The organism is Bergeyella anatis, from assembly GCF_036016955.1.
GTDB lineage: Bacteria > Bacteroidota > Bacteroidia > Flavobacteriales > Weeksellaceae > JAYWXI01.
Map to the genome: position 1 here is coordinate 6,095 of NZ_JAYWXI010000004.1, position 209,875 is coordinate 215,969.

A 209,875-nucleotide genomic window follows, 5' to 3' on the forward strand; every position below is an offset into this window, starting at 1 on the left:
ATCGCGAAAATAATAATTCTGAAAGCAATTCACAACACTTTTGCATTAGGATGCACACACTTAACCGTTGCGAACTATCGCGAAAATAATAATTCTGAAAGCAATTCACAACACTTTTGCATTAGGATGCACACACTTAACCGTTGCGAACTATCGCGAAAATAATAATTCTGAAAGCAATTCACAACCCGCATTCAGAGTAATTTGACTTAAGCCTAGTTGCGAACTATCGCGAAAATAATAATTCTGAAAGCAACTCTCGCGCCCCACGAAAAGGATTCGGATACTCCTCAATAACGGGGAAAATTACTTAAAATCTTTCTAAGATCTCAAAAACCGCACTATATTTTCCACAATCCATTCCGTTTCATCGGGGTAATCAACCTCCACTCTTTCTTCTTGCCCAATCCATCGGGAAAGCTTTGGTTCAAACTCATCCTCCGACCAAATTACAGGCACTCCCATCGCTTCCAACGCCAAAGCATTACATTGTTGTTCGTATTGGTTTTTCATAGGGACCACCAGCAGCTTTTTCCCCAAAAAAAGGGCTTCCGAAGGCCCCTCGAATCCGCCGCCCGTCAGTACCCCCGAACAATAAGCCAACGAGCGCACAAACCGCTGATTCTCGATAGGAAAAACCTCCACATTCTCTCTTTCATACGCTTGGCTGCTATGTTTTGAAAACACCTGCCACCTAATCTTAGAAAAACGAGTAAGCATACCGAGAATAAACTCGTCCGAATAAGCCGGCAAATACACCGTATAATACCCCCAATCTTCCGGTTTCAGCTTCCGAACTTCCGAACGAATGACCGGCGTATGAATAAAATCGTCATACCGGCAAAAATGAAAAGCCCTAAACGATGACGTCGGTGCATAACAGTTCATAATCGCCCGCCCCCAACGAAATCCGCCCAATTGAGGCGTAAGTTTCGATTTAAAAGCCGACTGATGACTAAGCCCCACCGAATGCACCGCTTTTAAACGGCAACTCCAAGCGCAAACCGGCTCAAAATCATTAATCACCAAATCGTAATCCTGAACCGGAAGCCGTTTGACATCCGACCAAAATCGTGAAAAATCAAGTCTTTTCCAAGTTTCACCAAAATCAATCCCTCCATTTCGACCAAAGACAAACCCCGCGCCCACCAAACGATATTTCACCTCCTCATCCAACCCAACATCCGCCTGCGAGCCACTAACCAGCAAATCCAATTCGCCCTGCTTCTTAAGATGCGGAATAATCTCCCGCGCCCTACTGACGTGCCCGTTTCCCGTCCCTTGTATCGCATAAAGAATTTTCATCCTCGCTAAAGTAACGTTTTAATCCCTGCACTTTAGCCCCGAAAGATAAATTTAATATAAAATTAAAAAGGGAGCGAAAATAACCTTTTCGCTCCCTCTTTTATCCAAACAAAATTCAAACTATCGCCGCCCCGAAGAGCCTCCACGTCCTTGTGCCTCCCGAGCATCTCCCCGTGACCCTCCTTCTGAACTTCTGAACGTTCCTCCATTCTGCCCTCGGAATCCACCCCCGTTGGAAGCCCGCATTCCCGAATCACTCCCACGAGAAATTCCCACGGACGATTCTCTGGACGACTCCCTTATTCCACCGCCATTGGAAGAACGGGAGGCCGATTCTGCCGTTCTAAAAGTTCCGCTTCCACTACGGTCGGGATTATTGGTTCTAAACGTGTTATTGCTCTGCCCCGAAGACCGGTAAGCCGTATTTCCATCCCTTAGCACTCCCACCGAACCATTATTACGTGGCTGATTCCATCCGTAACGCGTCCCCACATTTTGGTGATAGACCTGTCGATTGATTCTGTAAACATTAATGTTTATGTTACGGTACCGAGGAAGCACATAATACGAATAATACCTCGGACGATAATAGTCTGCCCAGTAATTGGTATAATAAACCACAGGCACCACTCCACCAAAATACAAATCGTAATAAACCCGATACAGTCTCGCCCCTAAAATTCTCTCCAAAGCATAGAAACGGTCGTAGTACCAACGGTTCGGATTCGCACGGTAATACCCACTCCAAACCGAAAACGAGGTAAACTGACGGTTCAGATCCAATATCATCTCAATCTGCCAAGGACTAAGACGGTATTGCCTAAAAAAACGATTCCAATTAACCCGATCAATACTCCTGCGGTAATCCGCATACACACTTCGGTAATAATCCTCCTGATAGTAATCGGCAGGATACTCATAGTAATAATCCTCCGGAAAATAATACTCCGCCTCGTCCCGCCAACCTTCGCTCTCATACCCCCATCCCCCCGAAACGGGATAAGACTGAGCCTGCCCTAACGAAATCGCACCAAAAGCCAGTAACACTATTATCTTTCTCATCTTTTATGTTTTTTATTAAAGAATTATACAAAATCTCTTCCATTTTTTGACTTTTGGATAAAAAAAAGAGAACGAGGTTAAAAAACTTTCGTTTTCTCCTCGTTCTCATCATCCGATTTCCTCGAGATACAGAAGGTTTATCCCCTTCCAGAGTCCTTCACCCAAGAAGCTATTTTTTGATTGAAAGCCTCTTCCGACTTCAACCGTTCCAAATCCAAATGCATTCGGTAACGCCAATAGTGTGGGAAAATAGCCGGTACATTAATCCGCTCGTCGTCCACATTCTCATTTCTCAGAGTTATATCCGTAGCCAAAAATTCCTGTATCGGGAAAATAGCCAACATCGCCTCATTATACAAATGCTGCTTCATGATGATTTCCGCCAACTCCGGCTGCAAATCGCCAGGAGCCGTTCCCCACTGCCCCAACTGCCGATTGAAATAATGCTGCGTAAGCCCACGGTCTTCATTCCACCACTGGCGCAACGTGGAACTGTCATGAGACGACGCCGTAACCACATTAAGATAAGACGCCTCCTTCGGATTATACCAAAGGCTATTGTCCGCCGGCATCCGTTGGACTTTCAGAGCCGTAATAGCCAAACGATCCATCACCTGAGGAACGCAATCGGGCACCAATCCCAAGTCTTCTCCACAAATCAGCATATCCGTAGCATTGAGAATCACCGGAAGCTTCTCCATCGCACTCTGATACCAAAGCCCGTCCTGACGTCTGAAGAAATAATCCACATAAAGCTCGTCAATCGCTTGCTTCTCCCAGTCGGAAAGGTATTTGAACGATTCGGTTTTCTGCACATTAAACCTCGGATGGTAAACCCGCTCTCCATTCTCTTTTTCCTCCTCAAGGAAAAGCACATTCGCACTTAGCGCAATGAGTTTTTCCTCCGCCCAATCGTGAGGATACTCCTCAAAATAAGCCTTCAGCTTACGCTGCGTATCGTACGCTTCCTTAAAGCTATACGTACCATCGAAATGGTCATTCATAAAATGCTCCCGAATCGTATCCCGCTCATAGCCAAACAAATCCCAAAGAATTTGATCATTAATATACGGCTTGCAATAGCGATCGTAACGGAATGGTATATGCCGCGCACCAAACTCTTCCTCCCGCACCGGAACCGCCGGATAAAAATACCCCAAAATCCCCTGCGTAGCAGAGATCGGCATCCTCCAAATTCGGAAAAACCCTAAAATATGGTCGATGCGCATCGCATCAAAATAGGTTTCCAACGCTTTAAAACGATTCTTCCACCAAGTATATCCGTCCTGCTTCATCGCCTCCCAATTGTAGGTCGGGAACTCCCAATTCTGCCCCAAATCCGTAAACTGATCTGGTGGAGCCCCCGCTTGAAAATCCATTCCAAATAATTCGGGCTCCGTCCATGCCTCCACCGAGTAGCGGTAGATCCCAATTGGCAAATCCCCCTTCACCGAAATCCCCAAGCCATGCGTATAATCAATCGCATCGGTAAGCTGCAAATGCAACTGGTATTGCACCCAAGCATGAAGCATGATGTTTTTGTACTCCTTATGCTTCGGCGAATACATCGGCGAAACCTTCCCCGCTATGTATTTCTTGTGCGTCTTCCACTCTCCAAAGTTGGGCGTTTTGTATTTATCCCTCTGAACGCAAAACGCCGCATAAGGCAACAACCACGCCTCATTTTCCTTTACGAATTTTTTAAAATCCTTATCCTTTAAAATCGCTTCCTCATTGGCTTCAAAAATCGCCTTAATGTATTTCCACTTTCCGGAAATCATCCGCTCGTAATCAATCAGAGGTAAAGCATTGAGCGCCGTTTTCTCCTCATAATACGCTTCAACCAAATCCTTAGGCAAAGGATAATCCAACCCCTCCACAGACAAATACTGCGGATGAAGCGCATAAACCGAAATCGCCGCATAAGGGTAAGAGTCCGTCCAAGTGTAATTGGCCGTCGTATCATTAATCGGAAGAATCTGTATAATCCCCAAATCCGTCGCCTTGGCCCAATCCGCTAAAAGCTTAAGATCCGAAAACTCTCCAACCCCAAAACCATTCGCACTACGCAAAGAGAAAACAGGCACAGCCACCCCCGCACTACGATACAATTCGTGAGACTGATAGCGGAAATAATGATCCGCCTGAATCTGAAGCACATTCTTATCTCCATTCGGTTCTGCCCAGCGGTTTCCGCCGTATTCCAACCCAAGCACCTCCCCCGTTCTCACATCCATAATGCCGTATTTATACTGGATAGGAGCATTCCCCTCCAGTCCAACCGCCACTTCCCAAACCCCATAATCCGTCTGATTCATCGGCACAGCTCCAGAATAAGCCCAAGCCCCGAGAGCTTCGTGGTTCCCTAAAAGCACCAACCTCCAGTCGGGATGGTATAACGGAGCCTCCAACCGAAACAGATGCGTATGCTTCTTCTGCACCGCCGCTTTCTCCGGACGAAAGCCCGTAAGCTTATTTTTAAGGATTTTATTATTCAGGTAATTTTCAGGAAAATTCTTAAGATTCCAAACATCATAAACCCGGTATTCGTCATAAGAGTGAACCAAATTCAAGCCATGCAAAGCATACTCCTCGTCCAAAACATTCCCGCCTTCATCCGTCAGTTGGTACTTGTAAGAAAGCGATTTGGAAAAATAATCCACCTCCACCGTCCAATTCCCGTCCGCACCGTAAGCCATGACGTGGTATTTCGGTTCCTGGCCTTCCTCCAGCAGCACCAGCTGCAATCGCTCGCCCATCCGGGTTCGAAAGTTTACGTTAAAATATAGTTTCATAATAAAGAATCCTTTTTAGATTTTAAAGCCTGCAAGTTAGCAATTCTAAAAACAAAAGCCGATAACAAACGCTTTTTTTTTCAGATGATTTTTAGCAGTTTACCAACTGATTACCATGACCTTATAAAACAAAAACTCCGGCTCGCGCCAGAGTTTTATCCGTCAAAGAAAAGAATGCCTTTTAGTTCAAGCTATAAGTCGTCCCGTTCTTACCGTCCTTTAGCTCAATACCTTCCGCCTGCAAGCGGTCCCGAATTTCATCGGAAAGCGCCCAATTTTTAGCCTTTCTCGCTTGATTGCGAAGCTCTATAAGCACCCCGAGGGTCGCATCCAGCTTGGAATGGTTGTTTTCTTCCACAGCCTGCAACCCCAAAACATCAAACACCAATTGATCCATATGCTCTCTAAGCGCCTCCAAGTCCTCGAATGACAGCTTCCCTTTACCTTCTTTGAGCCCAAAGATATACTTAACAGCCTCGAAAAGATGCGCAATAAGAATCGGGGAGTTAAAATCGTCCGTTAATGCTTCCACACATTTTTCATGCCATGCCCCTACATCAAACCCTTCGGAAGCCGAAGACGAAGCCTCCAACTGCCCGAGTAACTTCACCGCCTCCATCAAACGCTGGAAACCTTTCTCGCTGGCCAACAAAGCCTCATTAGACAAATCCACCACACTACGATAATGCGCCTGTAAAAAGAAAAAACGCACGACCGAAGGGTGAAACGGTTTCTCAAAAAACGTATTATCGCCCGTAACCAGTTCCATCGGCAAAATCGTATTTCCCGTGGACTTGCTCATTTTCTGCCCGTTCATGGTAAGCATATTGGCATGCATCCAGTAGTTCACCGGAGCGGTTCCGTTGCAAGCCGTCCCCTGTGCAATCTCACACTCGTGGTGAGGGAACTTCAAATCCATACCGCCTCCATGAATATCAAAACGATCCCCCAAATACTTCGTACTCATAGCCGTACACTCCAAGTGCCACCCCGGAAAACCTTCCCCCCAAGGCGAAGGCCATTTCATAATATGCTCCGGCGAAGCCTTTTTCCAAAGCGCAAAATCCTGAGGGTTCTTTTTCTCATCCTGACCGTCCAAACTCCGGGTATTGGCAAAAAGCTCATCAATATTTCGTTTGCTGAGCTCCCCATAGTTCCCTCCTTTTTCATTATACGCCCGCACATCAAAATAAACCGACCCATTACTCTCATACGCATACCCCATAGCCAAAAGACGCTTGGTCAATTCCAGCTGCTCAATAATATGCCCCGTGGCCGTAGGCTCGATGTTCGGAGGCAAAAGATTGAACAACTGAAGCACATTATGAAAATCCACCGTATACTTTTGAACAATCTCCATAGGCTCCAGTTTTTCCAAACGGGACTGTTTGACAAAGCGGTCATTTTCCACCGTACCATCGTCCGTCAAATGCCCCGCATCCGTGATATTGCGCACATAGCGCACCTTATACCCCAAATACTGCAACACACGGTACACCAAATCAAACGACAAAAAGGTTCTCACATTCCCCATATGCACATTACTGTACACGGTAGGACCGCAAACGTACATTCCCACGTGGCCGTCCAACAAAGGCTTAAACACTTCTTTTTCCCCTGTCAGGGAGTTGTATATTTTCAGATTCATCCGAATGTCTAAAATTTTTGGTTGATAAAAATGTTCTCTTGTTTCCCTTTTGTTGCTCTAATCAATTTTGGCGTGGCTTCCTACGTAATGCAGAAATTCCTGCCTCGTAATAGGGTTGGTTCTAAAAATTCCGCTCAATTCCGCAGTAATGGTAGAACTTGCCGTGTCCTTTATTCCCCGACAATTCACGCAAAGGTGCTTCGCATCGATAATGCACGCCACGTCCTTCGTCCCCAAAGCCTCCTTCAGGGCATCCACAATCTGCATGGTCAAACGCTCCTGAACCTGAGGCCGTTTCGCATAATAATCCACAATCCGATTAATCTTGGAAAGCCCGATAACCTCCCCGTTAGAAATGTAAGCCACGTGCGCCCGCCCTATAATAGGCAAAAAATGATGCTCGCAAAACGAATACACCGTAATGTCCTTTTCCACCAGCATTTGGCGGTACTTGTATTTATTTGAAAACGTCGAGATCCCCGGCTTGTTTTCGGGAAGAAGTCCTCCGAAAATTTCGTTCACGTACATTTTAGCCACCCTTTTGGGCGAATCCTTCAGGGAATCGTCCGTCATGTCCAACCCCAAGGTCTCCATAATGGCTGCAAAATGCCCCTCGATAATTTTTATTTTTTCCTGAGGCGTTTTATCAAAAGCATCTCCGCGCAACGGCGTGTGATCTTTTCCGGTGAACAAATCGTCGTCATTATCAAAAGTATCCATAGAACCTATAACTAGTTTATTGCACGCAAAATTAACGATTTAAAATGGCATTATCGTTTTTTTCGCCAAGATATCCTCTGCCCTTTAAAAACGAAACGCAACCTAAAGTTGTAAAAAGCTTCAAAAAAAGTTAATTTCATAAAGAATTTTTTATATTTGCACCAGCTAAAACAATAATTAAAAATAATAAAGTTATGTCAGACATTGCATCAAGAGTTAAAGCTATCATCGCCGATAAGCTTGACGTTGAAGAAACAGAAGTAACTCCAGAAGCTAGCTTCACCAATGATTTAGGTGCTGATTCTTTGGATACCGTAGAACTTATCATGGAATTTGAAAAGGAATTCAACATCCAAATCCCTGATGACCAAGCCGAGAAAATCACTACTGTAGGTCATGCGATTGCTTATATCGAAGAAGTTGTTAACAAATAATCTATTGACGGATTAATTAATTTAATTTATGGAATTAAAAAGAGTAGTTGTAACAGGTTTTGGTGCAATAACGCCAATTGGCAATAACGCAAAAGAATACTGGGAAGGCCTGGTAAAGGGCAAGAGCGGAGCCGCTCCAATTACTCTTTTTGATGCCTCCAACTTCAAAACAAAGTTCGCCTGCGAGGTAAAGAACTTTAATCCTTTGGACCACTTCGATAAAAAGGAGTCCAAAAAAATGGATCGTAACACTTGGTTCGGTATTGTAGCGGCCCGCGAAGCCATCGCCCATGCCTCTCTTATGGAGAGCGAGGTGGATAAAAACCGCGTCGGGGTCGTTTGGGGATCGGGCATCGGAGGCCTTGAGACATTCGAAACCGAAGTTTTGGGCTGGGCGAATACCGATATTCCGAGATTCAATCCCTTCTTTATTCCGAAAATGATTGCCGACATCACCCCGGGACACATTTCCATGGAATACGGCTTTCACGGTCCTAACTACACAACGGTATCGGCTTGTGCCTCTTCGGCCAATGCCTTGATTGACGCCAAAATGCTCATCCAACTCAATAAGGCCGACGTGATTGTTTGCGGAGGTTCCGAGGCAGCCGTAACGGCTAGTGGAGTGGGTGGATTCAACGCCATGATGGCGCTTTCCACTAGAAACGACAGCCCTCAAACAGCTTCTCGCCCGTTCGACAAAGACCGTGACGGTTTTGTTTTGGGAGAAGGGGCCGGATGCATCGTTTTGGAAGAGTACGAACACGCCGTAAAAAGAGGAGCAACCATCTACGCCGAACTAAAAGGCGGAGGAATGAGTGCGGATGCCTATCACATGACAGCCCCTCATCCCGAAGGACTGGGTGCCTACCTCGTGATGAAAAACTGTTTGGAAGATGCCGGTCTTACGGCCAACGACGTGGATCACATCAATATGCACGGAACGTCGACTCCATTGGGAGACATCGCCGAATCCAGCGCCATTTCCAAGCTCTTGGGCGAACATGCCTACGACATCCAAATCAACTCCACAAAATCCATGACAGGACACCTCTTGGGTGCCGCAGGAGTGATTGAAGCCATCGCAGCGCTTAATACCATCATCCACGGTATCGTTCCGCCGACCATCAACCACTTTACCGACGACGAAAAAATCGACAACCGTCTGAACTTCACCTTCAACCACGCCGTGGAGAAGCAAGTGGACGTTGCCATGAGTAACACTTTTGGTTTCGGAGGTCATAACGCCTGCGTTTTGTTCAAGAAAATCTAATCTTTGATTGACGGAATGGAGTTGCGGAAATACTTTTCTAAATTCCTCACCAGAAAACCCCCGAAAAGAAAAATATTTTCCGAAAGGGATTTAAGGCTCGGAACAAGCATCCAAAAAATAATAGGCCAACCCGTACGCCATATTGAGCTCTATCGGGAAGCTTTTTCGTTGAAGGTTTCCTCCGAGAAAAACAACAAAAACTACGAACGTTTGGAATTTTTAGGCGATTCGATTTTAGGCTCGGTCATCGCCTTCTATCTCTATCAGACCTACCCCTCTGCAAACGAAGGGTTTCTGACCCAAATGAAATCCAAAATCGTCAACCGAAAAAACCTCAACAAAATAGGAGACGAACTCAAACTAAAAAGCCTCATTCAAAATCCCGGATCCTCATCCCTTAGTGAGAATATCAGCGGAAATTTGTTTGAAGCCCTCATAGGAGCCGTCTATTTGGACATTGGTTACGAAGCCTGCCAAAACATCATCCTCCAAAAGTTACTCACCGCAAAAGACATTAACAAGCTCGAAAATAAAATCGTAAGCTACAAAAGTTTGCTTTTGGAATGGTCTCAAAAACGCAAAGTAGCTCTCCGATACGAAACCCATGAGGAGCACCAAGGCAACAAAACCATCGTTTTTCGAAGCCATGTGATGATCGACAACCAAAAAATTGCCAATGCCGTAGACACTTCGAAAAAAAAATCAGAAGAAAAAGCCGCCCAAAGAGCCTTCTACACCCTGAACAAAAAAGAACACATCCTTGAAAAAAACAAAACTTTCTCTTGATTATGACGAAGACGAACCCCTTACCCTTGGACTGGTAAGGCTGAGTAAACCTCTCCCGGATTACGAATTTTTTTACCATCTCAACCGCCTTACCGACTACGGCTTTTCCCGGATTGAAGATTTAAAAATCGAGAAAACCTATTACCGTTACCACCATCCCTGCTTCAGCACCTACGACGAAAAACTTCAACTGAAAATTTGGTTTATTGCCAATAAAAGCTCCGAATCTTTTAAAAAACAAGAAATTACCGAGCTGTTTACCGAAGAAAATGAAACTCATTACCTCCTTCCCGAACACCGCGAAACAGACTATCTTATAAAAACGTCGGAAGGGTTTAGCGATTTTTCACTAATTTTGCAACCGAAAAGTCTTTTATTTCCCATACAAGACTTTCAACTGGACTCCTCTTCGGAGTTTTATAAAATAATTCTATACTATGAATAAGTATCTAAAAAAAACAAAAATCATAGCCACCTTAGGGCCGGCTTCTTCCGATAAAGAAACCATTACCAACCTGATTAAAGCCGGAGTGGACGTCTTCCGGATTAATTTTTCCCACGCCGATTACGATTTGGTTAAGCGCAACGTGGCCACCATCCGCGAAGTAAGCGAAGAACTGGGAACCGGAACCGGTATTCTCGGAGATTTGCAAGGCCCCAAGCTTCGCGTAGGCGTTGTAAAAGAAGGTTCTTACCTCAACCCCGGCGATATCCTGACGTTCACTAACGAAAAAATCGAAGGCGACTCCTCAAGAGTTTACATGACCTATCAGGATTTTCCAAAAGACGTTAAAGTCGGCGAACGCATCCTGATTGATGACGGAAAACTCGTTCTCCAAGTTACGGAAACCAACGAAGAAGACACCGTAAAAGCCGTGACCATCCAAGGAGGGCCACTAAGCTCCAAAAAAGGCGTCAACCTGCCAAACACCAACGTTTCGTTGCCCGCCTTAACGGAAAAAGACATCGAAGACGCCAACTTCATGCTCGACATCGGCTTGGACTGGATTGCTCTTTCCTTCGTTCGCCACGCGCAAGACATCAAGGATTTAAAAGAATTAATCAAGAACCATCCGACCAACAATAAAAAAACACCGATTATCGCTAAAATCGAAAAACCCGAAGGCGTTAAAAACATTGACGAAATCCTTCAGGAATGCGACGGCCTCATGGTAGCCCGTGGAGATTTAGGAGTGGAGGTGCCGATGGAAGAAGTGCCGGCCATCCAAAAAAACCTCGTGGAAAAAGCCCGACTTTATTCCAAACCGGTCATCATCGCCACCCAAATGATGGAAACCATGATTACCAGCCTCACGCCAACCCGCGCAGAGGTGAACGACGTAGCCAATTCCGTACTGGATGGAGCCGATGCCGTTATGCTATCCGGAGAAACCTCCGTGGGAAAATACCCGGTGGAAGTAGTGAAAAACATGTCTAAAATTGTTAAAAACATTGAGAGCACCAACTTCTACCTGAACAAAAATGCCCCTATCGAAAAAGATTTTAATTGCATCAGTGATCGTTTCATCACCAATAGAATTTGTTTGGCGGCCGTAAGAATCGCTAAAACCACCGATGTTCAGGCAATTATTACCTTAACCCATTCGGGGTATACGGCGTTTCAGATTTCGGCGCACCGTCCGAACTCTCACATCATCATCTTCAGCTCCAACCGACGCATTATCCCAATGCTAAACCTCCTTTGGGGAGTACGGGCCTACTATTACGACGGCGAGCAATCCACCGACGAAACCATTATTCAGGTAAATAAAATCGCTCAGGAATTGGGCTATATCGAATCCGATGATTTTGTACTCAACCTTAACGCCACTCCAGCAGAAGACAGCGGAAAAACCAACACGTTAAGACTGACCAAAATCTAAAGTTACAATCGTCGCCAAAACTAAAACGCCACGCTTTCTTTGAAAGCGTGGCGTTTTTTTACATTCTCCAGAAAAAGCTCCCCAATTATTAAGGCTTCTTTCTCCTCAGAAAAGCCATCAATAAAACCCTATAATGGATTTCTTTACCGTAAATTCATGCAGGGTATAAAGAGACATTTCCACCCCATATCCCGAATTTTTACGCCCGCTAAAAGGCATTCGGACATCCGAACGAAAAATTTGGTTAACCGCCACACTTCCGCTTTCCAAAGAACGAGCAAAAAACAAAGCCTTTTCTTTACTTTTCGTATAAACAGCATTACCCAGTCCGAAAGCCGTCGCATTGGCAATTTCCAACGCCTGCTCATCATTTCTTACCTTAAACACCATCCCCAAAGGCCCAAACAACTCTTCATCCGCCACAGGGTTGTCCTCATTCATCAAAAGCAAACCCGGCTCGAAAGCCTGATCCCCCACCGCCGTCAAAGGCAGTAAAATCTCCGCACCATGCCCAATCGCCTTTTCGTATTGCTGCCTCAGTTCCTGAGCCAAATCCTTCCGAGCCATCGCCCCCAAGACCGTACGCGCATCCGTCGGAATGCCAGGAGAAAAACTTTGATACGCCTTCAAAAACCGTTGCATAAACGCCTCATAAACCCCTTCGTGAACAATAAAACGTTTGGCTGCCACACACGTTTGACCGCTATTTTGAAGCCTCGCTAAAGCCGCATCCTCTGCCGCCTTATCAACCTCCGCATCGTCCAAAACAATAAAAGCATCATTACCGCCCAGTTCCAAAACGCATTTCTTCAAATGCCTTCCCGCAATCTCCGCAACCCTTCGCCCTGCCGCCTCGCTCCCCGTAAGGGAAACCGCCCGAACCAAAGAATGCCCAATCATCTCCTCTACCACTTCATGAGAAGCTTCCACATGGGTGAAAATCCCCTGAGGGAATCCCGCCGCCCTAAAACACCGCTCAATTGCCCGTCCACTCCCCAAACAAATGGAAGCATGCTTCACAACCACCGCATTCCCCGCCAATAAAGCAGGAACAGCAAACCGAAGCACCTGCCAAAACGGAAAATTCCAAGGCATAACCCCCAACACTATCCCCATAGGCTCATGCCGAATCATGGAAATTTCATAATCGGTTTCCACCCGCTCCTCCTTTAAAACGTTTTCTGCCGATGCATAATAGTCCACCAAACCAATGCATTTTTCAACCTCCGCCAAAGATTGGGAAATCGGCTTGCCCATTTCCTCGGTGATAAGTCCTCCAAATGCCGCTTTATTTTCCCTTAAAACAGCCGAAAGCCTAATCAAATACGTTTGCCTCTGCTCGAAAGAATACGCTTTCCACTTCGTAAAAGCCTCCTGTACTCCGGTTAGTAACTTATCTACCTTTCCGTTCTCGTCTTTTCCTATTTTATCGTTCATTCTTTTTTCTCCGTTAAACCATAAACCATTCATTAACCAATGCCGCCGCAAGCCTTGCCGTCCGATCCTGATCATCGTAAAGCGGATTAACCTCGGCCACATCCAGCGCTACCAACCCTTCCGATTTTAAAAGATGACGGTAAAGCATCATAAATACCGAATCCGGAAAAACACCGTTATATGCCGCCGCCGACACCCCGGGAGCCACCGCCGCATTAAACACGTCCATACAAATTGTAAGGTAAACCACATCCACCTCCTCCAAAAATTCGTTGATCCTCAGATAAAGACTAGGCAGGTTTTCAAAAAAAATTTCATCAGCCAAAATATACTTCATCCCAAACTGATCCGCCGTATCGAACAGCTTCAAGGTATTGGAATTCCGCTGAATACCCACATGAAGCGAATAAATGTCCCCCTCTTGGGCAATCTGCCAAAATCCCGTTCCCGAACTTGCGCCAACCTGCGGATCCGGCTCCCGATTATCAAAATGAGCATCCAAATTGATAACCCCTATTTTCTTCTCGGGAAATGCCTTCCGAATTCCCGAATAGTGAGCGTACGTTACCTCATGCCCGCCCCCGAGAACAAGAGACTTTCCTCCTTTTCTCAAAACTTGAGCTACCGCTTCCGCCAAACGAGTCTGACTCCGTTCCAAATCGCCGTCTTCACAAAAAACATCTCCCATATCCCTCAATCGGAAGTCCGGAGAAACAACCGGAAAATTAGCCATGCTCCGACGAATAATCGAAGGAGCCTCCTTAGCGCCAATCCGCCCTTTATTACGCCTTACGCCCTCGTCTACCGCAAACCCGTGAATCACATAATCCCCCGCAACAACCGACCCGCCTTCTTCTACACGTTGAAACAGCCTATGATACAAAGGAGTATCGCCATCCAAGCGTCCCTGCCAAACCTTATGCTCCATAATCCAAAATAATAATCTATCCTTTTTTCTTTTAACCTTTACATCCGTCCATATAAACCATCGAAGGCCAAAGCTGTCCTTGTTGATACAACACGTTTTGGAAGTTATCCGTATCATAAACCACAAAATCGGCTTTTTTGCCAGCATCCAAAATCCCTCGATCATCCAAACCCAAAGCATGCACCGCACGGTACGTCATCCCCGCCAACACCTCGGCGGTAGAGAGTTTTTCGTAAGTCGCCAAAATAGACGCTTGCGTCACCAAATTTCCCATCGGTGCCGATCCCGGGTTCCAATCCGAAGCAATAGCCAAAATACCACCAGCATCTAAAAGCTTTCGTGCCGGTGTAAAAGGCTCTCCCAAGCCCAAACTCGCTCCCGGCAAAGCCACCGCCACCGTTTCGGAAGAAGCCAAGAAAGCAATATCCTCCGCCACCGTAGCTTCCAAATGATCCGCTGAACGGGCTCCCACCTCCACTGCTATTCTGGAGCTTCCCGGCGTAAACTGATCCGCATGAACCGTCACCTCAAATCCCATCGCTTTGGCCTTCTGCAAAAAAAGAAGACTCTCCTGCGGCTGAAAAGCCGATTTTTCAATAAAAATATCCACCCGATCCGAAAGCCCTTCCGCCTTGACTTCAGGCAAAATTTCCCGCAAAACATAATCCAAATAATCCGACGGGCTCCCCTCAAAATCTTTAGGCTTCATATGAGCTGCCAAACAAGTGGAAATCAAACTCGCCTTAGTATGCTTCTTAGCCGATGCAATCACACGAAGCATCTTCAACTCCTGAACCTTGTTTAATCCATAGCCCGATTTAATTTCAATGGTAGTAATCCCCAGTCGAACCAACGAAGCAATTCGCGGAAGCAAAAGTGCCAAAAGTTCTTCTTCCGAAGCCTCACGAGTATGCTGCACCGAACTCCAAATCCCACCGCCTGCCGCCGCAATCTCCAAATACGACTTCCCCGCATTGCGCATTGCAAAATCATTAGCCCGATTTCCGCCAAAACAAATATGAGTATGGCAATCCGTATAAGCCGGCAAGGCCACCTTATCGCCTTCAATACGCTCCACGTCGGAAGCCAACCGCTCCAAATCGGAAAAAGCCCCAACACGTTCAATGCGACCGTCTTCGGCTACCAATATACCACCGTTTTCAATCACCTCCAATTGTTCGTCCTCCAATTTCCCCCTCAAAGGCAAATGCCGTAAGGGTACAATCTGTTTGAATGGTCCTATAAGTTTCATAGCCGTAAATTTAGTTTTTTTATTTTGAATATTCCCTCCCGACCACCGCAAAGCCCAAACGCTGAGAAATCCAATCCTGTTGACCAAAAAATGCTATCTTTGAAACAAAATTTCATAATGCCCGAGTTTTTGCATCCCAATAAAGAAAATTATTCCCCTGACGAACTCCTCCATGAAGAACAAATCCGCCCCCAAAGTTTCGACGACTTTGCCGGACAAAGAAAAACATTGGACAACTTGGAAGTTTTTGTCGCCGCTGCAAAAAATAGAGGAAAAGCCTTGGATCACGTTTTACTCCACGGCCCCCCGGGGCTTGGAAAAACCACTTTGGCTCACATTATCGCCAATGAATTAGGCGTAAACTGCAAAATCACCTCCGGACCCGTGTTAGACAAGCCAGGCAGCCTTGCCGGACTACTGACCAATTTGGAAGAAAACGACGTACTCTTTATCGACGAAATCCACCGACTCTCCCCTGTAGTGGAGGAATACCTCTACTCTGCCATGGAAGATTATAAAATCGACATCATGCTGGAAAACGGCCCCAACGCCCGAAGCGTCCAAATCGGCCTCAATCCCTTCACCCTGGTTGGAGCAACCACAAGAAGCGGGATGCTTACCAAACCCATGCTCGCTCGATTCGGAATCCAATCCCGATTGGAATACTATAACATCGAACTGCTTTCCACCATCATCCAACGCAGTGCCAGGGTTCTCGGTGTAAAAATATACGAAGACGCCGCCATCGAAATTGCCCGGAGAAGCCGAGGAACTCCCCGAATTGCCAACGCCCTGCTACGCAGAGTAAGAGACTTTGCCGAAATAAAAGGCAACGGCGAAATTGAAACCAACATCACCAAATTTGCCTTAAACTCTCTCAACGTCGATGAATTCGGACTCGACGAAATGGATAACAAAATACTGAAAGTCATGATTGAAAACTTCAGGGGAAGACCCGTCGGCATCTCAGCCTTAGCCACCTCCATAGGGGAAAACCCCGAAACACTGGAAGAAGTTTACGAACCCTTCCTCATCCAAGAGGGCTTTATCATCCGTACTCCTAGAGGACGGGAAGTAACCCGCAAAGCCTACCTGCATCTTAACCTAACCCCTAACCCCAATCCGGGAGAGTTATTTTAAATGAAAATCATCCCTTACAAATTTAAAATCAAAAACAATGAAACTATACCCCATCCAATGCGGAAAATTTAAACTCGACGGAGGAGCCATGTTCGGCGTCGTCCCCAAGTCCCTATGGCAAAAAACCAACCCCGCTGACGAAAACAACCTCATCGATCTGGGAATGCGGTCTCTCCTGATCGAAGACGGTAAAAAACTCATTTTGATCGACTGCGGGTTAGGCGACAAACAAGATGAAAAATTCTTCGGCCATTACGCCCTCTCCGGCGACGATTCCCTCGACAAAAACCTAAAAAAATTCGGATTTGTAAGGGAAGACATTACCGATGTCTTTCTGACCCATCTGCATTTTGATCATTGCGGAGGCGCCATCGAATGGAACGACGATAAATCCGGCTACCGCCCCGCTTTTAAAAATGCACGGTTCTGGTCCAACGAAAACCATTGGGAATGGGCCACCAACCCCAACCCGAGAGAAAAAGCTTCGTTTCTGAAAGAAAACATTCTGCCCATCAAAGAAAGCGGACAGCTGGATTTCCTCCCCCTCCCCCAAACAGGATCTTACGGCTTTGCTCCCGATCTGAAAATGGATGTGATTTTCGTAGACGGTCATACCGAAAAGCAAATGCTCCCCGTCATCAAATACCAAGACCAAACCATCGTCTTTGCCGCCGACTTAATCCCTACAGCAGGACATATCCCCTTGGTTTACGTCATGGGATACGACACCCGACCGCTTCTAACCATGGAAGAAAAAGACAAATTCCTAAAACAATGCGTCGAAAACAATTACCTGCTATTCTTTGAACACGACGCCCATCACGAACTCGCCTCCTTGAAAATGACCGAAAAAGGAGTTCGGCTGGATCAAACCTACCAATTCAATGAAGTATTCGGGTATTAATCTCAAAAAACAATCCCGTTTCCGCTCAAAATCCTATCGGCTTTGAGCGGAAATGAATTTTACCACACTCCGTATTATCCGAAACCAACCTCTTCCAATTTGAAAATTTTATTATATTTGAACCTCGGAATCAAGAACACAATGCTTCATTCCATCAAAAAAATTAGATTTTATCTCTTATGAGTCCAAACGAAGGCGGAACTGCATCGCCCGAACCCGAGCCGAAAATCATCGGCCTGACCGGCGGCATCGCTTCCGGAAAAACCACCGTTGCCCAATGGATCGAAGCCATGGGATTTCCCGTCTACTACTCGGATCAACAAGCCAAAGACCTCGTAAATAAAGACCTCGGCCTAAAACAAAAAATTAAAAACCTCTTAGGAGAAGCCGCCTACAATACCGAAGGTCTGTACGATCGCAAATACGTTAGCAGCAAAGTCTTTGAAAATAAAGCCCTCTTAGAACAGCTCAACCAACTGATTCATCCCGCCGTGAAGACAGACTTCCAAACTTGGCTGAAACAACAAAACAACCACCAAATAATCTTCAAGGAAACCGCTCTTCTATTCGAACTGGGACTGGATCGGGACTGCGACAAAACCCTTTTGGTAACCGCCGAAGACAACCTCAGAATGAAACGCGTCATGGATAGGGACGGAAAAACCTATCGGGAAGTCGAAAACATCATGAACAAACAAATGCCCGAAAAAGACAAACTAAAACGGGCCGATTTTGTGATTCACAACAATTCCACCTTGGAAAACCTCAAGCAAGAAACCCTGAATGCAATAGCAAAAATAACCGAAGAATTTCTTTAAGCCCTTCGGTTCCATCTTTTTACTTTACAACTTAAAAAGCGGCCTCTTTCGAGACCGCTTTTCGTTCTTTCTATTGGAAAAATAAAACCTTTACATCCGGTTTACCGTATCAATTCCGAGTAAACCTAATGCTCGTTTTATGGTTTTTCCCGTCAATTCGGACAACGCCAAGCGAAATCCTCTAACTTCCCGGTTTTCATGATTAAGAATCGGATTGTTCTGATAAAACGAATTATACACTTTAACCAACTCGTAAACATAATTCGCAATCTGTGCAGGGCTTAACGTCTCCGCTGCTTTAGTCACAACCTCCCGATAGTTAGACAACTCTATCATAAGCGTCTTCTCATATTCGTTCAATGCAAAACCTGCATCCACCGACCACGATGCCTCGTCCGCCTTAGTCAACAAAGACTGGATACGAGCGTAAGTATACTGGATAAAAGGTCCCGTATTTCCATTAAAATCAATACTTTCCTTAGGATTAAACAACATCTTCTTCTTAGGGTCCACTTTCAACATGAAATACTTCAACGCTCCCATGCCGACCGTTTCGTACGAACGCTCCTTTTCCTCCTCGGTGAGATTCTCCAGTTTACCCAATTCCAAAGCCTTCTCTTTCGCCGTTTCGTACATCTCCTGCATCAAGTCGTCTGCATCCACCACCGTACCTTCCCGGGATTTCATTTTTCCCTCGGGCAACTCCACCATACCGTAAGAAAGGTGATACAACTGATCCGACCAACGGTATCCTAGCTTTTTCAATACCTTAAACAGCACTTGAAAATGATAATCCTGCTCATTACCAACCGTATAAATCAGTTTTTGAATATCATTCTGTTTAAAACGCTCCACCGCCGTCCCCAAATCCTGAGTCATGTAGACCGATGTTCCGTCACCACGCAATAAAAGCTTTTGATCCAAACCTTCATCCGTAAGATCCACCCAAACCGAACCGTCTTCCTTCTTGAAAAACACGCCTTTAGCCAATCCCTCCGCAATTAAATCCTTACCCAGAAGATACGTGTTGCTCTCATACTGAACCTGATCGAAATCCACCCCCAAACGCTGATAAGTCTGCGCAAAACCGTCGTAAACCCAACCATTCATCTGAGCCCAAAGTGCTCGCGTCTGTTCCTTGCCATTTTCCCAATCCAAAAGCATCTGCTGAGCTTGCTTAATAGACGGAGCCTGCTTTTTTGCTTCTTCCGCAGAGCATCCCTCTTGAACAAGCGCCGCTATCTCCGCCTTGTAGGACTTATCAAACTCCACATAATAGTTCCCAACCAATTTATCGCCTTTAAGTCCCGTAGACTCAGGCGTTTCTCCTTTGCCCGACTGCTCCCATGCCAACATGGACTTGCAGATATGGATTCCCCTATCGTTCACAATTTGGGTTTTGATGACCCGATACCCTTCCTCTTCCAAGATTCGAGCCACCGAATACCCCAAAAGGTTATTCCGAATATGCCCCAAATGCAAAGGTTTATTCGTATTCGGCGAAGAATATTCCACCATTACCGTCTGCCCTTTTGACGCCTTCCGATCCAAAGCTTCCTGAACCGAAGCAAAGCTTCCAACAAAAAAAGCATCCTTAATCTTAAGATTAAGAAACCCTTTCACTACATTAAACCCTTCCACAAAGTCCACCGTTTCCAACAATTTCTCTCCCAAAGCCGCTCCTATGGCGTCGGGTGCCTTTTTCAACACCTTGACCAAAGGAAATGTAACCACGGTAAAATCCCCCTCAAATTCGGTCTTATTCTGCTGAACTTCCAAATCTACCCCGTCCACCTGATAAAGATCAGAAATCACTCGGGACAACTGGGCTTCAATACTATTTTTAATATTCATATCCTAACGTATAAAGTGCAAATATACGGAAATAAAAAACCGCTCCGAAGAGCGGTAAAATTTATATTCCAATGGAAATTCAAACTTGATTATTGATCCCACCACATTTTTGTCGCCATACTCTTAAAAGGTAAGGGAACGCCTGGGCCAGCAGCCAAATTAGTCCCATTCACGTTAATTTCAATCTGAGGATAAGGAAGTCTTCTAGGTACAAAATCATCCGTTCTGACCACTTTAGGCAATTGCAACACTGGATAACCAGTTCTTCTCCAATCCACCCATGATTCAAACGGAGCCTGGAACATGGTAATCCACTTCTGTTCCATCACCCTCTGAAGTGTCCCATCAAAAGCAACCGAAGGCTCAGATACATACGATGAATAAGAACCCGTCAATCCAAGCGCAGCAAAATCCTGAGCAATAGCATTTTCATAAGCAGTCTTCGCCGCCGCCGAATTCCCTTGAGCCAAATAAACCTCAGCCTTTATGAAATTAACCTCGGCCGCACTCATAAGCACAACAGGAGAATTGATGGAAGCATAAGCTGAACCTACCCTAGAATATAGATTCTGACCCGCATCATCCGTATCCCCTCCCGGTTCATTTCCGATCACTTGTCCGGCTAAGCCAGCCCCATTATTTTTAATCGGCTCAAAATAAACCGAAACCCGAGGGTCATCCAATGCTTTCATTTTATCCACTATAGTGGTTGCCACCGCAAAATCCGCCCTTCCTGATATTTTATCAAATTGATAAATCGGGTTCGCACTAGCGTTCGTATCTCCAAAACCAACTTTCGCATCATTAGCTGAAGTTTCAATCAAAAGAGGGTTTTGAGCAAGGAAATCGGACGCCGCGTTCGGTTGTCTTTTACTGAGGTGATTATACAACCTCAGCTTTAAAGAATTCGCAAAACGCTCCCACTTCAATACATTCCCTGCAAAAATAATATCATCACTCTCAGAAGGTTTGAATAATCCTTCGTCCGTCTTAATATTGGCAATCCCCTTATCGATTACCTTAATCAAATCCGTATAAATCGCTTCCTGAGTATCGTAAGTTGGCGTAATGTTTTCCCTTCCTTTCATAGCATCCGTATACGGAATGTCTCCAAACAAATCTGTAATTACACTGAAGGTATAAGCCTTCATTATTTGAGCAACTCCCACATAAACCAAATCTCCTGAAGCTGTACCTCTTTTCTCAATCTCATTAAAGTCCATAGCCGCATCGTAAAGATACTGCCAAGTACCGTCCGTAGACGCAGAAGTGATATTGTATATTGCATAAGAATAAGGCTGCCCCCTATGCCCCGCGTAGTATTGCATTATACTGGCAGGCATTCTCGTACCTTCTCCACCAAGCGCATAGCCCAAATTAACTTGAGAGCCTGTCATCAAGGTTCTTAAAGGAACGGTTTGTGGGTTGTTCGGATCCACATTAATGTTTAACTCGTCCGAACAAGATTGCACGGAAAAGCCAGTGGCTACAACTCCCAATGCAATTGCATATTTTATAATCGATGTCTTTAAATTCTTCATAATCAAAAAAATTAAAATTGTACTTTGAAGTTAAGTCCAAAACTTCTTGTTGTTGGGAAGGCAAAACGAGACACACCTTGCGCATTTCCTGTACCAAATGAACTGGATTCCGGATCAATATGAGGTATTTTGGTCCACAAGTGCAGGTTTCGTCCATAAACTCCAACCTCCATTTGTCTAATCGAAGGCATTCCGTTGAGTTTAAAACGATACCCCATCGCCAACTCTCTTAATTTCACCCAATTGTTCTTGTAAACATACATTTCGTTATTCTGAGCAAAATTATACCATCCCAAATTATGAACGTTAGCAACCGTATTTGCAGCACCGGTATTCTCATTTACCCCGTTAAATACAATCGGAGTTGTACGGTTAAGGGTTTTAGCCGATACACCGTAGAAATCCAACAACTCCTCCGTACCATTGTACAAATAACCTCCCATTCTCATATCCAAAGAGGCGCTGAGGTAAATGCCTTTATAAACAAATGAAGTGGTAACTCCTCCGGTCCAATCCGGTTCCACATAGCCCAGATTAATCCCTTCCTGATACAATGGAATACCATCGTCATCCACTAAAATTTCGCCTTTATCGTTTCTTACAAACCCACTACCGATGATTGAACCTAAACGCTCGCCTTTAACCGCATAGATTGCAGGGTTTCCGGAAAATCCTCCCATGTAAATCTTATCAACCCCTGGATAGGTTTCCAAAACTTTAGAGCGAATTCTACTAAAGTTAAAATTCAAGTCCCAACGGAAATCGGAAGTTCTAACCGGTGTCAGTCTCAATGCAGCCTCAAGCCCTTTCGATTCCGTTACACCACTGTTGACCACATAAGTCGTTGCTCCTGAAGCAGGAGAAATGTCCAAAGGCACAATCCCATCTATATTCTTGTTATAAAAATACGTCACATCCAAACCAATACGATCTCTCAAAAATCTTAATTCCGTTCCAACTTCATATTCCGTCGTAAATTCAGGCTTCAGATTGGCATTGTTGATCGTGTTTGGATAAGTATAACCCGGTAAGCTGTTTGGTCCGAAAGGAAACGTAATCCCCGAGGTGAAGCCATCCGCAAAAACACCATTCCGATAGGTATCTACAACCAAATAAGGATTCGCATCTCTGGCTGTTTGAGAAGCCCCCAATCTTATTTTACCATAACTCAACACATTTTTGTTGGTTTGGAAAGCATCTGAGAACACAAACGACAAGTTCGCTCCCGGATAGAAATAGCTTCTGTTATTTTCAGGAAGCGTCGAAGACCACTCGTTTCTAGCAACAAGGTTCAAGAACAAATAGTTATTGTAGCTAAGAGATACGTCCGCAAACACCCCAAACAAAGTCCTTCTAGAGATGTAATTAGACCCTGGATCAAAAGACTTAATATTATTGGTATTTACAATACTAGGCAATACCAAAGCACTTCCCGAAATCGTACTCAAACGGTATCTTCTCTCGTTATAATCCTGTCCGAGGTTCGCTGTCAAACTAAAGTTCTCACCCAATTGCGTGTTAATATTTGCCATGAAAGTCGACGTAATCTCATTTCTAATAATATCGCTATACAAGAGCGTCCCGTTAGGCGCACCTCCAGAGTACATATCTCTAAAAATAATTCTATTATCCGTCAAACGATCGTTACCTACCCGATAAGACAAGTTCAACCAGTCTTTAACTTTATAATTAAGATTAAGACCCAAAATGTATCGGTCACTATCGGTCGTTGCAAAATTTTTATTCACAGACCAGTAAGGGTTATCGAACGATCCTCCTCGGAAATTAATCTGAGTTCCATTAGGTCTTTGATAACCATACCCCGCCAAATCCCAGCTGACAGGAACATGGAACAATGCAAAAATCGGATTATTTCCATCCTGACCGGTGAAAGGAACATTTCCCCACGATTTATTGTAAGATACATTAACCCCTGCACTAAATTTATCTGTGAATTGGGTGTTTCCGTTAAATCTGAAATTAAATTTCTTATAATCCTGATTCGGTATAATTGAGGCTTGGTTAGAGTATCCCGCCGATACAAAATAATTAGACTTTCCGACACTTTGCTGAGCCGAAATATTATTGGTCGTTGTATACCCTGTCTTCAAATATTGTTTTCTAGGATCGTACGCACGCAAAGTGATATTCTGCGCACCAAGCCCTAATGCCGCACCAGCACCAGCACTTCTAACCGTCTGCCCTACAATCTCAGGCCCCCAAGACAAAGACGTCCCTTCCCCATACACTCCATTTACCCCTTGGGCATACTTTCTCTGATAGTCCGGTAACACCAAAGCATTATCAAACGAAACCTGTGAAGAATATTCAAAAACAGCTTTACCTCCGGAGCTTTTACCTGACTTTGTCGTAATAAGCACTACACCATTAGACCCTCTATTCCCATACAAGACCGCTCCAGAAGCTCCTTTAAGCACTGTTACACTCTCGATGTCATCAGGATTAATATCCGCTATCCTGTTAGGAGATGCTATACCCGTTACCGTATCGGCATTTCCATCGTTCGCATTACTGATAGGAATACCATCGACTACATACAGAGGTTCATTGCTGTTGGTAATCGACTTATTTCCCCCTCGGATAACCAATCTACTCGCTTGTCCAGGAGCCCCTCCTGAAGCCACAACTTGCAACCCCGCTACTTTACCACTCAAGGAGTTCACCATATTCTGAGAAGGTGTAGTCTGCAAATCATCTCCCGATACTTTTGTAGCGGAGTAACCTATCGCTCTGTCACTTTTCTTTATCCCCAAAGCGGTTACCACCACTCCTTCGATTTCTTTTGTTTTGGTTACGGTATCTCTCTTCTGTGCCTCTACCATCGCAAAGGAAGAAGTCAACACCACCGCCAAAACCGTTGTTGTTAGTTTCTTCATATCAAATCAAATTTTTCTATGAAACAAATTTATAAATTTTGTTAAATAAAGCAAGTGTTTTTATTAAAACATCTTAAAAAAATATTAATTTTGAAAAACAAACAATAACAAACCTCAAAAAGCGTTAGAATTTATGGAATTACTAAAAAAGTGGTCAGAAAATTATGTTGAAGCCGGGTGTGACGAAGTAGGAAGAGGTTGTCTTTGCGGGCCGGTAGTAGCTGCCGCCGTTGTTATTGGCGAAGATTTCAACCCCTCCGCCATTAACGATTCCAAAAAACTTAGCTTCAAATCCCGCCAAAAATTGGACGATTACATCCGAAAAAATGCCATTGATTTTGCCATTGCCGAACTCCCACCAGCTTTCATCGACGAACACAATATCCTAAACGCCAGCATACACGCCATGCATTTGGCATTAGACCAACTCCAAGTTCGCCCTGAGTTGATTCTCGTGGACGGTAACCGCTTCCACCCTTACCCCTTCACCCCCCACCAATGCATTGTAAAAGGAGATTCCAAAATACTCAGTATTGCAGCCGCCTCCATTTTAGCCAAAAACCACAGAGACCAACTCATGATCCGATTGCATGAAGAATTTCCCCAATACGGCTGGAACAAAAACATGGGCTATGCCACCAAAACCCACCAGCAGGCACTACGCGAATACGGTCCCACCATCCATCACCGCAAATCGTTTAAACTAATGTACTAAGCCCTCACCAAATGGCCTGAGACTGACATATTTCATTTTTATTTAACCGTCAGAACCAACGATATGCCGTAATTTTGCCTAGTCAAATTTTAAATTCATTACCATTATGTTCGACTGGTTGGGAGCCCTATTGCTTCCCGTGGAAAATCCTAATGTAGCCCAATCCCTCATCTCCATCATGTTTGCCATAGGCTCCGGTATCTTCTTGGGTCGCCTGAAACTCGGGAAAATCACCTTCGGCGTTTCGGCCGTGATGTTTACGGGACTATTTTTGGGGCACTTCGGCTATCGAATTGAGGACTCTATTTTAGATTTCATCCGTGATTTCGGGCTTATTTTATTCGTCTACGGCATCGGTCTTCAGGTCGGGCCGTCCTTCTTTTCCTCTTTCAGAAACGAAGGCTTAAAGTTTAACATCCTCGCCGTATCTACCGTCCTTTTGGGAGGTGCGATTACTTACATCCTATTCCGCGGTACGGGACTAAGCATCGAAAATCTGGTGGGAATCATGAGCGGATCCGTAACCAACACCCCCGGCTTAGGTGCAGCCAAAAACACCATCGAAGAACTGAAAGCCACCCTGCCCGACCGCACGTTTGACGATCCGGCCATCGGCTATGCCATCACTTACCCTTTGGGCGTATTCGGCATTATCGGAACTATCATCCTTGCCAAAATCCTGATGAAAATCGATTCCGTTAAAGAAATGAAGAAATTCAGGATGATGAAAATCAATCGGGAAGAGCCTCTCATCCATAAAAAAATGAGAGTCATAAACCCTGATTTTTTCGGCAAAACCCTTCATCAGACCATTAAGGAAATCGGACACGAAATCGTAATATCCCGCCTAAAACACAGCGGAAGCGAAGCCGTCCACTCGCCCACCCTAGACACCCACCTCAGAGATCGGGACGTGCTAATGATTGTAGGAAAAGAAAGCGACTTGGACGATTTCATTGCTAAAGTCGGACGCCCTTCCACCGATCTGTTCATCGAAAGCGATTCGGATTTGCGCAAAAAAAACATCTTCGTTACCAAACCCTCCGCCGTACACAAAAAACTCTCCGAGTTGGATCTATACAACACCTATGATCTAAAAGTTACCCGTGTTTTCCGAGCCGGAAAAGAAATGATCCCCCGACCCTCCTTAGAATTATTCTACGGAGATATCCTGAGGGTTATCGGCTCCAAAGAAGGCCTCGCCGAAGCCGAAAAAATCATCGGAAACCAAGAGAAAAAACTCATCGAACCCGATTTTCTTTCGCTTTTCGGAGGTCTATTGCTCGGTATCATCCTAGGCTCTATCCCCATTCTGATTCCGGGGCTTCCAATTCCGCTAAAGTTAGGCTTTGCCGCCGGCCCCCTAATCGTAGCACTTTTAATCTCCCGCTACGGAGGCATCTCCTTCATTCATTCTTATTTTAATACCGGCGCCATTTACTTTATGAAGGATTTTGGCATCTGCCTGTTCTTTGCCGCCGTCGGAATACACGCCGGAGAAGGATTCTACGAAAACTTCATCAAATACAACGGCTGGCTCTTCCTGCTCTACGGATGCGCCATTACCTTCATCCCCCTCATCCTAATGGTCATCGTGGGAAGCGTTTTCATGAAAATCAATTTCCTCCAGCTCGCCGGAATCATGAGCGGAAGTTACACCGACCCCGCAGCACTTTCGTTCTCAACCAATTATTTGGACAGCGACGTTCCCATCCAAAGCTACGCCCAAGTCTACCCTTTGGTTACTATTTTCAGGATATTCACGGCAAGTATTTTAATCTTACTGTTAAGCTAACCCTTCACCAAAAAGAAAAAAACGTCCCGAAATTCTCAGGACGTTTTTTTAGCTTCCACAAAAAAAGTCTTTCCTGTTTTCGGAAAGACTCTTGAAAAAGAATTATTTTTTTTCTTCGTTCGCTTCGGGAAAACGATTCAGTGTAAACTCTCTGGAAATCGCAGCTTTCTCGAATTTCAACTTACCGGAAAGCGTTTCAATCACAATACCGTCCTCCTGAATCTGAGCCACACGCCCATGCAACCCCGAGGTCGTCACCACACGGCTTCCCACCTTCAAAGACTCCTGAAATTGTTTTTCCTTTTTCTGTCTGGTCATCTGAGGACGAATCATCACAAAATACATAAAAACGAAAAACACTCCGAACATCAGCAAAGTGGGCATCATATCTCCCGTTGCTTGTAAAAATACTGTAATCATTATTCTATTGGCATTAATTTACTACATTGGCCGAAAAAGTCAATACAATCGGAGCCCTTTCCACATTGGCATAAACCTCCGCTTGTTTGTTCTGCAGGCCGTCGAAATTAGAAGAATCAAACTTCAATACAATTTTCCCTTTTGCTCCAGGCATAATCGGCTCCCGGGTAAACTCCGGCGCCGTGCATCCGCATCCGGGCTTCACTTCGGAAATTATCAAAGGATTCTCCCCCGTATTCGTCACCTCGTAAACATGCTCTACCGAAGTGCCTTTTTTAACATCCTTGAAATCCCAATGGCTTTCCGAAAGCGCCAAAGAGGTCATCGGTTTGTCCTGAGCCGCATGAACCAAATCATCCTGAGCCTCCGCATGAAGATGCGCTTCCAAAGCATTTCCCTCAACCTCCAAACGGTCTGCGGATTCGTTTTTACCACCGCAAGAGGCCAGCAAAATCGCTCCCACAGCCCCCATCAAAATTATTTTTTTCATTTTTGTTTATATTTTAGTTTATTCGGTTCGTATCCTTAGAGTATTTGTCCAATATCCCGTTGATAAACACGTTAGACTTATCGGTAGAAAACACCTTGGAAATCTCCACGTACTCATTAATAATAATACGCGATGCCGTTTGCGGAAAAAAATCAAACTCTGTAATACCAGCCACCAAAATCACCCGATCCATCAAAGAAACCCGATCCAAATCCCAATTCTGCAACCGCTCTTCCACCTTCTTCTCCGCTTCCTCCCAATAGCGCACAGATTCCCAAAGCAATTTCTTGGCAAAAAGGCGATCCTGCTCGTCCTTAATCATCTTAATCAGAGTATGGCTGGGCTCCTCCTCTTTCATAAACCCAATGGTTTTCTGCACCATCGAATTCGAAATATGAAAATCGTCCGCCCAACTGATCTCCTTTTCTTCAAGAAGGTCATGAAAATCTTCATTCTCCGCCACATAGCGCAAAAACAACTTCCCGATAAATTTTTGATCTTCCTCAAAAGAATCCTCCGCACTCGCCATATAGTCCTGATAGCGTTTCCCCGCCTTTATCCGCTGGAACGTCTTGACCAAAAGATCGTCATGCAAATCCCATTTCAACTGTTTGTAACGGGACGTGAAAGAAAGACGCTCGGCATTCTCTTCCAATTTCGTTAAAACCCGGTTGCGAACAAATTTCGGATTAGGATTCAAATCCTCCTCGGTTTTGATGAACTTCTGCTTCCCGATTTCGATTTGCTGCTCGGCCAAATCCTTCAGAGCCACCAAAAAATTAAGCTGATAAACATACAGGTTATAAATCTTCTCGATCCCTGCAAGCATATTTTTTTCCAGAACTTCATATTGTACCGGATTCTGGCGGTAAGAATAAAGCGTCTCCACCACCTTTTCACGAATTTGTCTTCTTCCTAACATTCAAAGAACTTTTGTTTCGGCAAAGATAGGGAAAAATGTCGGAAGACGGAAGCCCCCAACCCAACAAAGCCATTCGTCGCACCTTCCTCTCCGTGCAATCCAAAAATTGGTTATTTTTGCATCATCAATGAAAGCCCTAAAAACCTTAAACCCTTATTTCTGGAAACACAAGACCCTTCTGTTTTGGGGATTCTTATTTATTGTGGCCAGTAATTTTTTCAATATTTTCAAAGTTCAGTTCGTCGGCCAATCCGTGGACGAAATCGCAAGCCATCAAACTTTTGGATTTAACAAGCAAGTCCTAATTAATGTAGGCATCATCGTTGTTTCTTCACTTCTCACCGGGCTATTCACCTTCATGATGCGCCAAACCATCATCGTGGCTTCCCGACGAATCGAATACGAACTGAAAAACAAAATCTACCGCCACTATCAGGCACTTTCCCTAACCGATTACAAAACAACCTCCATCGGCGATCTGATGAACCGACTGAGCGAAGACGTGGTCGCTGTAAGAATGTATTTGGGGCCCGGCGTAATGTACGTCGCCAACCTCATTATCCTATTGACCATCACCGGTATTTACATGCTGAAAACCGATGTGGAAATGACCCTGTGGACCCTCCTTCCCCTGCCCTTACTTTCTTTTACCATCTACAAGGTCAGTTCCATCATCAATAAAAAGTCCAAAACGATGCAGAAAAGCCAGTCGGCCATATCCACCTTTGTGCAAGACAGCTTTTCGGGCATCCGAATCATAAAATTCTTCGCCAAAGAAGCCTATATCGAACACAATTACAAACAAAAGGTCGGCAACTACCAAGACAAAGCCTTAGATTTAGCCAAAACCGAAGCCTATTTCTTCACCATCATCCTTTTGGTGATCGGTCTATTGAATGTAGCCATTCTGATGATCGGCGGTCAAAAATACCTTGCCGGAGAAATTTCCGTGGGAAAAATTGCCGATTTCTTCATGTACATCAACATCCTGATTTGGCCTTTTTCCATGGTCGGATGGGTTACGTCCGTCAATCAACGTGCCGCCGCCTCCATGGCTCGAATCAATGAATTTTTGGATAAAAAATCCGACATCGTCAACCCTTGCAACGACCTCTACCCCATTACCGGAGAAATTGAATTCCAAAACGTTTCCTACACCTACCCCAACACCGGAATAAAAGCCTTAGACCAACTGAGCTTCAAAGTCGGTGCAGGCGAAACCTTAGCCATCATGGGAAAAACCGGAAGCGGAAAAACCACCATTGCCCTGCTCCTCGCCCGCTTAATCGACCCCACCGAAGGACGCATTCTTATCGACGGAAAAGACCTAAAACACCATAACCTAAGCCTCTACCGCCGCTCCTTAGGCTACATCCCGCAAGAAAGCTACTTGTTTTCCGACACCATCGAAAACAATATCGGCTTTGCCGTAGACCACCCCACTAAAGAGCAAATCGTAGAAGCCGCACAAAAAGCCGACGTTCATAAAAACATCATCGGCTTCAAAGACCAATACCAAACCCTGGTCGGCGAACGAGGCGTAATGCTTTCCGGAGGACAAAAACAGAGAATCTGCATCGCCAGAGCCCTCATTAAGCACCCTAACATCCTCATTTTTGACGACAGTCTTTCCGCTTTGGACACCGAAACGGAAGAAAACATCCTCAAAAACATCGAAAAAGACCTGAAAAAATGCACCTCCATCCTTATTACCCATCGTGAAAGCACCGCAAAAAAAGCCGACAAAATACTAAAAATCAAATAATTAAGAAAAAACACCCATTTAACCTCTATTCTTAAATCGTTAAAAATAGACTTTAAAACAAGAGTTTATCAAAATTTTATTTGTCGATTTAAAGATTTCTTTTATATTTGTTTTCAACAAGATTTCTAAAAAAAACATCGTACAATGAGTGATTACAAGGAGCGCCACGAGAATGAAATATTCACAAAGGTGCTAAAAGCAGGACGAAGAACGTATTTTTTTGACGTGCGCGAAACTAAAGCAGGGGATTATTACCTTACGATTACCGAAAGTAAAAAGAACTTCGGGGAGAATGGCGAGGCATCGTTCGAAAAGCACAAAATCTATCTCTACAAAGAAGACTTTAAGGCTTTTCAGGATATGTTCAGTGAATCAACAGAATTCATCATCAACGAAAAAGGCGAAGACGTCATTTCCGAAAAACACGACAAGGACTTCAGATCTCGTTCTTATACGATAGAGTCCGACGAAGAATTCTAAATTGATTTAGAAAATAAAAAAGCCGCAAAACTAACTGTTGCGGCTTTTTTTATTTCACCCTCCCAAAACCGTTAGAACGCATAACCGAACTTAAAACCCAAGCCCGGCATAAGCATCGCATTACCTTCCACCAAATTAAACCCTACCCCAAAACCTACATGATAAGTAAACGTAAAATGCCGATCCAAAGGCAATTGCTGACCAAACACCACATGATTCAGCAATACCCCGTCGCTTATTTCCCCATTTAGAACCAAACGATTATTAAGCCCCACAAAAGATCCCGCATTGTTAATCAAACGACGCCCTTTCTCTGCCCTGCGTTCACGACTGACGTAATAGCGCCACTGGGTTTGCAAATAAGGCGAAAAATAAGAATTCAAAGAAGTCCACCCCACTCTATAAGAATAAAGACCATCCTCAATCTGATGAATCCCTCCCACTCCAAAAGAAACTTCCAACAACCCTTTCTCCTTAGACAAAGGCACTTCGTAGGCCGCATTAGCATTCAATAACCCAGCCTCCACTTTGAACAAAGATTGCAACTTTTCCGTATTGGAAGAAAGCTCCTGCCCGTAAGCCACCAAAGGCAACAAGGATAAAATAGTTAAAATTCGTTTCATGTTTTATTGTTTTTTCTAAAGTTCCAAAAGTAAAAAAAAAACGTCCACAAAGCGAATAAATCTTGCATTTCTAAGTTTTATCGTATTTTTACGCCTCGAAAAAACAGTCGTCATGTCGCTTGAAATCATCAATCTCACCAAAACCTTCGGAGAACAAACCGCATTGGACCAAATCAATCTGAGTCTCGAAAAAAATGAAATCGTCGGACTCCTCGGCCCCAACGGCGCAGGAAAATCAACCCTGATGAAATCCATCGTCGGCGCACTGAAAATTGACCAAGGCGAAATAATCTTCAACGGAAAAAACATCGAAGAAAACCCTTTAGAATGTAAAAAAAACATGGGTTTTTTACCTGAAAACAACCCGCTCTACACAGACATGTACGTAACCGAAGCCCTCCGTTTCGTCGCCAATCTCCATCAAATAACCCCCGCCAAAATTCCTCTCTTACTGGAAACCGTAGGCCTTACTCCCGAAAGCGGAAAAAAAATCAAGCACCTCTCCAAAGGGTATAAACAAAGAGTCGGTCTTGCCCAAGCCATCCTTCACGAGCCCGACCTGCTGATTTTGGACGAACCCACCAACGGACTGGACCCCAACCAAATCGTGGAAATCCGAAACGTCATCAAAACCATAGGAAAAGAAAAAACCGTACTGCTCTCCACCCACCTCATGCAGGAAGTCGAAGCCTTATGTTCCAGGGTTATCCTCATCAACAAGGGCCGCATCATTCAAAACGCCCCCATCGAAGCGTTTAAAGGAAAATTCAAAAGTTTAGAAGAAGCCTTCCAATATTACACTTCCTAAAGCGAAAGCGCCATCATCCGATAATAATTCCAAGCCGCTACGAAAACCCCCGCTGTTTCCGTCCTAAGACGCTGGTTACCCAACTGCACCGCTCTTATGCCTTTAGTCGTAAGCATTTCGATTTCTCTCGGACTGAAATCCCCTTCGGGCCCGATGAGGAACGTCATCGCCTCCATTGCAGGAATCGCCTCCAGCCCCACCCTTTCAAACGCCGCATCACAATGTGCAACAAACGTAGACTCCGGTAACGCCGTCGCCACAAAATCCGCAAGCTTAACCATCGGATTGAGCTTCGGAAAATGAAATCGACCAGACTGCTTGGATGCCGAAACGACTTGCTTCTGAATCCGCTCCAAATTCACAGCCTTGCGCTCCGATTGTTCGGTGAGCAGAAACGTAATTTCCGAAACCCCCAACTCCGTAGCTTTTTCAACAAAAAACTCCGTTCGGTCGATATTCTTCGTCGGAGCCAAAGCCACATGAAGCCGACGAGAAAAATCCGCAAGCCCCGTCTCTACATTCAAAGGTTCCAAAGCCGCTTTTTTCCCCTCAACCCTCAAAGTTCCCGTCGCTAAATTCCCCCGCCCGTCGGTAAGCTGAATCACTTCGCCATCCTTCATGCGCAAAACCTTCAGAAGATGCTGCTGCTCCTCGGAATGAATCCGTATCTCCGGAAAAATTTCCCCGTAAAATAATTTCATGCTGTTACTTTCGACTTATTGGGTATTTTCTCGCCCCGAAAAATCGGCTTCCAAATCGTATCTCGCCGAAGCGGAGACCGATAAATCCGAAAAAATCCCCCGTTCGTATTTAAGTTGAGCCACCATAGCGATCATCGCCGCATTATCGGTAGTGTATTCAAATTTCGGTATATAGATGGACCACCCTCGTTCCTGCTGCCTCTTTTTCATCGCCTCCCTCAATGCCGAATTCGCCGAAACCCCACCGGCAATCGCCACCTCTCGAATCCCATAAGCCTCGGACGCCTTAACCAATTTATCCATAAGGGTTTCGACAATGGTATACTGCACAGAAGCACACAAATCGGCCAAGTGCTCCTCCACAAAGTTCGGGTTTTGCTTTAACTGTTTCTGAATAAAATACAGCACCGAAGTTTTAATCCCACTAAAAGAATAATCATACCCTTCCACCTTGGGACGGCTGAACGAAAAAGCATTCGGGTTGCCCTCCTTGGCCAAACGGTCGATAATCGGCCCCGCAGGGTAATCCAATGCAAAAAGTTTCCCAATCTTATCAAAGGCTTCCCCCGCCGCATCGTCGATGGTTTTACCAATGATTTCCATCTCAAAATAATCCTTGACCAAAACAATCATCGTGTGCCCGCCACTCACCGTAAGGCACAAAAAAGGAAAGCGGGGAGGCACAGGATTTGCATCCTCAATGAAATGCGCCAAAATATGCGCCTGCAGGTGATTAACCTCTATCAAGGGAACCCCCAGACTCATGGCTAAAGATTTAGCAAACGAAGTCCCCACCAATAACGACCCCAGCAAGCCAGGGCCACGGGTAAAGCCTATTGCAGAAAGATCACTTTGTTGTATATTTGCCTTCACTAAGGCCTGATGGACAACGGGAATAATGTTTTGTTGATGGGCACGGGAGGCTAACTCCGGCACTACACCGCCGTAGTCGTTATGAATAGCCTGACCCGCCGCTATATTGGAGAGAATCTTATTCCCCCGGATTACGGCTGCAGAAGTATCGTCGCAAGACGATTCAATACCCAATATTATTGTAGACTCGCTCATTAGAATGGCAAATTTAGAGAATAATAACGAAAACCAAAATAATAAATCTCTACCCGGACAGATCGGCCAATCCGTAAAAAAAGGAGTGGAAAACCTACAAGACACCCTGAAAGATGCTGCCGGACTTGCCAAAGATGCCGTAAACCACCCCGTGGAAACCGCAGAAGAATTCGTGGAGCAAGCCGCCAAAGACGTTACCAGCCTGAAATGGTGGGCCAAGATCCTACTTTATTTTTTTTGGATCAGCCTTGCACTCATTGCCACCGCCGTGCTAATCGTCAATCTGAACCCCACCAAACAATGGGCCGCCAAACAAGCCCTGGAAATCTTAAACCAAGATTTTAAAGCCAAAATGACCACCGAAAGCATCCATGTCGATTATTTCGGGGACGTTACCATCAAAGGCCTTAAAATAAAGGACGAAAGGGATTTAGATTTTATAAAAGTGAAGGAATTTCGCGCCAATTCCGATTGGTTCCGACTGGTAAGCAGTGCCTTATCCCCCTCCAGCAATTCCCTGAGTTTCAACTCCCTCGTTTTGGACAACGCCGACATTAAAATCATCACCTACAAAGGCGATAGTATTTCCAATTTCATCAAATACATCGGCAATTTCGAAAGCGATAAACCCGCCGATCCTAAACGAAACCCCTTTCAACTCAACGCCAGAGTACACCTCATCAATTCCAAAGTAAGCATCGTTAACCAAAACAAAAGCGGAGACCAAGGCCGATGGCTGCAAGCCGACCGACTCAACCTTGTCGCCCCCTCCGTAAAAATTAACGGAAGTAACGTTTCCGCCCAAGTGAACAACTTTTCCTTTCACACCAAACGATGGGGAAAATCCCATTTCGTGGAAACCTTCTCAGGCGAAATTGCACTAACCAAAGAGTTTTTAGCCCTGAAAGATCTTACATTCAATACCGATCATTCTCTTCTCCAAGGCAACTTAAAATTCCTGTTGAACCCCAAAACCAAATGGCAAGATTTCAACAACAAAGTCCGATGGGAACTCACCCTTAAGCAAGGCAGCCAAATCAGCGGCTACGACCTGAGCTATTTCATGACCCAATGGGACAACCACACGCCCCTCAATATTTCGGGAACCATGCGAGGCCCTCTAAACCGCTTTACGCTAAATAATTTTGTCATCGGAAACCGAGACGTCAGCATCGCTACTTCCGCCATGCGAATGAACCATCTCTTGGACGGCCAGTTCGTTATCGAAACCAACCATCTGAACACCGATTTCACCTATAAAGATTTAAAGGCCATGCTCCCGTCTTTCATCTCGAAGAAAATGAAAAACTTTGCCGACGATTTCGGGAGACTTCGCTATAACGGTGCCTTACACCTTACCCCAAAACAAATCACCATCCCAAAAGCTCAGTTGATTACAGGGGTTGGAAAGGCCGAAATAAAGCAATTCCGACTCTCCGACTACAGCACACCACTCCCCAAATACAAAGGCTACGTGGAGGTCGAAAACCTCAATGCCGCAACCATTACCAAAATGCCTCAGGTAGGTCTTATCTCCGGAAATTTCCAACTGGATGGGCAAAGCTTCGATCTCGAACGCATGAAAATTGAAACCCGTTCCGAAATCAAAAGCATCGAAATCCTGGGAAAAACCATCCGCAACCTCCGCCTCAACGGTCTGCTAAATGAAAAAACCTATCAAGGTCATATCGCCGTAAACGACCCTCAGGCCGTTGCCGAGTTCAACGGATTTATCAACTTCAAAACCGCCCACCTGATTGCCGATGTCTCCGCAGACATTCGCCACCTGAACCTGAATTATTTCGCCTCCAAACCGGGAAATCAAACCTTTAGTGGAAAAATCGACGGGCAAATTTCGCTTTCCAACCTCAACGACCTCTATTTGGACACTGCCCTGAACGACATCCGCTTCGCTTCGGAAGGCCGATCTTACCGTCTTCCCCAAGCGCATACCAAGGTCTACTTCGCCAACGGAAACCGAATCGTAGAAGTCCTCGCCCCACAAGCCCTTAACGGACGAATCGCCGGACAATACCAACTGGAGGATCTTTCCGGAATGCTCAGCAACGCCCTAAACAAAATTCTCATAGGCCCTTCTCCAAAAAAGATATACCGAAACCAAAATTTCAACATCGAACTGGAAGTGCACCAAGAACTGGTCAACTATTTTCTTCCCGAAATAAAAATCCCCCACGGAGCCACCGTTTCAGGAACCTACGAAGGAAGTACCAACCAGTTGGCCCTGAACCTCGACACCGCTAAACTCATCTACCTCCTCCGCAAAACAGAACAGATTACGGAAGCCGACCGCGAATTGGCCGCTAAAAACCCTCTTTATAAAATCCCCAAAGAAGGCCGCCAATCCTTGGACAGCTTAACCGCCGAAAATCTGACCCTAAAAATTAATACCGCTAACGCCGAAGAGCAAATTTTTGCCCGAATCAATCGCATGCATTATCAACAAAACATCCTGAAAGACATTGTATTGACCGGGCGAAACGAAAACAACCATACGCTTCATTTCTCCACCTCATTTCTTCACGGCTCCCCCGAAGACGAAAAAAGAAAAAATCTGAAAAGCTACGCCCTAAATTTCAACCAAACCACCAACGCCCAAGGCGACTACCTCTTCCGTTTTGCACCGACAGAAATCAATTTCAATAATGTCGCATGGAAAGTAGATACTGACGAAGCATTAAATCATTCCATCACCTATCGTAAAAAATCGGGCGATTTCATCCTTCACAACCTTCGCTTCTTCTCCGGCGAAAGCTCCCTTTTGATTTCGGAAGCAAGATTTAAATCCGGAAAAGATTTTCACGCCGAAGGGCAAATACAGCAATTCCAAATCGGCAAACTCTTGGAAATGCAGCAAGGCGGTAACAGCATGGCCCTTAGCGGCATAGCTAACGGCGCTTTTAACCTGACCATGAAAGGCAATAACCTGGAACCGTTGGTCGATTTGAAAGTAGACCAAATCACCATGAACGGAAAAGCCATGGGCGACATCACCCTAAAGGCCAAGAACAGCCCTTCACCCAATGTTTTCGACATCGAAGGTGTCGTGGCTTCCACCGGAATTCTAGGGCGAAACAACCTTCACGTGACCGGTACCGTCAATAACAACACCAGCACGCCGACTTTGGACATCAAAGCCGACATGAAGGATTTCGATCTCGCCTTCTCTCAGGAGTTCGTCAAAAGCGTCTTTGGAAACCTGAGAGGGAAAGCCAGCGGAATTCTCAGTATTTCCGGGCCCATTAACGACATCGATTACAGCGGGGATATCGATTTGAAAAATTTTGGTTTAAAACTCAATTTCATCGGCGTCGATTACACCTTTGAAGACACGACCATCGCTCTATCCAAAGGTCGGGCAATTCTCAACAACATCCGGGTGAAAGACGGAAGAGAAACCTCCAGCGGAAGTATTTCCGGGGTAATCGACTTTGAAACGCTGGCCTCCATGGCTGTCAACCTCATCATGAGGGCTGACAATCTGATGGTTTTAAACACCCAGCAAAAAGATTTCGACCTATTTTGGGGCCGCGTCTACGGGCAGGGTAACCTTTATGTTTCGGGCCCCGTGTCGGGACTCACCATTGCCACGGACTTAAACGACCCCTTCAGAGCCCTCAACAATAGTATGTTTACGTTTAATGCGGGCTCCACCTCCGGCGTCGACGAATTCAAAATGCTCCGCTTCCTAAGAGAAGACGAAGAGGGGAAAGTCACCGCCGAAAACCGAAAAAAAACAGGAGTCAATATGACCTTGGATTTTAACATCGCCGTAGACAAAGGCACCACCGTAAACGTCGCTCTTCCCGAAAATGTAGGAAGCATCAGCGTACGGGGACAAGCCAACCCTCTTCGCTTCCGGATGTTCCCGAACGGAAACATCGCCATGAACGGCAGCTACCACGTGGACAACGGCACTTTTGTTTCCCAGGCCATTCTGGAAAGAACCTTCCAAATCCAAAGCGGAAGCCTAATGCGGTGGGACGGGGACGCCATGACGCCAGAACTCGGCATCAAGGCCAACTATATGCGAGCCGTAACCAACGCCGGCCAATACTTAGGCACCACTCTGCCACCTGTGAACATTCTGCTTTCCGTGGACATCACCGGAACACTAAACGACCCCAAAATCGCATTGGGAATTGACGCCCCCGACCTCTCCAGCCAACTAAAAGAAACCCTAAACAATAAAATGATTAACGAAGACGAAAAAGTCATCCAATTCGGCTCCGTCCTCGTTCTCAACTCCTTTAATGTTCAAAATGCATCCAGCTTCGACACCAATCTTACCAATACCCTGGAAAACTCCGGCTACAATATGCTGTTTAAGCAATTGGGCTCCGTCCTTAATACCATCAGTAACGAATTTCAGGTCGATTTGAACTACCTAAAAGGAGATGTCGCCTCCAATACCGGAGATCGGGCCAACGCCAGCGTCAGCTTCTCCCTTTCCCCAAGAGTCACCGTAAAGACGGGACTTGGAGTGCCGATTTCAGGCGGAAGCCAAACCACCGACTACAACTACCTTTCCGGAGAAGGCATCATCGAATACGATTGGAGTAAGAAAAACGACAAAACCCGCCTCCTAAGAGTCTACTCCAAACCAAGCAACATCGGACTGGTCGCTGGAAACGCAGGAAACACCGCCGCCAACCAAAGCTATGGCCTAGGGGTGGTTTACGGAAAAAGCTTCAACACCATCTTCCGAAGAAAAAAGAAAAAAAAGACCTCATCCCCTTCTTCTGCGGTAATCGACTCTGCAAAAGTCGATTCCGTACGGTAATTTCCGCCGCCGCCCTTTCCGAATTCCGTTAAATAATGTTAATCCGCAATGAAGGTTTCGTAGTAATCTTTTTTTTTTATAATTTTGCGAAAAATTACAAAGATTTTTTATTAATTCTACATTTCAATAAAAAAATGAACTATCAACTTGATGAAATAGACAAAAAGATTTTGGATTTCTTAGTGGAAAACACCCGTATGCCCTTTACGGAAATCGCAAAACAAATGGATGTATCCGCCGGAACCATCCACGTCAGAGTAAAGAAAATGGAAGATGCCGGTATCATCTTAGGCTCTTCGTTAACCATTGATTACGGAAAACTGGACTACCATTTTACCGCTTTCATCGGAATCCTGCTTACCAAGTCCAACAGAACGCAGGAGGTGCTAAAAGAACTCGCAGCCATTCCGAACGTGGTCGAAGCCAGCGTTATCTCCGGGAAATACAATATTTTCTGTAAAGTGAGAGCAAGAAACACCGAAGACGCCAAACGAATCATCTATCAGATTGACGACATCCAAGACGTGATGCACACCGAAAGTATGATCAGTATGGAAGAATACCTAAGCGACAAAAACCGATTGATCAAAGCAATTTCGATCTAATATCAAACCTCTTTTTTAAAAATCTAAAGAATAAACTTATGAATCTATTCATAAGTTTATTTATTTTTACACAATGGAAAACGCTTACTTCAAAGACGAAAGCCCAAAGAAAGGCTCGGGCTTTATTGCCGCCATTATTGCCCTTATTTTATTTACCATCATGGGCATTGGCATCGACATCGACCAATACCTCCAAACCAAAGACCAAGACCTTACAATTCCGCTTTGGTATTTTTACCTTATTTTCAGTGTGGATGCCGCTCTTATTCTTGCCGTGATTTTAATTTATGTCTACCGAAAAGCCGGGGTACTCTTATTCCCAATCGCCATGGCCTTGCACTTTTTCTTTCATCTTTATTATTTAGACACCTTCCTTTACTCCGATGTAACAGGACTATTCGTCTTTGTGGGAGGACTATTGGCCATTCTTCCCAAATGGCAGTTTTTTAAATAGTCGGCTCCTTTCGGCTTAATTGTTTACGCAGCGTGTCTTATTTCCTAAGATTCGCTGTTTTTTTGAAGTCTTGATGTTTTTTAACCAAAAGGGAACAAAAATTCTCCCAATAATGACTTTTCACAGCATCCCCTCAGCTCAAAAAACAAAATATTACTTTTTAGCTCTCTCCGAAAATCGCTTTTAGATCTCATTTAAACCTTTGGGCTAAATTTTCGCCCCCGAAAGAAAGAGGCAACAAATTACTAAAATGTAAAACCAATAATGCTTAAATTTGCGGTTTAAAATTTCGACCCACGATGAGTAAAGTAAGAGTGCGTTTTGCACCAAGTCCTACAGGCCCGCTCCATTTAGGAGGCGTAAGAACGGCGTTATACGATTACCTCTTTGCCAAAAACCAAGGCGGTGATTTCATACTCAGAATCGAAGACACCGATACCGCAAGATACGTAGAGGGCGCCGAAGACTATATCATGGAAGCCCTGCAATGGTGCGGCATTATCCCCGACGAAAGTCCGGTTCACGGAGGCCCGTACGGCCCTTACCGCCAATCCGAAAGAAGAGCCATCTACGAGCGATACACCCGTCAAATTTTGGAAACGGATTATGCCTATATCGCTTTCGATACACCCGAAGAACTAGAAGCCATTCGCCAAGAATACGAAGCCAAAGGTGAGGTTTTCTCATACAATTCGCTAACCCGGCAAAGGCTAAAAAACAGCATCGCCCTGTCCGAAGACGAAGTAAAGGCTTTATTGGAAGTCCAAACGCCCTTTGTGGTGAGATTCAAAATGCCAATGGATCGCATTTTGAATTTGGAAGATCTCATTCGGGGCAATTTCTCCATCAACACCAATACACTGGATGATAAAGTCTTGGTAAAGAACGACGGAATGCCCACCTACCACTTCGCGAACATCATCGACGATCACGAAATGAAGATTTCCCACGTCATACGCGGTGAAGAATGGCTGCCTTCCATGGGACTCCACGTCCTGCTTTACGAAGCCATGGGATGGCAAGCGCCTCAATTTGCCCACCTTTCTCTGATTTTAAAACCCGAAGGCAAAGGAAAGCTCAGCAAAAGAGACGGCGATAAATTCGGATTCCCTGTGTTCCCGCTTAACTTTACCGACCCTCAAACCGGGCAGGTTTCCCAAGGCTACAAAGAAGCCGGCTATTTGCCCCAAGCCTTTATCAACTTTTTGGCTCTATTGGGCTGGACCCCTTCGGGCGAACGCGAAATTTTGAGCCTTGAAGAAATGGTAAAAGATTTCGATTTAAACAAAGTTCACAAAGCCGGAGCAAGATTCAGCAAGGAAAAAGCCGAATGGTTTAATCATGAATACCTAAAAGCTCTTCCTGACCAAGAAATCCTAACGCTGCTCAAGCCCCATCTCCCCGCTTCCCAATCGGCCTTAACCGACGAAAAAATACTTCGGATCATCGGACTGATGAAAGAACGGGCCACATTCCCTGCCGACATCTACCACCACGGAAAATTCTTCTTTGAAGCACCTTCCAACTATGATGAAAAAGCAGTAAAAAAAGCTTGGAACGAAACCACGGCCGGCATCATGTCCCAATTGGCAGAGAAATTATCCGCCAAAGAAGGCGATTTTTCTTCCGAGTCGCTGAAGGAAACCTTGCACCATTTTGCCGAAGAACACCATTTGGGCATGGGAAAAGTAATGATGCCCCTTCGTTTGGCACTTGTAGGAGAGCTCAAAGGCCCCGATGTACCAGACATTTTGGAACTGATCGGCCCAGCCGAAGCCATTACCCGAATAAAAAATGCAGTCTCCCGCATCGGATAATCCGTCATTAATTATTATATTTGGGTCTGTTATAACCGTTTTGAAAAACTATCAATGGAATATTTAGAATTCGAACTTCCCATCAAGGATCTCATGGAGCAATACCAAACCTGTTCGCTCGTGGGAGAAGAAAGCGGCGTGGACATGAAACTCGCCTGCAGCCAGATTGAGGATAAAATCATTAAAACCAAACAAGAAATATACGGGAATCTAACCCCTTGGCAAACCGTACAACTCTCTCGCCATCCGGATCGTCCCTATACGCTGGACTTCATCAACGGAATCACCGATAAAGATTCGTTCTTGGAACTTCACGGCGATCGAGCCTTCGGCGACGACCACGCCATGGTAGGAGGTTTGGCCAAAATTGACGGGCAATCCGTCATGATCATCGGTACCCAAAAAGGACGGACAACCAAAGAACGCCAACTCCGCCGCTTCGGAATGCCCAGCCCCGAAGGCTACCGAAAAGCCCTCCGGTTAATGAAACTCGCAGAAAAGTTCCGAATTCCGGTTATCACGTTTGTGGACACGCCCGGAGCTTACCCCGGATTGGAGGCCGAAGAACGCGGACAAGGAGAAGCCATCGCACGCAACATCTACGAAATGACCCAGCTAAAAACACCGATTTTCACCTATATCATCGGGGAAGGAGCCAGCGGAGGCGCTTTGGGTATCGGCGTTGGAAACAAAGTTTACATGCTTCAATACACTTGGTATTCGGTTATCGCTCCCGAGAGCTGCTCGTCCATCCTTTGGCGAAATTGGAACCACAAGGAAGATGCCGCCAATGCATTGAAATTAACCCCTAACGACATGCTGAAAAACAAACTCATCGACGGTATTGTGGAAGAGCCTTTGGGTGGCGCCCAATACGACCCTCAAGCCGCCTATTTAAACGTGAAGCAAAACATCCTTCACAACATCAGCGCGTTCAGCAAGTTTTCCGAAAAAGAACTCGTCGATCAAAGACAAGAAAAATTCATCAATATGGGCGTTTTTAAAGGCTAAGCCGCTAAAACCGCTAAACAAGAAGCGCCGCCTCCGTAAAGGAGGCGGCGCTTCTTTTCATCCCATCCAAATCAGAACACCCCGATATAATGATTCCCCGCTTTATTCACCAGTTTGGCACCTTGGGTAACCGCTCCGGTCTTTCGATTAAGAATATACAAACGGCCATCCTTTCCCGTAGGTGTTACCGCCACATAAAGCTCATCCCCCACCACAACAAAACCTTGGTACTGCCCGAAAGAAAGTGATGCTTCGTAAGGAAGCCCCTCCACTCTTGAAGCCGTCCTCGCCTTAAGATCCACCCGAGCCAAAAAGCCCTGACCATTCGCCCCCGAATGAGTATAAGCCACATAAGCAATCCCATCGCCCACATAACGCCAAGCATCCACATAAGAGCCCGTCACCCCCAATGCCGCATCCAAACTGAAAACATAGCTGTTATCATAATCATTGTTTTGATTAATCCGAAGAATATGCGCCCCGTTCGTCCCCCGCTGCGTAGCCTGGTAAATTGTCCCGTCCGTTCCTAAGAAAGCATTAAAACTCCGATAACCACTGGTATCTCCATTATCAACCGTCGAAGTAATCACCTTAGGATTTTCCAAAGACGGGTAATCGACCACCACCGATTTGCTCCCCAACCGAACAAAACCACTTTCGTTTGCTCCCGTTGCAGGGTTGGTTTTTCTCATCCACGTTCCAATAATCAGCTTGTTGCCAGCCTTGTTCAGCACCGATGCATCCAAACGAAAAATATGATGCCCTTGCTTTTCCTCCGCTTCACTCAACGGAATTTCATATTGTTTATAGCGTGTAATTTGGGGATCCACCAAATCCAACGCAAGCACCGTGGCCAAGCCTCTAGTATAAAGGTATTGATTGGACGCATCTTGCTTAACAACAGGCGTCGTTACGTTAACCGCAACCCCCGTACGGTCGTTATCGAAGAGCTTATTCCACCGAGGAGAGGTCCCCGCATATTGGGAAATATTAACCGTAGCCCCGGTTTGGGTAAAGTTGTTTTTTCCACCAACCGCATACTTCATAAACGTCCCTCCATTATCGCCCGTATAAGCAATATTAAACAAGGTTTTTCCGTCTTCAGACGATTGCAACCGCGCCGTTCTGTTTGATAAAACCCTCACACCATCGTCATAAACATTAATGGAAAAATCCGGATTTTTCGCTTCTTCCAACGAAACAGAGTACACCATCGTCCCTCCGTTTCCATCTCCGGGATTAGTTTGCATCAATGCTCCCGCCACCGTAATCGTACGCGTCTCGGCCAATACCGGCTCAACCACAGGAGAATCATTCTCGCTACTGCAGCTCGTTAAACCAGGCACTAAAGATACTGCTGCCGATAAAACCAGCAGTTTAAAAAAACGTCTTTTCATTTTTAAAAGGTTTTTAGTTAAATTTATTAATGGTATAATTCAGTTTAAGATAAAAAGCCCTTCCGGGTTTCTGTACGGCATAATTGTCAAAAGCCTGAGCATTAAGAAGATTTCTCACATCAAAACTCGCCACAAAACGGCGGCTCGGAAAAGCATAACTCACCCCAAAGTCGTGAATCAATTGATCGGGAGTAAAAGTAGACCCTCTTTGCCAAGTATTCTCAAAAGCCTTCGTGTAGGAAAAATTATAATTGAAGTGCATCTCGCCTCCTTTCGACAAAAAATCCCGCAGCCCATATTGAACATTCGCATTTGCCGTCAAAAAAGGTTCGTTGGGAATTTGACGGTTGTAATAATCCAACACCCTCCCATGTTGGTCGTATTTCAGTTTGTAAAGCGTGTTAAACCTCGAAACATTGAACAAAACAGCCAAACTTCTTTTAAAACGATACCCCAACTCCGCCTCGAAACCCTTAGACTGCGTTCGCCCCAAATTTTCCAAAGGATTGGTCTGAATCGCATCATTGATCCGGTCATTGATTCTCACCACAATCTTATCCTGCGTATCACGCAAAAAACCGCCCCCCGAAACCGAAATCGAATGCGCCCCAATACGGTAAGGCCCCCATTTGACTCCAAGATTAAAGTTTTTACTAATCTCCGGCTTCAAATGAAAATTACTCGTAAGGTTATCCCCCGCATTACCGAATATCTCGCTGTCATTGGGCAACCTCACTGCCCTCTCCGCCGATCCCAAAAGAACCACCCCATCCGCCAAAAGAAAAGACGACGCCAAACCATAACCGTAAGTCGAAAACACCCCTTCATCACGAACCAAAGTCACCCGATTGCTGCCACCTTCTGCCACCACCACAGGATCGGTCTTAACAATCCGCTGACGGTAATACTTACCGAACGCGTTGGTCTTTAACTTTTGTTTCAACGCCCGAAGCTCATAGCTTAATGCCCATATCTGTTTGGAAAGATCTCTGGGTTTAACATAAGTATTCTCCAAAACCGTCCTAAGTTCATCGTAATCATCCCGATCCAAAGCATAATACAAATGGTTAAGCGTAAGCAAGTGATTCTCCCCCAAACGCTGCCCCAGTGAAACACGAGAAGTATAGGTTTTCCTGAGATTATGTTCTACCGTAGGCCGTCCTTGCTGTGCCCCATTCGGCGTACGTATAGGACGCCCGTCCAACCCCAATGCCAACTCCCCATTCCAATTATAGTTCCAACGAACCGTATCATTAACAATCGTTTTACTATCTCCATAAACCCCATTAAACTTAACCTCCATTCCCTTGAACAAAAAATTCCGTTTATGGTAATCCACCCCCAAAGCACGAGACTGAGACTCCGTAAAGCGTCCCTTGTAAGGTCGGGTCATGAACTGGCCGTGCTGAATTTCCTTATAATCATCGGACGCATTGTAAGACAAGCTAAAAAGATCGGCCCATTTGACGCGGGTATACCCCAACTCCACTCGTCCTCCATAAGAATAATAAGCATCATTAAAACGTCTCGCCGTAGTCTGCTCCAAACGCCCGTTAGGCAAAATATTATAAACTTTATCGCCCCATATTTTATAGTCATTCTCCGATTGATTGAAAAACCCCGAAACCTTAACCGTTAAACCGCTATTTTCCCGATACAACCCAAAAAGATTAGCCTGAAACGTATGGAACGATCCATAAGAAAACGAAGCATTAAAAGTATTTATGGAATCTTCCTTCAAAACCACATTAATCACTCCACCAAGGGCGTCGTCCGACAAATGCGCCGGAATCACCCCTTTGTAAACTTCAATTCTTTCGATGAGCGAAGGAGGAAGACTATTAAGACTAAACGAAGAACCATAAGTCGAAACAGGCAGCCCATCCACCAACACCCGAACAGAATGCCCCGACATCCCGTTAAGATTATAATCCACCCGAGAGCCCAAACCGCCATTCTGCCTCAGTTTGATCCCCACCGTACGGTCCAAAAGGTCGTTGGTCTGCACATTGTATAAAGAAGCTTTTTCCGTCTCGATGACATTAACCGCGAACCCTTCTTTTTCCTTTTGGGATTTCACCGACCTTAACCGGGTTAGATTCACCGACTCAATTATTTGACCTTTCCATTCCTTCAAAACCGGATGAAACACCAAGTTCCCTTGCCCCAACGTGACCGTATACGACTGCCGTTGTTGCTGCTTACGCACGTTTAAAGTATAACGCCCGGAAGCCAAAGCCCCCAATCGGTATTTCCCATGAGAATCCGTTTTCCCTCTCAAAACTCCCCCTTCGTCATCCAATGCCGTAATCTCCGCCAAAGGAATTCCGCGACCATCCTCATCCCGAACTTCTCCCAAAATAAAAAACTGGGCTCGAACAAATACCGCACAAAACAAAAAGAGAATCCAAAGAGAAGCTTTCATGATGTTTTTGTTTTTTTTGCAAATATAATTTTTATTTAGAATAATTACAAATAATAGAAATAAAATTATTTGCCTCAAAAACTTGCAATAGCCTCGATATAAAAAAAGCACCTTAATAATAAGGTGCTTTCAATTGTATTTGTAAAGAAAATACGTCCGAATTAAGCTTCGAAGTCCGCATCAGCCTCAGCTGTTGCTTTTTCGCCTTCTTTCGATTTTTCTTTATCCGCTTTTCTCTGAGATTGTCCTTCTTTAATCGCTTCAGAAACAACGCTAAGAATCATATCCACAGACTTGGAAGCATCATCATTCCCAGGAATAACGAAATCTACCTTTCTAGGGTCAGAGTTCGTATCCACAATAGCGAATACAGGGATACCTAGCTTCTTAGCCTCCGTAACCGCAATGTGCTCTCTTAAAATATCCACTACGAATACAGCCGACGGAAGTCTAACCATGTCCGCAATAGATCCCAAGTTCTTCTCTAGGTTGGCTCTTTGACGATCCACCTGAAGTCTCTCCTTTTTGGAAAGAGTCTCGAACGTACCGTCTTTTTTCATTTTGTCGATAGCGTTCATCTTCTTAACCGCCTTACGGATTGTGACAAAGTTAGTCAACATACCGCCTGGCCATCTTTCGGTGATGTAGGGCATATTAAGTTCCTGAGCGTGTTTTGCTACCACCTCTTTCGCTTGCTTTTTCGTTGCAACGAAAAGAACTTTCTTCCCTGCAGAAGTTAATTTTTCCAAAGCGTTGCACGCTTCATCCAACTTAACCGCTGTTTTATGTAAATCGATGATGTGAATACCATTTTTCTCCATAAAAATGTATGGAGCCATATTCGGGTTCCACTTTCTGGTCATGTGACCAAAGTGTACGCCTGCCTCTAAAAGGTCTTTAACATTTGCTCTTGCCATGTCTCTTTTTTGTTTTTAGTTTACATTCCGCTCTTTCGCAATCAACTTACCTTTAGATGGGAGATAAGTTTGGGTGCTAAACTAAACGGGCATTAAGTTTGGCCAATCGGCCGGCGAATAAATCCCCAACCTCTATAAGCCGATTAATAATTTTAATCGTGATTTCTGCACACAAAGACAAAAACCACCACGACGAATTAACGTTTAGAGAACTGGAATCTCTTTCTCGCTTTCTTCTGTCCCGGTTTCTTTCTTTCCACCATTCTGGCGTCTCTGGTCAAAAGACCTGCAGGCTTAAGAATAGCTCTGAACTCTGCGTTGATTTCGCAAAGCGCTCTAGAAATCCCAAGTCTGATGGCCTCAGCCTGTCCGGTATTACCACCGCCGAAAACATTAACGGTAACATCATACTGCTCCGCCGTTTCCGTAAGAACCATTGGTTGATTTACCTTATAGACCAAAACATCCGTAGAAAAATAGTCTTTAGCCTCTTTCCCGTTAACCGTAATGTTTCCGGTACCCGGCTTAACGTAAACCCTTGCTACAGAAGTTTTTCTTCTTCCAATTTTATGAACTGTAGACATATTAATTATTTAAATTCGTTAATATTAATAGACTTTGGCTGCTGAGCTTCGTGCTTGTGCTCTGTTCCTTCGTAAAGGTACAGATTCTTAAGAATAGCGGCTCCCAATCTGTTTTTAGGAAGCATCCCTTTAACGGATTTTTCCAAAACTTTCAATGGATCCTTTTTCAAAAGCTCCTCAGCAGTCTGAGACTTCTGACCTCCAGGATACCCCGTATGCCAAATGTAAGTCTTGTCAGCCCACTTGTTCCCTGAAAGAGTAATCTTTCCTGCATTCAAAACGATAACGTTATCCCCACAATCTACGTGCGGTGTAAAGTTCGTTTTGTGCTTACCTCTCAAAATCTTAGCAACCGCGGAAGCCAATCTTCCCAATGGTTGTCCTTCGGCGTCTACCACAACCCATTCTTTATTAGCGGTAGCCTTATTAGCCGAAACGGTTTTGTAACTTAATGTATTCACACTTTTTTAGTTAACGATTAAACATAATTTTCCCTTTTACGGGTGTGCAAAGGTATAACTTTTTTTTGGATAGGAAAAATTTTCACTGAATTTTCAGTATATCTCATACATTTTCAAGACTTATCTTCGATTTTTTATTTTTTTGATCATTCTTGGCACAACTCTTGATAAGCCCTCTATACAAAACACAAATGCATTCATAAAACAAAAAAAAGCAGGCTCGTTTCACTCGAAGCCTGCTTTTTCGTTATGATTTTCCCCTCTCATTTACAGAACCCCTAACCGTTCAGCATTGAGTATAACTCCGGGCGACGCTATCGTCCGCATAGCAAAGCTGGATTTCACATTCGAAATAAATTCCATCTTTGATAAACGCTGTAAAACAAAGTGTTGATAATCCTCCATATCCTTTAGATAAACTTTTAGCAAAGCATCGTACTCTCCCGCCGTGAACACCGCTTCCTGAACCTCATGCAACCGGGAAATTTCGCGGACAAATTCTTCAAAAAGCTGCTCTTGATGTCTGACAAACCGAACCTGGATATACACCAACAAACCAAACCCCATCATCTCAGGGTTTATCCTCGCTGAATAGCCTTCAATAATCCCCGAGGACATCATTTTGCGAATTCGATCATGAACCGGGGAAACCGACAAATTTACTTTGGTCGCAATTTCCTTGATGCTTTGGGAGCTATCCTTAACCAAGGCTTGTAAAATTTTCTGATCTACTTTATCTATTTTCATTCTTTTTTCAGTTAAAAAAATATACTCTTGTTTACCCTACAAATCTACACTATTTATTTTGCGCCATCAAAATACCTTATTGCCCCTTCTATTTCCGAAGCGATTTACTCTGTCGAAAACTGGCCAGCAAATAATAGGCCACAAACACCGTCGAAAATTTAATCACCGAAGGAACTGCAATTTCAAAATCAAAAAAAGCAAACCCAAGTCCCAGCAACACCCCCACTCCAATCAAAGAAAGCCCCATCTTTTTAACCAATGGCCATTCCGGTCGATCCACAAAATAAGCCAGCGCCCAGCCCAAACCAAAAGCAAAACCATAATACCAATCCACCCCAAATCCCCTGCTGCCCAAAACATAAGCATTAAGAAAATAGCTCCCCAACGTCCCCACCAAAAGATACACAAAACTCCTAAACATTTCTTTTTCCGTTTGCAACAAAGATAAACTTTCTTCCAAAACTAAAAAAAAATTATCCCGCAACCTCCTCCCGCTTCTCAATATCCTCAAAATAACCTTTCTACCCTCCATCTCATCATCAAAAAAGCAATGCAAAACCATAAAAAGCAACTCCTTACCCCTAAAATCCCGCTAAAAAAATCAAATTAATCCAAATAAAACAAGACTATGCCATATAATTCCTTAATTTTGTTAAAAATATTTCATCCTAAAAATGAGCACAACAGAAGATAAGAAAAAAGCACTGGCTTTAGTACTGGAAAAGCTGGACAAAACCTATGGTAAAGGAACCGTAATGACTCTTGGCGATGACGCCGTGGACACATCCATCGAAGTGATCCCTTCCGGATCCTTGGGACTGGACATCGCCCTCGGTGTAGGCGGTTACCCCAAAGGACGGATCATCGAAATCTACGGCCCCGAATCCTCAGGTAAAACCACCCTTACCCTCCATGCCATTGCCGAAGCACAAAAACAAGGAGGTATCGCAGCCTTCATCGATGCGGAACACGCTTTCGACAGGCATTACGCCGCCAAACTAGGAATCAACCTGGAAGACCTCATCATCTCCCAGCCCGACAACGGAGAACAAGCTCTCGAAATTGCCGATAACCTTATCCGCTCGGGAGCCATCGACATCGTGGTGATTGACTCCGTGGCCGCACTAACCCCGAAAGCCGAAATCGAAGGTGAAATGGGCGACTCCAAAATGGGGCTCCACGCCAGACTAATGTCTCAAGCCCTAAGAAAACTTACCGCCACCATCTCCAGAACCAAATGTACCGTAATCTTCATTAACCAGCTGAGAGAAAAAATCGGGGTCATGTTCGGAAATCCGGAAACCACTACCGGTGGAAACGCTTTAAAGTTTTACGCTTCGGTAAGAGTAGACATCCGAAAGGCCAGCGCACCGATAAAACAAGGCGACGAGGCCGTAGGAAGCCGAGTGAAAGTAAAAATTGTAAAAAACAAAGTAGCTCCACCATTCAAACAAGCCGAATTCGATATCATGTACGGCGAAGGGGTTTCCAAAGTGGGCGAAATCCTGGATACAGCCGTTGACATGGGCATTGTGAAAAAAAGCGGCTCATGGTTCAGCTACGAAGACACTAAACTGGGGCAAGGAAGAGACGCCGTAAAAGACGTCCTACGCGACAACCCCGAACTCTCCGAAGAGTTAGAAAACAGAATAAAGGAAGAAATGAAAAAAGATTAAGTTCTCTTAACCTTCCAAAAAATAAAAAAGGTGCCGGCTGATCCGACACCTTTTTTATTTTCGATCCAAATTTACTTTTTACAAAGCATTTTCAAAAGAAGCCTTCCACTGCGCCACCATTTCGGTAAAGCGAACCAAAGGAAAAGTCTTATTGCGAATTTTACCCACCGTAAAAAGCCCTTTATAATCCGAAATCATCAAAATCTCTTCCGCTTTCTGACTTTCAAAAGCATTCAATTCCACCTGCTCAATCGCCGCCAGCCCTTTACGGTGAACAAAAGTGACAAAATTTTCCATCAGAGGCGAAACATAAGCTCCTTCCGATTGTTTCGGTACTTTTATCACTGCTCCCTCCAAAAATAAAAGGTTTCCAAATACAGAACGCGCAATCCGCTTGGAAGGATTAAGGAGAATCACATCGTCCAAATCATTCTCCCGAGCATAAATAGAAGCATAAATAGACACCGGACAATGCCCCCTAATTCCGCTGAGCAAATGAGTATTCACACTGATTTCCTTAATCATATCCATCTCATTATTCCCCTGAATCATCAGCACATCCTCCACTTCTTCTACCTCTGCCCAAAAGGAAACTCCCGCTTTTTGCAAAACTCTTCCGTCCGCATTACGATAAACCACCAAATGGATAAAGGCATTCTTTACCCCCTCCGCCAAAACTTTCTCCGAAAAGAGCGATTGAAAAAACTCCAACGTATAAGACAACGGAATATTCATGCGCATCTTACGCATGGAAGCCATCAGATAAAAATAGCACTCTTCAGCCATAATCAGCTGCCCCGCCCGAACATAAAACGTTACGCTTACGGCATCACCAAAAAGAAAAGCACGGTTAATCGGTTCAACCGCTTCCGATGCAAACGTATAGTTATTAGTCATATTCTTGATCCAAAAAAGTTAAAATTTGATTCTGATAAAAAAATAATGAACGAAAACTCGTTCATCAATTTTATTTTTAGAAAAAAACGCTTACGCTGCTCCCAGTTTAATCTGTAAATTCTCGATAAGATTTTCCCAGTAAAGTCTGTTTTCTTCCTCATCACCAGGATGGCAAAAATCCGTAATATTGAGCGAAAGATCCTCCGTAATCTCGTCAATGACAATCGTCATTTCAAAAAAACTCTTCGTCCCTTCGTCTTCCTCCCAACGAAAACGAACAAAACTCTCGGGTTTATAGCGTATCAGCGTGGCTTTCTCCGAAGGCCCTCCTCCCCAACTGAAATAGAAATCATCACCCTTTTCCACCACTTCATCCGCAAACCACTCTGCCAATCCCTCCGCACTTGCCAAATATTCATACAAAATCTCAGAAAGGCAATGCATAGGAAACTCATATTGCACTTTACGCTTCGCCATATAAATTTATCTTTTAATTTAATTACAACGGCGCAATATATAAATTAATTTTTTAAAACAAACACTATTTAAAGGAGTTTTTACATGTTTTTTATCACAGCTCCTCCAAGGCTTCCAAAATAATCCCGCAACCTTCCCGTATCTGTTCTTCCGTCAAGTTAAGCGGCGGCGAAATCCGCATATACTGGTTACGGTACAACTGCCAAAAGACAATAAGCCCTTTAGCCATGCATCGCCCCGCCACGGCTAACGTTTCCTCCGCAGAACTCAACTCCACAGCCAGCATCAAACCGCGTCCGTTAATGGATTTGATTTTGGGATGAACCAATAACTCCCGGAACAAACGTTCTTTTTTCTCCACCTCGTCCATAAGCCCCGAATCAAGAACCTCTCTTAGCGTCGCATACCCCGCCGCCGCAATCAAAGGATTACCGCCAAACGTAGTGATATGACCCAATTTCGGCGAATGAGCCAAGGTTTTCATAATCTCGGCCGAGCTCATAAATGCCCCTACCGGAACTCCTCCGCCCATGCCTTTCCCCATCACCAAAATATCCGGAACAATACCGTAATGCTCGAAAGCAAACAGTTTGCCCGTACGGCCAAACCCCGGCTGAATCTCATCCAAAATGAGCAATGCCCCCACGGCTTCGCAACGCGCTTTCAATTTCTTAAAATAATCGGGCGAGGGAAGCAAAAATCCCGCCGCCCCCTGAATGGTTTCGGCAATAACGCAAGCCGTGCGATTGGTTATTTTTTCCAGTTCTGCCTCGCAATCGAATTCGATAAAATCCACCATGGGCAACAAAGGCCGAAACTCCCGCTTGTGCAACTCATTGCCCGATACCGATAAAGCCCCGTGCGTATTCCCGTGGTAAGACCATTTCATGGAAATAATTTGTTCCCGCCCCGTATAACGCTTCGCCAATTTTAACGCCCCGTCAATGGCCTCCGCTCCGGAATTCACCAAATAAGTCACCTCCAACGGATCCGGGGTAGCCTCCGCCAAAAGACGACACAACGCCACCGGTTTCTCCAAAGCGTACTCCCCGTAAACCATCACATGGAGGTATTTTTCCGCCTGTTGCTTGATTGCCTCCACCACTTTAGGATGCGAATGCCCCAAAGTATTGGCCGAAACCCCCGCTACAAAATCAAGATAACGTTTTCCGTCCTTACCGTAAATATAAGCCCCCTCTGCTTTCTCCACCTCAAAACCAGAAGCAAAAGGCGTAGTCTGTGCCTGATATTTAAAAAAATCGTGTTGCATTATTTTATTTTTTTAATGAAAAAAATCTACCCCTCCTTTTCGAGTGCAAAAAGCCACTAAAACGGCAGGCACTATTTACGAACCCTAATCGGTGTTTTAGGGCGGTTTTTAGCCCGTTCCTCCTCCACTTTTTTCTGCGCCTGCTCGTAAAGTAAATTATCCGATTCGTAAACCGTTTCCTCATACTCGGGGCTATCCAAGAAAATATCCCGCCAAACCTTAGGTCGATCTTTTTCGTTCCAATTAAAATCTTTAAAAAAGCGGTTCTCTTTAGCTATCTTAGACATCGGATACACCTTAACGTCTGCACCAATATTGCACGACACCACCTGAACCCGACGATCCTCAAAAGCAGCCTCTATCGTACCGCAAGTCGAAAGCGCCACACCAACCCGCTGAAGTTCCCGCGTTTTTTCATCCTCCGATTCGGCATAAGTAATCGCCTGAGCATTCCCCAACGCCTGAGCGCTCTTAATTTCGTTATCCTCATAATAAACCGTCATCAAACGCCCCTTCACCTGATTAAACTCGTCCTTCACATTGAGCGAATCCGCCTTACTAATCGCAAAAGCATTGCCTATCACGCGAAGCGAATCTATCCCTTCATTTTCTGTATCAAAATAGGCTTCAATCCGATCACCCGTAACCTGCTTGGCCCCGCTCCAAAGAATCGGTGCCCCATCCAAGTGCAAAATACCGTCCGTTTCGTTAAAACTAATCGAATCCGCCCGAGCCTGCGCATTGGATTTATACAAACGTCCCTTGCGAAAAGCCCGAAGAAAACCCTTCTTCACGCCCAGAGAGTCCGCCTTCTGATAAGCCAAAATTTTCTGCGCCGAGAAATACAAAGAATCTTTCTCGAAAATTTTAACCGCATAAGGGCGATCCCGAAGCATCGCCGAATCTTTTTTCTCGAATATTTCGCCGTATCCGCCGATAATGTACCGTCTTTCTTTAGGATCATCCAACCTTACATGGCCCTCCGCTCGCCCAAAACCCGTCAACTGATTATAGTACATCTTATCCCCCGTCAAAATTTTTCCGTTATAATGAATCCTAGAGTTTTTATTCAAAAAAACCTCCTTGCGATTCATCTCGTAGCGTCCTTGTTCCGTATAAACATAGTTTCCGGGATTTACTTTATTGATAATCCTAGTGGCTCCGAAAAACTCTGCCGTATTAGTCCATTGGTTCTGCTTGATATTGGTTCCCTCCACCGTATACTCCGGATTGTCGATCTTCACGTTTCCCGCAAAATCAATGATCTTAGTGGAAATATCGTACGTCGCCGCATTGGTATACATCACATTATTGTCACTGGAAATCGTTCCCCCGCTGTTGAAGTAAGCCTTATTCGAGCGTCGGTCGTAATAAAGCGTCTGCGTTTTAATCGTCTGACGCGGATCCGTAAGCACCACGTTCTTCCTGGCAATCCCCCGTTCCGTATTACCGTCGTACTCCATCTCGTCTGCCGTAATCACAGACCCGTCTGCATTCTGAAGTCGGACGTGACCAATCGCTTTGATGAAGTTTTCCTCCCTATACAAAATCACCTCATCTGCTGTGAGTACCGATCCCTGATGAGAAAAACGAACATTGCCCGTAAAATGAGGGTTCCCCTCATGCTTATTCCGATCCACCCCGAAAAAATCCGAATGCACCAACTGAACCTTCTCGGAAGGAGGAGATGAAAGCGAAGGTCTTCCGAAAAAAGCATCCTTTGAAAGAGGCTCTTTCGGTTGAGTGGTGATTTGAGCTCCTGCCCATCCAACAAAACACAAAAGAATTAAAAAGGCAAAAAAGGATTTCATCAATCTTTTCTGGTTCCGTAAAAATACAAGGAATGAGAATCAATCGTCACGCCGAACGCCTCTTCTATCGACTGTTTAATCCCCTGAATCCTAGGATCACAAAATTCGATAATTTCTTCAATTTCCTTATCTCCCTCCTTTTTATAAATCACCAAGTGGTCGTGCTGCTTATCAAAATAAGATTTTTCGTAAGAGGAAGAACTAAGCGTTTTCTCTCCAAATTGATGCTTGCGGATCAGTCCCGCATCCAAGAAAATCTCAATCGTGTTGTAAATCGTAGCCTTGGAAACATGGTATTTCTTCTGCATCATTAGCAGGTAAAGATCGTCCACATTAAAGTGCTGATCCATATTGTAAATTTCTTCCAATATGGTATAGCGTTCCGGCGTATTACGGAACCCTTTATCCTGCAAATACTTTCGTAAGACTTCCTTTATGATATCGTGTGTTTTATCCTCTTTCGCGTTCATCAAAGCAATTTGGAGGCAAATTTATTAAAATAAAATGAATTAACCCCTCCGATCCAAACCAAAGAGCAAGCAAGCCCTCCACAAAATAAAAAAGCCAAAGTGAACTTTCACTTTGGCTTATTGTTTAACTCAAACCCAAACCCGAAAAATCGGAATTAGATCGAGTCTTTTGTTAATTCTTAGTAGTCTCTTTTAGAGATTGCGCTCCAAGAAGCCTCATCTACAGGAGTAACTACTACTTTTCTATCCGCTTGTCTAGCTGCGTTAGAAGCGTTAGCAGGAACGGTAGCTTCTGCGGAACCTACACCTTTAGACTTAAGTTGAGCAGGGTTTACTCCTCTTGCTTCCAAAGCCTCTACTACAGCAGCAGCTCTTCTTTGAGAAAGTTTCAAGTTGTAAGAAGCTGAACCTTTCTTATCCGTGTGACCTACTACCAAGAAACGTCCTGTTCTAGATTCTTTGATGATAGAAGCCGCTTGATCCAATTTAGAATTAGACTCTGCTCTCAACGTAGCTCTATCGAAGTCGAACAAGATGTCTTTCAACGCAGTAGTCGTTTCTGTTGCTACATCAGCGTCAGGCTTAGGACATCCGTTGTATTTTGCAAGACCTGGAACTGTAGGACAAGCATCATCTTTGTCATAGATACCGTCGCCATCAGTATCTGGCCAAGGGCATCCGTTATTTTCTACCGGTCCAGCTACTGTAGGACAAGCATCATCTTTATCATTGATACCATCGCCATCAGTATCTGGCCAAGGGCATCCGTTATTTTCTACCGGTCCAGCTTCTGTAGGACAAGCGTCATCCTTATCTGGAACACCATCACCATCCGTATCAGGACATCCTTGGAATTCAGGCAATCCTGGCTCATCTGGACAAAGATCATCCTTATCTAGGATACCATCTTTATCTCTATCTTTTTGTCCAAATCTGAACATCAATGAAGCAGACGCTTGCCAGAAGTTAGCCAATCCTGACTTATCTACAGGGGTAGATACATAGTCTCCTTGGATTCCCAAACCGAAGTTCTGAGTCAACCAGAAGTTTGTACCCAAACCTGTTGAAAGAGCAAAGTGATCTGATCTTCTCTGAGTGTATGGTTTATTTTCGCTGTACCCTAAGTAAGTGTTTCCGTTAACGTCAGTTAAAGGGAAAGACACCCCAGTGTAATCGTGTCTCAAGTAGTTAGCCCCTACTCTTACATAAGGATCAAACCAAGAATCTTCGTTAGAGAAAAGAAGACCAGCAATCTTGAACTGAAGACCAAGACCTGTCATTAGCATGAATTCTTTATCCATACCAATTCTCTTGTTATCCACATTCCCTACGGAAGTTTGCCAATCCAATACAAAACCTTTGCTAAGGTTTCTTGCTACGGTCAATTTTGAAAGAGGTGGCGTAATGGTGAAGTTATTGATATTGTACAATTGCTTACCTGTAAAGGCTGTCTCAAGGACATCACCTGCACCACCACCAGCGGCCACGTGATTTACCCCGTGAGCTCCAACTCCGATTAACCACGGATTGCTGGTTGTCTGAGCAAAAACAGTAGAGGCAACCGTAAGTGCCAATGCTGAAATTCCTAATTTTAGATTTTTCATAGAATTAAATGATTAAATAATTGATTATGCAAAATAAATATAAATTTTCCTTACAAACAAAGTTTTCAGCGAGTTTTTTCAATTTTTCTTCATCACTCGGGCGAGGTCCCGCTTGCTCTCACGCTCTTTTATCGCCTCTCTTTTATCATGCAATTTTTTACCCCTAGCCAGTGCAATAAGGAGTTTGGCCAACCCTCGATCGTTGATGTATAACTTGAGCGGAACGATCGTATGCCCCGCATCCTTTAACTTTCGTGCCAGTTTATTCAACTCGCGTTTATGGAGAAGCAGCTTCCGCTCACGCTTGGTTTTATGATTATAAAACGTCCCAAGCTTATACTCGTCAATCGACATGTTAATCACATACAACTCCCCTTCTATAAACTGACAAAAACTTTCCGTAATCGAGGCCTTTCCCGAGCGAAGAGATTTAATCTCCGTCCCCGTCAACACAATACCGGCCTCCAACTGCTCCAGCAACTCGTACTCAAAACGAGCCCGCTTGTTCTGAATATTAACGGTTTTTTCTATTTTCATTATTTCGTGTACAAATTTACGACTATTCTCCAAACGGAGATTTATAAAATTCAAGCAATAAATTCCAAAACCCCAACGCCTCCTCCCTCCAAGGAACAAAAGCCTAGACTATAAGGATAACTTTTCGTATTTTTGCCGCAAATTTACAAAAGTATATGTTAACAGTCTCTAACTTATCATTACAGTTTGGTAAAAGGGTGCTTTTCGACGAAGTCAACATCATGTTTACCAAAGGGAATTGCTACGGAATTATCGGAGCCAACGGGGCCGGAAAATCCACATTCCTAAAAATACTAACCGGCAAACAAGAACCCACCACTGGTAATGTTTCCTTGGAACCCGGGAAAAGAATGTCCGTATTGGAGCAGGACCACTTTGCCTACGACCAATACACCGTACTGGAAACCGTACTGAGAGGAAATAAAAAACTCTTCGAGATAAAAGAAGAAATGGACGCCCTATACGCTAAACCCGATTTTTCCGACGAAGACGGAATAAAAGCCGGCGAACTAGGCGTTATTTACGACGAAATGGGAGGTTGGAATGCCGAATCCGACGCTCAAACCATGCTGTCCAACGTAGGCATAAAAGAAGATATGCACTACACACTCATGTCCGAACTCGAAAACAAAGACAAAGTAAAAGTCCTTTTAGCTCAAGCGCTTTTCGGTAATCCTGACGTCTTGATTTTGGACGAGCCTACCAACGACTTGGACATCGCCACCATCTCTTGGTTGGAAGACTTCCTCGCCGACTACGAAAACACAGTGATTGTTGTATCCCACGACCGTCACTTCCTCGATGCCGTATGCACCCATATCGGAGATTTGGACTACTCCAAGCTTAACCTTTACACCGGAAACTACTCGTTCTGGTATCAAGCTTCCCAACTGGCCACCAGACAAAGAGCCCAAGCCAATAAAAAAGCCGAGGAAAAGAAAAAAGAACTTCAGGAGTTCATCGCTCGTTTCTCTTCCAACGTAGCGAAAGCCAAGCAGGCTACAGCGAGAAAGAAAATGCTCGACAAACTGAACATTGAGGACATTAAACCCACCTCCAGACGATACCCCGCTATCATTTTCGAAATGGAAAGAGAAGCCGGAGATCAAATTTTGGAAGTAAAGGATTTGGAGAAAACCAAAGACGGCGAACTGCTTTTTTCCAACGTGGATTTTAAATTGAAAAAAGGAGATAAAGTTGCCATCCTATCGCGAAACTCACTTGCCATTACCGAGTTCTTCCAAATCATCAGCGGCAATACGCCAGCAGACAAAGGCGAATTCGCCTGGGGCGTGACAACGAACCAATCCTATATGCCGCTGGACAACACCAACTTCTTCCAAGACAAAAACCTAAATCTGGTTGACTGGTTAAGACAATTCACCAAAAACGACGAGGAAAGACACGAGGAATTCATGAGAGGCTTCCTCGGAAGAATGCTTTTCTCCGGTGACGAAGCCCTTAAATCCTGTACCGTCCTTTCCGGAGGAGAAAAAATGCGTTGCATGTTCAGCCGCATGATGTTGCAAAAAGCCAACGTTCTGCTTTTGGACGAACCGACCAACCACCTGGATTTGGAGAGTATCACCACCTTGAATAACTCTTTATCCAACTTCAAAGGAAATATTCTACTGGCTTCACACGACCACGAAATGCTTCAAACCGTATGTAACCGGATCATCGAACTTACACCGAAAGGAGTTATCGACCGGGAAATGACCTACGACGAATACCTTGAAGACAAAAAGGTAAAAGAACTACAAGAGCAAATGTATTCTTAACCTTTCCTAAAATTGAAACCCAATAAAAGGCTGCTATTTTCCGCAGCCTTTTATTTTTCCCTTCTTTTTTATTGACCTGAAAAAAGCCCTTTGAGATTTTCAAAGGGCTTTTAATTTTTATTTTGTTAAAATACTATCTCGCAATATTAACGGTTCGGGTCTCGCGGATTACCGTAATTTTCACTTGCCCCGGATACGTTAATTCATTTTGAATTTTCTCCGAAATATCATAGGAAAGTTGCGCCGATTGCTCATCGTTCACTTTACTGCTTTCCACCATCACGCGGAGTTCACGTCCTGCCTGAATCGCATAAGCGCTGGAAACCCCGTCAAAGCTAAGAGCCGCCGCTTCCAAATCTTTCAACCGCTGGATATAAGACTCCAGCACCTGACGCCGAGCGCCCGGTCTTGCTCCCGAAATACCATCCGCCACCTGAATAATCGGAGAAAGAAGCGATTTCATCTCAATCTCGTCGTGGTGGGCACCGATTGCATTGACCACTTCCGGATTTTCACCGTATTTTTCAGCCCATTGCATCCCCAAAAGAGCGTGCGGAAGTTCGCTTTCCTGCTCCGGCACTTTCCCTATATCGTGCAAAAGCCCTGCACGCTTCGCCAACTTCACATTCAAACCAAGCTCCGCCGCCATCGTCGCCGCTATATTGGCCACCTCTCGGGAGTGCTGAAGCAAATTCTGCCCGTAAGAAGAACGGTACTTCATTCTTCCCACAATTTTCACCAACTCCGGATGCAATCCATGAATTCCCAAATCAATAATGGTCCGTTTACCCACCTCAATAATTTCCTCTTCGATTTGTTTACGGGTTTTTTCCACCACTTCTTCAATTCTTGCCGGATGAATCCTTCCGTCCGTAACCAAACGATGCAACGACAAACGGGCTATCTCCCGACGAACCGGATCAAAGCAAGACAACAAAATAGCCTCCGGAGTATCATCCACGATAATCTCCACGCCCGTCGCCGCTTCCAATGCACGAATATTACGCCCTTCACGCCCAATAATGCGCCCTTTGATTTCATCCGATTCGATATTAAACACCGAAACCGAGTTCTCAATCGCCTGCTCCGTCCCGATCCGCTGAATCGTCTGAATAACAATCTTACGCGCCTCGTTTTTCGCATTCATCTGAGCCTCTTCCATAATCGCCTGAACGTGAGCTTGTGCTCTTGTTTTGGCTTCGGCTTTCATCGCTTCCATTAGTTCCGCTCGGGCTTCATCCGCCGAATAATTGGAAATCTTCTCCAGTATCTCGACCTTCTGTGCAGTAATAGCATCCAGCTCCTGCTGCTTTCTATCCAATACTTCAGTCTTTTTGGAATAATCGGCAATCTGACGATCAAGATCCTTTTCCAGTTTTCCGGTTTTGCTCAACTCGTCGTTCAGTTTGCTCTCTTTGTCCTTAATCCGCTTCTCCACCTCCTGCATTTTCTTTTCACGAGCCTGAATATCATTGTCGTGCTGGGCCTTTAACTCCAAAAACTTCTCCTTCGCCTGAAGTTGTTTTTCTTTGCGGACGTTCTCCGCCTGAACCGTTGCCTTCTCTATAAGGTTATCGGCATTTTTCTTCGCATCATCAAGAATGAATTTCGCCTTGGTATTTAGTGAACTTTTGGAAAGCAACATTCCGATTATCCCACCTAACACCAAGCCAACAATGCCGATAATAATTGCAGTTGTTGTCATATATCTATTGTTTTAATTTTAATTTTCAAATCTCGTTTTGTTTACCCTTAAACACAAAAAAACCTACAATAGTTCAGCGATATAGAGTAAACTCCTAATCAACACGATTTGGACTAATTCCCATGGTTTGTAATCCGCGCAAGACGGCACGCCATTCCATCGACTTTCGTCCGGCATTTTTTTAGCGTTGAGTTTACCTGTAATGTGTTAGAACTATTGTAGGCAGCCGGTAAAAAGGAAAAGAAAATCTACTTCTCCGAATCCTCCAAAAGACGGCTCAGTGCAAGCACCCGCTCATTGGACGATTTTATATTTCTTTCGTTATTCAACTGAAAAACTTCCGCATTGGTACCGAGTTTCAGTGCGCACATCGCCAAAGCATCCTGCTTATCACGCACATCAAAACTAGCTTCGAAATCCTTAATCATCCCCTCAATCTGCTTCCCCACACGGCGCAAAGTCTCCTCCTCGGCCGCAGGAACATTCAGCGGATAAACCCGCCCCGCAATATTGATGGTGATTCGTCTTACTTCCATTAGAACCCTTTATTTTGAAGCTGGGCAATACACAAATCCACCTCCTTAATCAAACGATTGATATGGTTTTTCATCAAACGATTGTGCTCCGGATTCCCCGATATTGCCGACTGAAGTTTTATATCTCTTTGCTTTTCTTCCAATTCCTGATTTTTTTTTCGCTCCGCATCGTACCGCTTCTTCATCATCTCATAATCCTGACTCAACACCGCATAATCCCGACGCAAATTTTGGTAATCCTTCTTCAACATCCGAATACGATGTTCCAACTGCGAAAAATTTTCCTCAAGAGTTCCGAGCATTTCAGGCCTTTAAATTCTAACTATATGCAAAATTATAAAAATTTAGCATTAAAAAAAGGATTTATCCGTTTAATTTCCCTCCACAAACGGAAAAAGGGAGAAAAACCTTTTTTCTCCCCCCAATCACCATCCGGTGCTAAAAAATTTTATTCAAATTTCAATACAAACAAAAACGCCCTCGATTGAGCCGTAGCCATCGCCGCCGTCCAATAAGGAGGCGTCCCTTGGTTATCCCGAACAATCTCGTTATTGGTTACAAAAGTCCCCCTAAAAGCCGGCGTCAACTTAAAACGACTGAAATAAAACTGAATCCCCGCTTCCACACTCCATCCAAAATTATGCGTCGTAGAGCGGTAAATCCCAATGCGGTTATCATCCGTCGCCCCTTGATTGGATTGGAGATTCACCATATAATTCACCCCCGAGGCCACATAAGGCCGAGAATTATACCAACGATTCCCATGCAATTCCAGCAACAAAGGCACATCAATATAGGTGGACTTAATGGTCCTATGCTGATCCGCCTCGGTCATGACAATAGGAGTAAAAGGCTCATAAAGCGTAGTTCCAGCCGAAAAACGATCGTTAACCTGCGTATTAAACGTAAGATCCCGCTGAACAAACTGCAACCCCGGCTCCAGGCGCAAATCGAAATCATCATTAATCCTCATACGCCCGATTAATCCCGCACCAAATCCCGCACTCCCCTTCTGCTGAACGAGATTTTGCTTTCCGTTCATCCCGTAAACCGGATCCAGAACAATTTTATAATCGTAATGATGCCCCGACAAATAAAATCCATAGCTGAATTTGCGCTCGTCAAACCCCTCCAAACGGTCCATACGATCTTTCGTACGGAAAAACTGAGTCTGCGCACAAACCGAAAGACCAGCCAGCACGGCAATCATTAAAAAAAACTTAAATCCCATTCTACTCATGGTACAGGTTTATTTTGTTGCTTTATAAATTGTGGCAATCCCTAAGCTCAACTTTTTGTATTCCACGGCCTTAAAGCCCACTTCCGTTAAAATCCCCTTCATCTTTTCGCCGTAAGGAAAAGCATTAACCGAATCCGGAAGATAGCTGTATGCCCGATCATCCTTTGACACCATACGCCCGATCATCGGTAAAATATTCCGAAAATAAAACATATAAAACGGAGCCAAAATACCCTCCACCTTGGAGAATTCTAAAATGTAAACACTGCTTCCTTCTTTCACCACTCTTCGGAGTTCCGAAAGGCCTTTGGTAAGATTTTCGAAATTCCTCACTCCAAAAGCAACGGTAACCGCATCGAATTTATTGTCCTCAAAAGGAAGATTTTCCGCATCCCCCTTCTGCATCGAAATACCAGATGCCAAGCCCGCCTTCTCTATTTTCTCGATTCCGACATTGAGCATCTGCTGGGAAAGATCTAAACCAAACACCCGCGCCGAAGTCCCCCGATGCACCGCAATCGCCAAATCGCCCGTCCCTGTCGCTACGTCCAAAACCTCTTTCGGCCTATCCTTCTTAAGCCACTTTACCAACTTATCGCGCCAAAGCACGTCAATTTTCATCGACAAAGTATGGTTAAGCAAATCGTATTTCGGAGCAATATTATCGAACATATCCTCGACTTGTGCTTTCTTGCTCTCCTGCGTATTGTATGGCGTTACCTCTTTCAAAATATTAAAATTTATAATAATCGTTATAGTAATTGAGAAAATCCTGCTTTCTAAATATCTTCACCCGGGACTCTACCTTATCAATGTTTTTCACCACCCGATCATAGTCCTCGTCAATATTATAATAAAAATCGTCCGTGTAAAGACCGTTGAACTTTTTGGCTCCACCGTAATAAACCTTACCGTCGATCTCCGTCCGAGGAAGCGCCTCTATCAACGAGTCTTTTTTAACCCCGTAGCCATAGTACTGACGGTGAATGTAATAATCCGAATGCGTGATATTAACCAACCCCCGAACCTTATTGACGGTAAAACTGGAATCGTAAACCAATTTTTTATTCTCGTCGTAAACCTTAATTTCGTTCTTCCCCCGAGGAAGATCCACCTTAAGGAACTGCCCCGCCGAAAGAATCTTTTCGTCCCCGTTGTTCACACGAAAATAATACGTCTGCCCCGTGGGATTATCCACCAAATAGTAATTCGGCTTACTCAAAAACAAAAAGTAAACCCCAAAAGCCGCCGCAAAAGCCGCCATGGCAACGACAAAACCAAAAAGCGAAGGATTTTTCTTCATAAGAAATAAAAAACTCCCGCAAATTTACGCAATATATTTTGCTTTCGTGATTGGTTTCATTTTAATTCTTAAATTTGTGGTTTATTTCACGGAGAAAAACATTAGAAACAAAAGCCTTATGCCCAATACTATCATTATCGGTTCGGGAAGCTACATCCCCGAAAATGTAATCGACGGCTCTCATTTTCAAAACTCAGAGTTCTTTGACGACAACGGCCAACGAATCGACAAACCCAACGAAGAAGTCATCCAAAAGTTCATCGAAATCACCGAAATCGAAGAACGCCGCTACGTGGATGCCCACCTGAAAAATTCAGACATCGGCGCCATTGCTGCCCAGCGCGCCTTGGAAGACTCCGGCATCGATAAAGAAGCCATCGATTATATCATTAGTGCCACCAATTTCGGTGACATTGACCAAAACGGCCAACAGAGCTTTATGCCTTCGCTATCGGCCATCATCAAAAACAAATTGGGTATCGCCAATCCGAAATGCATTAACTACGACATGATTTTCGGATGCCCCGGCTGGGTGGAAGGAATGATCTTGGCCGACACCCTAATCAAATCCGGAAAAGCCAAAACCATCTTGGTGGTCGGTTCCGAAACTCTAAGCCGCGCCACCGACCCCTACGACCGAAATAAAATGATTTTTGCCGACGGAGCAGGAGCCGTGGTGGTTACCGCTTCCGATAATGCCGACTCGGGCATCCTCTCCCACAACACCCTCTGCTTTAACGGAGAAGAACTCAACTATTTAGAAAACGCCCCAACCCTTAACCCCGATGCCGATCAAAGCAAAAAATACATCCGTATGCGGGGAAGAAAAATCTACGAATTCGCATTAAAGCACGTGCCAAGCGCAATAAAAGAAACCATCGAGGCCGCAGGAATCGGCATCGAACAAGTCGATAAAATCCTGCTTCACCAAGCCAACGCCAAGATGGATCATGCCATCATTTCCAGATTATTCAAACTCTATGGCATCAGCCGCTACGATGAAGCCGTCTCTCCAATGACCATTCAACGGTTCGGAAATTCATCCGTAGCCACCGTACCCACCATGTACGACCTTATCATCAAAGGAAAAATGGAAGGCCACCACTTCCAAGACAAAGGCTATATCGTCTTCGCATCCGTAGGCGCAGGAATGAACATTAATGCCATCGTCTACAAACGACCATAACCGTCATCGAAAAATACGATGGCTTTTCCCTCCTAAAAGGCATCCCTTTTGAAAGAAAGTGTTGCCTTTTATTTTTTTAACGCTCCTTCTTTATGAAACATTATTTTTTTATTCTAATCGGCTTTATCTTTCTCCTCGAATTTTACGTTTACCAAGCCGTAAAAAATGCAACCACAACCCCCTTAATCCGTTACGCCTACATCGTTTTTAACCTCCTCGTTTATGCCACACTGATCTACAATATCTTTCTGATGGCAAGCGAAAAGGACCATTCCCGAATACAGTGGATCACCACCCTCTTTTTGGCATTCCTGCTCCCCAAACTTTTGGCCAGTATAGTCCTCTTCATCGACGATCTTCTGCGGTGGAGCCAATACGGCATCGCCAAAGCCGGCCAAGCGCCATCCGCCACCCTGCCCGAAAGAAGAAAATTCCTCAGTCTAATGGGATTAGGACTCGCCGGCACTCTCTCCCTGCTCTTTCTCGATGGGGTGGTTTTTGGAAAGTACCGTCATAAAGTAAGAAAAGTAAAACTAAAAATCAAAGGATTACCCGTAGCTTTCAAAGGCTATAAAATCATCCAAATTTCGGACGTCCACAGCGGAAGTTTTGCTCACCCCGAAAAATTAAAACACGCCATCGAAGCCATCAACCTTCAAAACCCCGACCTCGTGCTTTTCACCGGCGACATGGTCAATAACACCGCCGACGAATTCCTCCCCTTCAAATCCCTATTCGCCTCAATCCGAGCGAAAGACGGAAAATTCTCCGTACTGGGCAATCACGATTACGGCCACTACGTTTCCTGGCCCAGTAAAGCAGAAGAAAGCCTAAACCTAAGCCGCCTAATCCAATACCAAAAAGAAGCCGGCTTCCAAATGCTGAGAAACGAACACTATACCATCGAAAAAAAGGGCCAGCCCCTTCACATTTTAGGTGTAGAAAACTGGGGGATTCCTCCCTTCCCCCAATACGGAGATCTGGACAAAGCCGCCAAAGGCCTCCCCAAAAACACCGTGAAAATCCTAATGAGCCATGACCCAACCCATTTCGACGAGATCGTAAAAAACCATCCCGCCAACATCGCCTTAACACTATCCGGACACACTCATGGTATGCAGTTCGGTTTGGATTTAAAAAACGTCCGATGGTCTCCCGTCCAATACCGCTATAAAAAATGGGCCGATCTCTACGAAAGCAACGGGCGATACCTCTACGTTAACCGCGGTTTCGGTGTACTCGCCTACCCCGGAAGAGTTGGCATCTCTCCCGAAATCACCCTTTTTGAATTGGAATGAATGCTCTTTCAAAAATAAAATAAACTCAAAATCTTATTTAGTTCCCGCTTTACTCCCATTAACCGTTTAATCAAACAAAAAGCAGCCATCGTAACCGATAGCCGCTTTTTTAATTTGTCTATTCCTTTACATCCACTATTCCCGTACCAAAGGCATCGTGGAACATCTAAGCAATCCTCCCATTTTGGAAATTTCACGGTAAGGAATCTCCTCCACCGTCATACCCCACGCCTCTCTAAGATGGGCATTAAGACGAGTAAAAGCCTTATCCGAAACCACAATCTCCGGTGAAATCGAGAAAATATTCGGACACATCTCGTACATCTCCTCACGCGTTACATGGAAACAATTGTCTTCTCCAAAAATATCAACAATCAAACGATAGTCGCTCTCGTCAACAAAACCATCCTTATAAATAATACACTTGTCCTTCCCCACCGGATTAAACGTACAATCCAAGTGCAAAATCCCTTCGTAAGGCACCGTATCGTTCTTCTTCAATTCCAAATCGATGATGCGCTTCTTGGGAAAATATTCCTTCAATATTTCGATGGCGTATTCGTTAGTCCTCGCCGTTTTGAAATTACGATAATCTTCGCTAAAACAAGTCCCAATGAAAATAAAATCGTTCCAAACAATCACATCCCCTCCTTCCACATGAGCCGAATCCGGCAAATTAATAATCTTACGCCATGCCACCTTCTCAAAAATTTTGCGGTACGCATCCTGTTCGTCAGCACGATCCGGAATGACATTGGAAATAATCATCCGATCATCAATCACAAAAGCAACATCTCTGGCAAAAACCTGATTGTAATCCTCGATGACTTCCGGACGAAGAACCTCCACCCCATGCTTCAACAGAACCGATTCGAACGCCTGCATCTCCGAAGTGACATCTTGTTCCGTAGGGTAAACCCCTTTCTGTATCGTTTCATACGACTTCGCATCGTAACTCTCTTCCAAGGTCGGAACCGCACCTAAAGATTTCGGCTGCCCCAACACAACGGACTTAAGTCTTCCTGTTTCGTTTTTAATATTTAATTCCATAAAAATAAATGAGAATGAAGCAAATATAATGAAATCCCCAGTACCTGAAAAATTATCCTTCCATCATTTCGTTTTTCCTTGGCCCTTCTCTCATAAAAAAGAGCCTCTGAAAAACAGAAGCTCCTTTTTTGTTATCTTTTTTCCATCGGAACATAATCCCTTTTGGCTGCCCCTTGGTAAACCTGTCTCGGTCTTCCAATCGGATCGCCCTTCAATCGCATTTCCTTCCACTGGGAAATCCACCCCGGTAGTCTTCCCAAAGCAAACATAACCGTAAACATTTCCGTAGGAATGCCTAAAGCACGGTAAATAATTCCCGAGTAAAAATCCACGTTCGGATATAATTTTCTCTCCACAAAGTAATCGTCTTCCAAAGCCACTTTCTCCAACTGCATCGCAATATCCAAAGCCTTATCCTGAATTCCCAATTTACCCAAAATATCGTCCGCCGCCTTCTTGATGATTCGAGCACGAGGATCAAAATTCTTATAAACCCTATGTCCAAAGCCCATCAAGCGGAATCCATCCTCTTTGTCTTTCGCCTTGGCAACATATTTGGCAACATCGCCACCGTCTTTTTCAATCATTTCAAGCATCTCGATCACCGCTTGATTGGCGCCACCATGCAGCGGTCCCCAAAGTGCCGAAACCCCAGCCGAAATCGAAGCGAAAAGCCCCGTATGAGCCGAACCTACCATACGCACCGTCGAAGTCGAACAGTTTTGCTCGTGATCCGCATGAAGAATAAGCAACTTATCCAATGCGTCCACAATAACCGGATCAATTTCAAACTCGTCATTAGGCATCCTGAACATCATCCGATAGAAATTCTCCACATAATTCAGGCGGTTATCGCCATGGTTAAGCGGTAAACCTTTCGTCTTTCTGTAGGTCCAAGCCGCAAGATGCGCAAATTTCGCAATCAACATCTCAGCCGCATGATCCAAATCTTCCTTAGATCTCACATCCACCGCCTTCGGATTAAAAGCCGTTAGAGCCGACGTAAGCGAAGAAAGCACCCCCATAGGGTGAGCCGAACGAGGAAAGGCATCAATGATACGCTTCATCTCCTCCGCAACATAATTGTATTCTTTAATATTTTTCTCAAACTGCTCAAACTGGTCTTTCGTAGGCAACTCCCCATGCAAAAGCAAATACATAACCTCCGTGAAATTAGACTGCTCGGCAATCTGTTCAATAGGATACCCACGGTAGTAAAGCTCCCCCTTATCGCCATCAAGATAAGTAATCTCACTAAGAGTCGCCCCCGTGTTCTTATACCCCAAATCCAAAGTAATAAGCCCCGTCTGATCCCTGAGTTTAGAGATGTCAATCCCTCTGTCTCCAATAGTACTCTCCACGATAGGATACTCAAACGACTGACCGTCGTAACTCAATATAGCTTTGTTATCTGACATTTTCTTATAAATTTTCGCTAAAAATAAACAAAAAGGACCTAAAAATCAAGCCAAAGCCCTTTATTTATGATTATTTATATCTATTCCAATCATACACAAATCCTCTTACCCCTTCATAAGCCCCAAAACATTTCACTATCAACCCCATAGAAAAAGCCCTCCGGCCTAAACCGAAGGGCTAAAATTTATTTGTAAACGTTCCTAACGCTTCACTTTAAAGGCATCCAAACCAGGAAAAACAGCCGTATCGCCCAAAGCCTCTTCAATTCTCAACAACTGGTTGTATTTTGCCATCCGATCGGAACGAGAAGCCGAACCAGTTTTGATTTGCCCGCAATTGGTCGCCACCGCAAGATCCGCAATCGTCGCATCCTCAGTCTCCCCCGAACGGTGAGACATCACCGCCGTATAACGATTATGCTGAGCCATCTGAACAGCATTCAACGTCTCCGTAAGCGAACCAATCTGATTCACCTTAACCAAAATCGAATTAGCAATCCCTTCGTTAACCCCTTTGGAAAGTCTTTCCACATTAGTCACGAATAAATCGTCTCCTACCAACTGAACCCGGTTACCGATTTTATCCGTCAAAAGTTTCCAGCCTTCCCAATCGTTCTCCTGCATACCATCCTCAATCGAAATGATAGGGTATTTCTGTGTCAGCTCTGCCAAATAAGCCACTTGTTCCTCTCTTGTCCGGCAAGCTCCTTTATCCCCCTCAAACTTACGATAATCGTAAAGACCGTCCTTATAAAACTCCGATGAGGCACAATCCAATGCCAACATCACGTCGTCGCCAGGCTTATACCCCGCCTTTTCAATCGCTTGAAGCAAAGTATCCAAAGCATCCTCCGTACCCGCAAAAGTAGGCGCAAATCCTCCCTCATCGCCCACAGCCGTAGACAATCCACGTCCCTTAAGGATGGATTTCAAATGGTGAAAAATTTCCGTCCCCTTTCTAAGAGCATGAGAAAAAGAATCCGCCTTTACCGGCATGATCATAAATTCCTGAAAAGCAATCGGAGCATCCGAGTGAGATCCCCCATTAATCACATTCATCATTGGTACAGGAAGCGTATTGGCATTAACCCCTCCAATGTATTTATACAAAGGCATCTTCAGTTCTGCCGCCGCCGCTTTAGCTGCCGCCAAAGACACCCCGAGGATAGCATTAGCTCCCAATTTCCCCTTATTGTTGGTAGCATCCAAATCAATCATAATCTGATCGATAAAATTCTGCTCATAAACAGGAAGACCTATCAACTCCGGCGCAATAACCTCCCGCACATTTTCCACAGCCTTAAGAACGCCTTTCCCCATAAAATCCGAACCCCCGTCTCTCAATTCCACCGCCTCGTGCTCTCCAGTAGAAGCCCCCGAAGGAACCGCAGCCCTTCCCATAGCCCCACTCTCGGTAAACACATCAACCTCTACCGTAGGATTTCCACGGGAATCCAAAATTTGCCTCGCTTCAATGTAAGAAATGTAACTCATAGTATTTTTCATTTTTTTTGCTGCCGGAAAACCACTCTCCCAAACAGCGGATTAATGATTTCGTTTTTGTAATCTATGCAAAGTTAAGGAATATTTAGATGAAGTACAGATGATTTTTATCTTAAAAAAAGAAGCCGATTTAATCTTACAAATCAGCTTCTTTCTCATCTAAAACTAGTTTTGCTCTAGCAAAGTATTGGAGTTAAGCTCCCTACGCGGAATCAAAAACGTCCATTTGGAATCTCCTGCCGGAACATCAAAAATATTATTAATGACTACCGAAGAATGATTAGCCCCATTTCGGTCCAAAGGCATATTCAGCCGCTTCAGATCCAAAAACCTAAAACCTTCCCCCCACAACTCAATCCGACGACTATCAAGAATTTCGGTAATATAAGCCGCACCCACAGATGCCGTTTCCACATATTGAGGATTTCTATTCTTGGAAAACTCCGTAAAAACCACTTTAGATTCCACCTCTCGCCCAGCTCTAGCCAACGCTTCAGCCTCAATCAAGTACATCTCGGCCGCTCTCATGTACGGAACATCCATCCGACTGTCCCCCGAGCTAACCGATAAAAACTTCTGACTCGTATACGGGTATTTACTAAAGTTTCTCGCAAGACCCAAGCCAACATGCGCCCCCGTTTCATCCACTACCTGAGTTCGTACGTCGGTTTTAGGAAATTTTCGGTACAGCAGCGTGTTCATAGCCTTAGGGTTTTGACGTATATTCGTCGAATTAAAATTCCGAGACATAAACGCTCCGAAATTAGCAAAGAGAGCCGTCTGATCTTCTCTAATCTGACTTCCCCAAATCCACTCGTTATTATCCAACTTGTTAAATCCCGAAAGGTACGTTCCATTATCCATCAATGCATACCCCTGCCTTGCCAATCTCGCCTGTTCTGCCGCCACTTCATAATTCCCCAACACCATCGCCACTCTAGCCTTAAGCCCTCTCACCACATTAACATCGAAATGAGACTTATGAACCCGAGTAACCCCCGTTAGCAATTCCAAAGATTTATCCAAATCCAAATTAATCTGCTTATAAACCTCCTCTACAGACGAACGCGCCAAAGGATCATCGTTCGCCTCCAAACGTAAAGGAATCCCTTTAGCATTGGGCGTGCCATCGTACCGAGAAGCATAAAGCTGAACCAACTGAAAATGAGAAAACGCCCTGAAAGCATAAGCCTGCCCCAAAGCATTACGCTTAACCACCTCACTACCAGAAGCGTTTTGACCTCCATTAATCAAAACATTCGCATTTCTAATCAGCATATAATAAAACCGCCAAGGATAAAGCATATTAGACGAGTTCTCATTTTGCTGATCCAACCACCGCACCGTAGACACAAACCAGCCGTTCCCCGTCGTGGTAAAAACAACATCCTCCCCCAAAGCATCCAACATAATCATAATACCCGATTGCCCCGACTGCCCTTGATTCCTATTTTGCCGTGTGTACATACTTCTATGCATCCCATTAATGGAAAGCATCATATTATCCGCCGTTTCGACAATACTCTCCGAAGAGATGGTATCCGTTGGCACGGTCTCCAAATAATCTTCCCTACAAGAGGACACCGACAACAACAAAATTCCTAAAACCAAATAGCTATATATTTTTTTCATTTCTACTGTAATTTGATTGATTTAAAAACTAGTTGATAATCCAAAACTCACAATTCTCGCAGGAATAAACCGGTTAGCCGTAACTCCCGAAAAAGATTGCACCGGCTCCAAACCTTTTCTAGCCGTTTTCGACCACAAATTTTCTCCATTAGCAAAAAGCTTCAAGTTCTTCAGTCCCACGCTTCCCAATATTTCTCTCGGTAAATCATAGGATACTGTCATTTGCCTCAATGTCACAAAATCCGAACTCACCAACCATCTTGTAGACCCTTGTGCCGCACTCTGATAGTTCGATGCATCCAAACGCGGAACATCCGTTATATCGCCAGGCTTCTGCCATCTATTAAGAATATCCACATTAAGTGCCTCTCCCTGAGGATACCCCGTCATCATACTCGCATAATTGGTATCGTATGTCCTTCCACCCAATTGATATGTAAACATAGCCGAAAGAGACCATCTTTTATATTGCAAAGTCGTCGCAACACTACCAAATACCTTAGGAATTACCGATCCACTATAATCATACTTAGCCTCATTATGGTTTGTGGTAAGCTTAGCCCCGTTAATCTCCCGAATCGTTGAACTTCCTGACTGAATCGCTTCGTCCGAAGCATAAAACAACCCCATTCCATCCGAAGGATCAACCCCATACCATTGCCTCAACCAATAATCATAAATAGATACACCAACCGAATATTTCTTTGTCCCTGAAATAATCTCTTCCTGAGAAAGTTTAGTAATTCGGTTCGTTAATGTGGAAGCATTCAGATTAATGCTCCATTTAAAATTCGTACCCCGAATCACATCCGCATTAAGAGCCAACTCAACCCCACTATTCTCAAGGCCACCAACATTCTCATCTCGACTCAAATTCCCCGAAGAGTCCGGTTTAGGAACGGCAAAAATCAACCCATCTGTTCCTCGTTTATAATATTCCACACTACCGGAAATTCGGTTGTTGAAAAGTCCAAACTCCAACGCAACATCAAACTGCTTATTACTTTCCCATGTCAATGTTGGATTACCAACACTATTAAGCATTACCCCCGCATTATCCAAATTGTTATAACCTAAAGCATACAACGGCTGCCAAGCATAATAAGATATCGAAGTACTATAACTTCCATCATTTCCGACCTCTCCATACGATGCCCGAAGTTTCAACTGACTGATCGCCTTGCTGTTTTTTAAAAATTTTTCCTGATCAACCCTCCATCCTGCTCCTAAAGACCAAAAGGTAGACCATCTAACATCCTTATGAAACCTTGCTGAACCGTCTCTCCTCACCGAAGCCGACAACAAATATTTACGTGCAAAATCATAATTAAATCTCGAAAAATAAGCCTCTTTAGGCAACAAAAGATTGTAGGAGGTCAAGGAGGTAGGAGTTACGAAATTAATTAGTTCATCATTGTTATCCACCACTTGACCTCTCTTATATCCGTAGACGTATTCATACTTATAGGAAATACTTTCATGCCCAAGCAAAGCATTCACACTATGAGAGCCAAAGGATTTCGTATAGTTCAAAAGTTGGTTAAAAGTCAGCGTCTGCGACTCCGTATTGGTCCTAGAGGCCGCTCCGTCAGGTGCAGCATCGCCTACAATTCGGTTTCTATAGTTTATATTCTTATAATTTCTGGTATCGTAGCCCACATTTGTGGTAAGCGTAAGCTCAGGTAAAATTTTAAATTCCGCAAAAAAACGCGAATTTATATTGTATATTTTATCGTAATCGGTATTGAGTAAAGTCTCCTGAATGACATGCCTTCCCCCCGCTGCATTAACCCCGCGGCGATCCGCAGGATCAAACACCCGCTGACCATTGGAATCATAAATATAGTTTCCTTCCGCATCCCTCGCGTAAATATTATAAATCGGACCAATATTCCGAGTCCAATTAAAAGGGTTTACGTACGAAGAATTACTACGAGTCCCATCCACCGCCTGATTGGAGAAGGAATTAGACAACGCAACATTAGACCCCAATTTAAGCCATTTTTTCAATTGGGATTCAACATTCAACCTTGCCGTCATTCTTTGATAATCCGACTTCAAGGCGTATGCCGATTCGTTAAGATAACCTATCGAAGCATAATAACTCGTTTTATTATTAGCCCCACTATAATTTAAATCATAGCTCTGACGCATTCCGGTTTTAAAAAAAACCTTCTGCCAGTCCAAATCATCATACATTAATGCCGCATTGGGATTAAGAACGCCATCCAAAACCAACTGATCATCCGGCACGTTATAAACATTATTTTTAAGAACTTCGGAAATCAAAACCCGGCTGGCATAAGCATTGGCCTGCTGCTGAGTCATCGGGTTTGTTCCTCGATACATTGCCCCATTGCGTATCGCTTCCCAAACAATGGGATAATATTGAGCCGCGTTTAAACGATCGTATTCGGGTATTGAGCGTGAAGACACCCCAAAACTTGTATTGAAATTAAACTGATCGCTCCCTTTCCTTCCCTTTTTCGTCGTTATCAATATAACTCCGTTGGCTGCACTAGAACCATACAAAGAGGTTGACGATGCATCTTTCAATACATTGAAAGACTCAATATCATCCGGATTTATATTAGCAATGTTGCCATTATAAACTGTTCCATCCACAATAAACAGTGGAGCGTTATTGGTGTTTATCGAACTGAACCCGCGAATACGTATCGCCGGCCCACTTCCCGGTTGCCCCGACCCTGTAGAAATCTGAACCCCCGGCGTGGCCCCATCCAAAGCTTGTGAAACATTGGTCATCGCCCGCTGAGCAAAGTCTTTTGCTTTAATCTCGGCATTCGAACCCACCAATGTTTCCTTTGCTTGCTTTCCGTAAGCTACCACAATGATCTCTTCAATATCCTTCGTCTTCGTTGTGTCCACCGCCTTTCTCTGAGCTTGAGCAAAATGACAAACAGAGAACACCGAAACCAAGGACAATACACTTGTAATTTGTCTTCTCATTTTTACTAGTTTTTACAAATATAATAATTAAATACTAATTTAACAGAATTAAAAACAAATAAAACAAAAATAATCCGTTTTATATTATTTTTTTGTAACTTTAGAAGTAATTTAATCTCAAGTTATGAAAAGACTATTTTTCACTCTACTAGCCGCAGGCATTTTATCCAGCTGCGGAAAAGAAAACGGAAACAAAAGCGTTCTGAAAGCAGATTCTTTGACTCAAAGCGAAAATCCGACGCAAGTTGAGGAGCAGCAATACCGCTATGTCGCCGAAGACGGCAGCAATGCCAACGTCACATTTACGATTTCCGAGAAAGGAAACACTATCACCATCCTAAGTAACGGAAAAACCATCCGTGCTGAACAAACAAAAAGCAGCGACAAAGAAACAATCTATAAAACCCATGACATCGAAATCAAATCCCAAGGCGACAGCCTTACTATCCTGCAAGGCAATGCGGTAATCGAACTCAAGAAAGCAAGAGGACAATAAAAAACCTCAAAAAATAAAAAAAGCGCAGTTTTAACTGCGCTTTTTATTTGAAAAAAGATAGAAATTACTCTTCTGTCTTCTCTGTAGTCTCTGAAGCTTCTGTTTGAGGCTCTTCTGCTTTTACTTCTTCCTTTGCAGGCGTTGCAGCAGCTTCTGCCTTCTTGGCTCCACCTCTACGGCTTCTTCTGGTTGTCTTTTTCTCCTCTGCATTAGGATTATACAACTCATTGAAGTCCACAAGTTCGATCAAAGCCATATCAGCAGCATCTCCTGCTCTGAATCCGGTTTTGATGATTCTGGTGTACCCTCCGTTTCGATCAGCGATTTTAGGCGCTACCGTTCTGAATAGTTCCGAAACAGCCTCTTTACTTTGAAGGTAAGAGAATACCGTTCTTCTATTGTGTGTTGTATCTTCTTTTGCTTTAGTTAAAAGGGGCTCAACATAAACTCTCAAAGCCTTAGCCTTGGCAACCGTCGTGTTGATTCTTTTATGCTCAATAAGAGAACAAGCCATATTAGAAAGCATCGCCTTTCTGTGAGAGGCCGTTCTTCCTAAGTGATTGATTTTTTTACCGTGTCTCATTGTTTATTATTTATCAGCATCTAATTTATACTTTGCAACGTCAAAACCGAAGTTAAGACCTTTTGAATGCACTAATTCTTCTAATTCTGTTAAAGATTTCTTACCGAAATTTCTGAACTTCATCAAATCAGACTTACTGTAAGATACCAACTCTCCTAGGGTTTCCACTTCCGCCGCCTTCAAACAATTAAGAGCTCTTACGGAAAGATCCATATCGGCCAGTTTGGACTTCAAAAGTTGTCTCGTATGAAGCGTCTCCTCATCGTATTGTACGGAAGACTTCACCGCTTCGGTTTCCAAAGTGATGCGCTCGTCAGAGAACAACATGAAGTGGTAGATCAAAATCTTAGAAGCTTCCGTCAAAGCATTCTGAGGCGTGATCGACCCATCGGTTTCAATATCTAATACCAGTTTTTCGTAGTCTGTTTTTTGCTCTACACGATAATTTTCAACGGAATATTGGACTTTTTTGATTGGCGTGAAGATCGAGTCGATCGCAATGGTTCCCAAAGGCGCATTGTTCGACTTGTTCTGCTCGGAAGGAACATACCCTCGGCCTTTCTCTATATTGAAGGTAATCTCAAAGTTAACGTCTTTGGTCATATTACAGATCACTAGATCCGTATTTAGAACCTCAAAACCACTCATTGATTTTCCAAGATCCGCCCCAGTCACCTGAGTTTGCCCGGAAACCTTCGCTACAACCTGCTCACCAGACTGCCCCTCAGCCTTAGCCTTAAGGCGAAGTTGCTTGAGGTTTAGGATGATTTCGGTAACGTCTTCGATGACTCCCGGAATGGTAGAAAATTCGTGCTCTACTCCTTCAATCTTGATAGATGAAATAGCATATCCTTCCAGAGAAGAAAGCAACACTCTTCTCAAAGCATTACCGATGGTAAGACCAAAGCCCGGCTCTAACGGTCGGAATTCAAACTGACCTTTATAATCGTCCGAGTTTAATAGAATTACTTTATCGGGTTTTATGAATTGTAAAATTGCCATATTATTGTTGGGTTGAGCAAAAATGTGATTTAATGATTATTTGTTGTAAAGTTCGACGATCAGCTGTTCCTTAATGTCTTCAGGAATCTGAATACGCTCAGGCGCTGAAACGAAAGTCCCTTCTTTCTTCTCGTCGTTGAACTGCAACCATTCGTAAGTCGATTTAGATGCCAAAGCATCGGCAATGACGTCAAGGGATTTAGACTTTTCTCTCACAGCCACCACATCGCCCGCTTTCAACAAATACGAAGGAATGTTTACCACTTCTCCGTTAACGGTAATGTGTCGGTGAGAAACCAATTGTCTTGCCCCTGCTCTACTCTTAGCAAAGCCCAAACGGTAAACCACGTTATCCAATCGGGATTCGCAAAGTTGCAAAAGAACTTCACCAGTAACCCCTTTAGAACGAGATGCCTTATCGTAAAGATTAGCAAACTGTCTCTCCAAGATACCGTAAGTATACTTTGCTTTTTGTTTTTCTGTTAGCTGAATTGCATATTCAGAACGTTTTGCACCTCTTCTTTTGTTAGGCCCGTGCTGTCCCGGTGGTTGATTTTTTCTTCGCTCGAAGTTTTTATCATCACCATAGATAGCCGCACCGAATTTACGTGCAATCTTTGTTTTTGGTCCAATATATCTTGCCATTGTTTTAGGATTTTAGATTTTAGTTTTCTTACTTTTAAGGGTAAATGAAATCATTTAGGACTTAAAAATTTAAAAACTTAAAATTTTTCAGATTATACTCTTCTTCTTTTTGGAGGTCTACATCCGTTGTGTGGCATTGGAGTCACATCAACGATTTCACTAACTTCAATTCCTGAGTTGTGGATGGATCTGATTGCAGATTCTCTACCTGCACCAGGCCCCTTAACGAATACTTTTACTCTTCTAAGCCCCGCTTCGTGAGCAACTGCCGCACAATTCTCGGCAGCCATTTGAGCCGCGAAAGGTGTATTCTTTTTAGACCCTCTGAACCCCATTTTACCGGCAGATGACCAAGAGATAACCTCTCCGTTTTTATTGGTTAAAGAAATGATAATATTATTGAAAGACGCTTGGATATGCGCTTCTCCAATCGCCTCTACTTTTACTTTTCTTTTTTTAACTGTTTTTGTTTGTTTTGCCATAATTCTAACGATTATTTACTTGCTTTTTTCTTGTTAGCAACAGTTTTTCTTCTTCCTTTACGGGTTCTAGAATTGTTTTTCGTTCTTTGGCCTCTTAAAGGTAGTCCCAGTCTGTGACGTATTCCTCGTTGGCATCCTATGTCCATCAGACGCTTGATGTTCAATTGAACCTCAGAGCGCAATTCTCCTTCTACTTTCACATTCTCTGTGATGTAGTTTCTGATGGCAGCCAATTCATCGTCATTCCATTCGTTGACTTTCTTGTCCTCGCTGATACCGGCAGCTTTCAAAATTTCAGAAGCTGTGCTTCTTCCAATTCCGTAGATGTAAGTTAAACCGATAACGCCTCTTTTGTTTTTTGGTAAATCAATACCTGAAATTCTCGCCATAATTTAATGTTAACCTTGTCTTTGTTTAAATTTTGGGTTCTTCTTGTTGATTACGAAAAGTACACCTTTTCTGCGTACAATTTTGCAATCAGCACTTCTTTTTTTAATAGATGCTCTAACTTTCATTTGATATATGTATTTCTTTTTTTCAAACGCTAAGGGGAATCTTCCAGACTCCTCCTCCTTATGTATTCCGGTTAATACCTGAATGTGATCCGCCCCTTCGTCAAATCGTAAGGGGACATCTCCAGCCTTACCTTATCGCCAGGCAATAGCTTAATGTAGTGCATCCGCATTTTACCGGAAATATGGGCAATAAGAATATGCCCATTTTCCAGTTCTACGCGAAACATGGCGTTCGAGAGAGCCTCTACGATTACGCCATCTTGTTCAATATGTTTCTGTTTAGCCATTATACTTTATTAGTAATTTGTGGTCCTTGAAAGTTTTGACTGCATCAAACCATCGTAGTGATGATTCAACAAGTACGTGTTAATCTGCTGAACCGTATCCAAGATAACGCCCACCATAATCAACAACGACGTGCCGCCGAAAAACAGCGCAAAACGATCCGTCTGAACCAATGTTCCGTACACAAGAGCCGGAAGGACTGCAAAGATAGCTAAAAATATCGAACCCGGCAAAGTTATTTTGGAAAGTATATTATCCAGATAATCAGCCGTTTCTTTCCCTGGTCTTACCTTAGGAATCAGCCCACCGTTACGCTTAAGATCGTCGGCCATCTGATTTACCGGAATGGTAATCGCCGTATAGAAGAACGTAAAGACAATAATCAAAAACGCAAACAAAACGTTATACTGCCAGCTAAATACGTTCTTAAACCCAGCAAGGAAAGTATTGGTCTCGTCCAAATTAGTGAGCAACCCGGGAACAAACATCAGTGCCTGAGCAAAGATGATCGGCATCACCCCCGCGGCATTGAGTTTTAGTGGAATCCATTGTCTCGCCCCTTGCATCAAGTTGCGATTAACCCCACCGCGCGCCTGAGCCCTACTCACATACTGAATCGGAATTTTACGTACCGCTACCGAAAGGATAATCCCCAAAAGCACCACCAGCATCCAAAACAATACTTCTACGAGAATCATAATGGTTCCCGCTCCTCCTTTTCCGGTTTGCGTAGCCACTTCCTGTACAAAAGAAGAAGGAAGATCCGCCAAAATACCAACCATAATAAGAATGGAAATACCGTTGCCTATACCGCGATCCGTAATTTTCTCACCCAACCACATTGCAAAAACCGATCCTGCGACCAAAATAACAACGCTGGGTAACCAAAACATTACGGAACTTGGATCCACGTAGTAAGCCGATTGGAACTGGCTATACGGGATAAACATCTGCGTGATGGAAGTAAGATAAAACGGCGCCTGTACCAAACACACCACGATGGTTAACCACCGCGTGATTTGATTAAGGGTATTGCGTCCGCTTTGTCCATCCTTCTGAAGTTTTTGCAGATAAGGAATGGCCATGCCCATCAACTGAACAATAATCGATGCCGAAATATACGGCATGATCCCCAAGGCCAAAATGGATGCCCGACTAAAGGCTCCTCCCGTAAATGAAGAAAGCAAACCGAGAAGTCCTGCTCCCTGTTTGCTACCTCCTTGGTTTTGGTACTGCTCCAAAAGACTTCCCACCTCGGCGATGTTAATCGCCGGAAGGGAAATATGAGATGCGAATCTATACACCAGGATCAGACTTAAAGTATAAAGGATTTTATCCCTAAGTTCTTTAAGACTCCAAATGTTTTTAAGTGTTTGTATAAATTCTTTCATTACTTGTTAAAAAAGAGATTAAAGAGTAATTGCTTTACCTCCTGCCTTAGCGATAAGCTCCTGAGCAGACTTTGTAAATTTGTCGGCAGAAATCGATACGCCAGATTTTAGCTCGCCTCTACCAAGGATTTTTACTAAATCGTTTTTGGAAGCCAAGCCATTCGCTACCAAAACTTCCTTAGTGATCTCTCCTGTAAGGTTTTTAGTATCGATAAGGGTTTGTATGGTATCCAAGTTGATTCCTCTAAACTCTTTTCTATTAACATTATTGAAACCGAATTTCGGCAATCTTCTCTGAAGTGGCATTTGCCCTCCTTCAAAACCAATCTTGTAAGAATATCCTGATCTTGATTTCTGACCTTTATGACCTTTCGTTGAAGTACCGCCTTTTCCGCTTCCTTGCCCTCTACCAATTCTCTTAGAATTGTGAGTCGATCCGCTTGCCGGTTGTATGTTGTTTAACTTCATTTTAGTTAGATTTGGGATTGTTAAGATGAGAGAGAAGAGACTCGAAAATACAGAGAAGAAACTCCTTTGAATTTTTTAAGCCCCTTTTCTCTTTCTCTATTTTTATTTTTGAACTTCGACTAAGTGACTCACTGCAGCAACCATACCTAGGATGGCAGGCGTTGCTTCGTGCTCTACAACTTGGTGTAATTTTCTAAGACCTAAAGCTTCAAGGGTTCTCTTTTGCGTTTTAGTTCTACCAATAGCACTTCTTACTTGTTTTACTTTAATTGTTGCCATTTGTCCTGAAACTTTTTTAGTGTTTAAATACTTTGTCTAATGATACACCTCTCATTCTTGCAATCTCTTCCGGTGTTCTGATGTCCAACAACGCCTTGAAAGTTGCTTTCACAACGTTGTGCGGGTTAGAAGATCCTTTAGATTTAGTAAGAATGTCTTTGATACCGGCAGATTCCACAACGATACGAACCGTGTTACCAGCAATAACTCCGGTACCGTGGGAAGCAGGCTTCATGAAAACGTCCGCTCCTCCGTATCTTGCTGAAACTTCGTGATAAATCGTTCCTTCTTTTGTAATAGGAACTCTCACCAAGTTTTTCTTTGCATCTTCCACCGCCTTGGAAATCGCCGTAGCAACTTCCTTGGATTTACCCAAACCGTAACCGATAACGCCAGCCTCGTCTCCTACCACTACGATGGCAGAAAATCCGAAAGCACGCCCTCCTTTGGTTACTTTGGTTACTCTGTTTACAGCTACGAGACGATCTTTAAGTTCTAATCCTCCCGGTTTTACTTTTTCGATATTATCTAGTCCTAACATTATTTCCGAAATTTTATGATTAGAATTTAAGTCCGCCTTCTCTCGCACCATCCGCAAGAGCTTTCACTCTACCGTGGTATACGAATCCGTTTCTGTCGAACACTACGTTTTCAATCCCTACCGCTTTCGCTTTTTCTGCAATGGCTTTCCCTACTTCTGCAGAGATTTCAACCTTTGTTCCTTTTGCATTAAGCGCTCTGGAAGAAGCCGATGCCAATGTCTTTCCTTCTTTGTCGTCGATCAATTGTGCGTAAATTTCCTTATTACTTTTGTAAACGGATAATCTTGGCAATTCAGCAGAGCCGGAAATTTTTCCTCTTACTCTTCTTTTGATTCTTAATCTTTTTTCTAATTTATTCAGTGCCATTTTCTTACAATTTATTAAGCAGATTTACCAGCTTTACGTCTAACAATTTCTCCAACAAATCTAACCCCTTTTCCTTTGTACGGTTCAGGCTTTCTGAATGAACGGATTTTCGCCGTAACCATTCCCAAAAGTTGCTTGTCGTGAGACGATAAAGTAATAATCGGGTTTTTACCTTTTTCAGTCAATGTATCCACTTTGATCTCGCTAGGAAGTTCCAAAACGATACCGTGAGAGAATCCCAAAGCCAACTCCAGCTTTTGACCGGAATGCGAAGCTCTGTATCCTACCCCTACCAATTCGAGTTTCTTTTCGAAACCTTCGGATGTACCAACAATCATGTTGTTGATAAGCGCACGGTAAAGACCGTGAAGCGCCTTGTGTTGTTTAGAATCTGAAGGACGGTTTACGTTAAGTTCCCCTTCTTTCAGTTCTAGGGTAATTCCTCCGGTAAGTTCCTGTGTAAGCTCTCCTTTAGGACCTTTTACCGTTACTACACCGTCTTTCTCAGTGACTGTAACTCCGGCAGGAATCGTTATAATTGCTTTACCAATTCTTGACATTTTCCTTTTTTTAAAAATTAATAAACATAGCAGATTACTTCGCCGCCAACATTTTCATTTTTCGCTTGCTTACCCGTCATCACTCCCTTGGAAGTGGAGATAATAGCGATCCCTAGCCCGTTAAGAACTCTTGGAAGTTCTGAAGAACCAGCATAGTATCTCAAACCTGGACGAGAAGCTCTCTGGATAGATTTGATAGCCGGCTTTCCGGTTAGTTTATCATACTTCAAAGCGATTTTGATCGTTCCCTGAACATTGTTATCCTCAAACTTGTAGTTTGTGATGTAACCTTGGTCAAATAGAATCTTCGTAATCTCCTTTTTGATTTTCGATGCAGGAATTTCCACCACTTTATGGCCTGCGCTTTGTGCGTTCCTTACTCTTGTTAGGAAATCTGAAATTGGATCTGTTACCATTTTTCTTTTTTTGTTGTTATTGGTTAATGATAATCAGTATTTGAAAACCAACGGAAAGCGACCCGCCCCGAAAGAAAAGCCTCTTTCCGCCTCGGCCTTCAAACTTAATTATCTCGATTTAATCTAAATTGTTACCAACTTGCTTTTTTAACGCCCGGAATAAGACCTTGGTTGGCCATCTCACGGAACGTTACCCGAGAAATCCCGAAGGTTCTCATGTATCCTCTTGGTCTTCCGGTTAGCTTGCAACGGTTGTGCAATCTTACTGGGGAAGCGTTTTTAGGAAGTTTTTGCAATGCTTCGTAATCGCCAGCTTCTTTCAAAGCTTTTCTTTTCTCAGCATATTTAGCAACCAGTGCTTCTCTTTTGCGCTCACGCGCTTTCATTGATTCTTTAGCCATTTCTTAGTTCTTTTTGAATGGTAAACCGAAGTGAGTTAATAATGCTTTCGCCTCTTTATCCGTCTGAGCCGTCGTTACGAAAGTGATGTCCATCCCTTGGATTTTTTTCACTTTGTCGATTACGATCTCAGGGAAAATAATCTGCTCGGTAATACCAAGGTTATAGTTTCCTCTTCCGTCGAAACCGTCAGCTTTAATTCCGCTAAAATCTCTGATTCGAGGAAGTGCAGAAGAAGTCAAACGATCCAAGAACTCGTACATTTTGTCCGATCTTAGCGTTACTCTTGCTCCTACAGGCATCCCTTTTCTTAGCTTGAAAGCCGCCTCGTCCTTCTTAGACAAAGTCCCGACAGCTTTCTGCCCGGTAATTGCGGTAAGTTCCTCCACGGCATAGTCTACAATTTTCTTGTCTGCAGTGGCCGCACCCAAACCTTGGGATACCACAATCTTCACCAACTTAGGTACTTGCATAATGCTTTTGTACCCAAATTCTTCCATCATTGCAGGAACAATTTTCTCTTTATATAGTTGTTTTGGTCTTGCTACGTATTCCATAATTTAGATTTCTTTACCGGTTGTTTTAGCAATTCTTACTTTCTTATCACCTTCCACTTTGTAGCCAACCTTTGTCGCTTTTCCTTCGGAGTCCAAAAGAGCCACATTGGAAATATTGATGGAAGCTTCCTTCTCTACAATACCCCCTTGAGGATTAGAAGCAGAAGGCTTAACGTGTTTTTTCACGATGTTTACACCTGCCACAATCACTCTAGGGTCTTGTCCTTCTTTGCGGATAACCTGAAGAACCTCTCCTTTGCTCCCTTTATTTTTACCGGTCGTAACGATAACGTTATCTCCTCTTTTAATTTTAACTTTAGTCATTTTTTCTAAAATTTTAAAACATTAAAGTACTTCAGGGGCCAATGAAATGATCTTCATGTATTCCTTATCTCTAAGCTCTCTCGCCACAGGACCGAAAACACGGGTTCCTCTCATCTCTCCTGCCGCATTCAAAAGAACGCAAGCATTGTCATCGAAAGAAATATACGATCCGTCTTTTCTTCTAACCGCCTTCTTGGTTCTCACCACTACAGCCTTAGAAACTTGTCCTTTCTTTGCGTTTCCGGATGGTGTAGAATCCTTGATAGTCACTACGATTTTATCACCAACTGAAGCATATCTTCTTCTGGTTCCTCCCAGAACTCTGATAACCAATACCTCCTTAGCACCTGTGTTATCAGCAACTTTTAATCTTGATTCTGTTTGTAACATTACTTAGCTTTTTCAATGATTCTTACTAATCTCCATCTTTTATTCTTGCTCAAAGGTCTAGTCTCTTGGATAAGAACTGTATCACCTTCGTTGCACTCGTTGTTTTCATCATGTGCGGTGTATTTCTTCGTTTTCAATACGAATTTACCGTACATTGGATGTTTCATTCTCATCGTTTCGCTTACAACAATAGTTTTTTCCATTTTGTTGCTGGAAACCACTCCGATTCTTTCTTTTCTTAAATTTCTTTCCATTGTAAAATGAATTATTGTTGTTTAGCGGTTAATTCGGTTTGTACTCTTGCGATTGTTTTTCTCAAATCTCTGATCTGGATCGGATTTTCAATCGGACTGATCTTGTGAGCCAATTTCATCTTATTGTAATCGGCTTTCAAAGCAGCCAGTTGGTTCTGAAGATCCGCAACGCTTAAATTCTTGATGTCAGCTTTATTCATTTCTTCAAAGATTATTGAGGTTTAACAAAATCGTTAGCCACGACAAATTTAGTCACTACTGGCAATTTCTGTGCCGCAAGACGAAGCGCTTCTTTCGCTACCTCGTAAGGTACGCCTCCTACTTCGAACATAATCTTACCAGGTTTTACAACAGCCACCCAATATTCCACAGCACCTTTACCTTTACCCATCCGTACTTCGGCTGGTTTCTTGGTGATTGGCTTATCCGGGAAAATTTTAATCCAAAGCTGCCCCTCTCTTTTCATATATCGCGTTGCAGCAATACGAGCCGCCTCGATTTGTCTTGCAGTAATCCATGCGCCTTCCATAGCCTTGATTCCGAAAGTACCATACGCCAATTGGTTTCCTCTTTGCGCATTTCCTTTCATCTTCATTTTATGAACACGACGGAATTTTACTCTTTTTGGTTGTAACATAATCTTTTAGATGTTAGATGTTAGATGTTAGATGTTAGATAAATTTTCAATCAGTTCTTGTAACGGAAGTTCTAATTTCTAATTTCTCGCTTCTAACTTCTGATTAATTATTGTTATTGTTTCGTCTTGGTCTTCTGCCGGATTCTCTCTCCGATCTTCCACCAGACTTTTTCTGTTGTCCTACCAGTGGGGAAAGCTCTCTCTTTCCGTACACCTCGCCTTTCATGATCCATACCTTAACGCCCAATCTACCGTAAGTAGTGTGCGCCTCAGACCAATGATAGTCGATATCGGCTCTGAATGTAGACAATGGGATTCTTCCTTCTTTGAAAGATTCGCTTCTTGCCATTTCTGCACCGTTCAAACGTCCAGAAATCTGTACCTTAATTCCTTCTGCTCCCATTCTCATGGTTGAAGCAATAGCCATTTTAACGGCTCTTCGGTAAGAAATTCTGTTTTCGATTTGCTTCGCGATGCTGTCAGCCACCAATACGGCATCCAATTCCGGTCTTTTAATCTCAAAAATGTTGATCTGAACTTCCTTACCGGTAAGTTTTTTCAACTCTTCTTTCAATTTGTCAACCTCCTGACCTCCTTTACCGATGATCAATCCCGGTCTTGCCGTTGTAATGGTTACCGTTACCAGTTTCAAGGTTCTCTCGATGAAAATTCTTGAAACGCCTCCTTTAGATAATCTTGCCTCAAGGTATCTTCTGATTTTGTAGTCTTCCGCGATACGGTCTCCGTAATCGTTTCCGCCAAACCAGTTAGAATCCCATCCTCTGATGATTCCTAGTCTGTTACCAATTGGATTTGTCTTCTGTCCCATACCTTGAATTATTTATTATCTTTTGAGTCTAAAATTAACGTAACGTGATTGCTTCTCTTTCTGATTCTATACCCTCTACCTTGTGGAGCTGGTCTTAGTCTCTTTAATTGTCTTGCGCTATCCACGTAAATTTCTTTAACGAAAAGGTTAGCCTCTTCAATATCCGCTCCTTCGTTCTTCACTTGCCAGTTTGCGATAGCCGAAAGAAGAAGTTTTTCCAATTTGTTAGAAGCTTCTTTTTTAGAATATCTCAAGATGTAAAGAGCTTTATCTACGCTCTCCCCACGGATGATATCGGCAACGAGTCTCATTTTTCTAGGGGATGAAGGGCAATCGTTAAGACGAGCTTTTACAACATCCTTGTTTGCTATTTTTCTAGCTAATGCGCTATCTTGTTTTCTTGATCCCATGATTATCTGCTACCTTTATTTTTGTTACCACCGTGACCTCTGAAAGATCTTGTCGGAGAAAATTCGCCTAACTTATGACCCACCATGTTTTCCGTAACATATACCGGGATAAATGTCTTCCCGTTGTGTACCGCAATGGTTTGTCCTACGAAGTCCGGAGAAATCATTGACGCTCTGGACCAAGTTTTAATTACTGTCTTTTTACCAGACTCTATATTTGCCTGAACCTTCTTATCTAAATGATGAGCGATGAAAGGTCCTTTTTTAAGTGATCTTGCCATAATTATTTTCTTTTAGATACGATGTAACGGTTAGACACTTTATTTTTCTTTCTGGTTTTGTAACCTTTAGCCGGCTTACCGTTTCTTGATCTTGGGTGACCTCCTGAAGAACGTCCTTCACCACCACCCATTGGGTGATCTACTGGGTTCATTACAACCGCTCTGGTTCTTGGTCTTCTACCTAACCATCTGCTTCTACCCGCTTTACCGGATACCGTAAGTTGGTGATCGGAGTTAGATACCGAACCAATCATTGCGATACACTCGGTAAGAATCATTCTGGATTCTCCTGAAGGCAATTTTACGATGGCATACTTACCGTCTCTGGATGTCAATTGCGCTGAAGATCCTGCTGATCTTGCAAGAATAGCCCCTTGACCAGGCTTCATCTCGATACAAGAAATCACAGTACCCAACGGAATGTTTTTTAGTTTCATTGCGTTACCAATTTCTGGCTCGCAGCTCTCAGAAGAAATAACTTTCTGATCGACTTTGATACCGCTTGGCGCGATGATGTATCTTTTTTCACCATCAGCGTATTCCAATAGAGCGATGAAAGCCGTTCTGTTTGGATCGTACTCTACAGATTTTACCGTCGCCTCAACATCAAACTTGTTTCTTTTGAAGTCGATAATTCTGTATTTCTTCTTGTGTCCACCTCCGGTGTAACGCATGGTCATTTTACCAGTGTTATTACGTCCACCTGACTTTTTAATACCAACAACTAGAGATTTCTCTGGTTTGTTTGTAGTAATTTCCTCAAAATTGTTCACAATTCTGAATCTCTGTCCCGGGGTGATAGGTTTTAATTTTCTAACAGACATTACTATTATTTATAATTATATGATTAATTGCTAAATGCTTTATTAGTTTTTAAGCAGAATGCAGGAGAGGGTTTCCACATCCTGCATACCGCTTTCAAACTATAATTTACACTGAAAAGATGTCGATTACTTCGCCTTCTGCAAGCTTTACAATCGCTTTTTTCAGTTTGTTGGTTTTCCCAACCTGTAGTCCTTTTTTGGTGTACTTCGCAGATACTTTCGGCGCATAAATCATGGTATTTACGTCCGCTACCTTTACACCATAAGCTGCTTCTACTGCGTTTTTGATTTGGATTTTATTGGCTTTAGTATCCACTAAGAAGCTGTATGTCCCTCTCAAATCCGTCAGATAGTTTGCTTTTTCTGAAATGACTGGTTTAATAATAACTGACATGATTTATTTCTTTAAGTTTTCTGTGAATTTTTCTACCGCACCCTCAACAAACACAATCTCACCAGCGTTGATCAAATCGTAAGAAGAGATCTCGTTGTAAGTAAGAACTTTGGTTTTAGGCAAGTTTCTTGAAGACAGATAAACATTTTTATTTGCTTCAGGAAGAATATACAAAGACTTCTTACCTTCGAAACCTAACGCGTTGTTGATATTGATAAACTCCTTAGTTTTAGGGGTTTCAAAAGAAAACGCCTCCAATACTTTAATAGAGTTATCTCTCATTTTTTGAGAAAGAACAGATTTCTTAGCCAATCTCTTCAACGCTTTGTTAAGCTTGAATCTGTAGTTTCTTGGCTTAGGACCAAATACACGACCTCCTCCTTTGAATACCGGAGATTTAATATCACCGTAACGGGCAGATCCTGATCCTTTTTGTTTTTTCAACTTCTTAGTCGAAGCCGTAATCTCACTTCTTTCTTTGGATTTATGCGTTCCTTGTCTTTGTGCGGCAAGGTACTGCTTTACTTCTAGGTAAACCGCGTGTTGGTTAGGCTCAATCCCGAATACCGAATCGTCCAACGTTACTTTTTTCCCGGTTTCCTTTCCCTGGATGTTATATACTACTAGTTCCATCTTCTTACAATTACATATGAATTTTTAGCTCCCGGAACAGCACCTTTTACAACTAAAAGATTTTGTTCTTCATCAACTTTCAACACTTGCAGGTTCTGTACGGTAACTTGCTTACCTCCCATTCTTCCTGCCATTCTCATCCCCTTGAATACTCTCGAAGGATCAGATCCCGCACCAATAGAACCCGGCGCTCTCAATCGGTTGTGCTGCCCGTGAGTTTGCTGCATTACACCGCCGAAACCGTGTCTTTTCACAACCCCTTGGAAACCTTTACCTTTAGACGTTCCGGTTACATCCACAAATTCTCCTTCAGAGAAAAGATTAACCTTCACCTCATCTCCTACTTTCAAGTGATCGAATCCGTGATGGAATTCTACCAACTTGGCTTTAGGAGCCGAACCAGCCTTTTTGAAATGACCGGCCAACGCTTTACCAACGTTCTTCTCACTCTTGTCATCGAAACCCAACTGATAGCCCACATAGCCATCATTCTCTACGGTTCTGACCTGTAAAACCGAACATGGCCCCGCTTGAATAACTGTACATGGAATATTCTTCCCGTTCTCGTCAAACAATGAGGTCATACCGATTTTTTTACCAATAATACCTGACATTATACTAAATTATTATATCTTGTTATTTACTTGATTTTCATTTCACTTTAAAAAGCACTTCTATTTTTTGCTTTAGGCGTACTTCTCCCGTAAAATGAGTGTGCAAATTTATGTTTTTTTTCTTAACTGACAAACAGCAAGTTAAAAATATTTTGATTTTTAGACGATTTCATCCGATATTTTTCCTCGTTAGCCTTTTTTCCTCCTTTCAAAAGGCCTTTATCTAAGATTTCATCTCTCCCTTCTCCGTTCGCAACACCACAACCTCCAACCCACGAAAATCGTCATACCCAAATAAAAAAAGGACCGCCCAAAGCAGTCCTCAACAATTTAGTCCTAAGATTTTTTAGTTCTAATCAATCGTATCAAATCGGGTATACTCTGCGATTTTCGCCGGAATCTTGATCCCTTTTTCCGTCTGATTGTTTTCCAAAAGGGCCGCCATAATCCGAGGCAAAGCCATTGCCGAACCATTAAGCGTATGCGCCAACTGCGCCTTGCCTTCCGCTCCTTTGTAACGGCACTTCAAGCGATTAGCCTGAAACGTCTCAAAATTGGATACCGAACTGACCTCCAGCCACTTCTCCTGCGCCGCACTCCAAACCTCAAAATCATAAGTCATCGCCGAAGTAAAGCCCATATCTCCTCCGCACAGCCTCAATATCCTGAACGGAAATTCCAAATCGGTTAAAAGCCCTTTCACGTGCTCCACCATTTCCTCAAGCGCCGCATAGGAGTTCTCCGGTTTTTCAATGCGCACAATCTCCACTTTTTCAAACTGGTGTAAACGATTAAGCCCGCGCACGTGCGCCCCATAACTCCCCGCTTCCCGACGATAACATTGGGAAAAAGCCGTATTCTTAACCGGAAGATTTTTCTCCTCCAAAATCACATCCCGATAAATATTGGTTACCGGAACTTCCGCCGTGGGAATCAGGTAAAGGCCATCCTCCCCAATATAATACATCTGTCCTTCCTTATCCGGCAATTGCCCCGTACCATAACCCGAAGCCTCATTAACCACATGCGGAGGATTCACTTCCAAATACCCCGCTTCCACGTTTTTATCCAAGAAATACTGAACCAAAGCCCGCTGCAGCCGAGCCCCCTTTCCTAAATAAACCGGAAAACCTGCTCCGGCAATTTTCACCCCAAGTTCGAAATCAATCAAGTTGTACTGTTTGGCCAATTCCCAGTGAGGCACCGCACCTTCGCCCAAGCCCTCCACTTCATGAGATTGATAAACCACCTCATTGTCCTCTGCCGACTTTCCCGCTTTTACCAACTCGTTCGGGATATTCGGAATAAGGTACAACGTTTCCAAAAGCGTCTTCTCACTTTGCTCCAACTTTTGCTTCAAATCCTGAGAAGCCGTCTTATATTCCGCCGTGCGAGCCTTCGCCGCCTCGGCTTCCTCTTTCTTCCCCTCCTTCATTAACAATCCTATCGCTTTGGATATTTTGTTCATCTGAGCCAAAGTTTCATCCAGCTCAAATTGTATTTTTTTCCGTTCATCATCCGTTGCGATAGCCTCTTCCACCAAATGAAGTTGTTGGAAATGCCGCTTGCGGAGCCCTTCCATAACGCGCTCTTTATTCTCGCGCAGAAAATTGACCTGTAACATATTTTATCTTAAAGGGTTGTTTATAAAAATTAATAAAATGAAGGCGACAGCAAAATCGCTCGTCACCATTCTTAAGTCCTGCAAATTTAATGATTATTTTACGATTCGGATGACATTAGGCTGCCCTTCCACTTTTTCAAACACAAGCGTCCCCTTGTAAAATACCCGCTTAATCCGAAACCACTGCGACGTCCACTCGTATTCCAGCCGTAAAGCATCCTCCTCAATCTCCGTCGAAGCCGAGGTAAGATAACGCACCATTAGATTGGAAACATAAATCGACTCCCCCGCCGTACCGCCACTCTGAAGCGTTCTCGTAGCCCCGGCTACATATTCCAAATAATACCGTCCCTCCGAATCCGTTTTTTTTGACGCCGACACCGTCACCCCGTCTCGAAGCGCATCCGAATCATAAAGAACCACCGAACTATACGCCGCCGAATTCGCCGTGTTCAATAGATCCACACCCGCCGCATCCGAAACATAAAAGTGTAAAACCTGATCCATATTCGCCCCCGTCACTTGATCGCCGCGGCAACCGAAAAGCCCCAATAAACCCGTAAAAAAAATCAAATACTTCATCCTAGTTTGGAAAATTTATAAACGAAAAAAATCACCGCCATCACACCGCCCAAAGTTATGCAAATTAAAGAAATCAACGCCGCAACCAATGGTTTTTCACCCGGAAGAAAAAACAGATACCCCAAAAGCATCAACAGCAAAATCACCACCCCTATAAACAAACTAGCCGTAATATGCCCCATCGCCGACAACAAATTCCCCATCGGAATTCTCATCAAAATACAAGACGCCATCTGCCAAAACATGATTTTCAAAACCGAAACATCTTGACACCCCTCTCCAAACAAAGCCATAAGCTCCCGCGAAAACCAATACCCCGAAACCAAAAGCACTCCCGTTACCGGAACAAAAATAAAATAATACGTCTTAATAAAATGCCTTAAATATGTCTTTTGGTCCGCTCGCCTGCAAAGTTCGGGATACAACGTCTGGGTATAAACCTGAGCCAAAAAAATAAGATTCATCGGAATAAGCGTACTGATCTTATACCACCCCACAGCCTCGGCAGAAAAATAACGTCCAACAAAAAAAACATCCAACAAAAACACCCACATAAAAACGATATACGTCAAAACCGATTTAATCGAGAAATCCCAAAAAGCCTTACGAAACCCCTGCTCTAACGAAACCCATGAAGAACGAAACCGATGAAGAAACAAAACACTAAACGGATACAAACACAAGGAAACCACATACCCCCAAGCCCCATAAAAAATCGTCAGAAGCACTCCTGAAACCAAGGCTACACTATTGCTCACAATCTCTATTCTGGCGTATTTCTTATTATCCAATTCGGCGCGAACCTCTGCCTTAGCCTGCTCCAAAAGAAACAAACCAAAGAGCCGAAAAAGCATCAGAAAAACCAATCCCAAAACCGCCCATTGCCCCCAATAAAACACCAAAGCCGAAGCAATAACCACCACCGATAAAACCGCCTGATAGCCCATCCCTTGCCGCAAAGCATAATGCCGCAAATCCTGCAATGCCTCTCCGTCGGAACGTGCCCCAAACCTCAGCATTCCGTGCGAAGCTCCAAATCCGACCATGGGAATAAAAAATCCAACAAAATTCAAAGCGATGGTAAGCCTCCCAAATTCGGATTCGGAAAGAACCCAAACCAAAAAAAGCATCATCCCAAACGCCAAAATTTTAGCATAAACCGATGACACCCCAACCCACCAGCCCGACTGGCGAATAAACCCGCTAATCCCCCTCATTCTTATCCCTCAAAACGTTTTTATAAACTTCATGAAACTGCCCTCCAACCGCTTCCGGAGAAAAAACCTTTTGAGCAAATGCTCTAATCTTTTCTCTGTCGTAGCATCCTTTTTCCTCCAAAGCCTCCGCCATTGCCGCACTTAAAAGCAAAGAATCTGGCTTTTCGAGAAGCCATCCAAAGCCTTCCGGAAAAAACTCGCTAACCCCACCCACATCCGTAGAAATCACTTTGGTTCCGCAAGAAAAAGCCTCCGCAATAACACAAGGCTGATTTTCATCTTCACTAAACAAAATAAAATAATCGCACCGTCGCATCCGCTCGGCCACCTGTGCCAAGGTTTGCGCCCCAAAAACCACTATTACCTCCCCAAAACCGGATTGCCAAGCCCGCTGCCGAAGCGCAGACAAATCGTTCTCCGAACCGTCGCCGCCAATTTCCAAGCGAAAACGATACCCTTTCTTCATCAAACCAATGGCGGAGTCTAAAATCTCCATCGGTTTTTTACGCCGTATCAGATTGGAAACATGAAGAAAAGTAACCGTTGCCGAATCTGCCCTTTTCTCCGAAACAAAAAGTCCCGTATCAACCACATTGGGAATAACTTTCATTTCCCGTTTAATCCCCAGCGTCTGGAGCCCCAAAGAAAGCTCTCGGCTTACCGGCAAAACCAAAGAAGACTGATTGCCCAAATACCAAGCCATCCATCGCTTTCCCCAAGAAAGTCGAGACCGATTTTTTTTTCGTAACGCCGTCCAATGCTCGGTCACCACATAAGGAATTCCCCATCTTTTTTTCAACCATACCGCAAAAAATAACGGCGTATACAAAACATTCGCATGAACCACATCCGGCTGTTGCACAAGCCTAAACCCCAAACGATACGCCCGCATTCGTTCCAAAAAATTAAAAATCGGAAAAGCTCTCTTTTTATAATAAACCGTTACAACCCTTACCCCTTCGCGCATTCGATCTTCCACCTCAAACCGAGCTTCAAGCCCCGAATCCCCGATGGCATGAAGCACTTCAACCTCATCCAAAACCGAAGCCGCCTGCGCATGCCTATGCACAAAATTACCATTGGTCGGCTCCAAACGGTTAGGAAACCACGACGAAATAAAAAGTACCCGGTAACACATCCTTCAATCCCATTAGTGAAACACAAATATAAAAAAAACCACCATGCGGCGGTTTTCAATACTCATCCTAAGTAAAAAGTTATTCTTATTCGGCATAAATACCGGCCCAACTCTGCTTAAGCGGCAGAAGGAAATCCGACAAAAACGCCACATAGTTCGATTTAGAAAAATCGAAAACCTCGATCTCCCGAGAAAGACGCCCTTCCTTCAACGCCGTACGAAATGCCTGAAGCGTCATGGTTTTCACCTCGCCCTCTTCCACAAAGCAGGCCTTCATCCTATCGAAAAGCCCCAGCTGAAACTGCCCGTCCAACTCCCGCATCAACCCGTTGAGCGCATCAATAGAACAGCCCGACGCCGCTTCCTTTTCTTCATCAACCGCAATGACGATAAACTGATTCTTCTCCACCTTAAACGAGGAAGAAAGCGGTTTGCCATGCGCCGCCCAAGACCCTAAAAAATCGTAAAGTCTCTCGGCAATCACTTTACTTTCCTTCGCCGTAAAAGGCCTTGAAGCAGGGTAAATCAGCACCCTGTAATCGTTCATTTCTATAATTTCGGATTCTTCTATTTTCATTTTTTAAACCTAAAACGTTTAATTATTTTTCTACAAGTCCTCGGCTTCGGTAATCAATTCCACGATGTCCTTCACTTCAACCTGATGGTTTTGGTTAAAATGCTTTACCCCGTCCGTCATCATCGTATTGCAGAAAGGGCATCCCGTGGCTATGACCTCCGGAGCACTTTTGAGAGCCTCCTCCGTCCTCTCGATATTGATATCCTTCACTCCCTTTTCGGGTTCTTTAAACATCTGCGCCCCTCCGGCTCCGCAACAAAGCCCATTTTGCTTGCAGCGCTTCATTTCCACCAACTCTGCGTCCAGTTTTTTGAGAAGTTCCCGTGGTGCCTCATACTCACCGTTAGCTCGGCCGAGGTAGCAAGGATCGTGAAAAACGATTTTCTTACCTTCAAATTTTCCTCCCTCAATTTTCAATCGTCCTTCTTCCATCAACTGCTTTAAAAACTGCGTATGATGAAGCACCTCGTAAGTCCCACCCAAAGCAGGATACTCATTTTTCAACGTATTGAAACAATGCGGACAAGCCGTTACAATCGTCTTCACCCCGTAACCGTTAAGCACCTCAATATTAGTAAGCGCCATCATTTGAAAAACAAACTCGTTTCCGGCACGTTTCGCCGGATCTCCCGTACAACTCTCCTCCTGCCCCAATACGGCAAATGACACCCCCAACTCATTCAAAAGCTTACAAAAAGCACGAGTGATTTTCTTTGCACGGTCATCAAAACTGCCCGCACACCCCACCCAAAACAACACTTCCGGAGCCTTACCTTCCGCGGCATATTCTGCCATCGTTTTAATATGCATTTTCTCTTTTTTTAAATTAAACTAATACCGCGCGCCATTCTAATCGTTCGCCCAATTCAACCTGTCGGCTTGATTGTACTGCCAAGGCGCCGCATTATTTTCGATATTGGTCATCATAAGATTCCACTCCTGCGGAGCAGAAGATTCCTCCATAATCATGTAACGACGCAAATCCACAATAATCGACAGCGGATCTATAAGCACCGGACAAGCCTCCACGCAAGCATTACAAGTCGTACAAGCCCGTAGTTCCTCACGCAAAATATAATCGTCTAAAAGCTTCTTTCCATCGTCCACAAAACGACCGTTATCCGTGATATTTCGGCCAACTTCCTCCAGACGATCCCGCGTATCCATCATAATCTTTCGAGGAGAAAGCTTCTTCCCCGTAAGGTTTGCCGGACAAACCGCCGTACACCGCCCGCATTCCGTACAAGTATAGGCATTGAGAAGCTGAACCCGATTCAAATCAAAAACATCGCTCGCTCCAAATTTCTCCACCGCCTGATCCGAAGACACTGCAGGAGCCGCATAAGGGTCGGCATTAGGATCCATCATCAAGCGAATCTCCTTAGTAACGGACGTCAAATTATCCAACTGCCCCTTAGGTTGAAGCTTGGCAAACCAAGTGTTGGGAAAAGCGAGCAGAATATGCAAATGCTTGGAATAATAAAGGTAATTCATAAAAAAAAGAATTCCCACAAAGTGAAACCACCAAGCTCCCCTTTCAATAAACGAAAGCACCGAAGTCCCGAAATTAAACCAATCCATCACCGGTGCAAACAACCACTGACTAACCGGAAAATACCCATGAGAAGGAAGCTCACCCGCTTTCTGCAAAAGCAAATCCGCCGAGTTCATACTGAAAAAAGCCAGCATAAGAGCCATCTCAATCACCAAAATCCAATTGGCATCGTCTTTCGGCCATCCTAAAAGTTCCTTTCTATTAAGCCGGCGAACATGCAAAAAATTCCGTCTGATGAAGAAAACCACAACCGCAACCATCACCAACAAAGCCAAAACTTCCAAAGTCGCCGTAAATCCTTGGTAAAGATAATCCCCCATCACACGGCTCAAAACCCGATGAGTCCCAAAAATACCGTCGATGACGATTTCCAACAATTCGGTGTTTATAACCAAAAAGCCTACATAGACCAAAGCATGAAAAAAACCAGCCACCGGCCTTGCCCCCATCTTACCTTGCCCCAACGCCACCTGAGCCATCAGGGCCCAACGCTCTTTCCTGCGATCACTGCGATCAATAGCCTTTCCCAGCCGAATATTTCTGTAAATCGTCTTCAAACTTTTGGCAAACCAGCCTAAGCCCACCACAAGAAGGATGACAAAGAGAACGTTATCAATGTACTGCATACGACTCCGATTCGTTTTTTAGGGTTAGTATTATTTTCCGAAAACCGATATGTTAACGTAACGTTTAGGATTAGCTTTCATATCCTCCACCAAGGCATTAAGATTTTCGGCCGTCTTATTCAGATTGTGGTAAAGTTGCTCATCTTTGGTCAGTTTACCAAGCGAGCCCTCCCCTTTATTTATGCTGACAATAACATTATTGAGCTGATCCGCCGTCACACTGAGTTTATCAATCGTATGATTTAATTTTTGAACATCCACCTGCTCGGCCACATGACCGTATTTGTCTATTGCCTGACGGGCACTCACCGTAGCCAAATTAGCATTATCCAAAACCTTTTGCAACCTCGGATCCGCACTGGATAACAAACGATTCGTTTCGCTGGATGTTTGCTCAAAAGAGGCAACCGTTTTGTTCAGGTTAATCAAAAGTGCCTTGATTTCCGCCTGATTACGAGCATCCGTCAAAGCATTGGCATTCCCCATCAACGAATCGGCCCTTTTTAAAACATTTTTCAGTTGATCCGCCACAGGCCCTACCTGAGAAGACACCCCTTGCATCATAGATTCCTTAAATCCACCCGATAACGTATCTCCGCTTTTGGCTATTTCTCCGCCATAAGCCAAATTAACACGAAGCTGCTTGCCCGACATTAACCCCGGCTCGAAAATTTCCAACGTTGACGATTTGGAAAACCGAAACTTCTCGTCCACCAAAATCTTCAAAATAAAATGAATCTTCCCATCCCGATCCGTTACGGGAACAATCTGATCCACCTGCCCAACTTTCAACCCATTAATGGACACCGGACTACTCGCCTCCAACCCTTCAACGTTATCGTACTTGGCATAATAAACTGAATCTGTCGTAAAAAAGCTCTTCCCTCTCATAAACTGAAAAAGGAATACAAAACCTATAATCGAAACAACAGCAATAAGACCGGCTTTAATTTCTTTTGATAATTTCACTTTGCACCAATATTTTTAGATAGCAAATATATAATAATTTAATTTAACCCCGAGCGCGCCCACCCCCAAAAACAAAAGAGCGACAACCAATGGTCATCGCTCTCTTTATCGTTTCACAAACGGTTGCATTATTATTTCGCCGTCTTGTTCCAAACTTCAATTCTGAAGTCTTTAATGTCCGCATTATCCTGAAGACTCTTCAAATACTGCTGGCCGAACATTTGCGCATTCTGAGACTGCACCGCCTCGGCGATCTGTGCCGCATCACCTGGTTGCTTATTAACCGTTTCCGATTTTTTAACCAAAAGGTAAACTCCCGTCATCCCTTCAATCGGATTAGAAACCTTCCCTTTAGCAACACCAAATGCCGCTCCTGCCACTTTAGGCTCCATCGCCATGCCTACCATCGGGCTGATGAGATTAACCTGAGCGGAGGCCTTGCTCGATCCAAACGCTTTCGCCAGCTGATCCAGAGTCGAAACTTTGGACGCCTTAATTTTCTCGATGATTTTCTTAGCCGCAAGTTGGTTTTTCACCACCGGTTCCAATTGTTCGCGAAGCGATTCGGGATCGGCAAGTTCACCGTCGTATTTTCCGTTCAGAAAAGCCACCACGCGGTCTCCCGTACCTTCCACTACAAAAAGTTCGGTATCTCCCTTGGAACGTTTTTTGTCAAAAGCCCATGCGATAATCTCCGCATCTTTATCCGTCCCTATCCCTTGAAGCTGTCCGTCGAAACGCTTCACACTCTTAGGATTGGAGAATTGGTAATGGTCCTTCTTGGCAATATTTGCAAAGTCATTAAACGATTTACCCTCTGCCTGTTGAATAAAACGAGTAGCTTTTCTGTTCACTTCGTTCTCCGTAGCTTCAGAAGGTCGCAAAGCCTTAACGAGATTCGCTACTTTGTAAGTCATCGCTCCCGTTTTCTTATCTTGAATGTTAATGATATGATATCCAAACTGGGTTTCCACTACTCCAGTCGCTCCTTTAGGATTATTGGACAAGTAAGCCAAAAATTCCGGAACAAAAGGCGTTTCAGGAGTCGTCCAACCCAAACTTCCACCTTGTACTGCCGAACTGGGGTCGTTGGAAAGCTTAACAAAGTCGTTGAATTTTGAAGGGTCTGCTTTGACAATCGCCCCAATAGAATCGGCCAACTTCTTAGCTTCCTCTTTCGTTCTTGTCACACCTTCCCCCGCAGGGCTATCCTTGTAAGCGATAAGAATATGACGCGACAAAGTAGAGTCGGATGTTTTTTTAGCCAAAAGCTTAGACACCACATAGAAATTTTGTTCTTTATATGGTCCGAAAGTCTGACCGATTGAAGCCGAAGCCACCTTATCCGAAATCGAAGGCGGTAACTGCTCTGCCCTGAAATACGCCGGATTAAATGGAAGATCGGAATTCAACATCACGAACATAGAGTCGTTGGTTGTATTCTGAAAATTCTCGGCACCTCCGCTGGCTTCCGTTCCTGCACTGTAAAGTTTGGTCAACTCGGCTAAAACACGATCTTCGTCTTGCTTGCTTGGCGTCGCAGGAAAATAAACCAACCCCAAATTTCTGCTAGGTGCAGATTTAAACGTATTTGGACGTTTCTTAATATATTCTGCTAAATCTTCCGTTGTCACCTTGATGGGATTTTTCGCCAAATAAGAAGCATAATCCACCTTTACATAGTCGATATCGGCCACTTTATCCCTTTGTCCGACCAATGCTTCCACTTCCTTCTTGCTCACGGTTACTCCGGACGAAAGATTAGAAAACAACTGACGAGCCATCATTCGGTATTCAATGGATTTTTTTACTTTCAACCACTGGTTGTATTCCTGAATGTTAGATCCCTCCAAACCTTCATAATACCGTCTTATCTCCTGAAGTTTAAAATTGCCTTTTTCGTCAAAGTTCTGAGGGTTCTGTGCAAACATAGGATCGTATTGAAGTTGACTCCAAAAATAATCCTCCGAAAGATGAAGCCCCAATTTTTCAAATTGCTGCTTAATGAGTTTGGCCTGCACCATCATTTGCCACGCTTCCTCTTCCAAGCCAACCGCAGGACGCCCTTGCTGCTGAGCCTGATTCTGCAAAATAAAGAGCTGGTCATTGTACTCATCGCGTGTAATTTCTTCCCCATTCACTTTTCCCAAAATATTCGGATTCTTCCCGAAGACCTGATCCAAAGTTTCCGGATTCACCAAAAAAGCTAATAGTGCTACGGCGATAACGCCCACCATCAGCCAGGATCTCTTTCTAATTTCCCCTAAAATTGCCATTATTTTGTTATCATTATTTTATCAGTCTGCGAAAATACACATTTTAAATCGATTAGAAAAAAAAAATCCCCTTTCTTTTTTGTCCTAAGCCTTTCTAAACGAAAGAAAAGAAAACACCCTGCATTTTCTTCCACCCCTCAAAAGAGGAAAAAATGTCCGCAAAATCCGATACTAAACCAATGGCACAAGAATTGAGCCTCTTTACCCCACCATTGCAGCAGCCGCTTTTCGATTGCCGTTGCGCGCAATAGGCTATTAAAAACCATTAAAACAGCTGACAATCTGTCAGCCTCACCCGTTATGATTGAATTTGAAGATTTAGATTTTGATGAAATTTTGGAAGGCAACTTCAGTATCGTTACCGAAGAAGTCGATTTGAACTATAAAGAAAGTGACAGCCAGTCGCAAGAGACCTTTCCTCTTCTTCCTGTCAGAAACATGGTGATGTTCCCCAAAGTGGTCATTCCCATTACCGCAGGGCGAGAGCAAAGCAAAAAACTATTGGAGGAAGCCCAAGCCAAGGGCGAAATCATCGGCATCATCAGTCAGAAAAACGCAAACATCGAAACGCCCGAAGCCCAAGACCTCTACACCGTAGGGACATTGGCCAGAATCGTGAAAATCGTAAAACTGCCCGAAGGCAACATTACAGCTATCACACAAGGCTTGCAACGTTTCAAGGTTAAATCTTTCATTGGTGAAAAACCTTATTTACGGGCAGAAATCACTCCGCTAAAAGACTCTTTACCAAGAAAGAAAGAAGAGTTCGAAGCCCTAATGGAAAACATCAAGGAGCTTGCGCTTAAAATCATCCAGCTGGATCCCAACATCCCCAATGCCGCTAACTTCGCCATCCAAAACATGAAAAGCGAAGAGGACTTACTGAATTTCATCTGCACCAACGGTTCTTTTGCTTCCGAAGAAAAACAACAACTGCTGGAAGAAAAAAGCCTAATAAAAAGGGCTCAGAAACTCTATGTACTATTGGACGGAAATTTCAAGAAACTGGAACTAAGAAACCAAATCCACCAAAAAACATCAAAAGACCTCGATAAACAACAAAGGGAATACTTCCTGAACCAACAAATAAAAACCATCCAAGAAGAATTAGGTGGAGGCAGCGATTCCGACGCCGATGAACTGAGGGAAAAAGCGCGAAAACTACGCTGGTCTCCCGAAACCCAAGAACATTTCGAACGCGAGCTAAACCGTCTGCAGAGGCAACACCCGAATTCACCCGACTACAACGTCCAAAGAAACTATCTGGATTTCTTCACCGATCTGCCTTGGGAGCGGTATTCCAAAGACACTTTCGACATGGCTAAAGCCCAAAAAGTGCTGGATAAAGCTCACTTCGGCTTGGAAGACGTCAAAAAAAGGGTATTGGAACACATGGCGGTTCTGAAACTCAAAAACAACATGAAATCCCCAATTCTATGCCTTTCGGGACCTCCGGGGGTCGGAAAGACCTCTTTAGGAAAGTCTATTGCCGATGCCCTGAATCGAAAATACGTCCGCGTATCGCTAGGAGGACTTCACGATGAGTCCGAAATTCGAGGACACCGCAAAACCTACATCGGCGCCATGGCAGGACGCATTCTCCAAAGCATCAAAAAATCGGGTACAAGTAATCCCGTGGTGGTTTTGGACGAAATCGATAAATTAGGACAAGGGCATCACGGCGATCCCAGCTCTGCCCTATTGGAAGTTTTGGACCCGGAACAAAACTACAGTTTTTACGACAATTATTTGGAATTCGGATACGACCTTTCCAAAGTTATGTTTATCGCCACGGCCAACAATCTTTCTTCCATCCAATCGCCCCTGCTCGACCGTATGGAAGTGATCCAGATTGCAGGCTACACCTTGGAAGAAAAAATAGAAATCGCCAAACGTCATCTCATTAAGAAACAACAGGACGAAAACGGTCTTTCTTCCAAATCGTTTCGTTTGGGCATCCCCGAACTCAAACATATTATTGAAGCGCACACCTCCGAAAGCGGCGTAAGAACATTGGAAAAAAGAATCGCTTCCGTGGCCCGATGGGTTGCCCTTCAAACCGCCATGGAAAAAGATTACGACCCTAAAATAACCATCGAAAAACTCGATGAAATTCTCGGCGTCCCTCGTCCCAAAACCTTATCGGAATCCTCCGACGTCCCCGGTGTCGTTACCGGATTGGCTTGGACCTCGGTCGGCGGAGACATTCTCTTTATCGAAAGCCTTGTAAGCAAAGGCAAAGGCCAACTCACCATGACGGGTAACCTTGGCAATGTCATGAAAGAATCCGCTACCATCGCCTTGGAATACATCAAAGCCCGTCACGAGGAACTCGGAATTCCCTCCGAATCGGTCGAAAAAAGCAATATTCACGTGCATGTCCCCGAAGGCGCCACCCCCAAAGACGGCCCCTCTGCCGGAATCGCCATGTTAACCTCCATGGTTTCCAGCTTTAAAGAAAAAAACGTTAAACCCCATCTTGCCATGACCGGAGAAATAACCCTGAGAGGAAAAGTTCTTCCCGTAGGCGGAATAAAAGAAAAACTACTGGCCGCAAACCGCGCAGGCATAAAAGAAGTTATTCTTTGCCAAGCCAACCGAAAAGACGTCGAAGAAATAAATAAGGATTACTTGAAAAACCTAACCATCCACTACGTCCAGCACATGAAAGAAGTCCTCGCCATTGCTTTGGGAGAATAACAGAAAGCAGGCGCATGACTCTTCTCAATTCGCAAATAATTAAGACCTTCGTGTTTCACGGAGGTTTTTATTTTGCTTAACTTTGCAAATGTATTTTTTAACGTCATAAAATCCTTGACTATGTTACCAAAAATAAACCCCGAGTACACCACTGCATGGCAAAACCTCGAGGAGCATTTTGCCCAAAACGATTTTGATTTAAGAAGTCTTTTTCTACATAACCCCAACCGTTTCAACGAATTTTCCGTTAAAGGCAACGGTTATTTGTTCGATTATTCCAAGAACCTTATTGACGCAAAAACCAAACAACTCTTGATTGATTTGGCTCAAGAATGCGGACTGAAAGAGGCTATCGCAGCCATGTTCTCAGGCGAAAAAATAAACGAAACCGAAGAAAGAGCCGTGCTTCACACCGCGCTTAGAGACTTCTCGGAGAAGAAGATTTTAGTGGACGGGCAAGACATCAAACCAGGCATCCGAAAGGTTTTGGATCAGATGAAAACGTTTTCCGAAAAAGTCATTTCCGGAGAACACAAAGGCTTTAGCGGAAAAGAAATCACCGACGTTGTTAATATCGGTATCGGAGGCTCTGATCTTGGCCCCGTTATGGTGGCTTCTGCCCTAAAACACTACAAAACCAGACTCAACCTGCATTTCGTTTCCAACGTGGACGGCAACCATATTGCCGAAACCCTGAAAAAACTCAATCCGGAAACGACTCTTTTCATCGTAGCCTCCAAAACATTTACCACTCAAGAGACCATGACCAACGCCGAATCGGCCAAGGCTTGGTTTTTAAAAGCGGGAAGCGAGCAAGATGTCGCCAAACACTTTGTGGCCTTATCCACCAATGTATCCGCCGTTAAATCGTTCGGAATCGCCGAAGAAAACATCTTTGAGTTTTGGGATTGGGTCGGCGGTCGTTACTCGCTTTGGAGCGCCATAGGACTAAGCATCGTTTTGGCCGTGGGTTATGCCAATTTTGAGCAATTGCTCCTAGGTGCCCACGATACCGACAAGCATTTTCAAACTGCCGACTTCCAAGAAAACATCCCTGTATTAATGGGACTTCTAGGCATTTGGTACCGCAATTTCTGCGGCGCAGGTTCTTATGCCATCCTCCCCTATTCCCAGTATTTGGACCGCTTTGCCGCCTATCTGCAACAAGGCGACATGGAAAGTAACGGAAAATACGTTGACCGCAATGGAAATTTTGTAGAATACGAAACCGGCCCTATCATTTGGGGAGAGCCCGGAACCAACGGCCAACACGCTTTCTACCAACTCATCCATCAGGGCACCGAACTCATTCCTTCGGATTTCATCGCTTATGCCCGTTCGTGCAATGCGGTTTCCGACCATCAGCCTAAGCTTTTGGCTAACTTTTTCGCCCAAACCGAGGCTCTTGCTTTTGGAAAAACCCAAGAAGAAGCCCGTCAGGAATTGATGCAGACCGGAAAATCCGAAGAAGAAATTCAAAAACTGTTAAATTTCAAAACCTTCCAAGGCAACACTCCTACCAACTCCATATTATTCAAAGAGTTAACGCCTTTTTCCTTGGGACAACTTATCGCATTATACGAACACAAAATATTTGTCCAAGGAATTATTTGGAACATTTTCAGCTTTGACCAATTCGGTGTGGAATTAGGAAAAGTATTAGCCGGAAAAATCCTCCCCGAACTTCAAGACCAAACCCCGGTTTCGTCCCACGACAGCTCGACTAACGGATTAATCAATTACTACAAAGAAAACAAATAATAACCCCCAAACCCAAGGTAAACATGGCACAAATTCTTGACGGACTAAAGCTCTCCAACGAGATCAAACAAGAAATCAAAAACGACGTGGAAAAAATAAAGGCTTCCGGGAAACGCGTCCCCCACCTTGCCGCCATTTTGGTCGGTAACAACGGCGCAAGTAAAGCCTACGTGAATTCCAAGGTCAAAGACTGTGCAGAAGTAGGCTTCCGATCATCGCTTATTAAATTTCCGAGTACCGCCTCCGAAGCCGAACTATTGGAAAAAATAGAAGAACTCAACAACGATCCCGAGATTGACGGCTTTATCGTCCAACTTCCTCTCCCAAAACAAATGGATCAGGAAAAGGTCATCATGGCCATTAATTCCCACAAGGATGTTGACGGTTTTCACCCCGAAAATTTCGGAAGAATGGCTTTGGAAATGTCCACCTTTCTCCCGGCAACCCCTTTCGGCATTCTAACCCTTTTGGAGCGCTATAACATCGAAACCAAAGGAAAACATTGTGTCATCATCGGACGAAGCCGTATCGTAGGACGCCCCATGAGCATCCTAATGGGAAGAAAAGACTTCCCTGGCAACGCGACCGTAACTCTAACCCACAGCTACACGCCCCACATCGAAGAATTTACCAAAAGTGCCGACATCGTAATCACGGCCTTGGGCGATCCTCATTTTCTCAAGGGAGACATGATTAAGGAAGGTGCCGTGGTCATCGACGTGGGCATCACCCGAGTGGAGGACCATAGTGAAAAAGGCTACCATTTGGCCGGTGACGTCGATTTTGAAAGCTGTGCCCAAAAAGCAAGCTGGATTACTCCCGTTCCCGGCGGCGTAGGCCCCATGACCCGTGCCATGCTAATGAAAAACACCCTATTGGCTTACAAGCATACCATCTATAAAGACTAAATGACAGAAGAACAAAACTTATTACTAAAAGAAGGAAAAATGCTCCCCGTCATGGAGCATTTTTACACCCTGCAAGGCGAAGGTCACCATACGGGAAAGGCTGCCTATTTCATCCGCTTGGGCGGCTGTGATGTGGGTTGCCACTGGTGCGACGTGAAAGAAAGCTGGAACCCTGACCTTCACCCTCTCATGGACGTCGAAAACATTGCCCAAACCGCGGCAAAACACAGTAAAACCATTGTTTTGACCGGAGGAGAACCCCTCATGTGGAATTTAGACATCCTGACAGGAAAACTCAAGGATTTAGGATGCCAAATCCATATCGAAACGTCTGGAGCCTACCCCATGAGCGGTCATTTGGATTGGATTACACTCTCTCCCAAAAAAACAGGACTCCCTTTAGAGGCTATTTACGAGAAAGCCAACGAGTTAAAAGTGATTATTTTCAATAACCACGATTTTCGTTTTGCCGAAGAACAAGCCGCTAAAGTCGCTCCTGATTGTCGCCTTTACCTTCAGAGCGAATGGAGCAAACGGGAGGAAATGTATCCCAAAATCACAGATTTCATTCTGGAAAATCCCCGGTGGCAAGCCTCCGTCCAAACCCATAAATACCTCAACATCCCCTAAGTTCCGACAAAAAAATGCAGCAGTTACGGTATTCTAAACACATCAAATCCGTCTTTATCCTATTGGATTCAATCGTTTTTACTGCTGTTTTTTTGTTTTTTTATTTCAGGGATTCTTCCTCTCCGCTCATCTTGAAGCACCACGAAAAAGACCTTATCATTTTCGGGCTGCTCCTGATTTTTTGGTTTCTGCTAAGTGGAAGAACAAAACTATACGCCGTCCAACGAAACCTCACCTATACCTTGTATATGGAAAGGTTTGCCTCCCACATGATTCTCTTCGGACTTTCGCTTTTTTTACTGGCCAAAGTCCTGGACAGCGAATTTATGAAGGAAGACAAAAAAACCTTTGTTCTGAGCTTGTTTGGCTCGCTGCTCTTAGTAAAATCTTTGCTCTTTTTTTTGGTTAAATATGCCCGAAGCAAGGGGTTCAACCACCGTAATGTCATGCTTCTTCACGAGGAAGGAAGTTTGGCCGTTTTGCAAAACATCCTACGCTCAAGAAAAGACTATGGTTATAAAATTCATTCTTTCGACGGCGATTCGAAAGATCTGGAGGCTTTAAAAAAATTTTGGAACGACAAAGGCATCCATACCGTTTTTCTACCCGCTCAAAGTTCCGACAAATCATACGAGACTCAACTTCTCGAAGCCGCCGAGGCCCAACAGGTGAAAGTCATCCTGGTTCCGGAAATGGTGTCCAACGGTATTTTTTCATACGAAATTTCCCACGTGGAAACCCTGCCCGTCCTAATCCCCGCCCATTACCCTTTGGATGAATTCGGAAACCGACTATTGAAACGCATTGCCGACCTCTTTCTTTCTCTGTTTTTTTTAATCGCAATCGCTTCTTGGCTTTTCCCTCTCATCGCCATCCTAATCAAAATAAGCAGTAAGGGGCCCGTTTTTTTCATCCAGAAACGGTACGGCTACAAAAACCGGATTTTCAACTGCATCAAATTCCGAACGATGAAAATCAACACCGAATGCAGCCGACGCACCACCCTTAAAAACGACGAGCGAATCACTCCCATCGGACGATTCCTAAGGCAAACCAGTCTGGATGAAACCCCGCAATTCCTAAACGTCCTCTTTGGACAAATGGCCGTAGTCGGCCCCAGACCCCACATGTTAGCCGTTGACGAACACTATAAAAAGAAAATCCGAAAATACGCCTTGCGCAGCCGGGCCAAACCCGGAATCACAGGACTTGCCCAAGTCAACGGCCTCCGAGGCGAAAAAGCCAACATGATGCTGGAAATGAAAAAACGCATTTTGGCCGATGCTTTTTACATCAAAAACTGGAGCCTCAGCTTAGACGCCATTATTCTATTCAAAACCCTGATTCTATTGATTAAGGGCGACAAAAATGCCATATAGAAAACACGTCTTAAAATATATTTGCGTACTTTCGCACCATGATTAGAAAATTTCTGACCGCCTTAGGAGAGTACTTCCTTCTTATGGGAAAAGCCATCCGACATCCGCAAAAGAGAGCCGTCTTTTGGAAACTCCTTATGCGTGAAATTAACGACCTTGGCGTTAATTCTTTCGGGCTGGTGATTTTTACCTCCATCTTCGTGGGAGCCGTTGTGGCCATCCAAATGTATAACAACTTCAATGCGTCGTCCTTTCCGATTCCCAATAACTTCGTGGGATACGCCACCAAAGCCGTATTGATTTTAGAATTTTCTCCAACAATTATCAGCCTCATCCTTGCCGGCAAAGTAGGATCGTACATCGCTTCCAGCATCGGTTCGATGAGGGTCTCCGAACAAATTGACGCATTAGACATCATGGGGGTTAATTCGCCTAATTTTTTAATCCTTCCCAAAATATTAGCTTGCGTCGTGTTTAACCCTCTGCTTATTGCTTTAAGTATCGTCGTAGGCATCGGAGGAGGCTATTTGGCCGGCGAACTAACCGGAAACTGGACCTCCGCCGAATACATCACGGGAATCCAAATGTATATGCCTAATTTGTTCTACTACTACGCGTTTGTCAAAACCCTGGTCTTCGCCTTTATCATTGCGACCGTTCCTTCTTATTTTGGCTATAACGTGAACGGCGGCTCTTTGGAAGTCGGACGCGCCAGCACCCAGGCCGTCGTGTGGACCATGGTATTTATCATCATCTCGGAACTTATTCTTACCCAACTCATCCTCAGCTAATGATTGAAGTTAAAAACCTTACCAAACGTTTTGACCAACAAGAAGTCCTCAAAGGCCTCAGCACAACCTTTGAAACAGGAAAAGTCAATTTGATCATCGGGCAGAGTGGCTCGGGGAAAACCGTATTTTTGAAATCCCTACTCAATGTACACGAACCCACCAGCGGAAGCATTCTGTTCGACGGAAGAGATATTACCAAAATGAACCGCGAAGAAAAGCAAAGCCTGCGCTCCGAAATCGGAACCGTATTTCAGGGCAGTGCCCTTTTCGACTCTCTAACAGTGGAAGAAAACATCACCTTCCCGCTGGATATGTTCACCAACCTGACTTTTCGGGAAAAAAAACGAAGAGCCTTTGAAGTGATGGGAAGAGTGCATCTGGAAAACGCTCAAAACAAATTCCCCGCAGAAATTTCCGGAGGAATGCAAAAACGGGTGGCCATTGCCCGAGCCATCGTCAATAACCCCAAATACCTTTTCTGCGACGAACCCAATTCCGGGCTGGACCCCTACACTTCCAACGTGATCGACGACCTGATCTTGGAAATTACGAAAGAATACAACACCACCACCATCATCAATACCCACGACATGAATTCGGTAATGACCATCGGTGAAAAAATCGTATATCTGAGAAAAGGATTACTGGAATGGGAAGGAAATAAAAACAACGTAATCACGGCAGACAATAATCACCTTGTGGATTTTATTTATTCGTCAGAACTCTTCAAAGAGCTAAGAGAATATTTCCTAAAAACGAAAAAAACATCAATCGACAATATTGCTTCAACGCCCGATGAAACACTATAAATTTCTTGGCTTTATCGCTTTAGGCATCGCCATTTCGACAACCGCCCAAGTTTCCGTAGCCGTCAAAGCCAATGCCTTGCTGCCTTCGGCAGATGGCAAATGGAAAAACCTCTCCGAAACTTTGGGAACCGCCTATACCGAAAAAGGGAAAAACAATATCGGCTACAACATCGGCCTCTCGGCAAAAATTAAAATTTCCCCTTCCTTCTTTCTCATGCCGGAAGCTTATTACACCACATCCAACAGCAAATTCACGGAACCGTTAACCAACACCACGTTGGAAGCCCTAAGCAACCGAGTGGATGTACCAATACTGGTTGGCACCCCTCTAATCGGAAATTATTTGGAGATTGTTGCCGGTCCCGTAGCAAGCTACAAACTAAGTAAGGAGAACAAATACAACGATTTTAAAGAAAAAGCAAAAAGCCAATTTACCGTAGGGTATCAATTTGGCGCCCAAATCCAAGTGGATAAAGTCCTCTTCAATGCTCGTTACGAAGGGGCCTTCCAGCAAGACCAACGCGAATACATTAATACGGCCATAGCCAAACAATCCGATTACGTCATAAGGTACGATAACCGCCAAAGCCTTATCTGGATAGGTATCGGTTACCAACTTTAAACCAACAAAAAAACACCCTAAAAAGGGTGTTTTTTTTATTCCAAAGGAGGGTCGGAAGGAGGATGAAGCTGCTGACGAGCCAAATCGGCCGCTTGCTTTTCCAACGCCACTTTTTCCTTTTGAAGCTGCTTATACACTCTTCTCTTTTCCGCCTCTTTTATTGCCGCCCCCTTGCTGACATACCCCACAATACCACCAATAATCAACCCAATCCCGATGCCTGCCGTAATCCCCATCAAACTCACCGGTTCAAACAGATGGATAAAACGAAAATCCGGCATCATGTAATAAAGAAGAAAGGCTAAAGCCAGCAATATAGAGCCTATCAAAGTAAGATTTTTCATAACAGTCAAAAATTTAATAAAAAAACCTTCCCAAATTTAATAAAAAAAATTCGGAAAGGTCGGTCTGAGATTTTTAGATTAAAAACGCCGGATTAGAGCTTCCCCCCTGCCGCTTTATAGTAGTCTAAAGCCTTTGGCAAATGCTTCTCTATATCGGCTCTTCGAGATTCTGGGCTAGGATGGGTTGATAGAAACTCCGGCGGACGGCTTCCCGTACTGCTGCTCTCCATACGGTGCCAAAACGGTTGTGCCCCTCGGGGATCATACCCGGCCATCGCCATAATATAAAGCCCCATTTGATCGGCCTCCAATTCCTGATTCCGTCCATAAGCCAACAAAACCCCCTGAGCTCCTAGCGGATAAAGTTGAGAAAAAACCGTCGCCCACGTACGGTTGGAAATCGCTCCGCCAAGAATCGCCCCACCGTATTGAGCCATCATAGCTTGGGAAATTCTTTCGTTACCATGTCCCGCCAAGGCATGCGAGATTTCGTGCCCCAAAACCACAGCCAATCCGTTTTCATTTTGGGTAATTGGTAAAATCCCCGTGTACACGGCAACTTTCCCTCCCGGCATACACCAAGCGTTCGCCACATTTTCCTCCAGCAAATTAAATTCCCATTGGAAAGAAGCCAAATCATTCCCCCGCCCAATGCTCTGATAATAATTAGAAGCCGCATTCTGAAGGCGAAGCCCCACGTTCTTAACTTGGTTGGCCGCCGTCGTTCCCTTGATAACCTTGGCTTTGGATAAGGCTTCCTGATATTGCTGAACCGCCGAAGAAGCAATCTGCGCATCGCTAACCAGCTGAACCGAACGTCTACCGGTAATCGGATTAGTCGCGCAAGCCATCATGGTAACCGAAACCACACCGAGGCTTAGAAGGTTTTTAATTGTCATAGTAAATGTTAGTTTAATTGTGTCAAAGATACCAAAAACAATTTCCATTCCAACCCCATTAATTTCATTTATAAAATTTGCCCCCACAAATACAAAATCCCTACCTTCCTGCTCTAAACCTTTTACGAATCTGTCTACAAAAAAATAATAAAATTTTTAATCTTAAATTTGAGGGTTCAACCCCTCAATTTTTAATGCAATGAAAACCCTTTTGTCCTCGTTTTTATTTTGGTGTTCGTTCGTCTTTATGCTCTCCTGCAGCAGCCAAAGCTATCTGGATCCCCAAACCGTTGAGTCGCTCGTTGAAAAACAACAATTTACCTTCATGGCCAGACGAGCCCTTCCCACCAACTACGAAGCCGTAAATGCCCTCAACCATTTGCCCGGCGCTACCCCCAATCGGCTGTTGGATTTGGATTACGGCTACTCCATCGTGCTAAAAGAAAACACCCTTGAGGTTACCTTACCCTACTACGGACGACGTTTCTTCCCCGCTTCCGATCCCAACCAAAACAGTTTTCGCTTTCGCTCGGAAAAATTCACGGTGGAACGCTCAATCGGTAAAAAAGGAAAAAAAATACTCCTCATCCGCCCTCAGGACCGCCAATACGTCCAAAGAATCATCATCGAAATCCACCCCAACGGCTCGGCTTTCACCTCCATAGAGGCCTCGGACCGCCAACCCATCTCTTACGACGGCTATCTCATGGCCAATGAAGAAAACAAAAACCGCTCATCCGAATAGTTTATCGACAAAACGCTTGGCTTCCGTACTGGGATTCGCCTCCAAGCCGGAAACTTTCCGCCTCAAATTTTCCCACACCCCGCCAAATTCACTCTGAGAACGAGTGCGTTGCAAAAGATATTCCCTCACCCAATAATCAAACCTTTTCTCCGCCTGCTGCCGACGCACTTGGTCAAAACGGCCTCCAGCCACCTTGAAACGGACAAAATCCTCAATCTTACCATACACCTCTTCGAGCCCCAAGCCATAAAGCGCCGACCCCATCAAAACCGGAACCTTCCAGCCTTCCTCCTTCGAAGGGAGAAACTGAAGCGCTCGCGTCAATTCCTGCCTGATCTGAAGAGCCTTCTGCCGATGCTCTTCCTCAACTTTATTGATGAAAATCACATCCACCATCTCCATAATTCCCCGCTTAATACCTTGCAGTTCATCCCCTCCTCCCATAATTTTCAAAAACAGAAAAACATCCGAAATATCCGCCACCAAAACCTCACTCTGCCCCACCCCCACCGTTTCAATCAAGATATAATCGTACCCCGCCGCTTCGCAAACCAACATCGTCTCAAACGTCGTATTGGCAACCCCTCCCAAAAATCCCGAACTCGGCGAAGGACGTATAAAGGCATTTTCATCTTTCGCTAAAGCCTCCATCCGTGTTTTATCTCCCAAAATAGAACCCTTGCTAAGCGATGAACTGGGATCAATCGCCAAAACCGCCACCCGTTTTCCCTTAGCAATCACCAGTTTTCCGAAATGCTCAATAAACGTCGACTTCCCCGCCCCAGGAACACCCGTCACCCCTATCCGAACGGAATTCCCCGTATAAGGCATTAAGGCCTCCAACAACTCTTCCGCCTGCAAACGATGCTCCCGTTTCTTGCTTTCCACCAAAGTAATCGCCTTCCCAAGCAACCGTTTATTGCCCGAAAGAACCCCTTCAACCAACTGAGAAGTAGAAATTTTCATCCCTCCAAAAATACGAATTATAGTAAACTTATCCCCAGACCCGGCCGCTCGGAAAGCCGTATCTCCCCATCCAAAACCGCCGAACCCCGCGCATAATCGTTCGCAATAAGATTAGCCCCATCCAAATCGGCAAAATCACAAAGCGGAGCCAACGCTGCCCCCGCCGAAATCCCCACCGAAGATTCCGTCATACAACCCACCATCACTTTATACCCTTTGCTTTTAGCCGCCGAAATCAATGCCAGAGCAGGCGTTAACCCGCCGCATTTCATCAACTTAACGTTCACCGCCGCATAGTGCCCTTCCAACACGCCCAGCGAACCTTCGTCCTGAACTTCCTCATCCGCCATCCAACAAACCCTCCCGTCTCTCTTTAAAACCGAATACCCTCCCTCCGGCATAGGCTGTTCAATATAAGAAAACCCCTCAGCTCGAGTTTCCGATTGCAAATAAACGCAATCCTCCGCCGTAAAACTCGTATTAGCATCCAAAGCAATCGCCTTCCCTTCCCCAAGAAACCTAAAAACATCGTCCAAACGAGCCCCATCGCATTTGACTTTTAAGGCCGGCCAACGGGACGCCCTGATTTTCCTCAACTGCTCTTCCACAGGAGCCACGCTCACCGTATAAGAAGAATACGGCAGTTCTGTAATCGTAAATCCATTAAGCTGCGAAAAACTTCGACCCTCCAACTTCCCGTACAAATCCCAATAAGCACAATCCAAAGCCGAACGTAAAAACGGATGAAGCCCCAAAGCTACCAACCCTTGGTAAAACATTTCCGGAGAAGAAATCGACCACCGCTCCAAATGATTTTTTATTCTTTGAAGCTCTAAAATAAACCCCTTTAAATCAATACCATAATAACTAATCCCCACACACTCCCCAAAGCCCGTCTCCCCATACGCCGAAAGACGAACCAGCAACGCTTCCCGATAATCGTACCGCCCATGGGCAATAGCAAACGTTTCCTTCAAATCCAGCCGTATCTTAGTCCAATCCAAATGCATCCTGTTTTAACTATGGGTTTATTGGTTAAAAATAATCATTTTAAATCGGATACCGCAGTCCGATCCGAATTTTCGCTCTGCCGCTCCAAATAAACCGTTAAAGCCTCTTCCAATAGAAAATTAACTTTATTTAATTCTCGTTTTCGGACCAGACTGGAAATATCAGGAAAGGATAAAACGGCAAACTCCAAAAACGACCTCGCTTGATGAGGAACAATCCCCCTTTGCTGGAAATAAGACACCCCGTTTTGTTCTAAAATCCAATTAACCGTACGCTGAAGATCCTCATACGCATAAAGATTCTTCATCCTCCGAGCATCTCCATTAACCAGCTTATAAATCGCATTCAAATCAATTTTGAAAGTCAAAAGCGGTGCTATCACCCCGTTTGTTAAGGTAGGAATGGTTTCTCTCGGAGTCTCCTTAGGCCCCGGAAGACCAATCGTTTTTTTCAATTGCGTTAGGCGTTGATCGGATTTCATTTTCCCCACATCTTCCCTCAATCTTCCGGTTAACGGAAATAAGCGGACCTCTTCTATCTCTACGGGCTTTAGGAGAAGTTTAATCGATAAACCGCCCTCAAAATCCTCTTCCTTAACCGTCATCGAAAACCGATCAAAAGAAGCTTTCACAAAACGTATTTCGTCTTTTGCATTAGCCTGAATGGAAAAATGACCTTCTTCTCCCGTTATAACGCTACGATTGGTGGCCGTATTAACCACAAGAACCCCTTGAATTCCGACTCCTTCCTCCAATACCACTCTCCCCGAAAGATTTCGTTGTGAATAAATCGGAGCCCAAGCCCAAATAAAAAACAAACCAAAAAGCAAACGATAATTCACAAGAGAGATATTAAAAATAAGGCAAAGCTAATTCTTTTCTCTTGTTAAAAGGCGTTAACACCTTTTTAAAAAAACATAAAAAAAAGCAGGGCCTATTTCGGTCCTGCTTTCTCGTTGCAAATAAAAAATTTATTTTTTTCTATTTTGTTGTTGCCGCTTCAGTTGCTCCTGCTGCAAGCGCTGTTGCTCCTGTGCGCGTTCCATCATCTCTCTCATCCGTTTTTGGAAGCGGCCTTCTTTCTTCGGCTGAGCTTTATTAGCCTGAATCTGAGCATGAATTTTCTCCTCATCCAAAATCCAATATTTAATCACCAAAATGATGACGATATTAATGGCGTTAGAAACAAAATAATACCAAGACAATCCGGACGCCGAAGTATTAAGGAAAAACAAGAAGGTAATCGGGAAGATATACATCAAGACCTTCATATTAGGCATACCCGGCTGGGTAGGCTGCTGGATATTTCCTGCAGTAAGCATGGTATAGACAAGAATAGCCGCCGTACAAGCCAGAGCAAAAATACTCAAATGGTCTTGAAGAAAAGGAATGGAAAACGGTAATTTAATCAAATCGTCGTAAGCCGTAAGGTCTTTGGCAAACCAAAAACTCTCCCCTCTCAAATCAATAAAGTTAGGAAAGAAACGGAACAACGCATAGAAAATAGGAATCTGAAGCAATGCCGGTAAACATCCTGCCATTTGATTAACCCCAGCCTTTCGATACACGTTCATCATCTCCTGCTGACGCTTCATCGGATCGGCGTCTTTAAACTTTTCGTTGACTTCGTCGATTTCAGGACGGATTACCCTCATCATTGCACTGAGCTTGTGCTGCTTGAACATAATTGGTGAAAGAATAAGCTTCACAATGATGGTCATAAAGAAAATCACCCATCCGGCCGAAATTCCCCAGGAAGCAATCAGTCGGTACATCGGCATGAAAAACACCCGGTTCATCCCCCCAATGAAAGACCATCCCAAAGGAAGAATCTCGTCGAAATTTTTATCATAAGACTTCAAAAGTGGTAAATCCAAGGGTAAAAAATACCATGTGAAATCCTGATTAAGTTCGTTGCCTGCAAGCTGAACCTGACCATTAAAATCAAATTTCTTCAAATACTCTCCTTCTTCAATCATATCTTGATGGCCATGAGACTGGGCAAAACCATTTTTCGCTTCGATAAGAGAAGCAAAAAATTGTTGTTTAACCCCGATCCAGTTTAGGGTTTCGTCTCTTTCGTCCATGGACGTCCGACCATCATAATCGTAGGATTTATAGTTGTTAAAGGCATAACTAAACTCGGAATGACTTTGCTCCTGAGAACGGCCTTTTTCCAATTTTCTGACTTGGTAATCCCAAACAAACTCGGCTTTACCGTCGTTAACAATATTGGACAACCCATTGGTTTTCACATGAAAATCCAAGGTGTAATTCGGTTTTAGCGTGTAAACATACTGAATAATGGCTCCGTTAACATTGGCCGCCATCGTAACGGTATTTCCACTAACCGATGGAGCAAAAACCAAATCTCTCGTATTGAATTTCTTCCCGGTTTTATCCGTAAATTGAAACCCATAGTTAGAGTTATTTTTATTGATAAGATACAACGGCAAATCGGCCGCATCGGACTGCTGGTTGTAGGCCTTGTACTTTGCAAGCTCTACTTTGGAAAGTTGTCCTCCGAGGCTGGCAAACTCAAGCTTCAATTCGTTGCTCTGCAAGTGAACCGATTGGATGGCTGCCGCATTCACCGAAGGGTTTAGATTGGCAGCCTCGGCTGTTTTTGCCGCACCAACTTGTTCGGTTTTAGGATTTTGCGCTTGGGCAGCCGCTTCCTCTTGCACTTTCTTGCTTTGGAAATAATACATTGCCCCCATCATCAGCAAGGTAAACAGCATAAAGCTGATGAGTTGTTTTTTGTCGAGCCCGTTGTTCTGTTGCATCGTTTTCGTTTAAAATAAATAGAGTGTCGAAATATAAACCAAAGTCTTTACGACTTTCAAAATTTAGCGGCACAAAAATACTGAATTTTTATTAATTGAAAACCGCAACAAAATACCCGCCGAAAGGCGGGCACGAGAAAAAGGATTAATCTTTTATTGCGGCTTGGATAAATGCCTTGAAAAGCGGGTGCGGTGTGGCAACCGTACTCTTATATTCGGGATGGTATTGCACCCCGATGTAAAACGGATGATCCTTTAACTCTAAAGTTTCCACCAATCGGGTATCCGGATTAAATCCTGAAGGAATCAGTTTTTGGCTTTCGAAAGCGTCTTGGTATTCGCTATTGAATTCGTAACGGTGACGGTGACGCTCCGAAATATTACGGCTTCCGTAAATCTCTGCCAGTTTCGATCCCGGTTTCAAAGCGCACTTCCAAGCCCCAAGCCTCATGGTACCACCTTTATCCACCACATTTTTTTGATCGGCCATCAAAGAAATAACAGGATCCGGCGTGGAAACGTCAAATTCCATGGAATTGGCTTTTTCCAGCCCGAGAACATTGCGGGCAAACTCAATGGTAATCACCTGCATCCCCAAACAAATTCCCAAAAGAGGAACCTTGTTTTCGCGAGCATACTTCGCCGCTACAATTTTCCCTTCAATCCCCCGATCGCCAAAGCCCGGCGCGATAAGCACACCGTCCACTCCCTCCAACGAAGCCGACACACTTTCATCCGTAAGATCCCCACTATACACCCAGCGGACTTTTACCTCGGTTTCCAAATCGGCACCGGCATGAATAAACGCCTCGGCAATAGACTTATACGAATCCTGAAGAGAAACGTATTTTCCGACCAACGCGATTTCGACTTTGCGCTTGGGATTTTTATATTTTTTCAAGAAATTTTTCCAGTCTTTTAAATCGGAATTCTTTTTTATCGGAAGATCCAAAGTCTTCAGAACCACCTCGTCGAATTTTTGCTTTTGCAAATCCAAAGGCACTTGGTAAATGGTCTCGGCATCCGTGCATTCGATGACATTGTCGCTGGGCACATTACAGAACAAAGCCAACTTCGCCCTAACATCTTTAGGAATCTTGTGTTCGGAACGGCAAACCAAAACATCCGCCTGCACGCCACTCTCCATCAGATGCCTTACAGAATGTTGAGACGGTTTGGTCTTCAGCTCGCCACTGGCGGCAAGATAAGGCAGTAAAGTGAGATGAATGACCATCGAATTGTTCTCCCCAAGTTCCCATTTCAACTGGCGAACGGATTCGATGTAGGGAAGCGATTCGATATCGCCCACCGTTCCTCCGATTTCCGTAATGATGATGTCGTAATTTTGGTTAGCCAAAATCTTGATTCTCCGCTTAATTTCGTTGGTAATATGCGGGATAACCTGAACCGTTTTCCCCAAGAAATCGCCCTTGCGCTCTTTCTCGATAACGGTCTGGTAAATTCTTCCGGTAGTTACGTTATTATTTTGGGAAGTCGGCGCATCCAAAAAACGCTCGTAGTGGCCTAAATCCAAATCGGTCTCCGCTCCGTCTTCGGTTACATAACACTCGCCGTGCTCATAAGGGTTAAGCGTTCCGGGATCGATATTGATGTAGGGATCCAGTTTTTGGATGGTAACGTTCAATCCGCGGGATTTCAGCAACAACCCAAGCGACGCCGCCACGATACCTTTTCCTAAAGAAGAGGTCACACCTCCCGTTACGAAGATGTATTTGGTATTCTTTTTACTCATTAGATTTAGGTTTCGGCAAAATTAAACGAAAAATCAATGCGAGGCAACGACCTTTTGCACCTCTTGGATATTCTCCGGAAGGATTTCAAAAAAAAGGTTAGTTTTGCAAGAGTTAATTTCTATATTTTTCAGATTTCCGACCGATGGCCAAAACAAAAACCGCCTATTTCTGCCAAAATTGCGGCAGCCAATACTCTCAGTGGCACGGGCAGTGCAAAAACTGCGGAGCATGGAATACACTTGCCGAAGAAATTCTGGAGAAAACCACCAAACCTTTTTCCGGGGACAAAAAGAAAAACCACCTAATCAACATCATCGAAGTTGAAACCAGCGAAGACCCTCGAATCATCACCCCCTCCGAAGAGCTCAACCGCGTCTTGGGTGGAGGTATTGTTTTGGGCTCGGTCACACTAATTGGCGGCGAACCGGGCATCGGAAAATCCACCCTTTTATTGCAGCTGGCACTCAAGATGAAACGAAAAATCCTTTATGTTTCCGGAGAAGAAAGTGCCTCCCAAATAAAGATGCGCGCCGACCGGCTGACCGAACGCCAAAACCCCGATTGCTACCTCTTTACAGAAACCTCTGTGGAAAAAATCGTACACGAAGCCCGAAAACTAATGCCGGACTTCATCATTATCGATTCCATCCAAACCCTGCAGAGCCAACTTATCGAAAGTTCCCCGGGAACGGTCTCACAAATAAGAGAATGCTCCAACGAAATCATCAAACTAGCCAAAGAAACCAATACTCCCGTGTTTTTGGTAGGACACATCACCAAAGACGGTCAAATTGCCGGTCCGAAGGTACTGGAACACATGGTCGATGTAGTCTTGAATTTTGACGGCGACCGAAATCATCTTTTCCGCCTTTTACGAGCCAACAAAAACCGGTTCGGTTCCACCTCGGAAATCGGCATCTACGAAATGGTAGCCCAAGGCCTAAAGGAAATAAAAAACCCTTCGCAAATCCTCATCACCAAGAAAGAGGAAGAGTTGTCCGGAAACGCCGTAGCCGTTACCTTAGAAGGCAACCGCCCGATGCTTTTGGAAATCCAAGCGCTTGTCTCTACCGCCGTTTACGGTACCCCGCAACGCAGTTGTACGGGTTTCGACGCCAAACGGCTTAATATGCTGCTCGCCGTACTTGAAAAAAGAGCCGGCTTCCAATTGGGAGCCAAAGACGTGTTTCTCAATATAACGGGAGGCATCAAAACCAACGATCCCGCTTTGGACTTAGCCGTAATAGCCAGCATCCTTTCCAGCAACGAAGACGTGGCGATTTCAGACCACCTTTGCTTTGCCGCAGAAATCGGCCTTAGTGGCGAAATCCGCCCCGTACCGCAAATTGAACAAAGAATATCCGAAGCCGAAAAATTAGGGTATGAAAAAATTTTCGTCTCCAGCCTGAACAAAATTCCCCGAAAAAAATACGGCATCCGTATTGAGGAAGTCGGCAAAATTGAGGATTTTCATGAAAGACTTTTCTAAATCCGCTTCGAAATGAACTATCTGGCGCACAGCTACCTCTCGTATTCGGAAGGACAGATTGCAGGTAATTTTTTGGAAGATTTCGTCCGAAACCGCGAACGACAGGCTTACCCCCAAGAAATCTTAAAAGGCATCCGGCTGCATCGCGAAATCGACCACTTTACGGATCATCACCCGATAATCAGCGAAGCAAAAACGGTCTTTCAGCCTTTCGTAAGACTCTATGCCGGAGCCTTTGTCGACATTGCAATGGATTATTTTCTGGCCAACGACCCCAAGAGAAAAACACAAAAACAATGGGAAATCCATTCGGCAAAAGTATACGAAGCCTTGGAAAAGCACCATCGGTGGCTCCCTGAAACCTTGGCTCTTTTACTCCCTAAAATCAAAGAAGACAACTGGCTCCTGAATTACCGCTACGATTGGGGCATCGAATATTCTTTTCGGCACATAGCCCGAAAGGCCAAATATTTGGATTCTTCCGAAGAGGCTTTTTCGGCTTTCCTTCACCATAAGCCATTCCTCCAAACATGCTACGAGGCTTTTTTTCCAGAATTGGAAGCCTTTTGCCACCGTCTAAACGAAAATGAGAAATAAAACCGCTTCTCGTTGGTTTCTCCACTTAGTACCCGCCAAACTATAACAAAAAAATAGTAAATTTGTTACCCTTAAATTAACATACTATGACAGACGTTCGTCTGAAATCCATACTGGATAACGATTTCTACAAAATCACCATGCAAAATGCCGTGGTCAAACTCTTTCCGACCGCACGCGTGAAATACGAATTCATCAACCGTGGCAAGCATTTTTTCCCCGAGGGATTTGCTGAAGAACTAAGAAAAGCCGTTGACGCCATGGCCGAACTTAAGTTATCCAAAGCCGAAAAAAAATACTTGAAAGAGACTTGTCCGTATCTCGATCTCCCCTATCTCGATTTTTTGGAGGGCTACCACTACGACCCCTCCGAAGTGAAAATTGTTCAGGAAAACGATAACCTGAAAGTGTGCGTGGAAGGTCTTTGGTACCGCACCATCCTTTGGGAAGTGCCGCTTTTAGCACTCATCTCCGAGCTTCACTACTGCATGAACAAAATGGAAAGAGATTCCAACTCAACCGTCGTGCAAAATACGGTGGAGAAATCTAAAAAACTAAACGAGTTAGGCGTTACCTTTGCCGAATTCGGAACCCGACGACGCCATTCCTATAAAGTTCACCAACTCGTGATGGAAGCCCTGATGGCCGAAAAAGGACAGTTTATCGGCACTTCCAACGTTCATTTTGCAATGAAATTCGGGGTTAAGCCCATCGGCACCCATGCCCACGAATGGTTCATGTTCCATGCCGCAGAATACGGTTTCAAAATGGCCAATCAACTCGCCCTGGAACATTGGGTAGACGTCTATCGAGGTGATTTGGGCGTTGCCCTCTCGGACACCTATACCACCGAAGTGTTTTTCCGACAATTCGATAAAAAATTCGCCAAACTTTTCGACGGCGTCCGCCACGATAGCGGAGACCCCATCGACTTCGCCAAGAAAACCATCGAACATTACGAACGCTTCGGCATCAACCCCAATTTCAAATACATTATTTTCTCGGACGGGCTTAATCTCGAAAAAGTGGAGGAAATCACCCACGCCACAAGAGGCACCATCGGTATATCTTTCGGAATAGGAACCAACCTGACCAACGACGTCGGCCTAAAACCCATGAACATCGTCATGAAACTCATCGGCGTTCAGGCTCCCAACGGCGAATGGATCCCGACCGTAAAACTCTCCGACGAAAGAGGAAAATACACCGGCGAACCCAAAATGATCGAACTGGCCAAAGAAGTTCTCCGGATAAAAGACTAAAAAAAGACCGCTTCTAATAGCGGTCTTTTTATCTTTAAATCAATCAGACGGTTAGGTTCAACTCCGTTTACGAGATCGAAATGTTTTCATCGCAGGAAGATTCATCAAAACAATAGCAAAGAGAATCAAACCGATCCCAAACCATTGTACGAGAGCTACTTTCTCATTCAACAACACGTAAGCCATCATCACCGAAACAGGCAACTCCACCGAACTGACAATACTTCCCAGCCCTAACCCCACTTTAGGAAATCCCGCATTAAACAAAACAGGAGGAAGTACCGTCCCAAAAAGCGAAAGCACCAAACCGTATTTGATAAAAATAGAAAAATCAAACGCCCGAACGTCAGAACGATTCTCGGAAAAGAATCCATGAACCGCTCTTAGCTTCTCCGAATAGTAAGGCCCCAACTGACCGAAAACCAAAAACAAAGCAATCACGCTGCCCCCGCCCAACAACATCCAAAACGTTTTTGCATAAGGAGAAGCGTACGTCGCAAGCCCATTGGCCGAAAACATCGTGACGCTAAAAGACACCGCCGCCATAAATCCCCAAAAAAGACCACGCCAATCCAAAGCCACCGTCTTCCCCATTACATTGGTTGCCAAAACCGTACCCAAAAGCACAATGAATACCGCTACAACCTTACGAAATTGAGGCCAAGTACGACTTAATACCGCTTCGACAAAAACACTAATCCAAACCGATTGCATCAGAAGGACAATCGCCACCGAAACATTAATATACTGAACCGCGATATAATAAAATAAACTCGTCCCTCCCATGGAAGTCCCCGCCAAAAACAATTTGCGTTTATCCGACTTGGCCACTTCAGGAAAACTTTTCCCCGAAAATTTAGGCCAAAGCCACTGAAGCAACCCCATTCCCAAAATCCCCAACACAAACTGAGAAGTTGTTACCTCCGCCGTCGTATACCCTTCACCGTAAGCCAACTTAACAAAAGTCGCCAACATTCCGTAAAAACTGGCTCCCAAAGCCACCAGAAAAACCCCTTTCAACATATTGTTTCCCATATCTCTTATTTATAAAAACAGCCTGCAAAGATACGGCGAAAATTGACTTGAGCGAAAACTTCCTTCCAATCTGCGACAAACCAATGGAATTCCCCCTTTTCTTTCGTATTTTTGACCCCATGGAAACGCTGTCTTTGCTTATCGGCCTACTCATCGGATTCGCCTTGGGGGCTTCCGTCTTTTATTTCTATCTAAAAGCCTCTTATGTCCCCCGAGCTCAATTCGAAAACCTTATCCAAGACCACATCCGCCTGCAAAGCGACCTGAAAAACGAAACACAAAAAAACTCCGAGATCGAACAATTATTCCGCTCGGAACAAGCCGAAACCCGAGAACAAAACCGAATCTTTATGGAGCTAAAAGAACAACTCAGCAGAAGCTCCGCCGAAAACGAACTAAAAGACCAACAGCTCCGGCAGCAAAATGAAAAGCTCATCCAATGGCAAAACGAAAAACAAGAACTCTCTAACCGCCAAGCCGAATTATCGCTTCACAATCAACACCTCCAAAGTCTTCTAACCACCCAAAAAGAAGAAATTAAAAGGCTTCAAACGGAAACCAAATTGCATTTTGAAAATCTGGCAAACAAAATTTTAGAAGAAAAAACCTCAAAATTTACCGAACAAAACCAACATAATCTAAAAAATTTGCTTCACCCCTTCCAAGAAAAAATACTCGAACTAAAAAACCGAGTGGAAGAAGCCTACGACAAAGAATCCAAAGAACGGTTTTCTTTGGGCGAAAGAGTAAAAGAATTAGCCAAACTAAACCAACAAATTTCCGAAGACGCCCAAAAATTAACACTCGCTCTGAAAGGCGACGCCAAAACCCAAGGGCAATGGGGCGAAATGATTTTGGAAAATATCTTGGAAAAATCGGGACTAAGCAAAGGGCGCGAATATTTTTTGGAATACCAACTCACGGATGAAAACAACCAAGCTCTGTTCTCCGAATTCTCTGGAAAGAAAATGCGGCCCGATGCCGTTATAAAATACCCCGACGATCGAAATGTCATTATTGACGCTAAAGTATCGCTCACGGCATTTTCGGAATTAATCAATCAAAACGATCCCGAACTATACCGGAGTAAACTAAACCAACACCTGAATTCCATCAAAACCCATATCGTCCAACTTTCCCAAAAAGCCTATGACGACTACGGTAAAGCCTTGGATTTCGTTATGATGTTCATTCCCAGCGAACCCGCCTATATCGCTGCCATGCAGGCCGATCCAGACCTTTGGAATTTTGCTTACCAAAAGCGGATACTCCTTCTTAACCCTGGGAATCTCATCACCTCACTAAAGCTCTTGGCTGATCTTTGGAAAAGAGAATACCAAAACCGAAACGCCATAGAAATTGCCGAAAGAGGAGCCAAACTCTACGATAAATTCGTCGGTTTTGTAGAAACCTTAGAAAAAACAGGCAAAGCCATAACCATGGCTAAGGAAAGTTATGACACCGCTCATAAACAACTCTGCAGTGGACGGGATAATTTGGTTTCCCAAACCCAGAAAATGAAACAACTCGGACTAAAGAATAAAAAAGAACTCCCGCAGGGACTGGTAAAAAACAGCCAAGAACCTGCCCAATAAAGCCTTACTATCATGCTCATCGAAAGTCTTCAAAACGAAAAAATAAAACATCTAACCAAATTATTGAACGACAACCGTTTTAGAAAAAAAGCGGAAGTCTTCTGCGTCGAAGGAAAACAAGAAAATCAACGGGCTTTAACCTTTGGTTTTCAACCGGTAGAATATTTCATCTGCGAAGATTTATTCCAAGACACCTCCCCAGACAAAGGGCGCATCCACAAAATAACCGCTAAAGTTTACAAAAAAATAGCTTACCGTGGAAGTTCGGAAGGCATCATCGGTGTTTACCAAACCCAAAACTTAACACTAAATCGGTTTTCACCGAAAAAAGACTCCACAATCATTGTTGTGGAAGGCGCCGAAAAACCGGGAAACATCGGAGCAATTCTGAGAAGCTGCGAGGCTTTCGGCATTGACGCCCTCGTAATAGCGGACGCTAAAGCAGACCTCTACAACCCCAACGTCATCCGTTCCAGCGTCGGATGCTTATTTGGAATGAACGTTTTTCAAGCGACCAATGAAGAACTTTACGACTTTCTGAAAAACCATCAGTACCAAATTTTCACAACCCTCATGGATGACACTACAGCAACGATCGACCAAAGGGATTATACTCAAAAATCCGCTATTTTGTTCGGCACCGAACACTCCGGATTAAGTTCGTTTTGGCGAGGCAAAGGGCAAAACACCCTAATTCCCATGCAGGGAACCATTGACTCCCTCAACTTAAGTAATGCCGTAGCCATCACTTGCTACGAAACCTTAAGACAAAAACGAAAATAAAAAACCGACTGCAATGCAGTCGGTTTTTTATTTTTTACTATTGTTTTGCTCTTTGGCGGCAATTATTTAGTAGTGGCAGCAGCAGAGTCAGCAACAGCAGCAGCTTCAGTAGCAACAGCAGCAGCAGAATCAGCAGCAACAGCAGCAGAATCGTTAACTACAGTAACAGAATCAGCAACAACAGTTTCAGTAGTTTCAGTTTTTTTACAAGCTACCAAAGAGATCGCAGCTACAGCTGCAACAAAAAGTGATTTTTTCATGATAATTATAAGTATTTAAAAAAATGTTTTCTAATGATCCGCTTAAATAAAAAAGTCGCTTAACAATTCTAAAAAGAATGGTGAAGCGACCCGTTTAATTTCAAACTAATTAGTGACCAGTAGCTTCTTTAACAGCGTCTTTTGCATCTTTTGCAGCTCCTTTAGCAGCATCAGCAGCTCCTTTAGCAGCGTCAGCAGCTCCCTCAGCAGCAGTTGTAGCAGCGTTAGCAGCAGCAGCAGTTGTAGCAGCAGCAGCGTTAGCAGCAGCATCAGCAACTACAGTAGCAGCAGAATCAGCAACAACAGCAGCAGAGTCAGCAAGAGCAGCAGCTGCAGAATCAGCAGCGTTTACGTCAGTAGATTTAGTCTCTTTACAAGCTACCAAAGAGATGGCTGCAACAGCAGCTACGAACAATGATTTTTTCATAGTAATAAAATGTTTAAATTTGTTTTTTAATTTTTTGTATCAACTCAACTCTGTTCAATCATTTGAACGGGACAAAGGTATAGCAGCAAAAAGATTTGCTCATGAAAATTAGTTGTAATATCTTTGTAAAAGTATTTTACAAAAAACAGTAACTGTAAATCAACACTTTGTGTTTTTTATATTATTTTGACTGATTTAGATTTATTGCACTTCGAACAGCTAAAATCCGAGATTCAGCAGCGCTATCTCGAGAGTCATACGCCTTCCGACGAAAACATTTCGAATTGGAAAGGCATTGATATTGTCTATTTCCAAGAGGATTTAAGAAAAATCGCTAAGGGCAATATTAGTGAAAAATCATTCTACACCTACTTTAAAACCTCGCCGGTAACCAAGCTGCCAAGAATAGACATCCTAAATCTACTCTCGGTTTACGCCGGCTATATCTCTTGGTACGACTTCAAAAAACATCACCTTTTCGCTAACGAAATTTTGGAGGAAGAAAACGAAACCAGCGAAGCTATCGGCAACGAAACCAATGAAGAACAACAAGAAACAAACAACGAATCCCTAAATCAAAAAGAGGAAAAAAAATTTAATTTACAAATAAGTAATACTGAAAATCAGGAAAATAATAAAAAAACACCCTTCGAAGAACCTCTACAAACCGACATCTCAAAATCGGTTCAAAAACGCCCCGAAAAAAACTACATCTGGATTGCAGCCACCGCATTATTAGCCGTAGCACTAGGACTTTTGGGATTCCGTGATCATCTTTTTGACACCACCTACACCTATTGCTTTACGGATGCCGACCGCAACTCCCCAATCCAAAGCACACTGGAAATCAAGATCATAAAAGAAAACGAATCGCCAATATTCTATCGGGTGGCTCCAGGCGAATGCTTTTACTATCCCACCAAGGATACTGTGGTTTCCATGCAAATCACTTCGCCATTCTACGAAAAACTTGAAATCAGCCGCCATCTGAAAAATGCTCCGAAAGAAGAAACCATCCAGCTGAAGCCCGACGACTATAATATGGCCGTCTACTATTTTTCAAAAAAAGACATTAGCAACGATCCCGACGAATCCTTAAAACAAATCCGGGAAAAACGCCGCGAATTGGAAAACAGAATCAGCGACGACGCCGTCATCTACCAAGTTTTCGACAACGACATCTACGGCATCGAAACCTTAGACAAACAGAAATACATCAATCTGGTCACCATGCCGACCACTTCCCTGAAAAACCTTTCCGTCATAGAAATGATACGGGAAAAAGGGAAAATAGTCTCCATCAAATTTAAAATCAAAGACAGCAATGAAGAGTAGCTTTTTAGTCGTCCTTAGTTTTTTAGCCTTACTTACGGGAACGCTTGGATGCAAAGATAAACCACAACCCAACCTCTCGCTGGAACAGGTGAAATACAACCGCAACCAAACCACCTACCCCACCACCAAGATGGACAGCGCACAGGCCATTAACAGCATCACCAAACAAAAGGTGAGAGAAGTGTTAGAACTCTCTATTCTCTACAACGCAGGCAACAAAGACACGGAAATCGACACGGCCTTATACAACCAAATTCTGGGGTACTTCTACAAGCCCGACTCCTCCACATTAAACAACATCCTCTCCGAATTGGATTCTCTGAAAGTAAAAAACGTGAAGTTAAATCACTTCGAACTAAAAGAACGCTACTACAAAAAAGACACGCTGAATTTCGCGCTATTCAACGTGGAGTATTTAGACCGCAACAATAACAGTTTGGGACAATACGAGAGAGAGGCTCAGTACGTGATGATTCCGGCCGAGATTAAATTCAAAAAAGAGTTTAAATTCTATTTCCTCAACTTCTACAATCGGCCTTTGAACGATAGTATCCTATCCGGAATCACCAAATAATCCAAAGGAATATCACTCGCCTCTACATCGGAAATTTTTTCTTGAGGAGCGAAAAATCCCACCCCGATTTTCATCACACCAGGAGCAAGCGCAGCAAAAAAACGATCGTAGAAGCCTTTTCCGTAGCCAATCCGGTTTCCTTCAGAATCGCAATAAAGCAGTGGGGTTATTACGCAATCGTACGTCGTCTCTCCCGAATCTTCATCGGTCAGCGGTTCTACAATCCCCCAAGAATTGCTTTCTAACGGCGTCTTTGGCGTCAACTCGACCGAAAGCAATTGATTTCCTTTCATTTTGGGCACAAACACCCGGCAACCGATTTCAAAAAAATAACGAATAAAAAAAGAAGTATCCACTTCATTCAAATGAGGAATACTGAGAAATACGTGCACCTTCGCCCCACTCCGAAAAGAAAATTCGGAAGCAAAACAAGTGAAAACCGCCTCCGAGAGTAGAGAAACGCTTTCTTTAGTCAAAGCTTTTCTTTCCGAAAGGTATTTTTTCCTAAGTTCCGCTTTTTTCATCTCCTAAATCTCTTTTACGGAGATAATTTTTACCGGGCAAGCTTTCGCCGCCTTCTCGCAAGGCTCAAAAGCTTCAGGCAGAGGCGTCTTCAAGGTAAAAAAACCCTTCTTGTCGTTGGACTTGAGTAATACCGATTTTCCGTCCTTTTTGGACATTCGGAAATAGTCTGGAGCAAACTCTGCGCAGTAATTGCAGCCTATGCATTTATCTCTTTGAAGTGTAATGATAACCATCTTAATCGTTGTAAAAAAATCAAGAAACAAGAGTATTGTTTCTTGATTTTAAGGTTAGAATATGATCTGTAAGTATTAAGCCGGAACGATTTTGTACAATTTATCGCTGGGACGAACCCTGAAATCCGTCTTAAACGTTATGACTTCCGATTTAACCGCCTTATCGCTCATTCCTTTGCCGTCCACCATCATTTCGACGATCTCCATTTCCTGCGATCCCGTTGTCGGCCCCTGAATCAAGACCCGATCGCCCACATTCAAATCGTACGCCTCGATTAAAAACTCCGCAATATCGGATTTCGGATAAAAATGCCTTCCTTTTCCGATATAAAGTTTCTTCTGTGTGGCATTCGATCCTGGATTCGGCGACCATTCTCCAAGCTCCTGCCCAAGATAATAACCGCTCCAAAAACCTCGGTTGTAAACCGTCTCCAACTGCTTCATCCATGCCTCTACTTTCTCTTGACTGAAGGTTCCTTCCGCTATCGCATCGATTGCCTCCCGATAGCATTTGGTCACCGTAGCCACATATTCTGGAGCTCTTCCGCGTCCTTCGATTTTCAACACTTTCACTCCCGCATCCACAATCTGATCCAAAAAGCCTATCGTGCAAAGGTCTTTAGGCGACATCATGTACTCGTTATCCAATTCGATTTCAAAACCGGATTCCTGATCGATTACCGTATATTTTTTCCGGCAATTCTGTTTGCACGCCCCTCGGTTCGCCGAAGAGTTGTGCGAATGCAAACTAAGATAGCACTTCCCGGAAACCGCCATGCAAAGGGCTCCATGACCAAAAATCTCGACCTCTACCAGATTTCCAGAAGGACCTTTTACTTGTTCCCTTTCAATCTGCTGGCAAATTTTCTTAATCTGACTAATAGAAAGCTCCCGACTCATCACCATCGTATCGGCAAAAAGAGCGTAAAACTTAACCGTCTCAATATTAGTGATGTTAATCTGAGTGGAGATATGAACCTCCATCCCTATTTGACGGGCGTAAGCTATCACCGCCTGATCCATGGCAATCACCGCCGTAAGATCCGCCGCCTTAGCTTTATCCAACAAGGTTTTGATGATGGATAAATCATGATCGTAAATAATCGTATTGAGTGTAAGGTAGGTTCGCACCCCTTTTTCTTTACATCGTCGGGCAATTTCCGGCAGGTCGTCAATCGTGAAGTTCATGGATGCCCTCGCCCTCATGTTCAGCTGCTCCACCCCGAAATAAACGGAATCCGCCCCATTATCCAATGCCGCCTGCAAAGAGGTAAAATCCCCCGCTGGAGACATTAATTCTATTTTTCCTGATGTTGTCATTCTTCTGCTTGAAAATTTTTGCAAAGATAACTTTTTTAAAAATAGAATGACCGACCAACCCTTTTGGCCATTTCGCTTCTAAATTCCAAACCAAGATAGCCTTCAGAAGAAGCATAAAATTATTAAAATCATTAAATTCCCGTTAAATTTTAGTTAAAAACCCGACAACCATACCACTTCCTTCAATCATTTAGCATTAAATTTGTTACAGAAAAAAAGACAATCTATAAAATAAACAATAAAATGAACAATACCTTAAAAAAACTAACGCCTTACGCTCTGGTCGGTGTACTATCCGGAGCCACTGTATTCGGAGGCATAAAATTATCCGAAAGCCATAACGCCAACAATCAGGATTATTCCTATTTCGGGCAAGCCAAAGACAACGTGGCTTTTGCCGGTATGAGCGCCGCCGGATCGGACGATTTCATCAAAGCCGCCAAAACAACCGTCCCTGCGGTAGTCACCATAAAAAATTACCAGACCCGAACCGCCGGAAGAAGCAGCGACCAAGACATCTTTGAATGGTTCTTCGGAAGCCCGAGAAACCAACAGCGCCAACAGCAACAGCAACGCCCCAACAATATGCCAACCGGCATGGGCTCCGGCGTAATCATCTCTCCTGACGGCTACATCATCTCCAACAACCACGTTGTGGCAGGAGCCAGCAAATTAGAAGTCGTCCTCAGCAACAAGAAAACCTATATTGCCACCTTAGTCGGAACCGACCCCGACACCGACATCTCCCTATTGAAAATCGAAGAAAAAGGCTTGCCTTATCTTAATTTCGCCAATTCGGATTTGGTAGAAGTTGGTCAGTGGGTGCTTGCCGTCGGAAATCCTTTGGGACTCAATTCAACCGCGACAGCCGGTATCATCTCCGCCAAAGGAAGAGGAATTGGCATTCTATCCGGGCAAGGGTCGGCCAGCAACCCCATCGAAAGCTTCCTGCAAACCGACGCCGCCATCAACCAAGGAAACTCCGGAGGCGCCTTGGTAAATACCAACGGCGACCTTATCGGTATTAACTCCGCCATTGCCTCGCCTACCGGCTACTACTCCGGCTACGGCTTTGCGGTACCTTCCAACCTGGCAAGAAAAATTGTGGAGGATATCAAAAAATTCGGACTGGTTCAACGCGGCTTTTTGGGTGTGAGTTCTTTGGATCTGTCCGACAGCCAGCTCGTAGCCGAATACAACCAGCGTTATAAAGCCAATGTTAAAGCCGGCTCGGGGATGTACATCATCGAAGTCAACCAAAACAGTGGCGCCGACGATGCCGGGATGAAAAAAGGCGATATCATTACCAAAATCGATGGAAAAGACATCGGAAACTTCTCCGACCTTTCTTTAGCCATAGGAAGCAAGCGCCCCGGGGATATCGTCACCGTTACATACTCCCGTAACGGAAAAGAAAACAACGTTAATGTTACCCTAAAAGACCAAAAAGGGAACGTTACCGCAAGAACCAAAGCCGACCTAACCGTTTCCGAAAAAATAGGCGGAGATTTCGAGCCTCTGAGCGAAAACTTCAAGGTTCGCTACGGCCTCAACAGCGGAGTATTGGCCAAAAACATCGTTAACGGAGGAGAGCTGTCCAAAATCGGAATCGTAGACAACTTCATCGTTATGGAAGTCAACGGAAAACCCGTAAATTCGCAAAAGGATATCGACAAAATCCTATCGGGTTATACCGGAAACGTCCAAATAAAATTCGTAGACGAATACGGAAGAATCTACACGCAAGGCTTCAAGATGCCCAATTAAAATCAATCCAAAAATTCATCAGCTACAAACCTCCGCTTTAAAGCGGAGGTTTTTGCTATAAAATAAAATCTCCATTCACACAGTCTATACCACTAATAGATTTATTCATTTTTTTCATACTAGTTTGGCTTCATTTTTGAGTAAGTTGTTAACTTATAAATAAAATAATAAAAAAACGTACCTTTGCACCTTCAAAAAAAATAAACCCTAATCAACTAAAAAAACAAATAATTACAATCGTTATGAGCCATAAATTTCACCTTAGCCCCCTAGTCTTTCTATGTTTACTCTGTAGCAGCATTGCCGGATTCGGACAAATCAGCACCCCTCTTCCCCCTTTGGAAGACTATGATGGAGACGGTGTCCTAAACATCTACGACCTGGATAGCGATAACGACGGTATTCCTGACGCCCTCGAAAAATACAACGGTTTTCTAAACACCGAGGGCATCAGCCGTTTAACCTCAGCCTCCAAAGGGCGCTACAAACAAGAACTTCTATTTTTCGACTGGACCGGTAAACAATTAAGTAAGACCTCCCCCTCCATTTCATCTACTGCCGTTTTTAACGGCGTAACTTATACCGCCACCATATACGATTACGAAGTGATTGATAACAAAGGAAATGCTAACTTCCCTATATTCAATCCTTCAAATATTAAAGTAGAAAACATCAATACTAACTATTTAGGTATATTCAATCTATACAATTATGATACAACCAAAACCACTTTAAAGCCTGGACTACACTACAATAAACCAAGTAGTGACTCATCAGGAAAAAAAGTATCGTTTAAAATAAAAGTAACCGCCTCGGACAACAATACCGCGTTCAAAATGGTCCCTATGGACATAGAGGCTACTACAGATAATGTCGAGTACTACAAATTCACTTCAGCAAACAGCAGTCCTTTTATATTTTTGGAAGATAATGTTGTAACCGACGTTGCCACCAGAGTCGAAGGTAACAATTTTACAAAAAACAACAACAATTTCTATGTTATTAATGGAGCCGGTACCGCTACGCTGACCTACGTAAATACAGAAAAAAAGGAAGCAGTAACCTCTGACAACTTAAAAGGTAACGCTTTATTCTATGCCAGAACATCTGAAATTAGCGTCGAAACCTTGATGGGCGGAGGACAAGGTTTTTCCATCGCCGTTATACCACCGTACAGCGATGCCGACCAGGACGGCATCCCCGACTATCTCGATACCGATTCGGACGGAGACGGCTGCCCCGATGCCGTAGAGGGTTCGGACAACGTCAACCTATCCCATTTAGCCCAAAACAACATGACAGCCCCATTCAAAGCCAATAAATGGGCCATAATCACAAACTTTAACGGCGTTATTTCTTCAAACGGGGATGACATCGTATCGAAGTCAAATACAGCCATGGGTATCCCCGAAATCGTTAATCCCGCGACAAACAATACCGTTTCCAATTCCAAAGGAATAGCCGATACCGATAACGCTGTAGGACAAGCTACCAACAATGGAGCCCCTTACAATGCCGGTATCAACAGCCGCTGCTTTTGCACCCTGCTCAATAGCACCGCCTCCAATACCCCGCAGCAGACCAAGGTAGGCATCACCTCCCTAGGCCGGGCCGGCAGTACCGATACAGACAACTGGCCAATGGCAAGAAATGGAGGTCATCTTGCTATCGAGTCAAACACCAAAGGCTTCACCATTACCCGAATGACCACCAATCAAATCACCAACATAGCCAATCCCGTTATCGGTATGCTGGTGTATGACGAGACCGTGCATTGCCTTAAAGCCTACGTGGAAACCTCTCCTTCCACAAAAGAATGGAAGTGCATGAATCAAACCGGATGCCCCAACGGGGTAGAATTCACCCAAAACCTATAAAAAAACATGAAAAAAATACATTTTCTTTTAACGTTAGGATTAGGAATCTTTATCAAAGCCCAAATCGTTATCGGAGCAGGCTCCCTCAATAGTGGATCCAATGCCGACTCCGTGCTATTGGAATTCGATAATACCCAAAAAAAAGGCATCATCCTCCCTTGGGTCACTTCGGTTAACGGAACGGTACTCGCGGATAACAACGCCTCTCCCAACGGCACATTCGTCTTGGACACCAGCGACAAAAAGGTAAAGGTAAAAATAAACAACACTTGGAGCGACCTAAGCAAATATGCCGCTGCAACCAACAATATCCCCGCCAATACTAGCAACGCACAAAACAAAGAAAACAGTTCGGCCCAAGTCGTCATCGGTGCCACCTCCAGCACCAACAACAGCATTCTGACCCTTGAAAGCAAAAGCAAAGCCATGGTTCTCCCCAAATTCCGGGATGTCCAAAAAAGCATTGCTTCTCCCGCACCGGGAATGATGGCTTTCGACGACACTCCAGGGAAAGAACAACTCTGCATCTACAATGGTACCGAGTGGAGTTTTTGGACTTGGAAATAGCACTTTTTTACAGCCATAATATTCAAAAGCCATCGCTAAGCGATGGCTTTTTTCTTTCCCTCCCCTCAAAAAAAATCTAATAAAAATATTTTTATTAGATTTGTCTAACTTTTTAAATATACAAAGATAACTTTTAATGAAACAAATGTTTTTGGCATTAGGCAGTTGCTTTAGTATAAGTCTTTTTTCTCAAGAGGCAGACTCTACGAAATCTTCCAAGAATATAGAAGAAGTCGTAATGACGGGTACGCTAAAGGCAGTAAGTAGAGATAAAAGCCCTGTGCCGGTAGAAGTATTTTCCGCAAAATTTTTTGAAAAGAATCCCGCTCCCAGCATTATGGAATCGGTGGAAATGATTAACGGTGTGCGTCCGCAACTTAATTGTTCCGTTTGCAATACGGGAGATATTCACATCAATGGGTTAGAAGGACCATACACTTTAATTTTAATTGATGGAATGCCGATTGTAAGCTCTCTTTCCACAGTTTACGGACTTAATGGTATCCCAAATAGTATGATAGAACGGGTGGAAGTAGTTAAAGGTCCCGCTTCGTCCCTTTACGGTTCGGAAGCAATGGGAGGCATCATCAATATCATTACCAAAAACGCACTTACCGCACCGCGTTTAACACTTAATCTTAACTCCACTTCTTGGGGCGAACACAATACAGACATTGGCGGTAAATTTAGATTAAACGATAAGGTGTCCTCTTTATTAAGCCTTAATTATTTCAATTTTCAAAATAAAATAGATAAGAATAAGGACAACTTTACCGATGCGGCACTGCAAAACCGAATTTCAGTATTCAATAAATGGGATTTCCAAAGGAATGAAGGAAGGGTGGCGAGTTTGGCTTTAAGGTATCTCAATGAAGACCGATTTGGAGGCGTTTTGGAATGGGAGAAAAAACACCGAGGGAGCAATGAAGTGTATGGTGAAAGTGTTTACACCAAAAGATTTGAAGCGATAGGCGTTTATCAACTTCCGATAAAAGAAAAGGTGGTTACTCAATTTTCGTATAACTATCATCATCAAGATTCGTTTTATGGCGATGTGCCTTATTTAGCGAAGCAATCTACGGCGTTTGGGCAAATCTATTGGGATAAGACGTTGGGTAAATCTGATTTTTTATTGGGAGCTACCGTCAAAAATGTGTATTACGACGATAATACGCCAGGGACGCTTTCTAAAGACGGAACAACCAATCAACCTCAAAACGATTGGCTGCCAGGTATTTTTGCTCAAAACCAATGGAATATCAACGATAAAAATACTTTATTGGTAGGCTACCGATTAGATTGGTCTAAATTTCACGGAGCGATACATTCACCAAGAGTGGCGTATAAATGGAGTTTGGCTCCACAGACTAATTTGAGGGCGAGTTTCGGTACGGGGTTCCGAGTAGTTAATCTTTTTACGGAAGACCACGCTGCTCTTACGGGGTCTCGGGAAGTGGTGATTTCGGAAGCCTTGAATCCCGAACGTTCCTACAACGGAAACCTTAATCTTACGCACAAAATTTACACTTCTGGCGGTTACATCAATTTTGATATGATAGGGTTTTATTCTCATTTCACTAATAAAATCATTGGGGATTTTGATACCAATCCCAACCAAATTATTTATCAAAATTTGAAAGGCTATGCGGTGAGTAAAGGCGTTTCGCTGAATACGGAATTAAAATTAGGGTCGCCACTTACCGTTAATTTGGGAGCGTCTTATATGGAAGTGTATCAGAAATACGAAGAAGATGGGCAAACGGAAACCCTACAACAGTTATTCGCTCCCAGATGGTCGGGCACTTATGCTATCAGCTATAATTTTCCAAAGGAATGGAGCGCCGATTTTACGGGGGCTTTTTACGGACCGATGCGTTTGCCTGTGCTACCTGATGATTTCAGACCAGCCCATTCGCCTTGGTACACTTTAGCGAATATTCAGATTAGAAAACATTTTTCTAAACTCGGCATAGAGGTGTATGGAGGTGTGAAAAACTTGTTTAATTTTACACCGAAAAATCCTATTATGCGACCGTTTGACCCATTTGATACAAAAGTTTCGGAGCCGAGCAACCCGTATGGTTATACCTTTGATACCGAATATGGCTATGCTCCAATGTTGGGCATCAGAGGGTTTGTAGGATTGAGGTATAACATTAAATAAAACACAACATCAAATGCTGAAAAACATCTTACGGATTCAAATGACACTTTTTATAATGGTGTTTTTCCCCAAGGCACAACAGCTTCCTTTTGTGTCTTGGGAGGCATTTGATACTTTGAGGCTTTCTCAACCTAGAAATACTTTGGTGTTTGTTCGTACCGATTGGTGTTCGGTTTGTAAGAAACAGATTAAAGATTTAGAACAAGCCCCTTCTTTACTTCGTTTACTCTCGGAGCGTGTTTACTTCTTGGATTTGAATGCAGAAAAAGAGAAACGAAGTCTTTCGTTTTTTGGTAAAATCTACCGTTATTATGCCAGTGGAAGCACATCAGGGCTACACGAACTTGCGTATTATTTTTCGCCTCGCAGCCAAGTTTATCCTTTGTGGGTATTGTTGGATAAAGATGGGAAAATTTTAACCACCTATGAGGGCTACCTCTCTCCCATCCCCCTTAGCGAAATCGTAAACAAACACCATTAAAAAAATAAACCTCTTTTAAAAAGGGGTTTATTCATTTATATTTAAAAATTAACTAAATTTACCCCCACAAAAACACACCCATTTATGTCAACATTAAGATTTAAAGCTCTCGAAACCCTTCAGTTCAAGAACCTCAGCAAGGAAAACACCATCGATGTCCCTTCCAAACTCTCACAACTTTACTGTCAAAACGTATTTTCGGAAGAAACCATGAGGGAATTCTTAACCAAAGAAGCCTTCAACTCCATATTAGACGCCATCAAAAAAGGAAGCAAAATCCAAAGACACATTGCCGACCAAGTCGCCGTGGCCATGAAAGACTGGGCCATGAGCAAAGGCGTTACCCATTACACACACTGGTTCCAACCCTTAACCGGCGCCACCGCAGAGAAACACGATTCCTTCTTTACCCCTATCGAGGGCGGCAGAGCCATTGAACGCTTCAATGGAGGAATGCTCATCCAGCAGGAACCCGACGCCTCTTCGTTTCCTAACGGAGGCATCCGAAACACCTTCGAAGCGAGAGGATACACCGCTTGGGATCCCACCTCGCCCGCTTTCATTATTGGAACCACTTTGTGCATCCCTTCCATTTTTATTTCTTACACCGGGGAAACCCTGGACTACAAAGCTCCTTTATTAAGAGCTCTGAACGCCGTAGACGAAGCCGCCACCGAGGTCTGCAAAGCCTACTTCGATAAAAACGTAACCAAAGTGATCCCGACGTTGGGCTGGGAACAAGAATACTTTCTCGTAGACACAGCGCTTTATCAATCGCGCCCCGACTTGGTTATCACCGGCAAAACCCTTTTGGGGCACGCGCCAGCCAAAGGCCAACAGTTGGACGACCATTACTTCGGTTCCATTCCGACCCGAGCCATGAACTTTATGAAAGAGCTGGAAATCGAATGCATGAAATTAGGCATCCCCGTTACCACGCGCCACAACGAAGTAGCCCCCAACCAGTTTGAGCTCGCGCCCATGTTTGAGGAAGCCAACGTTGCTGTAGACCACAACTCCCTGCTTATGGACGTAATGGGACGGGTCGCCAACAAACACCACTTTAAAGCCTTGCTTCACGAAAAACCTTTTGCAGGCGTCAACGGAAGTGGCAAACACAACAACTGGTCCCTAAGCACCGCTACCGGAGAAAACCTTTTGAGCCCCGGAAAAAACCCTAAAAAAAATCTTCAGTTCCTGACCTTCTTTGTCAATACCCTAAAGGCCGTTCATGATTACGCTGACCTTCTGAGAGCCAGCATTGCAACCGCCAGCAACGACCACCGCCTGGGAGCAAACGAAGCTCCACCGGCCATCATTTCCGCGTTCATCGGAAGCCAACTCAGCTCGGTACTGGAAGAACTGGAAAAAGTAACCTCCGGAAAGCTTTCTCCGCAGGAAAAAACCGACCTCAAACTCAATGTAGTCGGTAAAATCCCCGAAATTCTCTTAGACAACACCGACCGAAACCGAACTTCTCCGTTCGCCTTCACCGGAAACAAATTTGAAATCCGCGCCGTGGGTTCTTCCGCCAACTGCGCCGAGCCCATGACCGTAATGAATGCCATCATGGCCAAACAATTAAAGGTCTTCAAAGCAGAAGTCGATACACTAATTGATAAAAAAGGACTGAAGAAAGACGAAGCCATCTTTAACGTTCTTCGGGAATACATCAAAGAAGCACGAAGCATCATGTTCGAAGGAGACGGCTACTCCGACGATTGGGCTAAAGAAGCCGAAAAAAGAGGACTGAAAAACCTCAAAACCACTCCGGAAGCTTTGGAAAGAGAAATGGATAAAAAATTCATCGCCCTTTACGAAGAGCTCGGCATTTATTCTCACCGCGAATTCGAAGCCCGAAATGAAATCAAGTTGGAAAAATACTCTACCGTAATCGACATTGAAGCCCGCGTTTTGGCCGACATCGCCAGAAACCACATTATTCCGGCTGCTCTGAACTACCAAAACCGCCTGATCGAAAACGTTAAAGGATTGAAAGAAATCTTCAGCGAAAAAGAATACAAAACATTAGCAAAAGAACAACTCGACCTCATCTCTTCCATTTCCAACAACGTGGCCCAAATCAAAGTAGGCGTAGACCAGCTCTTGGCTGCCCGCGAAAAAGCCAGAACAACAAAAGGAAGCCAAAAACAAGCCGAGGTTTACTGCAACAGCGTCAAGCCTTTATTTGACGGCATCCGCGAAGCTTCCGACGCTTTGGAAATGATGGTTGACGACGAACTTTGGCCAATGACCAAGTACAGAGAATTACTATTTACAAGATAATTTTTATTTTTTTTACTTCCTTAAAAGACTGTCTTCGGGCAGTCTTTTTTTTTAGATTAACACTATCAAAAAGCAACACCACCCATCAAATTAAACAAAAAACAACCCTAGAATAAAAATAATAAATTAAACTATTTCCCAATTAAATATTTTTGTTATATTAGCAACATAATAAAAACAATACCTATGAAAACAAAATTACTATCTCTTCTTACCTTCGTCGCCGTTCAGGCTTTCACCCAAGCCCAACAGTTTGACTGGGACAACCTCAGCATACCGGCCGGCACTATTGAAAATGCGCTGAAATACACCCAAACCGTCGAAGGTGTAACAGCCGTTGCCTAATCCATTCAAAAAGGCTATATGTATGCAGCAGGTGGCAATGGTTTTGGAGGATCGTCCGGAGTGGTCATTTTCACCGTGGGGCCGAATAACCATTTCATGGTTAATTTCGATAAAGCCACCGACATCAGCTCAATTTACACGGTAAACACCAACGGCATCGGTGGAGTCATCACTCTTGTCCCGATCGGAGGAGAAAATAACGAAACCCTCGTTCATGAAGAAACCGACTTCGGCCATGAGTTTACACCGAACTGGAAAGGCGTTACCGGATTTCAGCTTCTTCATTCCAACGAAGAAACATTCCCGGGGTTAGACACCATCAAGTTCACAATTTCTAACCTGAACACCCAAGAGGAAGCCGCTAAAAAGACTGTCACAGTTTACCCCAACCCCGTAAAAGACCTCATCCATATCAACGGAGTGGAAGGCTCGAATGCCAAAGCGGAACTCTACGACCTAAGTGGAAAAAAACTCTTGGAAGCAGGATTAAAAGAAGCTAATAACGAAGTTAATGTTTCTTCTCTGCCTAAGGGCAACTACCTCTTGAAAGTCGCCTCAGACAAAACGAATTTCTCCCAAAAAATCATTAAGAACTAATAACCTCAACCATATCTTCAAAGCCCTTTCGCCGATTTAATTAAGCGAAAGGGCTTTTTTGTTCAAAAAAATAATAAAATACTGATATACAATGATTTAAAATCCAAAAACCCTAACCTCCCTCTTCCGACAATTACACAATTATAGTTATTCGTTATAGGATTTATAGATTTTATCGAGTAAGATGTTAAAAAAACTTAAAAAAAATAAAACAGCAACCACCATAAAGCGGCTATTGCAGCGCATTTTCCTTTAACACAATCCTTAATTTTGTTAAAAACTGTTAAAAACAAACCCGGAGAATTCTAAAAAAACAAGTCTTTTAAGCGCTTTGCCTACTTTTGTCTAGTCAAAAAACAAAGTTAATCCTAACACGGGCAAACTAAAGACTTATGAAGAAAACAGTTTTATTCTACATTGTAGCGATACTATCCGCTTTCTCTCTGCAATCTTGTGTTACTAACTACGTCGTATCTGAACCTATAACATACAAAACCAATGCCAATTTGGCGGCAATTCCTACCAATAATCTCCGCCCGGTAAAAAATGAAATTTCTCCGTCCAAGCGAATCGACATGGCCTTGGCTTCCATAGAAAAAACCAACAAAAATATCGAAATCGAAAAAGCCATTTTGTTTGAAAAGAAAATGGACGAGCTCATGGCCGAAGCCGAATCTTATCTCGGAACTCCTTACCGCTACGGTGGAATGTCCAGAAGTGGCATCGACTGTTCGGCTTTCGTACTTTCTGTTTTTGGTGCTACTATGGGAATGAACCTCCCACGTGTTGCCGCTTCCCAAGCCCTTCAAGGCGAATCCGTATCCAAAGAGGAACTGCGAAAAGGCGATCTTGTTTTCTTCTCCAGAGGCGGAAGAATCTCCCATGTGGGTATCGTACACCATATTGACGAAGCCGGTGAAATCCAGTTCATCCATGCCTCAACCTCCAAAGGAGTAATGATTTCTCCTCTTAGCGATAAATATTGGGGGCCGAAATTCCGATTCGCTAAGCGCATCATCCAAGACGATCTTACCGATTTATCCGTACTGGCACAGAAATAAATATTAAATAATTGTTCTTTGATAATAGGACATTTTATATTTATTCACTAACTTTGTATCCGTGAAAAAAAGACTACAAATTATGATTTTATTGCTTGGGTTAGGATTTTTCCTTTTCCCAAGACAAGTCTTTTTTGCCTCTCCGACAACGGAAAACACAACCTGTTGTTCCTCCTCATCCCAAAAGAGCGAAAACTGCCACAACGATAACAACGAAAAAAAAGATTGCACAAAGCATCACCCTCAATGCAGCGACCAATGCTGTACTAATTGCTACAGTTGCGCATCCTTATCGCTTTCCATTCTAAAACCGGAATCTTTTCATTCTGATTCCATCAACTTCTCTGCTCTCAAAAGCAAACAAAGCCTTTTGCCTTGCTCCAAACCCTCTGAGAGACCATTCGACATTTGGCAACCGCCGAAAATAGGTTAATTCGTTTTTACCATTACCGTTTAATGAAGCGCCTCTTTGTCCAAACAAAGAAGCCCTCATCTCTATTGTAAAATACAACATCAAAAAACCGAATTAATGAATTACCTTATTCGAATAGGGGTGGTTTTCCTATTAACACTAGTCGCTTTCACTACTATCAAAGCCCAAAACCAAACCATTATCACCGAGACCGCCGAAGTCTCCGGTAATTGCAGCATGTGCAAAACCACTATAGAAAAAGCTGCCAAATACAAAGACGGAATTTCGGCGACATGGGACCAATCCACTAAAATCCTTACACTCATCTACCCTTCCGGAACCACTTCAAAGCAAGAAGTCCTACGCCGTATTGCCGAAGCAGGTTACGAAAACGAACTTTTCCACGCCGATCCTTCGGCCTACACCTCTCTCCCTGAATGTTGCAAATACACCCGAACAAAATCGGTCGAAAAATCTTTTTTCGTCAGAGGCAATTGCAACATGTGCAAAGCGAGAATCGAGAAAGCCGCTACCGCTGCCGGAGCTCAAAATGCCACTTGGAACGCCTCGAACCAAACACTATCGCTAATTTATAACGCCGAAAACACTTCAACCGACGTCATTCTGCGAAAAATAGCCGATGCCGGCCACGACAACGAAAGGTTCCGCGCTTCCGATGAGGCCTATCGTTCCTTAGCCGATTGCTGTCTCTATGAAAGGGACAAACAAACGCCAACCGCCTCGGATACACACCACCATGACCACGCTTCTCCTCACGATCATAGCATTGAAGAGGTCAAACTAACCAAAGCTCAAGCCGCTACCTCCATCGACGGAAAAAGTGCGGGATTGACATTTCAAATCGGACGCAAAGAACTATTAAAAGCCGCTTGCTGCAATCTTTCCGAAAGTTTTGAAACCAACGCCACCGTAGACGTTAATTTTAGCAATGCCGTAACCGGAACCAAACAATTAAAAATCTTGGGACTAGACCAAAAATACACCGCTCTAACCAAAGAACTCCTTCCCGATACGAGAGGCCTAGCCTCGGCTTATGGCCTGGGCTTCATTCCCGGACGATGGATTGGCGGCATCCAGCTAACCAAAGGAGGGAGTAGCGTAACCAACGGCTACGAAAGCATTACCGGACAAATCAACACCGAATTTCTGAAATACAAAGACCACCCCGAAACCACCCTCAACCTATTTTTGGACAACAACGCCCGTACCGAAGCCAACATCACCCACACCTCACAAATTGCAGAACGCTGGACCCAAAGCATTCTCCTTCACGGTAACGCCACCCTCGCCAAAATGGATTACAACCACGACGGCTTTTTGGATCAACCCACAGGCACACAAACCAACCTTGCCTATTTGGTAAACTACAACGATTTAGAACATTCGGGGTTAGGATTTCATTTTGGCATCAATTTTCTCCAAGATCGACGAAATGCCGGCCAAACGGACTTCAACAAACAACTCTCACCCGATCGTCAAAACGCCTACGGCGTAAACATCGACATTTCCAGAATTCAAACGTGGACTAAAATAGGTTACATCTTCCCCGACAAACCCTACCAAAGCATCGGATGGATGAATCAATACACCTTCCACCAACAAGACAGCTTCTTTGGACACCGAACTTATTTCGGTTCACAGAACACCTTTTATTCTAATTTGGTCTTCGAGAGCATCATCGGGAACACCAACCACAAATACAAAACCGGAACAAGCTTCCTTTTTGACGGATATCGGGAACTCTATCTCGCCTCTCCCTACCATCGAAAAGAATACGTCCCAGGTCTTTTCTTTGAGTACACCCTCACCGGTCGGAAGTACACTTTAGTCTCTGGTCTACGGACGGACTTCCACAATCTCGCCGGCACGCAACTTTCACCGAGGGTTAATTTCAAATACGATTTCTCCCCTCAAACCATCCTGCGCCTTTCCGCAGGCCGAGGATTCCGAACCGCCAATATTTTTGCCGAAAGTCAAGCTTTCTTCGCTTCTTCCCGTACGCTAGAATGGCTGGATTCGGGAGGTCGAATCTACGGATTAAAAGCCGAATCTGCCTGGAATTATGGAATTAGCTTACAGAAAGATTTCAAATTTCTTGGTCGAAAATCTTCTATTGTTACCGATTTTTTCAAAACCGACTTCAAAGACCAAGTGGTCATGGATCTTGATCAATCGTCTCGTAAAATCCTCTTTTACAACTTGAACGGACGCTCCTTCGCCCATAGTTTTCAAACCCAATGGGACTTTTCGCCCCTGAAAAATTTGGAATTCAGAATGGCTTACAAATACTACGACGTTCAAACCGACTATACCGGCGGAAGACGAAACGTTCCTTTCATAGCAAAGCACCGTGGTTTTGTAAATATCGCCTACTCCACGCCTAAAAATGAAAAAGGGGCGCACTGGAGCTTTGACACCACCCTGAATCTCGTTGGTTCCCAAAGGCTACCCCTCACAAAAGACAATCCTTCCGAGTTTCAGCTCTCATCCTACTCTAAACCATTCAGCACACTCAACGCACAAATTTCCAAACACCTAAACGCAAAAAGCAGACTCTATCTCGGAGGCGAGAACCTGACGTCTTATCGGCAAAATCATCCTATTATAGATGCCGCCAACCCCTTCGGTTCTTACTTTGACGGAGGCCTGATCTACGCCCCTATCATGCCTGCCATGATTTACATTGGCGCCGACGTCAACCTCTAAACAACTGAAAAGCCTTGGATAAACCAAGGCTTTTTTTAATTCACTAAAAAAGAAAGGTCAGGATAAACCCGACCAATCCATAATGATTTGATGAAAAAATTTAAGGAAACTTAACCCCCGAATAAACATTAGGATTTACCTGAGGTAAGCTTGAACCATAAGTCGCATTGATTGCTTTGATAAATTCATTCGCTATCACCGCATACCCTCTCCCCGTAAGATGAACACCATCCAAAGAGAAACTTCCTCCCGTTACAAAAGAAGCCGTGTACTTCACCCCATCAAATTGCAACCCGGAAGAAGAGGCCAACTCCGCCATTTTCGCATTAGCATCCACAAAAGCCAAACCATACGAAGAGGCCAAAGCCTTAATGGAAGCATTATAGGCCGTCGTCGCCGTTCTGATCGCTGTTATTTCGCTAGGAATCAAAATATGCTGATCCTCCAAAGGAAAGGAAATCCCGTAAGCATTAAGCGGAGCTTGAGCATATGGATAGACCGACGTACTGGGCGCCGTACCAATCACCGCACGTGTTGACAAAGGAACCAAATCCCCCGCCTTGGTCTGTCTGGCCTGACCAAAAGCTTGTCCTACCGCATAAGCCGTTTGAGCCCCGACAGCAGGCGTCAACGCCGCCGTAATTTGAGCCGAAAGATCCGTCAAAGTTTCATCCTTAATCAGTAACGGATTCGCTTCGGTTTTCGACAAAAGATTAATCCGATCGCCTTGCCCCAAAGCCGTTAAAACTTGTTTTACAGGTCCGTACAATCTAGTGTTCAACGCATCAATGGTTGCCTCGCCCACCGTTTGATTATTTTTCCCTATCGCATAAGCCGACAAAGGCGCATAAGGCACCGTAGTGAAAAAGGGAATATTCTCCACGTTAGGAATATTGGCAATAACCCCTTTGGTCGCTCCTACCGCCTTCATGCCATCCAGCACTCCCTTAATGGAAGCAGCCAAAACATTAGGATCGGTAATATCGTTCGAACCATAAGTCCTCGGATCCAAATTACCCGTTTGATCTTTTCCAACACCGCCGGAAGTGGCATAAGACAGTACGTCATTGTTCCCTATCCACAAAGAAAAGAACGTAGGCTTCGCCGCCATCGCGTCTTTCAATACACTGGTCGATGCCGAACTCGCGAAACGCACAAAATAAGGATTGGATACCCCTAAAGCAATCCCTTGTTCATTACCATAACCCTCGGCCACCAAATGAAAAGACTTCGCCCCAGGAACCCCGAGATTGTTATAACTTCCCGAAACTTTCGTAAAAGCACTAACAGGAGCCGCATTCAAAGGCGTCATGGTCTTTCCTAAAACCGCCCCCGTATTCCCGTCCAAAACGTCCGTAACCTGAAGGGTTAGTTTCCCCGGAAAAAGATAAGCTCCCGTTGCCGGATTTTTGAAATTACTAAACCCGCCCACGTTATCCGGCATCAAGGGTTGCAAAAACTCGCCACTGCCCGCCTTTGCCATTTGCGAAGCAATAATATTGGGATAAGATTCCACCTGACCGTCCAAATAAAGGGCATTATCCCGATAACCCGACGTCAAAGAATTTCCCAAAGCCACATATTTTGTAAAATCGGCACTCCCGCTGGTCACTGCAACAGCCTCCACATTCGTATCGAAATCCGTATTACAACTGTAGGTGAAAAATAGTGCAGAGGCCGCAACAGCCGATAAAATTATTTTTTTCATAGCCAAAAATGATTATTTAAGATTATAATTAAGCCCTAAACCGAAATAATAAGTTCTAGCCTTAGCCTGCCCCGCAAAATTATAGTAGGCATTATTAAACGTTCTGTATTTAGGGAACGACATCGCTGCCGCCAAGTCCACCCCAAGTCCGCCGAACTTCAACCCCAAACCGGCCGTAGCCACATGGGCATTAAACGAAGGCGTCTCCGGAATAAAATGCTCATCGCTGTATGGCGCTTCGTCATAGTACCAACCAGCCCGTCCCGCAACTTTTTCACTGAAGTGGTATTCTGTTCCTAAACGGTAAGTTCTCGTACTGTAAAAATTTTTCGGCACTACCGATACCGTCGCATCCGAAGCCTGGTTCCCCACCAAAGCATTCTCGAAGTCCAAAGTCAGATGGCTATACGCCTGCCATCCCGTATAGTTGAAATCCGCCGCCAACTTCCACTTCGGAGTTACCCAGTAAGACGCGGCAAGAGTATATTCGTCCACCAAAGGCAGCGTCGCCGTAAAACGATCCTGCCCCTGAGCATTCAGCCCCAAACGATCATAAAGCGCGCTGGAAACATTAAAGGTTGCCAAACCGTTTTTGGCTTTCATATCCACCGGACCGCGGTAAGCCACACTAACATCCAAACGTTCGTCCGGACGGAAGTAAAAGCCCAAACCGAAACCGTGCCCCACTGCTTTGCTGTCTTTAATGTTCATGGTTCCGCCCAATTGGGTTACCGCACGATCCCAGTCCACCTCGCCTTTCGCATAGATGTAACTCGCGCCCAACGATACCCATGGCGCCAATTTCACGGAAACCATCGGCTGGAAGAAAAAAGAACGCAAAGCCATCTTCTGAACCATCTCTTTTCCGGCCCACTCCTCGCCCCAATTAATGGTACTACCATAAGGCGTAGTAAAACTAAATCCTACCGAAAGGTCCTCAATCGGTTTATAGGCCACCGCCGCATAAATCGGAGTCCCCAAAGGATTGTCCGTCTCATAGGATTGCAACGTCGCCGCATTTTGATAAGTCACCGAGGAAAGCGCTCCAAAACCGCCAACCGCTACACTAAGCTTCGAAGGAATAAAAGAAATCCCTGCAGGGTTAAAAAATGCAACACTAGCATCCTCCGCATGAGCGCTGGTATGCGCCATCGCCAGCTGTCTAACCCCCTGAAGAGAAACCCTGAAACCGCCCGCATAAGCCATCATTCCGGCAAGAAGCGATGTGGTAATGATTATTTTTTTCATACTACAATAATTATTATCGAATCCAAATATAAACTTATTTTGGGTTTGAGCGTTAATATTTGCTTAATATTTTTAAACATAAACCTTTTGAACCCCCTGTTTTTAACTAAAAAAAGCCTAAAACACAAGCCTCAAATCGCTATTTTAAAGGGAAATAACCACCCTGAAACAAAAAATAATAAAACAAGTGTTTAACTTTAAACACCTCTCGCCAACGCACCCCCTTTATCTCTCCTTACAGCCCCAAAACTCCCGCCTTCGTTATTCCCGTAAAAAATTATCTGTCGCAAAAAACAAAGGAAAAACCGCTTTGAAAAAAATTATACTAAATTTGCAGGAATTAGAACTAGAATTATAAATAATAGAATATGAGTTGTGGATGCAAAACATCCGGTGACCACTCCTGCGGAACCAAGTCCTCCACAGGATGCGGGAGCGTGGATACCTGCGGCAATAGTTATAAACTGAGCGTCTTTGATTGGTTGTCGAACGTCAATACGCCAAACCATAAAACGTCATGTGATTTTGTAGAAGTAAGATTCAAAAACGACCGAAAACACTTTTATAGAAACCCTCATCACTTGCCTCTGCATATCGGAAGCATCGTCACGGTGGAATCCAGCCCGGGGCATGACGTGGGAGTGGTGAGCCTTACGGGAGAGCTCGTCAAGATACAGATGAAGAAGAAAAAAGCCTCCCAAGACCAGGCGTTGAAAATCTACCGCATTGCCAATCAAAAAGACATTGAGACCTGGCAAGAAGCCCGAAAAAAAGAAGATGCAACCAAGAAAGAGGCTAAAATCATTGCTTCCAGATTGGGATTAGAAATGAAAATTACCGACGTGGAATATCAAGGGGACGGCGCCAAAGCCACCTTCTATTATACCGCGGACAGTAGAGTCGATTTCCGACAACTCATCAAGGAATACGCCACGCTTTTCAAAACCAAAATCGACATGAAGCAGATCGGCTTCCGTCAAGAATCGGCCAAAATCGGCGGAATAGGCTCCTGCGGAAGAGAATTATGCTGCTCTTCATGGCTTACCGATTTTCGCTCGGTCAATACCAATGCCGCACGCTATCAACAACTTAGCATCAACCCCCAAAAACTGGCGGGGCAATGCGGAAAACTCAAATGCTGCCTTAACTTCGAACTCGACAGCTACATGGACGCCCTTTCGGACTTTCCGTCCCAAAACACTTCGCTTGACACGGAAAAAGGAAAGGCTTTCTGCATCAAAATCGACGTTTTCAAAAAGAAAATGTGGTTTGCTTACGCCGAGAACCCCGTGGCCTGGTACGATATAGACACCAAAGAAGTTAAAAAACAAATCGAAAACAACAAAAAAGGAATTAAAGCCCCTCTTTTGGAAGAATTGGTCACCCCGAACGAATTCGCCATGAAAACCGTGGATCTCATTCAGGAAAATAGTACGGACCGGTTCGATAAGAAAAACAAACCGAGAAACCGAAAGTCCAATTCAAAAAATCAAAGAGACCATAAAACGAAAGAACAAAATCAAACAAAAAACCAAACCAAAGAAAAACCAGCCGAAAAGCGAACAGAAAATACCGCCAAACCCAAACCTCGGAAAAATTTCAAAAAAAAACCGCCCAAAAACAATCCCAATGAATAAGATTTTGGTTTTTTTTTCGTTGATGCTCTTAGCCTCTTCCTGCACACCGGGTTCCGAGGAGGTTTACATGCATTCTTTAAATGGCCTTTGGCCCCAAAAAGCCACCCAAAAGTTTGAATTTGAAATAAAAGAAAACCAAACCCCGAAAAACATTATATTTGTCGTAAGAAACAATAACGATTATCCTTACAGCAACCTTCGGGTTTTCAGCAAAATATACCCCGAGGGACAGCCTCAAGCCAAAACCGATACCCTGAACTACCTTTTGGCTCGCCCCAATGGCGAATGGATCGGAAAAGGCTTTGGAGACACCAAAGAAATACGCTTTCAATACAAAATACAACATCGGTTTCCGAAAAACGGTCGCTACGTCATCGAAGTACAACACGCCATGCGGCGCGACACCCTTAGAGGCATCGAAGATTTCGGAATAAAAATAGAATCAGCTAAATCGCAAAATGGAGAATAAAAAACAAAACAAAAGCACTTTCCCTCTGCCTCCGAAAAAGAAAAAAGGAGGGCCTAAAAAATGGATTAAACTCATTTGGACGGGACTTATTGCCGTGGTTCTCGGAATTTCGGGATTGTTTTTTGCCGTTGCCCAAGGTTTTTTGGGAGAAATGCCCGAAGTTCGGGAGCTTGAAAACCCCGACATCTACGTCGCTTCCGAAATCATTTCTTCGGACGGGAAACTTCTCGGAAAATTTGAAAAAGAGAAAACCCATCCCGTGACCTATAGCGACCTTCCCCCTTATTTGGTTTACGCCTTGCAAGCCAAAGAGGACGAACGTTTTAAGGAACACTCGGGTATTGATTTAAAATCCGTCGCCCGGGCCGCTTATTTCCGTGGAGACCGAGGCGGGGGGTCCACCATCACCCAACAATTAGCCAAATTGCTCTTTACCAAAGAGCCCTCTTCCAACCCGATCAAAAGGGTGATTCAGAAACTCAAGGAATGGGTAGTGGCGGTCAGCTTGGAAAAACGCTACACCAAAGAGGAAATCATTACGCTTTATTTCAATAAATTCGACTTTACTTACAATGCCAACGGTATCGAAATGGCCTCCCGAATTTATTTTAATAAAAACACCAAAAATCTTACGCTTCCCGAAGCTGCCGTATTTGTAGCCATGCTGGAAGCCCCTATCGCCAACAATCCTCTGAGAAACCCCGAAAGAGCCAAACGACGCAGGGATGTGGTATTGGAACAAATGCTCCAAACCGGCTACATTGACCAAGCCACTTACCAACGTGCCGTGGATACACCGGTGGTTACCGATTATCATCCCGTTAAAAGCATTGACGAAGGGTATTCGGCCTACTATAAATTCTACCTCCGAAAAGAAATTGACAACATTCTGAAAGAACACGAAAAGAAAACAGGAAAAAAACTCAATCTTTTCAAAGACGGTCTGAAAATATACGTTACGCTAGACTCCAAAATGCAGCGTTTTGCCGAAGAAGCAATTAAGGAACACCTCACGGCCCTTCAAAAAAACTTCGATGCCGAGCAGAAAGGAAGAAAGCAAAGACCTTTCTATAATATTTCTCAAAAACAAATCGACGGAATCATGCTTCAAGCCATGAAGCGCACCGGCCGTTACAAGCAGCTTGCCGCCGCCGGCGTACCGGAAGATTCCATTATGATGGAGTTTCAAAAACCGATAAAAACCACCCGTTTTACTTGGGCCGGAGAAGAGGAAGTAGAAATGTCGCCTTACGACTCCATACGCTATCATAAACAAATTGCCCAAGCCGGACTTATGTCTATGGTTCCCGCTACGGGAGAGATAAAAGCATGGGTCGGCGGTATCAACTGGCAGCACTTCCAATACGACCACATTAAACAAGGAAAACGTCAGGTAGGCTCCACCTTCAAGCCTTTCGTGTACGCCACTGCCATCATGAATCTCGGCATGACACCTTGTTCAACGGTTTCCAATGCTACTTTTAACGAAAGAGGCTACCGCGTCCCTGGAAGCGGAGGCTCGCCCACACTCAAACATGCTTTAGCCCACTCTCTCAACCCTGTAGCCGTAAGACTAATGGACATGAGCGGTACCGACAAGGTGATCCAATTGGCTCGTGATTTGGGTGTTACCCAAGACATCCCAAGAGGTCAACTTGCCGTCGCTTTGGGTTCTTCCGACATTACCATCTACGAAATGCTCGGAGCCTACAGTACCTTTGCCAACTTCGGAAACTACATCAAACCCGAAATGATTTGGCGAATTGAAGACGCTAACGGACGGGTGATAAAAGAAGTTAAAACCGAAACCAAAGAGGTCATGAACGAAATGTACGCCTACACTATGATCGACTTGATGAAAGGCGTTGCCGATTTCGGTACCGCTTCCGGAGAACTCGGACGAAGAGGCATTGCGAAAGGAACAGAAATTGCCGCAAAAACAGGAACCACACAAAACAATTCCGACGGATGGTTTATCGGCCTTACACCGAATTTGGCCACGGGCGTTTGGGTCGGTTGGGAAGACCGAGCCACCCATTTCCGAAGTACCGGTGAAGGACAGGGTGCCAAAATGGCCTTACCGATATGGGCGATTTTCATGAAGAAAATCTATACGGACGGCACTTTGGGGGTTTCTCCTGAAGACAAATTCATCAAACCGTCGAACTGGACGGGCGACTGCGCCGATCTACAAGGTTTAGGCGGAGGCTATGGGGATGACGGCGGCCTTCAAACCATCGACCAGCTTAAAAACCCTCAACCAAGTACCCCAAACCCGAATAAAACCGGTACCTCCAATAAAAAAGAGGAAAATCTGAACGAAAGCCTCAATAAAGACACCGAGGTAGATTTCAACCAATAAAAACCCAAAGACCTTCCCTTGACCGGAAGGTCTTTTATCATTCAACATGAACCTAAGCGCCATAACCCAAACCTATCTTTCAACCTTTCCCTATGACTCTTCCCTTAATCCTATCCCACGCCAAACGCCAGGCAAACTCCTGGCTCGGGCTAACCCCGTGGGATTTCCCAATGCCGTTTTAATCGATTTCAATGAAAAACTGTCGCTAGATATAGGTTTAGGCTCCCTGCAAACCTCTCAGGAGGAGCAGTTCCTCCATGCCAGCTTCATCCCTTCCAAGCTTCAACCGTATGCCACCGCCTATGCAGGGCACCAGTTCGGACAATGGGCCGGCCAACTGGGAGATGGAAGAGCACTTTTCGCCGGTGAAATCACTAACCATCACGGCCAAACCACCGAACTCCAATGGAAAGGTGCCGGCTTAACCCCATATTCCCGCCACGCCGACGGCCGTGCCGTATTACGATCCACCGTTCGGGAGTATCTAATGAGCGAAGCAATGCATCATTTGAAAATCCCTACCACTCGTGCTTTAGCCCTGAGTCTTTCCGGTGAAGCCGTCATTCGGGACATTCTGTATTCCGGCAACCCTAAACCCGAACCCGGCGCCGTAATGATGAGAACCGCCCCCAGTTTTTTACGTTTTGGACATTTTGAACTTTTAGCCGCCCAAAGAAACCTCCCTCTGCTTTCTCAACTCGCCGACTTCACCATCCAAAATTACTTCCCCGAAATCCAATCCAAGGGAAAAGAACGCTATTTAGATTGGTTTTATTCCATCACAGAAAAAACCGCCCACCTGATCACCCAATGGCAACGGGTAGGTTTTGTTCACGGCGTAATGAACACCGATAACATGTCCATTTTAGGGCTTACCATCGACTATGGACCTTTCGCCATTATGGAAGAATACAATCCGAAATTCACCAGCAATACCACCGATCTGCCCGGTCGCCGCTACGCTTTTGGACAACAGGAAAACGCCGCCCTTTGGAATCTTTGGCAACTGGCCAACGCTCTTTTCCCCTTGATTGGCGAAGAAGATCCCATTCAGGAAGTGCTTTCGGCTTACGACGCTCTGATAACCGACAAAAAAAATCGGATGTTATGTGACAAATTCGGCTTCAATTTCCCCCGAAAAGAAGACCCTTCCTTTTTTCAAAACTGGCAAAACCTCGCACAAGAATTGCAAGCGGATCACACTCTGTTTTTCATTCTATTGGAAGAATGGAATCCCGAAAAAAATAACGCCGCCGACCATTTCGAACCCTGTTTTTACAAACCTCTTAACAAAGACGAAAAAGAACGGTTTAATGCCCTTCTCGCACTTTACTCGCTGCGAGTCCAGCACAATCAACAGGATCAAAAAGAAACCCAAAACAAAATGCAGCAAAGCAATCCCAAATTCGTTTTAAGAAACTATTTACTCCACGAATGCAGCGAGCAGTTAGCCCAAAACGACAATACCTTATTTAAAAAATTAAAAACAGCTCTCCAATCCCCCTATGAAAATCGTTTTTCGGAATTCGCCATAAAACGCCCCGACCAATACACCAATACCCCCGGTTGCACCATGCTTTCTTGCAGTTCTTAGAAAGCGGCAAAAACATGGTTCAGAATTCTCTTTTTTGCTATTTTTGCGGCAAAATTTCGAATTTTGAATTTACTAAAAAAAACAGGCCGATGCCTTAGATTAATCCTTCCGAGTACGCTTGCGGAAATTCTACTTTTCACCTCTCTCATTGCCGGTTACGGAACCTTAGCAACAACCATTGCTTTGGATTACCGAATCATTTTCGACAACCGAATCCCCTGGGATGCCTACTTTAGTTTCGACAACCGCGCCATCGTCATGAGCGGTGGGGGCTTCGAGCGGCACCCTCTTGCCAACTACTTCTTCGGATGGATAAGGGAGCTTGCCTTTTGGCTATCGGGAGGTAAAACCGATGCTACTTTCCGCCTTGTATTAGCTTGGCTAAGCACCCTAACGATAAGCCTTTCGATAGTTCAAGTGTACAAATACCTTAAAAACATCATCGGACTGCCGATGCATTTTTCCTTATTGCTAATTCTGTTTTACGCTTTTTTTTCGACCAATATTTTATTGGCTTTTACCCCAGAAACCTACACTTACACGCTTTTGGCCTTGGTTTTATTTAACCATTATGCCGCCCTCAAACTCCAAAAAGACAAACCGATTTCAACCGCTGCGCTTACTCTAGCCACCGTAACTACCGGCGGTCTTACCATTACCAATGCCGCCAAAATCTTCATTCCCTTAGCCTTTGAGAAAGGAATTTTCAAAAACGCCAAACGTTTTGCCTGGGCTACGGCGCAAACCCTCATCGCTGCGGGAACATTCCTTTTGCTCTACTTTTACCGCTTGAATTTCGACCTTCAAAGGATTTTCACCAAAACAGGAGAACAATATGAAAAATTCTCCAACCCTCAACACGTTCCTCTTTGGGATATGGCCAGCTCTTGGTTTTTTGGAGGAAACATCCTTTTCGCCTCCTTTATTACTCGGGATTATCACAACAAAAAAGGATTCGAGTACAAAGCTCTTTTCATGGACGTGTACAGCAGTGAACTGCCTTACGTCTTTGTTGCATTACTGCTTCTTATGATCCTTTGGTCGGTTGCCTCCAATCTTAAAAACAAATTGGTTTGGATTCTTTTTGTTTCTTTTATAATTGACATTCTGATCCACTGTTTCTTGAAATTCGGATTACACACAGCGTATATCTATGGAGGGCATTTCGTATTCGTGTACCCCTTGCTATTGGGATGGCTTTACCATAGGTACAAAAACAAGTCTACCCCTCTACTTTTGATCAGCATCTTATTGGTTTTTATGACGGCTTTCCTCATTACCAATAACAGTTTCAGAATGCAAGAATTCTTCTTCTTTCTGAACAAATACTATCAATAAAAAAACGACCATTTAGGTCGTTTTTTTCGTTCTATAGATAGAAAATCAGCCTTACTTTGCCTCCGTACAAAACACTCTGTACTGAATGGCAGTAGCCGATTTAAAATACTCTCTGATTCGCTTCAAATCCGAAGAAGCGCTTTCTTTACTGAAATAGCTTCCTGCTAATATTTTATAGTTCGGACGTAGCGAAGCATCCGTCTCTACCTTAATATTCGGGAAACGACGACGGAAATAAGCTTTTACCTCATTCGCCTCTTCGTTACTCTTCACCACCGCCAGTTGGATTTTAACCCCCATGATTCTCGGATTTTGACGGCAAATTTCCGCCGTGGACAAAGCCCTAGAAGGCACCGTTCGTGTCCCCCGATTAGGCGTAAGACCTCCGGTAGTGGACAAATCTGGACCCGAGTCCGACGTCGAGGACGTTCGCATACAGGCCCCTTCCACAGACTCGATTAAAGAGCTTATTTTTTTATCCATGGAAACCGTCAAAGGAGTTCCCGAAAGCGTATCCGTTTTGATAACCTGCTGTGCAAAAAAACACTGGGAACCAAAAACAAACCATGCGATTATAGACGTTTTAAACAATTGCATCAATCAATATTTTTTGCAAATTTAAGTATAAATAAAAACCGTACCAAACGCATTTATTTAGAACTATTCCAAATTATGAAAAATGAGAAATAGCACGTTTCAGGGGTTGTTAATTTCTTGTTAAAAACATTATTTTTGCGGAATTGAATGAATACTCATTTTTTTACTAACCCAAGATTTTATAAATGATTAGTTGGAGAAAGCATTACAAAAGGGGGTTACTGGCAATAGGTTTATTGCTGTCAGCCACCGCTTCAGTCCACGCTCAGGACGGAGATCCTAAGAACGGAGAAAAGCTTTTCAAAGCGAATTGCGCCGCGTGCCACGACCTTGAAAAGCAACTGGTTGGACCGGCCCTAGGAGGTATTGTCGATCGGCTCAAAACCGAACAAAACCTAGACACGGACTGGCTTCACGCCTGGATCAAAGACAACGAAGCCCTCAGAGCTTCCGGCGACAAATACGCCAATGAAGTGTTCGAAAAGTTCAATAAAACGGCAATGACCCCTTTCCCGAACTTATCGGATCAGGATATTAACGATATCTTGGCGTACACCACCAATCCGCCTGCACCAGAGCCTGCGGCAGCTTCAGAAGGAGCACAAGACCAAAACTCCCTTGCCGCATTGGAAAAAGCAAAACAAGAGAGCACCAACTCCAAAATCGTTCTTATCTCTCTCTTTGCCATCGGTGGACTTCTACTTTGGTTACTACTAAAACTCAAACAATTAGTAAAACTTCAACAAACCGACGAATTAGCAGCACTCAACGAAACTAGAGCGTACAGCTTGGCTGAAGTTTATGCCAAATACAACACTTTAGGTAAAGTTATTTTGGGGCTTTTGGCTTTGTTTGCGTTCTACGGTGTTTGGAACTGGATGATGGGTATCGGCGTCTACAAAGGGTACAAGCCTGAACAGCCAATTTATTTCTCCCACAAAATCCACGCCGGGGATAACAAAATCGATTGCCAAATGTGCCACTCTTCCGCAAAATACGGAAAGGTTTCCGAAATCCCTTCGCTGAACGTTTGTATGAACTGTCACCGTAACATTTCCGAATACAAAGGCACCTACATGGAACCTGGAAAAAACAAAGCTTTCTACGATGCAGAAATCCAAAAAATCTACGCCGCAACCGGCTGGGATCCTGCAACGCAAAGCTATACCGGAAAAACACAACCGGTGGAATGGGTAAGAATCCACAATATGCCAGACTTCGTGTATTTCAATCACGCTCAACACGTAGTGGCTGGAGAGCAAGCCATTATCAGCTCGCACAACAAGAAAAATCCTAACGATCAAATCGATGTTGTATGTAAAGCTTGCCACGGTAAGGTAGACACCATGAACGTTGTACAAATGGCCAACGATTTCACCATGGGCTGGTGTATCGAATGTCACCGAACCACGGAGGTGGATATGAACAACGGTTACAACCAAGAGTACTTCAAAAACCTTCACGACAAACTGAAAAAACAGTACCCTAAAACCGAAGGTAAAATCACCGTCGATGCAATCGGTGGTCTAGAGTGTGGTAAATGTCATTATTAATAACGAATTAAATAAGAAGTATAAATGGCTTCAAACAAAATACAATTTAGAAGTATTCACGAACTGAAAGATCCGGCACTCAACCAAAAGCTGGCTCAAAAAGAATTTCAAAATGAAATTCCCGTGGATGAATTCCTAGGTGATTCCGAAAAAATGAATAACTCCGGAACTTCTAGAAGAGATTTCCTTAAGCTTTTAGGATTCTCTACCGCGGCAGTAACTTTAGCCGCTTGTGAGGCTCCGGTAATTAAGACCATTCCTTACGTGGTAAAACCTCACGATATTATTCCTGGGGTTCCCAACTATTACGCTACAACTTTCTTCGACGGATTCGATTTTTCCAATGTTCTTGTAAAAACCAGAGAAGGAAGACCCATAAAAATCGAAGCAAACCCTGCCGCCAAAGAACTTGGAAAAACCAATGCTAGAGCGCAGGCCAGCGTTTTGTCTCTTTACGATAACGATAAGGTAAAGCAGCCTCAGTTGCAAGGAAAAGACGAGACTTTCGATAAAGTGGATGACTACATCCTAAAAGCCCTAGCAGAGGCACAAGGATCGGGCAAAAGAATTGTCGTTCTTTCTCATTCCTATGCTTCGCCAACTTTCAAAAAACTTTTTGGCGACTTTAAGGCTAAGTACCCTACCGCCGAATTGGTAACTTACGATGCTTATCCTTATGCCGCCGCACTGGATGCCGCACAAGAGGTTTTCGGACAAAGAGCTTTGCCTGTATACGACCTTTCCGGTACCGAGTTGGTGGTTTCGTTCCAAGCGGATTTCTTGGATCACTACAACGGGGCAAGTTTGGAAACGTCTTACGCAGCGGCTAAAAAACCGGGGGCTAATATGTTAAGACATATTCAGGTGGAATCCAATATGTCGTTAACCGGAGCCAATGCCGACACTCGTATCCCTTTGAAACCAAGTGCGGTTAACAAAACCTTAGTTGAAGTTTACAACCTGATTAACGGAGGATCGTCTTCCGATAAAAATGCACAAAGTATCGCTGCAGAACTTCAGGCCAAAGGAAGCAAAGCCGTAGTGTTAGCCGACGGAAGCAAGGGAGCTTACGTTTTGGCTCATCTCATCAACCAAAAACTAGGTTCTTCGGCTTTTACCGGCAAGAAAAACCTTCTAAAAGAATTCGACGGGGCACGTTACCAAGAGTTCTTGTCTTGGATGAATAGCGGGCAAGTAGGTGTTCTGATCACCAATAACATCAACCCAATTTATTCTTCCAACAAAGGCGAAGACTTCAAGAAAGCGTTGACAAAAGTCCCTCACGTGGTTGCTATCGTTGACAAGAAAAACGAGATGTATGAAGCGGCGAAAGCAGTTATTCCTGCCACCCACTGGTTGGAATCTTGGGCTGACCTTACCCCACAATCCGGCGTATACTCTCTCATGCAGCCTACGATTTCTAAAGTATTCAAGCCTAGACAGATTGAAGAATCTCTACTGGTTTGGATTAACGGAAAAAACAGCCCTGCAAACAACTACTACGATTATTTGAAAGCCAATGCCAGCAGTCTTTTGGGTGGGGTAAGCTTCAACAAAGCGCTTTACAACGGTTACAACGAAGTGGCTTCTGAAGCCGCACTAGCTTATGCTGGAGGAAATGCCACCCAAGCCATAGCAGAACTTTCCAACTTCAAAGCATCCGAATGGGAACTTAACCTCTATACCAAAACTTCCATCGGAGACGGAACGCAGGCTAACAACCCATGGTTGCAGGAACTTCCAGATCCTATCACCAGACTTTCTTGGGATAATTATCTGACCGTTTCGCCTAAAGATGCAGCCAAGTTAGGCTTAGAGAATACACTTAATGCAAGAATGCAGCTTGACGGCTCCAAAGTGAATTTGACGGTCAACGGCGTAACACTTAATGACGTGCCTGTATTCATCCAACCGGGGCAAGCCGAAGGCTCTTTCGGTTTGGCGTTGGGATACGGAAAGAAAAACTCTGGAAAAGTAGCAGAAACGGGAGTTAATGCCTACCCTCTTTTCGACGGTTCAAACCTTTGCGTGGGTGGCATAAAAATCGAAAAATCGTCAAGCAGCAAACACGAATTTGCCGGAATGCAGCTTCAAAACACCCTAATGGGACGTTATGAAATTGCAAGAGAAGTGCCTTTGGAAACTTTCCTCAATGTGAAATTCGACGACCGCACCATCGAAAACGGAAGGCCAAAAGGATGGAATATTCCTTTGGAATACCATACCCTTACCGAGTCTATGGCGGCAGGTAAAATCTCCCTTTGGGATGAATTCGACGATACAGACGGGCCTCACTTCAACCTTTCCATCGACCTTAACGCTTGTACAGGGTGCGGGGCTTGTATCATTGCTTGTCAAGCCGAAAATAACGTACCGGTAGTTGGAAAAGAAGAGGTAAGAATGTCCAGAGATATGTATTGGTTGAGAATCGACCGCTACTACTCTGCCAAAGAGAAAATAGACCAAAAAGAACAATTGGATCGTAATCTTAATGTTCCTCAAGTCTATGACATCTTGATTGAACCTGCCGAAAATCCGGATGTGATTTTCCAACCGGTAATGTGTCAGCACTGTAACCATGCACCATGCGAAACCGTTTGTCCTGTTGCAGCAACATCACACGGTAAACAAGGTCAAAACCAAATGGCTTACAACCGATGCATCGGTACCAGATATTGTGCAAACAACTGTCCTTACAAAGTAAGACGATTCAACTGGTTCACTTATAATCTTAACGACAAGTTCGACTTCAATATGAACAACGACTTGGGAAGAATGGTTCTGAATCCGGATGTTGTTGTAAGAACCAGAGGGGTAATGGAAAAATGCTCGATGTGTATCCAAATGACTCAGAACACCATCTTGGAAGCGAAAAAAGAAGGCCGCAAAGTACAAGACGGCGAATTCGCTACAGCGTGTTCCAAAGCGTGTTCAACAGGAGCAATGCAGTTTGGCGATATGAACGACAAAACGTCGGAAGTACGTAAGCTTTATACCAGCAACAGAAGATATACCCTACTGGAAGAAATCGGTACGAAGCCTAACGTATTCTATCATACCAAAGTTAGAAACAGAAAAGAAAACAAAGTTTAAATAATAATAAGGTAAAACATGTCACATTACGAAGCCCCAATTAGGGAACCTTTAATTATTGGTCACAAAACTTATCATGATATCACAGAAGATATCGCCAGACCTATCGAAGAAAGAGCCGGAAAGCTCTGGTGGATTTCATTTTGGGCGGCATTGGTACTGTTTATTTATGGATTCGGCTGCATCGCCTACACCATAGGTACTGGTATCGGCGCCTGGGGACTCAACAGAACCATCAACTGGGGTTGGGATATTACCAACTTCGTATGGTGGGTGGGGATTGGTCACGCCGGAACCCTGATTTCTGCAGTACTATTATTATTTAGACAACGTTGGAGAATGTCCGTGAACCGTTCTGCCGAAGCGATGACCATCTTTGCCGTTGTTCAGGCTGCGATTTTCCCGGTCATCCACATGGGTAGAGTTTGGGTTGGTTACTGGGTGTTTCCTATCCCTAACCAGTTTGGTTCACTTTGGACAAACTTTAACTCGCCTCTACTTTGGGACGTATTTGCGATTTCCACCTATTTCTCGGTATCAACGGTATTTTGGTTCATGGGACTTATTCCGGACTTCGCTATGATTCGAGATCGGGCAAAAACCCCTTGGACAAAAAAGATTTATACGTTCCTTGCCTTCGGTTGGGGAGGTAAGGCAAAACACTGGCAGCGTTTCGAAGAACTTTCATTGGTTCTTGCCGGTTTGGCAACCCCGCTAGTATTTTCCGTACACACCACGGTATCCTTTGACTTTGCTACATCGGTTATTAAAGGATGGCACTCCACCATCTATCCGCCGTACTTCGTTGCGGGAGCGATTTTCTCTGGATTTGCGATGGTACAAACGCTTCTTTTGGTGGCCAGAAAGGTATGTAACCTTGAGGAGTACATCACCATGTACCACATCGAAATCATGAACATCGTTATCGTAGTAACCGGAGGAATGGTAACGGTGGCCTACGCGGTAGAATATTTTATTGCATGGTATTCGGGAACACGTTTCGAGGATTTTGCCTATCTGACTCCAGGAGCGGCTACCGGTCCTTACTGGTGGGCATTTTGGGCACTAATCATCTGTAACCTTGTCGTGCCAGCTTCGTTCTGGTTCAAGAAATTGCGTACCAATATCATTTGGACATTCTTTGTAGCTCTTATCATCAACATCGGTATGTGGTTTGAGCGTTTTGACATCATCGTTATCAACCTATCTAGAGACTACCTTCCTGGTTCTTGGACGATGTTTAAACCGACAATCATTGACGTTGGGGTTTACTTGGGAACCATCGGATTCTTCTCTGTATTGTTCCTACTTTACGCAAGAACATTCCCTGTAATTGCACAGGCTGAATTGAAATCTATTTTGAAAATTTCTGGTGAAACTTATAAAGCAAAAGAAGGAGATGAGCACCACTAAAATAATTTACGGTTTATATGCCGACGATGATGATTTAATGCAAGGCGTTAAAGCATTTAGAGAAAAAGGAATTGAGATCAACGAGGTGTATACTCCTTTCCCGGTTCACGGGTTGGATAAAGCTCTTGGTCTGAAAAAAACAAGGATTTCGGATGCAGCGTTCATCTATGCTTGTTACGGAGTAACCATCGGGGCACTAATTACGTGGTACACCATGAATCACGATTGGCCGCAAAACATCGGTGGAAAGCCTGCCTTTGATTGGGCTCACAACATGCCTGCTTTTGTGGTTCCCATGTTCGAATTGATGGTATTCTGTGCTGCGCACATGATGTCCCTTACTTTCCTTGTAAGAAACAAAATGTATCCTGGTGCTCCGGCTCAAAATCCGGACCCTCGTACCACCGACGATAAATTCCTTATGGAGTTTGTAAGCCAGGATGTTGATAAAATTAAACAGCTTCTCATCGAGACCGGTGCTGAAGAAATAACCGTAAAAGATGCTTAAAATGAAAAAAAATATTTTAAAGATTACAGCCATCTTAGGTTTTGCTGGTTTAGTACTTACTTCTTGTGGAAAAGGTAATCCTCCTTTGGTTTATTTTCCAGACATGTATTTTCCAGTGGCATACGATCCGCTTCAAAAAGCAGAAGATCCTTACTCCAAGCACGACAATGAAGTGCCCGCTTTTGTTAAACAAAATGGAGCCACAGCCTTGACTCCCGTTCCGGGAACCGTACCTCAAAATCGTGACGGTATTTTCGCTGAAGGGCTTCTTCCTGCCAATATGGACGAGTATAATGCCGGCTACGAAGCTTCCAAAGCCGTAACGGTTTCGCCTCTAAATCCGGCTAATGCAGAAAAAGATTTGGCTAGAGGAAAAGTGCTTTATGAAAAGACGTGTTCGGCTTGCCACGGTACGGCAGGAGACGGACAAGGTTCCATCGTTCAAACGGGAGCTTACGTTGGTGTTCCTAAATATGCCGACAGAGCGATTACACTAGGAACAGTACACTATGTCATCGAGAACGGTAGAAACGCCATGGGCTCTTACGCCGGACAGCTTACTCCGGGAGACCGTTGGAGAGTGGCTATGTATGTTATGAACGAATTTAAAGGTGGGCCTGCAGCACCCGCTGCAGGAACAACTGCCGCAGTGACTGATTCTACCGCTACAAAATAATTTTAAAAGACAGAAAAAATGTATAGTTTTTCACCTAAATTAAGATTAACATCCATCGTACTGATTGTTGTAGGACTGATTCTCTTTGGAGCCGGCTACCTCATCAATAAAAGTTACGATAATACGGCTGTGGAACATATGATGGAGGCCGTGCACGCTTCCGGTCATACTGCGCCAACACACTCCAGCGAGCTTGTAGGTCCTCAGGATCACAACTCTCATTTGGAGCACGCCATCCACCAAGTTAAAAACCAGCCTTTGGCGGCATTGCATTTTGTAGCCGTATTTTTCTTTGCGGCATCTTGCTGCGTGCTGTTTTTCTATTCCATCCAACATGCTGCTCACGCCGGATGGTCTATTATCGTTACTCGTGTAATGGAAGCCATCGCTTATTTCATTCCTTGGGCGGGTGCATTTTGCCTTGTCATTATGGCACTTAACATTTCACATATTGGGCATCTGTTTCATTGGATGGATCCTTCACTGAAAGACCCTAATGACCCTAACTTTGATGTTATCACCCTCGAAAAGAGCAAATTCCTTAACGAATCTTTCTATTTGGTAAGAAATCTTTTCTATGTGCTTGGAGCCTCTTTCTTTGCATGGAAACTAAGAACCCAATCCAAGAAAGTCGACCAAACCAAAAATGCAAGAGACTACCAAATGTTGTACAGATGGTCTGTAGGTTACATCGTATTCTTCGGATTTGCATCTGTAGGATGGGCTTGGGATTGGTTGATGTCAATCGACCACCACTGGTACTCTACCATGTACGTATGGTATGCAATGGTAAGTGCCTTGGCCACTGCTGTAGCCTTGATTATTTTGGTGACCGTTTACTTGAAGAAAAAAGGATTTCTTCCTGAGTTTAACGACAATCACCTTCACGATTTAGGTAAATTCCTTTTTGCTACGAGTATGCTGTGGACGTACACTTGGTTCTGTCAGTTCATGCTTTACTGGTATGCCAACGTTCCTGAAGAAGTGAATTATTTCTTCGGAAGATTTGAGCACTATGCTCCAACCTTCCTCCCAATGCTTATCTTAAACTTCCTCATTCCATTGTTGGTTTTGGTAAGTTCGAGCATTAAGAGAAATTATAAAGTTGTAACGTCGGTTGCTGTAATTGTAGTGATTGGCCATATCATAGATTACTTCAACATGGTAATGCCCGGAACGGTTGGCCCTTATTGGAACAACGCAGCAGTACTATTGTTGGTATTGGGAGCTGTAATCTTCTTTGTAGGTTTGTTCATCCTTGCCGTGATGTCCAAACTGACAAAATTGAAACTGATTCCTACAGGAAACCCATTCGTTCACGAATCAAAAATCTACGAGTACCCGTTCTAAACCACGGAGTAATATAGAACCTCAAAAAGAATCCCGACATCATGTCGGGATTTTTTTTACTTTTGTGCAAAGCTTTTTTAAACATGAAACGTTTAATCTTTATCTTATTCGTCGCCCTTACAACACTTAACGCTTGTAAAAAAGACACCGTGGATGCCACTACGACCAAAACTTTTCAAAGCAGCATCAACGATATGGCCAGCAGCCTGACCACTTTGCAGCAGGTTAAATTTAACGAAGCATTATACATCCTAAAGACCTTCGGTGTGGAAGGCGGGAGTGACATCGAAAAAATCAATGCCCTCGGAAAAAAAATCAACGGAATGAAAGTGCCTCAGATTTTAAGTCTCGCCGACCAAGTCGCCTCCAAAAACGGTATCGAATGGTCCAGCACTGGCCCACCATCGCTCGGCGAAATGAATATTTTTGGGAACGAAGAAGCCAGCCAATACGATCCGAACGATGTGAAAGCCTCCTCGCTATCGCTAACAGTTATAGAAACCATGAAAGATTCCGTTCTTGGCCCCAAAGCCATTCAAGTGGTTCCTCGATTGGTGGACCAGTCCGGCAAACCGATTGATTTCTCTGGCGCCGCTCTGGAAACCGTTTTGGAAGTTCACAACAGCAACGGAAAACTGTTAACCTCCAAAAACCTGATGCAGGATAACGATTTTTCAGGATTTACCATTCGTATGGCGTCGCTCCCATCGCAAAAAATTACAGACGGAACCATTGACATTACCGTAACGGTAAAAACAACCGCTAAAAATTTCAAAATGTCTAAAATCGGCGTTCCTGTGAACCTCAAAGCCCTTCGGATGCCTGCTCCTGGAGCAGGCCAAGAGCAAGACCTTGCACTTCAAGAACCCGCCGATCCTTCTCAGCAAAATCCTAACGCCGACAATGCACTTGCCAGCCCTTCCTCTGACCCCAAAACAACGGTAACCCGTTTCTTGAATCATTTGAGCTCTCAAAACCTCAAAGCAGCTTACGAAACATCCGATAATGCAGGGTGGGGTTCCTACGATCAGTTTTCCAATCCGACCTCGGGATTTGGCGCGGTAAAAAGTATTAACGTAAAAAACATCACCACCAAATCAGCTTCCGATAAATCGGCTCAAATCGGAGCCACCTACGATGTAACGGATAAAACAGGAAAAACCACTTCCCTGCAAGTTACTTTCGGACTGAAAAACATCAAAGGAGAGTGGAAAATAACCAATTATAACATTAACCAATAAATTATGGCATCCAAAGAGCTCATCACCGCACTGGAAAACACCGTACTCAATATTCCCGATTTTCCTAAACCGGGCATCCAATTCAAGGACATTAGTCCCATTTTCCTCCAACCGAAACTCTACGAAGCCGTCATTGAAGACTTGGCGGCTTTCAGTCGGGGAAAAATCGACGTCGTCTGCGGTATTGAAAGCCGTGGCTACCTCTTTGGTATTGCCATTGCGGTCGCGTTGGGAGTGCCCTTTATTTTGATAAGAAAAAAAGGGAAACTCCCCCCTCCTTTCGTCTCCCAATCCTACGAGTTGGAATACGGCACCTCCGAAATCGAAATGAGAGAAGGTCAACTGAAAGCAGGACAAAGGGTACTAATCCACGACGATTTACTCGCCACAGGCGGAACTACCGAAGCGGCAGCCAAATTAGTCCAAAAGCAGGGCGGTATTGTCACTCAATTTAGCTTTTTGATTGGTCTTAAAGCACTTCAAGGCGAGAGCAAACTCCTGCCTTATGCCTCCGAAATCTATACAATTTTGGATTATTAACCAAAATCCATTTTACCCGATTTTGAAAATCATTCAGAAACAATTAAATTTGCATCTCATTTTTTAGACCGACTTATGACAAAAAATAAAAACCAACAAGAAATCGAAGGAAAAGAAACCGTAGAGTTTTTCAAGGATCTCGATAAAGAAGCTCTTCAGACGGAACGTTTTCTGGAGAGAAATGCAAAACTCTTATCCATTATTTTCGGTGGATTGGTTGTTTTGATCCTTTCCTATTTTGCTTATCAGCAATTCATCGTTGCTCCTAAAAATGAAGAAGCGACCAAAGGCTATTTGGCTGCCATGGCAAAGCTTCAACAAGGAGACAACACCGAAGCCCTAGGAGGAAAATCGGCTGCGAACCCCGGATTTTTAGGAACCTATGAAAATTATTCGGCTACCGACGCAGGAAAACTCTCGGCTTATAATGCCGGACTCATCCGTTTCAAAGAAGGGAAATACAAAGAAGCCTATGACCTTTTGGATCAATTCAGTTCGGATAACAAAGTGCTCATGGCTCTTAAATACGGTGCCATGGCCGACGCCCAAGCCAACCTGAACAAAGTGAATGAGGCCTTATCCCTTTTGGAGAAGGCGATTTCTGCATCCGACGATCCTTATACTTCCTATTATTTCACGCGTAAAGCCGGTATTCTGTCGCTTGCGCTAAAGAAAAATGCGGAAGCCAAAAAATACTTCACCAGCATCGACGAGAAGTACACCGAGTACGACAACGGAATGTCCGATGCTTATATCGAAATGGTAAAATATTATTAACCCATGGCTACAGTAAATCTTTCCGATTACAAGCCACTCCATATCACTAATGCCGATGACTTTACCATCGGCATTGTAGTTTCCGAGTGGAACGATTTCATTACATTCAATCTCCGCGATGCTACTTTGGCTCTATTGGAGAAAGAAGGCGTAAAAAAAGAAAACCTAACCGTCTATACCGTTCCTGGAGCCTTTGAACTAAGCTATGCCTCCATGCAACTCTGCAAGACACAGCGGTTTGATGCCGTCATTGCCATTGGCTGCGTCATACGGGGCGAAACGGCTCATTTTGATTATGTTTGCTCTGCCGTTGCGCAAGGGATAAAAGACTGCAATACCCAAACCGATACTCCTACGATTTTTTGTGTACTGACCGATGACACCAAAGAACAATCTATAGCCCGAAGCGGCGGTAACCTCGGAAACAAAGGGGTGGAAGCAGCCGTTACGGCTTTAAAAATGATTGATTTCAAAAGAGGTCTTAGCCCGCAACAAAATCATATTGGATTTTAATCCTAAACGGAAATATTTAGTACCTTTACCACAAGTAAAAAATACAACGGATGAAATGGACAGAAAACCGAAGCGATAATGTAGAAGACCGCCGTGGACGAGGAAGTGGCGGAGGGCTGGTAGGCGGAGGCCTTATCTCGCTGATTATTGCAGCCATCGTTTTTTTTCTGGGAGGCGATCCTTCGGCGGTGTTGAATTCGGGCATAAGTTCTTCTGCTCCGACCGAACAGCGTGAATTAACCTCGGAAGAGAAGCAAATCAACGAATTTATAAGAATGCTTACCTCCGAAAACGAAAGAACTTGGGCAAAGATTTTCCAGGAAAACGGGATGCAATACCGTCCTGCGAAAGTGGTTCTCTTTGAACAAATCACACAATCCGGTTGTGGGACGGCTCAGGCGGCCATGGGCCCTTTTTACTGCCCCAGCGACGAAACCGTGTACATGGATCTCAGCTTTTTTAATGAATTACAGGAACGTTTTGGGGCTCAGGTAACCGAATTTTCCGTGGCTTATGTTCTTGCCCACGAAATGGGGCACCATGTGCAAAACCTTTTGGGAACGTTGCAAAAAACCGAACAATTAAGACGAAGTGGGCAATACTCTCAAACCCAAATGAATCAAGTTTCCGTCGCCACAGAACTTCAGGCCGACTTTTATGCCGGACTTTGGGCCAGATATTCCGACGACCGGGAAAAGTTTTTAGAGCCGGGCGACATCGAATCGGCCATTAGCGCTGCCCAAGCCGTTGGTGATGACAATATTCAGAAACGGGCCCAAGGCTACGTCAATCAGGAAACCTTTACCCACGGAAGTTCTGCCCAACGGAAGGAGTGGTTCCTAAGAGGTTATCAAACGGGAGACATACGGCAAGGCAACACCTTTGACCAATTGCTTCGCTAAAAACACAAAGAATGCACAAAAAGAGAGCGAAGAAATTCACCTCTCCCTTGCTCCAAAATTTTATTAAATTTGCCTTCAAAATAAACAGTAAAAATGGCCGAACAACTTAGTTACCTTTTCTCCACCCGAACCAGCAAGGACTTAGCCGAAAAAATCGCTAAGAGCTACGGTCAGGAGATGGGAAAAATTAATTTTCAAGAATTCAGCGACGGAGAATTTGAACCCGTATTGGACCAGTCGGTACGTGGCGGAAGAGTTTTTCTCATTGGTTCTACTTTTCCCCCCGCGGACAACCTTTTGGAACTTTTGCTTATGATTGATGCCGCCAAAAGGGCCTCTGCCAAAAGCATTACCGTCGTTATTCCTTACTACGGATTGGCTCGTCAGGATCGTAAGGACAAACCTCGTGCTCCGATAGGAGCCAAATTGGCTGCCAATTTGCTTACCGCAGCAGGAGCTACCCGTATCATGACCATGGATTTGCATGCCGATCAAATTCAAGGGTTTTTCGAAATTCCGGTGGATCACCTCTACGCCTCCACTATTTTTGTCGATTACATTACCTCGCTCCAGTTGGAAAACCTAACCATTGCCTCTCCCGATATGGGCGGAGCCAAACGGGCTAAAAATTATGCCGGTCATCTTGGTGCAGAAGTTGTGATTGCCTACAAAGAAAGGAAAAAGGCCAACGTAGTGGAAGAAATGTTCCTCATTGGCGATGTTAAAGATCGTAACGTGATCCTCATTGATGATATGATTGATACTGCCGGTACTCTGTGCAAGGCCGCCGAAATTCTCCGAAATAACGGAGCCAAATCGGTTCGGGCCATGGCCACCCACCCGGTGTTATCCGGAAAAGCGTACGAAAATATCGAGAACTCTTGTTTGGAAGAGGTTATCGTAACCGATACCATCCCAGTAAAAACAGAGTTATCGTCCAAAATCAAAGTGTTGTCTTGTGCCGACCTCTTTGCCGACGTGATGAAGATGGTTCATGAACACAAATCTATCAGCAATAAATTCGTTATCTAAATAAACGCAAATTGCAAAAGTAAATCCTTCCTTCATGCGGAAGGATTTTTTATTTGACAAAATATTTCTATCTTTGCACCCTCAAAAAAATATATTTACAATGAAATCTATTACAATTCAAGGTGCAAAAAGAGAAAGCGTGGGCAAAAAGTCTACAAAAGCTTTACGTGATGCTGAGCTAGTTCCTTGTGTTGTTTATGGAGGAACCGAGCCTTTGAACTTCTCTACTGAAGAGAAATCTTTCAAGAACTTGGTGTACACTCCTGACGCACACACGGTAGAGCTTGTAATTGACGGACAAACAATTCCGGCGGTTCTACAAGACATCCAATTCCACCCTATTACGGATCGGATTCTTCACGCAGACTTCTATCAACTTTCTGAAGACAAACCTGTTATCATGGACGTTCCTGTAAGAATTACTGGACGTGCAAAAGGGGTTGTTGCCGGTGGTGTATTGCGTCAGTCATTCAGAAAATTGAGATTGAAAGCCCTTCCTGCTAACCTTCCAGATGAAATCGTAGTGGATGTAACACCACTTAGAATCGGTAATAAGGTTTATGTGGGCGACATCAAAAATGACGCTTACACATTCCTTCACCCAGACAATGCTGTAGTAGCAGCCGTGAAGATGTCTAGAAACGCGATGAAAGGAGGCGTTGTTGTTGACGACGACGAAGACGAATCTGAAGGGTAATTTCTTCCTTTATAAAATCAAAAACCTGCCTCTAGAGGCAGGTTTTGTTTATGAATCAGTATTTTTTAATTTTTTTCCAAAGGATTATTTTCCTTCTGGAGAGATTCTTTTATTCGTTGTTGCATTTCCTTCTGTCTTTGAGGATCGGGAGTAAAGGTTCTCGCTTCTCCTCCAGGCCCACCCGGCGGAGGCCCCATCGCTGAAGTTTGACTATTGAGGAAAGCCACCGGATCTTTTCTGTATTTTTCCATTTGTTTCACATAATCCTTTCTTTTTACAGTCATCGGTGCTCTTCCCATAGACTCTGGAGTATAAACGGCTTCTATTTTTCGGGTTTCTTTTAATTCGAAAATATAATCGCCTCTATCGTCTTCCACCTTTACAATAAGCCCCGGAAGACCATGAAACTTGTAAGGCCCGTCCGTAATGGGAATTTCGGTCGTAAACCACGCCACCCAGTGACGTCCGGCAAAATTCGTTTCTGCTTTTTGAACCTTATAGCGGTCGAGGGTAGACGTTTCAGGTTGAATGTTCCACGAGATCGGCCGATCCTCCTCATAAGCGTAGCGATCTCTTCCTATGCGACTTTTATAAATAATTTTAGACGCATCCAAATCCTTACTGATTTGATAATCAATTTGCGAACGGTATTGTTGCATCTGCGAACGATCGAAATTAAAATTACGGGTTTCAAACGACCGACGGAAAAGCGAATCCCTTTTCAGATCTTTCTCGCCATAGAAGTAAGACTGCCGATCTGCGACATCCAAAAAAGCATTCTCAGCAACAGGTGCAGCCGTAGAATCGGACTTCATGGAAAGCTGATACACAAAACGGGTTGCTTGTGGAAATGCCATCACCGAAAATAATCCCCATACCAATAGTATGATTTTTTTTTGCATAATGTAAATTTTAGGGTTGGATAACTCCGAGTAGGAAAAGTTAAGTTCCATCAATATTAATTATAGTTAAAAAGAAAGGACAAATTTGAATTGCATCCATTTAGTTCGTACTTTTGCAATCTAAAATCGTTCTAAATAATTCCATGATTAAAGTTAGTGATAATGCAAAAGAAAAAGCCTCGGTTCTGATGAAGGAAGACGGCTTCAATCCCGAGACAGATTACATCCGCGTCGGGGTAAAAAGCGGCGGATGCTCCGGGTTGGAATACGTGCTGAAGTTTGATAATCAAACAACTGATGCCGACCAGCTTTTCGAGGATAACGGGGTGCGTATCGTGGTGGATAAAAAATCCATCCTTTATTTGGCAGGAACCACTTTGGATTATTCGGGCGGGCTTAACGGAAAAGGATTTGTTTTCAACAATCCTAATGCGGCCAGAACCTGCGGATGCGGGGAAAGTTTTAGTCTGTAGAACCACAAGAGGCACTCCGAAAAAACACCGGTGTAGCTTCTTTTATTTCGAAAATACCTTATGAAAAAATATACTGAAGACGACCTTAGAGAAGATCTGAAAACCAAGGAATACGAAGCCGGATTTTATACCGACATCGAATATGAGGATTTTCCAACTGGGCTCAATGAAGACATTATACGGATGATCTCCGCCAAGAAAAACGAGCCGGAATGGATGACGGAATGGCGTTTGGAAGCCTATCGAATTTGGCAAAAAATGGAAGAGCCGGATTGGGCAAATATTCGTTACGAAAAACCTGATTTTCAATCGATAAAATACTACGCCGCACCGAAGAAAAAACCGGAATTGGCCAGCTTGGATGAAGTGGACCCCGAATTGCTCAAAACCTTTGAAAAACTGGGTATTAATATCGAAGAACAAAAACGGCTTGCAGGTGTAGCGGTGGACATCGTAATGGATTCTGTATCGGTTAAGACAACGTTTCAGGAAACATTGAAGGAAAAAGGGATTATTTTCTGTTCGATTTCCGAAGCCATACAAAATCACCCTGATTTGGTTCGGAAATACATCGGTAAGGTCGTGCCTCGCGGGGATAATTTTTATGCCGCGCTTAACTCGGCCGTATTTTCAGACGGATCATTCTGTTACATTCCCAAGGGCGTGAAGTGCCCGATGGAGCTTTCCACTTATTTCAGAATCAACCAAGCCGGAACAGGGCAGTTTGAACGCACCCTAGTTGTTGCCGATGAAGGCAGTTACGTTTCTTATTTGGAAGGATGCACGGCTCCAGCCAGGGACGAAAACCAACTGCATGCGGCCGTGGTGGAGCTCATCGCGATGGACGATGCCGAAATAAAGTATTCAACCGTCCAAAACTGGTTTCCGGGGGATGAAGAGGGAAAAGGAGGTGTTTACAACTTCGTAACGAAAAGGGGATTATGTGAAAATCGTGCAAAAATTTCATGGACGCAGGTGGAGACCGGCTCGGCCGTGACTTGGAAATACCCCAGCTGTATCCTGAAAGGCGATCATTCCATCGGAGAGTTTTATTCGATTGCCGTGACCAACAATCACCAATACGCCGATACGGGCACCAAGATGATTCACATCGGTAAAAACACCCGTTCGACCATCATTTCCAAAGGTATTTCTGCAGGAAAATCCAATAACTCTTACCGCGGATTGGTCAAGGTAATGCCTTCGGCCAAGGGAGCCCGAAATTTCTCTCAATGCGATTCGCTTTTGATGGGGAACGAATGCGGCGCTCATACTTTCCCTTACATCGAAATCAAAGATCCTTCCGCCCAATTGGAGCACGAAGCCACGACTTCCAAAATCGGGGAAGATCAGATTTTTTATTGTAACCAAAGAGGCATCGATACCGAGAAAGCCATTGCACTCATCGTCAACGGCTTCAGCAAGGAAGTTCTCAATAAACTGCCGATGGAATTTGCCATTGAAGCTCAAAAACTTTTGGAAATTTCCTTGGAAGGTTCAGTGGGTTAAACCGCAAACAAAAACGACTGACTATCACAAAAAAATCACATTTACTTCTCCCTCAATAAAAGGAGAAACAGCCATAAAAAACAGTAAAAATGCTAAAAATAAATAACTTACACGCCAAAATAGAGGATGGGGCAACGATTTTGAAGGGAATCAATCTTGAAATCAATCCCGGCGAAGTTCATGCCATCATGGGACCTAACGGTGCCGGAAAATCTACGCTTTCTTCCGTGATCGCAGGACGGGAAGATTACGAGGTAACCGACGGTGAAATTCTCTTCGAAGGCGAAAACATCGTGGAAGACGCGCCCGAAGAAAGAGCTCACAAGGGAATTTTTCTTTCGTTTCAGTATCCCGTGGAAATTCCCGGGGTTACGGTAACCAACTTTATCAAAGCAGCTATTAACGAAACCCGCAAAGCCAAAGGGTTGGATGAACTTCCGGCGAAAGAAATGCTGGCCTTGGTCCGTGAAAATGCAGAAAAATTGGAAATCAAAAAAGATTTCTTGGGACGCTCCCTCAATGAAGGTTTCTCCGGCGGGGAGAAAAAAAGAAACGAGATTTTCCAAATGATGATGCTTGACCCCAAATTAGCCATTTTGGACGAGACCGATTCCGGCTTGGATATCGATGCCCTACGCATCGTAGCCGACGGGGTGAACAAATTTAGAAACCAAGGAAATGCCGTGCTTTTGATCACCCACTACCAAAGGCTTTTAAACTACATCCAGCCCGATTTTGTTCATGTTTTGGCCGATGGCAAAATCATTAAAACAGGCGATAAAAATTTGGCGCTGGAGCTTGAAGAAAAAGGCTACGACTGGCTGACCAAGTAAAACGTTTGACACTCCTATTTAAATAAAAATATAACTTCAGCCGCTCTTGTGATTCATCTCATTGAGAGGCTGTGAAAAGGCTTAACAATGGCGTTATACGAACAAATCATACAAAATCATCCTTCCTTTTTGCAAGGGCTCCGTCACCACTTCTTGAACGAAGCTAGGGCTGAGGCTCTAAAATCGTTTGAGGCCAAAGGATTTCCGACCAAAAAAGAGGAAGAATACAAATACACCAACCTCCGCGAAATTACAGAAAAAGATTACTCTTTTTTCCCTGCCGAAGCGCATCACTTAACCAAAACCCAACTTGATGAACTTCATTTGGGCGAAGAGCATTTCGATTGGATTGTATTTGTCAATGGGGTTCTTCGCAAAGAACTCTCGAATATTTCTTTGGAAAACGCAGAGTTTCTTTCCATGGAGCATGCCTTGAAAGACCCACACCATAAAGGGGTTTTTGAAAACTACTTCGGGCAAATTGCCACAAAAGGAAATGCACTTGTAGACCTCAACACGGCCTACACCCGCGAAGGTTTTTTCCTTCACGTTCCGAAAAACGTGGGGATTGCAAAACCAATTCATGTGTTTTATCTCTCTCAAAATCAATCTGAAAACACTTTTTACAATACGCGAAACCTTCTAATCGTGGAAGAAGGGGCTAAGGTGGAAATCATTGAAAGTCACCATAATTTTGATGAAACTTTTGTCTTCACCAATGCCGTAACCGAAATTTTCGCCGGTAAAAATGCCAAGGCCGACTGGCACAAGCTACAGAACGACAATGAGCAATCTGCACTTGTTGACCATACGTTCGTGAAACAGGAAAGAGACAGTTTGGCAACCGTAAATACATTCTCATTCGGAGGAAAACTGGTTCGCAATAATTTGGATTTTATCCACGGAGGTGAAAACATCAACTCTTTTATGAACGGGATTACCATTATCGGAAACGAACAACTGGTTGACCATCATACTGCGGTGCATCACAATTTCCCCCATTGCGAAAGCTATCAGAATTACAAAGGCATTTTCAAAGATAAAGCCAAAGGAGTCTTTAACGGAAAAGTTTTCGTAGACCAAATTGCTCAGAAAACCAATGCTTACCAACAAAATAACAACGTCTTGCTAAGTGAGGGGGCAGAAATCAACACCAAGCCCCAGCTTGAAATTTTCGCCGATGATGTAAAATGTTCTCATGGGTGTACCGTGGGGCAGTTGGACAAAGAAGCATTATTCTACCTCCGGGCGAGAGGAATTTCCAAGAAAGAGGCACAGGCACTCCTGCTTTACGCCTTTGCCAACGATGCCATGCAAAACATCGACATCGAACCTTTGAAACTAAAACTATCCAAACTTTTAGCTGAAAAATTAGACGTGGCAATGGGTTTTTAAACGAATCTATTTTATTTATCAAAATTCCCTTCCTCGGATAGGGAATTTTTGCTATATTGACGCCTATGAATCTGCAATATGTCAAAACACATATCGACGCTTACAACAGGCACCATCAAGTTTTGGATGCGGCCCGCTATCTTTTGAGAGTGTTCGGCCTGGAACACCCGAACCTCTCAAAATTCGATTACCAACAGGATGTTCCCGAAGGGCAACTCTTGCTCACGGCCGTAGGTTCTATTCCCGGGAAGCAGGTAGTTTATATTCCGGAAAATCTTTTTGATTTCGACCTTTCTTTGGTTTTAAACCTTTTAGCTCACGAGATGCTTCACGTCAGGCAAAAAGCCGAAGAAACACTGGTAGAAGACAAGAACGAGAGAGAATGGCAAGCCTATACGGAAATGTTGTTTCATAAACATTTTCCCCATGTTCCCGAAGCGTCGGATTTTCACCGAAAGCAGTTTGCCCAAAAAGCACTACTCTATTACGATCGGATGGGCTCCGACAGCGCACTGCAGAAAAAATACATAGAAGAAAAACTAAAAGTAGAACAGCTTTTGGCCGAAATAGAAAAAAAACTAAACTCATAACCATTCCTTCAAACCCATGATTCAACATATTCCGATCGAAAAAGTACTCTTTCTTGATATTGAGACCGTTCCCCAAGAGCCCTCTTGGGATACCCTTAACGACACCGAGCGAAAACTCTGGGAAAAGAAAACCCATTACCAAAGGAAAGACGAGGTTTCGCCCGAAGAGTTTTACGGCCAAAGGGCGGGCATCATGGCCGAATTCGGAAAAATCATCTGCATCTCGGTAGGAATGCTGGAAAAAAACGGTAAACTCCGCATCAAAAGTTACGCAAGCGACAACGAAAAAAAACTTTTGGAATCTTTCGGTGCTCTCTTCAATAAACCGCGGCTTCGCGATGTGATTCTCTGTGCCCATAATGGTAAGGAATTTGATTTTCCTTGGATTTCCCGGCGTTTTCTAATCAACGGGATGCCTCCTCCGGTGCCGTTTCAGATGTTTGGCAAAAAACCTTGGGAAATTCCCCATCTCGACACCATGGAATTGTGGAAATTCGGCGACTACAAATCCTTTATTTCGTTGGAACTCATGGCCCACATTTTTGGAATCCCTACCCCAAAAGATGATATTGACGGCTCTATGGTTTCATCTATTTATTATATAGAAAAAGATTTATTTAGAATCGTTAAATATTGTGAAAAAGATGTCTTAACTTTGGCCAATGTTTTCCGAAGAATGAGGCAAGAAGATTTACTCCAACGTCACGATGCCTAAAATCGCCCGAAGAAAACAAAAAATCTTATAAAAAGTTGTTAAACTCCGTGCAATGAAATATACCGACGATAAAATCGCAACCATCGGCGAAGAGATCATCAAAACCCTAAAAACGATTTACGATCCCGAAATCCCCGTGGATATTTATGAATTGGGCTTGGTATACGATGTCCAGATTTCAGACGAAGGGGCTGTAAAAGTCGTTATGACCCTTACAACGCCCAATTGTCCCGTTGCCGAATCGCTTCCTCAAGAAGTCAAAGAAAAAGTATCGGAAGTGGAAGGCGTAAACCATGTTGACTTGGAACTGACTTTCGAGCCCGCTTGGAGCAAAGACATGATGAGCGAAGAAGCCAAGTTTGAACTCGGCATTTTATTCTAACCTCTTTTTAATCTCGTTCTACAGCGATAGGCTTGCCCCTGCGGCTCCACTCGCTCCATGAACCTACGTACAAAGAAGGAGGCGGAAATCCTGCTAAAACCATTGCCAAAACCGTATGACAAGCCGTCACTCCGGAACCGCAATGCACTATGCAATCTAGATCTTTTTTTAAAAATTGGGCATATTTCATACGCAACGCTTCGCGCCCTAAGAAAAAACCCTCGGCATTGAAATTTTCAGAAAAAGGAAAATTAATCGCTCCCGGAATATGCCCAGCAACCGTATCAATAGGCTCAAAGTCCCCACGGTAACGAGACGACTCCCTTACATCAATAACAAGTGCCGATCCATCGGAAAGTTTTTGTTCCACTTCTTCAAGGCTTACCGTCGGCAGCATCCAATCGTCGGGAATTTTCACAACGTTTTTTTTCACCGCTTCCTCTCCGCTCCTAATCGGCAGTCCATACGCTAAGGCTGCCGGCCATCCTCCGTTAAGCACTCGAACCCAATCAATCCCAAAAGCCCTAAGCATCCACCAAACTCTCGCCGCCGCATTCGCCCCACCCTGAGCATCATAAACCACCACACGGGATTGCGCCGTGATTCCCAAATCGGAAACCGTTTTTGCAAAATCAAACAAGTCGGGAAGCGGATGACGTCCACCTTGAGAAGGCGAATGAGAAATAGCAGACCAATCCTTTTCCAAATCGGCAAATAAAGCCCCTTGGAGATGCCCCGCAAGATATTCGGCTTCGGCCTGCTTTCCCGTACGGGCATCCAATACCACCAATAAAGGGTCTTCTAAACATTCTTTCAATTCGGAAACCTCAATAATCGGCGGACAAACAACATGCATGATTGAATTGAGTTATTAAGCGTTCAGCGGTTAAAAATGAAAAATAGTTTTGGCCTTATTCCATGCCGACTCAAAATTGAGGAGATGAAGTTTATGATCCTCCTTTTTTTTCTGTAAAAAATTAATCACCTGCTCGGTGGGCATATTCCCCACCAAATCGTCCTTGGCCATCGGGCATCCACCAATCCCCTTAATAGCCGAATCAAACCTCCGACAACCGTTTTCGTATGCCGCATTTAGCTTGGCATAAGCCTCCTGATAGCGGTTATGAAAATGAGCGCCAAATTCTACCGAAGGATAGCGGGATGGGATTTTTTCAAAAAGCAAAGCTATGGTTTGAGGTGTGGCCACGCCCGTCGTGTCCGACAGCATTACCGTTTTTATGCCTATTTCATTGAAACGCCCCGCCCAAAAATCAACGTCTTCCCATTTCCAAGCCTCTCCGTAAGGGTTCCCGAAAGCCATCGAAAAATAAAGGGTAAGCACCTTGTTTTCCGCTTTCACCATACGGTAAATTTCCTCCACTTGACGAAAGGCCTCCTCCTGATTTTTGTTGGTATTGCGATGCTGGAATGTTTCGGATATGGAAAAAGGAAACCCCAGAATATCGACCGCCTCGTGGCTTAGCGCTCTTTCTGCTCCGCTGATATTAGCCACAATAACCGACAGCTTGGTCTCCGAACGCGACTTGTCGATATTCCGCACCACTTCCGAAGTATCCGCCATTTGAGGAATGGACTTTGGCGAAACAAAACTTCCGCAGTCCAACACGTCGAAACGCACCTCCATCAAAGCATTGATGTAGTCGATTTTGATTGGTGTAGGAATAAACTCGCCCCAGCCTTGCATGGCATCACGGGGACACTCGGTCAAAAACATTTTTACTTTTTTTGATTTTGGTAAAGATAATATTTTTCAATTTATCCCAAAAAACAAAGCAAAACACTACAAAACAACACCTTACAAACTCATAAGAGAAAGTCGAACTTTTTTATTCCCAGGACTTCCACCCTGCCTTTTTTTCATCTTCCTCCTAAATTCATTAACTTTGTTAAAATTCAAAAAAGACCTCATCATGCAGACCATAGATTTCAACTTGGAATGGAAACTGAAGCTTCAAAATCGCTTCATCACTTACGCTAAAATCTACTCTACCAGCGACCCTGAAAGCACGAGTACCCCTTCAAGCCCCCAACAATGGGATATTGCGAAATACATTTTCGAAGAGCTTAAAAACCTGGGACTTTCGGACGTTTCCTTGGACGATAACGGTTACATCATGGCCTACCTCCCGTCCAACCTCGAAAACGACGACGAACCCACCGTGGGATTTATTGCCCATTATGACACTTCGCCAGATTTCAATGGGAAGAATGTCAACCCTCAGATTTGGGACGACTACGACGGAGGCGACTTGGTTCTAAACCAAGCTACTGGCTTCACCCTTTCTCCTTCCAGATTTGAAAGTCTTAAAGACTATGTCGGAAAAACCCTTATCACCACCGACGGCACAACCCTACTGGGCGCAGACGATAAAGCTGGTGTTGCCGAAATCGTTACGGCAGCAGAGTACCTTTTGGCTCATCCCGAAATAAAGCACGGCCGAATTGCCATCGGCTTCACTCCGGACGAAGAAATCGGTCGCGGAGCCCACCTTTTCGATGTTAAAAAATTCGGGGCCGATTGGGCCTATACCATGGACGGTGGAGAGGTCGGCGAGTTGGAATACGAAAACTTCAATGCCGCCGGAGCAGTGGTAACCATTCACGGCTTAAGCGTCCATCCGGGATATGCTTACGGTAAAATGATTAACGCCGCTCTTTTGGCTTCGGAGTTTGCAGGAACCCTTCCCGCAGATCAAACCCCTTCGACCACTAAAGGCTTCGAAGGCTTCTTCCACCTAATGGATCTTAACGCCGACGTTTCCCAAGCCAAATTGCAATACATCATTCGCGATCACGACGAAACAAAATTCGAAGAGCGAAAACGTCTAATGCAGCAAAAAGTAGACGAATTCAACCAAAAATACGGCGAAGGCACCGCCGAAGTGGAAATCAAAGAACAATACCGCAACATGAAACAGCAGTTCGAAGGTAAAATGCACATCATCGACATTGCTGCCCAAGCCATGAAAGACGCAAACATCGAACCCAAAATAAAAGCCATCCGCGGGGGAACCGACGGCGCCCAACTTTCTTATATGGGACTGCCCTGCCCCAATATTTTTGCCGGCGGCATCAACTTCCACGGCCCTTACGAATACGTCGCCCTGGAAAGTATGGAAAAAGCGGTAAAAGTTATCGTAAACATCGCTAAAGCCGTGAAAAAACACCCTTCTGCTTAATCCCATTCTTTTGATTATCAAATAAATGGATTTGAAAAATTAACATTCAGATAACCCCCAATTCATATTGGGGGTTTATTTTTGTGAAAAATTACCATGCCCAAAAACAGACGTCTCGTCGAAATCGTCATCCTCTCGGACATTCATCTCGGGACCTACGGTTGCCACGCTACTGAACTTTTAGCCTACCTAAAAAGCATCCATCCTGAACTCTTAATTCTCAATGGAGATATTATTGACGGCTGGGCCTTTAGCAAAAATTATTTCCCCAATGCCCATATGGCCGTGCTAAGCGAATTATTCAAGATGATGAAAAAGGGAACCCGTATCGTCTATATCACGGGAAATCACGACGAATTCCTACGCAAATACACCGACATGGAAGTAGGCAACCTCCTGCTGACCGACAAATACCTCTTCCAAATCGGAGGAAAATCCCACTGGGTTTTTCATGGCGACATCTTCGATTACACCACCAAGGGAAGCGCTAAAATTATCGCTAAAATCGGAGGCTGGGGGTACGACTGGCTCATTTTAGCCGGACGCGCCGTGAATTGGGGATTAAAACTCTTTGGACGCCCCAAAGTTTCCCTCTCGAAAAAAATAAAAAACTCGGTAAAAAAAGCCGTAAAATTCATCTCCGATTTTGAAGAAAAAGCCATCGAACTGGCCATCGACCATCGCTACGATTGCGTCATTTGCGGACACATCCACCAACCCACCGACAAAACCGTAAGCACCGCCAAAGGCAGCGTGCGCTACCTCAACACCGGAGATTGGATCGAAAACCTCTCCTGGCTGGAATACCATAACGGCGAATGGAAACTGAAATTTTACGAAGACGACCATTACGAAAAGCCCGCAATCGAAACCAAAAACATTCGCGCCAACACGGAAGCAATGGTTTTACCAAAAGAATTAACGGCCCTCAACTTCGTTAAACCATAGAGCAAAAACCAATGCCCTATGATTTTCGCAGCTCCTTGGCTTTTTCCTTGGCAGCCTCGTTTCTTTCAATTTTATGATCGGGTCTGGTCCACTTGGGGTTCTCTCCCAAAGGGCAAATTTGGCTGTCCTCCTTCTCTACCACTTCTCTTTTCGGATGTTTTTCGAACGGAGTTTGAGGTTTAATCCCCAATTGTTCAAAAAGTTTTCGGTCTTCGTTCACATCCGGATTGGGCGTCGTCAAAAGCTTATCCCCCGCAAAAATGGAATTGGCTCCCGCCAAAAAGCAAAGCGCCTGCCCCTCGTTGGAAAGCCCCGTCCTACCCGCCGAAAGGCGAACCTGAGTCTTAGGCAAAACGATACGGGCCGTGGCAACCATACGCACAAATTCAAAAATATCTACCGGTTCCTCATTCTCCATAGGAGTCCCTTCCACCGCTACCAAAGCATTAATCGGAACGGATTCCGGCTGAGGCGTCATGTTCGCTAAGACCTTCAACATTCCGCAGCGGTCTTCAATACTCTCGCCCATGCCAATAATCCCCCCCGAACAAAGCGTAATAGAAGTTTTCCTGACGTTATCAATCGTTTCCAGACGATCTTCGAATGCCCGGGTCGAAATGACTTCTTTATAATACTCCTCCGAACTGTCAATGTTATGGTTATAGGCATAAAGCCCCGCTTCTTCCAAACGTTTGGCCTGATTCTCGGTAAGCATTCCCAACGTACAACAAACCTCCATGTCCAACTTGGTCACTTCCCGAACCATATCCAATACCTGATCGAACTCCGGACCATCTTTAACATTCCGCCAAGCCGCTCCCAAGCACACCCTGGAAATACCATTGGCTTTCGCTCTTAGCGCCTGAGCCTTCACTTGGTGAACCGGAAGCAAATCGTGGATTTTCACTTCCGTATGGTAACGCGCCGCTTGAGGACAGTAGCCACAATCTTCGGGACAACCGCCCGTCTTTACGGAAATCAGAGAAGAAATCTGAACCTTATTAGGGTCATGATAGGTGCGATGCACCTGAGCCGCCTGAAACACCAAATCCAAAAACGGCTGGTGGTAAATATCTAGAATCTCTTGCGTTGTCCACGTCTTGCTCATAATACTCTAAAATTTGAAAGAAGTCAAAAATACGGAAAAAAGACGGAGTAAAACCTCTTTTTCCTCAAAATTAGGTCTGTTTCAATGATCTCAGCCTATCTTCGGTTATTCTTAAGAAAAGCATCCCAGCCCTGCGCCGTCAGTTCGGCTAATTCGCCGCTTCCCGCCAAAACCATATGGTTGCCTTGCTCTGCTTCCACCGCATGGCCAATCACCGTAAAATCCAAATGCCCCTTGATTTTTTCGTAATCCGCCGCCGAAATGGTCATTAATAATTCGTAATCTTCACCTCCCGAAAGAGCCGCCATCACCGGGTTAAGGTTAAATTCCTCGGCCGTGGCAAAAGTCAGCGGATCAATCGGAATTTTGTCTTCATACAAACGGAACCCCACTCCGCTTTGGTCCGAAAGATGTAAAATCTCGGAAGCCAAACCGTCCGAAACATCTATCATAGCCGTAGGTCGAACCCCCAACGCTTCCAAAATAGGTTTGATATCCGTGCGAGCCTCCGGCTTAAGCTGACGTTCCAAAATATAATCGTACCCGTTCATTTCCGGCTGCATATTAGGATTGGCCAAAAACACCGCATGCTCCCTTTCCAAAATCTGAAGCCCCATGTAAGCACCGCCCAAATCGCCTGTCACCACAAGTAAATCGCCGGCTTTTGCTCCGCTCCGCCGAACCAGATTAACCTCATCCTCCAAGCCCAAAGCCATAATACTCATCACCAACCCCGAATTAGAACTCGTGGTATCCCCACCAACCAAATCCACCCCGTAACGTTTACAAGCCAAAGCAATCCCTTCATAAATCTCTTCCAAAGCCTCCACCGGAAAACGATTCGAAACCGCAAGCGATACCAAAATCTGAGTGGGCAAAGCATTCATAGCCGCCACATCGCTAAGGTTCGTTACAACCGCCTTATAGCCCAAATGTTTCAAAGGAACATACCCCAAATTAAAATGCACCCCTTCCGCCAAAACATCCGTCGTAACCACCACTTTTTTCGTAGCCGCATCAATGATTGCCGCATCATCGCCAATCCCCAAAAAAGACGACGAATTATTTAAACTAAATCTTTCGGTTAAATGTTTTATCAATCCGAATTCGCCCAAGGATGAAATCGGCGTCAACTGAGGATTTTTATCTTCAAGCATGGTAATATGCGTTTTTTACGTTTTTAAAAAATCAATTTTCTTCTCCCGATCCCCAAAAACCAGCCTCCAAGTTTTCAGGACGAAAAGGAAGGTTCCTAAGATCCTCCTTCGTTAAAATCGCCCGATCTTCGGATTGATACCTCTCGATAATCTCCATAATATCCTGTGGCGGTGTAGTCGATTTGCGAAGCATCATATCAATCCAAACACCCGTAGCCTCAGCCGTTGCGCAATGCGTACCATCTTCCAAATAAAACTTATGTAAAAAACGGTAAATCCCACCATCTTCCGATAATCCGCTAATTTCAACCCCGACATAAACCTTCTGCCCATGGTATATCTCTTTGAAAAAAGAATACCTCTCGTGCAAAACAACCGGACCAATCCCCCAACGATGAAGAGCCGAAAGACCGATCTTATGCTTCTCCATAAACGCCATTCGGGTTTGGGCACAATATTCCACATAGGTGGAGTTAGCAAGATGGCGGTTGGCATCAATATCGCTCCAACGCACCTCAAACGGATGATAGTAGACTGACATTACAAGTAAAATTTACGCTTAAATATTTTGCCGCCAAAAATACGGATTAAACATGGTTTTAAAAAATCGTATTTTTGCCCCTCAACGACCGAGAGCCGCCTCTCGATTACAACACCCAACCTCATGCAAAAAAAACAAGTCATCATTATCGGCGGCGGTGCAGCCGGCTTTTTTACCGCAGCCAATTTGGACGAAAACAAATACCACGTTACCATTTTGGAACAAAACAGCAACGTCCTGCAAAAAGTAAAAATCTCCGGAGGCGGACGGTGCAACGTCTCTCACGCCTGTTTCGATCCGATGGAACTCGCCCGATTTTACCCCCGAGGAAACAAAGAACTCATCAGCGTGTTTTCCAAATTTCAACCCGGCGATACCATGGCTTGGTTTGAAGAAAGAAACGTCACCCTTAAAATCGAAAAAGATCAGCGGCTATTCCCCGAAAGCAATTCTTCGCAAACCATCATCGATGCTTTTCTGAAAGAAGTCGAAAAGAAGAAATTCGATATCAGACCCAAAACCACCGTAAAAGCCATCCTAAAAGAAGAAAACAACTACCGCATAGAAACCAATCAAACCCATTATCACGCCGATATCATTGTCTTCACAACCGGTAGCTCTCCAAAATCCCTCAACATACTCAAAACACTGGGCCATCGCATTGTGGACGGCGTCCCCTCGCTTTTCACCTTCAACATCAAAGACCCCTTACTGGAAGGACTATCCGGCACCAGTTTTGAGCACGCCGAAATCAACCTCCCGCAATTCAAAGCCGAGGAAAGCGGGCCTTTACTCATCACCCACTGGGGACTTTCCGGCCCAGCCATATTGAAACTATCCGCTTGGCAAGCCTTAAATTTGGCCGCCGTCAATTACCGATTCGAAATCGAAGTAAATTTTATTTCTCAAACCGAAGCCCAAGCCGAGACCCTTTGGGAAGATTACCGCGAAAAACACCCTAAAAAAACAATCGGCCAAGCCAAAATCTACGGCCTAACCAATCGGTTTTGGAATAAACTCTTGGAAATTTCGGAGGTAAACCCCAATAAACCCTTGGCCCAAATAGACAAAAAAGAAAAACAATCCCTACTGAAAAACCTTTGCCGGAAAAGATTTACCGTAACCGGAAAATCCACATTCAAAGAAGAATTCGTAACCGCCGGCGGTGTGGAACTAAAGGAAATTAATTTCAAAACCATGGCCTCCAAAATTCTGGACAATTTCTACATTGCCGGAGAAGTCCTCAATATCGATGCCGTGACGGGAGGGTTTAACTTCCAAGCCTGCTGGAGTGAAGCCTGGCTCATCGCCCAAGACCTTAACGGAAAAACGGAAAATTAGGCAATCACCCCACTCCCCAAAAGTTCGTCCCCGTCATACCACGCTGCGAACTGCCCCTCCGCAATCGCCGATTGGGGCGTTTCAAATTCGATATACAACGCCTCTTCAAACTGATACAAAACCGCTTTTTCCAACGGTTGGCGATACCTTATGCGGGCCATAACCTCCTTACACTGCCCATTCGCCAAACGCAAATCTTCCCGAACCCAATGAACGTCCTCACGCTCAATTTTCAACGCCGAACGGTACAGCCCCGGAAACGAATGCCCCTCACCCACAAATAAAAGATTCTGAGACATATCTCTGGACACGATAAAACAGCTTTCCTTATGCCCCCCAATTCCCAAACCTTTACTTTGGCCAATGGTATAATACTGCGCCCCCTGATGCTTGCCGATAACCTTTCCGTCTTCTCTTTTGTACCTGATTTTTGAAGCTTTATAAGCCAGCTCCTGCTCCTTGGTTTCAAACTCAGGCATCGGTTTGGAAAACGCCTCAAAATCCCTGAAGATTTCGACAATTTCACCCTCTTTAGGTTTTAGTTGCTGCTTCAGAAACTCGGGAAGACTCACCTTACCAATAAAGCACAACCCTTGGGAATCTTTCTTCTCCGCCGTCACCAACCCCAATTGCTTGGCAATTGCTCTGACCTCAAGCTTAGTAAGCTCACCTATCGGAAACAGAGCCTTAGAAAGCTGCTTCTGACTAAGCTGACACAAAAAATAACTTTGATCCTTATTGGCATCTTTTCCCGCCAAAAGACGATACACCTCCTGTCCTCGCTCATCCGAAAAGGCTTCCACCCTTGCATAATGCCCCGTGGCCACCTTATCCGCTCCCAAAGAAAGCGCCGTTTCCAAAAACACATCAAATTTCACCTCCCGATTACAAAGCACGTCGGGATTGGGTGTTCGGCCTTTTTCATACTCCGAAAACATATAATCGACAATTCGCTCCTTATACAAATCGCTCATGTCAATCACCTGAAAAGGAATCCCGAGCTTCTGAGCCACCATCAAAGCATCATTACTGTCCTCAATCCAAGGGCATTCGTCCTCCAAAGTCACGGAAGCATCATTCCAATTTCTCATAAAAAGACCAATGACTTCATGCCCCTGTTGCTGGAGCAGGTAAGCCGCCACAGACGAGTCCACCCCGCCGGAAAGCCCTACGACAATTTTCATGTTTTCTACATTTGATGGTTTAAAAAAGCCCTTAATTGGAAAGGGCATTGCAGTGGCAAAGGTACAACTTTCAAGCTATTCCCATAGCCTCCTCACCAAATGGTACAGATTTAGCTGCATGCATCAACATTAAACCCTTTAACTCCAACAATGAAAAAACAACTCGCCCTGGTAGGCCTGACGGCAACCCTACTCGTAAACGCCCAAATCGGACCCCGTCTTCCTTCCGCCCAAATCGGCGGAGAAAATTCCCGATGGACAGTCGGAGGATACGCCGGATTGGGAGGCTCCTTCGGCAACAACTGGGGAGGAACCACCGTATACCTCATGCCCCGCCTAGGGTATATGGCAACCGAAAACCTCGAGACCGGTATAGCCGGAAATCTCACTTGGCAAAACGCCAAATACGCTTCCTCCACCATGGCAGGCATCGGTCCTTTTGTCAATTACTATTTCGACCGTAGTTTCTATCTCAGCGGGATGTATCAGCATTATTTTTTCAACCAAAAAAACAAACTCACAAACTCAAAATACAGCAACGATGAAGCCGCACTCTACCTTGGCGCAGGCTACATGCAACGCATAGGAGGACGAGCCTACATGCAAATTGGAGGAATGTACAACCTCCTCTACAAAAGAGATCAATCTGTGTTTAGAGGAGCTTTCGTGCCCAACGTGGGCATCGTCTACGGCTTATAGCTCTCTTCCAACAAAAGCCAAAGGCGGTCGAGGTTTATTAACCCGACCGCCTTCCTATTAAAAAACAAATCTGAACTCCACCAATTATCTCAGCGCTAAATATTCCACACCATGGTGCTCTTCCATCGCTTTGGGTTCAGGAAAATGATAATGATGATCTTCGTAATAAGCCTCCTCGTAACGACCTCGGGAGCACAGTAAGCGGCTTAGAAAAAAAAGCCCCGTCGCCGCCAAAAAACCCAGTCCCGAAGCAATAATAATCTTCTTTTCGTTTCTCATAACGGTCTATTTCTTTTTGACTTTATAGAAGCAAAGAACATTCCCTTCTCCTTGCTCCTTGTTTTAATTTTTGTTAAAATTTTCTTTAACTTTGGAAAAATTGAAATTTCTATGACGTTTAAACATTTAGTTTTATCCGCAGGAGCCGCTTTCCTAACCTCCTGCGCCTCGCAAAACATGACAAAAAACCATTATCCCGAGACCAAAAAAGTCGATCATAAAGACCTCTATTTCGGAACAAGCGTTAGCGACCCTTACCGGTGGCTGGAAGACGATCGCGCCGAAGACACCAAAGACTGGGTGCAACGCCAAGTCGCCTTCACCAAAGATTATCTGAGCCAAATCCCCTTCCGGGAAGCCATCCGTCAGGAATTAAAGGAAATTTGGAATTACGAAAAAATCTCAGCACCGTTTAAAAGAGGCGACTACACCTACTTCTACAAAAACGACGGACTACAGGCCCAGTCCGTACTTTATCGAACCGACAAAAACGGACACACGGAAGTTTTTCTGGATCCCAACAAGTTTTCCGAAAAAGGAACCACGTCCCTCTCGGGTGTAGCATTCAACAAAAAAGGAACCCTCGTGGCTTACTCCATCTCCGAAGGCGGATCCGACTGGAATAAAATCATCATCATGGACGCCGTATCCAAAAAAATATTGGACGAGCCCATTGTGTCCAAGTTCAGCGGCGCTTCCTGGTTAGGCGACGAAGGTTTCTTCTACTCCAAATACGACCAGCCAAAGGAAGGCAGCCTACTCTCCGGACTAACCGACACCCATAAAGTTTATTTTCATAAACTCGGCACCAAAGCTCAGGACGACCAGCTTATCATCGGCGGGGAAAACTTCAAAAGACGATACATGAGTTTGGGCGTTTCCGACGACGAACGCTACCAAATCCTAAGCGCTGCTGTCGCTACCAATGGCAACGAACTCTACATTAAAGACACAAAAAATCCTAACGCCGGCTTTATCGCCATACAGAAAGGGTACGATTACAACACCGATTTTGTAGACTCCAAAGGCGATACCATTTACCTCACCACGGATAAAAACGCACCAAATACCAAGTTGGTCAAAACCTCCATCTCCAATCCCACGGTATGGGAAGACGTAATCCCGGAAGCCGAAAACGTACTCACCGTTTCCACCGGCGGCGGCTACCTTTTTGCCAAGTACATGAAAGATGCCGTATCCTATGTACGCCAGCTGGATTACGACGGAAAACTCATCCGAGAAATTGCTCTCCCCGGAAAAGGGACTGCCAGTGGGTTTTCAGGAAAAAACACCGAAAAGGAAATCTATTATTCTTTCAGCAACTACGTAACCCCAGGCACCACCTACAAATACAACGTGGAAACCGGAAAATCCGAAGTTTACAATCGTCCGAAAGTAAAATTCAATCCGGAAGATTATGTCTCCGAACAAGTCTTTTTCACCTCTAAGGACGGCACCAAAATACCGATGATGATTTCCTATAAAAAAGGATTGAAAAAAGACGGTAAAAACCCTACCATCCTATACTCTTACGGAGGGTTCAACATCTCACTAACCCCTTCTTTCTCGGTTGTTAATGCCGTTTGGATGGATAATGGAGGCATCTACGCCGTCCCCAACATCCGAGGCGGAGGCGAATACGGAAAAAAATGGCATGACGCAGGAACCAAAATGCAGAAAAAAAATGTTTTTGAAGACTTCATTGCCGCAGGAGAATACCTCCAAAACAACGGTTACACTTCTCCAGAATACATGGCTCTTTCCGGCCGTTCCAACGGCGGACTGCTGGTGGGTGCCACAATGACCATGCACCCCGACTTAGCCAAAGTGGCCTTCCCCGGAGTGGGTGTATTGGATATACTGAGATACAACAAATTCACCGCCGGAGCCGGCTGGGCGTACGACTACGGAACCGCCGAAGACAGCAAGGAAATGTTCGAATACCTCTATTCCTACTCGCCGGTACATCAAGTGAAAAAAGGCGTTTGCTATCCTTCCACCATGATCATCACCAGCGACCATGACGATCGCGTGGTGCCCGCACACTCCTTTAAATTCGGAGCCGAACTGCAAGAGAAACAATCCTGCCAAAACCCAACCCTCATCAGAATCGAAACCAATGCAGGGCACGGCGCAGGACGAAGCACCGACCAAGTCATCGGAGAAAATGCCGATCTCTTGAGTTTTGCCCTCTACGAAATGGGAATCCGAAGTCTGAACAAAAAATAAAGCGAAACCTCATCGCTTACCACCGCCTCATTTTTCCGATGAGGCGGTTTTCTTTTTACGAAAAAAAGCACGCAAGCCTTTTCGAGGTTTAGAAGAGGATTTTTTTGCCGCCGTTGTGGAATCTGTCTCTGGCGCAACCACACTCTGCACGTTTTCCTTTATTTGTTCAGCCGTGTTTTTGACCGCTTCCACCGCTTTACGAACACCTTGCTCCGTTTTTTCCGAACCTCCGCCAATCAATGTCTTTTTAAGTCCCGACTGTAACCCTTGCCAAAGCAGATTAAAAAACGATTTGGTCTTGTCCCGATCCACCTGTCCGATGTCCGCATCTTCCGAATAAGCATTGGTTTTTACAAACCAATTGGCTACCGTGGAAAGCAATTTGTTACGTTCCCCGTCCTGCTTTAGAATAGCCACTTTTAAGTCCTTATGGCTTATCTTTGTCCGACCGTTAATACCCTTCTTGTCCCCTTGAAAATCAAAATCCAAACGATGAATATACCCCGAGGTTCTAATTTTCAAATAGGGTTCCACAAAAGGATTAATCCCCGAAGCCGGCAAATCGACAATAGAACCCTTAATCGAAAAGGCATCCTTAGAACTCCCCGTGTCGAGAACCCACAAAACATTCATAGGTGAAACGCCCATAAACCGAGAGGAAACCGTAATAGGAATTTTACCTTTTTTCACTTTCCCCGAGTGCAAATCCTTCACCCGAATAGAAAGTGCATCGAATAGCAATTTCCCCGGACCGTCGCTTTTTTCCGTGTCTTCTTCGTAAACCAATTTGGAGTCCTTAATTTCGGTATCAGCCACAAAAAGAGGAAAATCTAAGTCGCGCAATAGCTCGGAATACATGGGTTTAACACGTTCATCATCCGGCGGAAGCTTACTGCGAAAAACATTGGCATCCAACCCCGTGATCAACACTTTTTCGGCATTAACCCCCGGCTGCTTCGAAAACAAATCCCAACGCCCTTTAACCTCCATCCGACGGATTTTTAAATCGTATAAATCTCTTTCGGTAGGAATCATTTTCACAAATTGGGAACGGCTAACAAGAGGACGGAGCACCATTCCCCCGATTTGAATCCGAGAAGGCTCCAACCGCATCTGTTCCACATCCAACCCATAAACGGCCCCCGCCCGCTGTCTGAAACGACGAACCGAAAGCAAGTAATCCGAAACGCTGAAAGGAAGAGCCTGAGTAAGCGTTTTTTCATTCACCTCCAAGTCTTTCAAACGAACCGACAAATCTTCCACCGACCGATGCGCCCCAGCTTTGCGTAAAGCCAACTTAACACGATCAACCTTCACTTCACCGATTTTCAACAGGTAAACAAACGCCCCCTTGTTAGACGAACGTTTATTTTTTGACACCGCCGGAAAATTCAACTCGCCGGAAACTCCATCCACCAAAAGACTTTTAGCATTGAGCTTAAACTTGCTTTCAACCAACCCCCAATCGTGGACTTTCAGTGCTATTTTTTCAATCTTCAAATCCTTGGAAAACGGAGCCGCCACCGCCAAACGACGAAGTTCCGCCGAAGAAGGCCCCACGACCGCTGCCCCGAGCCTTACGGATTCCCCCAGCCCTTTATAATAAAAATTTCGACCCACAACGCTAAAATCGCCATACGCAAAAGGAATACTCCCTTTAGCCGTTTCGTCATCCATTTTCAAACGACTGGCCTTCAGCTTCAGATCCCCCGCCGAAAATAAAACCGAACCGTCCGGCTTGAAAATTCGAAGTTTGGCTTTTTCAAAAAGTAAATCCTCCAAATCCACCACATAACCAAAACTCTTCTTTTTCTTCTCCGGCCTCGCCAACGTCGTATACATGGAAACATCCGGAGAAATAAAATCCACCCGAGAAAAGGCCAAACGATTATCCTTCAAACGAAGCCCTTTAAAACGCATCTGCTCCGCACGCACCTCAAACAAATTACGCTTGGCGGGATAATACCGCATAAACTGTTTATGGCTGAGCAGCGGAATCATCCTAAAATCCAAAATCTGCATCTGTTCGCCATCCGTACGAATCTCTGACGCCGTAAAAGCATAGACGTTGTCCGAACGAAAGAAAAACGATTTCCCGCGAATGCTATACTCATCGAAGACAACCGGAAGACGGTTTTCCACCCCCTGCTCGGTAAGACTGAAATCCCGAACCGACAAATCCAAATCCCGAACCGACAAAAAACGACTCCCATTATGCCTATTAAGAACAATCGTTCCTCTTTTAATCGCAACTTCCCCAAAAGCCACAGGCTCTTTTTTTCCTGTTTTTTCAGCCTTCGGACGAGGAAGGGTAATCGTCAGTTTAGGCTCTGCCAATACCAATGCCGAAGGACTCACCTTTTGGTTAAAAACAGCATCCCAAAGACCAATACCGCCAATAGTCAAAGTATCTACCGTTCCTTCTATTGCAACCACCTCATCGCTACTCCGTTTTTCGGTTTCAACCTTCAAGCCCGTAGCCCTAATACACCCCGAAGCCAACTCCACCGAAAAGGAATCGTAAGCCACCCGATAATCGGTATGGTTACGCACATACCCCGGAAGCCAATTCTGCAGCCATACATTAAGAATCGCATTGCCGAAAGCAAAAACCGCCGCCAAAGACACCAGTGCGACCAATCCGATTTTGAGCCATTTATTCATACTACAAAAATAGATTCCGACAGAAACAGAACGTTACATAATTTAACGGACTTCTATCAGGATAGCTACACCGAAGACGCCGAAACCTCCAAAGCCACCACATACCCCTCGTGCCCGCGCACATTCATAACCAAACCGCCTTCAAAAGCTAAATATTGCCCCTTAATCCCCCGAAGAACACCCGAAAATTCGGGTTTCTTATCCAATGTAAACGAAGTGATTTTCCCGAAAGCCTCATAGGGATAATCCAATTTTACAACCTCCGCCGTATCCTTGTAAAAATGCCGATAATCCTCAGGAAAATACGTTTTGATTTTCTCCCTAAAATCCTCCAAATCCATAGCGCCTTCAAAATCATCTTCCAACATCTTACGGTAGTTCGTTTTATCGGGAAGATACTGCTTGAGAGCCACCTCAATCATCCCTGCCTCATATCGGTTTTCGGTACGGGCAATCGGAAGGGCAAAAGTCGCCCCCTGATCAATCCAACGGGTCGGGACTTGACGCTCCCGAGTAACTCCCACTTTCACATCTCCCGTATAAGCCAAGTACACAACGTGCGGCTGCAACTGAATCTCCCGTTCCACCTCGATATCTCTCTCTTCCTCGTCCAAATGCGCCCGAGAAAGTTCAGGGCGGATAATCGTTTCGCTGGCATAAGGACTCTCAAAAAAGCATTTTTTACAGAACCCCATACGAAAAACCTTCTCATCACTGCCACATTCCACACACTGATACCCTAGATGCCTCAGTGTTATTTTTTTTCCTATCAACTGATTCACAGAAAGCAAATCCCCCGAAAGATTAAGATAATACCGGATAGGTTCCGCCAATTGGGTAGTCATTTTTAAAAGTTGTCCTTCGAATCGCATGGGAAATATTTTAGAGGGTAAAAATACAAAATCCCCTCTGCAAAAACTAATTTAATTAAATTTGCAACGGATTTGAAAAACATTCGGTATGCACTATCTCGTAACGGGAGGAAGCGGCTTTATCGGCTCTCATCTGGTGGAAGCCTTGTTAAAAAACGGACATTCTGTCATTAACATTGACAATTTTGACGATTTTTACGATTACAAAATCAAAATTTCCAACACCCTCGATTCTTTGGGTAAAAAAAACGATTTCGAATTTAAAGACAAAACGTCCGACATCGCAAGACTTACCGAAAGCACCTTGCCCGAAAATTACAAACTCTACCCTATCGACATTCGGGATAAAGAAGGCTTAAAAACCGTTTTCGAACAAAATCCCATTGACATGGTGGTTCATTTAGCCGCACTGGCCGGTGTTCGTCCCTCCATTGAGAGGCCTTTAGACTACGAAGAAGTCAATATACGAGGCACCATGAACCTATGGGAGCTATGCAAAATCCACGGCATCAAAAAATGCGTTATCGCTTCTTCCTCAAGCGTTTACGGCAACAACGAAAAAATCCCCTTTACCGAGACCGATAACGTAGACCGCCCGATTTCCCCCTATGCCGCCACAAAAAAATGCGGTGAAATTCTCGGACACGTGTACCATCATCTCTATGGTATCGACATGATCCAACTCCGCTTTTTCACGGTCTATGGCCCGCGTCAAAGACCGGATCTCGCCATACACAAATTCACAAAACGAATTTACGAAGACACCTCCATTCCGTTCTACGGCGACGGTTCTACCGCAAGGGACTACACCTATATCGAAGACATCATAGACGGCATCCTTAAAGCTTCGGCTTATTTGGAATCCCACCACAACGTGTACGAAATCCTAAATCTTGGCGAAAACGAAGTTGTTAACCTCAACACCATGGTCTCGACCATTGAAAAAAACCTAAACAAAACAGCCAAGAGAGAATCTCTTCCCATGCAGCCCGGAGACGTCCAAAAAACCAATGCCGACATCTCGAAGGCGAAAACATTGGTTCAGTATCAACCCAAGACGTCCTTCCAAAATGGCATAAAAAAATTTGTGGAATGGTTTTTGAGAAACAGAAAATCAGACGGTAATCCGGCAAAAAACGCCTAAAAAAGTCTCTGCACGGCCTACCCTCTTAAACAAGCCCCAAAAGGGCAAAAAAAGAATTACTAAAAAGAATTGAAAGTCAGGTTGAAAAAAGTTTTTTTTCCCGCCTAATTTTATACTTTTGCAAAACATTAAAATACGTTAAAGCTATGTATTGGACATTAGAATTAGCTTCCTATTTAAGCGATGCTCCTTGGCCGATGACCAAGGCAGAACTTATCGACTATGCCATTAGAACAGGTGCGCCTATGGAAGTCGTAGAAAACCTCCAAGCCATTGAAGATGAAGGTGAAATCTACGAGTCTATCGAAGAAGTGTGGAGTGATTATCCTACCGATGAGGATTTCCTCTGGAACGAAGACGAATACTAAAACCCAGCTGTCGGCTCCGGCCGACGGCTCATTTTATATTAAGTAAAGTAAACCTTGCGAGTCGTTTCCGGCCAAAGCCGGACACCGCATTATTTTAAATCAGTACGGGTACAAAGTCCCAAGCGAGAAGTAAACAACGAATATGAGTTTCTTAGACAAAGTTCTAAAAGGGTTTCTCGGCGATAAAAATGCCAAAGACCTGAAAGAAGTAAAAAAAGTAGTAGCAAAAATCAAGGCGGTTGAGCCGGAAATCGAAAAACTCTCCGATAATGACCTGAGAGAGAAGACCAATGCGTTTAAAGAAAAACTAAAAACGGCTACTGCCTCCATCACTTCGCAGATTGAAGAAATCCGCGAAAAGATAAAAACAACCTCCAATATCGACGAAAAAGAGGCACTGTTTTCCAAAATCGAGGAACTGAAGAAAAACTCGTACAACATCGAGGAAAAAATCCTTACCGATATTCTCCCTGAAGCTTTTGCCCTAATCAAAGAAACCTCTAAAAGATGGGCGAAAAACGGAGAAATCCGCGTAAAGGCAACCGAGTGGGATCACCAATTGGCAGCCGCAGGCAAAGATTTTGTTGAAATCCAAGGAGAAGAAGCCGTTTGGAAAAACCGTTGGAACGCTCACGGGACAGAAGTGGTTTGGGACATGGTTCATTACGACGTCCAGTTCATAGGCGGGGTGGTTCTCCACAGCGGTAAAATTGCCGAGATGGCGACCGGAGAAGGAAAAACCCTCGTAGGGACCTTACCGATTTACCTTAATGCCCTCCCCGGAAGAGGTGTACACGTGGTTACCGTTAACGACTATTTGGCTCGAAGAGACTCGGCGTGGATGGGGCCGCTATACCAATTCCATGGTCTTTCCATCGATTGTATCGACAACCACCAACCGAATTCCGACGGCAGAAGAAAAGCCTACAATTCCGACATCACCTACGGAACCAATAACGAATTCGGGTTCGATTACCTTCGGGATAATATGGTAACCTCACCAACGGAACTCGTTCAGCGCGAACTCAATTTCGCCATTGTCGATGAGGTGGACTCCGTTTTGGTGGATGATGCCAGAACCCCTCTCATTATTTCAGGGCCTGTTCCTCAGGGCGACCGTCAGGAATTTGACCTTTTAAGACCTTCGGTGGATCGCATCGTGGAGGTTCAAAAGAAAACGGTTTCGCAAATTTTCAACGAAGCCAAGAAGCTCATTGCTTCAGGAAAAACCAAAGAAGGAGGATTCAAACTCCTGCAAGCCTACAGAGGACTACCAAAATCTCGACCGCTCATCAAATTCCTATCGGAAACGGGGAACAAAGCCTTGCTTCAAAAGGTGGAAGCCCAATACATGCAGGATAACAATAGGGATATGCCTATCGTCGATCAAGATTTGTACTTCGTAATTGACGAAAAGAACAACCAAATCGACTTGACCGATAAAGGGGTGGAATACCTCTCTGCCGGCAATGAGGACAAAGAATTTTTCGTTCTTCAAGACATTGCCACCGAAGTTGCGGAACTGGAAGCCAAAAACCTTTCCAAAGAGGAGGAGTTCGCTCAAAAGGAGGAACTATTCCGTAATTTTGCGGAAAAATCCGAACGGATCCATACCCTGAACCAGCTTTTAAAGGCCTATACCCTTTTCGAAAAAGACGACGAATACGTTGTGATTGACGGTGAAGTGAAAATCGTGGACGAACAAACCGGCCGTATTATGGAAGGCCGACGCTACTCTGACGGTCTCCACCAAGCCATCGAAGCTAAAGAAAACGTAAAAATAGAAGCTGCCACCCAAACCTTTGCCACCATTACCTTGCAAAACTACTTCCGTATGTATAACAAGTTGGCAGGGATGACCGGTACGGCCGAAACCGAAGCCGGAGAACTTTGGGAAATTTACAAATTGGATGTCGTCGTAATTCCGACCAACCGTCCTATTCAAAGAGACGACCGCCAAGATTTAGTTTATAAAACCAATCGGGAGAAATACAATGCGGTGATCGAAGAAATCGAAAGACTAACGGCCGCTGGAAGACCCGTATTGGTAGGAACGACTTCTGTCGAGATTTCCCAGCTTCTGTCCAAAGCGTTGCAACTGAGAAAAATTTCGCATCAGGTACTCAACGCCAAACTCCATAAAAAAGAGGCAGAAATTGTTGCCGAAGCCGGAAGACCGGGGCAGGTAACCATCGCCACCAACATGGCCGGACGGGGAACCGATATTAAACTGAGAGAAGGCGTAAAAGAAGCCGGAGGTTTGGCCATCATCGGTACCGAGCGTCATGACTCAAGAAGGGTAGACCGCCAGTTGAGAGGACGGGCAGGACGTCAGGGAGATCCCGGAAGTTCTCAATTCTACGTTTCTTTGGAGGATAACCTTATGCGGCTTTTCGGGTCGGAGCGTATTGCCAAAATGATGGACCGCATGGGACACAAAGAAGGCGAAGTCATCCAGCATTCGATGATTACCCGTTCCATTGAAAGAGCTCAGAAAAAAGTCGAAGAAAATAATTTCGGAATCCGTAAACGGTTATTGGAATACGACGATGTGATGAACAAACAAAGAGACGTTATATACAAAAGAAGGAAAAACGCACTCTTTGGCGATCATCTGAAATACGATATTTCCAACATGATTTACGACGTTTCCCAAGCTATTGTGAACCAAGGGAAAGTCGATGGAAATTTCAAGGATTTTGAATACGAAGTCATCAAAACCTTCACCATGGAGTCGCCGGTATCCGAAAGCGAATTCAAGAACAAAACCGCTGCAGAACTCACTCAGATCGTTTTCCAAGCAGCGCAGGAGGATTACAAGAATCGTTTGGAGTTATTGAAAGAAAAAGCCTTCCCTATCATCGAGAATGTTTATCAAAACCAAGGCGCCATGTTCAAGATGATTCAAGTGCCTTTCTCCGACGGGGTCAAAACGATGACCATCGTAACCGACCTGAAAGAGGCCTACGAAACCCGTTGCCAAAGCTTGGTGGACGACTTCGAGAAAAACATCACGCTTTCCATTATCGACGACAATTGGAAAACCCACCTTCGCGAAATGGACGACTTGAGACGTTCTTCCCAAGGGGCCGTTTATGAGCAGAAAGATCCGCTGGTCATCTACAAACAAGAATCATTCTACCTGTTCAGCGAAATGGTAGACAAAATTAACAGGGAAGCCATTTCGTTCCTATACAAAGGCGAAATTCCGGCTTAATCAAAACTTATTTTTATAACCCCAAAAAACTTCTCCTTTTCGGGAGAAGTTTTTTATTGTTTTCATCGAAAATTTTCGCTGACTCTTCTCATAAATCAAAAAAACCATAGCGAAAAAGCCACTTATTTTTACTAATTTTAGGCTCTAATTATCTGAACATGGCACTAAAAGATTTATCAAAACAAGTGGCGTTAGGTATTGATGTAGGTGGCACCAACACCAAATTCGGACTGGTTAACCACCGAGGCGATATTTTGGCAAAAGGTTCCATAAAAACCGATCGTTTTGAAAAAGTAGAAGATTACCTCGACGAATTACATAAAACACTAACCCCTCTCATTGAGGAAACCTGCAAGGACAAAACCTTGGAAGGTATCGGAGTCGGCGCGCCAAATGCCAATTATTACAGTGGCACCATCGAGCACGCTCCCAACCTAAAATGGAAAGGCGTAATTCCCTTCGCAAAACTGATGACCGAAAAATTCGGACTTCCTTGCAAAATTACCAATGACGCCAATGCCGCCGCCTTAGGCGAAATGCAATACGGTGCAGCACGCGGAATGAAGGATTTCATCATGATCACCTTAGGGACGGGGGTTGGCAGCGGAATCGTAGCCGGAGGAAATCTCGTCTATGGTCATGACGGTTTTGCCGGAGAGCTCGGCCATACCATCGTTAAACCCAACGGCAGAAAACACTGGAGCACAGGATCGGAAGGAAGTTTAGAAGCCTACGCTTCGGCCACGGGCATCGCTATCACGGCAAAAAAAATGCGTGCGGAATTTCCAGAATCCATGCTCAACGAATTCGCCGAAGAAGACATCAACTCGAAAACCGTTCACGAATGTGCACTGAAAGGGGATCCCACCGCCATTGAAGTCTTCCGTTACACGGGTCAAAAACTGGGCGAAGCCTTGGCTAATTTCGTCATGTTCTCGTCTCCTGAAGCCATTTTACTCTTCGGAGGCGTCATCAAAGCCGGCGATTTTATCTTAAAACCCGCCAAACTCCACATGGAAAGAAACCTTTTGCCCATATTCCGAGGGAAAGTGGCGTTGGTTTTCAGCGAATTGGATGAAGCTGACGCTGCAATTCTCGGCGCAAGCGCCCTCGTTTGGGAAAAGTAAAACCCTAAAAAAACATCCTCAAAAGAGGATGTTTTTTTTATTTATGATTGATTAATTCTCACATTTAAGGCTTCATTCGATTGTATTCCTCCCCTTCGTTCTTGTTTCCCGAATACTTTGGAGGATAACCTTTCCCTTTCTCGCCTTCCCCATGCATCTCCATACGCCGATCCATCATTCGGTCCCGCATTTTCCATTCGTTTTGGAACATTTTAAGCACTTTTTTAGAACCTACCAACGCCTCCATTTTCCGAGCATATTCTCTTCGGTGATCCAAAAGAGCCTGACCTAAAGAAAAACTCTCTTCCAGTTTCGTTTTTGCTTCGGCTTCCGTCAACTCATCGGGGTTAAAATCCTTGGAAAAACGATCTTTAATCCGCCGCTGAGAATCCTGATACTCTCCGTATAACCCCCTAAAAACCTCTCTGTCCCGCTCCTGAATCTGTAGTTCCTCCAACATCATGTTCTCCCTAAATTGTTTCAAGATTTCTCTCTTTTCTTCAGGGCTCATTTTCTTCATCATCTCCTTACGCTCAGCAGACCCCGCCTTTTGCCAATCCAATCCCAACTGAACCTGAGCACCCGCCAAAACAGGAAAAACAGCCATCAAAACACCCAATACAATTACTCTCATTTTTTCTCTTTTTCAATTAAATAAATCCAAATAAACATCCATTTCTGCCTCTTTAGCCATCTCCGTTAATTCTGCCTTATTCAACGAGGCCAAAATCTGATCCACCGACTCCCGACTTCCTTTTACGGCAGCTGCTTTCGGAGAAGCTACCGTTACGTTTTTCTCCGCTGAAGCCACCATTACTTCTTCCCTCTTAGGCTCCAATCGGTCCCCCTCAGCCGCTTGTTCTTTTCTCTCTTCCGCCTCCTCTTCACGCCCAACCGTCGGACGCTTCGAAATCCAATCTCCCCCCTGATCCTCCAACGGCAAGGCAACAAAAGAAGAATCCATCGTCTTCTCCTCCGAAGCCCTAAAGCCAATCCCATACCACAATCCCAAAGCACAAATCAAAACCACAGAAGCCGCCACAGCCCACCAACGGTAACCAGAAAAGCGAGATCGTCCACCCGAATGCATCGGCACAATCGCACCGCCCGAAGAAGCCTCGTGCGAAACACGATCCAAAACACGACGCTGCATTTCATCAAAAAAACCTTCCGGAACGTCATAAATACGCTCGCGTTTCCACTTGTCTATATCCAAATTATCCATTTTTTTCATGAGTCCTGAGAGAGTTTACTTTTCATAATGAGTCCTGATATAATCCTCTATTTTACTTTTCGCATAGTGATAGTTGGTTTTAAGAGTTCCCACCGACATCTCCAGCAGTTTACTGAGTTCGTCATAAGAAAGTTCGTCATAATACCGAAGTGTAAAAACCAACCGCTGCTTCTCCGGCAAAGCCTGAATCGCCTGCTGCAATAAGATTTGGATTTCATCCGCATCCGACGAGGCATTGGAAGCAACCAAATTCTGCATGTAATGCTCCGCATCGCCATCCGCTTTTAGCATTTTTTTATTCTTATTGAGCCATTGCAACGCCTCATTGGTGGCAATTCGATACAACCAAGTGTAAAGCTGGCTGTCCTGCTTAAACTGATGAAAATTCTGATAAGCCTTAATAAAAGTATCCTGCAAAACATCCTGCGCGTTATCATGCACCACCACCAAACGCCGAATATGCCAATAAAGCCTGCTTTGATAAGCATCCATCATCGCCCGAAGCCCGTTGTCACGGGTGCGCTCTTCAGCCATCATCGAAATAATTTCCGCGTCTTTGTTCTTCATTGGATACTCTCGTTGGTTGGATAAAAAAATCAAGTAAAGGTTAAATGGAACCCCTTCCCTGCTTTTTATTTTTTTGAAACCTAAGCAAATATCATGAAAAACCATCAAAAACCGCCTATACTTTTATTATTTATCTTTGCACAATGGAAATCATTATCATCGGATCGGGCCACGTGGCCTACCATATGGCAAAAAACTTCGCAAGCAACGGCATCAACGTAAAACAGCTTTTCGGCCGTAATCCTCAAACCCTCAGAGCCATCGCCGAAGAAACCGGATTCCCGTTCTCCACGGAAAAATTGGAAAAAGCCGACCTCTACCTGATATGCGTTAGCGATAATGCCGTAGAAGAAGTTTCCACCCAAATAAAAAATCCTAATGCGCTAGTGGCCCACACTTCCGGCTCCCTTCCGAAAGAAATTCTTTCCGGCACTTACCGAAAGGCTTCCTTTTACCCTCTGCAAACCTTCTCTAAACATAAACCTCTCGATTATCAAAACATCCCGGTCTTCATCGAAGCAGATGCCCCCGAAGACCAAAACCTGCTCTCGGAACTCGCCCACCGCTTTTCCGATAAAGTTCTCATCACTAACTACCATCAACGCCGCTACCTCCACTTGGCCGCCGTGTTCGCTTGTAATTTCGCCAATCATCTCTTTGCCCGAGCCAAAGAACTACTCGATACCCAAAACATCCCCTTCGACTTCCTTCTTCCCCTAATTGAAGAAACCGTCGGAAAAATTCATACCCTTTCGCCCAAAAAAGCCCAAACCGGCCCCGCCGTAAGAAACGATCAAAAAGTAATCGCCTTGCATCGGACCCTTCTCCAAAACGAGGCTCAAAAAAGAATCTACGAAACCATGAACAAAGCCATCATCGAAATGCACGCCCCCTCAAAAAGCAATTCAAACCAAAGCCTCTCCAAAGAATAAGAAAAACCGAAATCTCCCCCTTGTAACAAAAAGCATTCTTTCTCGTCTAATCCAGCAAACGTTTCCCATGAAAAGATTCTTGATAATTTGTTGGTGTTTGGTGTTGTCTACGGCTTATTCCCAATCCAAATGGACCCTTGAGCAATGCGTGGAGTACGCCTCCAAAAACAACCTTCAAATCCTTAACACCACCTACAACAAACAACTGCAAGATAAAAATCTGGAAATTGCCAAACGTGAAAAACTCCCCGCCGTCAGCGGAAGTATTGCTCACAATACCAATTTCGGACAACAGCAATTCGGGAGTTTCATCCAGCGAAACGACTCCTACAGCAACAACGCCAACATAAGTGCCAGCGTCCCCCTGTACAACCACGGGCGAATAGAGAAAACCATCCGAAAAGCAGACTACGAAGTTGAAGCCGCCCAATACGACATCGAAACCATAAAAAACAACATCTCGCTGCAAATTGCCCAAGAATACCTCGCCGTTCTCCTGAATAAAGAAATAGCGCTAATCAGCCGTAGCGCCATGGAAAACGCCGAAAAAATCTACCAAAGAGCAAAAATAACCACCCAAGTCGGCACCACCGCCCAAACCGTACTGGCCGAGGCCGAAGCTTCGCTCGCAAGGGAAAAACAAAATCTTAACACCGCTGAAATCAATGTCCGACGGAGTTTGTTCAACCTGGCACAACTCCTGCAATTGGAAAATTATAAAACGTTTGACATCGTGGAACTTCCACTTCAAGCGCCCGTTGACGCTCCTTTCCGTTCTACCGAAAATACACTCAGCACCGCCTACGGGCAACTGCCCCAAATCAAAGCAGCCGAAAGTAGGATAAAAGCAGCCGAAGCCCAAACCGAAATCGTCCAAACCTCTTTTTATCCCGTAATTTCGGGCAGTCTGGGACTGGGTACTTTTTATTTCAACAATCTCAACAGCAGTACCGATACCCGCCTCCTAAACCAATACAAAAATAATTTCGGACAGCAAGTCGGTATCTCAGCCAACATCCCCCTATTCAACAAAGGAATCACCAAACGCCAAGTGGAACAAGCCAAAATCAACGAGAGCATCGCCAAAAATTCTCTTCTCCAACAAAAACAAGAAGTAAAACAAAACATCCAAAAAGCCCAGTTCGATACCGAAAATCATTATGAAAATTATTTGGCCGCCCTTCAGGCAGAAAAAAGTTCGGCATTGGCACTGGATTTCGCCGAGAAAAGCTATGCTGCAGGACGAACCTCCATTTACGACCTCAATATCGCCCGAAATCATTACGCCAATGCACAAGGAAGCACCGCACAAGCCAAATACAACTATCTTTTTAGTTTAAAACTTCTCGACTTCTACGCCGGCATTCCCCTAGCGTTATAGCCGCTTTTTTAGTTAATCCCATGGCTTTCTTTTTATTAGAAAAATATCTGCCCGAGCAGACTTTCCCCCTGCTCCAAAAGTGGATCGGGCAAAGACCGCTCCACATCAAAATAACCAAAGAGCGACAAAGCAAACTCGGCGATTATCGCCAACTCGAAGACCGCTCGCATCAGATTTCCATTAATGCCACCCTGCCTCCTTTTCTTTTCTTTTTTGTCCTTACCCACGAACTGGCTCACCTCCTTGCTTTTGAACGCTTTGGGCACCGCATTGCTCCACATGGCTCCCAATGGAAGGCCACTTTCGGAGAAATGATAGTGGAAAGCCTATACCTCTATCCGGAAGATCTGCGACCGATTCTGAAAAAATTCAGTCTTTCCCCCAAAGCCAACTTCATGGCTAGTCCCGATTTGGTTAGCTATTTTCGATTAAAAGACCTGCCTCCCGATTTTGTACTCGTAAAAGATCTTCCCGAAGCCTCCCGGTTTGTCTATAACCGAAAAAACTACCAACTCCTAAGGAAAATGAAAAAGAATTATCTTTGTAAAAATATTGATAACGGCAAGTCGTACGTCTTTCAAAGCATCGTCCCCGTTAAACCTCTAAAGTAAATTTTCATGCTGGATAAAAATCACTATTGCGTTATTATGGCCGGCGGTATCGGAAGCCGCTTTTGGCCAATGAGCACCACCAAATACCCTAAGCAATTTCAAGATATTTTGGGAATCGGACGTACCATGATTCAACAAACCTACGACCGCATCAGCCAACTCATTCCCTCGGAAAACATCTACGTCATTACCAACCAAGAGTACATTGAACTCTGCACCTCCCAGCTTCCCGAAATCCCAACCGCCAACATTGTGGGCGAACCAGCCATGAAAAACACCGCAGCTTGCAACCTCTACATGGCCAACAAAATCGCAGCCGAAAACCCTAAGGCCAAAATGGTCGTCCTTCCCGCCGACCATCTGATTCTGAAAGAGCAGCGGTTTATCGAAAAAATAACCCTGGCCTTCCAACTCATCGCCGAAGAAGATTACCTGATTACTTTGGGCATCAAGCCCACCCGACCCGACACAGGCTACGGCTACATCCAATACCTGAGTTCCGAACAAGGCGACGTACACAAAGTGAAAACCTTTACGGAAAAACCTATTTTGGAAATTGCCAAAACCTTCCTCGAAAGCGGTGATTTTCTTTGGAATGCCGGCATTTTCGTATGGAGCACCCAGTCTATTCTAAAAGCTTTCGATACGTTTTTACCCGAAATGGTTCAGCAATTCAGCTACTGCGAATACAACTCTCTGAGAGAAAAGGAGTGCATCGGTCTTATTTACCCCAAAGTCAATAAGATTTCCATCGACAACGGTATTTTGGAAAAAGCCCAAAACGTTTACGTTATCCCTGCCGATCTAGGATGGAGCGATTTAGGCACTTGGACTTCCGTCTATCAAAACGCCAAAAAAGACGAGCAAAACAACGCCATAAACTCCAAAAACATCCTTACCTACAATGCTAAAGGCAATATCGTAAGATTAAAAAACAAAAAGAAAGCAGCCATTATCGACGGACTGAAAGATTACATCATCGTCGATACGGATAAATCCCTACTCATCTGCCCTCGGGATAACGACCAACTCATCAAAGATTACGTGATGGATCTCCGAAATCTGAAGAAAGGCGAACGTTACATGTAAGTCTGATTTTAATTTACCGGCCTATCGTAATTTTTATTACTTTTAAGGTATTATATAAAATACCGCCATGCTGATTAAAATCTACGGAAGTGCCCTTTACGGCGTATCCGCACAAAAAATTACCATCGAAGTGAATGTCGCTACGGGCGGCGTAGGTTACCACTTGGTAGGATTACCGGACAATGCCATAAAGGAATCCAGCTACAGAATCTCCGCCGCACTAAAAAATGTAGGCTACCATGTTCCTGGAAAAAAAATAACAATCAATATGGCTCCAGCCGACCTTAGAAAAGAAGGTTCGGCCTACGACCTAAGCATCGCCTTAGGCATTCTCGCCGCCTCCGGACAAATCGAAGCTTCTACCATAGGCGATTATTTGATTATGGGTGAACTCTCTCTGGACGGAAGCCTTCATCCCATCAAGGGCGTTTTGCCCATTGCCATAAAAGCCAAAGAAGACGGCTTCAAAGGTATTATTCTGCCCATTCAAAATGCCAAAGAAGCTGCCATCGTCAGCGCATTAGAGGTGTATGGCGCAGAAAACATCAAAGAAGTTATTGCGTTCTTTCATGAAGGACGCCCCCTCAAACAAGTAACCATTGACACGCGAAAGGCTTTTCAGGAAAAAATAAATACTTTCCCTTTTGACTTTTCAGAAATTAAGGGTCAAGAAACCGCCAAAAGAGCCATGGAAGTTGCTGCCGCAGGCGGGCATAACATCATCCTTATCGGCCCTCCGGGAAGCGGAAAAACCATGCTCGCCAAAAGAATCCCCAGCATCCTGCCTCCCCTGACCCTAAAGGAAGCGTTAGAAACCACTAAAATCCATTCCGTGGCAGGAAAAATAGGCGCCGAAGCCTCCCTGATGACCGCCCGCCCATTTCGAAATCCCCACCATTCGATCTCCGATGTGGCTCTGGTAGGCGGAGGAAGCTATCCCCAGCCCGGTGAAATATCCCTTGCCCATAACGGAGTCCTCTTCTTAGACGAAATGCCCGAATTCAAAAGAACAGTATTGGAAGTTCTGCGCCAACCTCTCGAAGATCGGGAAGTAACCATTTCCCGAGCCAAATTCACCGTAAACTACCCGGCCAGCTTCATGTTGGTCGCCTCCATGAACCCCAGCCCCAGCGGCTACTTCCCCGACGACCCGAACAACACGTCTTCCCCCTCCGAAATGCAACGCTACCTGAATAAAATTTCCGGCCCTCTTTTGGATCGGATTGACATTCACATCGAAGTTCCAAAAGTTGACTTTGACCAACTAACCGAACGAAAATCCGGCGAAACCAGCCAACAAATCCGAGAACGCGTCCTTAAAGCCAGAGAAAAACAATCGCACCGATACCAAAATCTTCCCATCCATTACAACGCCCAAATGGGCCCCAAAGAGCTCGACGCTTATTGCCAATTGGACGCCAATGCCAAAGCCCTCATAAAAAGAGCCATGGAAAAACTAAATCTTTCCGCCCGAGCCTACGACCGCATCTTAAAAGTTGCCCGAACCATTGCCGATTTGGACAATGCCGAAGCCATCCTGTCGCCACATATTGCCGAAGCCATTCAATACCGAAGTCTGGATCGGGAGTTTTGGAACGCTTAATCCGAAAGATTTTAACCCCAAATTCCCCACCTCCTAAAAAAAAGGTTCGGACAATAATCTCGTCCGAACCTTTCCGTTTCTTATAACTCCGTTTAACAAAGCGTTAATCGTTCAGTTTCAATACCGCCATAAAAGCACTCTGAGGCACTTCCACCCGGCCAATTTGCTTCATTTTCTTCTTTCCCTCCTTCTGCTTTTCCAAGAGTTTTCGTTTTCTGGAAATATCCCCACCGTAACACTTAGCCGTCACGTCTTTACGCAACGCCTTAATCGTTTCTCTTGCAATCACCTTAGTCCCAAGGGCTGCCTGAACCGCAATATCAAACTGCTGTCTCGGAATCAGTTCCCGAAGTTTTTCACACATCTTTTTACCAATACCGTAAGCATTATCTTGGTGAATCAGCGAAGAAAGTGCATCCACCATGTCCCCGTTAATCAGGATATCCATTTTCACCAGCTTAGAAGCCCGGAAACCTATCGGATGATAATCAAACGAAGCATACCCCTTGGAAATCGACTTCAATCGGTCGTAAAAATCAAACACCACCTCGGAAAGCGGCATATTAAAGACCAATTCCACCCGGTCGGACGTCAGATAGCTCTGATTCACGATTTCCCCTCGTTTCTCGATGCAAAGAGTCATGACCGAACCCACAAAATCCGACTTCGTGATAATAGAGGCCTTGATGTAAGGCTCTTCCACACGGTCCAAAAGGGTCGGATCAATCATCTCCGAAGGGTTATTGATTAAAATTGCATCCTCGGGGTTCTTTTTAGAATACCCATGGTACGATACGTTGGGCACCGTCGTGATTACGTTCATCCCAAATTCCCGATCCAAACGCTCCTGAACAATCTCCATGTGAAGCATCCCCAAGAAACCGCATCGGAACCCAAAGCCCAAAGCTGCAGAACTCTCAGCCTCAAATACCAATGACGCATCGTTAAGCCTCAATTTTTCCAATGAAACCCGAAGTTCTTCAAAATCTTCAGACTCCACCGGGTAAATCCCTGCAAAAACCATTGGTTTCACTTCTTCAAAACCTTCAATGGCTGCCGTTGCAGGACGCTCCACCGAGGTAATCGTATCCCCGACTTTAACTTCACGAGCGTCTTTAATCCCCGAAATAATATACCCTACATCCCCACAACCAATTTCCTGCTTGGGAGCCTGCTTGAGTTTCAGCGTCCCAACCTCATCGGCGTCATAGGTTTTCTCCGTCGCCATGAATTTGACCTTCTGTCCTTTTTTAATGCTTCCGTTCACCACTTTAAAATAAGCTTCAATCCCACGAAAAGGATTAAAAACAGAGTCAAAAATCAAGGCCTGAAGCGGCGCATTCGGATCCCCCTGAGGCGCCGGAATACGCTCGACTATCTGCTCCAAAAGTTCGTGAACCCCTTCCCCGGTTTTTCCGGAAACACGAAGCACATCCTCCGGTGCACAACCCAAAAGATTCACAATTTCATCGGTAACCTCTTCAGGATTAGCCGAAGGAAGGTCTATTTTATTGAGAATCGGAATAATTTCCAAGTCGTTCTCCAAAGCCAAATAAAGGTTCGAAATTGTCTGCGCCTGAATACTCTGAGCCGCATCCACAATCAGCAAAGCCCCTTCGCATGCCGCAATGGAACGGGAAACCTCGTAAGAAAAATCCACGTGTCCCGGCGTATCAATAAGATTAAGTATGTACTTTTCGCCCTTGTACTCATAATCCATTTGGATCGCATGAGATTTAATAGTAATCCCCCGCTCTTTTTCCAAATCCATATCGTCCAAAGTCTGAGCCTGCAACTCCCGCTGAGACACCGTATTGGTGTATTCCAGCAACCGATCCGCCAAAGTAGACTTTCCGTGATCAATATGAGCAATAATGCAAAAATTTCTGATGTTTTTCATCGATACAATATAATAGTCCGCAAAGATAAAAAAAAGTGCCCCGTCGTGAAATAGCAATCCGAAAAAACAGAGACTCCTTTAAAAATTCCAATCTTTTTTGTAAAAAATAAAAAAGCTTTCACGATCGTGAAAGCTTTCAAAAGTAGCCCGTAGGGGAATCGAACCCCTCTTGCAAGAATGAAAATCTTGAGTCCTAACCGATAGACGAACGGGCCGCTGTATCTAAAACTAAGCTAATTTATTAACGTGCTTAGTCAACTTGCTCTTTAGGTTAGCTGCTTTATTCTTATGAATGATATTCTTTTTAGCAAGCTTATCCAACAAAGAAATCACCTTAGGAAGTTGCTCAGAAGCCACAGCCTTATCCTCCTCGTTTCTAAGAACCTTCATCGCAGTTCTAGCCGTTTTGTGATAATACCTGTTACGCAGTCTTCTAGCAGCGTTCTGTCTGATTCTCTTTAATGATGATTTATGATTTGCCATAATTGTTTCTCAATTGTGGGTGCAAAGATATGACTTTTTTCTAAACTTCCAAATTTTTAATGAAAAAAAATTAAAAATTATTTTTCTATTCTTTCTCCAAATACCGACGAAGCTTCTCCAAAGCCCCATCAATACACTCCTGTTCTTTCTCCCGCTCTATTTTACGCACGGTATTTTCCAACATAATAATCGCATTGTGCCATTCCCCCGTATTATTCGTAAAAGTATATTCGTCTATAGTCACCTCAAAAACACCTCTTTCCCCCTCTCTTCGCAACCTGAATGCCACCTCGTCATCACACCCCTTAACACCTTCATTATCCACCACAAGATGATACAATTTGGGTTTGGCTAATATCTTTTTCAAAAGCAACTGCGCTTCCTGTATCTTAAGAACCCTCATGCCTACTATGATTTGATCTAAACACTTGAAAAAAACTTTTCAAAAAATACCTCCTCATGCTTTTCCACAAAAATAAACCTTTTTCGTCAAATCCCCCTCAACCGTATTCCCCATCCATAAAAATCATAACGAAAACAAAGGCGTTAATCCTCACCAACAATCGGATGGGACAGCGAAACGACTTATTATTGTATTTCGCATTCAATGTCTATATCAGCGACAATACCGTGCTTATTTAGTAAAGCAATAGCAAGGCAAACGATTTAGCACGAAAATCAAGATTGCGGGAAGCCCTGTGTGTTGTAGGCTCCCCATTTTCAGTACAGTTCAAAAGTAGTAATTTCTTTTAGTTTTCTGATGTTATTGTTGTTAACTGATGAGGAAAAATGGTCAGGAAAAGCGTTGGCTTTTGCCTGGGCTTGCTGTCCATTTTTCCTCATCACGGGTGATAGGCCTCCCAGGGCATCATGCGGGCGATGGTAGTTGTAATCTTCTACCCACTCATGGGTTACCTCTCTTACTTCGTCCAGTGTTGAA

General features: G+C 44.3%; 200 protein-coding genes and 1 tRNA gene. 88 read left to right on the top strand and 113 right to left on the bottom strand.

Annotated features, from left to right (window positions below):
- Positions 1-321 precede the first annotated feature (321 nt).
- From VQ048_RS03795 to folE, 5 genes are all read right to left on the bottom strand, one after another.
- Positions 322-1,305, bottom strand: a complete 984-nt coding sequence (locus tag VQ048_RS03795) for a glycosyltransferase family protein (RefSeq protein ID WP_327610359.1) — start codon at positions 1,303-1,305, stop codon at positions 322-324.
- Between the two features lie 120 nt (positions 1,306-1,425).
- A complete protein-coding gene (locus VQ048_RS03800) occupies positions 1,426-2,367 on the bottom strand; it encodes a hypothetical protein (protein ID WP_327610360.1) in 942 nt (313 codons plus the stop codon).
- A gap of 137 nt (positions 2,368-2,504) precedes the next feature.
- The gene (locus VQ048_RS03805; RefSeq protein ID WP_327610361.1) at positions 2,505-5,162 is read right to left on the bottom strand and encodes a 4-alpha-glucanotransferase; all 2,658 of its coding nucleotides are present in this window, start codon (positions 5,160-5,162) and stop codon (positions 2,505-2,507) included.
- 181 nt (positions 5,163-5,343) lie between these two features.
- Entirely contained in the window at positions 5,344-6,810 is a 1,467-nt protein-coding gene (gene cysS / locus VQ048_RS03810) for a cysteine--tRNA ligase (RefSeq protein WP_327610362.1), read from the bottom strand.
- A gap of 57 nt (positions 6,811-6,867) precedes the next feature.
- Positions 6,868-7,530: a GTP cyclohydrolase I FolE gene (folE, locus tag VQ048_RS03815; RefSeq protein WP_327610363.1), complete on the bottom strand. Its 663-nt coding sequence runs from the start codon at positions 7,528-7,530 to the stop codon at positions 6,868-6,870.
- A gap of 194 nt (positions 7,531-7,724) precedes the next feature.
- Between folE and VQ048_RS03820 the strand changes: the two genes are divergently transcribed.
- Genes VQ048_RS03820 through pyk form a run of 5 tightly spaced genes read left to right on the top strand, consistent with a single transcriptional unit; the run spans position 7,725 to position 11,906 of the window.
- Positions 7,725-7,964: an acyl carrier protein gene (locus tag VQ048_RS03820; RefSeq protein WP_002976354.1), complete on the top strand. Its 240-nt coding sequence runs from the start codon at positions 7,725-7,727 to the stop codon at positions 7,962-7,964.
- 28 nt (positions 7,965-7,992) lie between these two features.
- The gene (fabF, locus tag VQ048_RS03825) at positions 7,993-9,237 is read left to right on the top strand and encodes a beta-ketoacyl-ACP synthase II (RefSeq protein ID WP_327610364.1); all 1,245 of its coding nucleotides are present in this window, start codon (positions 7,993-7,995) and stop codon (positions 9,235-9,237) included.
- Positions 9,238-9,252: 15 nt separating this feature from the next.
- A complete protein-coding gene (gene rnc / locus VQ048_RS03830) occupies positions 9,253-10,023 on the top strand; it encodes a ribonuclease III (RefSeq protein WP_327610557.1) in 771 nt (256 codons plus the stop codon).
- On the top strand, positions 9,998-10,468 hold the full coding sequence (locus VQ048_RS03835) for an IPExxxVDY family protein (protein WP_327610365.1): 471 nt from the start codon (positions 9,998-10,000) through the stop codon (positions 10,466-10,468). Before rnc ends, VQ048_RS03835 begins: the two co-directional genes overlap by 26 nt.
- Entirely contained in the window at positions 10,461-11,906 is a 1,446-nt protein-coding gene (pyk, locus tag VQ048_RS03840; protein WP_327610366.1) for a pyruvate kinase, read from the top strand. The genes VQ048_RS03835 and pyk overlap by 8 nt, the downstream gene beginning before the upstream one ends.
- A 117-nt stretch (positions 11,907-12,023) precedes the next feature.
- Here the strand turns inward: pyk and VQ048_RS03845 are convergent, their stop codons facing one another.
- From VQ048_RS03845 to hutI, 3 genes are read right to left on the bottom strand one after another with little or no spacing between them, the layout of a single operon-like run.
- Complete coding sequence (locus VQ048_RS03845; protein WP_327610367.1) at positions 12,024-13,343, bottom strand: aldehyde dehydrogenase family protein; 1,320 nt, start codon at positions 13,341-13,343, stop codon at positions 12,024-12,026.
- Between the two features lie 13 nt (positions 13,344-13,356).
- Complete coding sequence (gene hutG, locus VQ048_RS03850; RefSeq protein WP_327610368.1) at positions 13,357-14,271, bottom strand: formimidoylglutamase; 915 nt, start codon at positions 14,269-14,271, stop codon at positions 13,357-13,359.
- 31 nt (positions 14,272-14,302) lie between these two features.
- Positions 14,303-15,523: an imidazolonepropionase gene (hutI, locus tag VQ048_RS03855; protein ID WP_327610369.1), complete on the bottom strand. Its 1,221-nt coding sequence runs from the start codon at positions 15,521-15,523 to the stop codon at positions 14,303-14,305.
- Between the two features lie 117 nt (positions 15,524-15,640).
- Here hutI and ruvB point away from each other — a divergent pair, with 117 nt between their 5' ends.
- From ruvB to coaE, 3 genes are all read left to right on the top strand, one after another.
- Complete coding sequence (gene ruvB / locus VQ048_RS03860) at positions 15,641-16,663, top strand: Holliday junction branch migration DNA helicase RuvB (protein ID WP_327610370.1); 1,023 nt, start codon at positions 15,641-15,643, stop codon at positions 16,661-16,663.
- A gap of 37 nt (positions 16,664-16,700) precedes the next feature.
- The gene (locus VQ048_RS03865; RefSeq protein ID WP_327610371.1) at positions 16,701-17,567 is read left to right on the top strand and encodes an MBL fold metallo-hydrolase; all 867 of its coding nucleotides are present in this window, start codon (positions 16,701-16,703) and stop codon (positions 17,565-17,567) included.
- A gap of 179 nt (positions 17,568-17,746) precedes the next feature.
- Entirely contained in the window at positions 17,747-18,385 is a 639-nt protein-coding gene (gene coaE / locus VQ048_RS03870) for a dephospho-CoA kinase (protein WP_327610372.1), read from the top strand.
- A gap of 90 nt (positions 18,386-18,475) precedes the next feature.
- Here the strand turns inward: coaE and argS are convergent, their stop codons facing one another.
- The 3 genes from argS to VQ048_RS03885 form a co-directional block, all read right to left on the bottom strand.
- Entirely contained in the window at positions 18,476-20,239 is a 1,764-nt protein-coding gene (gene argS / locus VQ048_RS03875; protein ID WP_327610373.1) for an arginine--tRNA ligase, read from the bottom strand.
- A gap of 89 nt (positions 20,240-20,328) precedes the next feature.
- Entirely contained in the window at positions 20,329-21,780 is a 1,452-nt protein-coding gene (locus tag VQ048_RS03880) for a SusD/RagB family nutrient-binding outer membrane lipoprotein (protein WP_327610374.1), read from the bottom strand.
- An 11-nt stretch (positions 21,781-21,791) separates the two neighbouring features.
- Positions 21,792-24,677 (bottom strand): SusC/RagA family TonB-linked outer membrane protein, encoded by a 2,886-nt coding sequence (locus VQ048_RS03885; protein WP_327610375.1) that lies wholly within the window; start codon positions 24,675-24,677, stop codon positions 21,792-21,794.
- Positions 24,678-24,810: 133 nt separating this feature from the next.
- On the opposite strand from VQ048_RS03885, the gene rnhB reads away from it, so the two are divergent.
- Both rnhB and VQ048_RS03895 read left to right on the top strand, forming a co-directional pair.
- Positions 24,811-25,392, top strand: coding sequence for a ribonuclease HII (gene rnhB / locus VQ048_RS03890; RefSeq protein ID WP_327610376.1), 582 nt, complete (start codon positions 24,811-24,813; stop codon positions 25,390-25,392).
- Between the two features lie 106 nt (positions 25,393-25,498).
- The gene (locus tag VQ048_RS03895; protein WP_327610377.1) at positions 25,499-27,187 is read left to right on the top strand and encodes a putative transporter; all 1,689 of its coding nucleotides are present in this window, start codon (positions 25,499-25,501) and stop codon (positions 27,185-27,187) included.
- Between the two features lie 102 nt (positions 27,188-27,289).
- On the opposite strand, the gene yajC is transcribed toward VQ048_RS03895, so the two are convergent.
- From yajC to VQ048_RS03910, 3 genes are read right to left on the bottom strand one after another with little or no spacing between them, the layout of a single operon-like run.
- Positions 27,290-27,607, bottom strand: a complete 318-nt coding sequence (gene yajC, locus VQ048_RS03900) for a preprotein translocase subunit YajC (RefSeq protein WP_327610378.1) — start codon at positions 27,605-27,607, stop codon at positions 27,290-27,292.
- Positions 27,608-27,620: 13 nt separating this feature from the next.
- Complete coding sequence (locus VQ048_RS03905; RefSeq protein WP_327610379.1) at positions 27,621-28,097, bottom strand: DUF1573 domain-containing protein; 477 nt, start codon at positions 28,095-28,097, stop codon at positions 27,621-27,623.
- Positions 28,098-28,110: 13 nt separating this feature from the next.
- A complete protein-coding gene (locus VQ048_RS03910; protein ID WP_327610380.1) occupies positions 28,111-29,019 on the bottom strand; it encodes a transcription antitermination protein NusB in 909 nt (302 codons plus the stop codon).
- Positions 29,020-29,146: 127 nt separating this feature from the next.
- On the opposite strand from VQ048_RS03910, the gene VQ048_RS03915 reads away from it, so the two are divergent.
- Both VQ048_RS03915 and VQ048_RS03920 read left to right on the top strand, forming a co-directional pair.
- Positions 29,147-30,784, top strand: a complete 1,638-nt coding sequence (locus tag VQ048_RS03915; RefSeq protein WP_327610381.1) for an ABC transporter ATP-binding protein — start codon at positions 29,147-29,149, stop codon at positions 30,782-30,784.
- A gap of 144 nt (positions 30,785-30,928) precedes the next feature.
- Positions 30,929-31,264, top strand: coding sequence for a DUF3276 family protein (locus tag VQ048_RS03920; protein ID WP_327610382.1), 336 nt, complete (start codon positions 30,929-30,931; stop codon positions 31,262-31,264).
- Between the two features lie 71 nt (positions 31,265-31,335).
- On the opposite strand, the gene VQ048_RS03925 is transcribed toward VQ048_RS03920, so the two are convergent.
- A complete protein-coding gene (locus tag VQ048_RS03925; protein WP_327610383.1) occupies positions 31,336-31,887 on the bottom strand; it encodes a hypothetical protein in 552 nt (183 codons plus the stop codon).
- 112 nt (positions 31,888-31,999) lie between these two features.
- On the opposite strand from VQ048_RS03925, the gene VQ048_RS03930 reads away from it, so the two are divergent.
- Positions 32,000-32,695: an ABC transporter ATP-binding protein gene (locus tag VQ048_RS03930; RefSeq protein WP_327610384.1), complete on the top strand. Its 696-nt coding sequence runs from the start codon at positions 32,000-32,002 to the stop codon at positions 32,693-32,695.
- On the opposite strand, the gene VQ048_RS03935 is transcribed toward VQ048_RS03930, so the two are convergent.
- Positions 32,692-33,396 carry an RsmE family RNA methyltransferase gene (locus VQ048_RS03935; RefSeq protein WP_327610385.1) on the bottom strand — a complete coding sequence of 235 codons (705 nt, stop codon included), beginning with the start codon at positions 33,394-33,396 and terminating at the stop codon, positions 32,692-32,694. The two genes, VQ048_RS03930 and VQ048_RS03935, sit on opposite strands and share 4 nt — an antisense overlap.
- A 15-nt stretch (positions 33,397-33,411) precedes the next feature.
- Positions 33,412-34,464 (bottom strand): tRNA (adenosine(37)-N6)-threonylcarbamoyltransferase complex transferase subunit TsaD, encoded by a 1,053-nt coding sequence (gene tsaD / locus VQ048_RS03940; RefSeq protein WP_327610386.1) that lies wholly within the window; start codon positions 34,462-34,464, stop codon positions 33,412-33,414.
- Positions 34,465-34,468: 4 nt separating this feature from the next.
- On the opposite strand from tsaD, the gene VQ048_RS03945 reads away from it, so the two are divergent.
- The 5 genes from VQ048_RS03945 (at position 34,469) to VQ048_RS03965 (ending at position 43,152) form a co-directional block, all read left to right on the top strand.
- Positions 34,469-39,265: a translocation/assembly module TamB domain-containing protein gene (locus tag VQ048_RS03945; protein ID WP_327610387.1), complete on the top strand. Its 4,797-nt coding sequence runs from the start codon at positions 34,469-34,471 to the stop codon at positions 39,263-39,265.
- Positions 39,266-39,399: 134 nt separating this feature from the next.
- The gene (locus VQ048_RS03950) at positions 39,400-39,870 is read left to right on the top strand and encodes an Lrp/AsnC family transcriptional regulator (RefSeq protein ID WP_327610388.1); all 471 of its coding nucleotides are present in this window, start codon (positions 39,400-39,402) and stop codon (positions 39,868-39,870) included.
- Between the two features lie 73 nt (positions 39,871-39,943).
- Complete coding sequence (locus VQ048_RS03955; protein WP_327610389.1) at positions 39,944-40,324, top strand: hypothetical protein; 381 nt, start codon at positions 39,944-39,946, stop codon at positions 40,322-40,324.
- A 299-nt stretch (positions 40,325-40,623) separates the two neighbouring features.
- Entirely contained in the window at positions 40,624-42,141 is a 1,518-nt protein-coding gene (gene gltX / locus VQ048_RS03960) for a glutamate--tRNA ligase (protein WP_327610390.1), read from the top strand.
- Between the two features lie 54 nt (positions 42,142-42,195).
- Positions 42,196-43,152 (top strand): acetyl-CoA carboxylase carboxyltransferase subunit alpha, encoded by a 957-nt coding sequence (locus tag VQ048_RS03965; RefSeq protein ID WP_327610391.1) that lies wholly within the window; start codon positions 42,196-42,198, stop codon positions 43,150-43,152.
- A 71-nt stretch (positions 43,153-43,223) separates the two neighbouring features.
- Here the strand turns inward: VQ048_RS03965 and VQ048_RS03970 are convergent, their stop codons facing one another.
- The 7 genes from VQ048_RS03970 to VQ048_RS04000 form a co-directional block, all read right to left on the bottom strand.
- A complete protein-coding gene (locus VQ048_RS03970; RefSeq protein ID WP_327610392.1) occupies positions 43,224-44,549 on the bottom strand; it encodes a DUF4374 domain-containing protein in 1,326 nt (441 codons plus the stop codon).
- 13 nt (positions 44,550-44,562) lie between these two features.
- Complete coding sequence (locus VQ048_RS03975) at positions 44,563-46,974, bottom strand: TonB-dependent receptor (RefSeq protein ID WP_327610393.1); 2,412 nt, start codon at positions 46,972-46,974, stop codon at positions 44,563-44,565.
- A gap of 161 nt (positions 46,975-47,135) precedes the next feature.
- On the bottom strand, positions 47,136-47,891 hold the full coding sequence (rpsB, locus tag VQ048_RS03980) for a 30S ribosomal protein S2 (protein WP_327610394.1): 756 nt from the start codon (positions 47,889-47,891) through the stop codon (positions 47,136-47,138).
- A 197-nt stretch (positions 47,892-48,088) separates the two neighbouring features.
- The gene (gene rpsI, locus VQ048_RS03985) at positions 48,089-48,475 is read right to left on the bottom strand and encodes a 30S ribosomal protein S9 (protein ID WP_327610395.1); all 387 of its coding nucleotides are present in this window, start codon (positions 48,473-48,475) and stop codon (positions 48,089-48,091) included.
- Between the two features lie 5 nt (positions 48,476-48,480).
- Positions 48,481-48,936 (bottom strand): 50S ribosomal protein L13, encoded by a 456-nt coding sequence (rplM, locus tag VQ048_RS03990; protein WP_327610396.1) that lies wholly within the window; start codon positions 48,934-48,936, stop codon positions 48,481-48,483.
- 267 nt (positions 48,937-49,203) lie between these two features.
- Positions 49,204-49,683 carry an Lrp/AsnC family transcriptional regulator gene (locus tag VQ048_RS03995; protein WP_327610397.1) on the bottom strand — a complete coding sequence of 160 codons (480 nt, stop codon included), beginning with the start codon at positions 49,681-49,683 and terminating at the stop codon, positions 49,204-49,206.
- Between the two features lie 88 nt (positions 49,684-49,771).
- On the bottom strand, positions 49,772-50,104 hold the full coding sequence (locus tag VQ048_RS04000) for a hypothetical protein (protein WP_327610398.1): 333 nt from the start codon (positions 50,102-50,104) through the stop codon (positions 49,772-49,774).
- Positions 50,105-50,357: 253 nt separating this feature from the next.
- On the opposite strand from VQ048_RS04000, the gene recA reads away from it, so the two are divergent.
- Positions 50,358-51,359 carry a recombinase RecA gene (gene recA / locus VQ048_RS04005; RefSeq protein ID WP_327610399.1) on the top strand — a complete coding sequence of 334 codons (1,002 nt, stop codon included), beginning with the start codon at positions 50,358-50,360 and terminating at the stop codon, positions 51,357-51,359.
- 78 nt (positions 51,360-51,437) lie between these two features.
- On the opposite strand, the gene VQ048_RS04010 is transcribed toward recA, so the two are convergent.
- The 7 genes from VQ048_RS04010 to smpB form a co-directional block, all read right to left on the bottom strand.
- Positions 51,438-52,256, bottom strand: coding sequence for an aminotransferase class IV (locus VQ048_RS04010; RefSeq protein ID WP_327610400.1), 819 nt, complete (start codon positions 52,254-52,256; stop codon positions 51,438-51,440).
- Positions 52,257-52,346: 90 nt separating this feature from the next.
- Positions 52,347-52,733, bottom strand: coding sequence for an START-like domain-containing protein (locus VQ048_RS04015; protein WP_327610401.1), 387 nt, complete (start codon positions 52,731-52,733; stop codon positions 52,347-52,349).
- 94 nt (positions 52,734-52,827) lie between these two features.
- Positions 52,828-54,003 carry an aspartate aminotransferase family protein gene (locus tag VQ048_RS04020; RefSeq protein WP_327610402.1) on the bottom strand — a complete coding sequence of 392 codons (1,176 nt, stop codon included), beginning with the start codon at positions 54,001-54,003 and terminating at the stop codon, positions 52,828-52,830.
- Between the two features lie 71 nt (positions 54,004-54,074).
- Positions 54,075-55,814, bottom strand: coding sequence for an OstA-like protein (locus VQ048_RS04025; RefSeq protein WP_327610403.1), 1,740 nt, complete (start codon positions 55,812-55,814; stop codon positions 54,075-54,077).
- On the bottom strand, positions 55,814-56,284 hold the full coding sequence (locus VQ048_RS04030; RefSeq protein ID WP_327610404.1) for a Fur family transcriptional regulator: 471 nt from the start codon (positions 56,282-56,284) through the stop codon (positions 55,814-55,816). Before VQ048_RS04030 ends, VQ048_RS04025 begins: the two co-directional genes overlap by 1 nt.
- 179 nt (positions 56,285-56,463) lie before the next feature.
- Positions 56,464-57,888 carry an OmpA family protein gene (locus VQ048_RS04035; RefSeq protein WP_327610405.1) on the bottom strand — a complete coding sequence of 475 codons (1,425 nt, stop codon included), beginning with the start codon at positions 57,886-57,888 and terminating at the stop codon, positions 56,464-56,466.
- Positions 57,889-57,966: 78 nt separating this feature from the next.
- Entirely contained in the window at positions 57,967-58,425 is a 459-nt protein-coding gene (gene smpB / locus VQ048_RS04040) for an SsrA-binding protein SmpB (protein WP_327610406.1), read from the bottom strand.
- A 155-nt stretch (positions 58,426-58,580) separates the two neighbouring features.
- Here smpB and VQ048_RS04045 point away from each other — a divergent pair, with 155 nt between their 5' ends.
- A complete protein-coding gene (locus tag VQ048_RS04045) occupies positions 58,581-60,206 on the top strand; it encodes an ABC-F family ATP-binding cassette domain-containing protein (protein ID WP_327610407.1) in 1,626 nt (541 codons plus the stop codon).
- A gap of 133 nt (positions 60,207-60,339) precedes the next feature.
- On the opposite strand, the gene rny is transcribed toward VQ048_RS04045, so the two are convergent.
- The 6 genes from rny to VQ048_RS04075 form a co-directional block, all read right to left on the bottom strand.
- Positions 60,340-61,911, bottom strand: a complete 1,572-nt coding sequence (gene rny / locus VQ048_RS04050; protein WP_327610408.1) for a ribonuclease Y — start codon at positions 61,909-61,911, stop codon at positions 60,340-60,342.
- Positions 61,912-62,159: 248 nt separating this feature from the next.
- Positions 62,160-62,447, bottom strand: coding sequence for a cell division protein ZapA (locus tag VQ048_RS04055; protein WP_327610409.1), 288 nt, complete (start codon positions 62,445-62,447; stop codon positions 62,160-62,162).
- On the bottom strand, positions 62,447-62,749 hold the full coding sequence (locus VQ048_RS04060) for a hypothetical protein (RefSeq protein ID WP_327610410.1): 303 nt from the start codon (positions 62,747-62,749) through the stop codon (positions 62,447-62,449). Before VQ048_RS04060 ends, VQ048_RS04055 begins: the two co-directional genes overlap by 1 nt.
- A 146-nt stretch (positions 62,750-62,895) precedes the next feature.
- Entirely contained in the window at positions 62,896-63,687 is a 792-nt protein-coding gene (gene porT, locus VQ048_RS04065; RefSeq protein WP_442872810.1) for a type IX secretion/gliding motility protein PorT/SprT, read from the bottom strand.
- Positions 63,688-63,696: 9 nt separating this feature from the next.
- On the bottom strand, positions 63,697-64,419 hold the full coding sequence (gene ubiE, locus VQ048_RS04070; RefSeq protein ID WP_327610559.1) for a bifunctional demethylmenaquinone methyltransferase/2-methoxy-6-polyprenyl-1,4-benzoquinol methylase UbiE: 723 nt from the start codon (positions 64,417-64,419) through the stop codon (positions 63,697-63,699).
- A gap of 1 nt (position 64,420) precedes the next feature.
- Positions 64,421-64,990: a hypothetical protein gene (locus tag VQ048_RS04075; RefSeq protein ID WP_327610411.1), complete on the bottom strand. Its 570-nt coding sequence runs from the start codon at positions 64,988-64,990 to the stop codon at positions 64,421-64,423.
- Positions 64,991-65,108: 118 nt separating this feature from the next.
- On the opposite strand from VQ048_RS04075, the gene VQ048_RS04080 reads away from it, so the two are divergent.
- Both VQ048_RS04080 and VQ048_RS04085 read left to right on the top strand, forming a co-directional pair.
- The gene (locus tag VQ048_RS04080; RefSeq protein WP_327610412.1) at positions 65,109-66,176 is read left to right on the top strand and encodes a 3-oxoacyl-ACP synthase III family protein; all 1,068 of its coding nucleotides are present in this window, start codon (positions 65,109-65,111) and stop codon (positions 66,174-66,176) included.
- A gap of 92 nt (positions 66,177-66,268) precedes the next feature.
- Entirely contained in the window at positions 66,269-67,474 is a 1,206-nt protein-coding gene (locus VQ048_RS04085; protein ID WP_327610413.1) for a metallophosphoesterase, read from the top strand.
- A gap of 135 nt (positions 67,475-67,609) precedes the next feature.
- Here VQ048_RS04085 and VQ048_RS04090 read toward each other — a convergent pair whose 3' ends face one another.
- From VQ048_RS04090 to VQ048_RS04110, 5 genes are all read right to left on the bottom strand, one after another.
- Positions 67,610-68,524, bottom strand: a complete 915-nt coding sequence (locus VQ048_RS04090; protein WP_327610414.1) for a dimethylarginine dimethylaminohydrolase family protein — start codon at positions 68,522-68,524, stop codon at positions 67,610-67,612.
- A 131-nt stretch (positions 68,525-68,655) separates the two neighbouring features.
- Positions 68,656-69,942, bottom strand: a complete 1,287-nt coding sequence (locus tag VQ048_RS04095) for a citrate synthase (RefSeq protein ID WP_327610415.1) — start codon at positions 69,940-69,942, stop codon at positions 68,656-68,658.
- Positions 69,943-70,143: 201 nt separating this feature from the next.
- Positions 70,144-71,436 (bottom strand): phosphopyruvate hydratase, encoded by a 1,293-nt coding sequence (gene eno, locus VQ048_RS04100; protein ID WP_327610560.1) that lies wholly within the window; start codon positions 71,434-71,436, stop codon positions 70,144-70,146.
- 174 nt (positions 71,437-71,610) lie between these two features.
- Positions 71,611-73,077, bottom strand: a complete 1,467-nt coding sequence (locus VQ048_RS04105) for a RagB/SusD family nutrient uptake outer membrane protein (RefSeq protein ID WP_327610416.1) — start codon at positions 73,075-73,077, stop codon at positions 71,611-71,613.
- Positions 73,078-73,098: 21 nt separating this feature from the next.
- The gene (locus VQ048_RS04110) at positions 73,099-76,047 is read right to left on the bottom strand and encodes a SusC/RagA family TonB-linked outer membrane protein (protein ID WP_327610417.1); all 2,949 of its coding nucleotides are present in this window, start codon (positions 76,045-76,047) and stop codon (positions 73,099-73,101) included.
- A gap of 124 nt (positions 76,048-76,171) precedes the next feature.
- Between VQ048_RS04110 and VQ048_RS04115 the strand changes: the two genes are divergently transcribed.
- A complete protein-coding gene (locus VQ048_RS04115) occupies positions 76,172-76,543 on the top strand; it encodes a hypothetical protein (protein WP_327610418.1) in 372 nt (123 codons plus the stop codon).
- A gap of 64 nt (positions 76,544-76,607) precedes the next feature.
- Here VQ048_RS04115 and rplQ read toward each other — a convergent pair whose 3' ends face one another.
- From rplQ to VQ048_RS04300, 37 genes are all read right to left on the bottom strand, one after another.
- Positions 76,608-77,126: a 50S ribosomal protein L17 gene (gene rplQ / locus VQ048_RS04120; protein ID WP_327610419.1), complete on the bottom strand. Its 519-nt coding sequence runs from the start codon at positions 77,124-77,126 to the stop codon at positions 76,608-76,610.
- A gap of 6 nt (positions 77,127-77,132) precedes the next feature.
- Positions 77,133-78,128, bottom strand: coding sequence for a DNA-directed RNA polymerase subunit alpha (locus VQ048_RS04125; RefSeq protein ID WP_327610420.1), 996 nt, complete (start codon positions 78,126-78,128; stop codon positions 77,133-77,135).
- A 36-nt stretch (positions 78,129-78,164) separates the two neighbouring features.
- Positions 78,165-78,773 carry a 30S ribosomal protein S4 gene (rpsD, locus tag VQ048_RS04130; RefSeq protein WP_327610421.1) on the bottom strand — a complete coding sequence of 203 codons (609 nt, stop codon included), beginning with the start codon at positions 78,771-78,773 and terminating at the stop codon, positions 78,165-78,167.
- A gap of 92 nt (positions 78,774-78,865) precedes the next feature.
- Positions 78,866-79,255: a 30S ribosomal protein S11 gene (rpsK, locus tag VQ048_RS04135; RefSeq protein ID WP_327610422.1), complete on the bottom strand. Its 390-nt coding sequence runs from the start codon at positions 79,253-79,255 to the stop codon at positions 78,866-78,868.
- Between the two features lie 11 nt (positions 79,256-79,266).
- Positions 79,267-79,644 (bottom strand): 30S ribosomal protein S13, encoded by a 378-nt coding sequence (gene rpsM / locus VQ048_RS04140; protein ID WP_327610423.1) that lies wholly within the window; start codon positions 79,642-79,644, stop codon positions 79,267-79,269.
- A 9-nt stretch (positions 79,645-79,653) separates the two neighbouring features.
- A complete protein-coding gene (gene rpmJ, locus VQ048_RS04145) occupies positions 79,654-79,770 on the bottom strand; it encodes a 50S ribosomal protein L36 (RefSeq protein WP_007839480.1) in 117 nt (38 codons plus the stop codon).
- Between the two features lie 71 nt (positions 79,771-79,841).
- Positions 79,842-80,057: a translation initiation factor IF-1 gene (infA, locus tag VQ048_RS04150; protein ID WP_120488268.1), complete on the bottom strand. Its 216-nt coding sequence runs from the start codon at positions 80,055-80,057 to the stop codon at positions 79,842-79,844.
- A gap of 9 nt (positions 80,058-80,066) precedes the next feature.
- Positions 80,067-81,446 (bottom strand): preprotein translocase subunit SecY, encoded by a 1,380-nt coding sequence (gene secY / locus VQ048_RS04155; RefSeq protein WP_327610424.1) that lies wholly within the window; start codon positions 81,444-81,446, stop codon positions 80,067-80,069.
- A gap of 18 nt (positions 81,447-81,464) precedes the next feature.
- On the bottom strand, positions 81,465-81,914 hold the full coding sequence (gene rplO / locus VQ048_RS04160; RefSeq protein ID WP_327610425.1) for a 50S ribosomal protein L15: 450 nt from the start codon (positions 81,912-81,914) through the stop codon (positions 81,465-81,467).
- Between the two features lie 102 nt (positions 81,915-82,016).
- Complete coding sequence (rpmD, locus tag VQ048_RS04165; protein WP_327610426.1) at positions 82,017-82,193, bottom strand: 50S ribosomal protein L30; 177 nt, start codon at positions 82,191-82,193, stop codon at positions 82,017-82,019.
- A 16-nt stretch (positions 82,194-82,209) separates the two neighbouring features.
- Positions 82,210-82,734, bottom strand: coding sequence for a 30S ribosomal protein S5 (gene rpsE, locus VQ048_RS04170; protein WP_327610427.1), 525 nt, complete (start codon positions 82,732-82,734; stop codon positions 82,210-82,212).
- A 19-nt stretch (positions 82,735-82,753) separates the two neighbouring features.
- Entirely contained in the window at positions 82,754-83,101 is a 348-nt protein-coding gene (rplR, locus tag VQ048_RS04175) for a 50S ribosomal protein L18 (protein WP_327610428.1), read from the bottom strand.
- Between the two features lie 14 nt (positions 83,102-83,115).
- Positions 83,116-83,661: a 50S ribosomal protein L6 gene (gene rplF, locus VQ048_RS04180; RefSeq protein WP_327610429.1), complete on the bottom strand. Its 546-nt coding sequence runs from the start codon at positions 83,659-83,661 to the stop codon at positions 83,116-83,118.
- A gap of 17 nt (positions 83,662-83,678) precedes the next feature.
- A complete protein-coding gene (gene rpsH, locus VQ048_RS04185) occupies positions 83,679-84,077 on the bottom strand; it encodes a 30S ribosomal protein S8 (protein WP_327610430.1) in 399 nt (132 codons plus the stop codon).
- Positions 84,078-84,208: 131 nt separating this feature from the next.
- Positions 84,209-84,478, bottom strand: a complete 270-nt coding sequence (rpsN, locus tag VQ048_RS04190; RefSeq protein ID WP_327610431.1) for a 30S ribosomal protein S14 — start codon at positions 84,476-84,478, stop codon at positions 84,209-84,211.
- 3 nt (positions 84,479-84,481) lie between these two features.
- Entirely contained in the window at positions 84,482-85,033 is a 552-nt protein-coding gene (rplE, locus tag VQ048_RS04195) for a 50S ribosomal protein L5 (RefSeq protein ID WP_327610432.1), read from the bottom strand.
- Positions 85,034-85,036: 3 nt separating this feature from the next.
- A complete protein-coding gene (gene rplX, locus VQ048_RS04200; RefSeq protein ID WP_327610433.1) occupies positions 85,037-85,357 on the bottom strand; it encodes a 50S ribosomal protein L24 in 321 nt (106 codons plus the stop codon).
- 21 nt (positions 85,358-85,378) lie between these two features.
- Positions 85,379-85,747: a 50S ribosomal protein L14 gene (gene rplN / locus VQ048_RS04205; protein WP_327610434.1), complete on the bottom strand. Its 369-nt coding sequence runs from the start codon at positions 85,745-85,747 to the stop codon at positions 85,379-85,381.
- Complete coding sequence (gene rpsQ / locus VQ048_RS04210; protein ID WP_002661338.1) at positions 85,747-86,001, bottom strand: 30S ribosomal protein S17; 255 nt, start codon at positions 85,999-86,001, stop codon at positions 85,747-85,749. Before rpsQ ends, rplN begins: the two co-directional genes overlap by 1 nt.
- 11 nt (positions 86,002-86,012) lie before the next feature.
- Entirely contained in the window at positions 86,013-86,201 is a 189-nt protein-coding gene (rpmC, locus tag VQ048_RS04215) for a 50S ribosomal protein L29 (RefSeq protein WP_327610435.1), read from the bottom strand.
- Positions 86,202-86,212: 11 nt separating this feature from the next.
- The gene (gene rplP, locus VQ048_RS04220; protein WP_327610436.1) at positions 86,213-86,638 is read right to left on the bottom strand and encodes a 50S ribosomal protein L16; all 426 of its coding nucleotides are present in this window, start codon (positions 86,636-86,638) and stop codon (positions 86,213-86,215) included.
- Between the two features lie 103 nt (positions 86,639-86,741).
- Positions 86,742-87,467, bottom strand: coding sequence for a 30S ribosomal protein S3 (gene rpsC, locus VQ048_RS04225; RefSeq protein WP_327610437.1), 726 nt, complete (start codon positions 87,465-87,467; stop codon positions 86,742-86,744).
- Positions 87,468-87,475: 8 nt separating this feature from the next.
- A complete protein-coding gene (gene rplV / locus VQ048_RS04230) occupies positions 87,476-87,877 on the bottom strand; it encodes a 50S ribosomal protein L22 (RefSeq protein WP_327610438.1) in 402 nt (133 codons plus the stop codon).
- Positions 87,878-87,879: 2 nt separating this feature from the next.
- Entirely contained in the window at positions 87,880-88,158 is a 279-nt protein-coding gene (gene rpsS, locus VQ048_RS04235) for a 30S ribosomal protein S19 (RefSeq protein WP_327610439.1), read from the bottom strand.
- Between the two features lie 2 nt (positions 88,159-88,160).
- A complete protein-coding gene (rplB, locus tag VQ048_RS04240; protein ID WP_327610440.1) occupies positions 88,161-88,982 on the bottom strand; it encodes a 50S ribosomal protein L2 in 822 nt (273 codons plus the stop codon).
- A gap of 106 nt (positions 88,983-89,088) precedes the next feature.
- On the bottom strand, positions 89,089-89,376 hold the full coding sequence (rplW, locus tag VQ048_RS04245) for a 50S ribosomal protein L23 (protein ID WP_327610441.1): 288 nt from the start codon (positions 89,374-89,376) through the stop codon (positions 89,089-89,091).
- Positions 89,377-89,379: 3 nt separating this feature from the next.
- A complete protein-coding gene (gene rplD, locus VQ048_RS04250; protein ID WP_327610442.1) occupies positions 89,380-90,009 on the bottom strand; it encodes a 50S ribosomal protein L4 in 630 nt (209 codons plus the stop codon).
- Complete coding sequence (gene rplC / locus VQ048_RS04255; protein ID WP_327610443.1) at positions 90,000-90,623, bottom strand: 50S ribosomal protein L3; 624 nt, start codon at positions 90,621-90,623, stop codon at positions 90,000-90,002. Before rplC ends, rplD begins: the two co-directional genes overlap by 10 nt.
- Before the next feature lie 352 nt (positions 90,624-90,975).
- Positions 90,976-92,247 carry a serine--tRNA ligase gene (serS, locus tag VQ048_RS04260; protein WP_327610444.1) on the bottom strand — a complete coding sequence of 424 codons (1,272 nt, stop codon included), beginning with the start codon at positions 92,245-92,247 and terminating at the stop codon, positions 90,976-90,978.
- A 93-nt stretch (positions 92,248-92,340) separates the two neighbouring features.
- Complete coding sequence (locus VQ048_RS04265) at positions 92,341-92,829, bottom strand: hypothetical protein (RefSeq protein WP_327610445.1); 489 nt, start codon at positions 92,827-92,829, stop codon at positions 92,341-92,343.
- Positions 92,826-94,046 carry a lipopolysaccharide biosynthesis protein gene (locus tag VQ048_RS04270; protein WP_327610446.1) on the bottom strand — a complete coding sequence of 407 codons (1,221 nt, stop codon included), beginning with the start codon at positions 94,044-94,046 and terminating at the stop codon, positions 92,826-92,828. The genes VQ048_RS04265 and VQ048_RS04270 overlap by 4 nt, the downstream gene beginning before the upstream one ends.
- Positions 94,033-95,184, bottom strand: a complete 1,152-nt coding sequence (locus VQ048_RS04275) for a glycosyltransferase (protein WP_327610447.1) — start codon at positions 95,182-95,184, stop codon at positions 94,033-94,035. Before VQ048_RS04275 ends, VQ048_RS04270 begins: the two co-directional genes overlap by 14 nt.
- An 85-nt stretch (positions 95,185-95,269) precedes the next feature.
- Entirely contained in the window at positions 95,270-95,761 is a 492-nt protein-coding gene (locus VQ048_RS04280; RefSeq protein ID WP_327610448.1) for a hypothetical protein, read from the bottom strand.
- A gap of 30 nt (positions 95,762-95,791) precedes the next feature.
- Positions 95,792-96,571, bottom strand: a complete 780-nt coding sequence (locus VQ048_RS04285) for a (Fe-S)-binding protein (protein WP_327610449.1) — start codon at positions 96,569-96,571, stop codon at positions 95,792-95,794.
- Between the two features lie 39 nt (positions 96,572-96,610).
- A complete protein-coding gene (locus VQ048_RS04290; protein ID WP_327610450.1) occupies positions 96,611-97,942 on the bottom strand; it encodes a 4Fe-4S dicluster domain-containing protein in 1,332 nt (443 codons plus the stop codon).
- 30 nt (positions 97,943-97,972) lie between these two features.
- The gene (locus VQ048_RS04295; RefSeq protein ID WP_327610451.1) at positions 97,973-98,911 is read right to left on the bottom strand and encodes an MlaD family protein; all 939 of its coding nucleotides are present in this window, start codon (positions 98,909-98,911) and stop codon (positions 97,973-97,975) included.
- 131 nt (positions 98,912-99,042) lie between these two features.
- The gene (locus VQ048_RS04300) at positions 99,043-101,187 is read right to left on the bottom strand and encodes a peptidylprolyl isomerase (protein ID WP_327610452.1); all 2,145 of its coding nucleotides are present in this window, start codon (positions 101,185-101,187) and stop codon (positions 99,043-99,045) included.
- A gap of 300 nt (positions 101,188-101,487) precedes the next feature.
- Between VQ048_RS04300 and lon the strand changes: the two genes are divergently transcribed.
- The 8 genes from lon to VQ048_RS04340 all read left to right on the top strand — a co-directional run bounded on the left by lon (position 101,488) and on the right by VQ048_RS04340 (position 110,787).
- Complete coding sequence (gene lon / locus VQ048_RS04305; RefSeq protein ID WP_327610453.1) at positions 101,488-103,887, top strand: endopeptidase La; 2,400 nt, start codon at positions 101,488-101,490, stop codon at positions 103,885-103,887.
- Between the two features lie 120 nt (positions 103,888-104,007).
- Complete coding sequence (gene pgi / locus VQ048_RS04310; RefSeq protein ID WP_327610454.1) at positions 104,008-105,648, top strand: glucose-6-phosphate isomerase; 1,641 nt, start codon at positions 104,008-104,010, stop codon at positions 105,646-105,648.
- Positions 105,649-105,671: 23 nt separating this feature from the next.
- Entirely contained in the window at positions 105,672-106,556 is an 885-nt protein-coding gene (locus VQ048_RS04315; protein ID WP_327610455.1) for a bifunctional 5,10-methylenetetrahydrofolate dehydrogenase/5,10-methenyltetrahydrofolate cyclohydrolase, read from the top strand.
- Complete coding sequence (locus tag VQ048_RS04320) at positions 106,557-107,186, top strand: 7-carboxy-7-deazaguanine synthase QueE (protein WP_327610456.1); 630 nt, start codon at positions 106,557-106,559, stop codon at positions 107,184-107,186.
- A gap of 14 nt (positions 107,187-107,200) precedes the next feature.
- Positions 107,201-108,565, top strand: coding sequence for an exopolysaccharide biosynthesis polyprenyl glycosylphosphotransferase (locus VQ048_RS04325; protein WP_327610457.1), 1,365 nt, complete (start codon positions 107,201-107,203; stop codon positions 108,563-108,565).
- Positions 108,566-108,603: 38 nt separating this feature from the next.
- Positions 108,604-109,356: an MlaE family ABC transporter permease gene (locus VQ048_RS04330; RefSeq protein ID WP_327610458.1), complete on the top strand. Its 753-nt coding sequence runs from the start codon at positions 108,604-108,606 to the stop codon at positions 109,354-109,356.
- On the top strand, positions 109,356-110,165 hold the full coding sequence (locus tag VQ048_RS04335) for an ABC transporter ATP-binding protein (protein WP_327610459.1): 810 nt from the start codon (positions 109,356-109,358) through the stop codon (positions 110,163-110,165). Before VQ048_RS04330 ends, VQ048_RS04335 begins: the two co-directional genes overlap by 1 nt.
- Entirely contained in the window at positions 110,152-110,787 is a 636-nt protein-coding gene (locus VQ048_RS04340) for an outer membrane beta-barrel protein (protein ID WP_327610460.1), read from the top strand. Before VQ048_RS04335 ends, VQ048_RS04340 begins: the two co-directional genes overlap by 14 nt.
- A gap of 35 nt (positions 110,788-110,822) precedes the next feature.
- Here the strand turns inward: VQ048_RS04340 and VQ048_RS04345 are convergent, their stop codons facing one another.
- Together VQ048_RS04345 and VQ048_RS04350 are read right to left on the bottom strand one after the other, a co-directional pair.
- Entirely contained in the window at positions 110,823-111,131 is a 309-nt protein-coding gene (locus VQ048_RS04345) for a hypothetical protein (RefSeq protein WP_327610461.1), read from the bottom strand.
- 92 nt (positions 111,132-111,223) lie between these two features.
- On the bottom strand, positions 111,224-112,030 hold the full coding sequence (locus VQ048_RS04350) for a M48 family metallopeptidase (protein WP_327610462.1): 807 nt from the start codon (positions 112,028-112,030) through the stop codon (positions 111,224-111,226).
- A gap of 199 nt (positions 112,031-112,229) precedes the next feature.
- Here VQ048_RS04350 and VQ048_RS04355 point away from each other — a divergent pair, with 199 nt between their 5' ends.
- Positions 112,230-112,775, top strand: a complete 546-nt coding sequence (locus VQ048_RS04355; protein ID WP_327610463.1) for a DUF4251 domain-containing protein — start codon at positions 112,230-112,232, stop codon at positions 112,773-112,775.
- On the opposite strand, the gene meaB is transcribed toward VQ048_RS04355, so the two are convergent.
- From meaB to pyrG, 5 genes are all read right to left on the bottom strand, one after another.
- Complete coding sequence (meaB, locus tag VQ048_RS04360; protein WP_327610464.1) at positions 112,764-113,741, bottom strand: methylmalonyl Co-A mutase-associated GTPase MeaB; 978 nt, start codon at positions 113,739-113,741, stop codon at positions 112,764-112,766. The genes VQ048_RS04355 and meaB overlap by 12 nt on opposite strands.
- A 17-nt stretch (positions 113,742-113,758) precedes the next feature.
- Positions 113,759-114,751: an enolase C-terminal domain-like protein gene (locus VQ048_RS04365; RefSeq protein ID WP_327610465.1), complete on the bottom strand. Its 993-nt coding sequence runs from the start codon at positions 114,749-114,751 to the stop codon at positions 113,759-113,761.
- 35 nt (positions 114,752-114,786) lie between these two features.
- Entirely contained in the window at positions 114,787-115,593 is an 807-nt protein-coding gene (locus VQ048_RS04370) for a carboxypeptidase-like regulatory domain-containing protein (protein WP_327610466.1), read from the bottom strand.
- A gap of 129 nt (positions 115,594-115,722) precedes the next feature.
- A complete protein-coding gene (gene yidC / locus VQ048_RS04375; RefSeq protein WP_327610467.1) occupies positions 115,723-117,537 on the bottom strand; it encodes a membrane protein insertase YidC in 1,815 nt (604 codons plus the stop codon).
- Positions 117,538-117,682: 145 nt separating this feature from the next.
- A complete protein-coding gene (pyrG, locus tag VQ048_RS04380) occupies positions 117,683-119,290 on the bottom strand; it encodes a CTP synthase (RefSeq protein WP_327610468.1) in 1,608 nt (535 codons plus the stop codon).
- A 143-nt stretch (positions 119,291-119,433) separates the two neighbouring features.
- Between pyrG and radA the strand changes: the two genes are divergently transcribed.
- From radA to pncB, 3 genes are all read left to right on the top strand, one after another.
- Positions 119,434-120,780 (top strand): DNA repair protein RadA, encoded by a 1,347-nt coding sequence (gene radA / locus VQ048_RS04385; RefSeq protein WP_327610469.1) that lies wholly within the window; start codon positions 119,434-119,436, stop codon positions 120,778-120,780.
- A 12-nt stretch (positions 120,781-120,792) separates the two neighbouring features.
- Entirely contained in the window at positions 120,793-121,377 is a 585-nt protein-coding gene (locus tag VQ048_RS04390) for an acyl carrier protein phosphodiesterase (protein WP_327610470.1), read from the top strand.
- A gap of 86 nt (positions 121,378-121,463) precedes the next feature.
- Positions 121,464-122,639, top strand: a complete 1,176-nt coding sequence (pncB, locus tag VQ048_RS04395; RefSeq protein ID WP_327610471.1) for a nicotinate phosphoribosyltransferase — start codon at positions 121,464-121,466, stop codon at positions 122,637-122,639.
- Positions 122,640-122,696: 57 nt separating this feature from the next.
- Here the strand turns inward: pncB and VQ048_RS04400 are convergent, their stop codons facing one another.
- Positions 122,697-123,674, bottom strand: coding sequence for an EamA family transporter (locus VQ048_RS04400; RefSeq protein WP_327610472.1), 978 nt, complete (start codon positions 123,672-123,674; stop codon positions 122,697-122,699).
- A gap of 83 nt (positions 123,675-123,757) precedes the next feature.
- Between VQ048_RS04400 and VQ048_RS04405 the strand changes: the two genes are divergently transcribed.
- Positions 123,758-125,269 (top strand): DNA recombination protein RmuC, encoded by a 1,512-nt coding sequence (locus VQ048_RS04405; protein WP_442872811.1) that lies wholly within the window; start codon positions 123,758-123,760, stop codon positions 125,267-125,269.
- Positions 125,270-125,281: 12 nt separating this feature from the next.
- The gene (locus VQ048_RS04410; RefSeq protein ID WP_327610473.1) at positions 125,282-126,052 is read left to right on the top strand and encodes a TrmH family RNA methyltransferase; all 771 of its coding nucleotides are present in this window, start codon (positions 125,282-125,284) and stop codon (positions 126,050-126,052) included.
- Between the two features lie 62 nt (positions 126,053-126,114).
- Here VQ048_RS04410 and VQ048_RS04415 read toward each other — a convergent pair whose 3' ends face one another.
- Both VQ048_RS04415 and VQ048_RS04420 read right to left on the bottom strand, forming a co-directional pair.
- Positions 126,115-126,312: a hypothetical protein gene (locus VQ048_RS04415; RefSeq protein WP_327610474.1), complete on the bottom strand. Its 198-nt coding sequence runs from the start codon at positions 126,310-126,312 to the stop codon at positions 126,115-126,117.
- A gap of 109 nt (positions 126,313-126,421) precedes the next feature.
- Positions 126,422-126,739, bottom strand: coding sequence for a hypothetical protein (locus VQ048_RS04420; protein ID WP_327610475.1), 318 nt, complete (start codon positions 126,737-126,739; stop codon positions 126,422-126,424).
- 186 nt (positions 126,740-126,925) lie between these two features.
- Here VQ048_RS04420 and VQ048_RS04425 point away from each other — a divergent pair, with 186 nt between their 5' ends.
- A complete protein-coding gene (locus VQ048_RS04425) occupies positions 126,926-128,074 on the top strand; it encodes a hypothetical protein (RefSeq protein WP_327610476.1) in 1,149 nt (382 codons plus the stop codon).
- Positions 128,064-128,648, top strand: a complete 585-nt coding sequence (locus tag VQ048_RS04430) for a hypothetical protein (protein WP_327610477.1) — start codon at positions 128,064-128,066, stop codon at positions 128,646-128,648. Before VQ048_RS04425 ends, VQ048_RS04430 begins: the two co-directional genes overlap by 11 nt.
- On the opposite strand, the gene VQ048_RS04435 is transcribed toward VQ048_RS04430, so the two are convergent.
- The 3 genes from VQ048_RS04435 to VQ048_RS04445 all read right to left on the bottom strand — a co-directional run bounded on the left by VQ048_RS04435 (position 128,600) and on the right by VQ048_RS04445 (position 130,726).
- The gene (locus tag VQ048_RS04435) at positions 128,600-129,172 is read right to left on the bottom strand and encodes a 5-formyltetrahydrofolate cyclo-ligase (RefSeq protein ID WP_327610478.1); all 573 of its coding nucleotides are present in this window, start codon (positions 129,170-129,172) and stop codon (positions 128,600-128,602) included. The two genes, VQ048_RS04430 and VQ048_RS04435, sit on opposite strands and share 49 nt — an antisense overlap.
- Before the next feature lie 3 nt (positions 129,173-129,175).
- On the bottom strand, positions 129,176-129,406 hold the full coding sequence (locus VQ048_RS04440) for a ferredoxin (RefSeq protein ID WP_327610479.1): 231 nt from the start codon (positions 129,404-129,406) through the stop codon (positions 129,176-129,178).
- A gap of 75 nt (positions 129,407-129,481) precedes the next feature.
- Complete coding sequence (locus VQ048_RS04445; RefSeq protein ID WP_327610480.1) at positions 129,482-130,726, bottom strand: peptidase U32 family protein; 1,245 nt, start codon at positions 130,724-130,726, stop codon at positions 129,482-129,484.
- A gap of 243 nt (positions 130,727-130,969) precedes the next feature.
- Here VQ048_RS04445 and VQ048_RS04450 point away from each other — a divergent pair, with 243 nt between their 5' ends.
- From VQ048_RS04450 to VQ048_RS04495, 10 genes are all read left to right on the top strand, one after another.
- Complete coding sequence (locus VQ048_RS04450) at positions 130,970-132,493, top strand: trypsin-like peptidase domain-containing protein (RefSeq protein WP_327610481.1); 1,524 nt, start codon at positions 130,970-130,972, stop codon at positions 132,491-132,493.
- A 242-nt stretch (positions 132,494-132,735) separates the two neighbouring features.
- Positions 132,736-134,370, top strand: coding sequence for a phage tail-like protein (locus VQ048_RS04455; RefSeq protein WP_327610482.1), 1,635 nt, complete (start codon positions 132,736-132,738; stop codon positions 134,368-134,370).
- A 6-nt stretch (positions 134,371-134,376) separates the two neighbouring features.
- The gene (locus VQ048_RS04460; protein WP_327610483.1) at positions 134,377-134,937 is read left to right on the top strand and encodes a phage tail-like protein; all 561 of its coding nucleotides are present in this window, start codon (positions 134,377-134,379) and stop codon (positions 134,935-134,937) included.
- A gap of 136 nt (positions 134,938-135,073) precedes the next feature.
- Positions 135,074-137,101 (top strand): TonB-dependent receptor plug domain-containing protein, encoded by a 2,028-nt coding sequence (locus tag VQ048_RS04465; protein WP_327610484.1) that lies wholly within the window; start codon positions 135,074-135,076, stop codon positions 137,099-137,101.
- Between the two features lie 40 nt (positions 137,102-137,141).
- Positions 137,142-137,582 (top strand): thioredoxin fold domain-containing protein, encoded by a 441-nt coding sequence (locus tag VQ048_RS04470; RefSeq protein WP_327610485.1) that lies wholly within the window; start codon positions 137,142-137,144, stop codon positions 137,580-137,582.
- A gap of 84 nt (positions 137,583-137,666) precedes the next feature.
- The gene (locus VQ048_RS04475) at positions 137,667-139,868 is read left to right on the top strand and encodes a glutamine synthetase III family protein (protein ID WP_327610486.1); all 2,202 of its coding nucleotides are present in this window, start codon (positions 137,667-137,669) and stop codon (positions 139,866-139,868) included.
- Positions 139,869-140,054: 186 nt separating this feature from the next.
- Entirely contained in the window at positions 140,055-140,213 is a 159-nt protein-coding gene (locus VQ048_RS04480) for a hypothetical protein (RefSeq protein ID WP_327610487.1), read from the top strand.
- An 18-nt stretch (positions 140,214-140,231) separates the two neighbouring features.
- On the top strand, positions 140,232-140,810 hold the full coding sequence (locus VQ048_RS04485) for a T9SS type A sorting domain-containing protein (protein ID WP_327610488.1): 579 nt from the start codon (positions 140,232-140,234) through the stop codon (positions 140,808-140,810).
- 392 nt (positions 140,811-141,202) lie between these two features.
- The gene (locus VQ048_RS04490; protein WP_327610489.1) at positions 141,203-141,871 is read left to right on the top strand and encodes a C40 family peptidase; all 669 of its coding nucleotides are present in this window, start codon (positions 141,203-141,205) and stop codon (positions 141,869-141,871) included.
- 529 nt (positions 141,872-142,400) lie between these two features.
- Positions 142,401-145,010, top strand: coding sequence for a TonB-dependent receptor domain-containing protein (locus VQ048_RS04495; protein ID WP_327610490.1), 2,610 nt, complete (start codon positions 142,401-142,403; stop codon positions 145,008-145,010).
- A gap of 100 nt (positions 145,011-145,110) precedes the next feature.
- Here VQ048_RS04495 and VQ048_RS04500 read toward each other — a convergent pair whose 3' ends face one another.
- Complete coding sequence (locus VQ048_RS04500; RefSeq protein WP_327610491.1) at positions 145,111-146,718, bottom strand: SGNH/GDSL hydrolase family protein; 1,608 nt, start codon at positions 146,716-146,718, stop codon at positions 145,111-145,113.
- 12 nt (positions 146,719-146,730) lie between these two features.
- Positions 146,731-147,966: an OmpP1/FadL family transporter gene (locus VQ048_RS04505; RefSeq protein ID WP_327610492.1), complete on the bottom strand. Its 1,236-nt coding sequence runs from the start codon at positions 147,964-147,966 to the stop codon at positions 146,731-146,733.
- Between the two features lie 368 nt (positions 147,967-148,334).
- Between VQ048_RS04505 and VQ048_RS04510 the strand changes: the two genes are divergently transcribed.
- The 5 genes from VQ048_RS04510 (at position 148,335) to VQ048_RS04530 (ending at position 155,366) form a co-directional block, all read left to right on the top strand.
- Positions 148,335-149,603 carry a PSP1 domain-containing protein gene (locus VQ048_RS04510; RefSeq protein ID WP_327610493.1) on the top strand — a complete coding sequence of 423 codons (1,269 nt, stop codon included), beginning with the start codon at positions 148,335-148,337 and terminating at the stop codon, positions 149,601-149,603.
- Positions 149,596-150,072 (top strand): gliding motility lipoprotein GldH, encoded by a 477-nt coding sequence (locus VQ048_RS04515; RefSeq protein ID WP_327610494.1) that lies wholly within the window; start codon positions 149,596-149,598, stop codon positions 150,070-150,072. Before VQ048_RS04510 ends, VQ048_RS04515 begins: the two co-directional genes overlap by 8 nt.
- A complete protein-coding gene (locus VQ048_RS04520) occupies positions 150,062-152,434 on the top strand; it encodes a penicillin-binding protein 1A (protein WP_327610495.1) in 2,373 nt (790 codons plus the stop codon). The genes VQ048_RS04515 and VQ048_RS04520 overlap by 11 nt, the downstream gene beginning before the upstream one ends.
- 46 nt (positions 152,435-152,480) lie before the next feature.
- Positions 152,481-154,028: a protein adenylyltransferase SelO gene (locus tag VQ048_RS04525; RefSeq protein ID WP_327610496.1), complete on the top strand. Its 1,548-nt coding sequence runs from the start codon at positions 152,481-152,483 to the stop codon at positions 154,026-154,028.
- Positions 154,029-154,091: 63 nt separating this feature from the next.
- Positions 154,092-155,366 carry a DUF6080 domain-containing protein gene (locus VQ048_RS04530; RefSeq protein ID WP_327610497.1) on the top strand — a complete coding sequence of 425 codons (1,275 nt, stop codon included), beginning with the start codon at positions 154,092-154,094 and terminating at the stop codon, positions 155,364-155,366.
- A 51-nt stretch (positions 155,367-155,417) separates the two neighbouring features.
- Here VQ048_RS04530 and VQ048_RS04535 read toward each other — a convergent pair whose 3' ends face one another.
- Positions 155,418-155,963 carry an SPOR domain-containing protein gene (locus VQ048_RS04535; protein WP_327610498.1) on the bottom strand — a complete coding sequence of 182 codons (546 nt, stop codon included), beginning with the start codon at positions 155,961-155,963 and terminating at the stop codon, positions 155,418-155,420.
- Positions 155,964-156,148: 185 nt separating this feature from the next.
- Between VQ048_RS04535 and VQ048_RS04540 the strand changes: the two genes are divergently transcribed.
- The 13 genes from VQ048_RS04540 (at position 156,149) to VQ048_RS04600 (ending at position 170,258) form a co-directional block, all read left to right on the top strand.
- A complete protein-coding gene (locus tag VQ048_RS04540) occupies positions 156,149-157,516 on the top strand; it encodes a c-type cytochrome (protein ID WP_327610499.1) in 1,368 nt (455 codons plus the stop codon).
- 24 nt (positions 157,517-157,540) lie between these two features.
- Positions 157,541-160,609, top strand: coding sequence for a TAT-variant-translocated molybdopterin oxidoreductase (locus VQ048_RS04545; RefSeq protein WP_327610500.1), 3,069 nt, complete (start codon positions 157,541-157,543; stop codon positions 160,607-160,609).
- An 18-nt stretch (positions 160,610-160,627) separates the two neighbouring features.
- Entirely contained in the window at positions 160,628-162,022 is a 1,395-nt protein-coding gene (gene nrfD, locus VQ048_RS04550; protein ID WP_327610501.1) for an NrfD/PsrC family molybdoenzyme membrane anchor subunit, read from the top strand.
- The gene (locus VQ048_RS04555; RefSeq protein ID WP_327610502.1) at positions 162,009-162,530 is read left to right on the top strand and encodes a DUF3341 domain-containing protein; all 522 of its coding nucleotides are present in this window, start codon (positions 162,009-162,011) and stop codon (positions 162,528-162,530) included. The genes nrfD and VQ048_RS04555 overlap by 14 nt, the downstream gene beginning before the upstream one ends.
- The gene (locus VQ048_RS04560) at positions 162,523-163,206 is read left to right on the top strand and encodes a c-type cytochrome (RefSeq protein ID WP_327610503.1); all 684 of its coding nucleotides are present in this window, start codon (positions 162,523-162,525) and stop codon (positions 163,204-163,206) included. The genes VQ048_RS04555 and VQ048_RS04560 overlap by 8 nt, the downstream gene beginning before the upstream one ends.
- A gap of 18 nt (positions 163,207-163,224) precedes the next feature.
- Entirely contained in the window at positions 163,225-164,556 is a 1,332-nt protein-coding gene (locus tag VQ048_RS04565) for a quinol:cytochrome C oxidoreductase (RefSeq protein WP_327610504.1), read from the top strand.
- An 83-nt stretch (positions 164,557-164,639) separates the two neighbouring features.
- A complete protein-coding gene (locus VQ048_RS04570; protein WP_327610505.1) occupies positions 164,640-165,797 on the top strand; it encodes a hypothetical protein in 1,158 nt (385 codons plus the stop codon).
- 3 nt (positions 165,798-165,800) lie between these two features.
- A complete protein-coding gene (locus tag VQ048_RS04575; protein WP_327610506.1) occupies positions 165,801-166,337 on the top strand; it encodes an adenine phosphoribosyltransferase in 537 nt (178 codons plus the stop codon).
- Between the two features lie 75 nt (positions 166,338-166,412).
- Positions 166,413-167,114 (top strand): tetratricopeptide repeat protein, encoded by a 702-nt coding sequence (locus VQ048_RS04580; protein WP_327610507.1) that lies wholly within the window; start codon positions 166,413-166,415, stop codon positions 167,112-167,114.
- 3 nt (positions 167,115-167,117) lie between these two features.
- Complete coding sequence (gene ribH, locus VQ048_RS04585; RefSeq protein WP_327610508.1) at positions 167,118-167,627, top strand: 6,7-dimethyl-8-ribityllumazine synthase; 510 nt, start codon at positions 167,118-167,120, stop codon at positions 167,625-167,627.
- 50 nt (positions 167,628-167,677) lie between these two features.
- Positions 167,678-168,529: a KPN_02809 family neutral zinc metallopeptidase gene (gene ypfJ, locus VQ048_RS04590; RefSeq protein ID WP_327610509.1), complete on the top strand. Its 852-nt coding sequence runs from the start codon at positions 167,678-167,680 to the stop codon at positions 168,527-168,529.
- A 93-nt stretch (positions 168,530-168,622) separates the two neighbouring features.
- Positions 168,623-169,561 (top strand): ribose-phosphate pyrophosphokinase, encoded by a 939-nt coding sequence (locus tag VQ048_RS04595; RefSeq protein ID WP_327610510.1) that lies wholly within the window; start codon positions 168,623-168,625, stop codon positions 169,559-169,561.
- 100 nt (positions 169,562-169,661) lie between these two features.
- Positions 169,662-170,258: a 50S ribosomal protein L25/general stress protein Ctc gene (locus VQ048_RS04600; protein ID WP_327610511.1), complete on the top strand. Its 597-nt coding sequence runs from the start codon at positions 169,662-169,664 to the stop codon at positions 170,256-170,258.
- Positions 170,259-170,323: 65 nt separating this feature from the next.
- On the opposite strand, the gene VQ048_RS04605 is transcribed toward VQ048_RS04600, so the two are convergent.
- A complete protein-coding gene (locus tag VQ048_RS04605) occupies positions 170,324-171,160 on the bottom strand; it encodes a GLPGLI family protein (protein WP_327610512.1) in 837 nt (278 codons plus the stop codon).
- A gap of 143 nt (positions 171,161-171,303) precedes the next feature.
- Here VQ048_RS04605 and VQ048_RS04610 point away from each other — a divergent pair, with 143 nt between their 5' ends.
- The 7 genes from VQ048_RS04610 to VQ048_RS04640 all read left to right on the top strand — a co-directional run bounded on the left by VQ048_RS04610 (position 171,304) and on the right by VQ048_RS04640 (position 177,057).
- Entirely contained in the window at positions 171,304-171,633 is a 330-nt protein-coding gene (locus VQ048_RS04610) for a HesB/IscA family protein (RefSeq protein WP_327610513.1), read from the top strand.
- Between the two features lie 60 nt (positions 171,634-171,693).
- Positions 171,694-173,142, top strand: coding sequence for a Fe-S cluster assembly protein SufB (gene sufB, locus VQ048_RS04615; RefSeq protein ID WP_327610514.1), 1,449 nt, complete (start codon positions 171,694-171,696; stop codon positions 173,140-173,142).
- 89 nt (positions 173,143-173,231) lie between these two features.
- Complete coding sequence (gene sufC, locus VQ048_RS04620) at positions 173,232-173,975, top strand: Fe-S cluster assembly ATPase SufC (protein WP_327610515.1); 744 nt, start codon at positions 173,232-173,234, stop codon at positions 173,973-173,975.
- An 87-nt stretch (positions 173,976-174,062) separates the two neighbouring features.
- Positions 174,063-175,370 (top strand): Fe-S cluster assembly protein SufD, encoded by a 1,308-nt coding sequence (gene sufD / locus VQ048_RS04625; RefSeq protein WP_327610516.1) that lies wholly within the window; start codon positions 174,063-174,065, stop codon positions 175,368-175,370.
- Between the two features lie 65 nt (positions 175,371-175,435).
- Positions 175,436-175,960: a hypothetical protein gene (locus VQ048_RS04630; RefSeq protein WP_327610517.1), complete on the top strand. Its 525-nt coding sequence runs from the start codon at positions 175,436-175,438 to the stop codon at positions 175,958-175,960.
- A gap of 16 nt (positions 175,961-175,976) precedes the next feature.
- The gene (locus VQ048_RS04635; protein WP_327610518.1) at positions 175,977-176,675 is read left to right on the top strand and encodes a 3'-5' exonuclease; all 699 of its coding nucleotides are present in this window, start codon (positions 175,977-175,979) and stop codon (positions 176,673-176,675) included.
- Positions 176,676-176,727: 52 nt separating this feature from the next.
- Entirely contained in the window at positions 176,728-177,057 is a 330-nt protein-coding gene (locus tag VQ048_RS04640; protein ID WP_327610519.1) for an SUF system Fe-S cluster assembly protein, read from the top strand.
- A gap of 7 nt (positions 177,058-177,064) precedes the next feature.
- On the opposite strand, the gene VQ048_RS04645 is transcribed toward VQ048_RS04640, so the two are convergent.
- Both VQ048_RS04645 and VQ048_RS04650 read right to left on the bottom strand, forming a co-directional pair.
- Positions 177,065-177,913 carry a sulfurtransferase gene (locus tag VQ048_RS04645; RefSeq protein ID WP_327610520.1) on the bottom strand — a complete coding sequence of 283 codons (849 nt, stop codon included), beginning with the start codon at positions 177,911-177,913 and terminating at the stop codon, positions 177,065-177,067.
- A 30-nt stretch (positions 177,914-177,943) separates the two neighbouring features.
- Complete coding sequence (locus VQ048_RS04650; protein ID WP_327610521.1) at positions 177,944-178,792, bottom strand: hydroxymethylglutaryl-CoA lyase; 849 nt, start codon at positions 178,790-178,792, stop codon at positions 177,944-177,946.
- 196 nt (positions 178,793-178,988) lie between these two features.
- Here VQ048_RS04650 and pepT point away from each other — a divergent pair, with 196 nt between their 5' ends.
- Together pepT and VQ048_RS04660 are read left to right on the top strand one after the other, a co-directional pair.
- Complete coding sequence (gene pepT, locus VQ048_RS04655) at positions 178,989-180,257, top strand: peptidase T (protein ID WP_327610522.1); 1,269 nt, start codon at positions 178,989-178,991, stop codon at positions 180,255-180,257.
- Positions 180,258-180,353: 96 nt separating this feature from the next.
- On the top strand, positions 180,354-181,205 hold the full coding sequence (locus VQ048_RS04660) for a UDP-2,3-diacylglucosamine diphosphatase (protein WP_327610523.1): 852 nt from the start codon (positions 180,354-180,356) through the stop codon (positions 181,203-181,205).
- Between the two features lie 16 nt (positions 181,206-181,221).
- Here VQ048_RS04660 and bioB read toward each other — a convergent pair whose 3' ends face one another.
- The 3 genes from bioB to VQ048_RS04675 all read right to left on the bottom strand — a co-directional run bounded on the left by bioB (position 181,222) and on the right by VQ048_RS04675 (position 184,011).
- Complete coding sequence (gene bioB / locus VQ048_RS04665; protein ID WP_327610524.1) at positions 181,222-182,313, bottom strand: biotin synthase BioB; 1,092 nt, start codon at positions 182,311-182,313, stop codon at positions 181,222-181,224.
- Between the two features lie 95 nt (positions 182,314-182,408).
- Positions 182,409-183,470, bottom strand: coding sequence for a thiamine-phosphate kinase (gene thiL / locus VQ048_RS04670; protein WP_327610525.1), 1,062 nt, complete (start codon positions 183,468-183,470; stop codon positions 182,409-182,411).
- A 31-nt stretch (positions 183,471-183,501) separates the two neighbouring features.
- The gene (locus VQ048_RS04675) at positions 183,502-184,011 is read right to left on the bottom strand and encodes an acyl-CoA thioesterase (protein ID WP_327610526.1); all 510 of its coding nucleotides are present in this window, start codon (positions 184,009-184,011) and stop codon (positions 183,502-183,504) included.
- A gap of 123 nt (positions 184,012-184,134) precedes the next feature.
- Here VQ048_RS04675 and VQ048_RS04680 point away from each other — a divergent pair, with 123 nt between their 5' ends.
- Entirely contained in the window at positions 184,135-185,352 is a 1,218-nt protein-coding gene (locus VQ048_RS04680) for a BaiN/RdsA family NAD(P)/FAD-dependent oxidoreductase (protein WP_327610527.1), read from the top strand.
- On the opposite strand, the gene mnmA is transcribed toward VQ048_RS04680, so the two are convergent.
- Entirely contained in the window at positions 185,349-186,536 is a 1,188-nt protein-coding gene (mnmA, locus tag VQ048_RS04685) for a tRNA 2-thiouridine(34) synthase MnmA (RefSeq protein WP_327610528.1), read from the bottom strand. The two genes, VQ048_RS04680 and mnmA, sit on opposite strands and share 4 nt — an antisense overlap.
- A gap of 150 nt (positions 186,537-186,686) precedes the next feature.
- Here mnmA and VQ048_RS04690 point away from each other — a divergent pair, with 150 nt between their 5' ends.
- A complete protein-coding gene (locus VQ048_RS04690; protein ID WP_327610529.1) occupies positions 186,687-187,235 on the top strand; it encodes a hypothetical protein in 549 nt (182 codons plus the stop codon).
- An 84-nt stretch (positions 187,236-187,319) separates the two neighbouring features.
- Here VQ048_RS04690 and VQ048_RS04695 read toward each other — a convergent pair whose 3' ends face one another.
- The gene (locus VQ048_RS04695; RefSeq protein WP_327610530.1) at positions 187,320-187,514 is read right to left on the bottom strand and encodes a hypothetical protein; all 195 of its coding nucleotides are present in this window, start codon (positions 187,512-187,514) and stop codon (positions 187,320-187,322) included.
- Between the two features lie 111 nt (positions 187,515-187,625).
- On the opposite strand from VQ048_RS04695, the gene VQ048_RS04700 reads away from it, so the two are divergent.
- The gene (locus VQ048_RS04700; RefSeq protein ID WP_327610531.1) at positions 187,626-189,743 is read left to right on the top strand and encodes a prolyl oligopeptidase family serine peptidase; all 2,118 of its coding nucleotides are present in this window, start codon (positions 187,626-187,628) and stop codon (positions 189,741-189,743) included.
- Positions 189,744-189,770: 27 nt separating this feature from the next.
- Here VQ048_RS04700 and VQ048_RS04705 read toward each other — a convergent pair whose 3' ends face one another.
- A complete protein-coding gene (locus VQ048_RS04705) occupies positions 189,771-192,407 on the bottom strand; it encodes an AsmA family protein (protein ID WP_327610532.1) in 2,637 nt (878 codons plus the stop codon).
- Between the two features lie 65 nt (positions 192,408-192,472).
- Positions 192,473-193,279, bottom strand: a complete 807-nt coding sequence (locus tag VQ048_RS04710; protein ID WP_327610533.1) for a DUF2797 domain-containing protein — start codon at positions 193,277-193,279, stop codon at positions 192,473-192,475.
- Between the two features lie 88 nt (positions 193,280-193,367).
- Here VQ048_RS04710 and VQ048_RS04715 point away from each other — a divergent pair, with 88 nt between their 5' ends.
- The 4 genes from VQ048_RS04715 (at position 193,368) to VQ048_RS04730 (ending at position 199,135) form a co-directional block, all read left to right on the top strand.
- Positions 193,368-194,423, top strand: a complete 1,056-nt coding sequence (locus VQ048_RS04715) for a GDP-mannose 4,6-dehydratase (protein ID WP_327610534.1) — start codon at positions 193,368-193,370, stop codon at positions 194,421-194,423.
- A 146-nt stretch (positions 194,424-194,569) separates the two neighbouring features.
- Entirely contained in the window at positions 194,570-194,791 is a 222-nt protein-coding gene (locus VQ048_RS04720) for a DUF2795 domain-containing protein (protein WP_002662059.1), read from the top strand.
- A 142-nt stretch (positions 194,792-194,933) separates the two neighbouring features.
- Positions 194,934-198,008 (top strand): preprotein translocase subunit SecA, encoded by a 3,075-nt coding sequence (gene secA / locus VQ048_RS04725; RefSeq protein WP_327610543.1) that lies wholly within the window; start codon positions 194,934-194,936, stop codon positions 198,006-198,008.
- Positions 198,009-198,166: 158 nt separating this feature from the next.
- Positions 198,167-199,135 (top strand): ROK family protein, encoded by a 969-nt coding sequence (locus VQ048_RS04730; protein ID WP_327610544.1) that lies wholly within the window; start codon positions 198,167-198,169, stop codon positions 199,133-199,135.
- A gap of 64 nt (positions 199,136-199,199) precedes the next feature.
- Here the strand turns inward: VQ048_RS04730 and VQ048_RS04735 are convergent, their stop codons facing one another.
- From VQ048_RS04735 to VQ048_RS04745, 3 genes are read right to left on the bottom strand one after another with little or no spacing between them, the layout of a single operon-like run.
- Complete coding sequence (locus tag VQ048_RS04735; RefSeq protein ID WP_327610545.1) at positions 199,200-199,769, bottom strand: hypothetical protein; 570 nt, start codon at positions 199,767-199,769, stop codon at positions 199,200-199,202.
- A gap of 12 nt (positions 199,770-199,781) precedes the next feature.
- On the bottom strand, positions 199,782-200,360 hold the full coding sequence (locus VQ048_RS04740; protein ID WP_327610546.1) for a hypothetical protein: 579 nt from the start codon (positions 200,358-200,360) through the stop codon (positions 199,782-199,784).
- Positions 200,361-200,384: 24 nt separating this feature from the next.
- Positions 200,385-200,936 carry an RNA polymerase sigma factor gene (locus VQ048_RS04745; protein WP_327610547.1) on the bottom strand — a complete coding sequence of 184 codons (552 nt, stop codon included), beginning with the start codon at positions 200,934-200,936 and terminating at the stop codon, positions 200,385-200,387.
- Between the two features lie 143 nt (positions 200,937-201,079).
- Between VQ048_RS04745 and VQ048_RS04750 the strand changes: the two genes are divergently transcribed.
- From VQ048_RS04750 to VQ048_RS04770, 5 genes are all read left to right on the top strand, one after another.
- Positions 201,080-201,868 carry a Rossmann-like and DUF2520 domain-containing protein gene (locus VQ048_RS04750; RefSeq protein ID WP_327610548.1) on the top strand — a complete coding sequence of 263 codons (789 nt, stop codon included), beginning with the start codon at positions 201,080-201,082 and terminating at the stop codon, positions 201,866-201,868.
- Positions 201,869-201,935: 67 nt separating this feature from the next.
- A complete protein-coding gene (locus VQ048_RS04755; protein ID WP_327610549.1) occupies positions 201,936-203,249 on the top strand; it encodes a TolC family protein in 1,314 nt (437 codons plus the stop codon).
- A 20-nt stretch (positions 203,250-203,269) separates the two neighbouring features.
- On the top strand, positions 203,270-203,860 hold the full coding sequence (locus tag VQ048_RS04760; protein WP_327610550.1) for a SprT-like domain-containing protein: 591 nt from the start codon (positions 203,270-203,272) through the stop codon (positions 203,858-203,860).
- A 6-nt stretch (positions 203,861-203,866) separates the two neighbouring features.
- Positions 203,867-204,949 carry a mannose-1-phosphate guanylyltransferase gene (locus VQ048_RS04765; RefSeq protein WP_327610551.1) on the top strand — a complete coding sequence of 361 codons (1,083 nt, stop codon included), beginning with the start codon at positions 203,867-203,869 and terminating at the stop codon, positions 204,947-204,949.
- Between the two features lie 67 nt (positions 204,950-205,016).
- Complete coding sequence (locus tag VQ048_RS04770) at positions 205,017-206,552, top strand: YifB family Mg chelatase-like AAA ATPase (protein WP_327610552.1); 1,536 nt, start codon at positions 205,017-205,019, stop codon at positions 206,550-206,552.
- A 103-nt stretch (positions 206,553-206,655) separates the two neighbouring features.
- On the opposite strand, the gene lepA is transcribed toward VQ048_RS04770, so the two are convergent.
- The 5 genes from lepA to VQ048_RS04795 all read right to left on the bottom strand — a co-directional run.
- A complete protein-coding gene (gene lepA, locus VQ048_RS04775; RefSeq protein WP_327610553.1) occupies positions 206,656-208,452 on the bottom strand; it encodes a translation elongation factor 4 in 1,797 nt (598 codons plus the stop codon).
- Positions 208,453-208,595: 143 nt separating this feature from the next.
- A tRNA-Glu gene (locus VQ048_RS04780) sits at positions 208,596-208,667 on the bottom strand.
- A 13-nt stretch (positions 208,668-208,680) separates the two neighbouring features.
- Positions 208,681-208,935 (bottom strand): 30S ribosomal protein S20, encoded by a 255-nt coding sequence (rpsT, locus tag VQ048_RS04785; RefSeq protein WP_327610554.1) that lies wholly within the window; start codon positions 208,933-208,935, stop codon positions 208,681-208,683.
- A gap of 85 nt (positions 208,936-209,020) precedes the next feature.
- Positions 209,021-209,338, bottom strand: a complete 318-nt coding sequence (locus VQ048_RS04790) for a hypothetical protein (RefSeq protein WP_327610555.1) — start codon at positions 209,336-209,338, stop codon at positions 209,021-209,023.
- A 317-nt stretch (positions 209,339-209,655) separates the two neighbouring features.
- Positions 209,656-209,875: integrase core domain-containing protein (locus VQ048_RS04795; RefSeq protein ID WP_327610556.1), on the bottom strand; the 220-nt coding region annotated here is incomplete at its 5' end.

Excerpts from the sequence above, each read along its gene's own strand:
- VQ048_RS03795 (WP_327610359.1), bottom strand. The coding sequence starts at position 1,305 with ATGAAAATTCTTTATGCGATACAAGGGACGGGAAACGGGCACGTCAGT.
- VQ048_RS03800 (WP_327610360.1), bottom strand. The coding sequence starts at position 2,367 with ATGAGAAAGATAATAGTGTTACTGGCTTTTGGTGCGATTTCGTTAGGG.
- VQ048_RS03805 (WP_327610361.1), bottom strand. The coding sequence starts at position 5,162 with ATGAAACTATATTTTAACGTAAACTTTCGAACCCGGATGGGCGAGCGA.
- cysS (WP_327610362.1), bottom strand. The coding sequence starts at position 6,810 with ATGAATCTGAAAATATACAACTCCCTGACAGGGGAAAAAGAAGTGTTT.
- folE (WP_327610363.1), bottom strand. The coding sequence starts at position 7,530 with ATGGATACTTTTGATAATGACGACGATTTGTTCACCGGAAAAGATCAC.
- VQ048_RS03820 (WP_002976354.1), top strand. The coding sequence starts at position 7,725 with ATGTCAGACATTGCATCAAGAGTTAAAGCTATCATCGCCGATAAGCTT.
- fabF (WP_327610364.1), top strand. The coding sequence starts at position 7,993 with ATGGAATTAAAAAGAGTAGTTGTAACAGGTTTTGGTGCAATAACGCCA.
- rnc (WP_327610557.1), top strand. The coding sequence starts at position 9,253 with ATGGAGTTGCGGAAATACTTTTCTAAATTCCTCACCAGAAAACCCCCG.
- pyk (WP_327610366.1), top strand. The coding sequence starts at position 10,461 with ATGAATAAGTATCTAAAAAAAACAAAAATCATAGCCACCTTAGGGCCG.
- VQ048_RS03845 (WP_327610367.1), bottom strand. The coding sequence starts at position 13,343 with ATGAACGATAAAATAGGAAAAGACGAGAACGGAAAGGTAGATAAGTTA.
- hutG (WP_327610368.1), bottom strand. The coding sequence starts at position 14,271 with ATGGAGCATAAGGTTTGGCAGGGACGCTTGGATGGCGATACTCCTTTG.
- hutI (WP_327610369.1), bottom strand. The coding sequence starts at position 15,523 with ATGAAACTTATAGGACCATTCAAACAGATTGTACCCTTACGGCATTTG.
- ruvB (WP_327610370.1), top strand. The coding sequence starts at position 15,641 with ATGCCCGAGTTTTTGCATCCCAATAAAGAAAATTATTCCCCTGACGAA.
- VQ048_RS03865 (WP_327610371.1), top strand. The coding sequence starts at position 16,701 with ATGAAACTATACCCCATCCAATGCGGAAAATTTAAACTCGACGGAGGA.
- coaE (WP_327610372.1), top strand. The coding sequence starts at position 17,747 with ATGAGTCCAAACGAAGGCGGAACTGCATCGCCCGAACCCGAGCCGAAA.
- argS (WP_327610373.1), bottom strand. The coding sequence starts at position 20,239 with ATGAATATTAAAAATAGTATTGAAGCCCAGTTGTCCCGAGTGATTTCT.
- VQ048_RS03880 (WP_327610374.1), bottom strand. The coding sequence starts at position 21,780 with ATGAAGAATTTAAAGACATCGATTATAAAATATGCAATTGCATTGGGA.
- VQ048_RS03885 (WP_327610375.1), bottom strand. The coding sequence starts at position 24,677 with ATGAAGAAACTAACAACAACGGTTTTGGCGGTGGTGTTGACTTCTTCC.
- rnhB (WP_327610376.1), top strand. The coding sequence starts at position 24,811 with ATGGAATTACTAAAAAAGTGGTCAGAAAATTATGTTGAAGCCGGGTGT.
- VQ048_RS03895 (WP_327610377.1), top strand. The coding sequence starts at position 25,499 with ATGTTCGACTGGTTGGGAGCCCTATTGCTTCCCGTGGAAAATCCTAAT.
- yajC (WP_327610378.1), bottom strand. The coding sequence starts at position 27,607 with ATGATTACAGTATTTTTACAAGCAACGGGAGATATGATGCCCACTTTG.
- VQ048_RS03905 (WP_327610379.1), bottom strand. The coding sequence starts at position 28,097 with ATGAAAAAAATAATTTTGATGGGGGCTGTGGGAGCGATTTTGCTGGCC.
- VQ048_RS03910 (WP_327610380.1), bottom strand. The coding sequence starts at position 29,019 with ATGTTAGGAAGAAGACAAATTCGTGAAAAGGTGGTGGAGACGCTTTAT.
- VQ048_RS03915 (WP_327610381.1), top strand. The coding sequence starts at position 29,147 with ATGAAAGCCCTAAAAACCTTAAACCCTTATTTCTGGAAACACAAGACC.
- VQ048_RS03920 (WP_327610382.1), top strand. The coding sequence starts at position 30,929 with ATGAGTGATTACAAGGAGCGCCACGAGAATGAAATATTCACAAAGGTG.
- VQ048_RS03925 (WP_327610383.1), bottom strand. The coding sequence starts at position 31,887 with ATGAAACGAATTTTAACTATTTTATCCTTGTTGCCTTTGGTGGCTTAC.
- VQ048_RS03930 (WP_327610384.1), top strand. The coding sequence starts at position 32,000 with ATGTCGCTTGAAATCATCAATCTCACCAAAACCTTCGGAGAACAAACC.
- VQ048_RS03935 (WP_327610385.1), bottom strand. The coding sequence starts at position 33,396 with ATGAAATTATTTTACGGGGAAATTTTTCCGGAGATACGGATTCATTCC.
- tsaD (WP_327610386.1), bottom strand. The coding sequence starts at position 34,464 with ATGAGCGAGTCTACAATAATATTGGGTATTGAATCGTCTTGCGACGAT.
- VQ048_RS03945 (WP_327610387.1), top strand. The coding sequence starts at position 34,469 with ATGGCAAATTTAGAGAATAATAACGAAAACCAAAATAATAAATCTCTA.
- VQ048_RS03950 (WP_327610388.1), top strand. The coding sequence starts at position 39,400 with ATGAACTATCAACTTGATGAAATAGACAAAAAGATTTTGGATTTCTTA.
- VQ048_RS03955 (WP_327610389.1), top strand. The coding sequence starts at position 39,944 with ATGGAAAACGCTTACTTCAAAGACGAAAGCCCAAAGAAAGGCTCGGGC.
- gltX (WP_327610390.1), top strand. The coding sequence starts at position 40,624 with ATGAGTAAAGTAAGAGTGCGTTTTGCACCAAGTCCTACAGGCCCGCTC.
- VQ048_RS03965 (WP_327610391.1), top strand. The coding sequence starts at position 42,196 with ATGGAATATTTAGAATTCGAACTTCCCATCAAGGATCTCATGGAGCAA.
- VQ048_RS03970 (WP_327610392.1), bottom strand. The coding sequence starts at position 44,549 with ATGAAAAGACGTTTTTTTAAACTGCTGGTTTTATCGGCAGCAGTATCT.
- VQ048_RS03975 (WP_327610393.1), bottom strand. The coding sequence starts at position 46,974 with ATGAAAGCTTCTCTTTGGATTCTCTTTTTGTTTTGTGCGGTATTTGTT.
- rpsB (WP_327610394.1), bottom strand. The coding sequence starts at position 47,891 with ATGGCAAGAGCAAATGTTAAAGACCTTTTAGAGGCAGGCGTACACTTT.
- rpsI (WP_327610395.1), bottom strand. The coding sequence starts at position 48,475 with ATGTCTACAGTTCATAAAATTGGAAGAAGAAAAACTTCTGTAGCAAGG.
- VQ048_RS03995 (WP_327610397.1), bottom strand. The coding sequence starts at position 49,683 with ATGAAAATAGATAAAGTAGATCAGAAAATTTTACAAGCCTTGGTTAAG.
- VQ048_RS04000 (WP_327610398.1), bottom strand. The coding sequence starts at position 50,104 with ATGTTTAGGAGTTTTGTGTATCTTTTGGTGGGGACGTTGGGGAGCTAT.
- recA (WP_327610399.1), top strand. The coding sequence starts at position 50,358 with ATGAGCACAACAGAAGATAAGAAAAAAGCACTGGCTTTAGTACTGGAA.
- VQ048_RS04010 (WP_327610400.1), bottom strand. The coding sequence starts at position 52,256 with ATGACTAATAACTATACGTTTGCATCGGAAGCGGTTGAACCGATTAAC.
- VQ048_RS04015 (WP_327610401.1), bottom strand. The coding sequence starts at position 52,733 with ATGGCGAAGCGTAAAGTGCAATATGAGTTTCCTATGCATTGCCTTTCT.
- VQ048_RS04020 (WP_327610402.1), bottom strand. The coding sequence starts at position 54,003 with ATGCAACACGATTTTTTTAAATATCAGGCACAGACTACGCCTTTTGCT.
- VQ048_RS04025 (WP_327610403.1), bottom strand. The coding sequence starts at position 55,814 with ATGAAATCCTTTTTTGCCTTTTTAATTCTTTTGTGTTTTGTTGGATGG.
- VQ048_RS04030 (WP_327610404.1), bottom strand. The coding sequence starts at position 56,284 with ATGAACGCGAAAGAGGATAAAACACACGATATCATAAAGGAAGTCTTA.
- VQ048_RS04035 (WP_327610405.1), bottom strand. The coding sequence starts at position 57,888 with ATGAAAAATCTAAAATTAGGAATTTCAGCATTGGCACTTACGGTTGCC.
- smpB (WP_327610406.1), bottom strand. The coding sequence starts at position 58,425 with ATGAAAATAGAAAAAACCGTTAATATTCAGAACAAGCGGGCTCGTTTT.
- VQ048_RS04045 (WP_327610407.1), top strand. The coding sequence starts at position 58,581 with ATGTTAACAGTCTCTAACTTATCATTACAGTTTGGTAAAAGGGTGCTT.
- rny (WP_327610408.1), bottom strand. The coding sequence starts at position 61,911 with ATGACAACAACTGCAATTATTATCGGCATTGTTGGCTTGGTGTTAGGT.
- VQ048_RS04055 (WP_327610409.1), bottom strand. The coding sequence starts at position 62,447 with ATGGAAGTAAGACGAATCACCATCAATATTGCGGGGCGGGTTTATCCG.
- VQ048_RS04060 (WP_327610410.1), bottom strand. The coding sequence starts at position 62,749 with ATGCTCGGAACTCTTGAGGAAAATTTTTCGCAGTTGGAACATCGTATT.
- porT (WP_442872810.1), bottom strand. The coding sequence starts at position 63,687 with ATGAGTAGAATGGGATTTAAGTTTTTTTTAATGATTGCCGTGCTGGCT.
- VQ048_RS04075 (WP_327610411.1), bottom strand. The coding sequence starts at position 64,990 with ATGAAGAAAAATCCTTCGCTTTTTGGTTTTGTCGTTGCCATGGCGGCT.
- VQ048_RS04080 (WP_327610412.1), top strand. The coding sequence starts at position 65,109 with ATGCCCAATACTATCATTATCGGTTCGGGAAGCTACATCCCCGAAAAT.
- VQ048_RS04085 (WP_327610413.1), top strand. The coding sequence starts at position 66,269 with ATGAAACATTATTTTTTTATTCTAATCGGCTTTATCTTTCTCCTCGAA.
- VQ048_RS04090 (WP_327610414.1), bottom strand. The coding sequence starts at position 68,524 with ATGGAATTAAATATTAAAAACGAAACAGGAAGACTTAAGTCCGTTGTG.
- VQ048_RS04095 (WP_327610415.1), bottom strand. The coding sequence starts at position 69,942 with ATGTCAGATAACAAAGCTATATTGAGTTACGACGGTCAGTCGTTTGAG.
- eno (WP_327610560.1), bottom strand. The coding sequence starts at position 71,436 with ATGAGTTACATTTCTTACATTGAAGCGAGGCAAATTTTGGATTCCCGT.
- VQ048_RS04105 (WP_327610416.1), bottom strand. The coding sequence starts at position 73,077 with ATGAAAAAAATATATAGCTATTTGGTTTTAGGAATTTTGTTGTTGTCG.
- VQ048_RS04110 (WP_327610417.1), bottom strand. The coding sequence starts at position 76,047 with ATGAGAAGACAAATTACAAGTGTATTGTCCTTGGTTTCGGTGTTCTCT.
- VQ048_RS04115 (WP_327610418.1), top strand. The coding sequence starts at position 76,172 with ATGAAAAGACTATTTTTCACTCTACTAGCCGCAGGCATTTTATCCAGC.
- rplQ (WP_327610419.1), bottom strand. The coding sequence starts at position 77,126 with ATGAGACACGGTAAAAAAATCAATCACTTAGGAAGAACGGCCTCTCAC.
- VQ048_RS04125 (WP_327610420.1), bottom strand. The coding sequence starts at position 78,128 with ATGGCAATTTTACAATTCATAAAACCCGATAAAGTAATTCTATTAAAC.
- rpsD (WP_327610421.1), bottom strand. The coding sequence starts at position 78,773 with ATGGCAAGATATATTGGACCAAAAACAAAGATTGCACGTAAATTCGGT.
- rpsK (WP_327610422.1), bottom strand. The coding sequence starts at position 79,255 with ATGGCAAAACAAACAAAAACAGTTAAAAAAAGAAAAGTAAAAGTAGAG.
- rpsM (WP_327610423.1), bottom strand. The coding sequence starts at position 79,644 with ATGGCGAGAATTTCAGGTATTGATTTACCAAAAAACAAAAGAGGCGTT.
- rpmJ (WP_007839480.1), bottom strand. The coding sequence starts at position 79,770 with ATGAAAGTTAGAGCATCTATTAAAAAAAGAAGTGCTGATTGCAAAATT.
- infA (WP_120488268.1), bottom strand. The coding sequence starts at position 80,057 with ATGGCTAAACAGAAACATATTGAACAAGATGGCGTAATCGTAGAGGCT.
- secY (WP_327610424.1), bottom strand. The coding sequence starts at position 81,446 with ATGAAAGAATTTATACAAACACTTAAAAACATTTGGAGTCTTAAAGAA.
- rplO (WP_327610425.1), bottom strand. The coding sequence starts at position 81,914 with ATGAAGTTAAACAACATACAACCGGCAAGCGGATCGACTCACAATTCT.
- rpmD (WP_327610426.1), bottom strand. The coding sequence starts at position 82,193 with ATGGCAACAATTAAAGTAAAACAAGTAAGAAGTGCTATTGGTAGAACT.
- rpsE (WP_327610427.1), bottom strand. The coding sequence starts at position 82,734 with ATGTTAGGACTAGATAATATCGAAAAAGTAAAACCGGGAGGATTAGAA.
- rplR (WP_327610428.1), bottom strand. The coding sequence starts at position 83,101 with ATGGCACTGAATAAATTAGAAAAAAGATTAAGAATCAAAAGAAGAGTA.
- rplF (WP_327610429.1), bottom strand. The coding sequence starts at position 83,661 with ATGTCAAGAATTGGTAAAGCAATTATAACGATTCCTGCCGGAGTTACA.
- rpsH (WP_327610430.1), bottom strand. The coding sequence starts at position 84,077 with ATGGTAACAGATCCAATTTCAGATTTCCTAACAAGAGTAAGGAACGCA.
- rpsN (WP_327610431.1), bottom strand. The coding sequence starts at position 84,478 with ATGGCTAAAGAATCAATGAAAGCGCGTGAGCGCAAAAGAGAAGCACTG.
- rplE (WP_327610432.1), bottom strand. The coding sequence starts at position 85,033 with ATGGAATACGTAGCAAGACCAAAACAACTATATAAAGAGAAAATTGTT.
- rplX (WP_327610433.1), bottom strand. The coding sequence starts at position 85,357 with ATGACTAAAGTTAAAATTAAAAGAGGAGATAACGTTATCGTTACGACC.
- rplN (WP_327610434.1), bottom strand. The coding sequence starts at position 85,747 with ATGTTACAAACAGAATCAAGATTAAAAGTTGCTGATAACACAGGTGCT.
- rpsQ (WP_002661338.1), bottom strand. The coding sequence starts at position 86,001 with ATGGAAAGAAATTTAAGAAAAGAAAGAATCGGAGTGGTTTCCAGCAAC.
- rpmC (WP_327610435.1), bottom strand. The coding sequence starts at position 86,201 with ATGAATAAAGCTGACATCAAGAATTTAAGCGTTGCGGATCTTCAGAAC.
- rplP (WP_327610436.1), bottom strand. The coding sequence starts at position 86,638 with ATGTTACAACCAAAAAGAGTAAAATTCCGTCGTGTTCATAAAATGAAG.
- rpsC (WP_327610437.1), bottom strand. The coding sequence starts at position 87,467 with ATGGGACAGAAGACAAATCCAATTGGTAACAGACTAGGAATCATCAGA.
- rplV (WP_327610438.1), bottom strand. The coding sequence starts at position 87,877 with ATGGGATCAAGAAAACAAGATAGCGCATTAGCTAGAAAAATAGCAAAC.
- rpsS (WP_327610439.1), bottom strand. The coding sequence starts at position 88,158 with ATGGCAAGATCACTTAAAAAAGGACCTTTCATCGCTCATCATTTAGAT.
- rplB (WP_327610440.1), bottom strand. The coding sequence starts at position 88,982 with ATGTCTGTTAGAAAATTAAAACCTATCACCCCGGGACAGAGATTCAGA.
- rplW (WP_327610441.1), bottom strand. The coding sequence starts at position 89,376 with ATGTCAGTTATTATTAAACCAGTCATTTCAGAAAAAGCAAACTATCTG.
- rplD (WP_327610442.1), bottom strand. The coding sequence starts at position 90,009 with ATGGAACTAGTAGTATATAACATCCAGGGAAAGGAAACCGGGAAAAAA.
- rplC (WP_327610443.1), bottom strand. The coding sequence starts at position 90,623 with ATGTCAGGTATTATTGGTAAAAAAATCGGTATGACCTCATTGTTTGAC.
- serS (WP_327610444.1), bottom strand. The coding sequence starts at position 92,247 with ATGTTACAGGTCAATTTTCTGCGCGAGAATAAAGAGCGCGTTATGGAA.
- VQ048_RS04265 (WP_327610445.1), bottom strand. The coding sequence starts at position 92,829 with ATGAAGTATTTGATTTTTTTTACGGGTTTATTGGGGCTTTTCGGTTGC.
- VQ048_RS04270 (WP_327610446.1), bottom strand. The coding sequence starts at position 94,046 with ATGAGGGGGATTAGCGGGTTTATTCGCCAGTCGGGCTGGTGGGTTGGG.
- VQ048_RS04275 (WP_327610447.1), bottom strand. The coding sequence starts at position 95,184 with ATGTGTTACCGGGTACTTTTTATTTCGTCGTGGTTTCCTAACCGTTTG.
- VQ048_RS04280 (WP_327610448.1), bottom strand. The coding sequence starts at position 95,761 with ATGAAAATAGAAGAATCCGAAATTATAGAAATGAACGATTACAGGGTG.
- VQ048_RS04285 (WP_327610449.1), bottom strand. The coding sequence starts at position 96,571 with ATGCATATTAAAACGATGGCAGAATATGCCGCGGAAGGTAAGGCTCCG.
- VQ048_RS04290 (WP_327610450.1), bottom strand. The coding sequence starts at position 97,942 with ATGCAGTACATTGATAACGTTCTCTTTGTCATCCTTCTTGTGGTGGGC.
- VQ048_RS04300 (WP_327610452.1), bottom strand. The coding sequence starts at position 101,187 with ATGGCAATTTTAGGGGAAATTAGAAAGAGATCCTGGCTGATGGTGGGC.
- lon (WP_327610453.1), top strand. The coding sequence starts at position 101,488 with ATGATTGAATTTGAAGATTTAGATTTTGATGAAATTTTGGAAGGCAAC.
- pgi (WP_327610454.1), top strand. The coding sequence starts at position 104,008 with ATGTTACCAAAAATAAACCCCGAGTACACCACTGCATGGCAAAACCTC.
- VQ048_RS04315 (WP_327610455.1), top strand. The coding sequence starts at position 105,672 with ATGGCACAAATTCTTGACGGACTAAAGCTCTCCAACGAGATCAAACAA.
- VQ048_RS04320 (WP_327610456.1), top strand. The coding sequence starts at position 106,557 with ATGACAGAAGAACAAAACTTATTACTAAAAGAAGGAAAAATGCTCCCC.
- VQ048_RS04325 (WP_327610457.1), top strand. The coding sequence starts at position 107,201 with ATGCAGCAGTTACGGTATTCTAAACACATCAAATCCGTCTTTATCCTA.
- VQ048_RS04330 (WP_327610458.1), top strand. The coding sequence starts at position 108,604 with ATGATTAGAAAATTTCTGACCGCCTTAGGAGAGTACTTCCTTCTTATG.
- VQ048_RS04335 (WP_327610459.1), top strand. The coding sequence starts at position 109,356 with ATGATTGAAGTTAAAAACCTTACCAAACGTTTTGACCAACAAGAAGTC.
- VQ048_RS04340 (WP_327610460.1), top strand. The coding sequence starts at position 110,152 with ATGAAACACTATAAATTTCTTGGCTTTATCGCTTTAGGCATCGCCATT.
- VQ048_RS04345 (WP_327610461.1), bottom strand. The coding sequence starts at position 111,131 with ATGAAAAATCTTACTTTGATAGGCTCTATATTGCTGGCTTTAGCCTTT.
- VQ048_RS04350 (WP_327610462.1), bottom strand. The coding sequence starts at position 112,030 with ATGACAATTAAAAACCTTCTAAGCCTCGGTGTGGTTTCGGTTACCATG.
- VQ048_RS04355 (WP_327610463.1), top strand. The coding sequence starts at position 112,230 with ATGAAAACCCTTTTGTCCTCGTTTTTATTTTGGTGTTCGTTCGTCTTT.
- meaB (WP_327610464.1), bottom strand. The coding sequence starts at position 113,741 with ATGAAAATTTCTACTTCTCAGTTGGTTGAAGGGGTTCTTTCGGGCAAT.
- VQ048_RS04365 (WP_327610465.1), bottom strand. The coding sequence starts at position 114,751 with ATGCATTTGGATTGGACTAAGATACGGCTGGATTTGAAGGAAACGTTT.
- yidC (WP_327610467.1), bottom strand. The coding sequence starts at position 117,537 with ATGCAACAGAACAACGGGCTCGACAAAAAACAACTCATCAGCTTTATG.
- pyrG (WP_327610468.1), bottom strand. The coding sequence starts at position 119,290 with ATGAGTAAAAAGAATACCAAATACATCTTCGTAACGGGAGGTGTGACC.
- radA (WP_327610469.1), top strand. The coding sequence starts at position 119,434 with ATGGCCAAAACAAAAACCGCCTATTTCTGCCAAAATTGCGGCAGCCAA.
- VQ048_RS04390 (WP_327610470.1), top strand. The coding sequence starts at position 120,793 with ATGAACTATCTGGCGCACAGCTACCTCTCGTATTCGGAAGGACAGATT.
- pncB (WP_327610471.1), top strand. The coding sequence starts at position 121,464 with ATGACAGACGTTCGTCTGAAATCCATACTGGATAACGATTTCTACAAA.
- VQ048_RS04400 (WP_327610472.1), bottom strand. The coding sequence starts at position 123,674 with ATGGGAAACAATATGTTGAAAGGGGTTTTTCTGGTGGCTTTGGGAGCC.
- VQ048_RS04405 (WP_442872811.1), top strand. The coding sequence starts at position 123,758 with ATGGAATTCCCCCTTTTCTTTCGTATTTTTGACCCCATGGAAACGCTG.
- VQ048_RS04410 (WP_327610473.1), top strand. The coding sequence starts at position 125,282 with ATGCTCATCGAAAGTCTTCAAAACGAAAAAATAAAACATCTAACCAAA.
- VQ048_RS04415 (WP_327610474.1), bottom strand. The coding sequence starts at position 126,312 with ATGAAAAAATCACTTTTTGTTGCAGCTGTAGCTGCGATCTCTTTGGTA.
- VQ048_RS04420 (WP_327610475.1), bottom strand. The coding sequence starts at position 126,739 with ATGAAAAAATCATTGTTCGTAGCTGCTGTTGCAGCCATCTCTTTGGTA.
- VQ048_RS04430 (WP_327610477.1), top strand. The coding sequence starts at position 128,064 with ATGAAGAGTAGCTTTTTAGTCGTCCTTAGTTTTTTAGCCTTACTTACG.
- VQ048_RS04435 (WP_327610478.1), bottom strand. The coding sequence starts at position 129,172 with ATGAAAAAAGCGGAACTTAGGAAAAAATACCTTTCGGAAAGAAAAGCT.
- VQ048_RS04440 (WP_327610479.1), bottom strand. The coding sequence starts at position 129,406 with ATGGTTATCATTACACTTCAAAGAGATAAATGCATAGGCTGCAATTAC.
- VQ048_RS04445 (WP_327610480.1), bottom strand. The coding sequence starts at position 130,726 with ATGACAACATCAGGAAAAATAGAATTAATGTCTCCAGCGGGGGATTTT.
- VQ048_RS04450 (WP_327610481.1), top strand. The coding sequence starts at position 130,970 with ATGAACAATACCTTAAAAAAACTAACGCCTTACGCTCTGGTCGGTGTA.
- VQ048_RS04455 (WP_327610482.1), top strand. The coding sequence starts at position 132,736 with ATGAGCCATAAATTTCACCTTAGCCCCCTAGTCTTTCTATGTTTACTC.
- VQ048_RS04460 (WP_327610483.1), top strand. The coding sequence starts at position 134,377 with ATGAAAAAAATACATTTTCTTTTAACGTTAGGATTAGGAATCTTTATC.
- VQ048_RS04465 (WP_327610484.1), top strand. The coding sequence starts at position 135,074 with ATGAAACAAATGTTTTTGGCATTAGGCAGTTGCTTTAGTATAAGTCTT.
- VQ048_RS04470 (WP_327610485.1), top strand. The coding sequence starts at position 137,142 with ATGACACTTTTTATAATGGTGTTTTTCCCCAAGGCACAACAGCTTCCT.
- VQ048_RS04475 (WP_327610486.1), top strand. The coding sequence starts at position 137,667 with ATGTCAACATTAAGATTTAAAGCTCTCGAAACCCTTCAGTTCAAGAAC.
- VQ048_RS04480 (WP_327610487.1), top strand. The coding sequence starts at position 140,055 with ATGAAAACAAAATTACTATCTCTTCTTACCTTCGTCGCCGTTCAGGCT.
- VQ048_RS04485 (WP_327610488.1), top strand. The coding sequence starts at position 140,232 with ATGTATGCAGCAGGTGGCAATGGTTTTGGAGGATCGTCCGGAGTGGTC.
- VQ048_RS04490 (WP_327610489.1), top strand. The coding sequence starts at position 141,203 with ATGAAGAAAACAGTTTTATTCTACATTGTAGCGATACTATCCGCTTTC.
- VQ048_RS04495 (WP_327610490.1), top strand. The coding sequence starts at position 142,401 with ATGAATTACCTTATTCGAATAGGGGTGGTTTTCCTATTAACACTAGTC.
- VQ048_RS04500 (WP_327610491.1), bottom strand. The coding sequence starts at position 146,718 with ATGAAAAAAATAATTTTATCGGCTGTTGCGGCCTCTGCACTATTTTTC.
- VQ048_RS04505 (WP_327610492.1), bottom strand. The coding sequence starts at position 147,966 with ATGAAAAAAATAATCATTACCACATCGCTTCTTGCCGGAATGATGGCT.
- VQ048_RS04510 (WP_327610493.1), top strand. The coding sequence starts at position 148,335 with ATGAGTTGTGGATGCAAAACATCCGGTGACCACTCCTGCGGAACCAAG.
- VQ048_RS04515 (WP_327610494.1), top strand. The coding sequence starts at position 149,596 with ATGAATAAGATTTTGGTTTTTTTTTCGTTGATGCTCTTAGCCTCTTCC.
- VQ048_RS04520 (WP_327610495.1), top strand. The coding sequence starts at position 150,062 with ATGGAGAATAAAAAACAAAACAAAAGCACTTTCCCTCTGCCTCCGAAA.
- VQ048_RS04525 (WP_327610496.1), top strand. The coding sequence starts at position 152,481 with ATGAACCTAAGCGCCATAACCCAAACCTATCTTTCAACCTTTCCCTAT.
- VQ048_RS04535 (WP_327610498.1), bottom strand. The coding sequence starts at position 155,963 with ATGCAATTGTTTAAAACGTCTATAATCGCATGGTTTGTTTTTGGTTCC.
- VQ048_RS04540 (WP_327610499.1), top strand. The coding sequence starts at position 156,149 with ATGATTAGTTGGAGAAAGCATTACAAAAGGGGGTTACTGGCAATAGGT.
- VQ048_RS04545 (WP_327610500.1), top strand. The coding sequence starts at position 157,541 with ATGGCTTCAAACAAAATACAATTTAGAAGTATTCACGAACTGAAAGAT.
- nrfD (WP_327610501.1), top strand. The coding sequence starts at position 160,628 with ATGTCACATTACGAAGCCCCAATTAGGGAACCTTTAATTATTGGTCAC.
- VQ048_RS04555 (WP_327610502.1), top strand. The coding sequence starts at position 162,009 with ATGAGCACCACTAAAATAATTTACGGTTTATATGCCGACGATGATGAT.
- VQ048_RS04560 (WP_327610503.1), top strand. The coding sequence starts at position 162,523 with ATGCTTAAAATGAAAAAAAATATTTTAAAGATTACAGCCATCTTAGGT.
- VQ048_RS04565 (WP_327610504.1), top strand. The coding sequence starts at position 163,225 with ATGTATAGTTTTTCACCTAAATTAAGATTAACATCCATCGTACTGATT.
- VQ048_RS04570 (WP_327610505.1), top strand. The coding sequence starts at position 164,640 with ATGAAACGTTTAATCTTTATCTTATTCGTCGCCCTTACAACACTTAAC.
- VQ048_RS04575 (WP_327610506.1), top strand. The coding sequence starts at position 165,801 with ATGGCATCCAAAGAGCTCATCACCGCACTGGAAAACACCGTACTCAAT.
- VQ048_RS04580 (WP_327610507.1), top strand. The coding sequence starts at position 166,413 with ATGACAAAAAATAAAAACCAACAAGAAATCGAAGGAAAAGAAACCGTA.
- ribH (WP_327610508.1), top strand. The coding sequence starts at position 167,118 with ATGGCTACAGTAAATCTTTCCGATTACAAGCCACTCCATATCACTAAT.
- ypfJ (WP_327610509.1), top strand. The coding sequence starts at position 167,678 with ATGAAATGGACAGAAAACCGAAGCGATAATGTAGAAGACCGCCGTGGA.
- VQ048_RS04595 (WP_327610510.1), top strand. The coding sequence starts at position 168,623 with ATGGCCGAACAACTTAGTTACCTTTTCTCCACCCGAACCAGCAAGGAC.
- VQ048_RS04600 (WP_327610511.1), top strand. The coding sequence starts at position 169,662 with ATGAAATCTATTACAATTCAAGGTGCAAAAAGAGAAAGCGTGGGCAAA.
- VQ048_RS04605 (WP_327610512.1), bottom strand. The coding sequence starts at position 171,160 with ATGCAAAAAAAAATCATACTATTGGTATGGGGATTATTTTCGGTGATG.
- VQ048_RS04610 (WP_327610513.1), top strand. The coding sequence starts at position 171,304 with ATGATTAAAGTTAGTGATAATGCAAAAGAAAAAGCCTCGGTTCTGATG.
- sufB (WP_327610514.1), top strand. The coding sequence starts at position 171,694 with ATGAAAAAATATACTGAAGACGACCTTAGAGAAGATCTGAAAACCAAG.
- sufC (WP_327610515.1), top strand. The coding sequence starts at position 173,232 with ATGCTAAAAATAAATAACTTACACGCCAAAATAGAGGATGGGGCAACG.
- sufD (WP_327610516.1), top strand. The coding sequence starts at position 174,063 with ATGGCGTTATACGAACAAATCATACAAAATCATCCTTCCTTTTTGCAA.
- VQ048_RS04630 (WP_327610517.1), top strand. The coding sequence starts at position 175,436 with ATGAATCTGCAATATGTCAAAACACATATCGACGCTTACAACAGGCAC.
- VQ048_RS04635 (WP_327610518.1), top strand. The coding sequence starts at position 175,977 with ATGATTCAACATATTCCGATCGAAAAAGTACTCTTTCTTGATATTGAG.
- VQ048_RS04640 (WP_327610519.1), top strand. The coding sequence starts at position 176,728 with ATGAAATATACCGACGATAAAATCGCAACCATCGGCGAAGAGATCATC.
- VQ048_RS04645 (WP_327610520.1), bottom strand. The coding sequence starts at position 177,913 with ATGCATGTTGTTTGTCCGCCGATTATTGAGGTTTCCGAATTGAAAGAA.
- VQ048_RS04650 (WP_327610521.1), bottom strand. The coding sequence starts at position 178,792 with ATGTTTTTGACCGAGTGTCCCCGTGATGCCATGCAAGGCTGGGGCGAG.
- pepT (WP_327610522.1), top strand. The coding sequence starts at position 178,989 with ATGCAGACCATAGATTTCAACTTGGAATGGAAACTGAAGCTTCAAAAT.
- VQ048_RS04660 (WP_327610523.1), top strand. The coding sequence starts at position 180,354 with ATGCCCAAAAACAGACGTCTCGTCGAAATCGTCATCCTCTCGGACATT.
- bioB (WP_327610524.1), bottom strand. The coding sequence starts at position 182,313 with ATGAGCAAGACGTGGACAACGCAAGAGATTCTAGATATTTACCACCAG.
- thiL (WP_327610525.1), bottom strand. The coding sequence starts at position 183,470 with ATGCTTGAAGATAAAAATCCTCAGTTGACGCCGATTTCATCCTTGGGC.
- VQ048_RS04675 (WP_327610526.1), bottom strand. The coding sequence starts at position 184,011 with ATGTCAGTCTACTATCATCCGTTTGAGGTGCGTTGGAGCGATATTGAT.
- VQ048_RS04680 (WP_327610527.1), top strand. The coding sequence starts at position 184,135 with ATGCAAAAAAAACAAGTCATCATTATCGGCGGCGGTGCAGCCGGCTTT.
- mnmA (WP_327610528.1), bottom strand. The coding sequence starts at position 186,536 with ATGAAAATTGTCGTAGGGCTTTCCGGCGGGGTGGACTCGTCTGTGGCG.
- VQ048_RS04690 (WP_327610529.1), top strand. The coding sequence starts at position 186,687 with ATGAAAAAACAACTCGCCCTGGTAGGCCTGACGGCAACCCTACTCGTA.
- VQ048_RS04695 (WP_327610530.1), bottom strand. The coding sequence starts at position 187,514 with ATGAGAAACGAAAAGAAGATTATTATTGCTTCGGGACTGGGTTTTTTG.
- VQ048_RS04700 (WP_327610531.1), top strand. The coding sequence starts at position 187,626 with ATGACGTTTAAACATTTAGTTTTATCCGCAGGAGCCGCTTTCCTAACC.
- VQ048_RS04705 (WP_327610532.1), bottom strand. The coding sequence starts at position 192,407 with ATGAATAAATGGCTCAAAATCGGATTGGTCGCACTGGTGTCTTTGGCG.
- VQ048_RS04710 (WP_327610533.1), bottom strand. The coding sequence starts at position 193,279 with ATGCGATTCGAAGGACAACTTTTAAAAATGACTACCCAATTGGCGGAA.
- VQ048_RS04715 (WP_327610534.1), top strand. The coding sequence starts at position 193,368 with ATGCACTATCTCGTAACGGGAGGAAGCGGCTTTATCGGCTCTCATCTG.
- VQ048_RS04720 (WP_002662059.1), top strand. The coding sequence starts at position 194,570 with ATGTATTGGACATTAGAATTAGCTTCCTATTTAAGCGATGCTCCTTGG.
- secA (WP_327610543.1), top strand. The coding sequence starts at position 194,934 with ATGAGTTTCTTAGACAAAGTTCTAAAAGGGTTTCTCGGCGATAAAAAT.
- VQ048_RS04730 (WP_327610544.1), top strand. The coding sequence starts at position 198,167 with ATGGCACTAAAAGATTTATCAAAACAAGTGGCGTTAGGTATTGATGTA.
- VQ048_RS04735 (WP_327610545.1), bottom strand. The coding sequence starts at position 199,769 with ATGAGAGTAATTGTATTGGGTGTTTTGATGGCTGTTTTTCCTGTTTTG.
- VQ048_RS04740 (WP_327610546.1), bottom strand. The coding sequence starts at position 200,360 with ATGGATAATTTGGATATAGACAAGTGGAAACGCGAGCGTATTTATGAC.
- VQ048_RS04745 (WP_327610547.1), bottom strand. The coding sequence starts at position 200,936 with ATGAAGAACAAAGACGCGGAAATTATTTCGATGATGGCTGAAGAGCGC.
- VQ048_RS04750 (WP_327610548.1), top strand. The coding sequence starts at position 201,080 with ATGGAAATCATTATCATCGGATCGGGCCACGTGGCCTACCATATGGCA.
- VQ048_RS04755 (WP_327610549.1), top strand. The coding sequence starts at position 201,936 with ATGAAAAGATTCTTGATAATTTGTTGGTGTTTGGTGTTGTCTACGGCT.
- VQ048_RS04760 (WP_327610550.1), top strand. The coding sequence starts at position 203,270 with ATGGCTTTCTTTTTATTAGAAAAATATCTGCCCGAGCAGACTTTCCCC.
- VQ048_RS04765 (WP_327610551.1), top strand. The coding sequence starts at position 203,867 with ATGCTGGATAAAAATCACTATTGCGTTATTATGGCCGGCGGTATCGGA.
- VQ048_RS04770 (WP_327610552.1), top strand. The coding sequence starts at position 205,017 with ATGCTGATTAAAATCTACGGAAGTGCCCTTTACGGCGTATCCGCACAA.
- lepA (WP_327610553.1), bottom strand. The coding sequence starts at position 208,452 with ATGAAAAACATCAGAAATTTTTGCATTATTGCTCATATTGATCACGGA.
- rpsT (WP_327610554.1), bottom strand. The coding sequence starts at position 208,935 with ATGGCAAATCATAAATCATCATTAAAGAGAATCAGACAGAACGCTGCT.
- VQ048_RS04790 (WP_327610555.1), bottom strand. The coding sequence starts at position 209,338 with ATGAGGGTTCTTAAGATACAGGAAGCGCAGTTGCTTTTGAAAAAGATA.